Origin of the sequence: Paenibacillus sp. FSL R5-0636 (assembly GCF_037974255.1) — a bacterium.
Classification (GTDB): Bacteria; Bacillota; Bacilli; order Paenibacillales; family Paenibacillaceae; genus Paenibacillus_AQ; species Paenibacillus_AQ odorifer.
This window is the reverse complement of record NZ_CP150232.1, coordinates 5075085-5305770: the sequence shown is the minus strand read 5'-3', so window position 1 is coordinate 5305770 and position 230686 is coordinate 5075085. Positions and strand designations below refer to the sequence as shown.

Below are 230686 nucleotides of genomic sequence, written 5' to 3'. Positions count from 1 at the left end.
TGAAAGCAAAAATTGCTGAGATCACAATCAAGATTGCTAAGGAACTGAAAACGATTGGTCTGGTCAACATCCAGTTCGTCATCTATCAGAATGAAGTGTACGTAATTGAAGTAAATCCGCGTTCATCGCGTACGGTTCCATTCTTGAGTAAAGTAACTGGAATTCCAATGGCGCATCTGGCAACCAAAATCATTCTCGGCGGCAAGCTGAAAGATGATGGTTATACAGAAGGTCTATGGCCGGAAAGTGATTATGTATCGGTTAAAGTGCCGGTGTTCTCTTTTGCCAAGCTGCGTAGAGTAGAACCAACACTCGGACCTGAAATGAAATCGACGGGTGAGGTTATGGGCCGCGATAAATTATATGCAAAAGCTTTGTATAAAGGTCTAATCGGAGCAGGAATGAAAATTCCAGCAACTGGCGCTATCATCGTTACAGTGGCAGATAAAGATAAAGCAGAAGCTGTAGAGCTTATGAAAGGCTTCCACTCGTTGGGTTACAAGATCATTGCTACCGGAGGCACCGCTCAAGCGCTTGAAGAAGCTGGTCTCAACGTAATGAACGTGAACAAGCTGGATGAAGGTGCGCCGAACATTCTCGACTTGATTCGTGGTGGGCAAGCCAACTTCGTCTTTAATACACTGACTAAAGGGAAAACACCAGAGCGTGATGGATTCCGTATCCGTCGTGAAGCGGTTGAGAATGGCGTCGTATGTATGACATCACTCGATACAGTAACGGCACTGCTCAGAATGCTGCAGACGATCAACTTCTCGTCACAGTCCATGCCTGCTTTTGTTGGACAATTAAACTAATCTCATAAAGATGTATAGGGCGGTTTGCGTTTACGCAGACCGTTCCGCTATGCCTAGGGGCTAATAAATGAAGAGTGTGGATTTAAGTCTGCACTGGATGGGAGAACGGTTATGGGACAGGGAGATGCAAAGTGGAATGAAATGGCGAATCGCTTGATGATCGCCTTAGATTACCCTGATGTTGCTGGGGCAAGAACCTTGATTGACAAGCTGGAAGGGATTCCTTGTTATATGAAAGTGGGAATGCAGCTCTTCTATGCAGCCGGACCGGAATTCATTAATGAACTGAAATCTCGGGGGTATTCTGTATTTGCAGATGTCAAAATGCATGATATTCCTAACACGGTAAAAGGCGGGGCAGAAAGCCTTACGAACCTCGGTGTGGATATGTTTAACGTACATGCCGCAGGAGGCTCAGCGATGATGGCTGCAGCCCGGGAAGGCGCTGCTTCAGTAGTTAATGCGAATGCTGCGCTTAAAATGCCTTTGATTATCGCAGTTACACAGCTAACCAGCACGAGCCAAGAAGTGATGAATAACGAAATTGGAATCGCAGGAGACGTAGCAGATACTGTAGTCAGATACGCTAAGCTGGCAGCCGCTGCAGGTCTGGATGGAGTAGTGGCTTCACCGCAAGAGTCTTCAGCGATCGCAGAGGCTTGTGGGCCCGCATTTTGTACAGTTACACCTGGTATCCGGCCAGCAGGTGCATCCCTAGGTGACCAGTCCCGGGTGATGACGCCGGGCAAAGCCATTCAGCAAGGCAGCCACTTCCTGGTGGTGGGACGTCCTGTTACAACTGCAGCTGATCCACGTCAAGCAGCACTAAATATTATTGAGGAGATGACCCTAGCATGAGTACATTAAATAGAAGTGAACAAGTAGCAAGTTATCTGCTTACGATAGGAGCGGTGGCACTGCGACCGCAGGAGCCTTTTACCTGGACCTCTGGTATTAAATCCCCGATCTATTGCGATAACCGTCTGACTATGGCTTACCCAGAGGTACGTAACTATATTGCTGATGCCTTCGCTGAGCTTATTAAAAGCCAGTATCCAGATGCAGAGGTGATCGCAGGTACAGCAACCGCAGGCATTCCTCACGCAGCTTGGGTAGCTGATAAACTCAATCTGCCAATGGCTTATATCCGCGATAAAGCTAAAGGTCACGGCAAGCAGAATCAGATCGAAGGCCTAATTAAGCCGGGGCAAAAGGTAGTCGTTATCGAGGACTTGATCTCCACTGGTGGAAGCTCCATCAAAGCAGCTCAAGCTGTGCAAGAAGCAGGCGCAGAAGCGTTGGCTGTATTGGCAATCTTCAGCTACGAGCTGGATCGTGCGGTCGATGCTTTTGCTGCCGCTGAAATGCCATTACAAAGCTTGTCCAACTACAGCACATTGATTGATGTGGCTCTTACACAAGGCGAGATCGCAGCTACAGATGTGGAACTGCTGAAATCTTGGAGAAAAGATCCTTCCGCATTTGGCGTTTAAACTAAATACCTGAGTATAGATTGGACGGGCCTCTCACATTTTGGTGGGAGGCTTTTCTTTTTAACTGCACCGAGTGCAATTAAAAGGAAAAGGTGCTCTGACACTCTGGAATACTATACTCTGCCCCGGTGATTCCATCGCGCTGTCGTCACACACGCAGAATAGTTGCAGTTCGTGCACTTAAACTAACCTTCCTTAGAGGATATGGCGATATAGTTGCACTTTGTGCAATTATATCCACCAGAAATCCGCCGAAAGCTCCTAATAACGTTTTTTAACTGCACATAGTGCAATTAAAAGGAGAAGCGCAACACACACAGCTGTAATAGTCGCACAAAGTGCAATTATCCTGCCGTAGAAAGGCATATCAGGATCCTCAGAAAACTCCCGGAATGTTTTTTATAGAAATAATATGAAGAAATCGTAGCATAACTTTAAACAGCCTGTAACTTCCCCTCCTGAATAAAGCTATATACTGTTACTAGAATTATGGGTAATTATTCATAAGGTGGATGGATTGAGTATTTTATGGGAGGGTTCAAGAATGAATCATATAAATAATAGAAGGCTATGGCGGCGCTGGTTAAGCTTTGGAGTATGTGCTGCACTGCTATTGCCTTTAATTTCTGAAAGCAGGCATACAGCCTGGGCAGAGGCTTCTAAGCCATCTACAGAACAGCGCGTGTTACGTATTGGCAGCCTCTGGTCTGGAGAAGACGATTCTTCTTTTCGTCAGCAGTTTACAGATATGTATGAATTGCAGCATCCTGAAATCAAACTTGAGATTATTCCAGCCATCAATATGAATGAGCTTCGTTTTGACAGCACCTATCCAGAGGTTAACCCAGATAATCTGGAGAATATCCGAACAATTATGGGCGGTGCACAGCCAGTTGATGTAATCGTCGGTGATAGTACATTGGTGAAGAGTTTGGTGAAGCATAATCTGGTGCAATCGCTGGAGCCGCTTATCGCACGAGATCAATATGATTTAAGCAATATGGCACCTACAATGTTAAATGGAGTACGTGAGCTGGGTGGAGGAAGTCTTTACGCGTTAGCACCGACCTTTATGTCGAGTGCGTTATATTTTAACAAAGGTATTTTTGATGCTGCTGGTGTAGGTTATCCGACGGACGGAATGACTTGGGATGAAGTGTTCGCGCTGGCCGAAAAGGTGACCAAGAAATCGACAAATAAAGATAAGCGTATATATGGATTTTCGATGAACCGTTATATGAGCGATCCTTTCTGGGATATGCAGACCTATGTCTCACCGCTTGAGCTTGCTATGTATGACAACAAGGGACATAAGATGGAGGTAAACCAAACACAGTGGAGTCAAGCTTGGACGACTTACAGCCAATTGGTGAAAAAGCAAATTACACCTGGGTTAAACGGTATGGATTTTATAGAAACAGAACGGAGCACCTATAGTCCTGTCCAAGGGGATCTATTCCTTACCGGAAAAGCTGCAATGGTAATTGGAGAATACGATTATCTTAATGAGCTTGCAGGTGTGAGCCGCAATGCAGCAAAAATTAAAAATTACAATCCCGTCGATTGGGGTTTCGTTACCGTACCTACTTTTAAGGAGAAACCAGGAGTGGCTGTAGGTACTTGGGTAGGTAATATGATGGCTATCAACACTATGGCTGCTAATAAGGAAGATGCTTGGGATTTGATCAAGTTCGTCAACAGTAATGAGGTAGCCAAAATTAAAGCTCATACCCGCGGGGAACTAACTTCCCGTAAGGATTACATTACCACGAAGGTACCTTCAGTAAATCTGGAATCCTTCTATACGCTCAAACCATTACCAGCCAATGATCCTTTGATGAACGTCCTACAAACACAGAAGCCTGGAATTAGCCGTATTAACGATGTTGGGCGCCAACTATTCACAGAAGTTTATCAGGGCAAAAGAACGGTGGAGAGTGCCCTCAAAGCTTGGGAGAAGCAAGGGAATACCATGCTGGGTACGCTCGAAAAAGATCCCACATATTATTTCGACTCTATAGGGGATTAAGTTTTGGAATATGTAGCGGCCACCGGATTTCCGGTGGCTTATTTTGTGGAACTTGGGCATGATAAGTTCAGAGCAGCGTGAGATTAATTTGCAAAAATGAGAAGAGGGCATCATGAATTGGATATACTTCGCGAAACTGTTCAGAACGAGATTTCAAGCAGGTTGTTTAGCAAAAAGGTTGGAGCAAGATGGCTGGATTTATGGCTATCATGACCCAAGTTTTGTGGAAATTTATCGATCCCGCAAAGGAAGATATGGGGTTAGATTTTTGCCTTGAGAACTTTTACAAATTCATCCTTGACGTAGACCCATTTTGTACTGTATATTATTTATTGTCGCTGTTTGAATATTATTTCTGACGCGGGGTGGAGCAGCCCGGTAGCTCGTCGGGCTCATAACCCGAAGGTCGCAGGTTCAAATCCTGCCCCCGCAACCAATTTTATTACAACAGCAATTGTACATTCGGATATTTTTAGATCCGGGCCCTTAGCTCAGTTGGTTAGAGCGGTCGGCTCATAACCGATTGGTCGGGGGTTCGAGTCCCTCAGGGCCCACTTATCAAAAACCCTTACTTTGTAAGGGTTTTTTGCTGTCTATAAGCTTAGCAATATAAGAAAGTAGAATGGATAAAGAACAGAATTTTGAGTTTGCTAACGGATTTGCTAACGGGAATTATTTTTCTGCAGTTTCGAGCTGTTTTTCAGCGTATTTATTCAGTTCTGCTTCAATTTTATCAACGGCCTCTTCTTGCATGATTGGGAGTAGGTGTGAGTATTATTCGTTGAACATCGCTGGAGTCATACCCAGTCGTTCAGCAGCTACCTTTAGCTTTATATAGTTCCGACCAGAGTAGCAACATACTAAGTCAATTTCCTTGTATGAGTCTTCGTATTCTTTTTTTTAGCCCCGATTTGCGTATAGCGTTCCTTAAGACCATCAATAATATTCTGAAAAACCTTGCAAAGTACCACTGGTTATCATTGTAGCCAATCTAGAATATTTCTAGTGTCATTTGTAGAGTACGGCAGTTTACTTCTCTGCCACTGCCGCTCTTGTTAAGGCGCATGCAGGTAGCTGTTCTTTGTTAGTAGGGGGATTTAATAAATTTCAGTAGAAGTTCTAACATTCATTTTAAATAAATGTTATAATTATTAAATCAGTGTGTAGAGATATTGGTCTTTTTTGTTGGGCCAAAAATATATGTCTCATGATACGTCTGCCATCTGAAATATTATTCACGGAGATGACAAACATGCATGGAGACAAAAGACTGCCCAGAAACGGAAAAGAAGGTATACTATTTTTACTCATTATTTCAATCATTTCAGTAAACACTATTGCCCCTATTATTGTGGGGTTGGAACGTGGCTTCAGTAAGGAAGTGTATATAGATACACTAAAGGTTATTCCGTTTATGTGGATGATCGTAGTTTTATCTGTACGATTAGTTGCAGGACCGATTGTCGGGAAAGTGATGCCGAAATTCATGGGACAAACAGATGGATTTAATGCAAGGATTCTGTTGAATACTTTATTGAATGTCACGGTGTTATCTATCTTACTATCAATTATCGGCACATGGGTTGGGACGAAACAAATAAGCCTGGATCCACTTAAAAATTTCCTTCACATCTGGCCAAGAAACTTTGGTATAGCATTTTGGATTGAACTGTTGGTTGCGCAGCCGATAGCAAGATTTGCGATGAAAACATTACACGCAAGACAGGATCGAAAAACGGAAAGTGTAAATGCGTAACTAGCTAGAATTTTGTAGACGAATAAGAAAAAAAGGAGCGTCCATGGTGGGCGTTCCTTTTTTATGTCGTAGTAGTCGGATTATAATGCTCAACAGGAGATGCTCGCGAATGACTGAACGCACAATGTAGAAGCATGCTCTAAATACTGCGTACTTTTGATTTGCCTTTGGGACAAATTGCTTCGTAAAGAATTAATCCAGCAATAACTCTAGCCCCCGGTCACCGCGGTTGAGTTTACAAGTACCCACTAAGGAGAAGTAACCGATGAAAACGAAAATACTCTTTTACTATCTGTGATAATTGCATTTACATGCACCGCAGTCACACTGGAGCCAACCACAAGAATAATGAATAGGGTGTGTCTCAGTGCCTAAAGGAGCATGACATCTCCAGCATTTAGTGTGACGTATTCCATATTTCATAATTTGTTTTTCTTTGATATGCGTTTGGAAGTATTCTTTTTGTGATTTTTTTCGTTTTTCTTCCTCTTCTTTCCTAAGTTGTTCATTTTGTTGAATTATGAATTTTCTTTCAGCTTCATTCTTTTTAATAGCGAGCGCTTCTTGAACGTACCCTTGAATTAAGGAAATATCATTTTTCAAGCAACATACTATCTCTGTTACATTCTGTCGTTCGTCAGAAATCATTCCATATAGGTTAACGCCATTGTTAAAGTCATCTTGCGATAAATTAAGCATATCAAGATTTCCTGACACTAATGAACGACTTATCATAACGTTTCCAATGGATAAAAATCCTGAACTCAATTTCATACTCAATATGCTATCTTTATGCAGATAATTATTACCTTTAATTTCAATGATGGCGAATTGTCTGTTTACTGTTGGAGTATAAGTTAATTTATTATCGATTTTTATAGTATTTGATTCCGAAAGTTTCTGATATTCTCTATTTTCTATTATTGTAAGAAGACCCTGTAATACTCCTTTGAAAAATCCCATATTATGTACTCTCCTTTTATTTAAATCAGGTTTATTTTACCATGTGAAATAGTTTAATAGTGAGGAAATTTGAATTGTATTTGACTGAGGATTAGTAACATAAGGACTCTGGAGTATGAAAGATTTGTTATGGACAGAAAAAAAGAAAGAGTTATCCGGTATCCGATAAAATAGCTGTTGGGGCACTCTTTCTTGCTGCAAACTTACTTATACTAAACACCAAACTTCGTTTGATTAGGGAGCATTTTTGGTATGAGGCTCCTATCGGACCCAGCTGACCCTTAAAGAGGTTTTTCTCCACATTTGCAATTCTAACGGACTCCATAGTCGCTATTGGCATAAAAAGTACCGCATTTGAGTCTCTTTCTAGGCATTAGCGTCCATTGAGTCCGAAACCATGCTCCAAAGGCTGAAAATCAGCAAATAGCGGCATCTAGGTCCGATAGCTCGAGGTGAAGGAGGTTAGTTCGTTAGCTCGTTAGTGCCATGCTCCTCGCAGATGTAGTTGCAGAAATTACAATGAGAAGTAGCCTATAAAGGAACAGTCAGTAGTTTCACCTCTGCAACCAGCATATCTAGTATGCGAGCTCATAAACCATACAGTAAAGCACAAAACGGCACTGCTCCAAACCATGAAATGGTTTGGAAGCAGCGCCGTTTTTGTTAGCAGTCAGCTAAATTCCTCCAATGGAGAGCAAGGCGACCGAAACGATGTACCCAATTGCTTCCGACCGCTGGCCCAATCGCAATCTCAATCTCAATCGCGATCTCAACCGCAGTCCCAACCGCAGTTGCAGCCCCGATCGCAATCGCGATCCCAACCACAGCCCTAGTCGCAGTCCCGATCGCAATCCCAATCCCAATCCCAATCACACTCCTAGTCGCATTTCGCAGTCCCGATCACAGTCCCAATCCCAACCGCAGTCCCAACCGCAGGCCCTGGGTATCCACCAACATCCCTAAAGTTTCATGCTGTCCCACAGCTGCTGGAATGCCCCGGATTCGACCTCGAAGAATACCGGTGCCTGACCGTAGCGTACAAGTCCTTGACCGAACAGCGTCAGCTCTACTCGGGCGTTGTCTTCCAGCTGCAGATAGATGATCTTGCGGTCTTCGCTGTCGTAGATGCCTTGCTCGATCAGCGGCTCTGCTGCCAGCGGTTTAGTCGCTTGGAGTGCTGTCAGGAAGCCATCAAGCGCCTCGCCATTGGCGATTGGCGCCTGCTGCTGGAGGCCGTTGTTCCAGCTGTTGAAGCTTTCCCACTGAGCTGAAGTAACTCGGCCTTCAAGATTCAGCTTGCCGAATAGGTCGGCGCCGCTGTTTATGGTGATGCCGTTCGTGTGCTCATACAGTTCAGCGAATACCTCGCCGTTGATTTCCGAATAGGACATAATCAGGAAGCTGGAGTCATAGCCCTTCACGGAATAGAGATCCGTTTCGCCGATGTTCGAGGCTAACTCAATATATTCGTCGTTACCGCTCCATTCGTTGATGCCGCCTGTAGTGCGTCCTAACTTGTCACCGCGCAGAGCGGCAGCATCGGCAGCGTCGATGCGAGTCGCTGACTGTGTGTAAATATTATTTTTATACACGACCAAGGCGATCATATCTGCCTTCACGCCAGATTCCTTATCTGGCAGTTTCAGCTTGGGAATGACAATGCTGCCCGATGTAGCTGTGCCCGAATTGCCAGCATTGCTTGCACCCGGAGTTACCTGGGCAACCTGCCCCGGGGAGCCCTGACTGTTCAACTGCTGCCATATACTAGGCCCAGCCAGACCGATTCCTGCGGCGAGCACGACACTTGCCGCGATATAAACCGTCTTGCGCGGACGTTTCCGCTCCTGCCGCTGCTCCATTTTGTCGAACAATTCTTTTTTCATTTCTTCACCTGGTTTCATCGAATCCACCGCTTTCTTATATGTTGTTCGAAACTGATCTTCCTTCACTGTGGTTCCACTCCTTCCAGCTCCAGTTTTAACAGTTGCCGTCCCCGCTGAAGTCTCATCTTCACAGCAGACTGGCTAATCTGCAGAATCTTGCTGATCTCCTGGATGGGATAGTCCTCGTAATAATAAAGATGGATTACGGTTTTATACTTCATGGGCATCGCCATAACTAACTGCAGCAGAGCCCAATCCTCGGGGCTGTCTGCCGCAATTGGCTCAGCGCTCTCCAGCTTAACCTCGCGCTTGCGCCAGCCTCTGCCCAGTAGTGTTTTACAATGGTTGGTGATTACCCGGATCAGCCATGCCTTCTGATGTTCGGCATCTTTGAACTTTGGCGCTTTTTCTATTAGCTTGATGAAGGTATCCTGAGTGGCTTCTTCGGCATCTTGCCGGCTGCCTAGATGGACCAAAGCGATCCGGAACAGCATATCTGCGTAGATTTCGTAACTCTTCATCACATGATTTCCCGGCCGGGTCATGGATCGCTGCATGATACTGTGCCCCCCTTTACCTATAACACCATTTAGGACGGCATTAGGTCACATTTTGTTCCTGAGAAAATTTCTTTGTGTTTGAGAGTAGAGAATGCCTATTCATAAATTATCGCCAGAGGGTTATGGACTCAGAAGTCGTTATTTGCATATAAATAGACTTTTGAGCAAGTTCGCGGACCCCAGTGACGCTATTCCTTAAAAAGTGGGCCTTGTAAGGTGTTTCTCATGCCAATAAAGGCGATGGGGTCCGTTACACTTCGAAATGGAGGGTTATGCAACGCATAAGATCAACTGTGTCCGATAGCTGCTAAGCACCACGCCAATATTGTCTACGCAAACGATGGTTACTTATTTAGAACAGGGGAGATCAAAAAAACGCATTTGCCCAAGCACCAATTGCTGACTGCTGGACAAACGCGTCTTTTTAATAGAGTGACTCCTTCACGGGAGATCCTCTTCGATATGTTTATATGTATAGCTAGGATCATTACCTTTAACAGGAGCCCTGCTGTATTGATAGATCCTTCCATTTTCTTTTCGATAAAAGTATCTTGCGTAGGGTTCGTCTGCGAAAATCACCGTGGTACTTACGAGGGGAGCTTTGGCAATCTGGGTGTATACTTTATAAAAATCTTCCTTCTTATAATTTCTCGTCTCTATTAGATAATGAATGACTTCTCTGTTCATATGATTTCGGAAGGAGTGGAGGGCTAAGGATGTTATTCCACAGATTAAAAGGATTAGAACGATGAAGATTAGTTTTGTATTTTTCTTCATTAATTCCCTCCATATAGATAATTTGTATATAGTATAAGATAATATACAGAGACTATTATGTCATTCATAGATATCTTGTAAATGTACAAATAAGAAAGGAGGTAAGAATATGACGCAGGAAGAAGAGAAAATACTGGAGCTGGAGCAGCGAATTAAGGTGCTGGAAAACCAAGCAAGGCCGAGGCTGCCGGGGATGAAAATTTTATGGTTTTTAATTTGGGGTTGTGTAATACAAAAAGGCAGCAAATACCGATAGTAATCCAGGCGTAGGCGAATGAAGAATTGCCGGGACATACTATATTTGCTGCCTTTTAACTTATGAAGAATAATGATTCTCTTTTAGTCTTCTTTGGGTTCTTGCAATAAAATGGAGAAGGTCCCCGTTTCGTGATCCACCTCAATCGTCTCAATGCCCACAAAATCCGGGATTTCGGGGTGTACTGCATCTACATTATAATCCGGATGAGTCAGTAATAATTCAATTACTTTAATGGCTTCCATGTCGTTCCCCCTCACGAGAAATTCCACCATAAATGAATATGCAGAGAACTATTGCAACTAAGCTTATTATCTCCGTGATCCGTTGCGAATATGTGTCAGTCGTTCTTCGTTTCTTCCCATCACGGCCAATAATTGCCCTTGGAACACACGTCTTTGGATCTGATCAATCCGCTGTAAGGCCAGCTCGGCAGGTACTTGGAATTCTGCTGCAAGATAGGAGATGGCATCTTCCCGTTGCTCAGGCAATGTCATGCGGGAGATCATGGAGTAAGGCGTCGCCGCATACAAGATAAAACGCTCTGATTCGTCCTCCTGTGCCCGCGTGAAATGCTCTGGCATCAAGGTCTGATTATCGCTGCCATGGCGAAGTAGATGACACAGTTCATGAAGAAACTCTAGCCGTTGAAGATTGGCTGGAAGGCGGTTGTCGATAAACAGGCTGTACATTCCTGCAGACGCTTCAATGCTCTTGCTTCTCACATCCAAATAATGAACCCAGATATTAAGCCGCTCTGCAATATACGATATTGAAATTTGCGAAGGCTGATGAAGATTTAATCGCTTGTATAGATCCTCCGTCCATTTCTCAAGCACAGTCATTTGATAATATGATTTCATGTTCTCCAACTTATTCACCTCGTTTAAAATCACTAATAAATCACTAATGGGATCGTATGTTCGCATAAATGCGCAAAAGAAAAGCCCGAAGGGCTATGTAGAGTAAAAAAAGTCTAAGGATACATAGGAACGTTAGTTCTCATGTACCCTTAGCATAAAGCAATTACACACTAATATCAAGTGTTTTTCCCAAATTCGGAGCAACGCTTTTGCCCAGCATTTCCACCATAGTTTGGCTCTGGGTTTCAGCCTGATTCTTGGCAATATTCATGACCTGTATCCCAACATTTTGAGCTAAGGATGCTTGGCTCATTGCCATTGATAATGCAGCTATATCCATATTGCACCTCCTTTGTGTATATCCTGTTTATCGACTGTCCGCCTTCAATTCATTAGGTGATTGGCATTTGTTTGCCAATTCGCCCAAACGGCTTATCTCCTTTTTACATATCTTGTGCTGTAGTCATTAATCATTAGGAGGAATTGAAAATGGGTATGGAACATGGTTGTGGTTGTAACGTAGGTCCGGTAGTAAGTCCAGCATCAGTAGGTCCGGTGTGTAGTCCTTGGACTTCTACAGGAGCAATCCTGGTACTTTTCATCTTGCTGGTTATCATCACTAAAGCTTGCTTATTCTAAGTTAGCTGATGTGAAGTGTAGCCCCGTCTGGCGAATGCCAGGTGGGGCTATTCTGTTGCCTGGGGATGGTCAGACAGATCGTTATTTAAACATAAATTCCACCCGGGTTCCGTCTGCATAATCCTCCAGCTGATTGCCAACCCAGCTTCCTGCCCCGCGGTTATCGCTTGGCGTTATGTATTCAATGTCGGCACCAACGCCGCCTTCCTCACACATAGCCATTGGCCATTCATCCCGGTCATATCCCTTTTTAGTAGGGATCCCTTTTAAGGACTCTTTGCGGTTCTCTTCAGCCTGCTCTCGGTTAATCGTACATGTGGCGGATTCACCTTTCGCAATGGCATCCTGAATATGCTTGGCGGTCTCAGGATAGCGGTCTGATGGGAAGGTTAGCTGAACAACACTCGAATTGGATGGAGACGAGGGGTCTGTAGGCTCTCCGTTTTGTTCAAACCAGTAACTAGCCAAAGCAAGTAATGCAACAATGATGAGACTGGAGATCCATTTTTTCACTTTCAATTCTGCTCCTCCTTTTTTGGCACTTAAAATAGTATATCTTATATCATAATTCAGTGCGATTTAATATAATTAGGTAAAATAAAGGAGGACGTAACTGGATATGGAGTACATAATTACCATTGAGGATCAGACGCTTATTACGGCTGCCGAAGATATAATTACCAGACGTTATGAATGGGGGCGTCATCATGTGGGTGCAGCGCTTCGTACTAAAACAGGAGAGATTTTTACAGCGGTACATGTGGAAGCCAGCATGGGGAGGATTACAGTCTGTGCAGAAGCGATGGTGATTGGCAAAGCGATATCCGAAGGTTATAAGGAATTTGATACGATTGTTGCGGTAAGGCATTCTGATCCAGACAGCGAGGAAAAAGAGATTAAAGTAGTCTCTCCCTGCGGCATGTGCCGAGAGTTAATTGCGGATTACGGAATAGACTGCAAGATAATTGTATCGGAGGATGACCGATTAGCTAAATATGAAATCACTGAGCTATTGCCTTTAAGGTACACGAGATAAGAAAAAAAGTAATGAGGAGCCGCTGAGCTCCTTTTTTTGTTGAGCCGTGAAATTATTCAGCAGTTCCTTATATCGTCCCAACTTATTTTACAACTTCATGTCCATTCGCTGAGTTCATGTCACTATTGTCCCCATACTATAACTTAAAAAGATTTAAAAGGATGGTGAGAATAGATGGAGCAGCGGATTATTCGTCAGATGGTTGATTCAGCATCAAGGTTCGTGGGCGATGTGCAGTGGCAGATGGCTTTTCGCAGATTACAAATGGCTCCGGCGGATTCGGGACTGTCGTCCTCGGCTCAGCTATTGCTGAATACCCTCTATTACTTGCAGGGAAAGGGTGTGATAAGCGGCCAACATGATTATTTGGAAAGTGCAGACGAGCTTATGGAGAAGCTTAAAAATACCAGTGGGCAATATGCTGCGCTTCATGGCTACGAGCTGGGCGCAATCAATAATCAGTCCCAGGCTCTAATTGACAATCAGCGGAATTGGGTCGTCAACAGTGCGATACGCTGGTCTAGAGCCGGCGGGATCGTAACGATGTGTTATCACGCTGCATTACCGGGGACAGCGCCAACTTGGGGGAATGTAAATACGAGCCTAAGCAATGCTGATTTTGATAAATATATAACCTCAGGTACCACCCAGTATAATGCGCTGTTAGCTGATCTGGATAAGATAGCCCAGTCGCTGAAAAAGCTTAATGACGCAGGGATTCCTGTACTTTGGCGGCCGTATCATGAAATGAATGGTGGATGGTTTTGGTGGGGGCAAAAGAGCAATTACGCTGCATTGTGGAACCTTATGTTCGATCGTTTTACCAATTATCATAAGCTGCATAATTTATTGTGGGTTTGGAGTCCAAATGCAAAAAATCAGTGGTGTGATGAGCCGGCAGAATACTATCCGGGCAGTGATAAGGTAGATGTGCTGGCGCTCGACATTTATGACGCGGATTTCAAGATTAGCCATTATGATAATTTATGGGATCTGGGTCGTGGCAAGCTGATTGCGATTGGTGAGAATGGAGAGCTTCCGTCTGCTGAACTGTTGTCCAAAACGCAGCCCAAATGGTCTTATCAGCTGACCTGGGGGAAACTCCTCTATGAGAAGAATACCGATGCTGTGATAAAAGCTTTTATGAACGACAAAATGGTATTCACACGAGAGGAGTATGCTGCTGAGGCCGCCGCTTTCGCTGCTATCGGGGATAGTGTGCTGGAGAGTGGACTCTGTGGGCAATACTACAATAACATGACGCTTAGCGGCACACCTGCACTTTTGCGTACGGATGCCAATATTAACTTTTCATGGAGACAAGGTTCGCCTGATCCTGCCATTCGTGTAGATGCGTTTTCTGTGCGGTGGAGTGGGAAGCTGACGGCTGCTTTTAGCGAGATTTATACGATTTATTCCTACTCTGATGATGGGATACGGGTATGGATTGATGGCGGGCTAGTCATTGATAGTTGGGTAAATCAGAGCGGCCAGGAACGAAAAGGAAGCATAAGTCTGATTGCAGGTAAGCCGTATGAAATAAAGGTGGAGTATTATGAGAATGCGGGCGACGCCCGGGTTGTTTTGCAGTGGGAGAGTCCTAGCCAGATCAAGGGGGTTATCCCAGCGGGGGCATTTTATCTTCCTTAAAAAAGAGTACTTCAAGTGTACAAGCGCAAGCAAAAAGCCCCGGTTTTCCGGGGCCTTTTTACGTATGAGCGTCTTAAATTTGTTCGCGGTAGCTAATGTTGTTGGCGATCTTCTCGTCACGAACGGCTTTGCGCAGAACATCTTTGACGGTTTGGGCATCATGGATTTTTCGAAAAAGAAGCTGAGGCGCTGAGGCATCATCAGAAAATACAGTTAATGACCCGATGCCAAGCATCCGGTCCATTATTGACTGTTTCACGGATAAATCGCGTACGCGCAGCAATTCGATTTCTTCAACATTTTTACCGATAAGTCCGGTCTTTAACATAATGCGCTGACTTGTAATGGTATATGAAGTTGTGTTAAGAGCTATAATTCCTTTAAGTCGATCTGAGATGCCGGCAGGTTTGCCTTTCCAGAGCACAACTTCTTGATTGACATGATTATCTTCTGCTGGTCGATGGGCGGTCACTGGAGCGGTACCGTTAAGGCTGGTTCCACATTCTCCACAAAATTTAGCGCCCTGCTTGTATTCCGCTCCACAGGTGGTGCAATAAGGCATAAATACTCTCCTTTCCTGATCACAATTAAAATAATTATAACATAACAGTCATTTTACATATATTTCATTTGCGCTTTACACAAACCGACATTATCCTGTTAAGTGGAGGGATAAATAATGAAAAAAGCTTTACTAATAGGAATGCTGATGATGACTGTCATCCTTAGCGCCTGCAGCAATAATTCAACTTCATCGGCACCTGCCACGAAGGAAGAAGTGCAGGAGACCGTGCAAAACTTCTACAATGAAATGTCTAAACTTGAAGAGTCGGGAAAATCTTCTTTAGCGGAGTTCAATGAAGCCATTACGGGTTATTCAGCAGGAGAACTCACGGACAAGCAGTTGGAGAAGAAAATTAAGCAATTCCAGAGTACCGCAACTGATTTATCGAATCAAGCCGAGAAAGTAAAAATTTCCTCCAGCTTGCCTGAAGACATTCGTAAGTTGCTTGAAGAGTCTAAAATTTCCTTTGAAAGTGCTTATTCTTTAAAAAAAGAGGCTTCTCAGGGCGCAGATTCCGCAAATGTTACGGCTGAGCAATTTAATGAATTGAATCAAAAGGCTGATATAGCGATGTTGTTCGGTATCTCCAAGCTTAATGAGGCAAGAGAAGCAACTGGACTTATAGATTCCGAAGGTGAAGCTACCTCGGTATCTGGAGATGTTGTTCAAGAATAAATCAAATCAGGCGCTGTGCAGTTTATCTGTCAGCGTCTTTTTGCTGCGAATTTTAGCTTGAATAGATATACATTATTATACATCTTCTAGATAAAATAGAGATTCCGAAAAAGGTATCTTTTTCCTGATTATTGATTAATATGCGAAGATGCGGATATAATACAAACATACGTTCGTGTTCAGAGGAATAGATATATAATTAAGGAGGGGTTACCATGGGCAAAAAGCTGGAGAAAAACGGGCTGTGGGAAAGCAGCCGCATGATGCTGCCGGAGCATAAGATAAGAATTATAAGAGATGAACGGGAAACGCTGCGCCGCATCAAGCCTATTCTGGATGAGCAGAAGCTGGAGGAGATCGAATGTACACTGGCGTTGTCGTTGCGGAGTCATGTACGAGTGACAGTTGTTCTTTTTGACCCTTTTGAAAATACGATGTTAAGTGGTTTTGTGACTTCCATTCACACCCACTCGCGTGAGTTTAAGCTGCAGTGGGCGGAGGAATGGAAGTGGATCGATGTGGATGATATTGTCGAGGTCTACATCGTTTAATGCTGAGAACCGCTGCCTTCGCTTTTCTCATAAGCGATTAAGGTAACTGTAGGGTTACCGGTCAGATGTGCAATGGAAGCTTCAGCATTCCGAATAATTTCCAGTGCTTCTTCCTGTTCACTAAGGGCTGCCACTTTATAGCTATCGCTATGGATATCCATATGTCTCCCACCTTTCGTTAAATATTTTGTCCTTTTTTGTGGAAATCATCCTAAGGGGGACAGGGGTACAGGCAAATAGGGCAAAGGGATCATTGAATATACCAAAGGGGTGATTCTATGCTGACTTTGGAGCAATTGAGGGAAAAATCCGCGGCGCGTCTGGTCGGGCTTCATCCTGTCTTGGCGGCAGGTGCGAATGTTTTGATTCAGCAAAGCCATGCGAGAGGAGTCCCTATCGTTATTACTCAGGGTCTACGGACCATTGCTGAGCAAAATGCTTTGTATGCGCAGGGTAGAAGCAAACCGGGGCCGATAGTTACCAACGCTAAAGGCGGTACCAGCTATCATAATTATGGTCTTGCGTTTGATTTTGCGCTTTTGCTGCCGAATGGCACTAGCCTTTCTTGGGATATCAATCGTGATGGTGATAAAGATAAGACTGCGGATTGGCAAGAGGTTGTACAGGAGGCTAAACGGCTTGGTTTAGAATGGGGCGGAGACTGGACTTCTTTTAAAGACTATTCACATCTGCAGATGACTTTCGGTTTAAGTATAGATCAACTTCGGGCAGGTAAACGTCCAACGACGGACCAAGCCAAAGAGGCTTTAAAAAAGATTACCGGAGGGGATGATCAGGTGAACAAAGACGTTACAGTGACCATTAACCTAAACGGCCGTAAGCTTACCGATGGCGTTCTCGATACCGGAATGACCTATGTGCCCATACGTGCGCTGGCTGAGGCACTTGGAGCAAAGGTTACTTATGATGCTGTGACCAAGACAGTTAATGTAGTAAAAGAGTAAAACCATCATGCATAGATAGTGCCGTCCAAGGGGAAATTATCAGTGATAACTAACCTTAAAGGGAGGCATAACACTGTGAACAAGCTGATAACAAGCCTTGCATGCGGTACTGTATTATCAATGAGTCTAATGGGAGCTAGCTATGCATCAAATGCCGTGGGATCAGCAGCGTTGGGCGGTATCCCAGCCGCGAATACCGGGATGGATGGTACTGCGGAACACACTCGGATGATGAACACGGAAGGCAGTCTAATGAACGGCACTACCGGAACGCTGAATCAGCATGAGAGCATTATGAAAGATAAGATCCGCATCGATGATAATTACAGACCTAACAACTACAACACCAATAACTACAATGACACCCGGAACAACTACAGAACCAACAGCACTGTCAACCCGGCAACCAACACCACACAGACCGGCAAATACCGTGCAACTAGTACAACAACGAATGCTGCAACTAACAAAGGATCTAACTGGGGCTGGCTCGGTCTGCTTGGACTTTTGGGTCTTGCCGGAATGAGAAGCAGAAGTGACGAGCGCAGATAATCCACGTCAATAATAACCCGTGTCGGTTCTGGCTGAACGGGTTATTTTTATTGTGAATAATTTTTTTTCGAAAAAGGATTGCGCGTTATCGATATTCATGATATTATATTTCTTGTCGCGTTATATGTGAACAACGTATGAAGCTTCAACACATAATATGCCGGGGTGGCGGAACAGGCAGACGCACAGGACTTAAAAGAAAACGTGTGTTCTCGTTTGTTAATCCGCATAGCATTACGGTGTCGGTGCGTATCCCTTACGCATCCCAAACGGTATTTATTACGCTAGTCCTACGAATCGCAAAATACGGAAACCTGTACGCCTGCATTCGCTTTATTCGTCATCAACCAACGAATAGAACGATTGGAGGCGTTTATTTATGTCCACAGAACGGAAACGGCGCGTTAATTTAGCCGCAGCCGGACGCAACTCATCCGCAACAGAACTCCCGCCAGAATCTACGGATTTCGAAGCCGCTAGAGCCGCCTTCTTACGCTACTGCCGCATACGCAATCTCTCCGATAAGACCCTCGATTATTACCGCGATACACTGAAAGAGCTTGAACGCCAATTGACCACGTTAGAAATTGAGCGTCCGATGGACATAACGCGCGAACACTTGATGGACGCTTTAGAGACGAAGCGCAGCGAAAAGATTAAACGCGGGCGCGCGGCTACTCCCGCGGATGCGACGATGAATAAATTAATACGGGGCTGGCGCGCCTTCTTTAACTGGATACACACCGAAGGTTTTATTGATACGAACCCATTTAAGGGGATCGGTACTATTAAGTCGGAGCGCCGCATTATCGAGACGTTTTCTAATACGCAGATTAAAACGCTACTGGACGCGCCGAACCGATCGACGTTTACAGGATATCGTGATTATGTACTAATGATGACGCTACTCGATACGGGCGTTCGCGTAAGTGAGCTCGCAGGCTTACGCTTGCAGGACGTAGATTGGCGCGACCGCACGTTGAAAGTTTACGGTAAAGGGCGTAAGGAAAGACTCGTGCCATTTTCGCGCACACTTGAGAAACATCTACGCGAGTATACAGAGATGCGCGGCGTTATAGATACGGATCACATCTTCGTCAATATTGACAATGAGCCGTTCCAGGTGCGCGGCATTCAGCAAGCAATTCAACTTTACGGACAAGCTGCGCGGATTAAAGGCGTCCGTGTCTCTCCGCATACGTTCCGGCATACCTTTGCGAAGATGTATATAATGAACGGTGGTGATTCGTTTAGTCTGCAGAAGATACTCGGACACACCTCGTTGGAAATTGTTAGAATGTACGTGAATTTATTTGGAACGGATGTAGCGAAGCAGCACGCAAAGTTTTCACCGCTGGAACGTTTATAAAAATTGGACAAGCATAACGTCGATCTCTTCGGAGGTCGGCGTTTTTTTATTTTCCGTAGATGGTGCGGGAGCCTTAAGTCATTGCGGATATCTACGTATAAGGCACGCGGGAATTATTTTACGCAAAAGTGTGCGGCATTAAATCGGACGTCGGCTTTATTAGTGTAAGCGGAGGGAGGCGCACAAATGGCGCAGGGTAAACGGATATTTTTTGTACTATTTCACACAAACGTTAACCCAAGCGCGCTACACATCCGTATCCATCACGCTCAAATAGCGCTGCAAATCGCCACCTTACGTATCACCGTTAAATCACCGTGAAATTAGCGGTTGAGATATGCGGGAGTGATAAGTCTACCCTCGCGCTATAAAAACGCCTAAATCAACGGTGATTTAACGGGGGAATGACGGAGGGCGAGCGAAGGGTGCGGGCAGGATCGCGGCGGCGGGGCGCATCGGTCATGTTTTATCTCTTATATTTTAAAATCCGCGCAGTTAGATATGTGTAATACAAGTTAATCCGCGCGTATTCCCTTTATATGTTCCGTATAAGGGTCGATTTGTACCCGTTACGGAGTTTATTAAGAACGGTAGTGATTAATAAACTAGATCTTAAGGTCTTAAATCTTTAGATCTTAAGTACTTTAAAGATTTATAAAATAACACAACGCCGGCCCATTGTCAACACCTATTTTATCCGCCGACTTATTTCCCGGCCTTATCGCGCATTGAATTTGCACTATTTCACACACGGAGGTATCAACGCTCATGAACGCTAGATTTCCCGATAACCCGTTACTCGGTCCGCTATCACGCGCCGACTTCATTACCGATAATTTGCCGCTAGTCGATACGGTCGTCAATCGCCATTTTCGCTCGCAGTGCGCCACTACACGAACGCCACTAGCGGACGCAATCAGCGAAGGTTCAATCGGTCTCATTAACGCTTACGACCGCTATAACGATTCGGCTGTACCGTTCGGCGCGTTCGCCTTTCCGCACATTTACGGTGAGATCGCAAACGCGCTATCCCGGCGGCCGACTACCGGCATTAAGATACCGGAGTGGTTATATCCGCTTATTAAACAGATAAACGCCGCAGGTTTAACGGACGAGCAGCCGGAGGTTGTAGCGCAGGAACTCAGTATTACCGCAGATAAAGCGCGCCAGGCTCTCCGTTGTATACGGATTAAGTCTACGGATGCGCTGCCGGAAAAGGATACACGGGGCCATTCGGACGACTATACGTACCTTGACGCGGATACTTTCCTCGCGCGATTAAAGCCGCAGCCTAAGCAGATCATCCGCATGTTGATGGCGGACTATTCGCAGTCAGAAGTCGGTCGTGCGCTAGGCATGTCGCGCCAATCCGTTCGCGCTACGGTATTACGTGTCCGCGAGAATTACGAACGTTACGAAAAGATCAGCGCTTAATAAATGGAGGAGGTTACGCTATGAAATTCCGCAAGAAGCCCGTGCTTGTCGACGCAGTCCAGTACACGCCGGGACTCGAAGACGGCTACGCATGTTACGTAATTGACGGGGGTTCCCGCGACAGCCGATTCGTCGGCTATCACGATAAATCAACGCACATACCGTTATCATTCCGCAAAGTTCCCGCGATTAAGACGCTCGAAGGATTCCACGAAATCAGCGAGGACGACTGGATTATTACCGGGATCTTGGGCGAGCGCTACCCGTGTAAGGCGGAGATATTTGCGCAGACGTACGAAGCGGCTGACGGACCGCCACACGAAGAGGAAGCGCATGAAAGGATACGCGAGGCTTACGAGAGTATCGTAGATTTGGCGGCTGACCCGTTTGATACTTACGGCGGCTTTGTGCGCGGAGTTCATCACGTACTCGAAGCGCTCGAAATAAAAATCGAAGGAGTGAACGCGTAATGACAACGATTAAACCGGTAACAATTCCGCGCGAGGCTGCGGACAGAATCGAAGGTTTGCGGAGCTCAGCGCTGAGTAATGAGCGTATCGTAGACGTGTATGTTAGCGAAGGTCGCGGAACTCCGCCATCTACGAGGGGAATACGCTCAATCTCGTTTGACACGCTACTATCCGCACTCGTCAACGGATACGAACGCGAGCTGACGGAGGAAGAAGCGCGAGAACTGGCGTATGAGGAACTTCGTGAAATATACGCGACCCCTCCGCAGTCAATGTTTGCCCGCGGATTCGACGAAGGATTAATCTTTACGCTTAATACGCTCGGAATCGTAATCCCCGGAATTAACGACGAAAAAGGAGGCGCAGCCTAATGTTAAACGCACAGCTCACGCCAGATTACGCAATCCAATCGGACGCCAACGCTCAGAACTTCGTCATCAAACGTCGGAGAACCGTAGACCCTACGCAGGCTCCCGGATACAAAGCGGTCGAAGGTAACGAAGTCCCGTCTAAACGCGAGGTATGGGACGACGTGGCGTATTATCCGGTAAATACGGAAGGTCTGCGTGCGGCACTCGATTATGTACGTTTCAAGGCGGCGGTCAGCGCTGACACGGCGTCACTTAGCGAATTTATGGCGGCGCTACATACGGAGACATTCGCGATTGAGGCCGCGCTAGATTCGAAGCTTCCGTATTGGCCGGACGTTACCGTTGAAAGAGCGCATAAGGACGCGCTAGACACGTCGAAGAAGCGCGTAATTAGCGACGTTGAGGCGGGCGGAGTGTTAGCGGAAGGGTAACGGGTAAGGACGCTAAATTGACGGAGAGGAGACGGGTAAAATGACGGAGGAACAACGCTTGATTACACGTAAGGGAGCGCTAAAGGAAGAACTACGCGAAGTGGAGGCGGCGCTAACACATATTGAGCGAATGAAGAAACCGTTCGAGGCGGTCGTGCATCACTGGTGTTGCAACCGGTCGAGCACGTTCTGGAAAACGGAGGAACAGGCGCGGAAGAAGATGGACGAGTACTTCCGCAAGGCGTACTATCTGAACGGACGTGTTGATCGCGTACAGCTCGTTAAGTACGAAGAGGACGGTAGTACAACGATTATCGACGATAAGAAAAAATAACGGAGGTGCTGCGTAATGAAACGCGAAGAAATCACCGCAAAGTGGGCGGAGTTAGGCGCAAGGGAACGGGACGCGTGGATTGCGGAGGCGGTGTTCGGATGGGAACGTACCAACGGAATTATTGACGCGATACTTCCGCAGTATACAACGGACATTTCCGCAGCGTGGGCGCTCGTCGATAAAAGCGCGGAGTTCGGCGGCATGTCCGTATCCTTTACGTGTTCGCGAAATGGTGCGCGGCGCTATACGGTTGAGACATATGCGAACGGAGTAGCCTTCGTAGTGGCCGCCGGATCTACCGCGCCGGAAGCGATTGGGCTCGCGTCAATTATCGCGGCACTGACGGAGGTGTCCGCTGATGTGGCCGTTTAAGCACAAGCCCGCGCACGAACACGAGTGGCGGCTGGACGATATGTTTATGAAACCGGGAAGAATTGACCCGCGTCTTCACGCCTTCTTCGTGATACAATGCACAACTTGCGATAAACAGCGCACGCTCACCGAGGATGACTTCACGAATTTCCGCCAGTATTTCAACGTTAAGTTACCGGAGGTGTCCGCCGATGAGTCTGCGTAAATTTCCCGTAACTGCGCCGGACGGGACGGAGTATCGCGTTAAGATCGAAGACATATACGGAGACGGCGATATCCGCGCGCTTCTACACGTTAAGCGTAAACATTTCGGATTCCGTAAGATTACTGGTTACTGGTTTGAGCGGGGTAAGCTGGCGGACATAACGGAGGACGGAGTTATTGACTACGTGGCGCTCGCCCAACGATTCATAGGCGAGTACTACGCGGGGCTTGCGTACGGTGCAGAACGTGCCCATTTGCGCGCTGATAAAGAGCTGCGTAAACAGGCAGCAGTCGAACGGTTTAACGCGTGGGACGGGAAGCTATGATTATAGAGATCACGCTATTTCTATTTTACCTAGTAGCTTCGTTGGTTTGTTATTTTGTTGGTGGAATTGTAATGATGGACGCGCTATCTAAACGGAAATTTACTATTGCGATTGTCGGTTTGGGCGTTATGTTGACGCCTACGCTAATACTCGCGTCGATCGGAGGATAATGCTATGAGGAAAGCCGAGTTACTCGCGGAACAATCCCGCCTACTAACGATAGCTAACGAACTATCACGTAAACATTGGGGCGTGGATTATACGGGAACGCTGACGTTGGTAACGTACAACTGGCGCAGTCAATGGGCGGCGTTCCACTACCGCAAGTCGGATAAGACCATGCAGGAAATACGTATGTCTACGGTAGTTAACGCAGAGCGACCGTTTGAGGACGTGCTAGGATCGCTATTACACGAGTTAGTACATTGGCGTTTGTATACGCTAGGGCTTCCGTGTTCCGATACAGACGACGAGTTTATCGCGGAGTGTCTACGTGTAGGGGCGCCAATATCCGGCTCAACGAGCGCCAGGAAAGCGTACGAGCGGTATTTACAAGCGGAGAAGGAGGCAGCGTAAGTGAAGACGGTTAACGATATTATCGAACATTATACGAAGGGAGGACGGAAGTAATGACACAATTAACTAACGAAGAAATCCGCGAGATTAATCTGTGGTTGTACGATAATCCGCGCTATCAAGCGTTAAGCTGGCGTGATGCGGTCGCGGTATTTCAAGAAAAGCGTAAAAATGAAAACGTGCGTGCGGCGTAGAAAACGAGAGGAAACGGGAGAACGCTATATTTGTGCAATCTACGCTAATTGCAACTATAGCAACTACAGCGAAATCTACGATGTATAAATTCCGTAATTTACCAATTTGTGCGAATACAGCGTAATGTAGCGAAACCTACTCCGTGAACTCTACGTGTGTATAAAGTGGCTAATCGCCGGATTTGGCGTTTTACGCAACGCAATCTATCAATCTATAATCGGAGGTGTCACCGGATGACAACGGAAACTAAACGTGATTTACACGCTGACCTAGCGATCTGCAACGCGGCGACTAGCGGACCGTGGCAGACCGCAGATACTACGGACGGCTACTACGTACTAGACGCGGATGATTACGTACTCGCTGCGACTCTTGAACATGCGGCGGATGCGACGTTTATTAACGAAGCGCGCACCGGTTGGCCGATCGCAATTGAACGGGCGATTAGCGCAGAGGCGGAGCTTGAGCGTTTGCGTACGTGCATTGCTGTCGCCATGACGTATCCTCCTGCGTTCATTAACGCTAAACTGCGGAGTTTATTGGAGGTGCCGACGAATGAGTAGCGCGTGTCAATGCCACGTAGAGGACGCGTTCTGCTTCTATTGCGAAGTGTACTCGCCGGTTGTTGCGGAGAATGAGCGGTTAAAGGCGGAAGTCGGACGGCTAACTGCGTCGCACCGCTTAGCCACTCCGGAAGACTTGGCGGAGTTCGATGCGCAGTTCCCACCGCTTAGCCGCGAGGGTATGGAGCGGTTGCGCAAACGGATTGCGGAGCACGTGCCAGCTAAGCGCAGACTGCCGGACGGAACGTTAGAGAAGACGCGTGAGGAACTGGTGGCGGAGAATCAACGTTATCGAGCAGCGCTTAAGCGAATATCTGGCGCGTCAGTGTCGATGCACACGTCAATGGCGGACCTAGCTGGATTCATGAAACGTACAGCGACGGAGGTGTTGCGTAATGGCTCCACGCAAGAAAACGCCAGCTAAACCGCGTATCACCGCAGAGCAACGTAAAGACTGGCGTAATCTCCCCCTCGCGGATTGGAATACGCTGACCGTCCAGGTAATGATTACGGAGCTCAATCGTGAGCGCTACGGAGTCGAAACGTACATTCCGGCTGCAGGTGGTTATCGCTTCGAACAAGGCGTAATCAAACGTGCGCTCACGCTGTACGGTGCGGGGGCTTTACGCGAAACGATCGAACGTGCTTTCGCGGAACATCGCGTAACACCGCTGTATCCGCAGTTAACGGCGGGCTTTTTGATAACGTGGTTACTGCCCCGCCTTATGCCGCAAGTCCTTGCGAACGGGCAACGTAAGGAACGGGTGGAGACGGCGGTAGTAAATGGCGGGATGACTGCGGAGGAGATTGCGGATTTTTTGTAAGACGTAGTTCATTATTTACGATTCGCGTCGTATAGTTATACGTACGTTACGTAAAGGAGGAACGTTATGTCACACAATGCTCATTCAAAAAACTGTATACTCGCGGGATCGTGTTCGCTAGCCGACACCGCCAAGTGTAACTCGCGCTGTCCGTCGTTCATCGCTTGCCACGGCGCAAATGGACTCGGAGGACGCGTAGGTGCGGCGAATATGCCTGCGGACTACAAAGGTATTACGCTCGCCAATTCGCCAGCACGCGAAGCCCTAGCGCGGGACAAAACGCGGGAGTACCGAGCATACAGCGTAGTCGAGCCTTATGCGCGAACTTTCATGCGGCAATTCGGTGATACGTCAGATGAGCGCATTAAATCGCTTTACTTGTATAGCGAGTCGCCTGGCACCGGAAAGACTACGACAGCCGCAGCGTTACTACACGAATGGATAATACGCCACTATATCGGGAGCATCCAACGGAACGGGCAACCGCTGGAACGTCCGGCTTACTTTTGTGACGTAAACGCCTGGCAGACGTTATTCCTCGGATTCAACCGAGCGCATGTACCGCCTGCGACCGCCGAACCGTTAGCTGCCGAATACTATGCGATCGAACAGCGTACGAAGGCGGCTCCGTTCGCGGTCCTCGACGATATCGGCGTCCGCTCAGCATCCGAAGCCTTCCGCGCGGACTTGCATAGCGTTATTAATCATCGCGTGGCTAACGGATTGCCGACGGTGTACACGAGTAACGTGATGCTCGCGGATCTGGCGCAAGTGTTCGACGCGAGGTTAGCCGATAGGATACGCGAACAGTGCGTAGAGATACGATTTGTCGGCGAGAGTAAGCGAGGTCTGCGCAAAACGGCGTAAATAGGCGTTAAGATGCGATTTCGGGAGAACGTATGGTATAGCGTAATAATTGCGGCTATATTCGACAAATTGCGCTATGATAACGCACTGAGAATACATTAACGTACTTAATTATTTCCTAATGCCGTCCAATAATTTATAAATAATCCCAACTATGTCGAATGAATATCGTCTTATATGGGAGTTGGGTGTTAGGTTAAGCGAGAGTAAAATAGGAGGTGTACCTATGGCGGCGCACGGTCAGCAATTACTATCTAAGATCGTAGACACCGGCGATGTCCTGGCGTTAACGCGGCTCGGCATTAAGCGAACAGACTACGCCACGGAAGGCGAACAGCGCGCGCATGACTTCGTTGTTAAGTACGCGGCAGATAACGGCGGAGTAGCGCCATCGCTATCGACTTTCGTAGCGGAATTTCCGGACGAAGTGTGCGCATATATACCGGGCGTAACGGATAGTTTCGACTATTTAGCGCGGGAGTTAAAGGATGCGGCGGGCAAACGTGCGACAGCGAAGCTTCTAAGTGATCCGAATATGCAGCGCGATTTCGACACAAAGACAACGGAAGAGTTTGTCGCATCATTGACGAAACAGCTCGAACGGATTAAACTGGAAACACGAACAAACATTCGTATATTAACAGACGTTTCCAGTGAGACGGATAAGTTCCTAGCGGAGTATCGAGCACGGAAAGCCGGTACGTCATTTCGTATCTGGCGTAGTAAATTCGCATCTATTAACGATCAAATTGGCGGTTATTTCTCCGGCAACACTTACGCGTGGTATGCGCGATCCGGTCGCGGTAAATCCGTTCTTGTAATGGAGGATGGCGCGATCGAAGCTGCGTTTCAGGGCGCAACTGTTCTCGTATGGGCGTTAGAGATGTCGGAGTTCGAGTGGATGGCGCGGGCTTACTCGTCAATCAGCGCACGTAACGGACTATTTAATGCGAACATCGACGGAGTGGATTACGCGGCAGGCTTCGAAAATAAGGCGCTATTAATGGGGCGCTTAACGGACGAGTTCGAAACGCAGTTTGAAACGTTCCTCCGTACGCTGAACGAATTGATTCCGGGTCGCATTATACTCCGCGCTGCAGATAGCGAAGGCTTTACGGAGCGAGGAATCACGCAATTAGAGGCGGACATTCGCGAAACAGAGGCGGATGTAGTCGTAGTCGATCCGATATATCTCATGGATTACGAAGCGAACACGTCGCGGGTGGCCGGTGGTGATGTGGCGGCGACCTCCGTTAAGCTTAAGCGCCTGGCGGGGCAGACGAAGACCGTAATTCATCTCGTAACACAAGCGGAGGAAGATGCGTCAGAAAAGGGCGAGGATGGAGTACGCGAGCTGCGGCCGCCAAAACGTGCGGAGCTTAAGAAGTCGAAAGCGATACTTGAGGATGCCGCGAACATTTTCGGTATAGATACGCTGGCACACGAAGGGCGCGGAGTAATCGAACTCGGTAAAGGGCGTAATGGCGGCGAGGATACGCGCGTTGAGATCGTATATCTTCCGAACTGGGGCATCGTGCAGGAGACGGATTTAGCGGATGAAGCTGCGAAGTTTGTAGCGTAGGTTGGTGTGTTAATTTCTTGTTTCCTGATTAGAAATAAAATGTTGACTTTACGGACAAGGTTGGTTATCCTAACAACATAACCAATTAGGAGGTAAATTATGGACTTTGAATTCAACATACCACTTCTAGGAAATTATATTAATGAGTTAAGAGTTAAGCGCAACCTAACACTAAGGGATGTTTCAGAAAAGTCGGGAATAAGTCCTTCTCAATTAAGTAAGATTGAAAGAAACGAGGCCGTTCCTAAGATTGCCACTCTCGACCAAATTGCATCAGCACTCGAAGTAAACCCTGATGATCTATACTATCGCGCAGGAATTATCCCTAGTTCGGATCCACTAAATAAAAGGGTTATCACAGGGATGGTAAATGGTGAAATCCCATACGAAAGAGGGATAGCTATGACACGGTTATATACTGCTTTGAGGAATGACCTCGAAGCTCTTATGAGTGAAAGCTCTTTTAAAAGATGCAAAGAAACGACAACATTTGCACGTGATTATAACAATTTCATAACCGACGAAGAGTTTTGGTTGGTAACAAGAGTACGAAACTCCATAGAACAGCTTGAAAAGGATTTCGCAGAACTTGATAATATGCGTAAATAATCTGACCATACTCTAAGTACTGCGAGGTGATAAATCCATGAGCGCTTTTACCGCAATTAATGCGGATTTGTTTTTATCCGCAATCGAACGTTACCCCTGGCGCAGCTCATCATATGCTCGCGGACGCCTAATCGCGTCATCTCCGTTCGGCTCGCGCGCGGATAACACTCCTTCATTTTCGCTTGTGGTCGATACTGATTCGGAGTCTTTCGGCGCATGGAACGATATGGGGGCGGAAGATCCGGAGTGGGCGCGTGGAAGCCCGTTGAAGCTATACAGCTTCCTGCGCAACATTACGCTCCGGGAAGCGTTTGAAGAGTTAACGGTTGGTGCTGACGTGGACGAGCGCCCAACGCTACGTATCCGATTGAACGCGCCCGAACCGCAAGCTGCCATACGTAAGCCGATCGATATGTCCCCGTACATACAACGAGAGATTCGGTACTTAACTAATCGAGGAATAGCGCCAGTAATACAGCGGCTTTATAGATGCGGTTACGACGTTACGAATAATGCGGTAGTTATGCCGTGGACAAGCCCGGTCGGAACGTTTCTTAACGCGAAGTGGCGGTCAACTTACGGTAAACAATTCTGGTATGCGCGCGGAGGGGCTCCGGTCAAATCGATGATATACGGAATTGACATCGCATATCGGCGGAATATCAAACGCGCGGTCATCGGTGAGGCCGAGATCGACGCAATGACGGCGAGTACGGCGGGTACGTTCGGATTAGCGGTCGGCGGATCGGAGTTTACCGAGGAAAAGGCGAATCTACTGCGCCGCAGCCCGATCGAGGAACTATTGATTGCGGGAGACAACGATGCCGCCGGAGAAAAGCTGCGGTGGGAGATCGAAAAAAAGATGCGCGGGTACGTGCGATTATACAACGTAGAGATTCCGAACAGCGCGAAGGATTTTAATGCGGCGGGGATTGCGGCAACTAGAGAAGCATGCGAGGCAGCAAAACGGATAGATGCGATTCGCGTGCGTTTGTGTACGTGAAATGTCGTAAAATTTGACGACTTTTTGTCGGTACGAACGAAATTAATCGTCCGTTGCCTTAACGGGAGCTTCTTCCCATTCGTACAAGTCGTACGGGGAGTCAAGACCGAGAACTTCCGCAATCGTCCGCGCTTTGTCGAGGCCCATAACGCCCACACGTTTCCGGTCGTTTATCCAATGACCGATTTGCGAACGGGAGTATCCGGTCCTGCGGCTAAGCTCAACCTGCGATAGTTTACGTTCTTTGAGTAGCGCCCGAAGTCGGCATTCACCGACAACGTACATTTATGAGCGCCTCCGATACTTTGCGAAATGATAACTTAATTATTCTAACATATTTTTCTTGTAAAAGTGTGCGGGGCATTTGAGCATGTCGACTTTATCTATGTAAGGCAGACAAGCATTAAAATTATAAAATATCATGTAGGGAGTTGTTGAGTATTGAACTTTGAAAAACTGAATAGGTTAGCCGCCGTCCATTTGGTAGATAGAACGGATGCCACTTTTTCCGAGATGTATGAAGAGGCAATCACGTTATTCCGCCGAATGAATCGTAACCGAATCGTCTTTTCCCGTATGGGTGATAACAACGATGCGGACGAATTACTAGATTCCGTAATCCTTAAGGTGATCGCCAAATCACCGGATAATTTCGGAGCATTATTACTAACAGCGCTTAACGCCGCACAGCTTGATTTTTTCAAGGCTGAGCAGCGCCGACGTAAACGTTTTGAACTCAGCGTAGATACTGAGGCGCCAAACTCAGATGTACGCGACGAAGATACGGACGTTGAGCTAGCGGTAATTCAGCGAGTTGTACGTAAAAAAAGAACCGACCAGTTGGAGCTGATCGATTCTCTCACTCGGTCCGCCAAGACCGATACCACGACGACCACAATCGTCGAAGCATATTTGTTCGCGCCGCTAGACGCAAAGCCCACGGAGATCGCAAGATCACTTGGGATACACCATGAGACAGTTAAACGTAAGCTTCGCAGACTTGCTCGCCGTTACGACGCCAATCGCTTCGGTGATGTCCGCGAATACTTAGCCGTTTAAATGATTTTCGGAACGGGCTATCGGGCATGATGTCCGTTCCAGTATTAATTATATCACAAAAATTTAAAGATATTCCGGTGGTATTAGTTACCTTATGTATAGGATTTCCTAAATATATCCATTCAATACTTCACGTTTTCAATATTACGCAAAAAATTTGCGGTTGTCAACGCTTATTTAACTGCGCCTACTATTTATTAACCGGAGGTTAACGCCATGAATCGTATAAAAAACGTTACTCATATAAATACACGCAATCCCCACGTTTCAAACAGATTGGTCGATCGCATCTATAACGGAGGCTTCGAAAACTACGAAGACACGGCGGATTATATTGATATCCGCAACGCTATGAAGGGGCGTGTCATCGCATGACTTGGCTCGCATCAACCCACGCAGCTAAACGTGCCGTTGAACGATTCGGAATTACGCATGACAACGTAAATACGTGGTTTAACGAAAAATTAACGTCAGCTCGCTACGTTTGTAACACGGTAGATGACGACGGAAGTGAGGCGCGCCTATTTGTTAACGGTAAGATTATGTTTTTCGCAGCACTATATGAGGACATAGTTAAATCCGTTCGTTACGCATCCCGCACGCAAATGGCTGCCGACTGTATCGCCGAGCTCGCGGAAAAGGAACTCCGTAAGCGCCAGGTCAAAGCGCTCGAAGCCGAACGCAGCTACGCGGATAAAAAGGCACAACTAGAAACGCGGCGCATCGATATTAATATCGCTATATTGCGGACGAAATCTGCGCCGCGCATCGCTAATCTAACCGCGAGCTTGGCGGAAGTTGAAGCGGAATTGTGCGAAGTACTGGCGGCGGTAAAACGTGCTAAACGGGAGTTAACGAGTTTCGCGGAGGGCTATGTATCAATAACGGCGTAATCTTGCGCCGGCCGCACGGTGTTAACGCGGAAGTGACCGTTAATGCCGCGCTGCGGACGCACGATTGTCCGAGGTCTGGCGGAACCTACGCAGTAACGATGCGTTTAACCGTACATTATATGAAGAGGAACGTGATCGAATGTCGATGTTTACGAAGGTAGGCGCAGAGGCAGCGGCGGCAGGTAACAACGAAGGAGGAGCGAAGGAGAGTCCGATTACTTCGTTTAAATCCGGAACAGCGCTAAAGGTTGGCGTTAAGTCGATTAACGATGTAGCGGAGTATTACGGTTACAGCATCTTCAAGAAAGTGAACACGTTCGTTCCTAAGAATCCCGCAACACGTAATGCTCGCGGTTATATTGACGCTAATCCGACCGTATGGGATCAAGCGGCTGCGCTCCTTTATAAAGAGGCGGACACAGCGAAGAATGCCGGCGCCAGTGAGGACGCGGTTAAGAAGATTACGGATGAGGCGTATTTGTATCGCGGTAAGAAACGTTTCCTTCGCGCATTCTTCGACTTAGCGACCGGTAAGGACGTAGTAGTCGATTTGAGTCCGAAGCAAGAGGAAACGCTCAAGGCCGTAATCAAGAAGTACGAGAAGAAGCTCGGAACAATCGCGTTCGAACTCGCGAAGACCGGATCGAGCACAAACGCCGTCGTCGCGCTGTCTCCGATCATTGACATGGACGAAGACCTCACGCCAGAAGAACGCGCTAACTTCGCTAAGCTCGGGGCGGCTCCGTTTGAACTCGCGGATTTCGAAACGTGCTTATACGTAGCCGATGACGCTGAGCAAACGAAGAATCTCGTAGTTGCGGGATTTGATATCGGACGACTCGGATTGTCTATCGGAGCGAGCGCGGGAACTAGTACGCAGACTCCGCCGCCAGCCGACGACGGGGCTCCTATCGATATCTCCGAAGAGGATCTACCGTTTTGATCGCGTGTCCCGAACATCCGCAATTAGCATCAGGTAACAACGGTAATAAACCGCCGGTCTGCGTGTTGGTTGCGCTGGCTGGCGGAGAATTTAACGAGAGAGGACGTGGTTCAGACGGCACATATTTCGGAAGTCGTAGGTAAGTATTCGGAGCTCGCCGCAAGATTAGCGTTATTGGCGAACGGATGGACTGTGCACCAATCGGAGACAGACGAAGCGTACGATGTCCTGGCGCAAGATCCCGTAAGCGGAGACTATGCGCGGATTCAAGTGAAGACGATTAGGCAGCGTATGGATCGCGGCGGCGACCTCGTAGTCTACGCGAAGAAAGGCAACGGGACTATCTACGACCTAGCCGACGCTGATTACATTATTGGCGTATGGGTGATCGAGGGCGAAGTGCCTCGCGTGTATATGTTCGAGAACCGCTGCCTTACGGAGTACTGGTGCGGAGAAGCACGTGCAGCTGAGCGTTGGGTTGAGCTGCCTCTAGCGCTTAACCGCGATATCTATACGGTTTCGGCCGCTGTGATCACGGAGGAATTACCACTACCGACCGCTGTCTAAACGTAAGATTAACGCATTATCGGGGCGGAGGAGCTAACGGTAAGCGCCGAAGGCTCAGTCCCAACGAAGGAGACCCGTATAAATGACGAAATTAAACGTAGTAATTCCGGCTGTAAACGTAATGGTAGAGATCGACGGCAGTAACGTAGAATTCCGCAAAGTTGACCGCAAGGCGCAGGCGGGCGATATCGTTAAGGTTACGGAAAGCGGCGAAGATATCGAAGCAGGCGCGTTCTATAACGTGCTCGGCGACTACTCCTTCGCGGATGGTGCGGATGACTCACGGCAGCTTTCGTGCTGGAAACACGAAGTCTACGCGCCAGTAGTCTCCGCAGGCACCGCCGATGCTCCCGCTGATCTTACGTTCGAATCCGCACAGTATCGCAAGGTCGACCGCTCGGCCCGCGAAGGTGACGTTATCGTATTTGCGGAGGCTCCGCGTAGCTACCTTACCTCAGGTAAAGCGTACCTTGTCAACGAGATTGACTTCGCTGGTGGCGCGCAGATTACGGATGATGACGGAGATGATTACGATATGGGCGCGAGTGGTATCGTGTTCGACGTGTACGAAAAGGTCAGCGTAGAGACTCCGGCGGCTTCATATCGCGAAGTCAAACGTAAGGCCGCCGTAGGTGAGCGTATTAAGATCGTTAATCCGGTAGCTGCGATTGACTACGTTATGGGCGATGAGTTTACGGTAATTGAAATAGACGAAGAGGGCAACGTTTATTTCAGGGATACCGTTAATGAACGCAATAGCGCCTATCTCCGCGAATACGTCGTACTCGAACCGGTCAACACGCAAGTTAAAGCGAAGCCTAAACGTTTCAGCGCGGGTGACTACGTTAAGGTTACGGGCAATTCCGTATGTCACGATTATACGGAGGGCAGCGTAGTTATGATCACAGAAACTAAAGATAACGCGAGGTACGGCGGCCAACAATTCCGCGCTGAGACTGTGGACGGAAAGCGCGGAAACTGGCTCGTAACGTACAACGTAGAGCCCGCAACCGAAACGGAGTTCCTTGCGCAACGTAAGCCGGCGGAACCTGTGCGCTTGAAAATCGGAGACTACGCGAAGGTGCTTGCGTTTGATATGAGCTATGCTAGCGCGGCAATCGTCGGCCTTATCGTAGAGCTTACGGAAACGGACCACTCGAACCGTCCATATCGCGGGAAGAAACTCGACGGTACTCGCGCCGGATGGTTTACGCCGGATCAGCTCACGCCAGCAACCGCCGAAGAAGTAAGCGCGGCCCGGGCGGAAGCTCAGCGTAAAATCGCGGTCGGTCCGTTCGCTGACGGAGGATTTGCGCAGATCGTCGACGTAAGTAAATCGCAGGCACTCGGCGGATTCTCTACCGGGGATTACGTAAACGTAGTATCAGACGGATTCAACGGCCGTTATAAGCTTGTCGTGACGAAAACTAGCGGTAACCGGGGATACTGCAACGCGGACGCCCTGCGCCAGATTACGGAGGCTGAGTATAACGCGGCGGTTGCGCCGAAAGACCCGCGCGATGCTTTCGCAAAGGGCGATAAGGTGCGGTTGATTAGCGGCGCAAACAATTCCGGACTTTACGGGTTTACTGACGGCGGAATTTACACCGTCGCTAATCCTAAATCTACGCAATGGGAATCGAAGAGAATCGGAATTGAAGACGCTGCTAGCTACGGATTTGCGCTGCCGGACCAACTCGTTAAGCTGTCCGCAGAGGAGATCGCCGCTATCGAGAAGGAAACGCAGGAAATCGCTAAATGGGCGAAGCTCGGGCGTAAGGTCGGCGAGTTTAAGCACGGTGATGTCGTTACCTCCGCGAAATACTGCGGAAACACGAAAATAGTTACCGCGCAGATTGAGGACGTAGGCACGGATCTGCTCGGACTACGCGCGGCGGACGGAGAGTACCACGCCGTCGATAAAGAGGGCGTTAAACTAATTGTACCGGTAGAACAGCGCTTCGATACGGAACAGGCCGCCTAAATTAACGGAGGTGATGCGGATATATGGACGTTAAATTAACGCTTAATCTACGTAGTCCGACCGCAGCCGAAGCGCCGGAAGACGTAGCTGACCGCATAGCCAGCGCCACCAAACGGAAGAAAGCGGCGGAGGAGACGATAGCGGACGCATGGGTTCGCATACTCGCGCTAAAGAATACGGATGCCGATCGCGAAAAGTTAATCGCGGTAAAAGACGCAATGGATACGGGTGTGACGGGCAGACACCCGTCCAGCGTCGGCAAACGGTTCAGCAAGGCGGAGGCTATGCGGATTTACGATGACTTGCGCGAGTCGATCCGCGAGGAAAGATTACGTAATATGGTCGCGCATACTCCGAAAAACTACTTCTTGATTAATAACGCGAAGCTACTGGCGCGACTCAACGATAGGCTGCGCAATGAAACGGAAGTGGCGGTCGATACGGAAACTACGGGAGTTGACGTTTATACAGACGTGATTGTCGGCCTATCATTAACGTTGCCTTCCGTTAGCATTCCACCGTTAGCCGAAAAGGGAATGCACGTTTATATTCCGGTCAGCCACGATGAAGGCGAACAATTATCGCGAGATTACGTACTGCAGGAATTGCGTTGGTTCCTTTATAGCACAGATATCGGCAAGATACTCCATAACGCTATATTCGATATCGCGATGTTCCGGCGGCATGGTTCGGATCTGCGCGGAGTTACGTGGGATACGATGGTAGCGATGCACCTACTCAACGAGAACGAACCGTCGTTCCGCTTAAAAGACCTCGCGCCTAAATATCTCGGAGTGGAGTCGGATACGTTCTCGGAACTATTCGGCAAGACTCCGTTCAATGAAATTCCGCTAGATATTGCGCTGGCATACGCGGCTAAGGATACCGATCTTACTTGGCGCTTGTATCAATTCCAGCGCGGTCACTTCGCTACATTGCCGACGGTACTCGAATATTACCGTACGGTTGAGGTTCCGTTGCTCTACGTAATCGTAGACTTGGAGGCTAACGGATATATCCTCGATTTAGACTTCGCAAAGGAATACGGTGAGCAATTGAGCGCTCGCGCCAAAGAGCTGCGTACGAAGCTTATCGAAGTCCTGGCGAAACATCACGAAGGGGACGGTGATCTTAACCTTAATTCTACGCCGCAGATGAAGGCGGTTCTCTCGAAAGAAATCGGCCGCGATATTCCGAATATGGACGCTAAGAAGACGCTCAAGCCTATGGGCCGTGAGTTCGAAGTTATCGCGGACTTACTCGAATACCGCAAGATAACGAAGCTCAGCGGAACGTACATCGACGCGCTGCCGACGAAACAGAATCCGACGACTAAGCGCTGGCACTCGCGGTTTAATCCGATGGGAACCGTTACCGGGCGCTTTAGCTCCGGCAAGGACGAAGATGCCGCGGATTCCAATCAATTTAACGTTCAGAATCAGCCGGAGGAAGCGCGCAAGATGTTCCTAGCGCCAGAAGGTAAGGTCCTGGTGTCGGCGGACTTTAAGGCGCAAGAGATCCGCTGCACCGCTTATTTATCGGGCGAACCCGTCCTAATCGAAGCGTTCGAAAAGGGCATCGATCCGTACGCTAACATGGCGAGCATGTACTACAAGCGCCCGTACCACGAAGTTAATAAGCTGCCGAACGGGGAAGATACGCCGGAACGCAAAGCGATGAAGGTCGTATGGCTGGCGACATTGTACGGGATGAGCGACTTTTCACTCGCGGAGATGCTCAAGCTAAAGAAACCGGAAGCGACCGCGTTCAAAGAAGAGCTGTTCGGTGGGATGCCGAAATTATCCGCCTGGCTCAAGGCTAACGAGGAGCACGTCGCCAAGTACGGTTTCGTATGGGCGGATAAGCAGCAACGTAAACGGCGCTTGCCCGACGGAACACTTAAGCGTAAGGAGATTCCGTATGGTAAGTGGAATGATCCGAAGTACGAAGAGTGGCGCAAGCACAACGGAAAGATTAACCGGGCTATGCGCCAGGGTACGAATGCTCGCGTTCAGGGGAGTTCCGCCGTTCAAACGAAAGTAACGATGATTAAAGCGCACGAAGCGTGTGAGGAACGCGAAGGCTGGGCGCTGTGGGGAACGATTCATGACGAATTGGTGTTCGAGATTCCGGAGGAATTTACGCGGGAGGACATCGCCGTTATTGAGCGCATTATGACGCAGTCGTATTCGTGGGGCAACGTAGCCAACGGAACGGATATCGCGATTATGCTGCGCTGGGGTAAAGGCGTAACGCCAGACGAATGGTTCAAAAATAAGGAGGCTGCGTAATTATGGCGATATCACAAGCGAAGAAACTCGAACTTATCACGAAGCACGCGAAGAAGTTTACGGTTAAGCCGGGTGGAGGCACTCCCGTACTAGAGGGCGTACGTTACCTCGATGATGGATCCGTAGTCGCAACGGATCGCCACACGTTGCTCCGGATCGGCGGCGCGCATAACTTTGCGGAGGCATTTACGTCTCACGCTAAGACCGGCGCGCCCGTTGACGGTCAGTATCCGGACACATCGCGCTTAATTCCGCAGGACTTTACGTCACAGATTACGCTTATCGAAACGGTTACGCGGGCGGATTTAAAGGACGCGATTGCCTGCGTAAAGGTTGCGCTCGAAGCCGCGAAGCTATCCGCCGGAGACAAACGTAACCTCGCGCTACTTCGTTACGCAGGCGATGCCGCCACGCTATCCGTTACGAACGATTCTCCCGCGTTATCGTTTAGCGCCGGGATTAACGCGGACTTAAGCGGGCCGGACATGGCGGTAGCGTTTAATGCGGAGTACATGCTTAACGCGTTGAACGTATTCAAAGACGCGGGATCTCAGCGGGTAACTATCGGATTGACCGGCAATTTAAGTCCGATCGTTCTGCGCGATGAGGATAACGGAATAGACGTCGTAGTGCTTCCGTATCGGATGGCGTCCTAATGGAGCGCGCTACCACAACGTTCACATGTCCGCAGTGCCGCCGTCAGGTTCGCGTACTAGCGGATGAATACGGAGATCACTGCTGCCCTTGCGGGTGGGAAAGAGCGCAAATTAACGAAGGAGATGACGCGGAATGACTAGCGCCAACAAAGCGAAGGTAATTGCGGAAGTAGATAGCGCCATTGAAAGGCTCGCCCGCGTGCTCACGCGTATTGATAGCGGCGACTACGGATTCTCGGAGGCGGGCGATTGGTTGCATAACTGCGGTGACGACATTGTAGGCGCGTTGGAATCTGCGCTTGAATACGTAAAGGAGGCTGCGTAAGAATGGCGGACAAGGCGCAAGTCGAAGCGAAGATAGCGCATGCAATCGAGGAGGCTGAGTCTCATCCGGACAACGGCGCAGAAGAGGCGCTTAGATATGCGGTAGAATCGATTAAGCAGCACTTTGATATTCCGTGTATGTACGAATATTGCGGAGGCTTCGATAGTCCCGGCTACGACATCGACTGTTACGCGATCGCCTACGTAACCAAAGCGGGCGAACTCGGGATCTACACGTATACGCACGAAACATACTAAGGAGGCGGTCATAATTACACAATCAATCGCTAATCAAATCGCACAGCACTTCACGGATTATCTCAACGCCTGGCATTCCGCACCAGAAGTGTACGACGACGCACTCGACGCGCAGATTCACGCAATGTACGCCGCTGTCCTCACGGATAAATCGCGCAAAGTATGGCCGCCGCGTAACATTCCGTATTTCTCTCCGTCAGCTGCAGGCGCATGTCCGCGCTCACTCTACGAAAAGGCGCTCGGCGCGAAGAAGGACGTATCCGTACAATCTCCGCATAAAGGGCGCTGGACTAGGCTCGGCACGCAGGTCGGCGATATGATTCAGCGCGATATATTATTCGCAGAGAAACATTACGATCAGCCGCGATTTGTATTCGAACGTAATGCGCTGGGTGAGCCGCGCTTCGAACAGTTTGCGCCCGGCCTTACGAATATTACACATAACGGCGCTGTTTTCTCGCTGTTCGGATTCTGCGACGGAATGATGCTTTACCGGACGGATGACGGCGAGGTGCTGCGCGTCGGCCTCGAAGTTAAATCGAAGCAGACAACGTCAGCCAAAACGTCCGAATACTCGACACGTAATGGTCCGGAGGCGAAGCACGTTAAGCAAACGGTCTGCTATTCGCGAATGTACGGAGTCGATTATTACGTAATCCTCTACGTTAATTGCGCGAAAAAGGCGTGGGAAATGAGCGCAGAGGACATCGCGAAGACTCCGGACATCAAGGCGTACGGCCTGTATATTACGGACGAGATGCGCGCAGAGGTATTCGATGGCTTCGCGGACATTGTTCACGCGGTCAATGCGAAGATACCGCCGCCCCTTGATATCGAAAACTTTACGTTCAACAATTTCAAGCGTGCATGTGCGTTGTCATTAACGGAGGATGAGATCGCGGTCATTGAGCGGAAAGTAAGCGCGATATCACGATCGAGTCTGCCGGATTGGAAGAAGCGAGGACCTATCGAAGCGCTCACGGAGATTCAGCGGATACGGTACGAGGAAGAAGCGAAGGAGGCCGCCTAATTTGCAGACACCGCAATCATACGTAATCGAATCGATAAGCAATCTCGACGGAACAACACACGAACGCGAAGCCCGACGCAAAGGTCAGCGCGTAGAAATCTTACGCTGCGAGGTCGGCGCGCCTATGCTCGTATGTTACCGCGATGACGGAAACAAGATCCTGCGGACGTCATTCGTACGTTCGATCGCGGATAGCGACGGAGTAGTTTCCGTTGTTACGAGTAATACCGTTTACACATTCGGAAAGGAGGCGGCGTAATGACTAAACGTATTATTAACGGAACCCTCTACGTATTACTTATTGGCGCACTTATGGTCGGCGGCCTGGTGTGGTTCTCGCTATTAACGTGCGGACTATTGTACGTCAGCGTTATATCTGCGCTTCTCATCGTTTGGTCGTTCATACTCGGATTTATATCGGAAGGAGGCGGAAGCGATCACGAAACAGACGAAGAAACCCGCGCTTCCTAACTTCCGTGTTCTCGGACTCGACTTATCGCTAAGTCCCGGAATCGCTGTGGTAGAAGTCCGTAATAGAACCCCGTACCTTATCGCATGTGACTCCGTAGCGACTTCGACGGCCGATACGGACGCCGTACGCAACTACACGGTCGAAACGTTTGTCGGTCACTTCGTTCGGGAGCATCGTCCGTTCGATATCGTAGTTCGCGAAGACTTTACGTCCGGACGGAATAAACGCGCGACTCAAACGATATTCAGCGCATGGGCAGCGGCAGACAGAGCGCTCGCGGCTTACGGTTACCACGCGGAGGACTTAAAGCCCGCGCTTGCCCCAACGTCGGTTAAGAAATACGTAACCGGCAACGGGAAGGCGGAGAAACCGGAAGTCGCGGAAGCGGTGCGGAAGTACCTGCGGTTGCCTGCGGATACTAAGTGGCGGACGGGATACGATGACGCGGACGCATGCGCAGTGTGTCTGTCGTATTTACTGCGCGAGAACCTAATCGATGAAATCGGAGGGATTGCGGCATGAGGGAATACATTGGATATACACACATTTCGCAGGGAGTTGAGCGCTTTGGTCCGGCGGTTAGCGAAGCGCTGAGCGGTTACGCAAATAGCGGGTACGACATTGACGTACATTACTCGCAATCGACGGAACCTCGCGGACGTATTATGTTCTCAGCGTTAATAACCGCCTGGACGCAGACATGACGCGTATTCCAGACCGCCTCACTACGCAACTCGAACGCGCCCAGCTCGCCGAGATCGCGGGACTTGAACGTGCGGTCGAAGTGCATCGCGGACTGGCGGCGAAGTATGAACGGAAACTGGCGGAGGCTCAGCGCCGCCTTAAACGGAGTGTTAGCGATTAATTTCGCCGACTCTCCGTTTTTTTCATTAAAAGTGTGCGAAGTGTGGAGCGGCGGCACCATACGTTATGTAAGGCGCGGACGACGAAAAAAGTTTCCGTAAAAGTGTGCGGGACTTCCGAGCACGTCGGCTTTATCTATGTAAGGCGCAGATGCCGCGCAATATAAACGAGGAGGCGGTTCAGTAATGACAACGCAACAATATCGCGAAGTTAAACGTAAGGCAGCGGTGGGGGAACGAATTAAGGTAGTAAACGCGTGGGCTACTGGCGGTCTCTATGAGAACGGCGATGTGTTTACTGTAACGGAAACACACGCTGAACATGAAGGCGCAGTAATCGGAGTAGCGGAACGCCTAAGCGCGGTGGGCATCGTAGTAGGCGAATACGTAGTCCTCGAACCCGTCACGGAGTCTATCGCACCCTCACCGCTATCATCCGATCCCCTCTACGCAGCCTTCCGCCAGTTCGTCGCGGACAATGCGGATGAATTGCGCAAGCTACTTCCGGAGATTGATCCGCCGGGCATCAGCGTAGGAGGAATCGTAGGCGCACCGTTTACAGTCGCAGATTCCGGCGCAGTTATCGCACGCACTCCGAAGTTGACACGCGCACAGGTTATCGCGAAGGCGACCGCTGACGTTGCGGAGTTGCTACGGATTGGTCGCGATATCTACTCGGACATTCCGAAAGAATCTCCGTTCCACAACCGTTGCTACGCCGCTAACTTTCACGTTAACCGGGATAAACGTACGGTGACAGCGTTGGTGAATCACGGAGTGTCACTAGAACGAGTACCTGACGCGAAGTTCACCGCAAAGTGTTCGCCAGCCGACGTATTCCACGCGGAAATCGGCAAAGCGATCGCGCTGCGTAAGGCGCTTGGGTTAGCGGTGCCTACCGAATATACGGACGCGCCGCAACCGGGTGGTAAAAACGCGAATATGATCGTTAGATACAAAGGGAAAACGCGGAAACTCGTTCCGTCAAACTTAGCGGTAATTCACGGTGAAACAGCGCATATTGGTTCGATTATTGGTAAGCGCGGAATTATACTCGACGACACCGACGTTGACTATAATGCTGACGCAGGAAGCGCTGTCCCCGCGAAAGGAGTTGCTGCCTAATGGACGTACTGAATACGTATGGTGGCGAGACGAGCACGCTTGCTATTATAGCTGCGATAATCATCGGAGTTCTGGCGCTATTCTTCTTAATCGCAGCGTTTATCTTAGCGGAGCCCGGCGTGCTTGTTATCGCGGGAGTCCTCGGTGTGCTTGCGATGATAGGCTGGGCTAACGCATCTGAACCGTTCCGCCACGAAGTCACACTCCGTCCGGGCGGCGTTATCGACGCGGTTAAATACGATATCATCGAACAGCGCGGCGCGATTTACGTAATTGAGGAACGGGAGGCGATCGCGGAATGATGAACGCTAAATTAACGGCAATGATCGTAGCACTTGGCGCCTACGCAATAACGCTGTCCGACGCTGGATTCGAGATTCCGGAGGAAATGGACGCGGAGATTGACGAGTTGATTGCGGCGGGAGACGAATTTGCAACGGGTATATCAGACGCTGAATCGGACGCTGTTCTCTTCGCGCAGTTAACGGGGATGCTCGACGCGATTAAGGCGGAACTGTCCCCGCCGGAACCTAAGATCGCGAAGGAGCTATACGTACTGGCTCACGTTGATTCTAACGGAAATGTTACGGGATATCCGAAGGGCGGCGGTTCCAGCGCGAAGCCGTCGATTAAGGCGCACGATTCGTTATCCTCCGCTAAGAGAAGTCGCGGTCATTGTGGCGGAACAATCATGCGGATAACGGCGATGGAACCTGCGGAATGAGAGCGCAACGTATCATCGACCGCCCGCAAGCCGAGATCATGGCGGACAGAAAGCGTAAGCGTACGGAGTTACTCGATAAATTACGGAGAGGTGAACGTGTGAACAACGATATCAACGTTAAGATTAAGCGCCTGCATCCGGACGCCAAAATCCCCGCATATGCAACGGAACTAGCGGCGGGTTTCGATTTAGTCGCGGTAGAAGACGCGGTAATTTCGCCAGGCGATACGGTTAAGGTTCCGTTAGGACTCGCGTTCGAGATTCCGCCGGGCTACGTAATGCTCGTATGTATGCGGTCGGGCATCGCGCTTAATACGAAGCTCCGGCAGCCGAACGGAATTGGCGTTATTGATGCGGATTATCGCGGAGAGGTTGCGATGATGTTCGATAACATCGCGGTCGGTCACGATGTGCCAGTTACGAACGACTTAGTATTCTACGTGAATGGTACCGGACGGTTAGCGCGTGAGGACGAGATTAACGCGTCATACATTATCCGCAAAGGAGATCGCGTTTGCCAAGCGTTCATCATCCCGTATCCGCGCGTTAACTTCGAAGTTGTCACGGAATTAGCGGAGAGCGAGCGTGGGGCTGGCGGATTCGGCTCGAGTGGAGTGTCGGCGGTAATTGACGGATGGCGCAAAGTAATCGAAGGGGAGTGAGCGCAGGATGAAACGGATTAACTACGCATTCATCGCGGTGTGGTCCGCTATTCTCATCGGATGCGCGGCGTTCTGGTACGGGGTATTCACGATATTAACGTAGAGGAGGCGCTATAAATGACTGCAACAATAATCCCGTTCCCATGCGTACAGAACGAAATTGCCGCCGCATTCGACGCATTAGCAGCGCAGGCACGCGCCGGCCTAATAACCGGAGCCATGTTCGCAGTTAGCGGACCGAACGCCGATCCACACGCAATTATGACGGGATGGCACGGCGTTGATATGGCGGAGCGCGCCGTAATGCTGACGCATATGCAATTCGATTTAATAGCGGGATTTATCGACGAGAATTACGGGGATGAGCAATAAATAGCGCATGTCTTACGGAGTTAACGGGCAAAGCTCCGTCAGCACATGCGCAAGAACCCGCCGCGCCAACGGTGGGAATAACGAATAAGAATACTATCCGAAAAGGGGACGGTTACTAATGACGAAGGTTATCGACGGTAGAAAAGCGGAGATCACGAACTCACTGCAGGTATATACGAATTGGGTAACACTCGCAGCTGAGCACGGATACCCGAAAGCAGCATACGTTTACGGAAGTGACAAGCGCAGCCACTTAAACGATGGAGATACGGTGACGCTGCTTACATCAACTTTCGTGCATGACGGCGCTATGATTTGGGTCGTGCAAGCGCGTAACGGTGAACAATTTCTCTATTCGGAAAAGGGACTGCGCATTCTCCCGGACGAAGCCATCGTAGGCATTACGCTCCTCCCCGACGAATCGCTCGGCGGTATCTCACGTGAATATCGCGAGGTTAAGCGGACGGCTAACGTAGGTGAACTCGTTAAGATTACGGATAATAATTGCGGGCACCATTTCCCTAGCGGCGAGATTGTCCGCATCCGTAGCGTAAATACTGCGGAGTATCTTGATAAGCGCGACTGGTGGGCGGTAAAAGAGGTGGACTACGTAGTCCTCGAACCTACGGATATCCTGCGCATCGACGATAAGGACGGAGTTAATCGCGCGTACCGAATGGTCGACCGTAAGGCTGCGGTGGGCGAGCGCGTGATTGTTACAGAAGACCGCGCATACTTCCGCGCAGGTCAAACGTTCGTAGTTGAGCGTACGGATTACGGGATTCCTGCGGTCGGGCTGGACGGACGCGGCAACGTTCTTGAAGCGTATTATCGCGTACTCGAACCGCTAACCTCCGCGGAACTAGCGCCGACTCCGACGCCCCTATCCGCGCTGCCCATCGCTGATCAATACGCGGAGAACATCACGGTGCTCACACGTAAGATTGCGCAATTAGAGGGCGACCTACGTGTGGCACGCGAGGATATCGTTCTCATCGAAGAGGGCGTTAGCGGCGAGATCAAAGCGCTTGAGAAGCGCACCTTAACGCTTGAAAAGCGCATCCTCGCGCTCGAAACGGACAGCTCGCCTTCTTACGTTAAAGTTGCGGAGGGTCCCGTTGATACTACGTTACCGTCATATGTTAAGAAGTCCGCTCAAAAAATCCGCGACGGAATCGTTGAGCGTGCGAAGGCTGACGTTGAAAGAATTATAGACGAATGCTGGGCGGCGGTTCGCGTTGGGTAACTGCATCGGAGGTTTTAGGATATCCGACGAGGACTTAGAGGGGCTGTTTATCGAGCATTTCCTTGTTTACGGTAAGGCGCCGTCCTCCTCGGATATTAGGAGGCTCAGACTGCCGTCCATTAAAACTATCAAAGCGAGGACAGGAAAGTCCTATAACGAGTATCTACTTTATCTAGGTATCCCTACCAACAAGAGGAGTACCCCTACTAAATCGGATGAGGAGATGCTAGCCGACATTGTTGCCCTCGCGGAGGAACTGGGTAGGACGCCGTTCGCCTCCGATCTCACAGGTAGAGCCGGCGTGTGTGGCAAAGGTACTTATAACAAGCGTTTCGGGACGTGGACAAACGCCCTTAAAGCCGTCGGACTAAAGCCTACTTGGTGTCCAGTTAGCGATGAAGAGCTGCTCTCTGAGTTGCGTAGGTTCAGGATAGAAACAGGCAGGAGCCCTTCTACTCGGGACCAACTCGCTTACGGGTGGGCAACGTTTCAAGTGCGCTTTGGGGGCTGGAATAACGCCTTAACTAAAGCAGGGCTTCCCCTAAACGAGAATATTTACGGAAATAAAACATATGGGAAAGACGGGTTGTTATACGACAGCATATCCGAATCTATAGTCGCGGATTGGCTGTACGATAACGGGGTCCATTACCAGGCTCACGTTCCGTACTTTGGGAAGTTAATCGCTGACTTTAAGGTCGGTCCCTACTACATTGAGTTCTTTGGTCTTCCGAAGCTACCTGAGTACGCGGACAGGATGAAGTTAAAAAGAAGTCTGTGCTTACGTCGCGGATACTTGCTGATTGAGCTTTTCAGTGAGGACTTAACTAACCTGGATGTAAAGCTCGGATTTCTAAAATCGAAAGGGGTTGATTATTCTGACGTTGCCTAACATCGCACTTACTGGCAAGCTTCGCGCAGGAAAGTCATTAGTCGGCGATTACCTCGCGTCCAAATACGGATATACGCAGTTCGCGTTCGGCGACGAATTGAAACGCGATTTTCACCGCCGCTATCCGGAGATCCCACGCGATCCTAAACCGCGCGCCGGCTACCAGTTTCACGGACAGTTTATGCGCGAACACGTTGACGCGGACGTCTGGATACGCAAGTGTCTTGCGGAGGTTCAGCGCGCTTACTACGCAAACCTCGATTTCCGCGCGGTAATCTCCGACGTTCGCCAGTTAAACGAGGCTGACGCGCTAGCCGCCCGTTCATACGTCCTTATCCGCGTAACTGCACCGGACGGCCTACGCATCGAGCGCGCCGTCAACTCGGGCGACACGTTCAATTACGCTGACCTCGCGCACGGAACGGAAACGGCACTCGACGGCTATGCTGCGGATTTTACAGTAGTGAATGACGGGACGCTCGACGCTCTCTACGCGCAGATTGACGAGATTATCGCGGGGCTGACACTAAAGGAGGCGGCGTGATGTCGACGGATGAAGTGGGCGGAGCTTACCGCGCAGGTTACGAAGCCGGTTATATGTACGGACGCATTGACGCGATTAGTGCGGTCCCTTATGACGATCGGACTCCGCTGGCGAAACGTGAGGAGGCGCAGGATGACGATAAGCAATCACGTTAAGAATCCGCAAGACGGGCGCTACTCATCGCGCTACCTATCTCGTAAGCGCGTTGTTAATTGGGACGAAGCCGCTTATACGGTACCAACGAGCGCACGGGACGCGTCGCTTCATCCCGGAAAATTGAGCGAAGAGGAGACGATATCCATACGCAACTATAACGTAACACCGCAATTACCTGCGAATGGCTTAACGGTAGCTGAGTTATTCTGCGGCGGCGGACTAATGGCGGTCGGATTACAAGCGGCAGGCTACGATATCACCTTCGCGAACGACTTCGATAAGCGTGCGGCAGAAGCGTACGCCTACAACATCGGCGATCACGTAATCTGCGGAGATATTACGTCTGACTTAATACAGGCGCAAATACCCGACGCAGACATTATCGCAGGCGGACCGCCGTGCCAAGACTACAGCGTTGCCGGTTCGGGTGCAGGCGAAGAGGGAGAGCGCGGTAAACTCGTATGGACGTACCTGCGTATCATCGCGGACAAGCAGCCGAAAGCCTTCGTATTCGAAAACGTAAAGGGTCTCCTTACGAAGAAGCACCGCCCGACATTCGACGCTTTATTAGCGCAGTTTGACGAGATCGGCTACGCGGTTACCTGGCGCGTAATCAACGCGTGGAATTATGGCGTAGCTCAGAAAAGAGAGCGCGTGTTCATCGTAGGTGTGCGGAAGGACTTGGCGTTTACGTTTGAATTTCCGTCGCCATACGTATGGGATTATCGGACGCAGGTATTGCGCGATGTAATCGGTGATTTGCCGGAGCCCGCCGAGCAGGATTGCGGACGTTTTTGGACTCCGGGGCGTGAGTATTCGTACGATCAAGCTAACCGCGTTCAAACGATGGATGCTCCGTGTAATACGATACCAGCGCACCACAACAGCGGTCAGCCGATTCATCCGCTACATGGGCCCCGCCGTTTCACCGTCCGCGAGTGCCTCCGCATCCAATCAGCCCCCGATTCGTACGTACTGCCAGACACAATCTCGCTGTCCGCGCAATATCGTATTGTCGGTAACGGAGTCGCATCGCGCGTCTCCTACCTAATCGGAGTCGCGCTGGCGGAGCAACTTAACGTTGTCTTAGCGCAAGACTTACGGGAGGCTGCGTAATATGTGGACGCCGATAGACGAACGCTTTCAGCCTCCGACTGAACCGCGCGTATCCGCTAACTGTACGTACTGCGGCGGTGAGATTTACGTAGGCGATGAGCTTATACGGTATATGAACGGAGACGCCACGCACGAAGGCGATTGTGAGAACGGATATGTGGCGGAGGAACTCGGAATAATGCGGACGATTGCGGAGTAGTATTCGCAAGTTTCAACGTTAGAATATTTCACAATAGCGGAGGTTACTACGTGCGGCATCGTTCATATAGCGTAGGGCTTCCGTATAAAAGGGGCGGTAAAAATAGCAGTTAAAGAGGATTGGGTAGAGATTACCATAACTTCCCGAACGGTAGGATACTATGAGTCACTCGGATATCGAATACCGAGAAGAGAAACGCGAAGTGGTTACACCTTTAAGATGGGGCAAAAGTTAAACGTTAAGACGGAACACTTGAATAGAGGGAGTCACACTGAGGTGGTCAAAGTATGTGACTTTTGCGGAAAAGAGACGCCGAGAATAAAGTTCAAAGACATCATCAAGGCCCGGATAGATGGCGCGGATATATGTAAAGCATGTAGCACCTCACACAAGATGAAAAAAGTAGCAATTGCACGTGCCGCAGCGGGCAACAACCTAGTGGAGTTATTTCCTGCTATGGCGGCGGATTGGGATCATGGTAATAATAGCGGAGTTCTACCGAGTGAGGTGACTCCCGGCAGCCACTTTAGGGCCTCTTGGATAGGGGCAGTATGTGGGCACCGATGGGAAACGACTGTATATTCGCGCACAGCAGGAACGGGTTGTCCTATTTGTAGGGTTTCCAAGGGAGAGCAGGCCATTCAGCGCCAATTGGAGAAGTTTGGCTTAGTCTATGAAGCTCAAAAGTCTTTTGATGGGCTTGTTGGAGTTAAGGGAAACTCTTTGTTATTTGACTTTGCTGTACTGCACGAAGGTGAAATTGCCTGTCTCATTGAGTACGACGGAGAGCAGCATTTTCGTCCGGTAAACTTTAGCGGGGAAAACATGGTACTAGCACACGAGCGGTTTGGTTGGCTAAAAGAGCACGACCGTAAGAAAGATGAATGGTGTGCACAGGCTGGAATTCCCTTAATTCGCATCTGTTACTGGGATTTTGACTGGATACCTGTGGTTTTATACGGAGTGGCTATTAATCTGATTAATAAAGGGGCGGCTTAAATGGGAGCGATTAAGGTTGATACTGAGAAAGACAGCAGGGCTTACGCGGTTAAGTACACCTTGAGCGATAGTGTTGGCGTAAAGAAGTTACTTAGAGATCGACATTATATCGGTGAGGCGCGCTTTCAAGGTAACACTTCCGCATCGGACGTCCTTGTTGACCTAAATTCCGCGATCAGCTCGGCCGGCTTAACGGAGCGCCAGGCGGAATCCGTCGCGTGGGTTTATGGCGTTGACCTTACGCAAGCAGACGCGGCTAAAGCGATGGGGATTTCGCAGCCGACCGTTAAGCAATCCGTAGACGAGGCGGCGGAGAAGATCGCGGCGGTTTATCGGAAATGGGAATACGGGGAGATTACGGTTGGCTACGTACTAGACGAAGACGAAACGGAGGCGGCGTAATTTGACGAGTAAACCAGATGTAACGTATCGCGAGGCACTTTCGGAAGCAGTGCTGGAGATGGAGACGCAAATGAAGGCGCTATTCAAGGCGGACTACTCCGCACATATTCCATATAAAACGTACAATTTACGCGACCGCACGCAGCGCCAGGCGGCTGTGGCCGAAGTCGCAGACACGTACACCATCGCGCATAACGAGTTTAATGCAGAGATACAGCGGCGCTATTTCGAACGGGGCGGTTCTGGTGAAGGCCCCGCGTTAGTTCCCGCTGACGCTACGCTACTCGTCCGTTTGGCTAACATCGTACTTTATGACGAGCTAACGGATGATCATCCAGATAAAGTGACGCGCACCGAGTACCCATTCTTCTCCGAATCGCAACTTGAGCGCCGCCATGATAAGGAGGTTTCATTGTGGGTAGCGGAGGCTATTGGCACTGACGGACGCGACTACCGACCGAAAAAGAAACGTATGCGGTCAAAATGGGAGCATGAGTATGTTGACCGAAACGCAAAAATACGCAATAAAGCGAGAGCTACGCAGTATGTGCGGGATATAACAACGGTCACGACTGCTAAGTACAATCTCGCGGACACAAATGGGGAGCTTACAGAGTCGTTCGTAGATTGCATCGGTATTGGAGCGCGGTGGCTGGAGGATATGAGTGTGGTTAATGAGCTCGTAATAGAACCCGCGGAGGAATCTGCGGAGATTTACGTAAGGGAGGTGGCTTAATGGGCAAAGCATCACGCGCTAGATGGGACGGCAATGTACGCTCAATGGCGATAGTTGCTAAGCCCCGCGCCGACATTACGGAGGAGGACGTTCAGTTTCTCCGCGATAACTACACGTCAACCGGCGGGTTATTACCTAACGCATACGCTGGCGGGGCGTTCTATACTCCGCCTCACGTAGCGCGGTTTATAACGGAAGCATTGCGGGGCTTGTGCGGAGGTTCATTTATGCCTGGCTCCCGTTTCCTTGAACCGAGCGCGGGCAGCGGCGTGTTTATCGAACATTTACCGCAAGACGCGGAAATTACTGCGCTAGAACTCGATGAGACGTCAGCTAAAGTAACGTCGCTTATCTATCCGCAGGCTAACGTTATCCGGGGAGACGCGTTCCTACACAGTCGCCGCGAGTACTACGATTATGTTATCGGGAATCCTCCGTATGGCGTTAGTATCGACGTAGCTGCAGTGGATTTACCTGACGCGTTTGAGACGTTGAAAGTGGCGAAAGGACGCGCGAAGGGTAAGTCGGAATCGGCGTTTATTGAGCTCGCGATTAAAGCGGTCAAGCCCGGCGGTTACATTGCGTTTGTGCTGCCGCTGGGACTCGCGTTTGCTAACTATGCGGAGACGATCCGCAAGTTACTGTATCAAACGTGCTGGCATATAGCTACGATCGTACTCCCTGGCGAAACATTTGCGCTAACAGGTACGACAATTGAGACGCAGATACTCATCGTACGTAAAGCGCCGCCAGGAACGCCGCTGATTCCTTCCGCAGAAACACGCTGGGGATCGAACTTTAGGCGTGGCGGTTACGATGACATAACGGAGTTTGGCGCTAAGTTCATCGCGGGCCAGCAGCCGGCCTACTTCGCGAAGATAACGGACATTGGCTACGATAAAGACGGTCGCTCAACGGATAGATGGGGCGGCGGATTAACGCAGCTAGACGAGTTGCTATCGGACTTTACTGACGATTACTTGATGCGCTCGAACCTATACCCGCACATTCCATCGTGGCATAGCGTTAAAGACGTCAGCGCGTTTATGTTCACGCACGCTAACGATACTTGCGACGGTTATCGAGACGCTAAGGGCACGTATGCCGACGGACCATACCGCTGGAACGAGTTGACACTCGGCGCCGGCAAGGAAATAGCATGGGAGGGTGAGGAGGTTAGTTCGTTCGACTTCGGCTGGCAGGACCGGATTGTTGACGCTTATTATGCGTATGTAACCGCCGATCCTGCGCCTCTTCCGTTAGCAGCTTAATCGCACCTAGCTCGCATATTTAAACGTACAGGCTGCGCGCATATAATACTCGCCGCGCACCTTAACGGAGAGGTCCGTAATTTCCTCGATAACTCCGCTGCCCGTTAATTCGTTATCTACGAATATGACGATCGGTGCGCGTTCGAGTTGCGCGGTATAAAAGTGAACGTTCGAGGTTAGCGTCTTCATAAAGCGATTCATGTGCGTAGTCCTTTCGTGAGTTAATACGGATAATATTCGACAAAATAGCGCCGTTTCCTTCCGGGGAGGTGGCGTTTTTATGCGCGGGAAAGTTACAAAAGTAACGTGCAGATACCTATAATACGTGCGGTTAGCTGTACATATGTTACAACCGGAGGTTTAAGGGGCGTTTGGAATGCGAATGTTGCGGGTATACTCCGCACGTCCTTACGCTTTACATACGAATAGGAGGCGTTGTACATGGCCGGAAACATTGGCGAAATGAACGTTAATATCGCGGAAACGATCCGCGGACTTAAGGCAATCCAGCGCGAGGCGAAGAAAGCTACGCAGGCGTTGCGGGATTTAGAGAGCACGGAAACTGGCGGAGTATTTAAAACTAACGATCGACTTACGTGGGAAGGCGCCAAACATCGCGTAATCATTGCGGATGCAGAAACGGCGATACTAGCGCCCGTCATCGGATATACTGACGAGCTAGGCTACGTTAAGTCTACGAAATATGCCGATATGTTCGCGGTCAGTAATCAGCCGGAGTTATACGGTTCGATTGCGGATGAGGTGGTGCGGATATGAGCGATTTGACATACGGAGAGGGCTGCGTCCATATCTGGTTGGAGGCGGGTAAATCACTCTACCACAAAGGTAAACATTACGGGATTGACCTAATGCCTGAAATAATCGCAATTGAAAATGGTGCGCTGGAGTATATATGTGGGTCCAACTTCAAACAACGAGATATAATCCTCGCGTTCTATGAAGATTTGATCCCATTCGAGACTGCGTTTGAATTATTAAAAGTTTGGGACGAAGACATAGAGGAAGAGTACCGGAAGGAGTTGGGGAATTGGCCGAATATAAGCGCTTAGTTGATCCGGAAACAGGCGAGTCACACGATAGGGCTCTCATATTAGAAGACGGTGATCGCGTGACTAGCGCTGCCCAACGCCAAGAATACCGGCGCATTCAATTGCAAAAAGTCGGTCGCGGTCCCGAATTTACGATAACGCAAATGAGCAACATTGACGAGGTAATCGAGAAGGTATCCGATAAACACTGCGGATACCTTCTTTATTTACAGTGCTTCGTCAACTATAGCGCAATCCTTGAGAATCCGAATAAGACCGCTATGAGTCGTGAGGACATTATGCGGACGCTGCGAATCGGACGGACAACCGCCCATCACTTTCTTAAGGAGATGACGGAGGCCGGCGTAATTACCGAAGAGGCGGACACTTACCGGCTAAATCCGCGCTATCACTTCCAGGGGAAATCGGATAACACGGCGGTCATCAAGACGTTCGTTGCGAAGGTAAAGGCGCTGTATTCGGAGGTTAATGCGAAGGATCTCGGGTTCGTGTATAAGCTGCTGCGCCACGTTCATCTCGAAACGAATACAATATGCGCGAATCCTTACGAACGGGACGTAGAGAATACGTTACCGCTTACGAAAGAGGATATCGCTAGGCTGACGGGCGTGACCGAAAAGTCCGTTTATACAAAGCTGCGTAATCTGCGCTTTGGCGATCAATACGTATTCGCGGAAGTGATATACGGGAACGCGCGCTACTACAAGATCAATCCGTTCATTTTCTACCGCAAGAACGGACAGCCGGACGCGACTCTGCGCGAGATGTTTTCCATCCGGAATAACTTCGCGAAGAGGTCAGCGTAAATCTATCGGTAAAAACGCGAACAAATACGACCATCTATCGGTAAAAACGCGAACACGTAAAAAGTGGCTTGCGCCTTAGAGCCGCGTGGGTTTGCGCCGTTTGAGGGGTCAAATTACTTCTTAGTCTTTAGACAACCGGACTGACGTCCGACACTGCGGCGAAAACCTTGCCTTGTGTAACTAGTATCTAACCTCGCCGATCTTTAATAAAAGCTTGAGCGCAGTTAAATAACATGTTCCGAAGACGCGACAGCGGCAAGGTGTGAAGCCCGCTTTTGGCTGAACAGGCACTATGCTGAAACCTTTGTCTGATAGATACATGAAGCTTAATCGAAGAAGTATCTCATGTAGACAACACAAAGAATAGCGCGGATGTTAAAGCGCTAGTAATCGCAAAGCGAACGCTAAGTGAGCGGAGGGATAGCGTAATGTTAATCGTATTCATATGCGCATGGATAGCGCTAGGTATCGGAGGAATTACGCATCATATCTGCGTGTATAAGCGTGATATACAGCCGTTTACTATAACGTTCATTATCGTATGTCCTCCGTTATATTGGGCGCTGATATATGCGTTTAGGAACGGATTTGGCGGATGGGTATGAAACGGAGGGATAACGCTATGTGGTACGTTAAACAGTTATTACCGCTAAAGTACGATACGACATACGTGGAGGACGGATTAGTGTACGTATGTAAATGGCGTATGTGGTTCGGAGTCAGCTTCGCTATCAAGCGTGGTTGTATCGGACAGGTTATGGACGGATGGGCTAACGCTTATTTATAACGTAACAGACAGCGTTGTTCTTACGCTCTGCCCGAGCGTAGGAGCAGCGTTTATAGTACTTAAATATAAGCGTTAGGGTAGCGTAGAAGAACGCTAATTAAACGGAAGGGAGACGGTAATATTGGCGAAGACATTAACGCCTGAACAGTATATCGCGATCGAGTGGTTATCTATACCGGGTAAAGGCGGTAAGACGTACGAAGAGATAGCGGACATATGTGGCGTACACTTTAATACGCTGGGTAATTGGCGTAAGGATAAGGCGTTCGATGCGGAGCTTAAGCGTGCGATTGTACGGAACAATAGCGCTAAGCTACCGGAAGTAGTCGAGTCTATGGCGGATTGGGCTATACGGGAGGGTAACGCAGCAGCAGCGAAGTTAGTCCTGCAGATTAACGGAATGCTTACGGATAAACTCGAAGTGGAGACGAAGCTTGATAGCGGAACAGACGTAGCCGCGTTGACAGCACGGATCAAGGCGTTGCAGGTGCGTAAGGGCGATGAGGATGGCGCGGACTCACAAGGATAGCGTGTGGTGTGCGCATATAATGAAGGAACGCGATGGATGACGGTGTGATTGCGTGTGAACTGCGACTATTTAGTCTGCACGGGTCGCCTGACGCGCACCCTCCGGAAACTTTCGGACTTCACCGTAGTACAGCGAATTTAACGTTGCATAAGCGTTGTATAATCGGAGGGATTAGCGCTGAACTAACGCTGCATAAACTGGAAACGGAATACTACGTTAAATGGCGTTAAGCCTCGTGGTTACAGCGTTCTTACTGCGCGGGTACTGGTAAATGTATATACGTTGCATACGGGGCGTTTATGCACTGTGTACGAACCGCGTAGTGGTGCGGGTTGGCGGCGTTGACATCTGCATCATATACGTATTTTGTGCACATGTCTTGCATAAACGTTGCATAATTAAATCTATTTTATTTACTTCAACGCTTTAGTGCTGTAAAGCCCCAACGCCCCAAAGCAATAAAGTGAATTCTGGTGCTACAGATTTCCGCGTATCAAAAATAACGTTTGACTTTCGGAGGTGGATGCGTTGGAGGAACTACGTCAGATCGCGCTCGACTTATTGGAATCGTATCACAGCGCAGAGGAGTCCGCCATTCACGAATATATAACGCACGACGTCCGCGGAAAACTGGCGGATCTCGAGCGTGAGGTTTCGGAACTGCGCGATCATATCGTCAACATCACGTAATTTCACCGTTAAATCACCGTCGAATTAGCGCGCCTACCTCTTTCCGAGTATAAGCGGAAGGGTCACGTAGTTCAAGCGCTAATTCAACGGTAAAATCACGGAAGAACTCAAGGCGCGGCTTTTCGTGCCTACGCGGAAGGGAGGCGATATCTATCGCATGGATTGACGGCAAGTGGAACGGACGAGACGCACGCAACACGGTAATCAGCGGTATTAACGGACTCATTGATTCGTTGGCTGGCGTAGATATCGCGTCTCTTTCGGAAGAAGATCAGCGTTTAATCGACGAACAGGTTGCGGAGCTTGAGCGGTTAGAGCGTATTAACCGTTGCGAACGTAATCTACTCGAATTTTCATTAGAGTATTTCTCGGAAGCGCGCAATCCCGGCAATGACGGTAACTGGGACGGATTCGATATCGCAGATATATCGGAAGCGCCTGAATTTCACCGGGAAATCGCCGAGATAATCGACGACATATCTAACGTTAACCTTAACGATAAGGTAGCGGTCGCAGCGCCCCGTTCACACGCGAAATCAACGTATTTATCGAAGGCGGAACCCTTACGCGAGATCGTTTACCGCAAACGTAAATACGAAATCATCATATCGGAGACGCCGGCAGTATCCAGCGCTAACCTCGATTGGATCGCGGCACAGTTAAAGAGTAATGCGAAGCTGCGGGCGGACTTTGGACCGTTATTATCACCGAAGCAGCAAGAAAATCCGAAGGATAACAGCTCGGAGTTTATCGCATGGGAACCGCGCGAAGACGGAACAAAGAAACTACTCACGAAAGTCGAAGCGGCATCAACGGGACAGGCGCTACGTGGACGAAACTGGAACGGTGTTCGTCCGGATTTAATTATCTGCGATGATCTCGAAGACATTAAATCTAACGCTGCAACTCCGGAACTCCGGCGCAAACTCAAGGACTGGTTCGCGCAGACGGTCGTACCACTCGGTGATCCGCGCGGAAAGAAGACGGCGTTCATATACATGGGAACAACGGTTCATCACGAAGCATTGCTCGTTGACGTGCTATATAATCGTTCGGACTTTAAGAGCCGCGTATATCGAGCAATTAAGACGTGGCCTGAGCGTATGGACTTATGGGAAGCGTGCCGACTCGTATATAAAGATCCGGACCTACCGAAGGAACAGCGCGTCAAGGAGGCACAAGCATTATACGAATTGAATCGCGCCGAAATGGATCGCGGAGCCGTCGTATTATGGCCGGAAGCGCAGCCGATATGGACTCTCATGACGTGGAAATGGAATAACGGTAGTAAGGCGTTTAATACGGAGTATATGAATAACCCGGTTGACGAAGAGTCGATGATATTTAATCCGGAAGCATTTGCTTATTGGGATGGCGGCGCACTTAAAGACGTCCTCACGCAATATCCGCGCCCGCCAGACTTGTTCGATATTTATATGGGCGTTGACTTCGCGATGGGCAAAACACGCGGAGACTATAGCGCTATTGTCGTAATAGCACGCGATAAACAGACGGGAACAAAATACGTTATTGACGCGTTCGGTGAACGGATAAAGCCGGACGCTTTTTTGCGTGTAATCGTCGAGAAAGCATTGCGATACCAACCGAACGCGATCGCAGCAGAAGCGCAGGCAGCGCAGGAGTTTTTTGTTATGCAGCTAAAAACAGCGCTAAAAGCCGAAGGATATCCAGCGCAAACACGCGTCAAGGAAATACACCAACGTTCGCGGAAGGGTTTGCGTATTGAGGCGCTTATGCCGGCGGTTGAGAGCGGCGAAATTCAATTTTCACGAAGGCACGCGTTATTACTCGAACAATTCGAAATGTATCCGTCCGGTACTCACGATGACTTACCGGATGCGCTCGAAATGGCCGTAAGTATTGCGAAGACGGGACGAAAGAAAGCACGCAATAAACCAAAATGGATGTAACCGTAAAGGAGGCGATAATTTGACGGAGTTTTATACGTATAGCGAAACGAAGCTTTTTTATACTGGCGCTCAATATCCGCCCGCAGCCGATATCGAACGTTTGGCAAAATACGAACGCGGACGCGCAATCTTCCAAGGTCGACACGCTGAGATATATGAACGCGCCTCATCCATACTCGCAGATACGCCCCAAGCACCGCAACTTAAGACCCTTTTTATTGCGGTTAACATTATGGACGTATTACTAACGAAGCCGGCGGATTTAATGGTCGGCGACCCACCTACCTACGATAGTGGCAAAGGACCGGATTCTCGCGAGCAGACGCGCCTTGATTCCGTTGTTCAAGAGAATGACCTCACGCAGATGATGCACGAAATAGTAATCGGAGGCGGATATCGAGGCGACTCGTTTATCAAAACGCGCATTGATTCACGTGATGACTTTACAGAAACGCTACAGCTCGGATTGAAGCCTCCGGAAGCCGTAAAGGAGCCGATAATTGAGCCAGTCGATCCGTCGATTGTGTTTCCGGAATTATCGCGCGGTTCGAAGAAACGATTCAAAGCGGTTAATATCGCTTGGGTCGAATGGGAAGTCGAACGGTCTAGCGGATTTATGGCGCTATTGGCGGGAATGCCAACGTCAGAAGAACCGTATCTCAATGTTGAACGTCATATTCCTGGATACATCATATATGAGCGGTATAAGCTGACGTCGAGCGGAGTCAATACGTACTACGACGTACCCGTTCCAATTTATATGATCGGTGAGCAAGTCGGAAAAACGCGTATTGAACCGACCGGTCAGACTTATATGCTTGTCGAGCATATTCCGAACAAGACAACGGATGATGATTGGCGTGGGATCAGCTCAGTCGAAAAGTTAGAAAGTGTATTGAGTGCGATTAATGATCGTCTGGTGCAGATCGATTATATACTTTGGAAACATAGCGATCCTACCGCGTATGGTCCTGAGATTGACGACAGTGAAGACGGGAATGTACGCTTCGGCAGCCGGTATATACCTCTTGATCAGACCGATGCAACTCCCGGCTATATGACGTGGAACTCGCAGCTTGAGGGCGCATTTAAGGAGCTTGATGTATTGCTTGGCCTCGTATTCCAAATGAGTGAAACGCCGCAGTGGTTATTTGGTACTACGCTGGCGGCGGACAAGGGTGGAACGGGAACATCACATACGGACGCCGGCGCAATCAAAGCGCGATTCATGCCGATTTTATCGAAGGTCAAACGTATTCGTTCGCATATTGATCGCGCTTTTAGGAATGCGCTATGGAAGGCGTTGGCCCTTGAAAACTACGCGTATAAGGGTGTTCAAGGTTACGCAGAAATCGAAGAAATTTATCCGACGATTAACTGGCGCGATGGAATCCCACGTGACGAAAAAGAAGCAGCAGAAGTAGCGCAGATTCGTACGGGAGGCAAGGCGACATGGTCGGTACTTGACGCGATTAAAGATCAAGACGGTGTAGACGACGCATCAGCGGAAGAAACCATTCGCAGAATTGACGCGGACGAAGAACGGACGCTCGGAACGGTCGAGTCAACGGTGTTTAACAAATGACGCCTCTAACCCCGGAGCCAACGTACGATTATAGCGTCAACCTTCTCGTCCGCGCATATAAAAACGCACTATTGGCGATATCCGCCGAACTTTCACGCTTAGATTTATCCGCAATGTCCCGCGCTAATTCGAAAGCCGCCCTCGCCGAGGTTGCGGCTATTTTGCGTGGGCTGAATACGGAATCGGCGGCGTGGGTTGACCGCTATATACCTCTAGCTGCTACGGATGGCGTTGCGCTCGCTATCGTCCAACTCAGCGCTGCGGAAACGTTAGAAGAGGCGCAGAAGATCGTTAAGTTTAACCGGATCAATCGCGAGTTTGTTGCGTCAGCCGTTGCGGATACTCAGGCGGATTTACTTGCGGTAACAAATAACGTAAGCCGCCGCGTTAAGCAAGTCGTCCGCCAGGTAACCGCCGATTCGATGCGCGCAAATCTGACGCGCGGCATTAACGGTAATCGCACGCTTAACGCCGATATTTTGCAGCGCATGAAAAGCACGCTAGGCAGCGCGGTTGATACCGGAATTATCGACGCGGCAGGACGGCGCTGGCGACCGGAAACCTACGTCGAGATGCTAACGCGTACGAAGATGGGCTCGACACAGCGCGAGTCTACGATAAATGAGGCGGTTGGTCGCGGTGCTTATTACGGAGTGATATCGAAGCATAACGCGATAGATAAATGCCGCCAATACGAAGGAATGATCGTTAAACTTACGCCGGATGCGCCAGGTAATTACCGTTATATAGGCGACTTACCACGTAACGAGATTTTTCATCCGTGTTGTAAACACGTAGTAACAGCGATACGTGATCCGAAACTATTGGAGCAATAAGGCTCCGCGTCCCAAACGTATAAGACGCGATAAACTGGACGGCCAGACATACTAGTGCCGACGGGCCTTGTACGGGAGGTATTACGATGGAAAACGAAATTAAATGCTCACGGTATCCGTTGAATCTGCAGTTATTTGCGGAAGGCGACGCTGATCCCGATCCGAACCCAGCGCCAGACCCAACGCCCGATAAGACGTTCACACAGGCGGAGCTAGACCGCATTGTTGCCGACCGTCTCGCACGTGACCGTAAGGGACGCGAAGATTACGACGATATCAAAACGAAACTGACCACGCTTGAAAAAGCGGAAGAAGACCGCGCTAAAGCAGAAATGACTGCAACCGAGCGGTTAGAAGCTGAGAAAGCCGACGCGCTTAAACGAGCACAGGAGGCAGAGGAACGAAATACGTCCGTTTTGACAGCTGCAAATAAACGCTTGATCAACGCTGAATTTAAGACCGCAGCACGCGACGCGAATATTCCGGCGGACCGATTGGCTGCCGCGTTGAAACTAGCGGATACCGACGCTGTTACCGTCGATGATGATGGAAATGTTAACGGATTGGCTGACGTAATTACAACGCTCATTGCAGAACATCCGTATCTGGCGGAAGCAGCGCAGCCGAAAACCGTAGGAAGTCCGTCGGGTGGCGGAGATCCCGCGATTAAGACGAAGGATCAGCGATTGGCAGAAGCGAAGGCGATGGCGGAGAAGAATCCGACACCGCAGGCGATCGCAGCCTACACGAAGATAAAACGTGAGTTATCGAGTTAAGCAGAGGCGACCCATTGGGCCGTCTTTTTATTTTGCACATCCACTTTATCGCTTGAACGCATTAAACAAAACTTATAAACGGGGGAATTTAAACCATGACTAAAATTTTTAACGCTGACATTATCGGTAAGCCGGAATCGGTAACAGAACAGATTTTGATGCTCAATCCATACCAAACGCCAATGCTCGCAATGTTGGGATTTGCGTCCCCAGTAAGCCAGGTAGAGCACATCTGGTTTGAAGATTCGATGTTTGCGACCGAATCGACCGTAACCGCCGACGCGCTGATTGGAGCTACCGCCGTCGTTGTTGCATCCGTTGAGCCATTTCGCGTTGGCGACGTCGTTAAGATCGGCGAAGAACTGCTAAAAGTGTCCTCAATTAATACTGGTACTAAAACGTTGACCGTAGCGCGGGGATACGCAGGTACTACCGCCGCAGCCGTAACGACCGGCGCAGTTGTTGAGTTCCAGTTTACGGAAGGCGTAGAAGGTGCTGACGCGATCGCAGCTCGGTACAAAAAGCGCGAGCGTAAATCTAACATCTCGCAAATCTTCACTGACACCGTTGAGATTACGGGTACAGCGGCTGCTGTTGCAAACTATGGCATCTCTGACCTGTATACGTACGAACAGTCAAAGAAGCAGCTCGAACTTGCGCTTCAATTGGAAAAGGCGCTGATTAACGGTATCAAATACGAAAACGGATCAACGCGCCAGATGGCTGGTGCTCGCAGTTTGATCACGACTAATGTCAAGGATGCAGCAAACGCGGCCCTGACGTTGAACATGATTAACGACTCGCTGCAAGCTATCTATGAAAAAGGCGGATTCGCGTCTGGAGGCAACTACGAGATTATCGTACCGGCTAAACAAAAGCGCGTAGTTTCCGGATTCGGCGCAGACCTGGTTCGCGTTGATCAAGCGGATAATCGTCGTGGTACCGTTGTATCCCGTCTGACTACTGACTTCGGCGAGTTCCCAGTTTCTATTAACGATAACCTAACCGCAAACGAGGCACTGATCCTAGATAAGAACCGCGCACAAATTAAACCGCTGAATGGTCGCGAGTTTCAACACGAATACCTCGGCAAGAAAGGCGATTACTATCAAGGTATGCTCGTAGGAGAATACACCTTCGAATTGCATCAAGAAGCCGCACACGCTCGCATTAAAGGCTTGGCGTAAGCCTAGTCGTAAATACAACGGAGCCTGCTCGCGCGGGCTCTTATTTATAACGGAGGTTAACGATGGCAAAGTATACGTCAAAGTACGCGGAGCTCTCGTTTTATGTTGACGGAACTGAGCGGAAGTTCAGCGCAGGTCAATACGAAGCGACGACGCAAGAAGAGATCGCGGTACTCGACCGTTTGGTTGACGCGGTTAAGACGGATGAAGAAGTACCGGAGGAACCCGTTAAGCCAGCGCCTAAGCCGCGAAAGGCTGCGAATACCTCCGCAAAATAACGGGAGGTGGGCGTATGGTTTCGGTAGAAGACGCAACAACGTATATCAACGTGAACTGTATTAGTATTGACGATTGGACGGACGCAGACGACGCCAAAAAACTACGGATAGTTAACGTGGCAGGACGGACGCTGACGAACAAATACGCTCAATATACGATACCAGACGCGGCTGTATACGAATATGCGAATGAACTCGCGATCGCGTTTAACGATACGAACGCGCTGCAGCAACAAGGCGTAGCGAGCTTCGGATTAACGGGCGTCGCGAATTTTACGTTTAAGGATTGGGCGAAAACGGGCCTCGACGCATGGATACCGGACATCGCGCTCGAACTTATTAGCGCAGAGAATGGCGGCGTTAAACTCGGACGTAAGACCGCGAAGTGGGTGACGATGTAATGGCGCTCATACCGCTGAGGCAAACGGTCACAATTACGCCGTTTACCGGATATGGTCCGGATTATAACGAGCCGGAATACGGTACTCCTTACACGCAGAAATGTCGCTTTAGCGAGGCGGCAAAACTTGTACGCAATCAACACGGCGCGGAAGTCGTGAGCGTCGGCACGTTTTACTTCGATAAGCTCGCGGACATATCGCTCGACGACCGCCTTACGTACACCAACGAACTATTAGCGGAGACAACGTACACGCCAATCGCAATCAGCGTAAAACGGGCGCTCAACGGGAAGCCGCTAATAACGGAGGTGGACGTATAATGGCGCTTTTAACAGTCGCAGATATTAACGCAACCATCCGCTTAATCGTTCCGGGGGTTACCGTAGTCGGCAACGATTTTACAACGGCTAATCCGGACGATTGCGCTTATACGCGGATAACGGGCGGACCACCACCGAGCGAATGGTCATCCGTTGCTTATCCGTCATTTCAAGTCGTGATTCGCGCGAAGTCATCCGCAACGGCTGAAACGAAGGCTAACGCTATATTCGAAGCTCTGCACGGTAAGGCGGAATTTATGATCGGGACTACACGCGTCGTTAAGTGCTTGGCGGATCAGTCAGCGCCTTGGTATCTCGGACCTGACGCGAATAGCCGAGCGCTATATTCTGTGAATTTTACGCTAACAACATCGTTATAAACGTGGGGCTGTCCGTTATCGGGCGGCTCTTTTTGTTGTGCTACACAGTACACAAATATAAATATAAGGGGACATGTGAGAATGTCACAAAACTTTAGCAAGATTGAGGTAGGCCCGGCGATAGTCGAATACGGCACAGGACTAACGGCGGTCAAATTCGAAACGACCATCGGCGGCGTCGTCTTCACAACGGAGACTACTTATCGCGAACAGAAGACGGACCAAACCGGTGAGACCATCGTCGGTAAGCGCGTAACCGGACGTAATGTAAGCGTGACGGTACCGTTCGGCGAGTATGATCTGCCAACTATTCCGAAGATTATGGCGGGCGCGGAAGTTGTAACAGGCGCAGGTGGTTCGAAGGTTGTTGTTAAGACTGGCGTAGGCCTTAACTTGATTGACACCGCAAAGCAAGCCGTCATTAAGCCATTGGCGAAACTGACTGATCCGGACTTTTGGATTACGATTCCGCTGGCGTACAGCGAGACGGATTTATCTTATTCGTTCAACAACGAAAATGAGCGCATCACAAACGTAACACTCCGGTCAACTCCGGATGAAGACGGAGTTATTGCGATTCTCGGTGACGAAACAATCACTGCAACACCGTAAATATCACGTTGAAAGGGGCGCTTAATTGCGCCTCTATTTCTTTATAAGGAGCGAATATAATGCAGATTTTTAAGCGTTCAGATAAAGCGGAAGTACCCGCGCCAGAAGTTCCGGTAATTGACCCCAACGTAATCCAGCTCGGAGACAGAACGGTAAAGGTGCGGAAGGTTCCGGTCGGTCAATGGCGCGAATTATTTGCCGCTGTTAATATGCTGCCGGAATTGATTATGGGCGTTATGTCAGCGCCAGCCGAAAACCGCGCAGCATACTTATTCGCGTTTATCGAGCACGCGCTAAATGACGTCGTTCAAGTGGTCAGCGTATTGACCGGATTTGAACCGGAGTGGATCGAGGCAAACGTCGCGCCTGACGAATTGATGGCGTATTTTACAGCCGTTGCACGCGTTAACAATTTCGGCGGTCTCTTAAAAAACGTGCAAGGCGCTCTGCAACTAGCGAACCTGCAAACGGGAACAGCGGAAGCGAGCGCCGAGTAACGATAGATGAGTTTTTCATAGACGCAGCCGTTCGCCTCGGTAAAACGCAAGTTGAGTTCGAGCGCGGTTATTACGTTATGGACTTACTTGACGTATTGGATGCGGTTAAGCGGCACAAGGCTGGCGAAATGTTGGACGCGCTAAACGTTAACGTAAATGCTCACTCGACTGACGTAGAAGGCTTCCGCAAGTTTACGACGGGATTACAGCGTGAAGCCGGATTCGCGACGCAGAGCAAGCCGAAGTTTGACGAAGCCGGATTTAAACTATTACGCGATCAGATGAGCGCGGGGAGGGTGTGACGGACGGATGGATTTTCGGATGGAAACGGCGGCGCTACGTCAGTTTTTAGAGCGTCAGAAAACGCGAGTACTCGACGGGGCGACCGTCGGATTACATGACGCTACCGACCACCTACTCGCGGCATCACGTAATGAGGCTCCGTTAGATACTGGCACATTGCGGATGACAGCCGGCAAGGAAGTCGTAAATAGGGACGGTCGGATATACGGTGAGGTATTTTACTCCGCAACGGAAACGGGTTCCTCTGGTGCGCGCTTTAATTATGCGCTACGTGTACACGAGATGGGCGAGTATAAGAATCCGACAACGCCCGGCACTCGTCCAAAGTTCTTATCGCGACCACTCCGAACGAATGAACGGATATATAAACAGTTTATCGCGGATGCAGTAAGGAGGGCGCTAAGATGAGTACGGGCGGTACAAACGTAGGTGAAATTCAGGCGCGGATTACGCTTGATATAGCGGAGTTTCGGCGTAACTTAGACGAAGCGAGGCGGCGGATACAGGAACTCGAAGATCAAAGCAGACGCGGTGCGGACGGCATGCGCGATATGTCTTCCGCGTTAGCCGGGATAGGTGCAGGCGCGGCCCTTACGAAGCTCGTTTCCGAGATGAAGCAAGCGGTTGACGCAGCTACGAAGCTGTACAACGCTTTTCAAGGTTTAAACGCTGTGGCAAAGGGCTTCGGAGTTCAGACGAAAGATGCGCAACAGGCCGCGCAGGATTTAGCCAAGCGTGGGTTCTTATCTCTGACCGAATCGGTATTAGCGTATAAAACCGCCATGTCAACCGGTTTAGGGTTGGAGCAGTCTACAAAGCTCATTAACTCCCTCGCGGATTCAGCAGCCTACAATAGACAATCCTTCTACACAATGGGCGGCGCTATCCAAGCGTCACTTGATGGTATCAAGAACGGTAACTCGGTACTGTCTGATGCGGTCGGCGTTACGAAGAATCTATCCGTTATGCAAAAGGAATACGCACGAACGATCGGAACGACGGCGGGCAGATTGACCGATGCGCAGAAGATCCAGGCCGCATATAACGGATTTATCAACGAGGGCGCGATATTCACCGGAAATGCGGACCAAGCGATGCAGGATTTTACCGGCACACAGGCGCGGTTTACTGCTGCCACGGATGAAGCGACGGTAGCTTTCGGACAAGCGTTCACACCACTGTTTAAAACCGTGCTCGAAACGTTGACTCCGACAATCATTGCGCTCGCTGAGTTTACCACCGAGAACAAAGCGCTTGTTTCTGCTGCTGCTGCGAGTTCGGTCGGTGTATTAGGACTCGTTGCAATACTCGCGACTGTACCGCCACTTCTCAAGCTCATTGCGGCCGGTTTGAAGGAGATGCAGCTTGCGGCGGGACCTATCGGCTGGATTACGTTAGCCGTCGGCGCGTTAGCGGGAGGTTTCGCCTACCTAAAGACTGCGCAATCAGAAGCCGCTAATGCTACGAAGGAACTCGCGAAGGCTCAGTCAGATCTTAACGCGGTATTAAATAAGCGGGATATTGATCGCACGGCTGCGGATGTCGAAGAGTTGAAGGCGAAAACGGAGGAGCTAACGCCTGTCCTCGCGGAACGCGCGCGGCTACAAGAGCGGTTAAACGAGCTTCAGGCGGCTCAAAAGGCAGGCACAGCACTTCCGGAAATGTATACGGAACTTCCCGATATTATCGATGCAATCAGTATACTCGACGATAAGCTCGAAGACCTCGGTTACACTGGCGTAGAGAATGCGACGCAGAAGCTCGGAGAAATGAACGCGGTCATAGATAAAGGTGTTATCGCGATATCCGCTCAGGATAAAGCGGAGTATGCAGCCCTTGCTACGAAAAAGCAGACGCTAAAGGAAATGTCCGCAATGGCTGCGGAATTTAAAACGCTTAACGCAGCGCAGGATCTGGACGCATCGCAGAAAAGCCGCCTCGTTGATATTACGCAGAAGTTAGTCGAGCAGTATCCGGAATTGAACGCTCAACAAGGCGAGGACGGAAGAATTCGCGCTAGTAACATCGATGTAATTATCGACCAAATTGCGACGGACAAGCGTTTTACAGACACGGCCGCCGATAACAGCGTGGCGCGTATACGTAATTCTGCTAAAGAAAGTGAAGCGGTAGCGAAATCAATACAGACGCAAATTGATAACTACACGCGGCTAATAAAGGCGATGGCAGCCGTATCCGGTACAAAGGCAGGAACTTTTGAGGAAGATATGGCGGCAAAGGCGGAGGCTGACAAACGCAAAAAGTCGGGCAACGTTATGGACATCGTGACTAATGGCGCGCTGGAGATGATGGTGGGGTCCGGAGCATCTAAAGAACTTGAAAAGCAACAAGACGACGCGCTTAAAGAGCAACAGAAGTATTCCGACGCAGCTCGTGATCTCGAAAAGCTGGCAGCCGAGGTTGAAACGGGAACCCAAACGTTCACGAAGGATATCATCACGCCAGATGCTCCGAAAGCTCCGAAAGCCGCGAAGGAGAAGAAGGAAAAGACGGGTAAAACTCCGGCGGAACTCGCTGCTGAAATGCGTAAGGCAGCATACGAAGCAGAACTAAAGACCGTCCAGTTCCAAGCGGATTTCTACGATATGACGGCGGATCAACAGATAGCGAAATATGATGCGCTTAAGAAGAAACACGCTACGTTCTTAAAGGAGTCCGTAGACGATGCGCGGACGTTAGCTCTCCAACTTAAGCGGCTCGGAGAAGACACCGTACAGTCGCGATTTGAATTCTCGACGACCGCGATCGAACAGGAAACACGCCGTATGGAAGACGCGGGCAAGACGGAACGCGAGATCGCTAACCAAAAGCTGTACCTGTGGCAAAACGTTCGTGGACGCTACGAAAAGGACTCCGAGTACTATAAGCAGGCGGACGAGAAAGCGCGCCAAGCCCGTAAGGACCTCGCGTCAGCTACGGTAAAAGAGACAAAGGACACGTATGATAAACGCGTGGATTTAATCGCGAAAGAAGTACGTAGGCTCGAAGACTCTGGCGCGGCAGAGGCGGATGTCACAGCATACAAAATCGAGGAGTGGACAAAGCTACGCGAACAGTATTCGAAGGACTCGGAGTATTACGCGCAGGCTGACGAACAACTCTACAACCTTCGTAAATCTCTTACGAAGCTGACGCAGGATCTCGCGACCGATCTCGTTAAGACGCAGAAAGCCGCAATTAAGGACGCAAAAGACGCGGAACTCAAGGCGATCGAAGAACGTAAGGACGCCGCGTTAGCCGATTATGACGCGCGGATTGACGCTATCCAGCGCTTACGTGACGCCAACAAAGAGCTTAATGTTGACGCCGACTACGCGACGCAATTAGCGGAGAAGCAAACGCGCTTAGCGGAATTATCGAGCGCGGTCGGTCCGGAAGGAATAGCGGAGCGTGACGCACTTCTTAAAGAGATCGCGCGCATGCAACTCGAACACGACCGCGAATTAACCGACCGTACGCTCGCGGATCAGCAAGACGCGCTTAAGGACGAAAAGGATGCGAAGACGAAAGCGTACGAAGCGGAGAAGACCGCAGCCGAAGCGCAGTACGACGCATTAACGGCGGCATTTGATGCGTACTCAGGCGATATCAAGTCGATAGAGGACGGAATCGCAGCGTATCGTGTTAGCGCAAGTGGCAGCGCGAATAATACGATCCTTACGGAGCTCGACGGATTCCTGACAGAGTATCGCGCAAAGATGGCGTCGATTACACAGATTAATGCGGAGTCGAAAAAGGCAGCAGATTTGGCGCGCTACAACTCGAATAAGGACGCATATGACGTGGCGAAGAAGTCCGGTAATACAACGGAGATGTCGCGTTTGCAAACGGAGAATCAAGCGATTCGCGATCTGTACGGAATAGGCGTAGATACCGGTAAACTGCAGGCGTTTAAGGTCGGGGGCATCGTCCAAGGCGCGGTAGGTGAGGCGGTTCCTGCGATAGTACACGGAGGCGAAATGGTGTTGACCGCCGCAATGCAAGCTACGTTATGGGACGCTGTATCAAATCCGCGGATGGTTGCGCAATCTCCGGCAGCCCCGACTTATATTACGAATAACATTGATATGGGAGCGGAGAATGTGACGCTGACAGGTAAGGCAGATATCGGTATGTATTATGATGAAAAAGCGCGCGCAGTCAGCCGATTAGCATCGATGGGGGTGAAGGAGTAATGACTACGTCTTTTTCGTACGACGTAGCGGTAAATGGCGTTTGGTTATCGGAGTACGGAGCCGCGCTATATGAACGTAACTTACCTGTCTTGCCAGAAACCGAAGACAATACGGTCAAGCTCGCGAATACAGACGGCGTCGTTGATTTCGGCGCTTCCTATGGACCGCGTACGATCGGACTAACGTTCGAGATTACGTCATCGGCTGCGGAGTTTCATCGGACATTAGCGTATCTAGCGCGGACGTTTAACGCTAAACGCGGAGAGATTACGCTAGAGTTTGCGGACATGCCCGGCAAGTACTACGTAGCTACTTACGCAGGTACGCTCGCGCTCGGTGCAACAGGATCGCGTTTGATTGACGTTAATCTGCGCATGAATGATCCGTGGCCGACCGGAAGCGAAGTGCTTACGGAGTATACGATAGATGCGTCATGGCAAGCGGTGGCGATCGAGTCGGAAGCGGATGTGAGGGCGCGACCAGTTATTACGATGGCGAATACGGGAGTTACGACAGTTAACGGATTTACGCTAACGAACGAGTATACGCTCGAAGATTAAACGAAGGAAACGCGGAGGGTTCGGCAATTATGCCGGGCCTTTTTTGCGTTGATCAAACCGCGCGATCTTAGCGCAATAATAGGAGGAAACGAATAATGGCGATGCAAATTTCGAACTATCTGAGCGCGGCGCTACTTAACGCAGCTTTACGCAATACGGCGTTTACCGGACCGGCTACCGTTTACATTGCGCTATATAAATCGGACCCAACGGCGGCGGATACCGGAACGGAGGTAAGCGGAGGCTCATATGCACGGCAGGCGGTTACATTCGGAGCGCCGACGCTCGTTAGCGGACAGCAAACCGTAGCAAATACCGCAGAAGTCGTGTTCCCCGTTGCTACTGCGGATTGGGGACTCGTAACGCATATCGGATTACGTACGGCGGCGACTGGCGGAAGTCTTTTGTGGACGAAACCGCTCGATAATCCGCGTACATTACTCGTAGGCGACCGTCCGAGATTCGCGGTATCGAGTACATCCGTTAAATTCACGCAGTAATTACGAGAGGGGAACGAATAGATGGCGCAAATGGAAATGTTTCCTGCCACAGCAAATTCGCCAGCGACGGAACTATCGGCAGCAATTACGGATATTCAGACGACAATTACGTTGCTCGATGCGTCGAAATTACCGGACGCTCCGAATATTGCGACGATTGGCGTAGATGAGAGCGCGGAAACGGTAAGGTACGAAGGTAAAAGCGGAAATGAACTAACGGGAGTAACGCGCGGATTTAGCGGGACGGCGGCAAAGGCGTGGGGAGTCGGCGTAGGAGTGGCGCGGTACTTTACGGCGTACGATGCGGATGCGCTGCGGGAGAATGTGGCGGATCATAGCGCGGAATTGGTGAGCGTTAGTGCGCAGTTGGCGGATATTGCGCTTAACATACGTTCTTTTGGTGCTGCTCTGGATGGAGTCACTGACGATGCTCCGGCGATTATGGCAGCACACGATGCACTTCCCGCAGCAGGAGGAGCAATCATTGTTCCCGGTGTAGCTTTGATTAGATCACCACTGGTATTTACTAAACAAACATCTTTAGAAGGTTCGGGATATGCGACTAATGCGGTAAATCCAAGCTCTTATCCATCTTCTTCAATTCTTAAAGATGGTGATTTTAATGCAATTACACTAAAAGCTAATGGTTCATCCATAAAAAAAATTGGTGTTGTCGGTTTGCCTGGCAATGGCGGGGACGGTATTTGTGTTGAAGCAGCGCGCTGTTGCATAGACGTATCTATCAACTCGATGGGGAGAGATAATTTAAGAATTGGAGGAGGTATTGGGGTTAACGCAAATCTCTGGCGCGTACCAAATATCATAACTCTTGACGCTGGCAGATACGGTATGTATGTTCACAGCGACGATCCAATGGCAGATACAAACGCAGGAATATTATTCAGCATAGACGCAAGAGGAAACCAGTTAGGAGGATTAGTGCTCGGTAATGCTTACGCTAACACTTTCTTAGGGGTTGCATGTCAAAACAACCACGGACCCGGTGTACATCTACTATCAGGAGCTGTCAGCAATGTGTTTGTGGCTCAATATACAGAAGCAAACATAGGCGGAGAATTTGTTATGGATGCAGGTTCTAAACAAAACCTCATTCTTGGCGCTCGTGGCGGTGTAGTCAATGACGGTGTTGTAAACAACGGCACATCAAATCTTACTTTGGGTTCAACAAGCGCCCTTTCTGAACTTCCCTACTTTTTTAAAGATCCATTCGCTTTATCACGAACTTATAGATTAAATCAATCTATAAGCGGATATTGGGACGAATATGTAGACGGTTCTGACCGTTCTCTTAATTACAAGTTGATGGGTACTTCTGCATCATCAAGCATAAAGGATAGTCATAACGGAGCAGGGATCATCACCCGAGAAGTCATGCGTTTAAAAATTAACAACGGAACAGCAATTGCTGGTCATATGCGCGGACTTAAAACCATAGACTTTCCTTCCATTCCAGCCCATTCCACAGCTGAGCAGACAATTACTGTCATGGGCGCTAAGTTAGGTGATAAGGTGGACGCTTCGCCCATTGGGAAACCAGAGGACGGACTTATATTTGGTGGCGCATATGTGAGCGATGTTGATACTGTCAGTATTCGTATTGGGAATATAACTGCTGCCGCTATTGATCCAGCATCAAGAGTTTGGCAATGTGTTGTTACGCAACATATTTAATTAAGAAATGGGGTATAAAGATGGCGTTAAAAATGACTTTAAATTTTGACACTGGCGTTGTAGTGGAGAATGCTTATTTGAATATCGGAGATATCACAGGAAACAAAGACGCCCTCTATTTTCAACTTGACGTATATATGAGTAAGAGTGCGAGCGAGGAAGGTAAAAAGGTTATAAGACAAACGCTACATTCATTTACACCATCAGCAGAAGATGACTCTTTACGGTGGGACAAGCAAGCGTATGAATATCTGAGAACTTTGGAAGAATTTAAAGATGCGGAAGACTGTTAAGGAGATGTTTTATCATGAGAAAACTACAAGTTAATTGCCCATTCTGTAAACAATATATTAATGAATACGACGGGGACGAATTAAAGACAGGCGTTAGACTAAATTGCACAAAATGTGGCTCTTCCACTCATATTGAAGATAGTTTTTCACAAAATAAGGATAAAAATATGAGTGAAAATATTAGTGAACAAGCTTTCTTGGAAGAGTTGCGAAGTCTCATGACCAAATTTAAATTGGCAGTAATAACTATGAATACAGAGCAGGGGGGCATCTATTGCGATCCAGAGGATAATTATTTCTCTGCTAGCGATGCCTATATTATTATGCGGTAAGGCGGTGCAGAGTAATTATTACTTACTGAAACTTACTGTAAATGGTGATTGTTGGAGAAAAAGATGGAGATAATAAACAAAACGTCCTATAATTAAAAATGATGTAAGAAAAAATGTAATTTAAATAATTATAGTGACGGTGATGAAGTGAGTATTCAAGGGAAAAAGATAACTGTAGTTATGTTCGGTTTTTTGATCGCGTGTATCTCAGGCTTGTTTATTGCGAGATATAATATGGGAGGGGTGTTCCTGGAGCACTCCCAAAATATTAAAACACTATCTATTTTTTTAGTGATGTGTACTTTAATTGTTTTCTTTATAAGCCTAACGGCTGGAAGGTACAAAGATATTTCTAAAATAATCTATATGGGGTTCGCCGTGAGATTGATAACTCTTATGGCAATTGGTTTTTTTGGGATACTTCCCTATACGTACGACTCAGGTTGGGATGGGTTAGCTCAGCATCTATTAGTTAATTGGCATAGCGGTTCTTGGGATGGAGCTTTTATAGAGTCTCCGAATGTTCGGTATTATACATTCTTGGCGACAGCAGTATATTATATATTTGGGTATAATCCTATATTCATGATGCTACTGAACGTACTATGGGGTACTTTAACAATAGTGGTCATATACTCTATAGCAAATCTGCTTTTTGATAAGAAGTCTGCAATTATATCGGCATCGTTCATAGCATTTTGGCCCACACACATCATGTTTTCTGCAATGAATATGAGAGATTCTCTTGCGGTTCTATTGATGGTTTTATTTATTCTTAATTTCTTGAAGTGGATAAAAACGCCCAAGGCGTCTCTACTTTTGAATGTCCTTCTCTTAATCATTGGCAATACTTTGATCAGATCCCAAAATGCAGTTATTATTAGTGTCGTTGCAGCTCCAATCATTTTTTATTTTCTCTTCAAAAGATCTGATCCGTATCTAAAACCTATTTATATAATGGTTGGAATCGTTGGGGTATTGGGGGCGGTAGCGGCCATGTATGCTTTGGGATACTCAAGTTATTTAGACATAGACTATATAACTAGAGAAATGAATTATAGGGCTGATGGTGGGGCTGCGTATTTAACATCTCTTAACTATACTTCATGGCTGGATGTGCTACTATATTTACCATTGAGATTTATTTATTTTCTGTTTTCTCCTTTTCTATGGGATGTTAGTAATACACCACAAGCCTTATCTGCCATAGAAGGGCTTCTCCTCATGGCAATGTCCGTGGTGGTTCTGCGGAAAAGAAAAATGATAGGTAAAATTACTAAAAACAAACACCTATTATGGGCATTTGTGATTTTTTGCATAATTGGACTTGGGGCTAATTCGATAATAGATAGTAACTCAGGCACAGCTGTAAGACATAAGTTGCAGTATTTATCTGTCATATTTGTTCTTTACGGTGCTACGAAATATAAGCACAGCGAAGAACAATAGGACCAAACTGCGCACTAACGCGCAATCACTCACGCAAGCCCTTCGCTTGATACGCGCGGGCTTTTTTACGTTCGCTAACGCATTCCACACGAAAGGAGACGCACGCCTATGTCGTTTCACAGCGCATTCAATCGCGCGCCCTTCAATCGACCCTACGTTATCCAAGCGTTCTTTAACGTAACGATCGCGTCTGACTCGTCCGTATCCGCGCGCCTAAACGCTGACTTCGCGGTCGGCCTCGTTTACGAATCGGCGACGCAACTTAACGGAGCCCCAACGCGCGACATCCCGTCCTCCGCGGTATTCGAGTCAGCTACGGAATTGCTCACGACAATGATCCGCGAACGCCTACACACGGCCGGCATCCGGTCATCTACGCAGTTTAGCGCTAAAGTCCGTTATATGCACGTTGATAAGCTCGCGTTTACTGGCGGATTCAATCCCGGTGATAAACTCGTCATCGACGTTAAGAAGCAGACGATTACGCTGAACGGAGTCAACGCAATTCACTTACTCGACGGAGACTTCTTCGAACTCGGACTCGGACTGAACGAAGTCACCTACGCGGATAACGAAGCAGCTCGTGAGATCCTAACGCGCATTACGCATCGTGACCGTTATCTATATTAAAGGAGGCGCGCATTTGATTAACGCACTACAATCTTACGACCGTTTCCGCAAGCGCATCGGCATCCTACGCGATGCATACGATATCACACGAACGCGGAGGATTAACGCAGATTATACGCTGACTTTCGCCGTCCCGATGACGTCCGATGATTTCCGCGATAAGTTGCCGCTGAAAGGTCACGTAATGGACGAGCGCGGTCAATACTACGTAATTAACAAGCGCGAACGATCGCGTGAAGACCGCAAGCTTACCGCACAAGTGACATGTAGCCATGTCCTTTTTAAACTCGCGGACTATAAATTTCCGTACGCCTCATATATCCGCGAAGCTTACGGAATCCATATCACGCAATTAACAGCGCTCATCTCGGCGGCAACCGGTGGGCGCTTTTCTATTTCCGTCGATGATACGTTCGACCTCGCGGACGTTAAAGCGTTCGGCGGCGGTAACTGTCTCGAAGCACTCAACGCTGTCATTAACTTATATGGCGCGGAGGTTGAGCCGGATAATTTTACGATACATTTGCGCAAGAAGATCGGTAATCCCGCATCGGACTACCGGATCCAAGTAACTCGCAATTTGATCGCGGCATCCTTTACCGATAGCGCAGCGTCATTATGTACGCGATTATATGCGGAAATGAAAGACTCGCGGACATGGATCGGTCAGCCTGCGTCGATTTTAACCGCGGAGGAACAGGCGCGGCTTAGCGTGATACCTGGCGCAATCACTGACGGAATCCTCCGCGTTAACTACCTCGTATCTCCGTATGCTGACGCGTGGGCTTCGGATAGTGTGCCGTTTTACGACGACTTGTTAACGGAGCAAGACGTAACCGATCCGTTAAAGCTCGTAGCTGCCGCGAGATTGCGCTTGGCTGAACGCGAAGTCCCGGCGCTAGAAGTGTCCGTTAGCGCTGCGGATTTATTTAAGATCGATAAGCAAGAAGCGCGCCCGGGCCTCGGTGATACGGTAACGCTCGTAGATCCTGCGCTCGGCTTAACGGGCATCACAGCGCGGATTACGGAAATGACGGAGTATCCGTATGCGCCCGATAAACATACGCAACTTACGGTCGCGAACGTAATGAAACGCGACTATACGCAAATACTCGCGGACTTGGAGGCGGGACGGCGTGCGATAGAGAACGTGTTTAGCGGTGGGCGGATTCGTGCGGAAGTATTCGAAGAGTTCGCGCGGCTGGCGGTCAATGAGATCAACGCGAGTAAGACGGAGATTAAATACGATGAGCGCGGAATCGTCCTGCAGTCGAAAACGGACCCATCCGATCAAGTTATACTGACGTCAAACGGACTTATCTTAACGACGGATGCCGGAGCTACAGCACGGATAGCGATGACGGCGACCGGAATAGCAGCGGAAGTAATCGCGGGACAACTCGGTAGTTTCGTATCGATGGTTATCGGCAGCGGTAATAACGTAGTCAAGATTAATACGAACGGAATTAGCGCAGGGCATGACGATTTCAACTCCGCGCCTTTCCGTTTGGATATGGCGGGCAACGTCGTACTCAATAAGCTGACCGCAAACTCTGCGAATATCTTATCGTCCAACTTTACGAATGGCGCGATCGTTGGTTCGTCGATTAACGTGGGTAACGGAATGTTTACGGTAACGAGTGGCGGGATCATGAGCGCGGTTGACGGTAACTTTAGCGGGCATATAAGCGCCTCGTCAATAACTGGTACGGACATAACGGGCGGTACGATAACGGGCGCTAAGATACAGACGTCTGCCTCCGTTTATCCGCGTGTAGTGATCGATCCGACAAGTGTTGCGTTCAGTGTATATGCAAGCGCCGATAGCGGAATTCAGATTCCGGCATTTGACGGAGGATTAAGTAAGATCATATTTAATGCAGGAGGAGGTCGTCAGTCTACGTTATATAACTCACCGTCATCCGGGCTAACTATAAGCGGAGATCCCGACGTGACGCTGAGCGGAACAAATATCAGATTATCTACATCGTCGTCCGGACAGGTGATCATCGCAGGTTGGGGGCGGTTGTACAACGGAGCTACTACACTTGCGGAGGAATTAGCAGCAATATGGACTGAGCTAAATAAAAAGTCTAATATCGGACACGGGCATACGGTTACCTTGCAAAACCATAATCATGGAAGTGCGACTCTTACTCCATCTGGTGGCGGAACCTTCCCAGTCTCCTAACGTAATGGTACTATTAGGTAAATACTATTACGGAGGTCATCATATGAAAAAGTTTATTTCCGGTATAATCGTCGGAGCGCTTTTATTTTCAGGTGCTTCGGTTTTCGCGGGTTCCGCTAGTTTAATAGGACAGAAAGTACAAGGTATCTTTGTAATAGAAAAAGGTGGATCGAAATTAGCGGAGGCTGTAGTTATTAACGGCACGGCGTACGCGCCTATACGTGCAGTTTCAGAAGCTACCGGAACTAAGCTATCCGTGGAGGGGAAGAAAATAATAATGGACGAAACGACTACTGCGTCATCTGGCAATAGCATTACGGAGCGTGATCGTATAGTATCAGAAATCGCGCGCTATGATAAACAGATCGCTGGATATAAAGCGGATATCCTACCGACGTATAAATTGCAGGCGGAAGAACTCGCTAATAACGGTGATCTCGGAAAAAGAGCCGCTGAGACATATTCAGACTTTAAGGCGCAGGTCGATGTTTGGGAAAAGGAACGGGCAGCGCTACAGGCGCAACTCGCCGAAATCGACGGTAATAAATAAACGCAAAATAACGAAGAGTCTCGCATCCATTGCGGGGCTCTTTTTACGTAGAGGAGACGTTATATGAAAGTACGCGCATTACTCGAATGTACGATAGATACCGCTAACCCAGCGCCAGAACTCGCCGCAACGATTAGCGCAGTCCTAGCCGCACTACCTAACGCTGAATCCCGCCTATCCGTACTCCAAACGCTCGACGACGAGATCGGCCGCGCACTTGCGGAGTATCTCGCGCCAGAAACGGAGGCGGCTTCGTAATGGACGGATCACTTTGGGCGGAGGTCGCCAAGAACGGAATATTTGCGGTAGCAGCCGCAGTCATCGCGTGGACCCTATGGAAAGAGATGCGCCGAATGTCTGACGAGGCTCGCGCACGTGAAGAACGCATAAGTACGGAAGCTAAAACGGAACGCGAACGGATGCACACGGAGTCCCTCGCGCGTGAAGACCGCTTGATGCGGTTAGCGGAAGGATTAACGGCGCGATTCGAAGCGCTCGCAGGTCAATACGAAGGGCTGGCGCAAGACGTTCACGAAATTAAATCGAGTATTAATGGAAAGGATGTTGCGTAAATATGGCGTTAACAATTAAACAAGTACGCGCGAAGTCCGCCGCTAAGTTGGTCGGGCTTATTCCGTGTGTCAAAGCGGCAGCCGAAGCGCTTATCGATCGGTCATATGCGCTAGGTATTCCGATTGTTGTTACGCAAGGACTACGAACATTTGCGGAGCAGAACGCACTATACGAACAGGGCCGCACGAAGCCGGGAAGTATCGTAACGAATGCGCGCGGAGGGTATTCGAATCATAACTTCGGCGTAGCGATTGATTTCGCGTTACTTACGAACGATGGGAAATCCGTATCTTGGGATACGAAGCTAGACGTAAATCGAAACGGTAAAGCAGATTGGAACGAAGTAGTTACGCTGGCAAAGGCGCTCGGCTTTACGTGGGGCGGCGATTGGAAAACGTTCCTTGACCTGCCGCATTTCGAAATGACATTCGGATTAACCACGGCGCAATATCGCGCTGGAAAATGTCCGACACAGGCGCAGATAAACGCGATACTGAAATTAATCGAAGGAGATGACGCAATGATTGCGGAACAGATTAGCGCGTTACAGAAAACGGTAGAGGAACAGGCTGCGGTTGTTCAGGCGCAAGCTAAACGGATTGAATCTCTCGAAGGCAAGGCAAAGTTGGGTGCAATTCCGGTATGGGCAACACAGGCGTGTGTTAACGCTAAGCTGGCGGGCTTTATCGATACGACGGCGGACGGTAGCTACGATTTCTATCGGTTCGTGACGCTGTTAGATCGCGCAGGGTTATTCGTAAAGGAGGCGAAATAATACGATGAGCAAAAACGATATCTTACGCAAATTATCATCGCGGAAGTTTTGGGCGTTATTGGCTGCGTTGGCAACGTCGGTACTTACGGCTTCGGGCGCGGGAGATAATACGGTGCTTCACGTAACTGGCGTCATTGGAGCGGTTGGTGCGTGCGTTGCGTATATGCTGGCGGAAGGTATTTCTGACGCAGCGAACAAAGATAAGACGGAATAGGATACGCATATTTACAAAATGCGGAAACTCTCCGATAATAAGATATAACGGAAATTAACGGAGGCTGAACGTATATGTTCTTAGGCGTAATCGTACTCGGAGTTGTAGTCGGGATAATCATCGCGATAGTTATCGCAATTAAACAGACCGCAACTGCGGAGAAAGTCGATTGCCCTACGTGCGGACGTACGACTCTGTTACCGGGCGGAAGCGCGAAATGTCCGAAGTGTAAGACGCTGATTGTACGTACGTCGAGCGGCGAACTAATAACAAAATAATAACATAATAACAGAGGCGCAGTCTTAGCGGAGTATATCCGTTAGGGCTGCGCCTTTTTTTTGTGTATTAATCGTTTGCTTTGAATTGGTACCCTTCTAACTTGCTAGTCGCGGGCTTTGAGTCTCCATATTTACGACTGACCTCTGCCGTATAATTCGCATAAGCATTGGTCTTGTTAGTGGCCGATTCATTAGTTTGAGTATCTGTTCTGCTAAGTAATTCGCGCAGGAAAGAGTTATTCTCCTCAAGGTAGTCAAGCGCTGTGCTAAATGCGATAAAGAGCGCCCCTGTTATGATGCCACTAACCCACCAATAAACCGCTACGATCCATCTAAACCCCTCATCATCCATGTTTAACGCCTCAAGTATCGGATCTTTTCTAATACCATATACGATTCCCAAAATAATGGAGCAAACAATTGCCGCGTAACCTATAAACCTTAGAAATTTTGACATCTCAACCAACCTCCGCGCCTCCGTTTTCCTCATATTATCATGCCTGGTAAATTACAACAATAACATAATACATATGTAGGAATAACGTACAAGCCCGCCGTCATACGCTAGGGGTAAAGCGGTCGCCTACGCGATCCGCGCTTTGGGAGCGACGGTGGAGACCTGCGCTCCTTTTCGTTGTCTACCCGTAAAAATGTCGTAAAATTTGACGACATATAGACCGAGCTACTGCGCATAACATCAAACATACGTAAAACGTAGGAGGCGGTAATGTGGCAGCGTTAGTAAACAAAGCGTTATTGAAACGTATGGCTGGTGAAGTATCCGTCGGTATACTCGCTGAGATGATCGCAGACTTTGCGCAAGGCATTACGGAAGCAGACGATGTTGACGATGCAGTACTCGAAGTAATTGGCGCGATTGAAACGTTGACGGCGGAGATTAAGAGCCGCAGCGGAGCGCCGAAAGTTGATCGTTCGAAGCGTAAGAAGACAGCCGCACTAGTAGCGGAATCAAAACCCGAAGACAGTCCGCCGAATCAAACGAATACTCAACCGGTAACTATGCGTCCGATAGGAAACGGTAGTCATCGTGAGTAAGTACGTACGCAAGGGCGTTAATTTCAACGTCGACAACAAACACCAACGCAAGATACTCGAATGGGCTACGGATAGGGGCAGCGATAACTTTAGCGGATTTGTAAAAGCGATATTATACGCCGCGATGACCGCTGAATTAAAACAGAAGCGTGATCGCTCCGATAGTGCCGCCGACGATTAATCCGATAACAAACGCCATTAGTAACAACTCCTTTGCGTTAAATTTACGCCTAGTATATCCAATCCGAAAGGAATGATACGTATGACTAAAACCGTTGCGCTCGAATGGGGCGCATTCCAATCCGGTATTATCACGCCAAAGATAACCGCACCTCACGTACCGACTCCGTTAACTAAAACGGCCGCCACCGTTCACCTCGCGTTGATTCCTAAAACCGTATTCGCATCGTCAGTAGCGGCCGGGTCAGCAACGTGGGTAACGGTGTTCTCAACGGTACTCGGGATCGCCGATTGGCTCTGCGTCGGCATCATCGTATATGCTGGCATTACATGGATGTTCGGCAACCGTACGAAGGCGATCGAGTTTCTAATGGGCGGCAGCATCGGTTACATTATCGTGCGCCATGCGGTCGATATCCGTAATTGGCTGCGGATGTTATAGGAGGTGGGCGCAATAATAATACGTATAAATGGCGCAGCACTTCCGGACATTGGCGGTGGCGTAATCGATAATATAACGGAGACAATAACCGGACTTATATCGCGCGTTCTCGGTGAGACAGCGACCGGAATCATCGCGGCATTAAACGCTTACTCTCCGGAAATTATAACGTTCGGTATTATCGTATGTGCGCTCGGAATGATGGTCTCGCCGATCGTCGGCAATAACGGTAAATGGATGGGGCGCATGTTTCTAACGTTTTGGGTCGGTGTGATATGGAGGGTGTTAACATGAGCGTGACTAAGCGGGGAGTTCCGCAGCAAAAGAAAGAAGCTCAGGCTAAACGAAAAGCCGCCGTACGCGCAATGGAAGCGGAGAAGAAACGTAAGGCTGCGAAGAAGACCGCCGCTATTAAGTCCGTTAAGAAGACGCTCAAGAAAGCGAACAATGTGCGTAAGAAGGCGGACGCACTCGGCGTAAATATGATTAAGCGTTTTAAGTGGTGAGCGCCATGTACACCGTTTATAAAATCATCCCGCATGTGTCTGCGCTAAACTCCGCATCCCGTAACTTCCAACGCTCACTCTACGAACTATTCTCCGCACGCACTAAACCACGTCGCGAAGGTTATCGCATTGTTACGAAGCCGACTCCGGACTTTTGGTGGATTACGCAAATGGCTGCGGACTCTATTACGTTTTATTGCGCTATGCCGGCCGAGTTCGCCGAATCCTTCCGCGTTAAATTCCGCAATCACGAACAATGGCGGAAGGCAACGCTAGAAATCGCGGACGACTTTACGTTTCCGAACGATGACGATACGGATTTATATGCGCTCAAATACCGCCGCCACGATATGTTTTCGTTAGACTTCCGCTATAACGAGCAGACGACACCGATCCGCGAATTACTCGGGGTAACGAACGAATTAAGCGCAGATGAAGCGGTTAGCGTGTTTATCCGGACGGAAACTGTATCGCGCTCTAAATGGAAGAAACTCGCGGACTATGCGTGGGAAACGTGGGAAGGCGGAGGGCTCGCGTACCGACCCGGATTTGATCCAATGCGGCTAATGCGTACACTAGCGATGGGCGCCGCGCATATCTTCTACGAAGTCAAAACGCTGATAGAGGACGTAATGGCTGGCGTGGAGAAATCGCTATATCATGGCGCAGGCCCAGCGATTAAGTCCGAACGTAAGTCGCTACCTAATCCAGATCGCGCGGAGCTGCTCGTTAATGGCGATCTATCTACACAGACGAAGAATAAGCGTAATCTACCCGTATTTAAAACGTCTATTCGCTGCGCCGTAACGTCCGCCGATCCGATTAAGCGCGAGATGTTGGCGCGGTCAGTAGCGAGCGCATACGGAGGTTTAGCGGGCGACAATCGGCTGGAATGCGTAAAGGTTAACGTAAGGGCTCGCGCAGAAATTAGCGAATGGAAAGTGCGCGAAATCGCTCCGAATATAATGAGCGTAGATGAGCTCGGCAAATTAACGCAGCTACCGACCGCGGATTTACAAGCGGAGTTTTCCGAAGTCCTAACGTCAAATCGGCGCGTAGAGATCGAGCTGCCGCGTGCGTTCCTGGATGAGCGCGGAATACTTGCGGGAACGGCTACGGATCGCGGTGTAGAGCATCGCGTTCATATTCCGACGAACAGCCCGGATAAACTGTATATGCCACGCGCTGTTAACGGGTCGCCGCGTATGGGCAAGGATCAACACGTAGTCAATCTCGTTGTAGAGGCGAAGCGCAAGCACGGAATCGGCGCAGTAATACCGGATTTCATCGACGAACATAATAAGGATAGCGCAGGTAATCAACGCGGCATGGCAGACGCGGTCCGTGACCACTTAGCGCCGGAAGACGTTATTGATATTAATTTAGCGGATACAGCCTACGCGCCATATCTCGGACTGCAGACCGTTCTCCATAACGTTAGCGATAAGCGGATAGCCGCCGATGCGATTGCGGAGTATCTTACGGATTTCTTGCTATCGGACGGTGACGAGGATAAGTTCCAGACGTCGGAATTTACGCGTGATGCGGCGAAAGTGTGTAACGGGGATCTAACGGATATGAAAGCGATGTTTACTTCGGCGGCATTCCGGAAACAGAAGATCGCGGAGTTAGACGATGTATTCGATATGGATACGTGGCGCGATTTCGATAAGATGAGCGAGGGCAAGCAGGGGCAAATATACGGACCGGTGCTGCGGCGGATTACGCAGATAACGAGTAGCGAATTTTTGAAGCCGATGTTTTGCCAAACGTATAATCCCGCAATGGATTTATACCGCTGGGTTGCGGAGGGGAAAGTCGTTATTATCCGATGTGTAATGCCGGAGGGCGTACCGATGCCTGAGCGCGTTAAGGAGATGCTCGGATATTGGATCGTAATGCTAACGCTACTTATTAAACTTGCGCAGGCGGGAAAGGGCGCAGGAACTCTACTCGTACTTAACGAACCGCATCAATTTATGTCGCGCGGACTCGTTCACTTTACTAAGCGGATGCTACGCGAGGGTCCGAAATATAAACTAGCGCCGATTATCGCGTTCCATGATTTCAGCGCGTTCCACTCATATCCTGGCTTCGTTGATACGTTGCTTGCCGCGTCCGTTAATTGGCATTTATTCCGCAACACGCACGTTGAAACGTATAAGCGCTTGATGCCGTATCTCTCGAAAACGTTCGATGATCCGCAGCAGGCTTTCGAAGCTACGCGCCAATATCAGTTTATCGCGTGTTGGCTGCGGGAAGGGGAATACGAAGCGCCATTCGTAGCGGATGCGTTAGTACCCGTCGGCAAGCGCTATGCGTCCGTAGATAACGCAGCTCTCACGGCGGCACACTCGCGGAAGTACGGACGACCGATTGCGGAAGTGTTGGCGGAGATTAAGGCGCGGGAACGGAGTTATCGAAAAGCGTAAGATACGCACGCATAACGTCCATGCCGCCGTTTATATCGACCGTAACTTCTCCGCTGTGACCGCGGCAGAGATAGTGCGCTACAAAATTTGCGCCAACACGTTCGGTTGAGACTACGCGCAAGCCCCGCCGATAGATATCGCGTTTAGCTGCGTCCAGATCCGCAGTCGCGCGAGCAATGGCGGTGTCGATAACGTCGGTATACGGGGATGGCGTTTTTAGGAGACCGGGCTCCATAAATACGAGGCGATCACGTTTAAGCGCGGCTATAACTAACGGAAGAGTGACGGCCGGTGCGATGAGAGCGAGGTCATCCGAAGATGGCGGCGCGGGTAGATTTTTCATAGCGTAGGACCTCCGTTTTAATTGCGAATGTATGTTCGTATTATATCGTAGTTCTAGCGGGCTTTCAAGATTAATAATATTTACCGTTGACAGTACGGACATGCGCATGGTATGATCTAATTCGTTGGTTAACGAATAAAGCGCGCCTTCAAACGCAGGGCATTCCGCTTGTCGGAACGTATCCCATGCGTGGTTACGAATAAAGCGCGTAGGAAATTCGGATAAACATCGTTAATATGCCGGGGTGGCGGAACAGGCAGACGCACAGGACTTAAAATCCTGCGGTACGTGAGTACCGTACGGGTTCGACCCCCGTCCTCGGCATCACAGTGAAAACCTTGAGAAATCAAGGTTTTTTTGTTTTTTATTGGTTTCGGAAAAAATTCCTTAACAAAGGATGATAATATTGGACAAATTAAGTCAATCGATAGCAAATTATACAAGGATAAGGTGTGATGCGGATGACTGATTTTACAATGATTAAAAAGCTGTTTCATATTACGAAACGAAACGGGTTTAGTCATGATGAGATACAAACCATTAAAAATAATTTCGGTGAATTGCCCCAGGTGTTTATAGATTATTATTTGGAACTCGGTAAAGACGAGCGGCTGAATCATACGCAAGATAGTTTGATCAAACCCGAGCAATTCCAATACTTCAAGCATAGCGAATATTTAATTTTTTATTGCGAGAATCAGCGTGCCTGTGTCTGGGGAATCCATAGGAACGATTTATCCAGGTCCAATCCCCCTGTCTATATGAGTTGCGATGAAAAGGTATGGAAAATGGAATTTGAAGCATTGACCGATTTTTTTCATGCGATGGCCTATTTGCAAACCGTATTCGCTCTTGAATACGGCTGTGAATCGTTTTATTCCATTGAACAAACCGACTTGGATTTTATTCGTGAAAATTTTAAAAACAAAGATATTTCCTTTCGGCATTGGATTGGCATCGAATTTTATGGGAATTACGATGACAGCATAATAACGGTGATGAATAATGACGATAGTTTTAATTTGATTTTTGCTTCAAGCGACAAAGAACATTTTGATGAAATGGATCGGATTCTCTCAAAACTAGGAGTAGTAATTTGAAATTTTCTGTTTCAAGAAGTCAACAAAATAGGGACTTCAGAATGTAATCAATAAGTTAAATAGCTTGGAATAGCCTTACAGAAGAAGTGTGAAAAATAGAGTTAAATCCAGTGGGGCAAGCATCTGTTGTACTGTTTGGAATTGAGGATGAACGAAAAGCTAATTAGATTCGGGCAGGATGGCTCAATAAATTCGCGAATACTCTACATATGGAATTATTTACGAAGTTCGTAAATATGACATTATCTGAAAGAGCGGCCCCAAAAAACTTTTAAAGTAATTCATTCGCAACATTTTGTTGCCTTATGCAAAAGATTATTTAGTGGAATTTCTTTTATACAACTCGTGTTTGTGAAAAAATACGAACGAGAAATTTAAATGAATAGGGGTTAATAAATGATAAAGATTCGAAATATGACAGAAAATGAATTTGAAAAATTTAAAGAGTGGTCTGTTAATGACTATGCAAAAGATTTAATCAAATCTAAAATGAGTAGCGATAAAGATGCTTATAAGTGTGCTGAAAAAGAATTCAATGAACTACTTCCGATGGGTTTATCAACAAAAAATAATTATTTATATGTAATGATAAATCATAGTTTAGAAAAAATTGGTTTTATTTGGTATGAAAAAGAGAATACATCAGGATTCATTTGTGATTTTTTGGTTAAGCAAAATTACAGAAATAAGGGATATGGATTTGAAACTATGAAATTGATAGAGCAGGATGCCAAAGATAAAGGAATTAGAAAACTCAGACTTAGTGTATTTAATTTCAATGAACCAGCCTACAATCTATATAAAAAACTAAAATATAAAGAAGTTGAGAACAATGATGGAAATGCGATAATGGAAAAAATACTTGATAACTAATATATGGGGAATTTCAAATGCTCCTTGTGTACTGAATCAGTAAATGATCATTAAGCTAATGGGAAACGTTAATTTAATAAAAACATGTAAGCAGCCGCTCAAACAACCGGCTGCTTTTTCATTTAAGCTAACGGGCAGTTATGCGTAACTTTTAGGGAATGTAAACATCTAAATAACGTAAGGAACGAGGAGGCAGACAATTCATGGGAGGAACGAATGTATGGGATGCGGAGTGGGAGGTTAACGAAGAGCAGGCGCGGACGCTGATCGGCAGACAATTCCCTCAGCTGTCATCGAAGCAAGTGAAGCGACTGGGCTGGGGCTGGGACAATACGGTTTTTCTCATCGGTGACGAGTACGTGTTCCGGTTTCCAAGAAGAACGATTGCAGTTGGCTCGATTCGTATGGAAGGGAAGCTGCTGCCAAAGCTGGAGGCATATATAACCATCCCCTATCCGAAACCGTTGTTTTATGGCGAAGCAAGTGACGAATACCCGGCACCATTTCTTGGCTATGCCTACGTGCTAGGAGATTTCCCAATCGGTTTGACGGAAGAACGCCGGGCTTTATCGGCAGAGACGCTGGCGAAATTTTTGCGGAGATTGCATGAGTTTCCGGTGCAGGCGGCGCTGAAGTGCGGAGTTCAGCAAGATCATCGAAACTTGACGGACATAGCATCGCGCAAAGTGAAATTGGAGGGCTTTCTATCGAAGGTGGTTGAACACTTGTCGCCGGAGGAGTCCGGTGTGATCGAAGCGTATATTAGCAGGCTGCAAAAGGACCGTGTCGAGGCGGTGAATGCACTGCTACATGGCGATCTTCATTTCAAAAATATGCTTGTGAATGAGAACGGGATCGTTTCCGGCATCATTGATTGGGGCGATCTGAGCGTAGGCCATCCGGCTTGCGATTTGAGCGTTGCTTATAGCTTTTTACCACCTTACGCTCGCGGCGTGTTTTTCGAAACGTACGGAGGAGCGGACGAGGAAACGAAGCTGCTGGCGCGGCTAATCGCGGTATACATCCCCATACTGATCTTAATGCAAGCGGTCGATGACGGGAACGAAGCAATTGCGGCAGAGGCGAAATCCAACATCATGCGGGCACTGTCGGATTAGGCTCATTATTTCGTTGCGGCTATGGGGCTATGGCTATCGGCACCATTTTGTCGTTTAAAGGCCGCGATAAGGTACGATCCGCCTTCTCTGATACCGCTTTATGTTGAGGAACACGAAATCCAACAGAGTAAGTCGTTGCGCTAACGGGAAACGTTAGCTCAATATAGACATAAGACACCCAACCGATACGATTGTAAAAATATGCCTCATCAGTGATTATACTGGTGGGGTTTTGCGTTTCTCTGTAACCAAAGATATTTTAGCATGTTTCAAGTAATTGATAGATTACATTTAGGTTTTTATTAGATATGCAAATTAATGAGAGCAAAGAAGTGAGGCATGCAATTACACAAATTAGATATTAACCAGACACTAACCCAAGAAGCAACAAAAATCCTTGCACAGATTTTAATTTCTGTTGCAAGGGATCAAAACTCTGGTTATAGTATAAGTGGTATTTTTATCTTTATAATACAAGGTTTTGTTAAATAATCGCAGGGGACGGGCTGGGGACGAACTGGGGACAGACTCTAGGTCAACCAGTAGAAACCAGTCCAAATGAGAACAATATAAGAACGGGTTGAGTCCTTGATATGACTAGGTTATTGAGTTTAGTTCCATATCATATCAATAAAAACTCATGTCTTAAAATCCTGCGGTACGTGAGTACCGTACGGGTTCGACCCCCGTCCTCGGCATCACAGTGAAAACCTTGAGAAATCAAGGTTTTTTTGTTTTTCTTGAGTAATGCTTCCGTCAAAAACTAAAGGTTCTGTGTGTCTTGGAATCACATCCGAGCTCACAGAATCAGGGTGATAACACTCCTTTTCAGTGCTTGTCTAATCACAAGCTCTGGAGAGGAGTTTTTTAATATGGAAGATTTCATGAACCGCCGTATATCAAACGGTAAGCACAGTGGTATGAGAGATCCGAGCCTTTTGATTACTGTCGAATAACATCTTAATTTGTTGTATTATTGATTAAGCTAGTTTTCAAGAACCAAGGAGGGTTAAAGTTTGCTTACACTGAGAAGAGCCGAGCCGCGTCAAAGTAAAAAGCTCAGTCTCACATCGCTGCTTACGGGCTTGGTTACGCTGGTGGTTCTACTAACTTCAAGCATTCTTCTGATTGGCTCTTACGAGTCCAAAAAACAATCATTGATGGAGACTACGCTCCATCTGAATTACTACAACGCTGACCGAATGACCAAAACAATGGATTCCTTATTTCAGTCCATGCGCAGCAGTTTGGAATACAGTGCTGAGACACTCTCCGATGACGAAACCTTAACGCCCAAGCAAGTGAATGATAATTTGGAACTGATGCGCAATAGTAGCAATTACTTCAATTCTATCGCCGTGCTCAATGCCGACGGTCTGATCCGCAATGTAGTACCGACTAGTTTGGGGTCAGCAGGAAATCATATAACTTCTAAGGTCGGTTTGGAAGCTTTGGCGCTAAAAAAACCTTACATATCCTCCCCCTACATGACCCAAACCACCAATAGACTAATCGTTTTTATGAGTCAGCCGATTTTTAGCAAGAATGGTATATATCGCGGTATTTTGAGCGGCACATTTTATCTGCAGGAGAACAATATTTTGTCTATGATTTTTGGCGATAATAACGTGGACGATTCTGGCTCCTATTATTATATTGTGGATTCAAGCGGGCATCTGTTGTACCACCCGGATAAGCAGCTCATTGGGGAGGATGTTAGCAATAACAAGGTTGTGCAGAAACTCATGAATGGGGAGAGTGGGGAACAGCAAGTGCGTAACACCCGTGACGTTGAAATGCTTGCCGGATACTCCAGCGTTCCAGCCAACGGATGGGGAATTGTGGTCGTTTCGCCGATTAGTGTCATCCATCATCAACTGATGGGGCACCTTCGGACCATTCTCTGGTATTCGTTGTTTCCGTTCATTATACTCCTGATGGGCGTCATTCTCGTAGCACGCAAGCTGGCCCGGCCTTTTGTGTACCTGGCAAATCTGGTGAGCAGGATGGGTAAGGAGAAGATTGAATTGCCAGAAGCGAAGCCGCAATGGAGCCGAGAGGCAGATCTGCTGACCAAGGCTGTGTTGCTTGCCGTGACGGATATTCAGAAGCAGACGGATCAACTGACCCAAGAGGCTACGACGGATGCTCTGACCGGTTTAATGAACCGAAGATCCTTAGAGTATACGATGAGTCAGTGGATTGACTCAGGACAACCGTTTTCGCTCATTGTGCTGGATGTAGACAAATTCAAACTCGTGAACGACACCTACGGCCATCTCATCGGCGACGAAGTGCTGAAACATGTAGCCAATGTTATAGTTACCTCGTTTCGTCCAGACGATGTTTGCCACCGCTACGGCGGTGAAGAGTTCATCATCTTGCTAGCCCACACTAGACCCGAGGAAGCCTTCACCATAGCTGAAAGAGTCCGGCGGGCAATGGAACAAAGCAGGGGGCCAATCCCGACACAGGTTACGATCTCTCTAGGAATCGCCCATTATCCTATTCATGCATTGGAGCGGGAGGGGCTGCTGGAGAAGGCGGATCAAGCGTTATACCTGGCCAAGAGCAGGGGAAGAAACCGGACGATGGTCGCTGATGTTTGAAACAATGGCTCGAAATATGCGGTACTTGCCACGTCCCCGGCATCATAGTGAAAACCTTAGGAATACAGAATTTGCGTAGAAGTATATAAGTCTCCTTTGCTGTATCTGATTAAACAGTAAAGGAGACTTTTTAATGGTTATACGTTTAACAAAAGTTAAAGGCAGCACTATCAACAATGGAAGAGCATTAAACAGTTTATCAATTAGAAGAAAGCGAATAACCTCAATGAACATACAATCTTTGATTACACCAAGCACGTCAATGCTTTGTGAACATTTCCCTGATTCAACAGAATCATATGAGCAGTTAGAAGAATCCGCCTTAGTAGGTGGGTTTTGAGGAGTTATCCGTCAACCACACTCATCTGCGCATATTCAATTGTGCTGAAAGTACTCGCCTGAGCCCCATATGCGGTGCTGGAATTCGGTTTAGTAAGATATTGTTTTCCACCTTGCGGTAAATTATTTGCACAACCCACATCCGCACCAGTGTTGATATTCGTGAAACCGGCAGTGACGCTCCGAAATTTGAGGGTTCAAATAAGTAGACAAACCCAACATATATTTCGCGGCTAGGGATGAAAATCATAAGTTTGGGGTTTAGTTAACTGTTCTTTGCGCACATTTTCTTTCAATTAAGGTACATCGCATCGGCCACTAGACGCTCCAGTACTGCCTTCGAGGCAGTGGCTTCCTTTGCGCCCGATGCTCTAACGACCAACTGTACCGGCTTGCCAGAGCGGAGATGTTTGTCTGCCTGGCAAAGCTTCGTGTCATCATTATGTTCTTCGATATGCGCGGTGAAGCGCAGTTCCTTGACCTTCTCTTTACTGTTTCACCTGGACATTCGTCCGGTATCCGCCTTGAACGCCGCCGCTTTTCCTTGTCTTTCGCCATCAGGCTGCACGGCGGCAGGCTACTCATCGGCGAGGTGCACACCAAATATGCTCCTTGCGAACGGGCCATTGCCAGCGCCTCCTCTCTGGAGGCGACCCCGAGCTTCTCGCCACTAAGTCCAGTCAACACCACCTCCAATGCTCTTATCTGTTCATTGATTTATATTGTCACAAAACTGAAGCCTCTCTTGAAAAAAATGATAAAGCTATCATATATGGAACATGATTTTGGTTCAATTATCTACTTGTAAGTAATGCACATTGATGTTGGTCCCATAGTCTTTGGCAATTATAAAATCATGTATTTCCTTTAATGGATCTAACTGGATATAAACGTTCACAAAGTATTCCTTGGAAGGGATAAACTGTTTGTGTAAGTATTCACAATTATTCCACCTTGCAGTATTATAATATAAGTTGATCGCAATAACCAAAATTTAACTATACAGGGGGAAACAAGCTTGAAAAAAATTAGTTATTTATTTGTAGTCTTTGCAATGCTGTTTCAATTGATTCCACCGCTATCAGCTTCGGCAGCGGTAACTACATACAAAGGGGGAGTATTGGATGGTCTTCCTATGAATGTGGGAGTCAGTGTAGGTAGTGCTTTCTATACTGTCTCAGAATTAACAGATAACAATGCCGCTACAGTTAAAAACATGGGTACAAGTATTGCTTGGTATACTTTCTCTGCACCACAAGATATTGAAGCAGTTATTATAAATAACGTGTCGAGCAGCTATAGTTCAAAGATAGAATTCTACGATAACAATAATACTAAAATCGGTGAGTACATTCCTGTTACGAATGATGGAGTAGAAACACTTTCGAATCCCATAACAGGTGTGTATACGGTTGTGCTTAAATCAACGTCTGCTACCAACTTATATGTACGTGAATTCAACGTATACACAACTCCAACAGCTGTACCTAATGTCCCGACAATTAGTTTTTCTGCAGGATGGGACAAAGTAACTGAAATTAATTGGACTTCGACCGGAGCGAAAGCGTACAACGTCAAACGCTCTACATCAGCTACTGGACCATTCGCTACTATTGCTACCGATGTAAAGGGAACAAGCTACAGCGATACTACAGTTGCAAATGGTACAACATATTATTATGTCGTCGCCTCTAGTAATGAAGCAGGTGAAAGTGTTAACTCCACTGTATCGGCTGCCGTACAACCCAATGCAACGAAATATACCGGAGGATTATTAGATAAATTGCCAATCAATGTAGGCGCATCGGTAGGCACGACAGCTTATACAGTGCGAGAATTAACAGATAACAATGCCGCTACAGTTAAAAACATGGGTACAAACATTGCTTGGTATACGTTCTCTACACCACAAGATATTGAAGCAGTTATTATAAATAACGCGTCGAGCAGCTATAGTTCAAAGATAGAATTCTACGATAACAATAATACTAAAATCGGTGAGTACACTCCTGTTACGAATGATGGAGTAGAAACACTCTCGAGTCCTGTAACAGGTGTATATGCGGTTGTGCTTAAATCAACGTCTGCTGCCAACTTATATGTACGTGAATTCAACCTATTCTCAAATCCAACGGCTGCACCTTATGCACCGACAATTAGTTTTTCTGCAGGATGGGATAAATTAACTGAAATTGTTTGGACTTCGACTGGAGCAAAATGGTATAACGTCAAACGGTCTACATCAGCTACTGGACCATTCGCAACAATCGCTACCGATGTAAAGGGAACAAGCTACAGCGATTCCACGGTTACAAATGGAACAACATATTACTATGTCGTCACTAGTAACAATGAAGCAGGTGAAAGCGGAAATTCAAATGTGATGAGTGCGCAACCCAATGCAACGAAATATACCGGAGGATTATTAGATAGATTGCCAATCAATGTAGGCGCATCGGTAGGTACGACAGCTAATACAGTGCGAGAATTAACAGATAACAATGCAGCTACATTAAAAAATATGGGTACCAACATTGCTTGGTATACGTTCTCTGCACCACTGGATATTGAAGCGGTTATTATAAATAACGCGTCGAGTAGTTATAAATCACTCGTACAATTCTACGACAAAAATAATATCAAAATCGGTGAATACACTCCTGCTGCGAATGATGTAATTGAAACACTTCCGAGTCGTTTAACAGGTGTGTATACCGTTGTAATCAAATCAACGACTACAGCCAACTTGTATGTACGTGAATTCAACGTTTTCGGAGAGGCAAGCCCAATTCCGCATCTTACTGCGACTGCTGGGAATGCTAAAGTTACTTTGAATTGGGATGCTGCCGTGGCTAATGCTACAGGTTACATTGTAAAACGAAGTGACACAGCGGGTGGTCCTTACATTGATATCCAAACCGTTACAGGCACTACTTACACCTACTTGGATAGTAATGTTATAAATGGTGAAACCTACTATTATACTGTTATAGGGAAAATAGGTACAGGCGAAAGCGGCCTCTCCAATGAGGTTTCTGCTACACCTAATTTTGAAATGAAAGTACCGACGAATCTCACTGCGGTAGGTGGAAACAAACAGGTAACGTTAAAGTGGGAAGCTGTAAATGGTGCTACTGGATACATTGTGAAACGTGGAACAGCAGCAGGAGGGCCGTATTCTTTGAAATTAGTTACTGTTCCTTCAACCACACTAACCTATTTGGATACCAATGTAGTGAACGAAACAACCTATTATTATGTAGTGACTGCTTTGTACGGACAAACGGAGAGTGCCAATTCAAATGAAGCTTCCGCTAAGCCTAACGTGGGTGATGTGGGTGAAGACAATGGTGACAGAGCTCTCCTGTTCATTATGCTTAATACCGGAGAGCAGAAAGAATATGATGTGTCCATCGCAGTAGTTAATGCTTTCGTGGAATGGTATGAGAATCGTGGTAAAGGCGTGGGTCCTGTAACCTTTGCAATCGACAAACAGTCCAATAACAAAGGTCCTTTTAAAAGTCGTAAAGACTATATTATTTACGATAAAATCATTACTTTTGAAGTAAATGAATATACATCAGTGCCAACACCACCATCCTCAAAAGAATAACAATCATAAGTAGTAATAAGTAGTAATAAGTGAAAGTGGGTGTCCCAAAAGCCATGCAAATGGTGGCTGGGACACCCTTTGTTTCATAGTAGGGTTGAAGTTGTTGATTTGACAGACGCTCCGCGAACGGACTGTTGCTCCAATCGCTGATATGAACGAGACTATCAAACGCAATTGTAGCTTCTTCGTTTTCCCCTCCGTCTGCAGTGAGTACACTACGAACTGTGCACGTGCATCTTCACCTCTAAGGTTAGGCACATAGCGATTGCATGGATTCTCTATTGCGGTTTTTCTCCTTGTCTTCTAACTCAGCTTCTCAATCCTTCTTATCTATTGGGTTTGGTGATCTCTAACCCTACAAACATTTACCCTCCGGCATTTAGCTTATGGCTTATCCTTGTCTTCTGGTTTCTTTGATTTCTCAAATATACCTGAATAAATTAATAGTTGACAGCATTTTTGAAAGCGGTTATATTTATCTCGTAAACAATACGTTATATAACGTTATATCAAAGGAGAGAATCAAATGAATACAAATCTGGTTGTTCAAAGTATCCGTGAAAAAGTGGCAGAGGGGATTTCAGAGGTATATTTTGTAGCTTGTGGGGGTTCACTGGTTGATATGTATCCCGCGAAATATTTTTTGGATAGTGAAGCGAAGAAACTGGTAGCAGGGCTCTATACGGCGAATGAGTTTGTTCATGCATTGCCTAAACGTCTGGGCACACAATCGGTAGTAATCGTTTGTTCCCATGGCGGAAATACACCGGAATCGGTAGCTGCGGCGCAAGTAGCCAAACAGCATGGAGCGCACACCATTGGCCTAACCCATAACAAGGAAGCTGCGCTGCTGAATTACTCTGATTATTCTTTCTTGTATGAATGGGGAGATGATAGCAATGTGAAAAATAACCCGATGGCTATCATTCTGGATCTCGCTACTCAATTGTTAGATGCGGCTGAAGGGTATGCGCATGTTGAAGCTTTTCAAAAAGGATTGGAAGCCATCGATGGCATTATTAACCAGGGTAAAAAGCAGGTCGCTCCACGTGCCCGTGTGTTTGCCAACAAATACCGTAATGAGGAGCTTTATTATATCTTGACGAGTGGAGCTTCGTACGGACATGCTTATGGATTTGCAATCTGTTCTTTGATGGAAATGCAATGGCTGCATGCTGCGGCGATTCACTCCGGTGAATTCTTCCATGGTCCTTTTGAAGTGACGGATAAAGAAACCCCATTCATCCTAATGATTAATGAAGGGCGCACCCGTGAGCTGGATGAACGGGCACGGACTTTCCTGAATCAGTATGCAGAGAAAGTCGAAGTGATTGATGCTAAAGAGCTGGGAATTGGTACAATTGCTGATGAAGTTGTGGAATTCTTTAATCCGGTATTATTCTACAGTATCATTTGTGTCTATCGCGAGGCTCTTGCCGAGGTGAGAAATCATCCGCTAGAAACCCGCCGTTATATGGGGAAAGTAGCCTACTAATCGGGAGGATAAAACCATGAAAGTTCTAGGTATTGGCGATAATGTGGTAGACAAGTATGTTCATCAGCGTACGATGTATCCCGGCGGCAATGCGCTCAACTTTAGTGTTTTCGCCAAAGGTGAAGGAGCTGACGCGGCTTTCCTCGGTGTTTTCGGCGATGATGACGAGGCACGTCTTGTGGAAAATACGCTGCAGCAGCTGGAAATCGATATCTCACATTGCAGACATCATAGCGGAGAGAACGGATGTGCACGGGTAACCTTAGAGAATGGGGAACGGGTATTTCTGGGCAGCAACGAAGGCGGGGTTACGAGACTGAATCCAATAGCGTTGAGTGAAGCCGACAGAGAATATATCCGCGGGTTTGATATCATCCATACAGGGCTTTATAGTCATACCGGACATCTGCTGGCGGAGCTGAATGAACTGGGAATTCCCCTCTCTTTTGATTTCTCCGATGACTTCGAGGATGCGCAGGTAGAACGGTATATTGGCAATGCGGATTTTGCTTTCTTTTCCTGCAGCCATATGACGGATGAAGAGACGCAGAATTTTATTGAGACTAAACGCAGAAGAGAAGGCCAAGTATTGGTGGCAACACGCGGGGGAGACAGATCCATTGCCTATGATGGAGCAAGCTTTTATTATCAGACCCCTGAGCTTATTGAGGCTGTTGATACGATGGGAGCAGGCGACTCTTATATTACTGCCTTTTTAATGAGTATGATTAAGGATGGTGATATTCAAGCTGCTATGCGGGAAGGCTCCAGATTAGCTGCCAAGAGCTGTATGGTGGAAGGTTCCTTTGGATTCGGGGCTTCTTATTAACAACGGATGCGTACTTATCTTTGCTTGTGAAAAAGAGGATCGTTTGTTACTCTAACAATAGAGTAATATAACGTTATATAACAAGTGAGGGTAAATCATGTTAAATTCAGAGCAGGCAGAGCCATTATATATTCAATTGAAAAAAGCGGTCCAATCCGCCATTGCGAACGGTACCTTTAATTCAGGAGATAAAATTCCTACTGAAATTGAGCTTAGTGAAACATATAATGTCAGCCGAATTACTGTTAGGAAAGCTATAGAGGAATTGGTGAATGAGGGATATCTGACGAAACGCCAGGGCAAGGGCACTTTTGTCAACGCACAAAAGATCGGCCGCAAGATTGAGCATGTCATCAGTTTTACGGCGGCCTGCAAAGCCAATGGTGTTTCATCACACAGCGTCGTTACGGAGAGAACTAAACTTAAAGCCGATCAGGAAACCGCGGAGCGGCTGCAAATACAGCAGGGTGAACCGGTGTTATATATTCAACGTAAAAGATATGCTGGCGAAAGACCCCTAATGCTGGAAAATAACTATTATCCGTATGACCGTTTTTCTTTCTTAATGGATGAAAAGCTTGAAGGATCGGTATATGAGCTGCTGCGGAAACGTTATCATATTGATCCCAATCAGCCAGGCGAAACAATATTACAAATCACCTTGGCTGATGAACAGCAAGCAAAATTACTGGAGATTCCCATTGGCGATCCTTTGTTCTATATGAACACTATTATTTATGATCAGGACAGTCAGCCGGTTCATGTAGGCAAGCAGTACATTATCGGTGACCGTTATCAATTTACTTTATAATTCATTCTGCTTCTTGCGGTAAGCGGGAAGCAGAAGCTTCGATATAACGTTATAAGTCGTATTATTAATCGGCAGAAAGGCGTTGAAATCATGGAAGCAGTTAAACATGGTTTTGCAGATCGGGTACTGTTGTCTAATGCAGTATTTACAGGAATAGAAGATGGCGCTTCACCGGCATTTATTGCCCTGCAAGGGGAGCGAATCGTCGCGGTTGGAATCCCGGCAGAAGCAGAGGAATGGATAGGACCGGCAACATTTGTTCATCATCTGAAGGATGCGTTCATTATGCCTGGTATACATGATAACCATGTTTTTTTTACCGGTTACATGTCCATGCACCGTGGAGTGGATCTGACGAATGTCGCTACAATTCAAGAGGCTTTAGAGTTGCTTAAACAAGAAGCAGAAAAAATACCCTCAAAGCAAAATGTATACGCTTACGGGTGGAGTGAAGAGTGTTGGGGCGAGCTTCCGGGGCAAAGCTTATTAGACGAAGCTTTTACTGAATGGGCTGTAATCGCCATTAATCTGACGAAAAGCTATTGTTGGATGAACAAGTTTGCTCAGGATAAGTATCAGTTTCTCCCTGACCAATGCAGCGCGGAATCACGCGCCCTCCTCCTTCATGACATGATGCAGGATCAGGAATTAGTCAGACAAGAGTTTTTGGACTTTGCCCGAATGCTTGCTAAACGGGGTGTCACTTCGATAAAAGATATAGGCTTTGACAGGCATAGCGGTTTGTTGCCGGTCCTTGAAGAGCTGGAAGCAACGGGAGAGCTGCCGTTGCGGGTCCATTTTGCGCTTGAACCTGTATTGCAGCCGCTTGATATTTCCACGGGTTTGCAGTACAAAGAGCGTTATCAAGGAGAATTTCTTCGGTTTCAGGGATATAAGCTGATGTTGGATGGTGTGGTAGCTGATCATACGGGAGATATGCTGGAGCCTTATGCGGATATGCCAGGTGTTACAAACCTGCAGTCAGTTGACTACGAAGGGTTAGAAGAGGCATTTCGGGCAGCAGACAGCCATGGAATTAAATGCTGTCTAACGGCTGAGGGGGATGCAGCAATTCGTAAGGCAGTAGACATGATCGAAGATTGCAATCGTAACCGGGGAGCACAGCGGATTAGGCATTCAATCAGCGATTTGGAATATCCACATCCCGAAGACATTCAGAGGATGGGGGAGAACGGGATTTTTGCCGAGGTATATGCTCAGATCTTGCTCTTAAATCCTTCTTATGAGGATGCTTATATGGCTGCTGTGGCCGGAAAAGAGAATGAAAGCCGGTTTTATAATTACAAGTCCATGCTTGAGGCCAATGTACCGATTACGATAGGTACAGATTTGCCGCTTTTCCTCACCAGTGTTCCTGATTCGCTGTATGCGGCTTCTTTTCGGTTGTTCCCTGATGGATCCCCTCCGGGAGGCTGGAATTCCGAGCAGGGGATGCCGGCATCAGAAGTCCTAAAGGCCTGGACGATTAACGGGGCCAGACATTGCGGTATGGAAAGTACAGGAACCTTGGAAGTTGGAAAAGCTGCTGATATCGCTGTATTTGACCGTAATCTTCTGGATACAGCTGCAACCGAGATTAGAGATGCACGTGTGATTTTGACAATTACCGCCGGTCAAATCACCTATGATGCTGCCAGGAACGAGGGGTAGAAATGGAAACGGTTAAACGTAAAATAAAATGGTCCCTTCCTCATAGTTATACATTGATTTTTCTGATTATCGTGGCTATTGCCGGATTAACCTGGATTGTCCCGAGCGGCCAATTTGACCGTCAGGAAGTGCTGGTGGATGGTTCCTCCAGAACAGCCATTATCCCGGGAACCTATCATACCGTTCCCAAAATTAGTGAGCAAGGGGATTTGAGACAAGGATTTGCCCAAATTGCCAGTGCGCCGTTAGAAGGAATCATCAATGCTGCTGATGTCGTCGCCTTCGTCCTGATTGTAGGGGGAGCTTTTGGAATTATTCTGCAGACTGGGGCGATTGACCGGGCACTGATGGCTCTAGCCGGAAGACTCAAAAGTAAAGGGATATTACTGATTCCGATAGCCATGGTGATTTTCAGTCTGGGGGGTTCAACCTTTGGAATGAGTGAAGAAATCATTCCGCTTTATGCCATTTTTATACCGTTAATGTTTGCCTTGGGCTTTGACTCCATGACGGCGATTCTCATTCTATTTCTCGGAACACAGATCGGCTATGTCGGATCAACCGTTAATCCTTTCTCTGTATTGATTGCGCAAGGCGTAGCAGGGGTGCAGGGAAATCCACAGCTATGGCTCAGATTTATTGAATGGGTTGTTTTTACTGCGATATCGATTGGTTTTACGATGTGGTATGCGCAGCGGGTGAAGAAGAATCCGGAGAAATCAGCGGTATTCCAAAATGATATTCTAAACCGCCAACACTTCATCAAGGAGAACGATGGGATAGATGTAAGTTTCTCGAACCGGGATAAATTAATTATTGGAGGCTTCATCTTTACCTTGGGGCTAATTGTCTGGGGAATACTGAGCAAAGGCTGGTATATGACCGAGATCGGAGCGCTTTTCTTTGCACTTGGGATTTTTTCGGGGATTGTCACCCGGATGAGTCAGAAGGAAATTGCCGAGAATTTTGTTAAAGGTTGCGGAGAATTTATCTACGCTGCCGTGATTATCGGTTTGGCCCGGGGGATCCTCGTCGTTGCAGAGAACGGGATGATTATCGATACCATTTTGAATGGGCTGGCTACTATGCTTGAGGGCTTGCCGAATTACTTGTTCACCACCATCATGCTGGTCGTGCATAATATTATTACGTTCTTGGTTCCTTCTTCATCAGGAGAGGCGGCCTTGACGATGCCTGTGCTTGCACCATTAGGCGATCTTGTGGGTGTTAACCGCGAAGCAGTAGTAACCGCATACCAATTTGGAAATGGATTAACGAATCTCATTTCGCCAACAGGCGGTGTGCTGCTGGCAGGTTTGGCCATCGCCCGGATCAATTTTGGACAATGGTTAAAGGTAATTCTCAAGCTGTTTCCGATTCTTTGGCTGGTGGCGGCAATCTTTGCCGCAGTTTCCTCAGCTGTAGGCATGTAGTGGATAAAAAATATTGCAAAGCCATGCGGGATTCCCCGCAGAAGATAATCAAAATCCCAAGGTCATACTGACCTTGGGATTTTTGACTCTATATATTAATCCTATTCCCCTCACATCCCATCTGTAGAAAATGAATCGTCCTCCTAACTAATTTATTTTTGTTTATTTTAACAATTAATCGGCACTCTCCTCTTTGTTGTATATTTCCTCCTGATTTGTGGCCACAAATAATGTATGCTAAGAATTTAATCCGTTATTTACCTATCCGTCAGTTTCTGCCGTTCCAAACAGCAGAATACAAACTGTTCAGAAGATAACGCTTCCACGTATGATGTATTCATAACCAGCTGAGTGCTTCATCCGATACTAGTATCACAAATGAGGGAATTTAAGGTGAGAGAATATACGATTGTTAATATTTTATATACCCGCAAGAGTCCTGTGCGCATGAGTGAGCTGATTGCCGAAGTGGGGTTGTCCGAACGGACTCTCCGTGACGTAATCCGTGCACTCGACAAAACAGGAGAGGCGAATGGTTTTGGTATCCGCATGATCCGCGGCCAGGGTTATCTGCTGGAGATTGGTGATGAAGCCAAATTCAGTAGCTACCAGGAAAAAGGAATGCTGCAGCTGGATCAGGTGGATCTCGATAATAAGCAGTCACGCCAGCAGTATTTGCTATTTTATCTCTTACAGAATGATGGCTATCAGTCTATGGATAACATGGCGGAAGAAATCGGCGTCAGCCGTTCTACCATTATTTCTGATCTGAAGGAAGTAGAGCAGCGACTGGCCGCTTTCCGGCTTAGCTTGAAACGTCGGGCTCATTATGGCATGAAAATCGAGGGGGAAGAGCAAGACTTCCGCAAAGCCTTTTCTTACTTTATCTTGCAATCGGGTCATACGCTGCAGCATACGGAGGATTTTCATGCCTTCAGTCAGGACTTTGATGCTGAGCAGCTTAAGGGATTTCTACTGCAAATCCTCAAGGAAAAAGAACTGAAGATCTCAGATGTGTTTCTAGATAATATCTTGACCCATCTGTTCATTCTTCTATACCGGGTTTCCAAGCACAATTTCATTGTGGCTGGTCAAGCCTTGCAGGGAACACCTGAGCCGCTGTATCAGGATATTGCTAGGAGCATCGCAGATTTTATCTCCTCTCACTACCGGATTAAGCTTCCGGCGGATGAGATTGATTATTTGGCGCTGCACATTTCTGGTAAGACCATTATGGAGCGGATGTCGGAAGAGACCAAATCGCATCTGCGGGAGGGAATCACGGCTATTCTGGAGCGCTTGGACCGCGAGTTCCTCACTGGATTCACTCAAGATCACGAGCTGCGCGAAGCGCTTCTATTGCATATGTTCCCGCTGCTGAACCGGTTGTATTACAATCTTCAGCTCGGCAACCCATTGGTGGAGGATGTTTACAGCCAGTATGCCAATGTGTTCGTCATTTCCTTCCGTTTCGCTGAGATTGTAGAGGAGCAGTACGGGTTTCGGATGTCGCGCGATGAGGCAGGGTATGTCGCGTTGCATTTTGCCACCCATCTGGAACGGATGCAGCAGCGCAATCTGGAGAAGTTCAAGCGGATTGCCGTGATCTGCTCGACGGGAGGGGGCAGTGCCCAGTTAATCCGGCTGAAGCTGGAAGCGGTATTCCCCAAAGCGTCGGTGATCACAGCCTCCATTACGGAGGTGGAGGAGATCAGCAGCAAGCCTGTGGATCTGATTCTCTCTACTGTACCGCTGGCAACAGAGATTAAGGAAAAACCGGTGATCCATATCAAACAGCTGCTGGATGATCAAGAGATTCAGCGGATCAAAGAAATATTGTCTTTGCAGATTAATCGTACAGAACCGTCCTACAAGCTGATGGATTTCAAGGATTTGTTCCGCAGGGAGCTGTTCCATCTGTCTGGTTCGGACGAAGATTACATGGAGCTGTTAAAGCAGCGCTGCCGGGAGATCGTGGGCAATCATTATGCAGCTGACGATTTCCCTGAACAAGTGCTGCTCAGAGAGCAGAAATTCACCACCATTTACAAAAATGGGGTGGCCGGCCCGCATCCGATGCGGATGAGCGCGATCCGCGACTGTATAAGTGTTACCGTGTTGAAGAAACCGCTGATCTATGAGGGTAAGCCGGTCCAGTTGATTTTTCTGATCAATCTGGGTCCGGGGCAGTTGTTCCTGCACAAAGAGATCAGCAAGCTGCTACTGGTTCTAATGGAGAAGGAAGACAGCCGTAACCGGCTGCTAAACACGAATAGTTATGAGCAATTTATGAATGAGATAGAGAACCTACTATAAATAAAATGACGATACGGAGTGGAGAACCCATGGATTATGAACAAACGATTATGCAGATTATTGCCAGCAGCGGAGAGGCTAGAAGCCTTAGCCTAAAAGCGGTAAGAACCGCGCGCGCCGGAAACCTGGAAGAAGCAGGCGAGATGATTAAGAACGCCAAGACCAGCCTGACCAAAGCACACAAAGTGCAAACGGGGCTGATCCAGGCTGAAGGCCGGGGCGAAAAGACAGAAATTACGCTGCTGATGATTCACGCGCAGGATCATTTGATGAATGCCCTGACGGTTAGAGAACTGGCTGTAGAACTGATCGAAGAAATTAAAGAACGCAAAGCGCTCGAACTAGAATTGAAAGGATCGGTGAACTAAGATGAAAAAAATATTGCTCGCCTGTGCAGGCGGATTCTCGACAAGTATGCTGGTGGAACGGATGAAAGAATCGGCACGGACACAAGGGGTTGAAGTGGTTATTGATGCGGTGGCAGAGAGTGATATTGCCGATCAAAAGCCTTTTGACATCATTATGCTTGGACCACAAATGGGACACGCCGAAGGCGATCTGGCCGCAGAATATCCGAACATTCCAGTAACTACGATCGATATGATGGACTATGGCATGATGGATGGGGACAAGGTGCTGGCTACAGCACTTGAACTGATGGAGAAGGGGGCTTAAGTCATGGCAGGCGGCGCAGAATGGAGAGCCAAGATCCAGAAAGTCAGCACGAAAATCCAAAAAAACACCTATATCAGCGCTATTTCCAACGGTCTGATGGCCTTGATGCCAATTTTGATTCTGGGCGCTATTTTTTCCCTGATTAATGCACTCAAGCTTGATCCTTATCAGAATTTCCTGGAAAGCACTGGACTCAAAACTTATACTTCGATTCCGGCAACCGTAACCACTGATTTGATCGCACTCTACGCGGTGTTCTCCATCGCTTACAATTTCGCTACCCAACATAAGCAGCAAGGCTTCTCGGCAGGGATTTTGGCGCTGATGAGTTTCTTGCTAGTTACACCAAAAGGACTGCTGGATGACGGTGTGACCAAAGCATTTGGTTACTCCTGGTTGGGCGCCAAGGGCTTGTTCGTGGCAATCATCCTGGCACTGCTGGTAGGTAAGATCTATACCTTTGTATTGGAAAAGAAATTCTATATCAAAATGCCGAAGGGTGTTCCGCCCACGGTTGAGAAATCTTTTGCCGCGCTTACGCCTGGTTTTATCGTAGCGGTTCTGATGTTAGTGCTGACGGCGATTTTCGCCGCAACGAAATATGGCAATATGCACGAGTTTGTCTTCTCGATCATCCAGCTGCCACTGACTAGTCTGGGGGGTACCTGGTGGGCGATGCTGATCTGCATCTTCGTAATTCACCTGCTGTGGTTCTTTGGAGTTCACGGCACCTTGGTAGTCTATTCCGTTGTCGGCCCGATTTGGGTGGCTTTGGGACTTGAAAATCTGGACGCTTACCAAAGAGGTGTGGAAGGTACGCATATCATTGGTTCACCGTTCTTCCCGGTTTATGTACTGATCGGTGGTGCGGGGGCAACGTTAGGTCTCATTATTGCGATGTTGTTCGCCAAATCTACACGTTATAAGACACTTGGTAAACTGGCAATTATCCCAAGTCTGATCGGTGTCAATGAGCCGGTGATTTTCGGGATGCCATTGGTGCTGAATGTTCGGTTTATGATTCCGTTTATCCTGACTCCGCTGGTGAGTAGTGGTCTGGCGATTCTTCTGACGACGCTGGGTATCCTTCCTGTGCTGCACGGGATTCAGGTGCCGCTGGGCATTCCGGTGCTGGTTAATGGCTGGATGAACGGGGGCTGGCGCGTAAGTGCGTTCCAGCTGGTTATGATTGGTGCAAGCTTCATGATCTACTATCCATTCTTTAAAAAAGCCGATGCCGAAGCGCTGGAGCAAGAGCAGCAGGCTGAAGCTAAAGCGGCAGCAACCGCTGCCGCCAATTAATAAAAGGAGACTCAACCGATGACTTATCCATTTCCGGAAAACTTCCTGTGGGGCGGTGCGGTAGCCGCCAATCAGGTCGAAGGCGCGTATAATGAGGGCGGGAAGGGTTTGTCTACTGCTGATGTAGTCAAATATTGTCCTCCAAAGGAACGGCAGAGCCTGGAACAGCTATTGTCCATGTCCGGCCCACAGCTAGAAGAGGCCATACAGGATGATAATCAGGGAAATTACCCCAAACGCAGAGGGATTGATTTCTACCACCGCTACAAAGAAGATATCGCCTTGTTCGCTGAGATGGGTTTTAAGGTATTCCGTATGTCCATCTCCTGGCCACGTATTTATCCGAATGGCGATGAGCAGGTACCTAACGAGGCAGGATTGCGTTTCTACGACGATGTTTTTGATGAGTTGCGCAAATACAATATCGAGCCGCTGGTCACCATTTCCCATTATGAAATGCCGGTGCACCTAGTCACCAAATACAACGGCTGGGAATCCAGAGAACTGGTTGAACTGTTCGTCCGTTATGCGGAGACTGTGTTTACCCGTTACCGGGATAAGGTGAAGTATTGGCTGACTTTCAACGAAATCAACTGTACGCTCAAAGCGCCGTTTCTGGGCGCAGGGATTATTCTGGATGGCAAGTCAAATGAGAAGCAGGTTGCTTTTCAGGCTTTGCATCACCAGTTCGTAGCCAGTGCGCTTGCGATTAAGCGGGGCCGGGAGATCAATCCGCAGTTCCAGATCGGCTGCATGCTGGCCCGTAAGCTGCTCTACCCATATTCCTGTCATCCCGGTGATGTACTGAAAGCGCAAGCGGAGAACCAAATGGCAATGTTCTGCTCCGATGTTCAGGTTAGAGGTTATTATCCTTCTTATATCCGCCGGCATTTGGAGCAGCATGGAGTGACAATAACCATGTTGCCGGGGGACGAAGCTTTGCTGCGGGACAATCTTGTAGATTTTCTTTCCTTTAGTTACTACATGTCCTCAGTAGTCAGTGTGGATGAGAGCATCACGGCCACCACGGAAGGTAACCTGTCCTCAGGGCTGAAGAATCCCTTCCTGAAAACTTCCGACTGGGGCTGGCAGATCGATCCAAAGGGGCTGCGGTTTGTGCTCAAGGAGATGCATGACCGCTACCAGCTTCCTTTGTTTGTAGTAGAGAATGGTCTGGGTGCTGCAGATGTACTCGAACTGGATGGCACCATCCGTGATCCATACCGGATAGAGTATCTGGCACAGCATATTGAGCAGATGGCGGAAGCCATTGCCGATGGCGTGAAGCTAATGGGCTACACCAGCTGGGGCTGTATTGATCTGATCTCGGCTTCCACCTCGGAGATGCGCAAGCGGTACGGCTTCATTTATGTTGATCAGGATGATGCAGGCAATGGAACGCTGCTGCGTCTGCGTAAGGACAGCTTTTACTGGTACAAAAAGGTCATAACCTCTAACGGTGCAGATTTAAGCTATTAGTGTGGTGTTATAGTCCTTGTTCATTTTTTATGAAAACCTTGAGAAATCAAGGTTTTTTTGTTTTTTTAATAAGGAATAGGAAGCTTGTGAGTTTCTTCTTATAACGAAGTTTTATCCGGGAAGGCACTTAACTTATGGGCAAGCCGCTTTTTGGCCGACTATTTTTTTAGGTATTCCGAGAAGTTCTCCTGAAAGTCCAGTGAATGAATATCTTCCCGAAGATGGTGGTGGATTAGCGGACCGATATTGGTGGTTTCCTTTTGCACCATAAGCTCAAGAATGGATTGGTGTTCGCTCCAGATTTCTTCCAGCTTGTCGGTCTTGAGCATGTGCAGTCTGCGGTACCTGAGATAATGTACATTCGACTGCTGGATCAGAGTCCACAGATACTCACGTCCAGCAAGCCTGTACAAGGCCCGGTGAAACTCGTCGTCTAAATTAAGGAAAGAATCTACAGCATTCTCCTGCCCGATGACCTCTTTTTGTTTCTTAAGAATCTCCTTCAGTTCGTGCACCCCGGGTAGTAAAAGCTGTGCAGAAAGATCCTTGAGGATCTCCTTTTCCAGTGCGCAACGCAAGTATGTGATTTGTTCAACAGATTCTAGATCAATAAAGGACACAATATTACCTTTTTTCGGGTAGATATCGGTATAAGATTCCAGTGCAAGCTGCTTGAGAACATCACGCAACGGCGTACGTGAAATCTGAAACCGCTCAGACAAGGCTGTTTCACTTAGAATGGTACCTGGCTTTAACGCCAGCGTGAGGATTTCGTGCTTCAGTGTGTTTAGAATTTCAGCTTTGATTGACATTTCTGTTCCTGCTTTCAATTGTTGATGACAGATACAGTACTAGTATACATGATAAGTTCGTTCATTAAAATTATCGAGATGAAAATAGGGTGGAAATTCCTTGTTTTTATGATAAAATTCCTGATGAATTTGTGATTGACAAAGAATTGTTCTTATTCTATGATCAAGTAAATCTTGTATACAAGATAGATGAAAACGAATTCACAGGAGGGTTTATCAATGAACATGACGTGGAGATGGTACGGCGAGGGCAATGACAATATCACGCTGGATCATATTCGGCAGATTCCGGGTGTAATGGGGATTGTCTGGTCTTTGCACGAGAAAGTAGCTGGAGAAGTGTGGGAAATGGAACGGATCCAAGAAGTGGCGGATCAAATCACCAGTAAGGGTTTCAGCACGGCTGTAGTAGAAAGCGTCAACGTTCATGATGATATCAAAATCGGCTTGCCGACCCGTGATAAATATATCGATAATTATATCGACACCATTCGTAAACTCGCCAAGGTTGGCGTTAAGGTGATTTGCTATAATTTTATGCCTGTTTTCGATTGGACCCGCACAGAGCTGTATAAAGAGTTGCCTGATGGCTCGAATGCTCTCTTTTATGAAAAGGCTGCCATTACCGATAATCCGCGTGAGATGGTGGACCGGATTCTGAAGGGAGCTGGACAGTTCACGATGCCGGGCTGGGAGCCGGAGCGGCTGGCGAAGCTAGATGAGCTGTTTGCGGCTTATGCGGATGTGACGGAAGATAAACTGTTCGACAACCTCCAGTATTTCCTGGAACGCATTATTCCAGTATGCGAGGAAGTGGACATCAAGATGGCTATTCATCCGGATGATCCGGCTTGGCCGATCTTTGGACTGCCGCGTATTATCCGCAATCGGGATATGATCCGCCGCTTTCTGGATTTGGTGGACAGCCCGTACAACGGTTTGACGTTCTGCACAGGGTCACTCGGCACGAATCCGGATAACGATCTGCCAGCGATGATCCGCGAGTTCCATGACCGTATTCATTTTGCACATATCCGCAATGTGAAGGTATTTGAGAACGGTGATTTCATTGAGGTGTCGCACCGTGGGCGTGACGGAAGCGTTGATGTGGCCGAGGTGGTCAAAGCCTATCATGAGAACGGATACATTGGTTATGTACGTCCGGATCACGGGCGTCATCTTTGGGGGGAAGAGAAGAACTGCCGCCCGGGTTATGGTTTGTATGATAGAGCTATGGGCATCATGTATTTGCTTGGTGTCTGGGATAGCTTGGACAACGTCAAGGAGGCAAAATAAATGCTGCATCTGACCAGAAGCAGTATCCAAGGGGAAAAAGCAGCTTGGAAAGCTGCTGGAGTGGAGCTTCCACAGTTCGACTATGAGCAGGTAGCAAACAATACACAGCTTAAACCGGAATGGATTCATTTCGGTGCAGGTAATATTTTCAGGGGATTCGTGGCAAATGCTCATCAGAAGCTGCTGGATAGCAGGAAGTCGGATACAGGTATTATTGCGGTGGAAACCTTTGATTTCGAAATGATTGATAAAGTTTACAAGCCCTACGACAATCTGACCCTTTTAGTGCTGATGAATGCTCGTGGTGATTTTCAGAAAAGAGTAGTCAGCAGTATTGTGGAGGGAATCGCAGCGGACAAAAACCGTGAAGCGGAGTACCGCCGATTGATCGAGGTGTTCGAGAATCCGAGCCTGCAAATGGCCAGCTTCACCATCACGGAGAAGGGATACTCGTTGACGGATCCACACGATAAATATCTTGGCATTGTGAAAAAGGATATCGAGAGCGGACCGGAGCATCCTGTTCATGTCATGAGCATTGTAGCTTCGCTTGCTTATCGAAGATATCTGAAAGGCCAATATCCGATGACCTTTGTCAGCATGGACAACTGCTCACACAATGGCGACAAGTTGAAGAACGGTGTTGTGTCCATCGCTAAGGAATGGGCCCAAAGAGGACTTGTTGTGGAAGACTTTGTGCGCTATCTGGAAGATGAACGATTAATAACCTTTCCATTGTCCATGATCGATAAAATCACACCACGTCCTTCGGAGAGTGTACAGGCCGCGCTTCTGGAACAGGGAATTGGTGATATGGATGTAATCATTACCTCCAAAAACACATATACCGCTCCTTTCGTAAATGCCGAGATTAGCGAATACCTTGTAGTGGAGGACAACTTTACGAACGGACGTCCACCACTAGAGGAAGCCGGAATTATTTTTACGGACCGGGAGACAGTCAACAAGGTGGAGACGATGAAAGTAACGACCTGCCTTAATCCGCTGCATACGGCGCTTGCTGTTTCCGGTTGTCTGCTTGGCTACACCTTGATCGCGGATGAGATGAAGGACGATACTTTGCGGAGGTTTGTGGAGATAATCGGTTACAAAGAAGGTCTGCCCGTCGTAGTGGACCCGGGGATTCTCAGTCCAAAGCAGTTCCTGGACGAAGTCCTTACGGAGCGTTTTGCCAATCCATTTATCCCCGATACTCCACAGCGGATTGCTACAGACACTTCGCAGAAGGTGGGTATACGGTTCGGTGAAACTATTAAATCCTATATTCGACGGGAGGAGCTCGATCCAGCGCAGCTAACAGCGATTCCACTGGCTATCGCGGTGTGGTGTCGTTACTTACTAGGAGTGAATGATGCTGGAGAGGTCTTCACATTGAGTTCAGATCCGTTACTAGAAACACTGCAGGGTTACCTGCAAGGAGTTTCGCTTGGAGACCAAACCGCAAGTGTGCGCCCCATTCTTGAAGATGAGCGACTTTTTGGGGTTCCGTTGTACGCAATTGGTCTAGGCGATAAGATTGAGGTTATGTTCCAGGAAATGATGGCAGGCCCAGGAGCGGTACGGAGAACATTAGAGAACTATTTGAAGTGAAAGCTAGGCAGTTAAGTAGATTTGTTTTAATATAGGAGAAAATAAAGCAAAAAAAAGTCCCGAGGTAATCAATCGGGGCTTTTTTTGTATGATTTTAAAAAATCCAAACAAAGTGTGAAAAGAATCTTATGTAAAATGAGAAGAACGAAAGTTAAACTAAAAACATGGCGAATAACCGGTGTTCGTCAACTGAGCGACGAATTTTGAGGGGGTTCAACACTATGTTGTGAGGCGGGCAGAAAGGCCGGCAAAGTAGAAGCGGCGAAATGAACGGTATAAATCCCGCAGAATGCAGCTGATTGGGTGAATACGGAGAAATCTACGGGATAAATGCTTTAGAATGCAGCGGATGGAGCAGATGTGGAGAAATGAACAGGATAAATCCCGCAGAATGCAGCTGATCGAGCGTGATGTGGCGAAATGAACGGGATAAATCCCGCAGAATGCAGCTGATCGAGCGAATGTGGCGAAAAGAACGGTATAAATCCCGCAGAATGCAACGGATCGAGCATACGGAGAAATCTACGGTATAAATCCCGTAGAATGCAGCTGATCGAGCATATACGGAGAAATCTACGGTATAAATCCCGCAGAATGTACCGGATCGAGCATATACGGAGAACTCTACGGTATAAATCCCGCAGAATGTACCGGATCGAGCATATACGGAGAATTCTACGGGATAAATTCCGCAGAATGTACCGGATCGGGCGAATACGGGGAAATGAACGGGATAAATCCCGCAGAATATATCGGATCGAGCGAATACGGTGAAATCTACGGTATAAATCCCGCAGAATGTACCGGATCGAGCGAATACGGGGAAATGAACGGGATAAATCCCGCAGAATGCGGCTGATCGAGCGAATGTGGCGAAATGAGCGGTATAAATCCCGCAGAAAGCAGCGGATCGAGCGGATGCGGAGAAATGAGCGGCATAAATCCCGCAGAATGCAGTCGATCGGGCGAATACGGTGAAATGAGCGGTAAAAATCCCGCAGAATGCAGCGGATCGAGCGAATGTGGCGAAATAAACGGCATAAATCCCGCAGAAAGCAAAGGATCGAGCGGACCGGTCCGGATCAATACACCTTAAAGGAGTGATTCCGCCCATTAACCGGAGAACCACTCCTTTTTTATAGCCAACTTTATAATCCAATCAACGACGACCTCCGTGATCGTTAACTGTGTAAATTGCTGAACTCGATTCGCGAGCTGAAGGACCTAGTAAACTCTTTTTCGATTATTGTTTTCATGATATTGTGATGTACTTTGAGTTGTGATTGATCGGCGTGGTCTCTAAGGAGTTCAAAGAGCGCTGCTGATTTTTTGAAGCCTGTATCATCGTCTAGCTTGATGCTTAATAATAAGATTTCTAGAATAGTGTTGATTGTATCGTACATATTCTCTTGTTTATAGTAATACATCGCCAGCAGATAAATGTAATCCTCATGGTATCTGATATTCACAATAGTCTCATGTTCTCCTATGTCATCAACATTGATTTTGAATTCCTTCAGAATCCAATCAACGGAATAATCATGTATTATCGAAGATTCTAAGATTGTAATGAGTCCCGGCAATAACTCTTCATCATCACTTTTTCTAATAAACTCAACGTATTTATGTAGGACTCCCATTTTGCCTTCCAACAGATCGATAACGTATGAATTGGCTTTTGCTATATTGCGGTAATATTCGACTTCATTAATACCCTCTTCATCTAAACCTACTATCCAGCCCAGGTCAGCATACTTCTGAATACATATTTTTGCCTCGTCAAACTTACCGGATTTTTGTAGTGCTATACCTTTTGCGCATGAGCTATATCCAAAATAATAGGGGATACTCCGTTTCAGTTTAGGACCTCTTATGAGGTTACTATTGTTTTCATATATGACGGAAATTTGTTCATGTAGCTTGTCTGCAATTTCAATCATGGCATCCCAATTTTCAAATGAAAATGATGCCTTAAGCATCTGAATCAAGGAATCCACATTCAACCCTTCCAAATCCAACTTCAATCCTATCTCCCTTTCTAGAGCATATCATGCATCGATTAAGATAATTGTATTTCATTTCTAAATTATTCATTTATTTTACATTAAATCATGTGATTTCCATCACGTTACATAAGGTTAAAAGGGTCTTTATTAATAATTTTCAAAATAGATCCAGCCCATATTATCTTCCTTAAGTTTCTATTGTTGGAGGAATAATGTTTGTTCTGTTGTTCATTTGTCCCCTTGTTTTTGGGTTATTTGTACGTAAAATGCGGAAATGTACCTATCGTGGAACTCGTTCTTCCTTTATGATCATCCCGTAAAGAAAGCGCTATCAAATAAATTTTAACCACATTTTATGAGGGGGTAAGGATGATTTGAAGCGAATGGGAAAAAAGCTGGGAATGAGCCTGTTGGTATTTATAATTGCAGCAGCGCAGTTCGGTTTCACAGGAACGAAGGGCAATGTGGCACTAGCAGCTGAGAAGAGTATGGCGCAAAAGCCCTATATGGGCTGGAGCAGTTACAGCATGCAGGTGTACGACGGTGCAGGCAACTGGACCTCGGCCGAAAGCATCAAAAAACAATCGGATGTTATGCATGAGAATTTGCAAGCCCATGGGTATGAATACATCAATATTGATGCGGGCTGGAATGGCAGCATGGATGAATACGGCAGACCGATTCCAAGTGAGACCTTATATCCTAACGGATTTCAAGAGGTCATCGACTATGTTCATAATAATGGACAGAGAATTGGAATCTATATGATTCCGGGGGTATCCATCGATGCCTATAATCAGAATCTAGAGATTTACGGAACGGGTGGCCAATGCCGTATACAGGACATTACAGCCAAACCGCTTACCATTATGGATTATTGGAATTCCTACACTTATAAAATTGATTTCACGAATCCATGTGCCCAGAAGTATGTGGATTCTATTACGGATATGATTGGCGAGTGGGGCATTGATTTCGTCAAATTTGACAGCGTGACTCCTGGCTCGGGGATTGACAACTTGAGCCGTGATGCGCGCGGCGATGTAGAGGCATGGTCTAAGGCTTTTGACAGAAATAACATCTGGTTTGAGCTGTCCTGGGCGCTCGATCACAATTACGTGGATTTCTGGAAAAAGTATGCCAACGGTTGGCGAATTGACTGGGATGTTGAAGCTTACGATGGCAGTGGGCTGACAGCCTGGCCGAGTATTTCCCGCTTGTTCCCCAAAGCAGCACTTTGGTGGAGGGATGCAGGTCCTGGGGGTTGGAATGATTTTGATTCTCTGAACGTTGGTAACGGATCTATGGATGGTCTGACCAAAGACGAGCGGAAATCCGCGATGACATTCTGGTCAATCTCTTCCGTGCCATTGTATACAGGTAATGACATGACTAGGCTGGACAGCTATGGTCTAGAACTGCTTACCAATGATGAGGTAATTGCCGTAAATCAGGCAGGACGTCCAGGCCATCCGGTATCTATGGATACCCAGCAGCAGGTTTGGTATGCCAATAATGGAGATGGCACTTACAGCGTAGCTCTGTTCAATTTGGGCAGTCGGAGTGCGGAGGTGAAAGTCAAATGGAGTGATCTCGGCCTTGAGGGCCCGGCTTCCGTTCGCGATTTATGGAGTCACACTGAGCTGGGAGACTTTGAGAAGGAATTTAGCGGAGGGATACTTGAACCTCATGCGTCACGGATGCTTAAAGTTACAGCATTAGGTGGTACCTCTACAGTCAATGATGATGATACAGGTATGCGCTACAGCGGGGATTGGAAGCGTAATGGCGGCAAAGAGCTGCTAGAAGGAAAGCAAGATTTGAGCATTACGATCAAGGATTCCTCGTCTGCGCCGTCGATGGCTTCACAATCGGATGTTACGAACTATGGGACTGACCCGTCTGAGAATTCGTCTGCTGCGAACAAGGCAACGGTCACTAATGTAGTATACATTAATGATAATGACAGCGGCATTAAATATAATGGCGCATGGCAGGTAAGCTCATCTAGAGGATTGGGTGATTATAAAGACGATGTGCATTATGCCGAGAAGAACGGTGATTCCTTTGAGTACACCTTTACGGGCACTGGCATTGACCTGCTGACCGAAAAGCATGAATCTCAGGGAGATATGATTATTACGCTGGACCATGAGGCTGCACAGACCGTTAGTGCTTATAAAACGGGATCAAGAGAGGTACAGCAAAATCTGTACAGTGTCTCGGGACTGGCTAACGGCTCTCACACGCTTAAAGTGGCCAAAAGCTCAGGTGATTTTATGCTGCTTGACGCATTTAAGGTGACTACAGAAACTCCAGCAGGAGGACAGAATAGTACCATTACTCCGACATCTGCTAGATTTGAACAAGTAACAGAACAACAAGAGGATGTTACTGTCACCCTGAATTTGAATGGTAATATACTGAGCAGTATTGAAAATAATGGCGAGGCACTTTCGGAAGTCGATTTTACGGTGACGAATGACAAGTTGACCATCCATAAGCAATACCTTGCGCAGCAGCCGGCAGGCACAACCGACTTGATTTTCATTTTTAACGCTGGTGATCCACAGACCCTGTCGATACAAATTAGCGATTCTACAGGCATTCGTTATGTGATGATTAATAACGATGATTCGACAGTTAAGTACAATGGCACTTGGAACCGCAGCAGTGGCAGAGGATTGGGCGACTATAAAGACGATGTGCAATATACGGAGCAGAATGGTGATTCTTTTGAATATACCTTCAGAGGAACGGGGATTCAGCTGTTCACAGAGGTAGATGAGTCACAGGGTGATATGGATATTTATGTTGACGATCGATTTAAGGAAACAGTCAGTGCCTATCATCATGGACAAATGTCACTTCAGAACCTTTACAGCATTTCTGGCTTACCGGATGGTATGCACACGCTCAAGGTTGTGAAGAAATCAGGCAGATTTATGCTTCTTGATATGCTCAAGGTAGAAATTCCGAATATGATTAATCCGATCGCTGCCAGCTTTGATAAAGCTGCTTCCGCTCAGGAAGATATTGAGGTGACATTACTGCAGCAAGCGGAAAGCTTTGCCGGCATTACTAACGGATCATATGATCTGGTTCTGGGGACTGATTATTCAGTAGCAGGTAACCGTGTTACACTGAATAAATCTTATCTTGCTGCACAGCCAGTGGGCACGCTGAACCTTAAGTTTACTGTAGGGGGAGATTATCTTAATGATGTTCACTCTACATCAGTGGACGGTGATTCCTTTGAATATACCTTCAAGGGTACCGGAATCAGCCTGATTACACCTATTGGTCCAGAGCAAGGTGATATGGATATTTATGTGGATGGACAACGGGTCCAAACCGTGAATGCGTATAGTCAGAGCCGCCTGAGCCGTCAGGAAATTTATAGTATTTCGGGATTGGAAGGCGGGATACACACGCTTAAAGCTGTGAAGAAATCTGGTGATTTCATGCTGACGGATCAATTGAAATTCACAGTTTCAACGATTCCTGTTGTATCTCCGACACCAACGCCAAGTCCGACACCAACATCAACTTCTACACCGACACCAACACCAACACCAACATCAACGGATTCGGGTGGCTCGTACATTCCAGCTAAGCCTTCTTCCACACCTGCCTTGACTCCGACGCCAACTCCGGCAACTGGAAACGAGGATGGATCTGCAGGGAATGGCGAGTCTGATACGATCCGTCATACCGCATATATCAAAGGTTATCCGGGTGGGTTCTTCCAGCCGGAGCACGAAATTACGCGTGCTGAGATGGCAACGATTCTTGCCAATGTTTCTGAGAAGGGGGCTACTGGAGCAGGTGTCGTGTTCAGTGATGTGCCTTCTGGTTACTGGGGTGCTGATGCCATAACTAAAGTAGCGAAGATGGGACTAATAAAGGGTTACAGCGATGGCACCTTTAAACCTAATCAAACGTTGACGCGTGCAGAAATGGCCACTCTGGTGACCCTGCTTAGAACGGATTCGACGCAGAAGGGTTCCGGTTTCTTTGACATCAATGGACATTGGGCACAGGCGGCGATTTTGCAAGCCCAAGGTACTGGCATTTTCACTGGTTATAATGACGGGACTTTCCGTCCTAATGCCAAGCTTACTCGTGCCGAAGCTGTTGTGGCTATGAATAGAGCTTTAGGCAGAGGTCCCCTAATCAATGTAACGAATCCACAGTGGGCAGATGTTCCGGCAACACATTGGGCCTTCGGCGACATTGAAGAAGCTTCGACGGATCATGTCTTTACATCTGGATTAGAGGCCAGAGATCAGAAGAAGAACTGATTGTCTAGCCAAAGCAATGATGAAGGGGGCCGTTACTGGCCCCTTTTTTCTAAATGACAGGAGGGCCATGTAAGGGTCACACATCGAAACAGCTGACACACTATAGATAAAATATCGGAATTGCCGATAAAAGGCAGTGATAACGGCGTAGATCGCTGTTTTTTTTCCATTTCTGAAGAGGTGCAGGAGGGTGAAGTGAGTTCGAACCCTTGACTATGAAGCAAAATGTTTTAATCTATGGTAATGATAGCGCTATCGAAATGTCATATTGAGGGAGGCTAACTACGCTGAAATATTCCAATATCTTTCGTAAATTTCTAATCTCTTATGTGGTCATTTTGGTCATACCCAGCATTGGCGGGTACATGTCCTATCTAACCTCAATCTCCGTGACACAGTCCATCTCGATTGAGAATGGAGTCACTCAGCTTCAGAAAAGTCAGGAGATATTGGAGCGCCGTATGGCGGAGGTTGAAGGCTTTACCAGGCAATTGGCGGTCAACCAGGAGCTAAATGTTCTTATGAATGAAAGTGAAAATGAGACGAATGTGTATGGGATTTGGAAAACGATGCGGAATGTTTTGACTTTCGGCCAGACTAATGATTTTTTGCAAAACTATTATATTTACCTCGCTAACTATAATCTTATCCTAACCCCAGGTTCGACCTATCGTCCGGAGCATTACTACTCTAATTTCAACTATAAGGGTCTTTCGTTACAGGATTGGAGAAAAGAAGTGCTTGAGACAACCCACCGCAGCGAGATCAAGCCACTTAGTGATTTTGTCAGCAGGGGGATGCAAACCTCGGTCATTACCTATATGCAGTCACTCCCCTTGGATAGCTTTAATGATTCCTCGCCGGCTGTCGCAGTCGTGATTATTGATGAAAAAAATATTTCCAGCTTGCTCTCAGGCCTGACCGAGCGATACGGGGGCTGGGTGCATATTAGTGACGCTAAAGGGAATACGATTGTTCTGCAAGGAAGCGATGAGCAGAAAATGGCCAAAATGCTCGACGATCCAGCTTTTGATAAGAATAAGGTCAGTCAGTTCTACAAGGATGATCTGGTGGTTACTACCCGTTCCGATTCCAATGGCTGGGTGTATCAGACCGGGATTCCTCAAGATATTTTGATGGAGAATGCTAACAAGATCAAAAGAATCTCCATACAAATTACGGGAGGCACTCTAATTATCGGTTTGATTGCCGGACTGGTATTAGCTTACCGTAACAGCGCGCCAATCAATCGTATGCTCAGTGTCATGAAGGAGCAATTCGGTAAAGAAGAAGCCTCGGAGAGGAATGAATTTGACTTTTTGAGCGGAAATATTGCCGATATGATTACCAAAAATAAGCTGCTCGAGTCCGAGCTTAACCGCCAGCTTCCTCTGGTCCGAGATGCCTTCCTGAAACGGCTGATTGCCGGTGAATTCAAGACGCGGGATGAAATTATCTCTGCAGCCAAGCAGGCGGATATCAGCATGAATCAGGATACTGGCTACGTAGGAATTGTTCAAATTAACGGTTATGCGGGTATGGACAGTGTTGAAATTCTGAACGAGCTGAGCGCTTCCCGGCTGCTGCTGAAACAGACCTTGGCTGATCTTGGCGTGGATGTCTTGATGACGGATATGGGCTCTGATAAAGTTGTAACGCTGTTCTTTTCTAGGGAAAAAGGAGCTGACAAGGAACAGGAAGCAGCGAATATCACCCAGACGATGGAGGAGCTCGCTCAAAATGTCTTTAATGAGTACCGCATTACCATTCTGGCGGGCTTCGGGGATCTATTCACAGAGGTAACGGAGGTTAGCCTTTCGTATGATCAAGCGAAGCAGGCGCTGGAATATGCAGTTTACATGAATAAGAAAGGAATTATCTGGAGTAGCGAAGCTCAGATCGAGAATACAACTTATTATTATCCGCTGGATTCGGAGCAACGGTTAATCAGCACGATTCGAGCCGGAGAGCTAGAAGAAGCCGAACGGATTGTGCGTGCGATTATCGCCCAGAATATGGAGCAGCGAGAATTATCCATCGAAATGAAGCACCAGCTTGTCGGGGAAATGAAGGGGACTTTTCTCAAGCTATTGGATCAAAAGGCATTTACCGAATATTCAGAGATCGAGAGTGTCAAACGGCGGGTCATAGACATTGGCTCATCAGAGTCGCTTGAGACGATCCAGAACGAATTTTTTGACATTATGGAAGAGCTGTGCGGACTCATTGCGAATAAAAAGAAAGATATTCATATTCAGATCATCAAGCAGATTAAGGACTACACAGCAAAAAACTATTCGGATACGGAACTGACCCTCTACCGGGTGGCGGAACAGGTGGAGCGGCCGGAAAAATACATTTCCCAGCTGTTTAAAGAGGTAACGGGTGTCAACTTCTCCGACCATTTGATAAAAGTCAGAATGGATCAAGCCATTATCCTGCTCAAAGAGAATGGATTAACGGTGGATGAGATTGCCGTGCGGGTGGGCTACAACAGTTCACATTCCTTCAGACGCGCATTTAAAAGGTTGATGGGTGTCTCCCCGAGTACCTATAGACAATCTGTGGATGAATAAAAAAATATGCCATAACATACGGCTGCACTGTCCACTTTGGACGATGCAGTCTTTTTTCTGATTTCAACCCTGCAATTTGGAAAAATGGCCGTTCTACTGCTATTTTGTGCTCCTCAGATAAGGCGATTTGTACGCTGAAGTCCCCAAGTGTACCTTTCTTTTGGAGATAAAAGTCATCTATGATCAATCCGTAGAAAGCGCTATCAAAAATCACAGACATCTGCTTAGGGGGAATTGTTCTGGAGAAAGAAATAGTATTACATCGCAAGTCGTTGCCGAAAAGCAAAGGCCCCGCATTCTTACAAAATGCTCGCAAAAGCATAAAAAAGCACTGGCAGTTACATCTGCTTGTGATTCCGCCTTTGCTGTTTTTTATCATCTTCAAGTATTATCCGATGCTGAACACTGTCCTAGCCTTTAAGGACTATAACGTCATAAAAGGGATATGGGGAAGTCCATGGGTCGGATTTAAAAACTTCCAGCTCTTCTTTGAGAATCCGCAGTTTTGGACGCTGCTCAAGAATACTATTATGCTTAGTGGCTATCAGTTGCTGGCGGGTTTTCCAATCCCGATTATTCTTGCGCTCATGATTAATGAGGTACGGGGAGGAAGGTTTAAGAAATTCGTTCAGCTTGTATCGTTTGCTCCTTATTTCATCTCGACGGTTGTCATGGTGTCAATCGTTATGCTATTTCTGGCCCCACGGCTCGGTTTTGCCAACATTGCACTCAACTTCTTCGGACTGGATTCTATTAACTTCCTAGGTGAACCCGGCATGTTCCGTTCGATTTATGTGTGGACTGATATTTGGCAGACAGCGGGCTACAGTGCAGTCGTATATTTGGCAGCGCTTGCAGGGATAGATCCAACACTTTATGAAGCTGCCAAAGTTGATGGAGCCTCGCGGTTTCAAAAAATCCGTCACGTCGATTTGCCAGGGATTGTGCCAACCATTGTTATCATTTTGATTCTGAATGTGGGGAATGTAATGGCGATCGGCTTTGAAAAAGTCTACCTGCTACAGAACCCGCTTAACCTCGTTAATTCTGAGATCATTGCCACTTATGTCTACCGGGTCGGTCTGTTGAATGCCAATTACAGCTTTGCAACTGCGGTGGGCCTGTTCAACTCCATCATCAACCTGGTTCTCTTATTTACAGTAAACGGTCTGGCGAAAAGAATCACGAAGAACAGCATCTGGTAGGAAAGGAGCTCATCTATGGCAGCAGCAGTTCAAAAAAAGATTAAAGAATCCGTCGGCGACAAAGCGTTCCTGATCACAATCTATATTGTGCTCACTCTTGTGGTAATCGCTGTACTTTATCCGCTTATTTTTATCATCAGCAGCTCAATCAGTAGTCCGGCAGCCGTGACCTCTGGTCGTGTCTGGCTCTGGCCTGTGGATATATCTTTCAAAGGTTTTAAAGTATTGCTGAATACGCCTGAGATTATCACTGGTTATGGAAACTCAATTTTCTACACCGCAGCGGGAACGCTGATTAGTATAACTTTAACGGTTATGATTGCTTATCCACTGTCTCGAAAAGGTTTTTTCGGACGAAATACACTGATGATGATCATTACCTTCACCATGATCTTCAGTGGGGGGCTAATTCCCACCTATTTGGTTGTGAAGGAGATGCATCTGATCGACACTCGCTGGGCGCTGTTGATTCCGAACGCCATTTGGGTCTGGCAGGTCATTATTGCCCGCTCCTTCTTTCAATCCTCGATTCCGGAGGAGCTTTTGGAAGCTAGTGAAATCGACGGCTGTAGTGATATGAGATTCATCTGGAGCGTGGTACTCCCGTTATCCAAACCGATTCTCGCAGTGTTGGTGCTTATGTACGCGGTAGGTCAATGGAATGCCTATTTCGATGCGTTGATTTATCTGAAATCAGCAGATTTGTTCCCCTTACAGCTTGTCCTGCGAAGCATCATCATTCAGAACAACAGCGCTGGTGGGGCTATGGACGTGGGGAAACTGGTCGAGAAACAACAGCTTTCCGAGCTGCTGAAGTATTCCTTAATTGTGATTGCCACCTTGCCGGTACTTGTTATCTATCCTTTCGTACAGCGTTATTTTGTACAGGGGATGCTTGTTGGTTCCGTCAAGGGTTGATCTTAGGAATCTCTTTTTTTGGAAAGGAGGTATGCCCGGAGTACACACTTAAGGTATCATCGTATCACCTGCTAAATTACAAAAGGGAGTGATAATATTTGAAGAAGCAAAGCTTGATAACTTTACTAATTCTGGTCATGGCATTTACGGTTGTAATTAGCGGATGTGCAAATAAAAATACAGGTAACGCATCCAGCACGCAGCAGGGCTCTGGTTCGGGTTCGTCTGGCAAGCCGGTTGAGATCAGCGTGTTCTCAGTTCAGGAATCCGGCATCGACCTTTCGACCAATAAATTCACAAAACATGTAGAAGAGAAATTTAATTTCAAATTCAACTGGCAGATCAATCCATCGGATGGTGCTCAGGAAAAACGCCAGATCTCACTGGCGAGTGGCGACTATCCAGATGCCTACCTGCTTACTCACTATATTGATCAATTCTCACAGGCCGATCTACTGAAATACGGCAAGCAAGGTGTACTCATTCCGCTAAATGATCTGATTGATAAATATGCTCCTAATATTAAAGCAGCCATGGAAAAGAACTCTGACCTAAGAACGTTTAATACTGCACCTGATGGCAACATTTACGGACTTGTAGCTTATACAGAATGCTTCCACTGTTCCTATCCTAGCAAAATGTGGCTGAATACTGAGTGGATGAAAAAGCTTAACTTGGAGATGCCGAAGACCACTGAGGAATTTAAAAATGTACTGAAAGCCTTTAAAACGCAAGACCCGAACGGCAACGGCAAAGCGGATGAAGTGCCGCTAAGCGGTTCCATCGAGGAGTTCGGCGTACGGATCGTTCCTTTCTTGATGAACGCATTTGTTTATGATGATGATCGTAATTACCTGAACATGAAGGATGGAAAGGTGCAATCTGCTGCCATTACTCCGGAGTGGAAAGAAGGATTGACCTATATTAAATCCCTGTTTGACGAAGGGTTAATTGATCCGGGTGCCTTTACACAAAACGCGGAAGCTTTTAAGAAAATCGGTGAAAATGCTGATGTAGAAATTCTAGGCGCAGGTGCAGGTATGCACCCAGCGATCTTCGTAAACATCGACCCGGGGAATACCCGCTCAGCACATTACAACCCGCTTCCTCCGATTTCGGGACCTTCAGGAATTTCTTATGCGACTCATGATGGAGGCGGCGTAGTCCCGGGTGCAAAATTCGTGATCACAAACAAAGCAAGTGAAGAAGCGCAAATTACACTGATCAAGATGGTGGATTATATGTTCACACCAGAAGGCCAAACGAATGGCGCAGCTGGCCTGAAGGGAACCGATTGGACCGATCCGGTTGAAGGCGATGTGGCGTTGGGTAAAGATGTTAAACCGATGATCAAATTAATTCCAGGTGAAGAAGGCGCAGCACCACGTAATGCGGGCTGGAGTGGTATGGCTCACTTCTATGAGCCTAAAGAATACCGTGATACTTACGTTCAAGGTACCGACATCTTTGCTTCTGATGGTTACGAACGTAGATTGTATGATGCGACTCTGCTATACGAAGGTCATGAGCCTAAAGAGTTGTTCCCTATCTGGTCGATCTGGATTGATCCAAGTGAGATTGATGAAGCCAGCTTGCTGCAGACAAATTTGAAAAATTACATCGAACAAAATGAGCTGCAATTCATCACAGGCAACAAGGATCTGAACAAGGACTGGGACGCTTATGTAAAGGGATTGCAGAACTTGAAGCTTGACCGTTATCTCGAAATTTTACAAAAGGCTTATGATACTTCAAAAAAATAAATATTGAAATCAGAATCAGGTGCTGTATGATAGACCCCGCACCTGATTTCTTGATTTCAAGGAGAAATATGGTTTTTTATGGATGGAGGTTGAGTTATGACAGACGAGAAACATTGCAATCATTCATTTGTAGTTCCGCGCCGTGGACTACCTCAAATTAAAGGCAGGCTTACGGAAAAAGGGACTGTGACCGTTGCCTTTTTAGGCGGCTCAATTACGGAGGGGGCAGGTGCTTCCGAAGCAGACACATATAGCTGGAGAGCGCTCACCGGTAAGTATCTTCAGGAACGGTTTGCGGATCAGGAGTTCCGCTTCATCAACGCAGGAGTGGGAGGAACGAACTCAACTTTAGGTGCTCATCGATTACAGGAGCATGTCCTGCAGCAGGGCACAATTGATTTGTTATTCGTTGAATTTAGCGTCAATGACGGCAGTGACCGGGAAGAATCCATTAGAGGGATGGAGGGCATTGTCCGCCAATGCAGACGGTTGTCACCGGGCACTGATATTTGCTTTTTGTATACGGCAGCAGAGAAGAATCTCTCCGGGAGCAATCCCTTTAATATCGCTGTCCATGAAGAAGTAGCTGAGCATTATAAGCTTCCCTCTGTTAATTTTGCAGCTAGAGTCTATGCGCAGCTAGAGGCGGGACAAATGGAGTGGACTAAGCTGGCACCGGATGGATATCATCCCAATGATGACGGTCATGCGCTGTATGCTTCTTTTTTGCGAGAGTATCTGGAGACAGCGCTTGTTCCTGGCAAGACGAATTTGAGCAGCGAAAGCTCTTTAGATATTCCACCCTTGGCGGTGCAAAATTATGAATATGGCAGTTTGCTTGATTTCCGCGCGGCTGATCATGTGAACGGTTACGAACTTCGCGAACTGTCTGCAGGAGATCCGCTGATGAACTGGCGTTTTGGAACAGAGCATCTGTATACCCATAGCAAGGAGGCTATGTTTTCTTTTACCGTAACCGGGCAAAGCGCAGGCTTGATGCTGCTCTACGGACCGGACAGCGGGATTTTTGAATATTCGCTTAATGGCAGTTCTTATAAAGCTGTGAACTTATTCGATGAATGGTGTCCGCTTGCCTTTCGGCCTATTATCGCCATGTTTCCGATCCAGGAACAACGTCAAGAACTGCGGGTTACAGTACGCATTACGGGGCTGAAGGACGAACAGAGTAAAGGTACCAGCCTGCGTATTCTGAAACTGCTGCACAATTGATTATTTAAAGCGGAGATATTATACTGCCAAATATTAAGCGTTTACAAAAAAGAAAGGCGGTGCCGATGATCACTTCTGCCGAGAATAATGCCTTAACTACTCCTACTGTAATCCGCCTGACGGATTATGGAGTACTGCCGGATTCTGGTTTAGACGCGCAGCCAGCCATGGTTCGGGCTATTCAGGCTGTCGCTGAAATTCCCGGCCCGGGACTACTGGATTGCCGAAGGGCTGCTATCATTTCTATCCGGACGAGGCCATCCGGAAACCTTATTTTATCTCGAATACTGCCAGCGAGGAAGAGAACCGGGATGTCACTAATCCAAGTTTGAGAGTATTGATGCGTTGGCCCTTAGTACCAAGAGCACCTGCGGACTGGTCTTTAAGTGCAATGGAATTCCGGCAGGCAGTGGTGAGGCGAGTCTTTCGAATCTTGATGATGCGATTGAATTAAATGCTGCAGTGAGGTTGAAATTGCTGATAATTTATTAAATGACAGATGGTGAGGAGAGCGCGTATGAAACTTCAATATGACAAGCCAGCATATGTATGGACGGAAGGTCTTCCAATTGGGAATGGACGTCTGGGCGGTATGATCTTCGGTGGTGTGGAACAGGAGAAAATTAGTCTGAACGAGGATACGCTTTGGTCAGGATACCCAAAAGAGGGTAACAATCCCGGTGCTAAAAACGTTCTGCCAAAGGTGCGACAGCTGATTCAAGAAGGCCGCTATGTTGAGGCGGACACGCTGACTAGAGAAATGATGGGGCCGTATACTCAATCTTATTTACCTTTTGGTGATCTATTGCTTCGTTTTGAGCATGGCAACGTCTATCATTCTTATCAGCGTACACTGGATGTGGAAAATGCGCTGCATCGCATTGAATATCAGATTGGCAATGTTACTTATACCCGTGAGATGTTCGCTTCTCATCCTGATCAGTTGCTTGTACTTCGTTTGACCGCAAGTGTGCCAGGCGCATTGAATGTGCATGCTACGCTGGAAAGTCCGCTCCGGCACAACCTTTATTCGCAAGGCGACAGCTTTGTACTATCGGGAACGGCACCGGAGCATGTAGATCCAAGCTATTTCGGGAGCGACAATCCCATCCGATACGGTGAATCAGGCAGCAGCAAGGGAATGGCTTTCGAAGGACAACTCTCCGTGACGGCGGATGACGGCCAAGTAACGGTTGATGGCAGTGGGATTCATTTGCTGGGTGCGACAGCGGCAACCTTTTATTTCAGTGCGGCTACAAGTTTTAAAGGGTATGACCTAATCCCGGGAATTGAAGGAAAAGATGCCTCCACCATTGCAGCTTCTTTCTTGGCAAGTGCTCAAGGCAAGTCTTACACCAGCCTGCTTCAAGCCCATATCACTGATTACCGGGCACTTTTCGATCGGGTGAAGCTTCGGCTGGGCAAGCCGCTGGCGCCGGAAGGAATGTCAACCGAGCAGCGGATTACGACTTACTCCGCGCAAGATCCGGGTCTAGTTGAGCTGCTGTTCCATTTCGGACGTTATTTGCTGATCGCAAGCTCGCGCCCCGGAACGCAGGCTGCCAATCTTCAGGGAATATGGAATGCCTCTACTCGTCCGCCTTGGAGCAGTAATTATACACTGAATATCAATACAGAAATGAACTATTGGCCCGCTGAGATTTGCAATCTGGCAGAATGTCATGAGCCACTTTTGGATTTCGTCGGCAATCTGGCGAAGAGAGGGGCGGATACCGCTCGGACCAACTATGGCACCCGGGGCTGGGTAGCTCATCATAACTCGGATCTTTGGGCACACACTGCACCGGTAGGTGATTATGGCGATGGAGATCCAAGCTGGGCTTATTGGCCAATGGGGGGTATCTGGCTGACTCAGCATCTTTGGGAACATTATGCTTTTGGCGGAGACACTGAATACTTGCGGGCTTCGGCTTATCCTGTCATGAAAGAGGCGGCTCTGTTCGCATTGGATTGGCTAATTGACGATGGCAAAGGCAATCTTGTGACCTCCCCGTCCACTTCACCAGAGCATAAATTCCGGACAGCGGAAGGTGTGGCTGCGGTCAGCCCGGGTGCCACAATGGATATATCGCTGATCTGGGAGTTGTTCACGAACTGTATCGAGGCATCTGTGATTCTTGGAACGGATGAAGCTTTGCGTGAAGAGCTGAAAAGTACCCGTGAGCGTCTATTGCCACTGCAGGTTGGCAAGTACGGGCAACTGCAGGAATGGTCCTCTGATTTTGAGGATGAGGACATGTATCACAGACATACCTCGCATCTGGTTGGTATTTATCCGGGCCGCCAGTTGTCAGAAGAAGAGACCCCTGAGCTATTTGCTGCGGCAAGAACCTCGCTGGAGCGGCGCGGGGATGAAAGCACAGGCTGGAGTCTGGGCTGGAGAGTCGCTTTATGGAGCCGCTTCCGGGATGGAAACCGTTCCCTGCGTCTGCTCTCCAACATGCTGCGGCTGGTGAAGGACGGGGAGTCGGAGCAGTATAATCACGGCGGAGTTTATGCCAATCTGCTCGGCGCGCATCCGCCGTTCCAGATTGATGGCAACTTCGCAGCCTCCGCCGGGATTGCCGAAATGCTGCTGCAATCTCACCGCGGCTATCTCGAACTACTGCCTGCATTGCCAAATGAATGGCAGGAGGGAAGCGTTGCAGGTTTACGTGCCCGCGGTGGCTTTGAAGTCAGCATTCAGTGGGACAACGGCAAGCTAGTGGAAGCGCAGATCACTTCGCTGCTGGGCACAGAATGTGTGATCCGCATGGATACTCTACTTAAGGTAACCTGTGGCAGCCACGATTTACAGTGTGAACATTCTGCCGAAGGAAGGGTAAGCTTCGCTACAACCGCGGGACAATCCTACAAGCTTATCATTGATGACCAGCAATAATCCGTTTAATAAGCGTATGAACAGCAGTAGGACCTGAACGTTTGGTCCTGCTGCTGTTTTTTGTATTGCTGCATGAATCTTCAGGACCAGCAGTGTTTAGGTAAGATGTGTTAGATCGCGGTATGGATCGGAAGATCGTTGTATAGAAAACGCTTTATCCGCTCTTTATAATGAGGTCATACTTGGGGGATACAGCTACTGAGACTACCGCCTTCAAGGTCCAAAATGCAGCAACAAGGAGGCAAATTATGCTAACTGACAGTAATACAACCGTAAACGTGAATACAGACACAACGTCTCTTATCCGTGTAACCAATGGCCTGGTGAATCTGGAGATTGATCTCGGAACAGGTGAGTCATCCGTTGTCGGCGGGACTTCTGCACATGTAAAGGGGATTCGCAGCGCCTTTCGCTGGCAGGGCCGGGAATATAATACTGAGCACTATCAGAGCCACGTGCTGAAGTTGCAGGAAGAGGTTGTTCGTGAAGGTTTTGGCAAAGGTGTTCATCTAGTGATTGTGCATGAAACATCCCTGCTGCCACAGCTGGAGCAGCATTTTTATATTTATGAGTCATCCTCATATGTGCTGATGCAAAGTGCGATCGCAAGCGATGAGGATATCAAAGCGAACCGCATGGCGGTCATTCAGAGCAAATCGGTATCACTCGGCGGCGAGTCAGGTCAACCGGATGAACCAAGCATCCTGCGTGTGCCTTACGACAACGATAAATGGGTCAGATATACAGTGGTGAAGCCACCTATGGATACAGAGAGCTACGAGGTAACAGCAGTGTTCGCGCCGGATAGCCGGCGAGGGATTATCATGGGTTCCATAACTCATAAGGTGTGGAAAACGGGTATCCGTATCAAAAGCGAGCGAAGCGGCCAGATCGAGGAGCTGGATCTTTACGGTGGGGCTGTGAGTGAATTAACCCGCGACTTTCAGCCGCACGGTTATGTAAAAGGCAAAAGAGTGGAGTCACCGCTCGTATTCGTAGGTTTTTATGACGATTACAGAGAAGGTCTTGAAGCTTACGGCCGGGCCAATACATGGATTGAAGCTCCGCTGGCTTGGGAGGGTGGCGTTCCTGTTGGCTGGAATAGCTGGTCTGCAGCAATGGCTGAACTCGATTATGATTTGTATACGTCGACCAGTGAGTTTTTGAAAAAAGAAGTGCAGCCGTTAGGATTCCAGAATGAGGATACGCTGTACATCAACTTTGACGCTTTTTGGGATAATTTCACAGCAGAAGAGATGAAAAATGCACTTGAGCTAGTGCGGAAGAATGGTCATAGACCGGGAACCTACTGGACCCCTTTCGCTTTCTGGGGAAGTCCTTCTCAGTTCGGAGATGTCGTGGAGGGTACGAACGGTAAATACACCTATGGCGATATCCTGCTTCGGGACAGCGAAGGAGAGATTCTGCCGGATGTTGATGGAGGGCTAGCCATTGACCCCACACATCCGGGGAACCTGCAAAGAATGGATTGGTATACAAATAAATTCATCTCGGAAGGATTCGAGTATATCAAGCTGGATTTCTTAGCACATGGCGCACTGGAAGGGCAGCATCACAATCCGGAGATTACGACGGGCATTGCGGCGTATCACTACGGTATGTCCTACTTGCAGAACAAGCTGTCTCTAGAGGTAATTGGTCGACCGTTCTTTATTAATCTGTCCATCGCACCGTTGTTCCCTTATGCATTTGCACATAGCCGGCGTGTCTCTTGTGATGTTTTTGGCACGCTGCAGGATACAGAATACATGCTCAACTCTTTAACCCATGGCTGGTGGATGAGCGATTCATTGTACCGTTACAATGATCCTGACCATTCCGTACTGTACAAGAGCCATAACCAGGAAGCCACGGGCTGGCATGAAGGTCGCAGCCGGCTAACCGCTTCGGTGATCGCGGGAACGGTGCTGCTGCTAGGGGATGACTTCCGAAAAGAGGAAGCCGCCGCCCGGGCCAAAGCTTGGCTGAGCAATAAGGACATTATGGATGTTGCTCGTCTTGGCAAAACCTTCAGACCGATAGAAGGGGACCTCGGCAAGCAATCCTGTGATACTTTTGTGCTCGAATCTGCAGAAGAAAATGCTTTTTATATAGCCGTCTTCAATTACGATGCCGTGAAATCCGCTCCTAGATCTATCTCATTAGAACGTGCAGGGCTGAATGCTCAAGGTGCTTACCAGCTGCTGGACCTATGGGAAGGTGTAGAAGGGGAAACCTCAGGAGAGCTGGAAGTTACGCTTGAACCCGCAGAATCTAAAATCTTCAAATTGACAGCAAAATAAAAAAGAATACGCGCCCTCTGCTTCTTGCGGATAGCGCGTATTTTTTTTATAACCTATATTTGTATTCGGCTTAGCGGATTAAGGCGGTATTGTGTGGGATTTATGCCGTAACAGGCACTGAAATGTCTGGAAAAGGGATGGATCGAAGGATAGCCTAATTTCTCAGCAATGGCAGTAACACTTAGCTCGCTCTCCAGAAGCAGACCTGCCGCCCGTCGCATAACGAGATTATGATGATAAGCGCGCGGCGTCATCCCGGTTTCTCGCAGAAACAGCTCATGAAAATAGGTTCGCTTGAGTCCGCAGAGATGTGCCCAGTCTTCGATAGATTTACCACGTTCGGGATGAGTGTTCAAATACTCCAACAGGCGGACAATCCGATAATCGCTTGGCTGATGCTGATGGAGGGCATTATACCAGCTTAATATCCAACCGTATAACAAGCTATGGACCGCTTCATTCCGGTAGAATATCGCTTCATTGTATATTTTGGCAATCATCACAAGACTATCGTATAGCTGTGGATATTTAGCTAGCGGGAAGACGCAAGGCAATTCGTTCAGCTCGGCGCAGGGGACTTCGGTGGCCTTTTTCTCAAGCCTTAAGGGTTCAGGCGCATGGATAAAAGAAAGATTAGTAGACATAGGCGACTGCTTGTCCCACAAATCAAAATAGACATTGTAGGACGAGAGTGGATGAGAAGGGGAAATATGAAAGGCATGTGGCTGGCCGGGACGGAGAAACACCAGTGTTCTACGCTCAATCGGATAACGAATTCCGTCGATTTCCATCTCACCGGGGCCATCGGTAAACAGATGAAAAGCGTAGGCATTGCCGACGCGCAGATGCTCATTGCTGCTGCCGTCGTACAGATAAGGCATGATTGCTCCAACATACGGTGTGATTTCAGATAGTTTGTTCATACTATACCCCTTTTCTAGCAGCATTTCTTAATTCTGGCCTGTAGTTAAATGTTTGGGATAACGGATAAATTGTCAAATGAATGAACGAGTCAACAAAGACTATTAATACCGACAATGTTACGATAAATGCGATAAATAGACAATGCTAATAAAGAAATAAGCGAATTAATTAACAACACTTTGAGGTCTATTACAGACAGGAGACGATCTAATGAGCGATTTTAAATTGTGGTATTCAACCCCTGCAACAAGCTGGTTGCAAGGTTTGCCATTGGGCAACGGAAGAATAGGTGCTGTTATAATGGCGGCGCCGCATCGTGAGGTTTGGAGCATGAGCGAGGTGACCTATTGGTCTGGGCAAAAGGATCCCGACCCTGCTCCTGCCGGAGGTAGAACTGCGCTTGAAGAGGCGCGAAGTCACTTTTTTGCCGGCGATTATGACAGCGGTGATCGTTTAGCCAAACAGTATTTACAGCCTAAAAAACAAAATTTCGGTACGAACCTGGGATTATGCGAGGTTGTTATTGATTTTGCCCAGGATGCGGATGTTAAATCAGGCGGTGTGTTTCGGCGGGAGCTGGAATTGACAAGTGCAGTGGCTGGGGCGGTCTATGAGAGCGGCGAAACAACCATCCATCGAGAGGTCTTCGCTTCACATGCCGATGATCTGTTAGTTTCAAGAATTTGGAGCGATAAGCCTGGAGGTGTATCCTTTACGCTTGCCATCGAAGGTGGGACAGAATCGTTTACGACTGAGGTTGTGGATGGCGACACCATTGAATTCAAGGGGCAAGCTACAGAAAAGGTGCATAGTAATGGTAAATGCGGGGTATGGGCAAAAGGGCAGCTCAAAGTAAGTCTATCCGGCGGTACGATCTACAGGGGGGATGGCCGATTAAGAGTTTCCGGAGCTAATGAGGCCCGGATTTATTTTGGGGTCAGTACCGATTATCGCCGGAGCAACCAGGATTGGGAGACGGAGAGCTACAGCAACCTACGGCAGGCTTTAACCAAAGGTTATGCACAGTTAAAAGAAGATCATATTCAAGATTACCGTCAGGAATATGAAAAGGTGGATATTCAATTGGGAAGCTCCGGGAAAGAAAGTCTGCCTACCGATCAGCGGATTAGGTTGCTGGCACAGGATCAGGTGGAGGACCCTCATTTGTTCGCATTGTTCCTCCAGTATGGCCGCTACCTGACCATTGCCGGATCACGGGAAGATTCACCTCTTCCACTGCACTTGCAGGGAATCTGGAATGACGGTGAGGCTTGTCGTATGGGCTGGAGCTGCGACTATCATCTCGATATTAATACACAGATGAATTATTATCCGACAGAAGTCGTGAACCTTGGGGACAGCCACCTTCCATTGATGCGATATATTGAAGATTTATCTCAGGCGGGAAGATCAACTGCACGCGATTTATATGGCAGCAAAGGATGGGTGGCGCATGTATTCTCTAACGTCTGGGGTTTTACAGCTCCGGGCTGGGAAACCTCATGGGGGCTCAATGTCACAGGCGGATTATGGATTGCAACCCATCTGATGGAGCATTATGAATATAGTCAGGATCGTGTATTTCTAGAGCGCCAGGCATATCCTGTTCTAAAAGAAGCCGCAGAATTCTTCCTCGACTATATGACGATTCATCCGAAATATGGCTGGCTGGTGACGGGTCCTTCGAACTCGCCAGAGAACAGCTTCTATCCCGCAGATAGCAGCGAGGGTGCACAGCAGCTGTCTATGGGCTCTACCATGGATCAAGTGCTCGTACAGGATCTTTTCGAGTTCTGCCTGAAGTCTGCGGTGTTGCTCGATACAGATGTGGAGCTTCAGCTGAAGCTAAAGGAAGCTATTGCTAAGTTACCCCCGCTACAGATTGGCAAAAGAGGTCAGCTGCAGGAGTGGCTTGAAGATTATGAAGAAGCGCAACCTGAGCATCGACACTTGGCTCATTTGTTCGCTTTGTATCCAAGCAACCAGATTACACCGGACAGAACACCGGAGTTAAGTGCGGCAGCAAGGGTAACGCTGGAGAACCGGATGGCTCAGGAAGAACTGGAGGATGTAGAGTTCACCGCCGCCTTATTCGGCCTTAGTTTTGCCAGACTATATGACGGGGAGAAGGCGTATAAGCATATCTCTCATTTGATTAGCGGACTGTGCTTTGATAATCTGTTCAGTTTCTCCAAATCAGGGATTGGTGGGGCAGAGTGCAATATCTTTGTCGTGGATGGCAACTTTGGCGGGACGGCTACCATTGCAGAGATGCTGCTGCAAAGCCACGCGGATGAAATTCATCTGTTGCCAGCGCTCCCGCAAGCCTGGAATACAGGATCGGTGTCTGGATTACGAGCCAAAGGAAAGGTAGAGGTAGACATAGTTTGGGAGAAGGGGCAGTTGACGGAAGCTACGCTTCGCACCTACTCACCGGGAACGGTGACCCTTCGATGGGGAGATCAGAGAAATACCTTCCAAGCAGAAACAGGAGGAAGCTACTATTTCAACAGCCAATTGGAGCTGTTATAATAATTCGGCGGGGGCGATGAGCCTCCGTTTTCATTATGCGTCCGAATAATGATGAGTAGGTATCGAAGAGCTATCTGGTCTGCTTAGGACCCGATAGCCTTTTTACAAGCACGTTGGGATTAGATCTTACAAAGTAACGATTCATGCCTGAAAATGACTTACATTAATTTGGTCGATGATCGCCTAAGGGGAAAAGAATATAATAGGAGCAAATACAGACAACAAGAAGGAGGAAACCTCAGGTGTATAGTATTTTTCTGGTAGATGATGAAGAAATGGGTCTTGAGATGATGAGAGATTATATCCGCTGGGAAGAGATGGGCATCTATGTCGTTGGAACAGCGAGCAATGGTAGAGAAGCTTTGGAGAAAATAGAGGCTTTTCAACCGGATATTATTCTTACAGATGTTCAGATGCCGATAATGAATGGAATTGAGTTGGCTAAAAAAATACATGAATGTTATGACCAGATGCAAATTATGTTCCTCACCGGACATGATGAATTCCACTATGTTAAATCAGCCCTTAATGTAGGAGCTGTCGGATATTTACTGAAGCCGCTAGATTTGACTGAAATTGAAAGCGTTATCGAAAAGGTTAAAGCACGCTGCGAAGAGGTTCAGATGAAACAACGTTCTATGGAGGCTGCTAAAACAAAAATTCTTAAGGAGCTTTCTTTTGAAAAAAATGCGGAGCAAGCCGCAGAGCTGGCAAATAACTTCAATAGGCTGACCCGTCTCCCAGAGAGTAATCGTTATACCATGGCACTGTTTAGCATCGATCCCAAGGAGGCGGAGGGTGAGCAGCAGAGTCTGGAAGAGTGTATGAGTAGGCTGATCTCTTATCTGGATCACTTTTTTAAGGCGAAAAATATAGAGGTTGTTTTTGTTCCTTACAAGGATGGCGAGACAGGTGTGTTTATGGAAGCGACTCAACAGCCTGGCTATTATACTTGGGAGGATTTAGCAGTGGCTATTCGTAGTGCACTGGATTTTACGGTGACGGCAGCAGTCGGGGCGCAGGCAGCAGAATTAGCGCTGGTCCATAATCTGTATAAGCAGACGCGTGTGATTTTAAATGAACGTTTTTATAAAGGCACGGGCTTAATTATTCATGCCGCGGCTATTTCGAATCAGTTCGACAGTGAACATATGCCACCTTTTGAGAGAAAAGAGTGGTTTGAAGCTATCAATCAGCTGGACTTCGAGCAGGCCGCACAAAAGCTGCATCAATATTTCGTGGGATTGGCCACGCTGAGAATCAAGAAAAAAATCATCTGTAATTGGGCGATTGATCTTGTTGATGAACTGCTAGAGCAGCTGCATCAGTCGGTTCCCGAGGGCTTTAAGCGGGCGGAGCTCTATCATTCCATCTATAATGCGCTGACTTTACATGAGATCGAGGATTTAATCCTGGGCACTGCGGGTGATGCCGTGAGCATGCTAGGTGAGCGACTTATGGATAAAAATACAAAGCTGGTCCACAAGGTTCGCACCGTGATTGAACAAAATTACGATCAGCCGATTACGATTAATAGTCTGTCTGATCAGGTTTATCTGTCACCGAACTACTTAAGATCTATTTTTAAGGATAAAACAGGCATCACGATCCACGATTATTTAACCCGTATTCGGCTTGATAAGGCTAAGGAGCTGCTCGCAGACGGGTCACTGAAGATTCAAGATATTGCCCAGAGAGTGGGGTACGAAAGCACGTCTTATTTTATTTCTCTATTTCTGAAGAACCTTGGGGTCACACCTAACGAGTATAGGAAAAATATTTAACCTTCCGCACTTCTGCTTACTGAATAGAAAGAAAAGTCGCTTTCCTCTATGAATTGTAAACTTGCGATATGGAAAGATGCCCCTTTGCTTTTTACAATAAGCATGTATTACAACTCAGCACATGTGAGGGGCTTGATTCATTATTGCGATTAAAGGAAGCTTTTTTACAAATCTAATTGCGATAGCGCTTTCAAGAAATCCAGACGGCAATAGTTGGATACAGCATTCTTGAGAGAGTAATCGGTACGGGCCGTACATTCCTTACATGACGTTACTTACAACAAGGAGAGGAGTTCTGAAGACGTTATTTGGAAAAAGGAACAACTGATGAATTGCAACCGGAAGGCTTTTCTTATATCAGAAAGTTAAATGGAGGGATTAAATGTTTGGACGTGTAATGAAAAGAGGGTTCTTGTTCTTTCTTATGATCAGCTTAGTGTTAGGCAGCGGTGGTCAGTTTGCCGGCAAGGTTTACGCCGAGGATACAAATAGCTATGAAGCTGAAGCGGATGGGAATATTCTGACGGGTAATGCGTCAATTTCTGACCACCCAGCGGCTTCCGGAGGGAAAAAAATTGGCGGCATGTATCAAGGCAGCTCCTTGTTGTTCAATAATGTGACCGTAAACGAGCCGGGGAATTATAAAATTACAGTGTATTATATTTCTGGCGATTCGCGCCCGTTTAATATCAGTGCCAATGGCGGTGACAAGCAATTTGAAGAACCGTCCAAGACTGTGGACTGGGATACGGTAGGCACTTATGATGTGACGCTTCCGCTGAACGCGGGTGCTAATAACATCTTGATCGATGACAACAACTGGTATTCTCCAGACATCGATAAGATCGTAATCCGTGGACTAGACGACAGCGATCCAGGTGAAGGACCCGGAGGTGACTGGAAGGAGAAGCTGCATGGTGTGATCATGGAAGCCGAGGCTACTGAGAATATGCTTACAGGCAACGCCAAAGTGGCGGACAGCAGTGTGGGCTCTGGCGGTAAAATCGTAACGGATCTGAACAAAAACAGTTCCTTACAGTTTACAAATGTTGCAGTACCAGCAGCGGGAACGTATTTAATCCGCATCTCCTATATTTCCGGCGATCAACGTCCTGTCTATATGCAGGTTAACGATGGAATGGATGAAATGATCGACCTGCCAAAGACGGCAAGCTGGAGCACCGTGGGAACCTATGATGTGGAGGCCTCTTTGGTAGAGGGTTTGAATACTATCACCTTCTCAGATCATGATTGGTATTCTCCAGATTTCGACCGGATAGAAATTATTCCTTATACCCTCAGCTATGAAGCAGAATCTCCGCTCAATGTTTTGACAGGTGAGGCCCAAGTTTCCGAAAGCCCGAATGCTTCGGGTGGCCAGAAGGTAGGGTACTTGAATAGCGGCAGTTCCATAACCTTCAACAAGATTACAGCCCCTATGACTGGTGATTACCGAATCACAGTCGCCTACATTTCAGGTGACCCACGCAGCTTCTACGTTAGTGCGAATGGTGGTGCAGAACAGTATTATGAGCTGCCCAAGACACCGGACTGGGATACGGTTGGAATGTATGAACTTACACTGCCACTGAACGAAGGCGAGAATACAATCAAATTTACAGATGGCAACTGGTATGCGCCAGATCTGGACCGAATTATAGTTGAGCCAGCCATGGGTGTGGATCCTAATCCCCCAGTGGAGGAAGACGGTGATTTAGGAACACCGGGCGCTTCGAAGAACTACGGAGCTATCACAGTTACCGAATATACTTACGGACTGCTTGTATCAAATGGCCAATATGAAGTGTCCTATAATACCAAGTCTGGATATGCAAGCTATAACTGGGCTGACGGACAGAAGCTGCATGGGATCTATAGCAGTATCAAAATCGGCGATACGCTCGTTGAGACTACAAGCTATGAGAGTCATACAATTGTTGGTGCTCCGGTAGACATTCAGGATGGTTTCGGCAAAGGCGTGGAGCTAACTTTTGTCCACACTTCCACAGGAAAACCGACGTTAAAGCAGGTCTACAAGTTTTATGACGACCAAAAGTATTTTCTGACCCGTCTGGATGCGGCCAGCGATACAGCAGTCAAGACCAACTATATGTCACCTATTACCGTAAAACGTACAGGTGGTGTGGATATCGGAGCTAGTGCGGATAATCGTGTGCTTACAGTTCCTTTTGACAACGATGCTTGGATTCGTTATAAATCTCAATCTATGAACCGTGCAGATACCAGCTATGAGGTGACTACTGTGTTTAACAACTCGACACGCAGCGGCCTTGTGCTTGGCTCTGTAACTCATGATACCTGGAAGACAGGCATCGACTGGAAAGGTTCCGCCAATCGGCTAAATGAGCTGGTCGTATATGGCGGTGCAGCTAGTGATGTCACCCGCGATACCCAGCCTCATGGCAGCTTAAGTGGAACAGACTTGTCCTCACCTATGATCATGGTAGGGGCATTCAGTGATTACCGTACAGGGCTTGAGGAGTATGGTAAAGCTAATGCGATCATTACACCTGCACTTGAGCTAAACCCCGAGCTGCCACAAGGCGTACCGGTTGGTTTTAATAGCTGGGGAGCTTACGAGGGTACGCTTTCCTATCAGGATGTAGTGGATGTCTCCAATTACTATAAAGAGAATCTGCAAAATTTCAATAATAACGGCAATGTATTTATTAACATGGATTCTTATTGGGATAATCTGAATGATAAGCAGCTGGCTGACGCCGTATCGGTAATTAAAGGCAATGGCCAGCATGCGGGTATTTATTGGGCACCGTTTGTATACTGGGGCAACAATATGAACCAGATTGTAGAGGGAACTGACAATAAATATACTTACGGCGATATTGTCCTTAAGGATGCCGCGGGTCAACCGCTGCCAACTCTGGACGGGGCTTTTCCTTTGGATGTAACACATCCTGGTGCCCAATTGCGCATGAACTATTTTTTGGACAAATTTAAAGGTCTGGGCTTCACCTTCATCAAATTAGATTTTTTAACGCATGGTTCGCTTGAGGGGCAACATTTCGATCCAACTATAACGACAGGAATCCAAGCTTATAATGAAGGAATGCGTTATGTGAAAGAACGTCTGGATGGAAAAATGTTCATTAGCGCATCAATTGCGCCTATTTTCCCGAGCCAATATGCGCATAGCCGACGAATTTCCTGCGACACATACGGCAAGATCAATGAAACCGAATATATGCTGAACTCATTAACCTATGGCTTTTGGCAAAATGGCACGATCTACACCTACACCGATCCTGATCATTTGGCATTGGCCCGTGCTACCAGCTTGACTGAAGCGCGTAGCCGTATGAACTCTGGCGTTATCGCTGGAACAGTACTGCTTGGCTCTGACAATGTTAACGACTCAAAAGCACAGGAGTACATGACCGCTTTGTTCAACAACAAGGATGTTCTCGATTTAGCTTTAAAAGGAAAAGTGTTCAAACCACTTGAAGGAAATACAAACGCTAATGCCGCTGATACTTTTGTTATGAAGGATGGCAATGATTATTATCTGGCCGTATTCAATTACAGTGCATCTGCTTCGGCAGATAAGCAAGTTGATCTTGGCCGCGCTGGACTGGATGCTGCAGAGACTTATACTACGCTAGATCTCTGGACAGGAGAAGTTTCCTCTGTCACAGGAACTATGAAATTGTCCTTGCAGCCGACAGAGTCGATATTGGTAAAATTGACGGCTGCACCTAAGAAAGTAACCGGTATAACACTGGATAAGACAGAGCTTTCGTTGACCGCAGGTGAAACCGGCAAGTTGACGGCTACGGTATCGCCGGAAGATGCGACGGATAAAGCAGTCCTCTGGACTTCGAGCGATACCTCTGTAGCTACCGTAGTCTACGGAACAGTAACCGCTGTAGAAGCTGGAAAGGCCACCATTACTGTGGAAACGGTAGACGGTGGGTTCAAAGCATCGGCAGAAATCACGGTCAAAGAGGACTCTACAGGAGAGCCTAGCAATCCAGGAGAACCGAGCAGTCCGGGAGAACCGAGCAATCCGGGAGAACCGAGCAATCCAGGAGAGCCTAGTAATCCTGGGAATCCAGGAAATCCGGGAGAACCGAGTAATCCTGGGAATCCAGGAAACAATGGCGGTATCTCTGACAGTACTTCGGGCTTGGAGAATGCTATTGGAACCTTGATTCTAACGCCAGATATGCTGAAAGTGGACAGTGCTTCTGGTCAGGTAGTGGTTGAGATTAAAGGGGACATCCAACAAGTTCAGTTATCCTCTGCTATAGTCCGACAGTTGGCGAACCACACCCTAGTTTTGAATGCGGGTAAGCTCTCCTTGCAGGTACCAGCGGAGCTAATTCACCAGCTACAAAACAAGCTGCCAGAGGGACAGCGGGAAGATAGCACGATTGCCCTGAAGATGGTGAACCTCAGCAGCAAGGCCGATGAGTTAGTTGCTACAGTGGCTAGTTCTACTAATGCGGCTGTTGTACTAAAGGGAGACATCTATGAATTTAGTCTTTCTATTACCACCAAGTCAGGCATTACAGACACACTCGCTACATTTGATAAGCCGATAACACTCATCATGCCAGTGGCAGAAGGCTTCAATGCTAAACGAGGCGGTGTTTATTATATCGCGGACAATGGCAGGCTGGAATATATTCAAGCTGATTATGCTAACGGTGTATTAAAAGCTGAGGTCAGCCACTTCAGCAAATATGCTGTGCTGGAGTTGAACCGCATCTTTGTCGATGTGCCGGCCAATCACTGGGCTAACCCAGTAATCCAAGAGCTGTCGTCCAAGCTATATGTGCAGGGCACAAGCAAAGAAAAGTTTGAACCAAGCCGGGCAGTTACACGTGCCGAGTTCACTTCGATGCTTGTTCATGCCCTTGGACTGACCGCGACAGGAAAAGAAAGCTTTGCTGATGTTGCTCCATCTGCCTGGTATGCGGAGCCTATCTCAATCGCTTACAAGGCGGGAATCGTGAGTGGTAGAAGTGCGTCCAAGTTTGAGCCGGGAGCACAAATCACCCGTGAAGAAATCACGGTGATGCTAATGAAGGCTTACGAGCTGAACAACGGCGTAACAGCCAATGGTGCAACAACCAACGGCGCAACAACCAATGGTGAAACAACCAATGGTGAAACAACCAACGGTGCAACAACTAACGGCGCAACAACAAACGGCGCAACTGCCGCAGCGTTCACCGACATGAATCAGGTGTCTGCTTGGGCCACTGCTTCTGTTAATGAAGCGGCCAATCTAGGACTGATTCAAGGTCAAAGTCATGAACGGTTTGCACCAAAAGGAATCACTTCGCGCGCAGAAGCAGCTCAAGTGATCTATAATTTGATTTTGAAGTAAGCTGAAATCACTACAAAAAAGCGACTCTCCATTAACCGGAGAGTCGCTTTTTTTGATAGATCACTTGATGAAATTAGCTACTTTATCGAACTTTACTAATAGGTACTACATTATTATTAGGTACATTACTGTTCGGCAGTTATTAGTACCGCACTTTACTATCTATCGGACCTTACTCCAGCGAAGTAGAATCCCGTGCAAAAGTCGAGCACACCCCAGCAAAGTAGAATCCCGTGCAAAAGTCGAACACACTCCGGTCTCAGCAAATTAGAATCTCGCGCAAAAGTAGAACACACCCCGACAAAATAGATCATAGTTAGAACACATCGGACCGTATTGCAGCTATTTCGGATATATGAGTCATTTTACTAAGACTTCGGACTGTATAGCTCTTATTGCTATAAAATTGTCCAGAATTAGTATGTAAATGAGTCAATAGCTGCATCTGAGTTCGATAGCCGAGCAAAATGCCCTGAATCATCGAAATAAGGTCTCCTCGGTCCGATGCGTAGGAGGAAGGAGTATAAGTTGGAACACACTAAGACACTCTGGCAAAGTAGAATCCCGCACAAAAGTCTAGCACACCCCAGCAAAGTAGAATCTCTCGCGCAAAGTAGAACACATCGGACCGTATTGCAGCTATTTCGGATATTTGAGTCTTTTTACAAAGATTTCGGACTGTATAGCTCTTATTGCTATAAAATGGTCCAGAATTAGTGTGCAAAAGAGTCAATAGCTGCATCTGAGTCCGATAGTCGAGCTAAATGCCCCGACTCATCGAAATAAGGTCTCCTCGGTCCGATGCGTAAGAGGAAGGAGTATAAGTTGGAACACACTAAGACACTCTGGCAAAGTAGAATCCCGCACAAAAGTCTAGCACACCCCAGCAAAGTAGAATCCCGCGCGAAGTAGAACACATCGGACTGTATTGCAGCTATTTTGGATATTTGAGTCATTTTACAAAGATTTCGGACTGTATAGCTCTTATTGCTATAAAAATGTCCAGAATTACTGTGCAAATGAGTCAATAGCTGCATCTGAGTCCGATAGCCGAGCAAAATGCCCCGACTCATCGAAATAAGGTCTCCTCGGTCCGATGCGTAAGAGGAAGGAGTATAAGTAGAACACACCCCAGCAAAGTAGAATTCCGCGCAAAAGTCGAACATTCCCCAGCAAAGTAGAATTCCGCGCAAAAGTCGAACACACCCCAGCAAAGTAGAATCCCGCGCGAAGTAGAACACATCGGACCGTATTGCAGCTATTTCGGGTATTTGAGGCATTTTACAAAGATTTCGGACTGTATAGCTCTTATTGCTATAAAATTGTCCAGAATTAGTGTACAAACGAGTAAATAGCTGCATCTGAGTCCGATAGTCGAGCAAAATGCCCCGAATCATCGAAATAAGGTCTCCTCGGTCCGATACGAATGAGGAGGGAGCAAATAGTGCCGAACGATCCCAACGATCCCATCGATCCCATCGATCCCATCAAATCCAAGGAGAAGCAAGCCAAAGGATTCTCGCAATGGAGAATCCCCTCGTCACCGCTCCTACACCTCTTTTTGCGGTAAACGAATCTGCACGGTGGTGCCTATTCCTAGTCTGCTAAACACTTTAACGCCGTAGTGCTCACCATATTTTAGTTTGATGCGGCGATCAACGTTAGTGATTCCGTACCCTCGTCCAGGCTTATCCTCAAGCAAAGAGCTGAGGGTCTCGCGGCTCATCCCCATGCCATCATCGATTACCGACAAGATAATATCGTTTGCTTCCATGACACCTTTGATATGAATGTTCAGCGGACTTTCTTGGCTCCACACGGCATGCAGCACTGCATTCTCCACAAAAGGCTGTAAGGCAAGCTTGACAGTAGAGTAGGGCAGGATCGCTTCATCTACTGTGTAGGTAATGTTCAGTTGGCCTTTAAAGCGGATTAGCTGAATGGCGTTGTAGCTCTGGGTCAGCTTTAATTCCTCGTGGATGGTCAATATACTTTTCCCTTTATTCAAGGAGATTCGATAAAACTTGGCTAGATGAAGCACCAAATCTTGTATACGCGTATCTTGATGTTTTAGGGCAAGCGACGAGATGGAGCCCAGCGTGTTGTACAGAAAATGAGGGTTGATTTGCGCTTGCAGCAGGTCAAGCTCGGCCTCCTTACTCTGCAGCTCCTTCTGATACACCTCGGTAATGAGACTTTTGAGCCGGGTGGTCATTTGCTTGAAGGCAAAATGCAGCTGGCCAATCTCATCATTCCCCAAATGTTCTTCTGTACTATGATTGAAATCGCCCCGTTCCAGGCGGCGGATCATCCGGATTAAAGTACGGATACGCTTGCTGAACAGCGACGCCGTAATGTAAATCAGCAGGAGGGCCACACCAATAAAGCCCAGTGAGATTTTGATAATCAGATCTGAGAGTGATTTAGCGTCCTGAATGATGCTGTCATAGGGGAAGATAGATACAGTTTTCCATCCATTTTTGAGCGTGTTGTAGACCGCGAATGCCTTTACCCCTTTGTAAGTTGTATCAAATCTGCCCGATGGTGACTCATCGAATTTCTGATCAAGCAATTCCGGCAGGCTCGTATTTAATAAGTGCTTGTCTGCTGCTGAGAGAATAAGCCCTTTGTCATTAATAATAAAAATATCTTTCCCGCCCGCTTCTTCCTCCATTAAAGAATAGATGACCGATTCGGAGATTCTGAAGACCAGAATACCGTAGGGATATTGATTGCGGTTATTGTTCAAAAATCTTGCTAAGGTAAACATGGCCGGACTATCTTCGGTCTGCGGTGAGGATAGATGAATGATATTCCCATGTGACTGCTGAAGCTGCTTGAACAGCTCGGTCTCTTTAACCTCAGCTGTCACCGGCTTGATATAGTAATCATCTTTGGGCAGTGATTCATTGTCCGAATAAATGAAAACGCTATCAAAATCAGGATAGGCAGTCATTATCGTGTCCATGCGGTTGCCTATGTATTGATAGACATCCAGATAAGAAGGATCATCCTGGTATTCACTCGTGAGGTAGCTGGCAAGTCTGTTATCCAGGTAGATGGAAGCTGAAATATGTTCATAGCTGTCCAGCTTGTTTTCCAAATTTTTATTAATCTGAGCTGTTGAATTCATCATATTGCTGTAAATCTGATCCGTTAATTTTGATTTTGTTAATTCGTAGGAAAGGTAGGCGAAAAGCATCATCGGAACAATGGTCACTAGCACAAATACGCTGAACAGCTTGGAGCGAAAGCTCAAATCGATAAAAGGCATATAAATATATTTCCTATATATATGGCGCATAGAAGAAGTCCCTTCTTTACTGTAAATTCGCTGTTTGCCATGTTCATCATAGCAGACTGAATATCGAAATCCAATGCTCGAATCTGCCGAAACTCCTTTAAAAAGCGCTATCATTCGGAGGATTGAAGTATAGAAAGCCACCTGTTGCGGACTTAAGATGAATAGGAGAGAAGTTGAATCGAGATGTGGCTCGACATGCTGCACTAAATAAAAAGGGAGGGTATTTGATGCATAAAGCAAGCGCTATCAAAACAGTCAGAGGCAATAATCTGTGGTACAGATTAAAAGAGCAGAAATGGTTATTTTTGCTGATGCTGCCTGCCTTAATTGCGACATTGCTATTTTCTTATGGTCCTATGTTTGGGATGTATATGGCGTTTACGAATTATCAGCCGGGCGGAGGAACATTTTTTCAACAATTTTTCCATGCAGAGTTTGTAGGCTTTAAGTGGTTTGAGTATTTCTTTACTACCGGAGACTTCTACCGTGTAATGCGCAATACGCTCGCTACAAGCTTGCTGACCTTGTTATTCGGATTTCCAGCACCGATCATCCTCGCACTTGTACTGAATGAAGCTAGACAGGGATTTTTCAAAAGATTTGTACAGACGGTTTCTTATCTGCCGCATTTTATCTCATGGGTTATCGCTGCAAACATCGTGATTACACTGCTGGCTTCCGATGGGATGTTTAACAATTTACTGGTGACGTTGGGCATTGTTCAGGAACCGGTTGCTTTTCTACAAAATGGACCACTATTCTGGTGGATTATCGCTTTGTCCAATATGTGGAAGGAAATGGGCTTCAGCGCCATTATGTATCTTGCTGCAATTTCCGCTATTAATCCAGAGCTCTACGAAGCAGCTAGAGTGGATGGAGCCAGTCGCTTCCGGCAAATGTGGCATATTACGTTGCCAGCCTTGCGTCCAACCATTGTTATTTTAGGGATTCTTGCCGTCGGAGGCATTTTGAATGCGGGCTTTGAACAACAATACCTGCTGCAAAATAATACCGTGCTTGAGTATTCAGAGGTTATCGATATTTATGCATATAAATACGGGCTACAAAACAGCATGTTCTCCTACGGGGCGGCCGTTGGGGTATTTAAATCCGTGATTGCCTTCATACTTGTTGTAATTGTGAATCGAATTTCTAGAAAAGTGAACGACCAAGCGTTGTTCTAAACCCGAAAAAGAGAGGAGCGCTTGTGATGATTTCGAATAGATACGGGGATCATATTTTTAAATTTATAGTTTATTTCATTCTTATACTTGTGTTGCTAGTTACCTTTCTCCCTTTTTGGAATATTCTCGTTCTTTCATTAAATGCTGCTGAGGATACCGTACGTGGTGGCGTCTATTTATGGCCCAGAGTCCTCACCTTTGATAGCTACAGTCAAATCTTAAAAGATAGCGAGATTTTGAATGGCTTATGGGTTACTGTCAAACGTACCGTAATTGGCGCGCCGCTATCTGTCCTTGTCATTACGATGCTTGCTTATCCGCTAAGCCGCCGGAATTTGATGGGACGTAAAGGATGGAATCTATATTTTGTCTTCACAATGTATTTTGGAGGCGGACTGATTCCTTATTACATGGTGCTTAAAGCGCTGAATATGATTGACACGTTTTCCGTATTTATTTTGCCAGGGCTGATGAATGTCTTCTATATGATTATTGTCCGTACTTTTATGGAGGGACTGCCTGGTGAGATCGAGGAGTCGGCGAAGGTAGACGGGGCGAATGACCTGATGATTTTCTTCCGGATTGTTCTACCGTTGACCACACCCGTGCTTGCGACTGTAGGACTTTTTCAGGCAATCTCACATTGGAATTCGTGGTTTGACTCCTATGCGTTTACCTATAGTTCTGACTTAAAGACCTTGCAAGCCGTACTCGTGAAAATATTAAGCCAATTCCAGACCGGAGGTATGGTATCGCAATCGCAAATGCTAGCTAACTCGGCTAAGCGGAATGCGGTTTCAAGTGATACTATCCGGATGGCAGCGACGATGGTGGCAACATTGCCTATCGTACTGGTATACCCATTCCTGCAAAAGTACTTTGTTAAGGGTATGACTTTGGGAGCGGTTAAGAGTTAATATGATTAAATAAATAGCGGCCCTGAAGGGGGGTGAACGGGCAGACTTGCTTGGTTGCTTGATAGACTTATGAAGTAACTTACTTAATGGGAGGAATTAGGGTGTCTATGATAAAGAAAAACAAATGGTTGAACGTGAGTATTACTGCCGCATTAGCCGTTGGTGTATTAGCGGGTTGTGCTTCAAATGATGGAAAAAACAATACAAACCAAACGGCCGGAGACGATAAAAAACAAGAGCCGATTACATTGACCTGGTTTGATTCAAATACCAAGGGAGAACCTTTCACTGATGCTATTGCGCAGGAAATCACCAAAAAAACGGGCATTTCGATCTCAATTCAGCAGCCAACGGGTAATCCTACGGAAAAGCTGAGCTTGATGCTAGCCAGCGGTGACTATCCAGATGTAGTTGTAATGAGCCGGGGCGATGCTTCTCTCGATAAATACATTACAAGTGGCGCATTTATAGCGCTCGATGAGTTAATTGAGAAAAGTGGACCAGACATTAAAGAAATGTACGGCGACACATTGATCAAAACACGTTATAAGGATGGGAAAAACTATTACCTAGCTAACTGGTATGGCCTGGATAGTGATCCTGTTTTCGGTATGCTGATGAGAAAAAATCTGGTTGCGGACCTAGCTCCAGATAAGGCAGATGGCTCCACCCCACTCACAACGGATGAGTATGAAGCACTTTTAAAGAATTTTAAAGAGAAAAACAAGACAATTGATGGAAAAGAAACTGTTCCAATGACGATGAACGGTGAGAATATGGGCGCCAACCTCGGTACATTTAAAGGGATGTGGGGTCTGAGAACCTACTATGATAATAATGGAACATTACAATATGATGTTAAGGATCCAAAGTATCGCGAGATGCTGCTTTATGTGAACAGTCTGTATAGAGAAGGTCTAATCGAAAAAGAGTTTGCCATCAGCAAAACGCAAACCTGGATTCAAAAGCTGGCTACCGGCGCAGTGTTCTCCACACCAGGCGCATACTGGGACCCAGGTAATGCAAATGGTACTCTGAAGAAGGATGGCGGAGATGATAATCAGTTCTTCCCGTACAAGGTTGTAGCACCAGGCACAGAGACCTCCCAAACAACATTCGGACCAAGAAGCTCACTTGGATGGGATGCTATTGCCATTACGAAAAATAACAAACACCCTGAAGAAACTATCAAGCTGTTCAACTACCTAGCGAGTGACGAAGGACAACATTTGCTGCTATGGGGTAAGGAAGGCGAGCAGTACACCATGGTGGATGGAAAGAGACAACCAGACCCTGCATTCCTGCAAAGCTTCAAGGATAACTGGGACGATGCTGTGAAGAAGAGCGGTGTTCGTAAATGGTTGTGGTTTGTTAAAAATGGTCTGGATGCCAATGAACAGCCATACGATATGGCCGTTAAATACCAACGTAGTGAAATTGACGAAATGGCCATTAAGAGCCTTGGAGATTCCGTATGGGATACAGCAGAATTTGATAACTTAGGCCCTGACGGCGGAACGCCTGAAGCGCTGACAGCGCAAAAAGTAAAAGATATTATGGACCAAAGCATTACGAGAGTAATCATCGCTCCTTCTGAAGCCGAAGCCAATTCTACATTCGACAAGATGCTTGCGGATATGAAAAAAGCTGGGGATGAAAAAGTAGAAGAAATCTTCAATCAGAAGTATAGCGAACGTATGGAATTGTGGAACTCAAAATAATATATTTATCTATGTAAAAGCTTCCTCTCTGCATTTCAGCAGAGGGAAGCTTTTTGTTGTATAAAAAAGCTAAACCAGCCGATTAACATGTGCATTCCTGCGGAAATCAAGCGGGGCTTGATGATAGAATTTTTTGAATTGATGATAGAAATGACTGACATTCTCGAAGCCGGATTCCAAAGCGATATCGACCACACGCAGCTCGGTAGTGAGCAGTAGGTTGCGGGCTACATTGAGCTTTAGCTGGTTGATATATTCCGTAGGCGTCTGGTTCAAGTATTGCCGGAAGGCGCGGTTCACATGGCCGGCGCTTCTCCCTGACAGCTCGTACAAGGCATGAAGTCCACGGTGCAAATTATCCTTTAAATGCATTTTGGTTATGGCATGCTCTAGCCAGAGCGGGAATTCTGGTTGAGCGACTGTCTCTGCGGAGAAAAAATGCTGGGTGAGTGTATCGACGAGCAGGCCTTTTAGAAAAATCCGGGACTTAACCTTGTCTAGGGTTGATAGGATGCGAATGCGTTCCATAGAACGGACGAAACTAGCCATTTCCAGCTGAGATAACATGGCGATTCGGGGGAGAGGCGTGTTCAGCAATCCGTGCAAAAACTCCTCTTCATTCAGATAAGTTAAAGCATCTTCAATGAGGCTTTTGCGGCAGGGAATGTTCAGGAAACGGCAATCGCTATCACCATCTGCTTCATATCTGTGGGTATCACTGGGCCGAATAAAGACAAGGCAGCCAGTCTGAAGCAGCTGCGCTGTCCCGTTAACAATATGCTGACATCTGCCTTCTGTGAGAATGAAAAATTCATAGAAATCATGCGTATGTTCTGGAGATACCTGACTTAAGGACTCCACCCAGAAAGGGTCTGCTAGTAGTTCAGGATTCATATGGCTTGCCTCGGTGTATTTGAGCATGTTCGTCCTCCAGTGTATTAATGATGTTAAAATAGCACATGATTCTCGAGAACACAACACAAGAAATATAAAGATATTATTGATAGACTTGATCTATAAGAAGGCAAAATAGCACATTTTGGAGGCGGGAGAAAATGCATCTTGTAGATCTAAATGGAAAATGGAAAATGAGACGTCTGCATGAGCCGAGCTGGCTGGAGGCTAGTGTGCCAGGTTCTGTCTATCACGATTTATTGAATGCCGGAGAAATGCCGGATCCGTTCTATCGTGAGCAGGAATATGAGGTTCTGGAATTATCCAATTACGATTACGAATATCAGCGTTGCTTTCAAGTGGAAGCTGAAGTGTTACAGCATGACCGCGTATTTCTGCTGTGTGAGGGGCTGGATACGTTATGCGAGCTTTTTGTGAATGGAACTAACATTCTGAACAGTGATAATATGCACCGGACGTATGAAGTGGACATTAAGTCAGTGTTGAAGCAAGGCGATAACACCATTCACGCGATTTTTCGTTCCCCAGTGGAATTTGCTCTGCGGAAGCAAGCGGAGCTGCCGCTTAGCAGTTGTGCTGATGCAGTGGAGGGAATATCCCATCTGCGCAAAGCACATTCCATGTTCGGCTGGGACTGGGGTCCGAAGCTGCCCGATCTTGGAATCTGGAGAAGTCTCTCCATTCAGGGGTATGACAGTGCCCGTGTTGACGATGTTTATATTACACAATTTCACGAGCCGGATAAGGTTACTCTGGATGTTCGGGTAAGAACAGAGAGTTGGCAGGAGGTTGAACGGGAAATCGTAGTCAGCGTTCACACTCCAGCAGGTGTGGCCGTTGAACGTCGTGTGTCCGAAACTGCCGGAGAAGATCATCATATTACACTGGAAATTATGGAGCCAGAGCTGTGGTGGCCGAATAATCTGGGTGCACAACCCCTGTATAACGTCGAGGTCGTACTGTTGCAGAAGGGACAGGAGCTGGATCGTCGAGAACTGCGGATTGGATTAAGAACGATTTCTGTGAAGCAGGAAGAGGACCAGTGGGGACAATCATTCGCTTTTGAAATCAACGGCGTACTTATCTTTTCTACAGGTGCCGATTATATTCTGGAAGATAATCTTCTACCTCGCGTGACTAAGGAGCGCACGGATCGCCTGCTCCAAAGCTGCGTGGCTGCTAACTTTAATACCATTCGTGTATGGGGTGGCGGTTATTATCCTGACGATTATTTTTATGATCTATGCGATGAATATGGGCTTATCGTCTGGCAGGATCATCTGTATGCCTGCGGGATCTATGCACTGACAGAATCTTTTGAGGACAATATCACACATGAGACGATGGACAACATGAAGCGCTTACGCCATCACGCATCGTTAGGCTTGTGGTGCGGTAACAACGAACAGGAGATGGCTTGGGTCGATTGGGATTGGGAGAATCATTATTCGCTCCAGCTAAAGGCCGACTATATCAAGCAGTATGAAGTGCTTCTGCCGGCTATCGCTAAGGAAGTTGATCCCAATACCTTCTACTGGCGTGCCTCTCCTTCCTCTAAAGGAAGCTTTGATAAACCGAATGACGAGAACTATGGAGACATGCATTACTGGGGCGTTTGGCATGGCAAGGAGCCTTTTACCGATTATCGGAAGCTCTATCCGCGTTATATGTCTGAGTTTGGCCTGCAATCCTTCCCAAGCTTGAAGACGATTGAATCCTTTACGCTGCCGGAGGATCGCAATATTTTCTCCTATGTCATGGAGTCCCACCAGAAGAACAATACCGGAAATGAGAAAATTCTCTATTATATCGGCGAGACCTACAAATATCCGAAGGATTTTGAATCTATTCTCTATGCGTCCCAGCTTATCCAAGCCGAAGGCATGCGCTGTGGCGTAGAGCATTGGCGTAGACATAGAGGGCGCTGCATGGGCGCATTGTATTGGCAGTTGAACGATTGTTGGCCGGTTGCTTCCTGGTCTAGCATCGATTATTATGGCCGGTGGAAAGCAATGCATTATACAGCTAGACGTTTTTTTGCTCCAGTTCTTGCTTCTGCACATGACGAAGGAACCGTAGTTTCCCTGCATGTCTCTAATGAGAGCAGAGAGAAGGTGAGCGGTGAATTAAGATGGAGACTGCTTACTCCGACATCAGAGGTTCTAATGGAAGGTGCGAAGTCGGTGAAGATTGAGGCTTTAAGCAGTGCCGAGTTCGATCGGCTTGATTTTGGTCATGTCTTGGATACAAAAGAGAAGAAACGTGAAGCCTATCTGGAATATGTATTTGAGGTAGAGGGGGAAACGATAAGCGGGGGAACCGTCTTGTTCGTTAAGCCGAAACACTTCAGCTTTGTTGATCCTGAGCTTGAAGCCGTACTCACTGAGGAAGCAGAACAATTCGTTATTACTGTGAAGTCAAAAGCATATGCCCGTTTCGTCGGACTTGATTTCAAGGAAAGAGATGCGATCTTCAGTGATAACTATTTCGACCTATCAGCTGGCGTTTCAAGAACCGTTACGGTTGCTAAAAAAGATCTCGATAAACCAGCTACGGCTGAGGAACTGCGTGCCCAGCTTACTGTACGTTCCGTCTTTGATATTTAAGAAAAAGGTTATTTTCCTACTATATCCTAGGCTACCAATCTCCAAATGACAGTTTGATGATATATATTCTAGTGGTTTAGACTCTGCGTATAGATAGATCAATATTTTACTATAATAGGTATAGATATTAAGATTGTATACCCTTCCATTTCACTCTAAAATAGACTTCGAAGAAGCATTAATTACAAACTATAAACGTTCTATTGAGCTACCTTAAGGAGAGTGCAAACATATTATGGGTATTTATTATGATGACAACCGCAAGGTGTTTCATTTACAGTCTGAGAAATCCAGCTATATTATTGAAATGATCAAAGGTGTTATTCCAGCGCATGTCTACTGGGGCCCAAAATTGGCAGGGAGAGAATTTCAACATCCGTTGAATTTGGTGGAACGTTGCTCTTTTAGTCCAACTTATTTGCAGGAGGATAAAAATATCTCCCTCGACACCTTGCCAAGTGAATTCCCTTCTTATGGAAACGGTGATTTCCGCGAGCCGGCACTTGAGGTTCACCTAGTAGATGGCACGACCGTAACGGATTTCCGTTATAAGAGCCACACCATTAATAAAGGAAAACCTGCACTCAAGGGTCTGCCTGCTACTTATGTTGAAAGTGAAGAAGAAGCAGAGACCCTGGAAATTATACTGCAAGATGATAAAACAGGATTGATCGCTGCCTTGAGCTATACCGTATTTAACAATCAGGATGTTATAACACGTTCCGTGCGGATTGAGAATCTGGGTAAGGACAATCTGGTTCTGAAAAGAGTATTAAGCGCGAATGTTGACTTCCATGATTCTGACTATGACATGCTGCAATTATCCGGTACTTGGACTAGAGAACGCCATATTCACAAAAGACCACTCGTTCCTGGCATCCAGCGGATTGACAGCAAACGCGGCTCCAGCAGCCATCAGCAGAATCCTTTTATGGCCTTGCTTGCAAAAGATGCAACAGAGGATCATGGCGAAGTTTACGGGTTCAGCCTTGTGTATAGCGGAAGTTTCCTTGCCCAAGCAGAAGTGGATCAATACGGAATTTCCAGAGTAGGGATCGGTATTCAACCTTTCAACTTTCAGTGGTTGCTTGAACCGGGCGAATCCTTTCAGGCTCCAGAAGCCGTATTGGTAAGATCCAGTGAAGGGCTTGGTGGATTATCGAGAACCTATCACCGTCTGTATCGGACCCGATTATGCAGAGGTGAATTCCGCGATAGCAAGCGTCCTATTCTGATCAACAACTGGGAAGCGACTTATTTTAATTTTAATGCGGATAAAATCAAAGAAATTGCTAAAGCAGGCAAAGAGCTAGGCCTGGAGCTGTTCGTGCTGGATGACGGCTGGTTCGGCAAACGTGATAACGACGACAGCTCCCTGGGAGATTGGGTAGAGGATCGTCGCAAGCTGCCTGAAGGTCTTGGAAAGCTAGGCGAAGATATCACGGCAATGGGCATGGAATTCGGATTATGGTTCGAGCCAGAAATGGTATCGCCTGAAAGTGATCTTTACCGTGAACATCCAGACTGGTGTCTCCATGTACCTGGGCATAAAAGTTCATTAGCCCGCCAGCAGCTAGTGCTGGATTTATCCCGCAAGGATGTATGTGATTATATCGTCGAGTCAGTTAGCTCGGTATTATCATCCGCTCCGATTACTTATGTGAAATGGGATATGAACCGGAATATGACGGAGATTGGATCAGCGCTTCTTCCAGCCGAACGTCAACGCGAAACGGCACACCGTTATATCCTTGGACTTTATGATGTGCTGGAACGTATCGTTTCCCGTTTCCCTCATATTTTGTTCGAAAGCTGCTCTGGTGGTGGCGGACGATTTGATCCGGGGATGCTGTATTATATGCCACAGACCTGGACTAGCGATGATACGGATGCAGTGGAAAGATTAAAGATCCAATACGGAACAAGTATTGTGTATCCAGCGAGTTCAATGGGTGCCCATGTGTCGGCTGTTCCTAACCATCAGGTGCATCGTATTACTCCTTTGGAGACACGTGGTCATGTCGCGATGTCGGGTAATTTCGGCTACGAGCTGGATTTGACCAAGCTTACTGAAGCTGAACGCGAGGATATCCGCAAGCAGGTTTCGGAGTACAAGGAACTGAGAATGCTGATTCAGTACGGTGATTTCTATCGACTGCTTAGTCCTTTTGAAGGAAACGAGACGGCATGGATGTTTGTTTCCGCTGATAAAAAAGAAGCCTTCGCCACCTACTTCCAAGTTCTGGCCGGGCCTAATCCACCGTTGCGCAGATTACGTCTGAAAGGACTCGACCCTGCAAAATCGTATAAGCTTGAGCTTAACGGCGGAGTATACAGAGGGGATGAGCTGATGCACTTCGGACTCACGATTCCACAGCTCGAGGGCGATTTCAGAAGCCTACTTTTCGTGCTTAGAGAAGTTTAATCAAAAAAGGAGGGTGCCCAAAAGCCATTGGCTGCTGGGCACCTTCCTTTTTTTTCTCCTTTTTTGAGTTCTTTTGTGACTAGCTGCGCGCCCGAAGCTGTTATTGGATGGGGCGCTTTGCGAGATGCTTACTTGGCCGGGGACTACCAGACGCGAATTAGTGCGACTTGCAAGTAGCTTGGCGCCACTGGAGCTGATTGTTTATACTGAAGCCGGCGGGCTCAAATTGGTGCACCATGTAAGTTGCTTACCCAGCCAACACAGTGCTATCGGACTCAACTGCCGCTAACTGCAGTCTTTTCACACATTTGGAGTTTTATCGGACCGCATAGTCGCTATTGGCTCGAAAAGTACCTAACATGCACAACTTTCGAAGGAATAGCTGCACTGGAGTCCGAAACTGTGCTTAAAAGGCGAAAAATTGGCAAATAGCGTCATCTGAGTCCGAAAGCGACGAGGGATGGGTGTGACTCGGTGCTGCCGTACGCGAATTAGGGTGTTTAACAAGATGCTTACCTAGCCGGGGACTGCTGGACGCGAATTGGTACGCCTTGCAAGTTACTTACTCAGCCAACACAGTGCTATCGGACTCAAATGCCGCTAACCGCAGCCTTTCCACACATTTGGAGTTTTATCGGACCGCATAGTCGCTATTGGCTCGAAAAGTACCAAATAAGCACCTCTTTCGAAGGAATAGCTGCACTGGAGTCCGAAACTGTGCTTAAAAGGCGAAAAATTAGCAAATAGCGTCATCTGAGTCCGAAAGCGGTGGGGGATGGTTTTGAGTTGGCGCCACCAAATCTGAATGGTTACTACTTGCATCCACCGGCCCCGAATTAGCACGCCACGCATGCCACTCAGCTCTATCAAAGCCGAATGGTTATGCCGAGCAACATCAATTTTCAAAAAACACATGTTTGGACAGGAACTCCAGATCCTGCTCGCGGTAAGTAGAGGGGCTAACTCCAAAGTAGGAACGAAAGACTTTGCCAAAATAGCTGGCATTGTCAAACCCGGTGTCCACAGCGATCTGGTAGATCGTCTGATCTGTTGTTTTCAGCATAGATGCTGCCAGCTCGATCCGTCTCCTTCTTAAATACTCAAAAGGTGAGAGATTGATGTTTTTTTGAAATAGTCTGCAAAGATGATGTTTGGAAATTCCAACATGTGCGGCGACATCGTCTAAGCTAAGGTTATTATTGTGCAGATCATTTTTCATAAATTGTATAGCAGCATGAAGTTTGTCATTTTTTATATAGGTGGTTAACAAACTCGGTTTCTTGAGGTATTTCTCCATGGACAATATCCACTGAAAGGCTTTCCCCGTTAGAAAATGCAAATCTCTTTCTTCATCAACCTGGATGTCCTTGAACATACTCCACAACAAATCCATCGGAACCGATTCCTGAGGGAGTTCTATAATGGGACCGCCATGTCCGATCAGCTGGTTCCAGAGTGAAATAGCTAGAGGTCCTCGTACATTCAGCCAAATGAATTCCCAGGGCTCTGTACCTTCCTCCGGATAATAATATCTGTGTATACTGGGGACAGTCACTAGGAAAGCTTTGCCCTTTGTTAATGGGTGAACAACCCCGTCTATTTCAATTCTACCCTCTCCAGATAAGGTGTACTGAAAAATAACACAACTTCTCTCCGTCCGGTTCTGGCCGTTGAATGAATATGCCGGAGTCTCGGCTTGTTCCCAGCCAATAGAATCAAACAAAAGCATAGAAGCTTGTTCTTCCGAGCGAATGGTGTAGGAGGAGCGCAACATTAGCAGATTTCCTTTCCATGGTTCGTTATTCATACAAAGTGTAAACTTTTTTGTTGATCTGTTCAATTTTTGTTTCATTTAATCTGCTGTCTTCGATATTGATAAGGCGTAATGCCATACTGATCTTTGAACAGCTTAATGAAATATTGTGGCTTTTTGTAGCCGACTAGATGTGAAATATCGAGCACATGTAAGTTGGAATCGATCAATAACTTGGAGGCCTTTTCTAAGCGTTTAGAAGAAATGTAGCTCGATAAATTTTCGCCCGTCTCCTGCTTATAAAATTTGGACAGGTAAACAGGATGGAGGTGAACAATTTTCCCTAAATCCTCCAGGCTCAAGCATTCACTAATATGATTGGAGATATAGGCTTGAATGGTATGAACAATATTTTGATTGGAAAATTTAGCGCTTCTATCTAATTGGGTGAGGCTTTGCAAGATGGATTGAAGAGCCGTATTTGGCTCTGATAATTGATTGAAAATCCAGTCTGCGGCCTCAGCTGATTGGATTTTATCGGTTGTGGAATATAGCAAATTAATGAATTCGAGCAGATAGAGGAGCTTTTGTTTTTTTGCAGTGAGCTTGGCAAAGTTTTTTAAAATGTTTTTTCTGGTTTGTTCCCATTCTCCAAGCTCTAATTTAGGGAGAGCACTAGAGGTACTCAGCATAGTAAAGTCATTGGTCCCAACATTTTCATTAAAAAAGAAATGATAAAAAATATGCCGAACAGCATGCTTCTGAGAAAATTCAAACGGCTCGGAAAAAGAAATGGAATCGATACTGTTTGCCACAGTTTCGGTATTGGATTCTGGAATAATTCCAGTAATGGCTGATGGAGTGATCCAAATAAAGTCTCGTTCACCATTATGATCTTTTAACATCATTTCATCTTTCCCACTAGCCCCTGAGACATGAAAAAAGCAAAAATGCTCATTCCGGAAGGTAGAATCGAATGTACTGTAATCATTACGTATTGGGGAAAATTCGCTAATAACAGAAAGCAGGTAACCTAGCCCATCTATCTTTTTCTCTGCCACTGGGGTTTTTGAGGGTTTCTCAGCGATACTCTTAATAACTTGACTCATGGCTTTTTCCATATCCTCTTTATCTACCGGCTTGAGTAAATAATCCAAAGCGCCCAGACGGATGGCTTGCTGTGCATAATCAAATTGAGAATAACCGGAAAGAAAAATCACCTTGGTTTTGAGCTTTTTTTCATGAACATGATGCAGTAAATCAATGCCGGATACCTCGGGCATACGAATATCTGTAATAAGAATATCTATATGATTCTGATTCAATAGCTCCTTGGCTTCAATCGAATTTGTTGTCGTCTCAATATGCTCAATCCCAAATTTGTTCCAATCCAGCAGGTGTTTTAAATATTCAACGATGTAATGCCCGTCATCAACTATCAATAATCGCATATTGACCTCCTTCATCCAGCGAGAAATCTATGAATGCCAGCACGGATAAACCGCCCCAGTCATTAATGAAGAAACGCAGTCCGCTTAATTCACCATACGCATTTTTGAGGCGATGATGAATGTTCCAAAGACCAATTCCTCTTGATCCTTCAGGAGGGGATTCATTCTCAAGCCTGGCCATTAGCTGGTGTATTTCCTCAGCAGTAAGCCCCTTACCATCATCGGCTACAATAATTAACGCTCCAGTATCAAGTGCTTTTACATCTATAGTAACGCGATAAGCCCCTTGCTGTTCTTCAATCCCATGCTGAATCGCGTTCTCGACCATAGGCTGGATAATCAGTGGCATAATCAGATGCTCTCCCAGTTCAGGGGGCAGGTTGATTTCATAATTTATTTTTTTGGAAAGTGACATGATGGATAAAAAATGATCGGCAAGCTGCAATTCAGAAGCCAACGTAACATTATCTGAATTCATTTTTGTTAAATAACGATAGTACTCTGCTAAATGTTTGCTCATCTGCATTACGGCTTCCGGTGAAGTTTTTGCCACAGCCATAATGAAAAACAGATTATTGTAAAGAAAATGTGGATTGATCTGAGCCTGCAGCTGTTTCACTTCCGCGTTTCTGCGCAGCTCGGTTTCTATTTTTAATGAAGCGAATAAAGCCTGTATTTTGGCGACCATGTGGTTAAAGCTTTTAAATAGACTATAAAATTGATTGTCCGGGTTCTCACTAATTCTGGTGCTGTAATTCCCTTGTTCCACTTGGTAGAATTTCTTGTCGAGCAGATATACATTGCGATAATAGTTTCGATAGAACATAAAAATCACGATAAGGCCAATGATCAAGATCATTAAGATGCTGACAAAAAACACCTGTTTATTCCGGTTAAGCGGATTCAAAAAATCACTCATTCGCGTATAGGTAACTAGATACGTATCAATCGGCTCAATATACTTCGATAAAACATAATAATCGTCATCGTTGATATGATAGTCAAACTTTAGAATTTCATGTGCATTGGGTGTTATCGTCTCCTTGGCTTTTTCCTCGATTCGAATATCCACCGCTTTATTGCTAATCATCAAACTCTTGTTCACAAGCAAAAAGGCATTGGAGCTCTCACCGCCACTCACTGCTTTTTCTAAAAGACTTGTTAAATACTCCTTTTTCAGCTTAACGCCCACAATGTATTGAATATTTGCAGGGTTCTTAGGCTCATGAATATAAGGGTAGATTGAAAAATAATACAAATTATTATTAACAATCTGCCAGCCTCGCTGCGTGACCTTCTGAAAGGGCTGTTTGGCAAGCGAATCATGACCCGTAAAAATAAAAGTGCCGTCCGATTTCCAGTAGATACCGATAGATTCAATCGCCTGACTGGAGAGAAGTGGTGCTGATATGCGGTCATAGATATCGTTTTTTTTCATCTGGGCATCGTAATTGTTCATCTCTTGTATTTTGCTTTGATAGAAACGTACGGAGGTGTCGGCTGTATATTGGATGCCATACAAACTTGCCTCAGAGATGATGCCATCCAGTATGCTTTCCGTATAAGCTAGCTGATTTTTGGAGGAGTTAACCAAGCTCTCTTGAATGGTTTTGGAACCTAGGGAGTTCATTATGAAAAACAAACTTAAGGTAAGTAAAAGGAAAAAAACGAAAAAATATATGAATCGTTTCATATTTACTTTTTTAATCATAAGCATTACTCCTGTCGCTAGGACTCGTGTGAATTCATCATAAGCCATATATTCCAAAAGAAAAAGGGAAGAGCTCTCGCAAAATGAAAGCGTTTATAAAGATGTTTAGCGAGTGGTTATGATATTTAATTTGAGACATTTTCGAATGAAAGCGCTTTTGTTAACATTAAACCAGAAAGAAATTAGCAGCCAAGAATGTAAAAGGGGGTAAGCACAATAGCACAGATAATGAATACCCAGCTCAAATGGAGTGAGAAAGCCAACGTTAAAAAAAACAGGAAAAATCCTTGGAAAAAGGAAATTAAAAAAAATTGGCCATTGTATGTTTTATGTATCCCAGCTTTGGTATTCGTTCTAATTTTTGCCTACGGTCCTATGGTCGGATTAGTGATGGCCTTTCAGGATTACAAGCCCTGGCTTGGAATTACAGGTTCAACTTGGATTGGTTGGGATAACTTCGCAAGAATCTTTCAATATAAAGAGGCGACACAATCTATTATCAACACCCTCATTATTGCTGTAATCAAAATTATAGTCGGAATTATCGTTCCTATCTTTATGGCGATTCTGCTAAGCGAGATTAGAAACATGGGGATTAAAAAGAGTATTCAAACCTTGGTCTATTTACCGCATTTCCTCTCTTGGGTAACCGTTGCCGGAATCATGATTGATATCCTGGGTCTTGACGGGGGCATAAATCATTTTCTTACGAATTTCCTCGGACTAAAACCCATTTTCTTTTTGGGTGATCCTACGCTGTTCAGACCGACGATCATCATCAGTGATTTATGGAAAAACTTCGGATTTGGCATGATTGTTTACTTAGCGGTGATCACAGGGATCGACCCTTCTTATTATGAGGCCGCCGAGATAGACGGCGCGTCACGCCGCCAACAAATACGCCATGTTACCTTACCGAGTATGATGCCGATGATCATCGTAATTGCGACGTTAAGCCTTGGAAATATTTTGGATGCAGGATTTGACCAAATCTTTAACTTATACAATCCACTCGTATATAGTACGGGAGATATCATCGATACTTATGTTTACCGGTCATCCTTATTGAATGGCCAATACGGTTTTGGTACCGCTGTTGGGTTGTTTAAATCTGGCATCAGCTTCATTTTAATCGTAATTTCCTATCGAATTGCTTACAAGGTAGCTAACTACAAAATATTTTAAGTCGAAGTTGTTAAGCCTTCAAAACAGTTAGGAGGAATGGGAGTGTATTATAAATCCAAGGGATATAGGATATTTTCGATTTTCAATCATATCCTCCTGATTCTAGTAGCCTTATCGTGTTTATTGCCTATGCTTCATTTGCTAGCACAATCATTTAGTAGTAAGTCAGCGGTAAATGGGAATTTAGTATCCTTTTGGCCGGTCGATTTTAATATCGAAGCCTATGTGAAAACTTTTAAAAACACGAATTTTACAGGCTCCATGAGAATCTCAGTGGTTCGGACGGTGCTGGGGACGTTAATTAGCATGTTTATTATTACAACGGCAGGGTATGCCTTGTCCAAAGATTTCCGTGGGCGTAATGCTTTAATGTGGATTTTTATTTTCACGATGTTGTTTTCCGGTGGATTGATTCCTTCTTATATATTGGTTACGAAACTTGGGCTCAAGGATACGATCTGGTCGCTCGTTCTTCCCGGTGCCTTCGGAGCTTACAATTTGATTCTGATTATGAATTTCTTTAAAACAATCCCTAAGGCGCTTGAAGAGGCGGCATTTATCGATGGGGCTTCGTTCTTCGTCATTTTCCGGAAAATCTATCTTCCGCTTTCCCTTCCCGGTCTGGCAACCGTCGGATTGTTTATCATGGTAGGGAGCTGGAACGCATGGTTTGATGGGATTTTGTATATGTCGAATACAACGGACTATCCGTTAGCTTCATTCTTACAGACTGTAGTTGTGCAAGGTTCAGCGCAGAGTATGGCACTTAGTCAATCAGAAGCAGCCGCGTTGTCAGAACAGAGTATCAAAGCTGCGCAAATTTTTATTAGCACACTGCCCATTATCCTTGTGTACCCGTTTCTACAGAAGTATTTTGTCAAAGGCATCGTTCTGGGTGCTGTAAAAGAATAACGTGACCAACATATAAAAACTTTAATTCAAAGGAGCTTATTGATGAAAAAAACAGGGGCCTTAATAACGACTACTGTATTGATGGCAGGATTGCTAGCGGGCTGCGGCTCAAACGGTAAAGAATCTAATGCGGCAGAAGCGGTTCTCAAAGACGGCAAATACGATCCTCCTATTACTATCAACATCGCCAAGCAACAAGATGAGAATGCCGGTAAATATATCAACGGGGAGAGCTTAAATGATAATGTGTTGACCCGCTGGGGTGTCGAGAATCTAGGGATTAACATCCAAACTACTCTTTTGGGCGGTGATGCCTCCCAATATAATACGAAACTTCGTTTAGCGCTCACTGGTTCCGAGAAGCTCCCGGATGTTTTGCCAGTGTATGACACCTCACTAGAAAATGATTTGATTCAATCAGGACTTGTAAAAGATATTGCGGAAGACATAAACAAATACATGCCTGAGCGTCTGAAAGAAATATATAAACAATATCCAACAACGTTCAACCCGGTTATCCAGAATGGCAAGGTTTATGGGATGGCGATTTCGCCCAATCTCACTGAAGGTGAAGTTATGCTTATCCGTCAAGATTGGTTAGATAAATTAAATTTAAAAGCGCCAACAAATATAGATGAATTTGAACAGGTTATCGCTGCCTTTACGAATGATGATCCGGACGGTAACGGAAAAAATGATACTTATGGATTTGATTTCTCGGGAAAAGATTCTTACAACACGGGTTGGGTGAGTGACTCTGTAATGATTTTTAGTGCTTATACAGGCAAGAGTCTCCCCGGCCAATGGTATAACGACAAAGGTAAACTCACTTACGGTTCCGTCGCTGATGGGACAAAAGATGCGTTAGCTAAACTTCGCGATTGGTACTCCAAAGGGTATTTAAATAAGGAATTGGCTACACAGGGTGCATGGGATGCACTTGCGGATTTCACTGAAGGTAAAGCAGGGATTATTATTGGCCGTCCTTGGCTGTACGGCAGTGTTAAAGATGTGGAAACTAACGTAAAAGGGGCTAAAATCAAAGCTTACCCAACAATCAACGGTGTAAGTGGGGATCGAACCTACCAATCCGGTCAACAGAACGATGGTGTCTTTATGTTTAATAAAGACTTTAACAATATGGAAGCTTTCTTCTTGTATTATGACAAGCTTTACGATGCGGCATTTGGTACCGGAGATTTCAAATATGGTTATGCTCAGGGATATGATTATGACATCGTAGGCGATGAAGTGGTATTCGATTCAAAAAAATTCAACACTCCTTTGGATGCCGCTCAAGGTGTAGGGAAAATGGCTTTTACCAAAAATACACCAAGTGTTGATGGCCCAGGTAAATCTTTTTATGATCTTTCCAAAGGTGCAAAAGCAGAGAATGGGGTCTTGATCAGATCGGCATCAAATGATGAAACAGCCAAAGAGGGATATGTGATTTCCTATGAGAATAGAGAGTCGCTGCTTCCAAATGCATTTAACGGTCCGCCTACCAAGACCATGCAGACAACCTGGGAGCAACTGAATACGATGGAAAAGGAAACCTTCACCAAAATTATTTACAGTAAAGAGCCGCTAACTGCGTACGATGACTTCGTGAAGCAATGGCATGACAAAGGCGGTACGAAAATTTCCGAAGAAATCAACGAATGGTATAACAATGCTAGCAAGGTGGATGTGATGTCTCAGATGGGATTGAAATAAGTTCGCAAGAACAGCAGGTTCAGTTAAGGTCATCCTTGGCCGAACCTGCTTTTTTGTATAAAAATCTGATCCTCTGGAGGATAATCATGGACGAAAACGCGAATATAGTCACCCTATTAAATAGCGCTCCGCTTCTGGATATGAGCGGGAACCCTGTACATGCACATGGTGGACATATGCTCTATAAGGATGGATATTATTACTGGTTTGGTGAGAACCGGATGGATCGGCGGAGAGTGAACTGCTACCGATCTGTGGATCTAGTGAATTGGGAATGGCGCAATGATGTGCTCACACTCGATTCACCGGTACAGCCGATTTATCATCGCACCACATTAGAGCTTGAACCCTTGGACAGGGAGGGGCGCCCAACGGGTGCGGTAATTGAGCGCCCAAAAGTACTCTACAACAAACTTACAGGGAGATTTGTTATGTGGATGCATTGGGAAAATGGACGCGACTACTCTGATGCGCGCTGCGCGATTGCTGATTGCGGGACGGTAGATGGGGATTATGTTTACCGGGGCAGCTTTAATCCGATAGGTAACATGTCTCGTGACTGCACCTTGTTCCAGGATGACGATGGGACGGCTTATTTTATCTCCGCGGCAAGGGAAAATGCTGATCTTATTATGTATCGTCTGTCACCTGATTACCTCAGCATAGAAGAACAGGTCAAGACCTTGTGGCCCGGACAAGCGCGTGAAGCACCTGCATTAATGAAACGTCAGGGTGTATATTTCCTCATCTCGTCCGCCTGTACGGGCTGGTTGCCTAACCAAGGAACCTATGCCTGGTCCAAGGAATTATTTGGTCGTTGGTCACCCTTGCTGCCTTTGGGCGACATCACTACATACGACAGCCAGCCTGCTTTTATAGTTCCTATTGTAGGAACAGACAATGACCAGTGCTCTTACCTGTATGTTGGGGATCGCTGGGACCCTGCGGATTATTATGCCTCTTCCTATGTATTTCTGCCGCTCAGCTTTCCTTCTGACCGGGAAATGAAGCTTGACTGGGCAGAGCGAACCGTGATTGACCTTAGGAAGGGAATCGTAGCTGTGGAATGCGGCTCTGGTAGTGGTCTGTTCAGATTGAAAAGCTTAGGAATGGGGCTTTATCTGGCGGCGGGAAATCAATCTATTGAACATGAGGAGACCCTGAACGTCGAAGTCCGTACGCTTTCGTATGAAGATCAGCAGCAGAGATGGACGGTTGAATACGGGGAGAAGGGCAGGGCAAGAATTCGAAACAATGTAAAGGTCTTATCTATTGGCCCGTTGAATTCCTTGCTGCTGGAGCCTATTCGGGACAACGAAGATCAGTTTATATGGTTGCTTACAGAGACAGAAGCAGGTTCACTGACTATTGGGAGCAATGACGGAAGAGTTCTTACCGTAGCAGGAGAACAGCGTGGGGGCTGGGGTTGTGTGTTTCTTGAATCCACACGCTGCCATGATCCCCGTCTAGGTGCAGACCCGCAGCTTTTTCAACTGATTTCAGTAAGGTAAACAGTTTAGAGAAAAGAGGTATACCGATGAGTTTATCTGTCTCCTTCCCTATGGAATGGTTTAAAAGTGACCCCCATACACAACTTACTGCGACTTCCTCTGAGGCGTTTCAGTTCATCACTACACCAGAAGGTGGTGGATTTGAGCTTCAGCCAGGGCAGCTGGAATCCGCCGCTTGGTGCGATTATGGTTTCGTTAATGCTGAGGTTTACCATGAAAGCCATGACGTTCTGGTGCTGTTATTCAGTTTTTATGATCGGGATCATCGCGTCATTACTTATCATGTAGGAATTTTACCTGGTGTGCGCACCGAAATTTGTTTACCCTTGATTCATTTAAATGGTGAGAAGCTGTTCCTTCCCCGTTATCCGGGTGTGATGCAGACAGTACTGAGGGGAGATGCAGGCATCGATCGCAAGCATATCACCCGATTCTCTATCGCTACTCTCCCTTCAACAACAAGTAGAGCTGTGCAAATTAGTGACTTGGCTCTAAGTCTAACTGAGCCCGTCTTTGAGTATGAACAGCAACCATATATAGATGATCTGGGCCAATTAAAGGGAAGGGATTGGCCAGGGAAAACGGTTGATGCAGAAGCGTTGACGGATCGGCTGCGCACAGAGCGGCAACTTGCGGCACAAGCTGATCACAATGGAGGTGACCTCAGCAGGTACGGAGGTTGGAAGGCGCTGAGATTCGCGGCAACTGGATATTTCCGCACGGAGTTTGACGGCAGCCGCTGGTGGTTCGTTGACCCAGAGGGTTATGCCCTGTTCAGTACGGGGATGGACTGTGTGGGTCCGGCTTGTTCTATGCATGTAACTGGCATGGAGCACTTGATACCCTCATTGCCGGAGCGGGAAGGAATCTATCAAGAAGCTTGGTCACAGGATGGCGAGGAATTCAGCTTCGAGATTGCTAATCTGATCACTGCTTTTGGGGCGGAGTGGCGCTCTAACTGGGTGGCTATGACGAATTTCCGCTTACAACAATGGGGATTCAACACCATCGGCAACTGGTCCAATGATCGATTTATCAGTGGATCACAGCTTCCGTATGTTTATCCTCTAGTGGACTTTCCTATGACGGAGCAAACTATTTTCCGGGATTTCCCGGATGTGTTTAGCCCGGAGTATGAGCGGAATGCCGGGAGCTTTGCGGAGCAGCTTCTTCCATTAAGGGAAGACCAGAGAATGGTCGGTTATTTCATGCGCAATGAGCCGCATTGGGCATTCGTGGATGGGTTGAATTTGACCGGGCAGATGCTGAAATCTCCGGTCCGTTATGCCAGTAAGAAGGAATTCATTCGCTGGCTTGCAGGAAAGTACAAAACAGTGGAGCAATTAAACATGGCGTGGGATAGCGTTTTTGAAGAGTTCGAGGATTTATACGATGTATCGAATGTGAATGTAACCGGGGATAATCTCACTTCTGCCCGAGAAGTGGATTATAACCTGTTCAACCGGATCATGATCCGGCGGTATGTAGAAGTGCCAGCCTGTCTTTGCAAGCAGACGGATCCGAATCATCTGAATTTGGGAATGCGTTATGCCTGGGTTGGCAGTGATGAAGTGCTGGAGGGCTGCGAATGGTTTGATGTATTCTCTATGAATTGCTATCAGTTCAGTCCTGACAAGGAACAGATCGCCCAGATCAGCGGACGACTGAACAAACCAGTCATGATTGGGGAATATCATTTTGGTGCGGCTGAAGGCGGCATGTTGGCTTATGGGATCCGTGCGGTGGCAACTCAGAAGGAGCGCGGTGAAGCTTACCGTTATTATGTAGAGCAGGGGGCAGCCATCCCGCAGCTGATCGGAGTTCATTATTTTCAATGGAATGATCAGCCTGTGCTTGGACGTTATGACGGAGAAAACTATCAAATCGGCGTAGTGGATGTCTGCAACCGTCCATATGAACCTTTCGTGCAAGCAGCGAAAAAGGCCCATGACCAGATGTATCAGGTGCGGACGGGGAGGACAGCACCCTATAATATTGTGCCAATAGAGATTCCGAAAACGGGATTCTGATTGCAAATCTTTACAACAAAAAGGCCCCTAGCCAATGGGGCCTTTTTTGTCCTCTCCTCTGCAATGTAGCCCCTTTATAAGCCAAGGCCGGAGGAGGGGAGTGAATCATCACGGGAATAGCGCTTGCGGTATTCCCCCGGAGTTATTCCGGCACAACGTTTGAACATACGGATGAAGGAATTTACGTTCTGATAACCAACCTGAAGCGCGATATCCTGAATCCGCAGTTCCAGATTCATTAGCAGCTCTTTGGCCCGCTCAATCCGCAGATTGTTCAGATATTCACTGAAGTTGATGTTTGTTTTCTCTTTAAAAATGCTGGACAGGTAACCTGGAGTTAAATTCAACTTGTCTGCTACTAGGTTGAGGTTGATGTCCTCGCCGTAATGTTTGTCTAAGTAATCCAGCACAAAGCTGATAATGGGGTCGCGCGACTCCGAGCGGTTACTGATGACCACGAGCACAGGACGAACCAGATCACGCAGCCATTCCTTGTATTGATCCATTGAGTGGAAAGCGTTAAATGGCTCTAGTCGGGGTGGTAAGAGACGCTCCGCTTCCGCTTGGGGCAGATTCAGCTTCGTCACCGTTTTGCTCGTCTGTTCCGCTGCTCCCAAGGCAAATGCCCGAAAATCCGCCGCCGCTGCGTCCTTGTGCTGCAGCTGCTCCAGCTGACGATCCAGCCAAGCGAATACAGCCTCCTCATTGCCAGACTGCAGCAGATTGTGCAGCTCCTCTCCATGGGTCACCTTTAAATGAAAGGATTTGGCGGACGAGGCTCTAGGTTCTACGATAATTTGTGTTTCCCCGTTCAATCTACGCTCATTTAACAACATCGATAGATTATTGTAGGCATCGGTAAATGAGGTTTCGCCTGAATATACCGGACTTACAGCAATAGTCAGGTATAAGGATGTCTCCGAATCCAGCAGTTCTTTCAGTGTATCAAGAGCCTGCAGAAAACTGCTCTGCGGTCCGGGGTTGAACAGGAGCAGCAAGAGCTGATCCTGCTCCGGCTGGAGTGCGACGCTGTCGCTTTCACCTCCGGTGATCAAGGTTTGGATTAGTTTCCATAACATCAGTGTGTGTTTCTCAAATTCGTCCGGCAAGGTTTTGAAGCTGACCTTGAACAGAATGGAGGCATAGGGTAGTTCGGATTGCCGGACATCTTCAAGCTCCGCAAGACTTTTACTCAGCGGGATATTTTTCACTTTATGAGTGTAGGCATATTGGCGTACCAGTGAGTTCTTATGATCAAGATCGGTCTGGATGAATCGGTTATTCTCCAAAATGGAGCTCAGGCGGTCGCCGATAATGGCGAATTCCTTCACACTGCTCAATTTTTCTGGCCGGCTGCCCGCTTTACGGTCCAAGGCACCAATCAGGCGCTGGAGCGGCTGGTTAAGCCGATGGCTGAAGATCAGGGATGAGAGAACACTGATCAGTACTGCCGCAGAGAGTAATACAGCCAGCAATAGCTGCATACCACGCATTTCTGCGGCAATAGCCGCTACCTCGGTCACTCGGATATAGGTGAATCCGGTTTGTTTACCTTTTTCATAGAAGTAATATTGATCTCCGACCCGCTCATGGGCATTGCTACTTTCCGGAAGCTGGCTTGTTTGCAGTTTAACATCTGATGTAGAGAACAATAAATTTTCTTGTGCATCCAGAATATAGAATGGGGTATTGCCGGCATCACCGTAGGTATCCTGCATCAGCTGCGGATTCAGCATGACAATCCCATACACTTCCTCATAAGGAATCGCTTTGACCAGCACTGGCATTAACCTTCCGAGCGTACGGGTGGAATGTATAGTTTTCTCGGTAAAGGTTACGGCGGGCATGACTTTTAAAAATTGATTGTCCATCGTTTGCCGGCTCCAGTACTCCGGAGGGTATTCTGCACTGAAGTAGTATTTACCGAACATATCTGCGGCGCTGCTTAGGCCCTCCCTCTCCAGTACATAATTTTCCTTTTTAAAATAAAGAATGAAATTTTCGATATGCAGAAAAGGATTAGCATACAAAGTTGAGAGATCCGATGTCACTTCTGCCGGGATATCATATCGACGGTTCTCTTTGAGGTGGCTTAAAATGCCCAGATTGGCAGTCCATGAATCGGATTGGGTGAGGGCAAGAATCATGTTCTGGGTCAACCGGAAATGATTTTCGTAGCCTTCGACCGTTTGTGCGAGTCCAAGCTCATTTTGACGGATCATCTCCTTATAGATTTTTCCGCTTAAATACAGATGGGAGAACAGATTAAATGATGCCAAAATCAAGATGACACTGAGGAAGCTTAGCATCAGCTTAACGAACAGGGCATTCAGCGCAAATTTGCCTGTAACGGATCCCTTCATATGTATCCCCCTTTGGATGCACCCGTAAATGAATTGGATTAATTCTATCATAGCGGCAAAAAGCTAACACCAACAATATGCAATTTTGCTGATTTGTACGCTATTCTATGGAAATCCGCAGTTAAGGCGAAATGTTATATAACATGTAGATAGCGCTTTCCAAAGAAATGCAGCTATAATTCGGAGACAAATCCCAGAAAAAAGGGGGAAGTAATCTGACATCTATATGATTTATGATCATTTTAACAAGAGGAGACATGCATATGGCTCAAGCTAGCGTAGTGCAGGACAAAATGCGAAAGAAAGTGCACCGGCGACCCCAACGCCACAAAACGGGAATCCTTAGAACTTGGAATAAAAACAAGGCGCTCTGGCTGCTGTTCCTGCCGTGCCTGTTGTATTATTTGATCTTCCGCTATGCGCCGATGTTTGGATTAGTTATCACTTTCAAGGATTACAATCTCTTTAAAGGAATTTGGGCCAGCGATTGGGTGGGACTCAAATATTACAGGATGTTTATTGAGAATCCCGATTTTTGGCCGCTGATGAAAAATACTTTTCTGCTTGGTTTATATAAGCTGTTTTTCGGCTTCCCGGCACCAATTCTACTGGCGATTCTGCTTAATGAGGTGCGCAAGGCTGCTTTCAAACGTGTTGTGCAGACCGTCAGCTATCTTCCGCATTTTATCTCAAATGTCATTGTAGCCAGTATGGTGATTATGTTTTTATCCCCAACCGGAGGGCTGATTAATAATCTGCTTGGTGCCATAGGGATTGGACCGATCAATTTCATGAATGAACCTGGATTGTTCCGCGGTATTTATGTCCTGTCGGAAATCTGGCAGCATATCGGTTGGGAGACTATTATCTACTTGGCCGCGTTGACCGCTATCGACCCGCAGCTGTATGAAGCCGCTGATATGGACGGAGCCAGCCGCATGCGTAAAATATGGCATGTCACCTTGCCCGGCATTTCACCCGCCATCGTGATCACCTTGATTCTTAATATCGGTAAAGTGCTCGAGATTGGCTTCGAGAAGGTGTTCCTGATGCAGAACCCGGCGATCTACGACACAGCGGATATTATCAGTACTTATGTCTATAGGGTGGGTATGGTGCAGGGGAACTTCAGCTATGGCGCTTCTATTGATCTCTTCATGGGCGTGATTAGCTTGATCTTCATCTATACAGCAAATTACATCAGCCGTCGTGTAAGCGAGACAAGTTTATGGTAGAAAAGAGGTGTGGTGATGAGATCACCCCGTTTATCCTGGTTTAATGTCGTGAGCACTTTTATCCTTCTCGTGGTTGTGGTGGTCACGCTTTATCCGTTCCTGCATATGCTCGCTGTCTCTCTCAGTAGTGATGTGCATGTCATGAAGAATACAGTTTCTTTCTGGCCTAAGGGTTTTAACCTGAATATGTATAAGCTTGTACTCGGAGATTCGCAAATCTGGGTGGCTTACAAAAATACACTCATTTACACCGTGCTTGGCACCCTTATCTCGCTGGTGGTCACCTCCACGGGTGCCTATGCACTCTCACGCAGTGATATGGCGCTGCGCAAGAGCTTCACCCTGTTGATTGTGGTGACGATGTTTTTCAGCGGAGGGATGATTCCTACGTTCCTCGTGGTTCGCTCCCTGGATCTGGTCGATACCGTATGGGGCATGGTGCTGCCGGGTGCAGTTAGCACTTGGAATCTGATTCTGATGCGGACCTTTTTCTCCGGCATTCCTAAAGAGCTGGAGGAGTCAGGCCGCATCGACGGACTGAATGATATCGGCATATTTATCCGTATTATTGTTCCGCTTTCCAAGGCTTCCTTCGCCACCATAGCACTCTTTTACGCGGTTGGCATGTGGAATAACTTTATTTACCCGCTGCTCTACCTGCGCTCACCGGATTTGTTCCCGCTGCAAGTGCTGCTGCGCAATCTGGTGCTGGCTGGCAGTGCTAGCTCGGGAGATGTTACTAGCATTGGAGGTGACAACATGGTTATAGAAGAATCGCTGAAGTACGCGACGATTATGGTCTCGACGCTTCCGATTCTGATTGTGTATCCATTTGTACAGAAGTATTTCGTTAAGGGGGCCATGATTGGCGCAGTTAAAGGCTGAGGCGGGTGGTACCGTCACAAATTCAGAATAAGGGAGAGATCGTAATGAACAAATGGAAATCTGTACTGCTGCCACTGGTGATTGCAGCAACCGTAGTAACTGGCTGCAGCGGAGGGGGCAATGACACCTCGCCGCAGAGTAATACTCAGGGCAGCAGTACCGCTTCACCTACTGATTCGTCCAAAACGGAAAAAACCTTCACTGCGCTCTTAGACAACAATGCTACGTTCCCTTATTCGAAAAGCTGGCCCATTTGGAGCTGGCTGAAGGAGAAAACCGGTGTCACACTCGAGGTGCAGACCCCTTCAGGGAAGCTTGAAGAGAGCTTGAACCTGGCGATTGCCTCGAAGGCAATGCCGGATCTGATGTATATGCCTAACCGCAAAGAATCGAATAAATTCGGGCAACAGGGTGCGTTGGTGGATTTGATGGAGTATATGGACAAAATGCCGAATCTGACCGCCTGGGTAAAGCAGTATCCAGAGGAAGCGAAGGCTGCACTGTCTGCTGATGGCAAAATGTATATGTTCCCGAATCAGGGCTTTGGCGAGACGAATCGCATGATCTGGTTATACCGTAAAGACATTTTTGACAAAGAAGGAATCCAGGCACCAGCCACATATGAGGAGCTGCATACAGCTCTAAAAACCTTGAAGGCGAAATATCCGGACAGCTATCCGCTCTCGATCCGTTACGGTCAAATTCCTGATGAAATGAATGCCAATATGACTGTGAATTACGGGACAGGTGAAGGGGCTTATTATGATTTTGATAAAAAAGAGTGGCTTTTTGGGCCTACGGAAGATAGTTACAAGGAAATGGTTGGCATGTGGAAAATATTTTATGACGAAGGGCTGATTCCGCCTGACTTTCTATCTCTGCAAACTAAGCAATGGCAGGACATGGTGTCCACGGGCAAATCGTTTGTGACCATTGATTACATCAGCCGGATCGATTTTTTCAACAATTCGATGCAGCAGGAAAATCCGGAGTTCAACATGCAGTTCATGGCTCCTCCAGCGGGCATTGCCGGCGGCAAGCAACTGAACCCGTATTTTCATTATATGGAAGGTGGCCTAACCGTGGCATCAACCTCAAAGAACATCGATGATGTGATGAGCTATATGGACTTTTTCTATTCCGAAGAGGGACGTACGCTCAGCAGCTGGGGCGTGGAGGGCGAGACGTATGTGAAGGAAGGCGACACGATTAAGTTCAAACCAGAGTACAACGATGTGATCGAAATGCGGAAGCAGACAGGACTTCAGACTAGCGGAACGTACACCTGGATCGACTTTGGTGCACATCTGTCGTTGTTCTCAGACAATTTGAAGTATGCCTTTGAAGAAGCGACGAAATATGATCCGTCCATGATGCAGCCACGGCCTGCATTTACGGAGAAAGAGAATGAAATTATTGCGATAACCGGCCAGGCGATCCAAAAACACCGCGATGAAAGCTTTGCCAAGTTTGTTACCGGCTCCCGAAAGCTGGCCGACTGGGACAAATATGTGGAGGAGATGAACAATCTCGGCGTGGATAAGCTGCTGGCTACTTATAAGGAAGCTTACGACCGTGTTCAGAACATTCAGTTAAACGGGAATTAATCTGTCTGGTGCCAAGGACAATAGTTGCCCGGAAAGGATGAGCGGGATGAATGACATCATTAAGCCTTTAGAGACACACAGAGTAGAGCAGATGTCCGTTCAGGTTTATGAAGATCGTAACCTGATGGGCGCTGCGGCGGCATCTCAGGTTGCGCAGAAAATTAGAGCTTTGCTTCAAGATTCTGCGCGTCAGGTCCGAATTGTGTTTGCTGCCGCACCTTCGCAAAATGAACTGTACGAGGGGCTGGTGCGGGAGCAGGGGATGGATTGGTCCCGGGTCAATGCTTTTCATATGGATGAATACATTGGCCTTGCGGCTTCGGCTCCCCAGCGTTTCGGCCGTTTTTTGACAGATCGGCTATACAGTCGGGTTAACCCTGGCCGGGTAGAACTGCTGGATGGTCTCGCCGCTGATGTGGTGCAGGAATGCCAGAGATATTCGGCTTTGTTGAGCGAGGAGCCTATTGATATCGTTTGCCTCGGGATCGGGGAAAACGGGCATATCGCGTTTAATGATCCGCCAGTCGCTAATTTTACCGACCCGCAGCTGGTCAAAGCGGTCGAACTGGAGGAAGCCTGCCGCCGCCAGCAGGTGAATGACGGTTGTTTTACCTCGCTGGACGAGGTGCCAACCCATGCGCTGACGCTTACGGTACCAGCCTTGCTGGCTGGCCGTCACCTGTACGGAATTGTACCGGGAGTGTCCAAACGCAAGGCTTTACACGCGGCACTTCATGATTCGATCAGCACGGCATGTCCAGCTACTATTCTGCGCACCCATCCGGAGATCACGATGTTCACGGATCGGGCTGCCTTCGGCCTATGAACGCGCCAATTAAGGGAAAGCACTATAAAACTGGGCGGCCGGTTGAGGTAAGTGTCGAGCAGGGGCGAATCACTTCGGTCACCGAACTTGCGGAGAGTCCAGCCAGGGCTGATTGGCCCTGGCTGGCACCCGGGTTGGTGGATCTGCAAGTGAACGGGGGCTGGGGGCTGGATCTCAATACGCTGCCTTTACAGCCTTCCACGGTATTGGAACTATCCGGACTTTTGCTAGGAAACGGGGTAACCAGCTATTGTCCAACTCTGATTACTAATGGCAAAGAAGCGCTGGCTCAAGCGGTCTCCGCCATTGCGGAAGCCGCTTCGCTGTATCCGGAAGATGCTGGGGGGATTGTAGGAATTCATCTGGAAGGTCCTTTTCTGTCACCAGAAGAGGGGCCACGCGGCGCCCATCCAAGGGAACATATTGGCCCGCCGGATTGGGATAGGTTATGCCGCTGGCAAGAAGCGGCTGAAGGGCTTATCCGTATCCTCACCGTTTCCCCGGAATGGCCAAACGCCGCTGCATTTATCGCCCGGTGCAGTGAATCAGGCATCCTTGTTTCCATAGGGCATACAGCAGCTTCCTCCGAGCAGATTAGGGAGGCGGTTGCCGCAGGAGCGGTGATGTCTACGCATCTCGGCAATGGCACACATCTGACGCTGCCCCGTCATCCCAACTATTTGTGGGAGCAGCTGGCGGCGGATGAACTATACGGCTGTATGATTGCAGATGGCCAACATTTGCCGCCTGCTCTGTTGAAAGTAATTCTGCGGATGAAGCGCAGCCGCACCATCTTGGTCAGCGATGCTGTATCACTGAGCGGAATGCTGCCGGGAACTTACCACCTGCACATCGGTGGAGAGGTTGTATTAACAGCAGAAGGACGGCTGCATCTGGCCGGTAATCCGCAGCTGCTGGCAGGCTCCGCCATGATGCTTCCAGATCAGGTAGCCTATCTTGCGGAGGCTGGATTAGCCCGGCTGGATGAAGCCTGGGATTGTGCTTCTGTTCATCCGGCTACTTTGCTGGGGCTGGAGCAGGCGGCAGGGCTTAGGGCTGGAGCGCCTGCCGATCTCGTGAGCTTCTGCTATGAAGACAGGACACTTACCGTGCTGGAATGCTGGAAAAAGGGTCATAGCAGGGCTTGCAGTAATGAATTACAGCAAAGATTAGGAGGAGAACGATGCAGAGCTTGATACCGCAACCGAAGCAGATCCAAGTGAAAGAGGGAGAAGCTTTTCAGTTCAGCGAGGATGTAAGCCTGAGCCTCTACATGGAGCAGCATGATCCGAGACTGGTGGTTCATTGCCGCCGCTCGTTTCCGGAGCTGGAATGTACACATGTTATCTCGGGAAAAGGATATTCACTTATTCTTCAGAGTCTCTCGCAGCCAGAAACGAAAGGAGCACAGCCAGATGAAGTGGATCTAAAATTGCTTAACGGCCGGGCGGAAGGGTACAGGCTGGAGGTGTCGGAGCGCCGGGTGGTAATCCGTGCACTGGATGCGCCGGGTCTGTTTTACGGGCTGCAAACGGTACTACAACTGCGTAAGTCAGTAGGGGAAGTTCCTGCCGTGTCTATCACGGACTGGCCTGACACTACCTTGCGGGCGATGAACTTTGATCTTCGCCAGACATTTTCCAAGCCAGAGCTACTGCTATCGTATTTGGCGGATTTTGCCAGGTATAAAACGAATGCGGTTCTGATTGAATACGAAGATAAATTCCCGTTCCAGAAGTACCCGGAATTCGTGCATCCTCAGCAATCGTTAAGCCTCACACAGCTAGAGGAGCTGAAACGCACAGCCCATGAATATTTTATTGAGATCATTCCGCTGCAGCAGAGTTTCGGGCATCTGGAGTATGTACTCCGCCACGACGCTTGGCGGCACTTGCGCGAAACGGAGTTATCCCTCGGGGAGATCTGTCCATCGCATCCGGAATCCTTCGAGCTGATTACCGATCTGTTACAGGAGATGATGGATGCTCATCCGGATTCCCGTTATATTCACCTCGGCTGCGACGAGGTGTACAGCTTATGTGAATGCGAACGCTGTAAAACGTTGTTCGGAGGGGTACGGGAGCGGGCGTTTATCGCTTTTTTGAACACTTTGATTGAATTTACAGCCAGCCGTGGTAAAAAAGTGATTTTCTGGCATGACATGCTGGACAAATGCCCGCCGGAGGAACTGGCAAAGCTGGATAAGCGGAGTGCGGCGATGATCTGGATATACAACGGACGTAATATTGAAGCTGAGGTTTCTTCTCTTGCGGATAAATTCAGGTCACTAGGTATCGAGGTTATGGGAGCGCCGGCGGTTCGCAGCTTTGACTGGGCTGAACATCAGAATTATCCGGTACTATTGAACCGGACGGATAATCTGCTCCAATGGGCGGAGACAGCGGATAAGCTGGACCTCGGTTGCATCGTCGCCACGAACTGGACGGGGCCGTTCAGCCTTGGCGTTCCTTATGGTATCTTCGAGACGACGTGGTATCCGATGCTGCTGCACGCCGATTTGGCCTGGAACCGCAAAGCGGACGCCTCAACATTTATCGATCGATTCATGGAGCGGTTTCATGGCATTGATCCTAGAACAGGTCATGCTCAGCTCGGGAATTATCAGCTGGAAGATTATTATGATGTTATCTGGAAGCTGCTGGACAAGGTGAAGGATCACAAGGATGAAGCAGAGCTGATTGCCATTATGCATGATTTTGAAGCGGCGACGGACCGTTCGCGGGCGATCCACAAATATGTCTACCGCTGGGAGCTCTATCCGGGAGACGATGCGGAATGGCATTCGCTGCTGAACAATTACATGAGAAATCGCCGTGGACGTGAGAACGTTTTGCCTCGCATGAAAGCGGTTTTGGAGCGTTACCAGCCATCCGATATGGCGGAGCATTTTGTGAAATCCCGGTTCTATCTTCACGATTATCTGGAGCAGACATTATACCGTGAGCTGGGGTTTGGCCAGGCTGAATAAAGGTTTTGAAAAGATCGTACGGCTACCGTGTAAGCGGGTAGCTGTGCGGTCTTTTGTTATTCCTATCTGGATAAAAATGTATATTGAAACATAGTCAGGAACAAAATCCCATTTTGCTGCGTCTAACCTTATAAAGTCCTAGCAAACTACATTGGAGGAGAATGAATATGAGAGCAACACCCATAAACAGGATGATAAGGAAGGTTACACTTACCGCATTATGTATTTTGCTTGTATTGCTGAGTGGCAGGGTAATGGCGGAGCCGTCTCCGGCACAAAAGACAACCGCGGTATTCACAGCGGAGATGCAGAGTACCTTGGAAGAGGCGCAGAATGTGCTGCTGACGATACAGCCATTCCCGGACGAAGCAGCCGTAGGTTTCTTCAAGAATGGGCGCAGTCTGCCCAAGGGATATCTGGAGCAGACTGCCGATAAGATTCTGGAACAGCGGGGCAAGTTCACCAAGGTGGCAGAGCTAACTCGAACAGCGTTGGCTTACAGTGCTGCGGGGGGCAACATCAACAACATCGCGGGTATTGATCTTTATCCATTCCTGATGAATCATGACGGAATTGATTCGGAAGGGGCAGCAGCGGTAGCAGCCGCCTATATTACCTCGAAGAACTCCATTTCAAATTCATTGGAGCGGACAAACCGTTACCCCGATTTGCTGTTTTATCAGCTGCTTGATATGCAGCTAGCGGATGGCAGCTGGCCGCTGGCCGGGCAGAAGCAAGGAGATCTGGTAGCTACTGCCTGGGTACTGACGGCACTTGCTTCGGAAGTGAGTTCAGAACAAACTGCGCAGCCGATTGAGAAGGCTTTGCAGTGGCTTAAGAGCATGCAGCAGCTAGACGGAGGATTCGATGGTAAAACTACGACGACAGCGCAGGTGATTGTTGCTTTATCCTCGCAGGGAGTTGATGCAGCAGATTTCACCAAGGAAGGCGGAGCCTCGTTGCTGGACCATTTGCTGGCGCAGAAGCTTCCGGGTGGCGGCTTTGCGCAGACAGCAGGCGGCGGAAACGATAGTCCCGCTACTGTGCAAGCCTACCTTGCCCTGACTTCCTATAAGCTGCTTTCCAAGCAGGCTGGCATGCTGTATAGCGGACTACATCATGCTGGACTTGACCGGGCAACGATTCAGGTCGAAGGACCCGGTGGCACCCTTGCCGGGGGGCATATTGTTGGCGGAGATGCTGTGAAGGCAGCGGCAGCTTTTTTACAGGCGAAGGGTCTGGCGTATAAGCTGAATGCGGATGCAGCTAAACCGGCCTTCACAGCTATAGAAGGGATTCAGAACGGGCGATACAATGGACGCGGAGAATGGAAGATTGCTGTATTCAGCGGGGGTAGTGCATGGATGTATCCTGAGAATAGCCCGTACAGACTGACAATAGGCAATGGGGATCAGCTGCTTGTTTACTACGCGGATGATACAGAACTGCTTGACCGGATGGAAGTGAAATGGAAAGATAAAAACGGCCAGGAAATGGGTGGATACGCAAGCGCCAATATGCCGTTTTCCCTCCATATCACCAAGTCAAACGGTCAGCTGGGCGGTCTTCCGGCTTTCGGTGCTACTGTGACACTTCAAGGAAAAAGCGTAGTGGCAGACAGCACGGGAAAGGTGTCTTTTGCCGGCATGAAGCCCGGTGTCTATCCTGTGCAAGTCACCAAATACCGTAAAGATGCTGCTCCAGCACTTTCCAAACGGACGTTTGCGCTGCATGTCTCTTCCCCGGAATTGGCCAGCTTTACGGATGCCAATAAAGTCGCAGCTTGGGCACGTTTGGATATCGCAACAGCGCTCAGCAGCGGATATATTCAGGGCGTGAGTGCCAGCGGAAATGTGCTGGCTCCTAAGCAGAAGCTGACCCGGGCTGAATTTCTGACCCTGCTGTTGCGGCTATTGCATGAGTTCCCCGATGCCAAGGCCACTTCTAGCTTTAAGGATGTTCCGGCGGACAAATGGTACAGCGGTACCATCGCCAAGGCTGAGGAGCTGGGCATTATCAGCTCTTCAGCCGGCAAGTTCGAACCGGACCGCGGTATTACGCGGGAAGAAGCGGCGGATATGGTAACCAAAGCTGCCCGGTTGTCTACGTACGGCAGCCCGGACCGTGTGAAGTTTGCCGATACTTCCAGTTTGTCAGAGGCGAGCTGCCAGGCGATTCAGGCCGTGAATGAACATGAAGTAATGACCGGCAGCGGGGGCCGTTTCGATCCTAAGCAGATTCTGGTGCGTGAGCAGGCAGCGGCAATTTTAGTCAGACTGCAGAAATTAATCCCGGAAGCCTTCTATTAATGGAATAAACGTCCAGGGATATGATAAGCTTCAGATAGAGTTATCACATCCAGTGCAGAGGAGGCAAATCTATGAGCCGCTTGATCACAGGCAACATATATTATGGATTTCAGGTCGTTAATGAGGAATTTATCCGGGAGATCGATTCCGCCGTATTCACGATGGAACATCTGAAGAGCGGCGCCAGGCTGCTTTTCGTGCAGAATCAGGATGACAACAAGGTATTCAGCGTGAGCTTCAGGACCCCGCCTGAAGATAGTACAGGGGTCTTTCATATTTTGGAGCATTCTGTATTATGTGGTTCGGAGAAATATCCGGTGAAGGAACCTTTTGTAGAATTGCTAAAGGGTTCGATGCAGACATTCCTGAACGCATTTACGTTCGGGGATAAGACGATGTATCCGGTGGCGAGCCGGAATGAGCAGGATTTCTCCAATCTGATGGAGGTCTACCTGGATAGTGTCTTTCAGCCGAATATTTATAAGCAAAAGGAGATTTTTGAGCAAGAGGGCTGGCATTACGAGCTTCAGCAAACAGAAGACGAGTTGATCTATAAAGGCGTGGTTTACAACGAGATGAAGGGTTCCTATTCCTCGCCGTTTACAGTGCTGATGGACAGGATCAAAAAGTCGTTATATCCAGACACGATTTACCGCCATTCTTCAGGTGGAGATCCGCAGGAGATTCCTGCGCTTACGTATGAGCAATTCCTTAAGGCGCACAGCAACTATTATCATCCGTCCAACAGTTATTTTTATCTGTACGGAGACGTCTCTATTGAAGAGAAGCTGCAATTTATAGACCAGGAATACCTTAGCCGTTATGAAAAAAACAGCTTTGATACCTTCATTCCCCTACAACAGCCTACCGGAATGACGGAGCTGGTAGCGGATTATCCGATTCTGGAAGCAGAAACGGCCGACGACAAAACTTATTTGAGTCTGAACTATGTAATTGGAACCTCTACGGATCGGGAACTGAATCTGGCTTTTGATATTTTGAAAAGCATGCTAATGGACAGCAACGCAGCTCCGCTTAAGCAAGTCCTGCTGGAAAGCGGTCTGGGTAAAGATGCCTTTGCTTTTTATTCCGACAGTATGGTTCAGCCGCTGCTTGGTATTACCCTGACACATTCGAACGCCTCCGCCAAAGATGCCTTCGTGGAGCTGGTGAAGACCACATTAAGCAGCTTGGTTAAGAACGGGCTGGATGAGAAGCTGGTGCTGGCGGCGGTCAACAGCAAGGAATTTGAACTGCGGGAAGCGGACTTTAGCCGATATCCAAAGGGACTTACTTACAATATCGAAGTGATGAAGTCCTGGCTCTATGACGGTCAGCCGTCTACTCATATGCTTTATGAAGAGGTATTCACTACCATTCGGGAAAAAATAACGGATCGTTATTTTGAGAAGCTGATTGAGGTCTACTTACTGAATAGTGATCATTGCAGTCTGGTGGTGCTGAACCCGTCCAAGACGATTGCAGCCGACAAGGAAGCGAGCACCCAGCGTCAATTAAGTGAATACAAATCATCACAGCAACCAGACCAGCTGGAGCAGCTTGTGCAGAGTACACAACATCTTCTGGCGCGGCAAGGCCGTGCAGATGCTGCCGAGGATTTGCAGAAGCTGCCAAGTTTATCTCTACAGCACATTAACCGCAGTGCTGAACCTCAGGTGCCATCCCATGAATATAACCTTGAGGGTCTAAAGCTGATCCATCATGACGTATCTACTCAAAAGATTGCGTATTGCAAGTTTTATTGGGATACGAGTGTTGTGGCTCCTGAGCAAATTCCTTATCTTGTGCTGCTGGCAGAGGTATTGGGCCAAATGGAGACAGCTTCTTACAGCATTGAAGAGCTCACTAGTGAAATTGGGATGAAAACCGGAGGCATTCATTTCAAAAATGAGATCTTTGGCGCTGCAAAAGATACTGGAGCCAGTTATCAGCCTAAATTCACTGCGCAGGTTAAGGTGATGGCGGGGCATATTGGCGAATCGCTGGATCTGCTGCGCGAGCTGCTCTATACCAGCGCGCTCGATAACCTGACGAAGCTACAGGAAATCGTGCGCCGGGAAGCTTCGCAGATGGAATCGGTTCTGAACCAAAAAGGCAATGAAATCGCGGCCAGCCGCCTGATGTCTTATTTTTCGGACATGGGAGCGTATCAGGAACAACAGGGTGGTGTGGCCTATTACCGCTTTATCCGTGAGCTTGCCGAGAAGATCGATCAGCAGGGAGCTGAGGTGGCAGACACGCTGAAGGATATCTGTGCGGTTTTATTCAATAAACAGAATTTAATCATCAGCGTGACGGGTACCCCTGATTTGTATGAAGAATTTGCCGCTAATGTAGCGAAGCTGGATATTCAGGATCGGCCAGTGGTGAATAAACCTAAGATTACGGCGCAGGGGCATGCGGATAATGAAGGTTTTATGTCTTCCAGCCAGGTGCAATATGTGGTTAAAGGCTACGACTTCAACAAGCTGGGATTTACGTATTCCGGCAAAATGCAGGTGCTCAAAAAAATCATGAGCCTCACCTATCTGTGGAATGCCGTGCGCGTGAAGGGCGGAGCTTATGGCGGAAGCCTGATGCTGCGCAGAGATGGGATATTGATGTTCACTTCCTACCGTGATCCCAATTTGCAGGAGACGCTGGAGGTTTATGATCAGGCGTACCGATTCACCGAAGGATATGAAGCGGATGCCGACGAGATGACCAAAGCAGTTATCGGCACCCTGTCCATGCTGGACCAGCCGCTGAGCCCAAGCGCTCAGGGACGGCGGGCGGACCGGCATTATTTTGAGCAGGTAACCGGGGCCGAGCTGCAGCAGGAACGGGATGAAATCTTGTCGACCACACCGGAAGACATCAGACAGTATGCCGATTTGCTTAAGGCTGTGACGGAACAAAATTATTTCACAGTTGTCGGCAATGCCTCCAAGTTGGAATCGAAAAAAGTCTTATTCGGAAACCTAGAAGAACTAGTGATGTAATTTTCTCTAAAAACTCCTCTTCAGTACCTGTCTGCCGACAAGTGCTGGAGAGGAGTTTTTTTGTATTTAGTTAGAACCTTGACAGTTAGAGTTCTAACTATTATGATAATGATGTTACTTAGAGTTCTAACTAATCCGCAAGAGGAGGAAATAACAATGAACAAACCCGTTGTAGACACACCATTTTCTAATTTAATACGAGAGATTGGGATAAAAATAAAAGGTAAAGCTGACACCAGGTTAAATGAGTTAGGTCTGAACTCACAACAAGGCCGCATGATCGGCTATATTTTTGAGAATCAAGCAGAAGGGGTTATTCAGAAGGATTTAGCGGAGGTCTTTAACAGGAAGGGGGCGAGCATCACCAGTATGCTTCAGGGGTTGGAGAAGAAAGGGTATATCCAGCGTGTCACTCCTGAAAATGATGAACGTCAAAAGAGTATTTTTGTATTGGAAAAAGGTGCTCTTTTAGTGGAAGAGTTCAATGAGATTTTCTCTGAGGTAGAAGCAAGCATTACTAAGGCGCTTAGTCCGGAAGAAACTGCAACCCTAAAGTCTTTACTTCAAAAAGTTAGTTCGAGTTTATAAACGTTCGGAGGTTCACTTATGACAAATGAGTTCTCAAATCAATATTATTTAGAGTCGGCGCCCATGAAAAAAGCGATCGCTCATTTATCGATTCCCATGATGATTGGGATGTCTGTGGGTACTATTTATAATGTAATCAATGCTTACTTCATCGGCTTATTGCACAATACAAGTATGCTGACCGCAATCACGCTGGGCCTGCCTATTTTTACCGTTTTAATGGCTTTTGGAAATGTATTGGGGGTAGGCGGAGGAACGTTTGTAACCCGCTTGGCGGGGCAAAAAGAGACGGAAAAAGGGAAAAAGGTTGCCGGATATACTTTTTACGGGAGTATTGTAGTGGGGCTTCTTATCGCGCTCATCGCTTGGTTAGCTATTAATCCGATCACGCGAATGCTTGGTGCAGATGCTGCTACCTTAGACTTTACGAAGTCTTACGCGCTCACTCTTTTTGCAGGCGGATTTGCTGTTGTGCTTAATTTTGCATTGGAACAACTGGTCCGTTCGGAAGGGGCCTCGAAGGAATCAATGTATGGTATTTTTATCAGTACGGCTTTAAGTTTGATTTTTGATCCTTTATTTATTCTCGTGCTGAATTGGCATGTTGCCGGAGCTGCTTTGGCTATGGTTTTAGCAAATTTGGGCTCTGCCATTTATTATATTTACTTTTTGGAAACGAAAAGTGAGCATTTAAGAGGATTTTTGAAGCATTTCAAGATATCTGTACGAGATCAGCTTGAGGTTTATAAAATAGGTACAGCGGAGCTATTGCAAGCCAGTTTTTTAATTGTCAGCACGCTTTTGTTAAATAACTATTCCATTCAATATGGGGAGAGTGTGGTCGCCGGATTTGGTGTGGCTTTAAGAATTGTGCAGATTCCAGAATTTTTATCGATGGGTTTATTTTTGGGATTGATTCCGCTATTTGCTTTTAACTTTGCTAGTAAAAATACGGAGAGACTTAAATCCAGCATCAAATACGCTTTTGCATATATAGGCAGCATTGCAGTTATTTTTGTGAGTCTAGTATATGTGTTTAGAGGAACGATTCTTCATTGGTTTTCAGGCGATCCTTCTGTGCTAAGCATGGGAACTTATATTTTGGCAGCTATGCTGATCTCCGCTTTATTTAATGGATTTACCGGATTATTTATGAGCATTTTTCAAGCAACAGGGCAAGGCACACCCACTACTATTATGGCGATAAGCCAAGGTGTATTATTTATACCGATGATTATCGTATTGCATTCTATTTTTGGCCTGCACGGTGTGATTTGGTCGATGACTGTGACTGAGGTAATAACGAGTGTGATGGGTGTGGTTTTGTTTATGATTTTTCGGAAAAAACTGAATAGTGCGGGCGGGGATGGAAAAGGCGCTGTAGAGGTTACGTCGGGATAACGCGATTGCTTTATGTAAAACTCAATATGGATTTTGTTTGCTGCGGGAGCTTAGCTCGCGCTTTTTTTGCGTTGTGCAAAAGGAATATAAAACTGCTGGATCGGTAAAATTCGTTCCAAAATGAACAATTCTAGTTCTTATGATGACTGCTTACTTTTTCTACAATTATGGATAAGTAAAGGAGGAGAACTATGATACGCAAAAAAAGGTTTCATCTTAACATGGACACGCGCGAAGCGATGGCGGGATATTTATTCGTTGCTCCGCTTATGCTTGGGCTGATCATCTTGACGTTGATCCCGGTGCTGGGCTCACTGCTGTTAAGCTTCACGGACTGGAACTTTGTGGCTGGGTTAGGGGGGATTAAGTTCGCGGGCGTGGATAATTTCATCAGGCTGTTTCATGATGATGCTTTTATGAAAAGCTTGCTGAACAATTTGCTCTTTATTATCACAGTACCGGTTACGATCATCGTTGCCCTGCTGCTGGCTATCCTGATTGATAAACAGGTTTTTCTGAAGGATTTGTTTAAAGTAATTTATTTCCTTCCGTACATTTCCAGTGTAGTAGCCATCGCTATGGTTTGGCAGGTTATGTTTCACCCTTCGCTGGGACCCGTCAATCAATTCCTGATGTCACTGGGGTGGAACAACCCACCCAAATGGTTAGCTGATATCCATTATGCTCTGCCGTCGCTGATGTTGATTCAAGTCTGGATTCAGCTCGGTTACAACATTATTATTTTTATTGCAGGTTTACAGAGTATTCCAAAGGATCTTTATGAAGCAGCTGATATTGATGGTGCCAACGTCTGGCGCAAATTCCGCAACATCACGGTTCCCTGCATTTCGCCAACTACCTTTTTCCTGCTGGTAACAGGGGTTATCGGCTCATTTAAAATCTTTGATCTGATACAAGTATTGACCCAGGGTGGACCGGCTAACTCCACGACCGTTATCGTCTACGAGTTATATGATACAGCCTTCAATCAGCTGAAGACAGGTTACGCCTCTAGCATGGCACTCGTTCTGTTCCTTATTTGCCTGATCATTACAGCCTTGCAGATGTTGGCGCAAAAAAAATGGGTCAACTATTAAAGGCAGAAAGGAGAAATTACAGTGAAAAAAGAGCTTCTATCCAGAACCTTCTGGACCATCGCCATGGGACTGCTAGGGATTGCATTTCTTTTACCGTTCCTATGGATGTTATCCACTTCCTTTAAGCTGGAGAAAGATGTGTTTAACTTTCCGATTCAATGGTTGCCACAGCAGTGGAACCTCATAGAAAATTATAAACAGGTATGGTCGGGTGATTTCGCTCGCTATTATGGAAATTCCATTTATATTACGCTGGCTACGACTATAATTAATGTGCTGATATGCGCACTTGCTGCTTATGGGTTCTCCAAGCTGCGTTTTCCGGGCAGGGATGCGATGTTTATAGTTGTATTGGCACTTTATATGGTTCCTCCGCAGGCTTCGTTGGTTCCACAGTTTCTACTGTTTAACTGGCTGAATTTAATTGACACACATTTGGGATTGATCCTGATTAACAGCTTTAGTATTATTGGAGCGTTTATGCTCAAGCAATTTTTTATGGGGGTAAACAACGAGTATCTTGAATCGGCGCGGATGGATGGAGCAGGGCATTTTCGCTCTTTTCTACAGATTGCCTTTCCGCTGATCCGTCCCGCTGTAGCTACTTATGCTATTTTGCGCTTTATTTGGACCTGGAACGACTATCAATATCCACTCATTTTTTTGAAGTCCAAGGAGCTGTTCACGATTCAGCTGGGGATCCGGTTGTTCGGGGACCAATACGGGGATGTCTATTCACTCATGATGGCTGGTGCGGTATCTGCAATTCTGCCGTTGCTGATCATTTTTGCTCTCGGGCAGAAGCAGGTTATTGAGGGAATTGCCCTCGGAGGTGTGAAAGGATAATAAAAGTCAAAATAGTTTCTCTTCGGTAGAATATGAGAACTTTCCTCGTCAATCCTGCATGTTAGGATGTTCTTGTAAGCAGTTACATAGTAGCTGGTTATTAAGCGAGTAATGCCCAACACATTTATAGGAGGGTCTATATGAAAAAGAAATTATTATCTGCATTCATCATCACATCGATGGCGTTATCATTGGCCGCTTGCGGCGGAAATGCGAAAACCAATAATGCAGAAGCGACTAATGCACCCGATGCTGGTGGAAATTCAAAGCCTGCAGCAGAGAAGGTTACCCTGAAGCTGAGCACCTGGCAGACAGAAGCCAAAGCGAAATGGAGCACGATTATCGCGGAGTTTGAGAAGACGCATCCCGATATTCATGTGGAAGTAGATTTGCTGAATGAAAAAGGTGATTCGGTAGCCTCTATGCAGAAGCTGGATTTGATGGCGGCTGCGAGCGATCCGCTGGATATTGTCGAACTGCCTTATACCAACTATTCACAGCGTGCAGATATCGGTTTGTTGGAACCGATGGATGACTATATTCAGAAGGAAGGTTATAAGCTCGCAGATGAATATCTGGTGGACACTACGGTCAATGGCAAAATCTATGCATTACCGTCTTCCATGCAGCGCTGGTTCGTGCTCCTTAACAAAGAAATGTTAGATGAGGCGGGCCTTCCGGTTCCGACCGACTGGACATGGGCGGATTTCGAAGAGTATGCCAAGAAATTGACCAAGGGTGAGGGCGCAACGAAACGTTTTGGCGCATATCTGCATAATTGGCCGGATTATTTCCAGCTCCAGCTGATGAGCAAGTCTACGGATAATACTTTTCTAAAAGCTGATGGAACCTCCAATGCACTTGACCCGCAATTTAAGGCTAATCTGCAGATGATGAAGAAAATGATGTACGAAGATAAGAGTGCCACTCCTTATGAGGATATTATTTCGCAAAAACTAGCCTACCGGAATCAGTATTTTAACGGTTTAGCAGCGATGCTTCCGATGGGCGACTGGATGGTTGCGGAATCGGGTGGAACGGATGCCATTCCGGCAACCTTTGTTACCGCGTTTGCGCCGATTCCCCGACTTGACAGTGAGAGCAAACACTACTCGCCCGTACAGCCGACCTACATGGGAATAGCCGCTAAATCCAAGCATAAGGAAGCTGCCTATACCTTTGTGCGCTGGTATACCTCAGAAGGACTGGAAATCGGTGGACGCGTTTTCTCTGGCTGGGCCAAATCGGATACGAACAAATTAGTGGATACAATTGTGAGTGGTTCTAAGGATGCCTCTAAGATTGACGTCGATTCTCTGAAATATACGATGGAGAACTCGACACCTGGTGCAACGCAGGTTCCGGCTAAATATGCGGATGAAGCTAAGAACAACGTTATTCCAGAAGCGGAGATGTATCTCCTAGGCCAACAGGATCTGGATGTCACAGTTGCCAATATCGATAAAAAAATAACGGAAGTTGTTCAGAACAATAGCGGAAAGTAAGCGGAGGCTGATTGTACGCTTTTCAAAGGGGGCTTATAATGTGGGGGCAGGAAAGCATTTCTGCCTCCTGCTCCAAATTCAAACAGATGTGGGGCCTGTAATCCGTGTTTAGAAAGCATCTATCCCTCCGTAAGAAACTTGTCTGGTCATCGCTGATCTGCGTCCTGATCCCGCTGATCTGCATTTACATGGTTACTGATTATTTGACCCGGGATCTCATTCTGGAGAAAGCGGTTGGTAGCGCAAGAGAATCTTTAAATGCAGCCAGCGCCAATATGAATGCCATATTTGAACAGACACTGGAACAGTCCAACTTTGTGCTCCAGAACAGCGAGATCAGGCAGATGATGTCTGCCGATTCAGAGTCGCTCCGTGCACCAAAGCAGATCATTCAGTATAACCGTATGTCGCGGATGCTGGATGATATGTTTGTTTTAACAGAATATTTGAAGGTGACGTTAATCGGAAAAAATGGTCTTATTTATACCAGCTATCCTTACAGTGACTTTAATCCGAGTAATTTCTACAACAAGAATTGGACATCGTTGCTGAAACAAATTCAACCCATCTCGACTTATTGGAGAGCGGAGCACGATACGTACTACAATTATTCTGATAAAGGCTCAGCTGATTGGGTAACCATTGCAAGGCCGATTCAATCGACCTCTAGCAGTACCATCGGATATTTAATTATTAATATCAATGAGCGCAAGCTCCGTCCTTATCTAAATAACGATAATGATAAAGAGATGATGCTTTTGGATGACAAGGGAACTGTAGTTTCCCATGCTGATAAGGCCCGAATCGGAGAGACGATGACGTGGTTGAAAAAGGATGGCGAGCTTGACACTGTGGAAATCGACGGAGAGAAGTTTTTATATGTTGATCAGGAGCTGAGCAGCAACAAATGGCGGATGGTCAGCATTATCCCGCTGAAGGCAGCCTTGTCAAAAAATAAGCAGATTTTATTTATCAGCCTGGCGGTGCAGATTCTTTTCTTTACTTTGTTTTCCGTTCTCTTAACCGTTCTAATCTCAAAGCTGACTCAGCCTATCGTAAAATTAAGCGCTTTTGTAAAGCGAATAGGTCGTGGTCAGTTAGATGAACGTTCGTTCATTCGAGGGAATAATGAGGCAGCACAGCTCGCCCGCACCATTGACCAGATGCTAGATCGGATCGAGTCTATGATTGAACAAATCACTTATGAACAGACGGGAAAAAGAAAAGCCGAACTAGAGATGCTACAAGCGCAGATCAATCCACATTTTATGTTTAATCTGCTGAATTCGATTCGCTTAAATATTCTGATGCAAGGCGATCGGGAGAATGCTGAGTTGATTGGTTCGCTGTCGTCTTTGCTCCGTATGACCTTTAACAGGGACAATGAGTTTATCCCGCTTCGTGAGGAGACAGATACGATATCGCATTATGTCACTTTAATGAATTTCCGCCATGCCAATCAGGTCAGGCTGGAAATGAATTTAGCGGACGGGAGCGCTGAAGCACTGGTGCCTCGATTTATGATTCAACCCATGATCGAGAATGCCATCATCCATGGCTTCGAGCAGTTTGGTGGCGAGATTTTTATTGAAGCTCGTATTGTTGCAACTACGGGAAGCTTGGTTATCACCATTAAGGATAATGGGATCGGGATGTCACCGGAAACTTTAACAAGACTTCGTGAAACCGCATACAGCAGCGAACAAATTACAGAGGAGGACAGAAAAGGGTTCTCCGGCATAGGTTTACGCAATGTGGCCCAACGCCTCAGTATGATTTATGGCGCTTCTTTTAAGCTGAATATTCAAAGTGAACCTGATGTGGGCACGGAGATTTGTCTGGAGTTTCCTCTGGATTACGGAAAGGTGGGTGTGGAGAATGCTGACGGCAATATTGGTGGATGATGACTATCCGGTTATCCGTTATTTGTCGCAGGCCGTACCTTGGAGTGAGCTCGGTATTGAACTCATCGGTTGTTATTATAGCGGTCTCGAGGCTTGGGAAAAAGCACAGCAGAGTCCACCAGATCTCATTATTACCGATATTGGCATGCCCAAGATGAACGGGCTGGAGATGCTGGAGCTATTCAGAGCTGTGCAGCCCGGAATCCGTGCGATTATTCTCTCCTGCCACAACGAATTCAAATACGCCCAGCAAGCGCTGAAATTAAACGTAGGAGAATATATTTTAAAGGAATCACTGGATATTGAGCAGTTACAGCAAGCGATTAGAACCCTTGTGGCGGAAGTGGGACTGAATAGGCAGCAGCATACGGAGATGCTGGTTTATAAGCAAAAGCAGTCTCAAAATCGCGCCGCGCTGAAGGAAAAGTTTCTAAAAGATACCTTGTATCAATCCTGGGACAAGGGGGCTTGGATCGAGCAGGCCCGATCAAACGGAATTATGATCCATGCCAAAAACTATATCCCGCTGGTTATTGTAATTGACCGTCCAGAGGAAGCTTCAAGGGTGCGACGGATGAGTGAATATACGATTTCTTTTGCGGTTGAGAATATTATGCAGGAAGTGCTTGAGGCTGATCACAGTCTGTTTATTTCGAGATACAGCCATAAGGAGATAGTCATTCTCTTTTGTAGCGACCAGCCTTCCAAAGATCACCAGGCAATCTATCACTCCATTCAAAATGCAGCCTCTGCGGTTCAGAAATATCTTAAACTTTCTGTCTCTTGCTTATTTGGCGCTGAGGCGCGCAGTCCTGAGGAAATTCGCGGAACATTGCAGCGGATGCTGAAGGAGAAAATACAGCGCTTTTATCTCCCTGCGGCGGGAATTCACCGTTTTGAAGAAGTCTGCTTTTCCGGAGAAGATATTTATGCTGAATATGGAACCTTGTACGCTGTTATCAATGATGATATTGCCTTGAACAGGAACACGGAGCTTCGCGTTCATGTAAAGGAATGGAGGGAATGGGTGGCCTCGCAAAAATTCCATCCGAATGAAGTCAAGGAATGTGTGCTTCGCTTGCTGATGGACTTGCAGATGAAGACGAAACAGCTTCTGCAATCTCCATTGCCTATAACCGAAGAAAAGCTATTTAGCGTGGTTGGTGACATTGAAACTCTGGAGCATTTGGAACAATGGCTGGTGCAGTACTTGGAGGAATTAGCGCGGAAAATAAGTATGTTCTCCATCAAGTCTAAACGGAGTGAAGTCATCAAAGCCCAGCAGTTCGTGATTAGTCATGTGACGGAGAAAATAACGCTGGAGGACATGGCAGGCCGCCTTAACTTAAATGCCAGTTATTTCAGCCGCTTATTCAAACGGGAAACAAACCAGAACTTCATTGAATATGTAAATATGCTAAAGCTTCAGAAGGCAAAGGAGCTGCTTAACCAATCTGAAAAGACAGTGGAAGAGATCTCCGAGTATTTGGGATATGCCAACAAAAGTTATTTCATCAAGCTGTTTAAACGGGAAATGGGCATGAGGCCTAGTGAATATGCGGCTTGGCATTGAGTGTGGACAGGAGGAAACATTGCTGTGGAAATAAAGGGCACTAAAAATGAATTACAGATGTTCCTAAATGAACTATATACTCCACTGGAGAGCAGATTTACTTCTGGTTGTGCAGGAATTAATATGGGCGCTACAGGATCGATTTACAATGAAGCTACAGCGCTTATGGAAGCTTTCGCACGTCCTTTATGGGGCCTTGTTCCTCATGCCAGCGGTGGAGGGGAAAGTGCACTCTGGCCGATGTTTCTGGAAGGGATCATCAACGGAACAGACCCGGAGCATGAAGAATATTGGGGGCAATTTACTACCAAAGATCAGCGTATGGTAGAGCAGGCCGTGTTGGGATTGGGGCTTGCTCTTGCACCACATAAAATGTGGGAGCCGCTGAGCGACACGCAGAAAATGAATGTATATAACTGGCTGAATCAGATTAATCATGTGGATCGTTCCAATCCGAATAACTGGCTGATGTTCACGGTTCTTGTGAATGTGGGCTTCAAGAAAGTCGGATTGCCTTATGATCAGAGCATAATGGATGATTATCTAGCGAAGATCGATAATTACTATCTTGGTGACGGTTGGTATTCCGATGGATTGACCGATCAGAGGGATTATTATATTGCTTTTGCTATGCATTATTATACGCTGATATACGCTAAGTTGATGGCGGATGATGATCCTCAGAGAGCTGCTGTTTATCGGGAAAGATCCGCACGATTTGCCGAGGATTTCATTTATTGGTTCGCTGAGGACGGAAGTGCACTTCCTTTTGGTCGTAGCCTGACCTATCGTTTTGCACAGGTTTCTTTCTGGAGTGCGCTGGTGTATGCAGAAGTGGTTCCTTTTTCATATGGCGTTCTTAAAGGAATCATTATGCGCCATTTTCGATGGTGGTTTGAACAACCTATTATGGGATTAGACGGACTGCTTAGCATCGGATATGCTTATCCGAATCTAGTTATGACAGAGAGCTACAACGCCCCCGGATCTCCGTATTGGGCTTTTAAAGCTATGCTTATTCTTGCCTTGCCAGATGATCATCCTTTTTGGCAGGCGGAGGAAGAGCCGCTGCCTATTTTGAAAGAGGTACGGGCTCTCCAAGAGGCGCGTATGCTAGTGAGTCGCCCGGAAGGAAATCGGCATGTTATTGCCTATACCTCTGGCCAGATGGCTAACTTTGATATGGCCCATAGCGCAGCCAAATATTCTAAATTTGCATATTCCACTCTGTTTGGCTTTAGTGTCCCGAAAGCGGGTTACGGGTTGGTTCAAGGCGCTTACGATTCTACACTCGCACTATGCGAATGTGATGAACACTATCGGGTACGCAGATTCTGCGAGACCTGGGAAATCGGAGACAGCTATGTATATTCCCGCTGGCATCCCTGGAGTGATGTACATGTGGAGACATGGATTATTCCGGCAGGTCTATGGCATGTTCGTGTTCACAGCATTCATACTGCCCGGCGGCTGGATGTAGCGGAGGGTGGATTTGCCATTGGCCAGTCAGCTGGCTTCTCGCACAGTGAACGGGAAACCATTAAGGTATCAAACACTGCTGTTTCGGTGCAGCTGCCCTGGGGAATCAGTGCCATACATAGGCTAAGCGGCTTTGATCGGGGAGAGTGCGTACATCCCGAGCCGAATACCAATCTGCTGAAGCCGCGGACACTTCTTCCGAGCTTGTGCTCCAGACTGGAACCGGGAGATCAAGTATTGTTATCTGCTGTCTTCGGAGCGACGAATACTCCGGAGAACCAGGCAAGTCTTGCTTCACCACCGCTTATTCAATGGCACTCGGACGGAAGGGTTGCTGTATACGAACCTGGTAACGATACACTTTTGCATACTGTTGATTTAAGGGAAGGGAGAAACAAAGATGTGGAATAAGGCTATTGAGGATGCGATTCACAAAGTTGGGAGCAATATGGCTAACCATCCGGGCAAACTGCCTCATATCGCTGAGGGGCAACAGTACGAATGGGGAGACAACGACGACTGGATAGAGGGTTTCTATGTTGGGATGATGTGGCTTGCTTATGAATATAGTAAGGATTCATGCTATAAGGAGGCGGCAGCCTCTTGGTTAGGGGACTTCAAGCATCGTCTGGATCAGCACATCGCCCTGGACCATCATGATATTGGTTTCTTGTATACACTGACTGCAGTAGCGGAGTGGAAAATAACGGGCAGCGAAGCTGCGCGAGCTGTCGGCCTGCAAGCTGCGGACACGCTGTGCAAGCGCTGGCGTGAACCAGCAGGGATTCTTCAAGCCTGGGGACTGGAGAGTGACCCGGAGAATGCGGGACGTATCATTATTGACTGCTTGATGAATTTACCTCTATTGTTCTGGGCAGCGGAGGAAACAGGAGATAAGCGCTATTATGAAATAGCGCTCGAACATGCGTTTAAGAGCCGGAAATTTCTTGTGCGTGGGGATGCCTCCTCTTACCATACTTTTTATTTTGATCCGGCTACCGGAAATGCAATTCGTGGGGGAACACATCAAGGTTATGAGGACGGATCGACCTGGACACGGGGTCAAGCTTGGGGAATATACGGTTTTGCTCTGGCGTATCGCTATACGCAGAATGAGGATTTTCTTAAGACCTCTAAGAGCCTAGCGGATTATTTTATCAGTCATCTACCGGAGGACGGTGTGGCTTATTGGGATTTCGATGTGCCAGTGGGAGCGGACACCCCTCGCGACAGCTCGGCTTCGGCGATTGCTGCAGCCGGTCTTTTGGAACTGCTCGATCACCTAGGTGTAGATGATCCGGACCGGGCCATTTATGAAGTTGCTTTACACCGTAGCATGAAATCCCTAGTGGAACATTATGCGACATCTGGAAATCCGGAAGCAGAGGGACTTCTAAAGCATGGTTCTTATCATGTGAGAGGTGGACGTGTGCCTGATGGTCATATGATTTGGGGAGATTATTATTATTTGGAAGCGTTGATCCGCTTGCAGACTGGCATCCGAGGCTATTGGTAGTGAGATGTTAGAATGTGGAAAGGTTTAGCCTATAGAAAAAGGAAACTGCTAAGACTAATCTCTTAGCGGTTTTCTTTTTTTTTGTGGCTACTATACAAGAATTTTAAAACGTAGTTATTTACTTGGAATAGTATGAATAAAATCATATCACCACACGTAAGGTTTAATGTAAGATTTTGATAATTATTAGAAATTAAGAAAAGGGGATCGGGTTACTCAGATATGAATTTAGACTGGGAGTTTATCTACGAGAGTTTGCCGCTTTATGGTGAGGCGATGTGGCTGACAGTGAAGCTAGCGTTGTTAGCTATTGTATTTTCACTCCTTATTGGATTACTGTTCAGTATCGTCTTGTACTATAAGGTCAAAATCGTCAGTGATGTTATTAAGATCTACATTGAGCTTTCACGGAACACCCCTTTACTTGTGCAGCTCTTTTTTCTTTACTATGGCTTACCTAAGATCGGAATTCACTTTAGTGAGATGACCTGTGCGATTGTAGGCATGACATTTTTGGGCGGGAGCTATATGACAGAGTCTTTTCGTGGTGGGTTCGAGGCAGTTAGCCAATCGCAGATTGAATCAGGTCAGAGCATTGGACTGTCTAAGCTGCAGCTGGTCAGATATGTTATTTTTCCCCAAGCCTTTGCGATAAGTATTCCTTCTTTAGGGGCAAATGCGATCTTTCTTCTGAAGGAGACCTCTATTGTAGGTGCCATTGCTTTAATGGATTTGATGAATGTGGCAAAAGACTTGATCGGCATGCATTATAAAACAGCGGAGTCTCTGCTCCTTCTGGTACTCGCCTATTTGGTGTTAGTCCTGCCCTTATCGCTTTTATTGACTTGGGTGGAAAGGAAGGTGAGATATGCAGAATTCGGGGATTGAGGTGCTTTTTGAAGGTTCTAATTTCGAACGATTATTAGGGGGCTTACTTGTAACGATTGAAATTTCATTCCTCTCTATTGGAATCGGTACGTTATTAGGTATCCTTATGGGATTGCTCCGGACGCTGGGATCGAGGCCTTTAAGGTTTATATTACGTCTTTATTTGGAGACCTTTAGAATTATTCCGATTCTAGTGTGGCTGTATGTAGTACATTTCAGTTTCTCTCCATTACTTCATATCGATATCAGCGGGGAGGCTACCTCTATATTGGTGTTCAGCTTATGGGGAGCTGCGGAGATTGGGGATCTTGTTCGTGGAGCTTTGCAATCTATGCCAAAACATCAGGTGGAATCTGCCAGGGCGCTAGGTCTGAGCAGCAGTCAACTTTATCGGCATATTTTGATTCCGCAGGCTGTACGCAGAATGCTGCCGGGAATGATTAATCTTGCCACACGAATGATCAAGACAACATCACTGGTGGTGCTGATTGGAGTGATTGAGGTGGTAAAGATCGGGCAGCAGATTATTGAACTCGGCGTGATAAAAGCGCCCACCGCTTCCTTCTGGGTATACGGCTTTATCTTTATATTATATTTTTCTGTATGTTTTCCGTTATCCAGACTTTCGAAAAAAGTTGAAAGCAGATGGCAAAATTAGGGCTTAGGAAGGAACGGTTGTAATGGCAGATTCCGGAGAACTCCTGCTGGAGGTTACACAATTACACAAATATTTTGGAGAGCGAAAGGTTCTGGACGGCATTGAATTGCAGGTGGCAAAAGGAGAAGTAATCGTTATTCTCGGTCCCTCTGGCTGTGGAAAAAGTACGTTCCTGCGTTGTCTTAACGGTTTGGAGCCGGTTCAGGAAGGGGCGATACAATATCGTGGGCAGAACCTTGCGGGGGCTGCTGTAGATTGGCGTGAAGTTAGGCAGCATATCGGAATGGTCTTTCAAAATTATGAGTTATTCCCGCATATGACGGTTATGGATAACATTCTTTTAGGTCCTCTGAAAGTACAAAAGAGAGAGCTCAAAGAAGCAACGCAGCAAGCGGAACAGCTCTTAGAGCGGGTTGGGCTGCTTGAGCGTAAACTTGACTATCCACGGCAGCTTTCCGGTGGACAAAAGCAGAGAATAGCTATAGTAAGAGCTTTATGTATGAATCCGGAGATTATGTTATTTGATGAAGTGACGGCATCCTTGGATCCGGAAATGGTTCGGGAAGTGCTTGATGTGATCTTAGGGCTTGCTCAGCAAGGAATGACGATGATCATCGTGACTCATGAAATGGGGTTTGCCAGATCGGTTGGGGATCGGATCGTGTTTGTGGATCAAGGCAAGATATGTGAGATCGCTGCCCCGCAACAATTTTTTACCCACCCTGCGACAGAACGTGCCCAGCATTTTCTGGATATATTTCAGTACGAAAAATTATAGAAATAGGAGAGGAAGAGAAATGAAGAAAAGTTTGAAATGGCTAACGATGCTGGTAGGTGTAAGTATATTATTGATGGGATTGGCTGCTTGCGGCAATAGTTCGGATAACAACGGAAACTCAGCATCTTCTAAATTCACTTCTATTGAACAGCTAAAGAAGAAAGGGAAGATTAAGATCGGCGTATTTGCAGACAAACCACCTTTTGGTTATGTGGACGCTGAGGGTAAAAACCAAGGGTTTGATGTGTATATTGCCAAACGGTTTGCCAAGGATCTGCTGGGGGATGAATCGAAGGTTGAATTTGTGTTAGTTGATGCTGCCAGCCGCGTGGCTTATCTTGAATCGGGTAAGGTTGATATCATTATGGCTAACTTTACGGTCACCGAGGAAAGAAAAGAAAAAGTGGACTTTGCAAATCCGTATATGAAATTGTCCTTTGGGATCGTATCCCCAGACAGTGCTCCAATCACTTCCATTGATCAATTAAAAGGGAACAAGCAAAAGCTCATTGTAGCTAAAGGTACGACAGCGGAAACCTATTTTACCAAAGAATATCCGGATATTGAATTGCTCAAATTCGATCAGTACACAGAGATTTTTGCAGCGCTTAAAGATGGTCGGGGGGCGGCAATTGCTAACGATAATACAGAACTCATTGCCTGGGCTAAATCGAATCCTGGATTTACGGTCAGCATTCCTGCTTTCGGGGGTCAGGATACAATTGCTCCAGCAGTGGCAAAGGGGAATAAGGAATTATTGGACTGGATTAATACAGAACTTGATACCCTTGGTAAAGAACAATTTATCCATCAAGCCTATAAAGAAACCTTAAATGAAATTTACGGTGAAGGATATACCGATGAGCTTGTTGTTGAAGGCGGGAAAATCCAGTAACAGATTAGGAATAACATTGCGGGGGCATCTGAGAAGATGCCTTTTCTGCTGATAGACTATTGCAATTTCTATAATGCCGAGTATAATACTGGGTATACACAGAATAAGGAGTCGGTGAAAATGTCTGTCGATGATTATCTGGATCTTCTAAACTACGCCAAAGCAATTAACGATGGACAGTGGCAAGCTGACATCATAGACCGTTTGAATAAGCTGAGTAAGGCTTCTCATGCTGAGACAACAGAACAAAGTGTGAACGAGCTGTGGATTCAATTCGACGATATAAATGCAATATTAATGGATTTATTTAATAAGCTGAGAGAAAGTGTGGATCCAGTAGAGCAGTATCGGTGGAAAGAGAAAATCTGGGAGTTAAAGCAGGAACGGATTAATCTATCGAAGAAGATTCAGAGTAGATATATCAGGATATAATTTAAGCCCACATTGTGATAAAAAAGAAAATAAAAAAAGGCATGCAGTTAGTCTGCTCTGCCAAACTTACGATGGTCTATAGGCTACTTAGACATTTGCATTCCTTCGCGCATCATTGTCATACACATAGTCATCATTTCATCGCAGTCCTGCATTTTTTTCATCATCATATCCATGTTCATATCCATCATGCCCATTTCAGACATTTTTTCCATGCCCATCTTCATACAGTTCATCTTAGACATCATATCATCCATACACATGTTCATCATCATTTCCATACACATCTTGTCCATTTTTAATTCCTCCCTTCTTTTAAATTACCTTTCTTCCATAAAATACTATACAATTTCGGAACAATCAACGCTAGATTTGATATTTTACTAACTTATTTTTCTTATTTGTCGTAATTATGTATATCCTTACCATGTGGATGTTATTAATCAGAATACTTAATTGCGGATCGGTGACTATTGGCTAGATTGCCTCAGGTCAGCGTTTTTTTGCGTTCTACAGAGTGAGGAATTAACGAGCCGGATCATCACTCTGGGATAAACGAGAAGACACTGCCATAGGTCCCTGTAAATATGGGCTGACCGAATTTTTGTGTCCATTCCTTGAGTAGCTTATATGAGACCTTTTTGCTCGTAATTACATAATCGGGATGATCGTAATTAACGATCTCGGGAAGGTATTCAGAGAATCCGTGCATCGAGCGTTCAAAAGCAGTCCAACCCAATACGCCAAGAGAATCTTTTGTCACGAAGGGATCTTGTCTGCCATCACATAACACATCTCCCCCTCGAAACATGACATAGCCGGATGAACCGTAGTGGGCGAGAACTTTGGGACGTGTACCTTCAGGTGTATGCTGCAGAATATAGTCCATTTCATCTACAGGATATTTTTTAGCGTCAATAACTGGTGGTACAAGGAACAGATAAGCAATGTTTAGCAGCAGACCAACTGCCAGTAACCCTCGTAATGTACTTTGTCGGACTAGAATACCTGTTTTGGTGAACTCAGGAAGCACATCAAAAAATACAGCCGCAAAATAGGGAATGAACAGCCACATAAACAGGTTTTGCTTGAAGTTTGATACACCGAGGTATAGAATCCCAAGCATAAGAAAAAAACGGAACGGTTTACGCTGGAGTGCAAAAGGAAGTGTGCAGGCAAAGAACATAAGCAACAGTAGAATGGGCAAATTATCCAAGCTATTGAACCGAATCGGCTGCCATTCATTAATCAGCAGGTTAAAGTTCTTTTTCGTTACTGTCAAAATAAACAAGAGGCTTTTTACGCCGCCTGGATTTAGAATGCCAACTAACCAGATGAGACCGAAGACTATAATTTTACGCTCATTCAGCGTTTTTTGGATCAATGATTCAAGCAAGGCCATCCCTGTAAATACAGCAATTACAAGCCATACTCCTGCATGGAAATTGGCAATGGCAATAGAAAGGGCAATCATCGCAGCGGCATAATTCTTTTGAGAACTCATTTGATATTCACGTAAATATACGAAAAACCAGACAATCATAAACGAAGAGATCATCTGTGGACGGCCTTTGAAATAATTATAATAAATCCAGCAAGAAATTAGCAGCACAAAAGGGAGCAGGAGAACATGGTCTTCCTGAAGTCCCAGTTCTTTGCGTGAAACCTTACCCAGCCGAAGCAATCCGAGCACTAAAAAGAACAAGCATACAGCGGTCAAAATATACACACCCGGCCATCCAAAAGCTGCATAAAGCGGGGCAACGAGCAGCTGGAATCCGAATTCATGAGGGACGTAGGGCAGCTTATCTCCGTAAAAAGTATGTATGGCATGATGTAGAACTTGTCCGTGCTCGATCATATATTGTCCTAGCTCTATATGCCAGAAGGTATCGGGATCATTGTAAGAAAATTTAGGGAACATCAGCAAGATAGCGGCTATAACGAATATGCCGTACAAAAGTTTGTGTATATTGAATTTCACCATTATTTTGTTTCCTTTCTTATATAATAGAAAATTTATGAAGCGGAGTGAACACTCATGCATCAACTATTTACGTGGATATCTGAATCCGCGCTTCACCTTGTCAATTCTATGGGCATTTGGGGTATATGGTTAGGGATGATTCTAGAGAGTGCCTGTATCCCCATTCCCAGTGAAGTGATTATGCTCAGCGGTGGCTGGCTGATTGCGCAAGGCTCGCTTACTTTTATGGAAGTTGCTGTTGCTGGGATATTCGGAAACCTACTGGGTTCCATCATTGCCTATTATATTGGTAAGGCTGGTGGACGCCGGTTATTAGAGAAATACGGAAAATATATTCTCCTGAATGAGCATCATCTGGAGCAATCGGAGCGTTGGTTCGAGCGTTATGGCGAGAGTACCGTATTTTTTACTCGTATGTTGCCCTTTATTCGTACTTTTATCTCACTGCCCGCAGGGATTGCTGGAATGAAAGCTTGGAGATTCATAACATTTACAGCACTCGGCTGTATCCCGTGGAACTTAGCTTTGATCTATCTGGGATACCGCTTAGGTGACAACTGGGGTATCGTGGAGCAATTTATTCGCCCAATCAGTTATACCATTTGCGGAATCGTGGTGCTTCTTGTGTTGAGATGGTTAGTACGGAGATTTCGTAACCAGACTTAATGCCAACTCTTCGGGTGTTTTCTGCTCGGTGAGCCTCGCAGCTTATTATGGATAAATTAAGGTTAGGAACGTCGATGCTAGAATTAACTGTTATATGTTGAATGTATTCTATATTCAAGATTAATCTACTTATGTCTGGGAGGTTTGAAATGAAGGTCAAACGAATCGTCGCCAATATAAACACGAAGGATATCACGGCAGCTAAATGCTTCTATGAGGATGTGCTCGGTCTTGATTTAATGATGGATCATGGTTGGATTAGAACTTATGGTTTAGACGAGGAGATGAGCATTCAGATTAGTTTTGCCTCACAGGGTGGCTCAGAAACGCCTACGCCTGATCTATCAATTGAAGTCGATGATGTCGATGCTACATTTGAAAGCATGAAGAAAGCTGGATTTCCGATAGAATATGGGCCTGTTGATGAGCCTTGGGGCGTTCGGCGATTCTATGTCCGCGACCCGTTTGGCAAACTTATTAATATCCTTGCACATAGACATTAGAAGAGTGGTCACGGCGTGCAGAAATCTTGATTGTTAAACTGTCGAATAGCGATAGCTAAATGATGACATAGGGGCAGCCGGTCAGGGGATCGGCTGCCTTTGTTCAACTAACGGGCAGTAGAGCGTAATGTCGCTGATACAAAAAACTAACATTACATAAAGTGTTGCTACGAATTGTATGTCTTGGGTAGAGATAGGGCAACCTAATTAATGGAAAATAAGATAACGGAGGAAAAGAGCGCGTGGATTTTTTTAAGAGCCAAGAGTCATTGTCGGCAATAGGGTGGATTTTACGCTCGATTGTCGGATTTGTATTCCTTATAATTGCTGCCAAAATGATGGGTCAGCGTTCAATATCGCAGCTTAGGTTTCTTGATTTCATCATCGCGTTGACGCTGGGAAATATTATTGCGCATCCACTGTCGGACGAGCAACTTGGCCTGAAGGGTTCCATGATTACGACTCTTTCGCTCGTGATCCTATACATAGTCGCGATCTGGCTCAGTTTAAAGATCCCACTGTTAAAACAATTTTTCGATCCTCCAGCGATTACTCTTATTCAGGAAGGGAAGCTTAATTACCGGAACCTATCGAAGGCAAAGTTACCTATTGATTTTTTGTATGCAGAGCTGAGAAAGTCGAGTGTAGAGGATATCTCGAAGGTTGCCTTTGCTTCATGGGAGCCAGGCGGTACTCTTTCTGTCTTCGTAAATACGGCTTATCAGCCTGTAACTCCGGCTGATCTGAAGTTGGCCACACAACCATTTAACCTGACCAAACCGATTATTGTGGATGGCCACATTGAACATGCACTGTTACGCGAAATCGGCAAAAACCGCGAATGGCTGGAAACGGTAATACAGCCCCACTTATTGAACAATGTCATCTTGGCAACCGTAGATAGTAAGCTTACAGTGCAGGTACATGTGGTTGAGGGTCCATAAAGGTATGTTTCCTCCGAAAGTGTAATCGCGTAGCCATGAAATTTGAATATATAATACGGTTCACCGTAATGCTTCCAAATACAAAGTACAGTTTGACCACAAAATGTATATCAGTATATAAAGCAAAAAACACTCCTGACAATGGAGTGTTTTTTGTTATTCAAATTTATTTGAGGTCCATGTAGCAATTCCATTCATTGGACATGCAACAACCAGCCAATTATCAAATTCTACTCCCACCTGCCAACATTCATACTTCTCATGAAAACCATTAACAAATAATATGCTTCCTGATTCCAAGTTTATAATTAAATGTGGAGTAACGTCTCCCAATTTTATATCTGTAATTTTTTCACGTCTCAGCTTTATTATTTGACTTTCATTACTAGGGTATTGAGAGGGAACTGAATCAAATATAGTCCACTTTGATTCAACGTTCAGGTACAGTTGACCAGCTAAATCATCGAACTCGTTCAGCGAAGTCCCTATTTTCTTTATTCATTCCGTTCCCAGCTCTTTTCATCAACGTATAAGCAAAATTTTCACACCATATCTTGGATTTGTCGGTGTTGGCTTTTCGCTTCAAATTTCACTCCTAAAAAACTCAATTACGACACAAAGGCAGCCAGTCAATGAAGCGGCTGCCTTTGTTTAGCTAACGGAAGGTTAGTTCAAATATGCAGGTGACCTGCGTTTTTATATTAGCGTTTTGGCATTTTGCTCTCATCCATATACAGCAGATTCCAGCGGTGACCGTCCAGGTCGGCAAATCCTGCGCCGTACATCCAGCCGTCAGTTTCACTTGGCTTGCCAAAGATGTTTCCTCCGGCAGACTCTGCTTTTTGGATAAAGGCATCTACTTCTTCTCTGCTTTCAGCACCAATGGAGAATATTACTTCAGCGCTATGGGAAGTATCTGCGGTCTTTGAACCTGTGAATTTCTCAAACGCCGCATCCGGAAACAGCAGAATTGTTGTTTGGCCTATAACAAGCTTGGCTCTCTCGTTACCAACACTCACCGCTTGGAATCCAATCTCATTGAAAAAGGCAGTTGACCTCTCAACATCTTTGACTGGCAGGTTAATCCAAATCTCCTGTGACATGGCTGTAGCCTCCTAATATATTTTCAACTATTCCTACTATACTCTACTTCTGGCAGCAGAAGCGATCTCTTTCGCAACTCACCTTTAATTGAAATACTCGATAGTTTTCTCAATAAATGCCTTGGCCGATTTTGTCAGAAAACGGTCGGAACGATGAATGATCTCAAAGTGACGATATGGCGGATCGTCTGTAATTCGGATGCAGTGTAGTGTTGGTTCATTCATCGCTTGGATCAGAGGATAAGGCAGCAATGTTCCTCCGACGTTGGCTTTAACCAAGCTAATAATGGAAGTTGCCGAACTGGTCTCCATGATCGTATTTAAGCTGAAGCCATATTTACGGCAATAGCCATCAACCAATTCTCTGCCTGTAAATCCTTCGGGGAACATTACAGTTTGGATATTACGCAGTTCCTGGATTCCAATTGTGCTTCGTTCAGCCCAATCATGTTTCTCGGAAACGACAAGTACATATTCTTCACTGCACAAAGGAATGCGTACAAGCCGGTCATCAGGAGCGGAAATGATCTCGATCCCGATGTCTACTTCATTATCCAGTACTTGATTCAAGACGTAGATCGAAGAGATAACCTTCAGCTGCACCTTAGGGAATCGCGTATGAAAATTCACGAATAATGGGGTAAGCCGATAGTCCAGATCGGAAGGGAGAACACCAATTACCAACCGCCCTCGTTGATCATTGCGTAATTCAGCTAACGCATCCTGGGTATTCTGTAAATGCCGAATCATCTGTACACAGTGCTCCAGAAAGAGATTTCCGGCCTGAGTCATCACAATCTTTTTGCCGACTCGGTCAAATAAGGGAACTCCGAGTTCATCCTCGAGCGCGCGTATTTGTTGACTCAACGTAGGCTGAGATATGCCAAGCTTCTCAGCTGCTCGTGTAAAATGAAGCTCCTCACACACAGCAATGAAGTTTTCCATCTGACGAATCTCCATATGAATGACCTCTAATCATTGGTTTTTGTAATCATTTTAATAGAAACTATAGTATTGTTCAATCATTCTAATGATTCTATACTTAATCGTGCACCATCCAAAGATCTGTTATTAACAAATAGGATCATGGGTGAATGCATCGATACTACTACCATGAGGTGATTCATAATGAAACTTTTTTATATCGTCTTGGCGCTTATTCTGGCTTCACTGAATTTACGGCCACCCATTACATCCATTTCTCCTCTAATGAGCACCATTCAGAATGATCTGGGTATAAGCGGGATTACCGCCAGTCTGTTAACCACACTTCCGGTATTATGTATGGGTATATTTGCTCCGTTCTCCGTACGATTAAGCAGAAGGTGGGGAAATGAGGGTGCAATTGTTCTGGCTTTAATCCTCATTGGGTTAGGTACGGGATTACGATGGTTTGTTGGTACAACTCCTTTGATGATGTTCACTTCTTTTCTGTCCGGTGTAGGGATTGCATTGGCAGGGCCGCTGTTGTCCAGCTTCATCAAGCAGTACTTCCCTGACCGAGTGGCATCCATGGTGGGTATTTACTCTACAGCGATGGTGATGGGGGCCAGCATTAGTGTGGGACTATCGGTTCCGCTACAGCATACGCTGGGTGGTTCGTGGAGAGGCTCGTTGGCTGTATGGGCATTACTCGCAGCCATTGCATTGCCGATATGGTTGAGATTAGCCTGGTCTGCGCACGCAGATCGACAATCCGGTAAAATCTCCAGTGTACTTAATGCACCACTTCCGGTGAACAACAAACGTGCCTGGGTGCTGACATTATTCTTCGGGCTGATGGCAGCGATCTTCTATTCATTGACCGCTTGGCTTGCACCAGCAATCCAAAGCCAGGGGTATAGTCAAGAGACGGCCGGCAAAATCCAAACTTTATTTACATTGATATCGCTGCCCTCTACGTTGTTCATTCCCATGCTTGTACATCGTTACCAAAGACGTGTATTCTGGCTTGTCGGGTGTGCATTATTGGAGTTGATGGGTGTCCTGATGCTGAACCTAACCGTTAGCCCCTGGCTCGCGGCGATTCCGCTCGGTATTGGAGCGGGTGGGCTGTTCCCGATTGCACTGATGTTGCCCATTGATGAAACAAGCAGTGCTCAAGAAGCCAGTAGCTGGTCCGCAATGACCCAATCTGGTGGCTACATTCTCGGAGCGCTTGGGCCGCTAGCCATTGGCTGGCTGCACGATGCAACAGGCAGCTTCGTTCAAGCATTTTATGGATTGGCTGTAATCATCGTGCTTCAGATTATCGTTCAAATGGCTATAGGAAATAAAAAAAAGTTCTCCAGCGAGTTATGATAAACCGCAACCTGGTGTATAAAGAAATCTATCAATATGATGAAATCTCCTATTTCTGTTCCGTCTCTTTTTCTAGAGCGTGAGCAATGCTAAGCTCCACAAAGTTCAGCGCTTCGTCGGAAACGGGATATAGTCCTGACTCTGATGTAGGGAGCTTCCTCACTTCCCAAAACTTCTCCATCAATTCCTCGTCTCCATTAAAGGTTTCGTGTGATAGCTTTATTAACTCACAGGCAATGGAATAACCTTCATCAGATTCAGGTGGAACAGATTGTTGTATGCACCACTCAATCCGGCGCAGCAAAGAGGCATATTGCTGAGTGGTCTGGTCATTACTGCTGAGATTGGGTAGTGCATTTTGTAGAAAGGTACTTTCGTCATCGTTGAAGTAATCGATCCATTGTTTAGAAATGGGTTGTACGTTCTGGACCAGATGAGAAACCCGATCCCAGGAGAGTGTACCTTCTAGATCAATCATGTTGATCAAAGAAGTAGTATTTGCAATACTGCCCTGAAGAGAAGCAAGCTGCTCCTGAAGATGATTATGATGTGCGATTAGAATATGACGAAAGGATAGCTTGTCCATTACATTTTGAATGTCTTCAAGCGGTAGTGATAGTGATTTAAGCAACGTTATCTTTTCGAGAGTGAATAAATCTTCTTCTGAATAATAACGGCGGCCGTTATCTTCCTTATAACTCGGTGTAAGTAGACCGATCTGATCGTAATAACGTAGGGTTCGAACCGAAATGTTCCGCTGTTTGGATATTTGTCCTGTTGTCCATCTATTCATGGTTCTTTTTCCTCCCAAAAATAATGCTTGCAGGTGACGTAACGTCACCTATTATCATTAAATTATATCACAGAGGATTGAGGGATTAAGGATGACCAGCACGGAAATGTGGAAGAAGATGGATCAGTGGACATGGCGTGAGTTTACTGCTTTACTTGCGCTTGAATTTGTATTCGTTATATTCGTTATCAAATATGCGGTACAGTCAATGTATGAGCAATGGTTGGGGAATACTCTTTATTCAGGGACTCTTACAGGGCTTACCATAGCAATTGTACTTTTGTTAGGGTTATATTTTATTGCTTTACGACCGAAGAAAATGCCTTGGACTGAGGTAGGAGTAAAGAGATTTTCTGCGAAAGATTGGTGGAGGATTGCGCTGTGGACACTTATTCTTATCGTATTCAGTGTGGTGACTCTCTATCTTACTAGTTTTCTTGGGAATACGGTGGACAATAGCAAAACAGAGAGTCTGAAGCAAAATGTCACTCTATTTACTATAATTATTGGTATTGTGTCGGCAGGGATCGTGTCACCATTTTATGAGGAGATATTTTACCGTGGATTTGTATATCGTTGGTTACGGACTCGTGTTAGTATGAGCTGGGCGATTGTGATTAGTTCGCTAATCTTTACGCTTGCACATTTTCCCACTATGAATGCCATGCCCGTGAATTTTATTAGTGGAGTTGTCCTTGCATGGACCTATGAACGTACGGGATCGGTCGTGCCTGGTATGATCGTTCACGGTGTGTTTAATACGATTGCCGTGTTGTTAACAGCGATGAGTTAGAGTGATGATTATATTATGTATAAACGATGAGCGCTGATGAGCCTCAGGGTTTCTGCATTAATTGGACGAGAGAGCAACATATTTAAGACTTCGGTACTGACCAAAGGCCTGGGTGTAATTCAACTAGTTGGTAGGATAATGGAAATGATTTGTAGAAAAAAACCTATAAATGAAAGTGACAAAAGTGGACAATTCTACCGGCAGTTGAATAAAGCGCCTGTGAAAATTCAACCACCGCTTGATAGGATTGCGTTTGAGGAAATGCTATGCTGTTTTCGACAGTGCGCACTGTACATTTTGTTTTATTGGAGGTATACAATGCTCGACTTGCGTAAAATTGGAGCTTATATTTCAAAGCTTCGCAAAGACCAGGATTTGACCCAATTAGAACTTGCCGACCAACTGAATGTAAGTCATCAAGCGGTATCGAAATGGGAACGGGGCGACTCGCTACCGGATATCGGAACGCTTCCGCAGTTTGCGAGGTTATTCGGCAAAACGGTAGACGACATTTTAAATGCAGGAGACAACGCAGAAAATCGGGAGCACCCGCACCTAGGAACGATCGTTGAGGAGATCGCAGAGAACAGGCCGGACCAAGTTGCAGAGATGGTCAATACCGGTGAGGTGGAGGTGGAAGAGCTTGTAGAAGTAGCGCCGTTTGTAAAAGCGAGTGCTCTGCATAAGGTTACAGAACGATTAGACAGCAGCGTCCTTAAGTTAGACGTGATCATGCGGCTGGCTCCGTTCCTTGGAACAGATACATTGGATGAACTGGTTCGTCAGGCAGAAGAGGGCGAAATTGTGTGGAATACCATTACTGGACTCGCTCCGTTCGTCAGCAGCGACACATTAAGCCGACTGGTAGATAAATCAATTGACGGTTCCTTAGAAGTGCACAATCTTGTTGGAATTGCCCCATTTCTTGAAAAAGAACATGTAGATCGGTTGGTACAACAAGCAGAAGAGGGTAGCTTGAGCTGGAATTCCGTTCAAGGGTTGGCACCCTTTATTAGCAGAGAAACGTTAAGCCGCTTGGTAGACCGGGTTGCAGATGGCACTATTGATGCGAACCAGATCATTAGCCTCGTACCTTTTCTGGACAGGGAAAATCTCGAGAAGTTAATTAGTGGAGTCGAAGCTGAACATCTTAGCCCAGATCTGCTGGCAAGCCTTGCTCCTTTCGTCGATCAAGGGACATTGAGCAGAATGGTGACAAACTTATTAAATAAAGTAAAGTAGACACGTATATCGGAGATTGGTGATGCATAGGCAATGGCGTTAAGCTAACATCATACGCTAGTTCAATAAACACGATAAAGGCAGCCCGTCAGTAAATGTGATCGGCTGCCTTTATTCAACTAACGGGCAAGTTACCTTAATAAACTAGGTGGTGGATAAAATATAAATATAAGAGTTCTCTCCCGAACTATTAGAAAAAGTCATGGTACGATGTCCTTATTCGGTTGTTTCAGGGGGAGTGAGGAGAACATGTTAAATACTCATGATGTTGCAATAGAAGCATTAACTTGTTATTCAATTACTTATCAATCAATAGATCATATTGGTCAAAATGCAAACACTATCTATAAAGTGACAGATGAAGAAAGTAACTGCTATAGTTTGCGGATACATCTATCAAAAAATGATTCGATGGAAAGGATTTGGTCTGAGGAAAAAGTCATTCATTCAGAAATGATTTGGCTGGAATCATTAATAAATGATACTGATTTGGTGTTACCGTCACCTATAAAAAATAACATTGGTGAATATGTTACTAAGATAGCTGACATGAACTGTACATTGGTAAAATGGGTAGAGGGTGAGCAAAAACAATTTGTTCCAACAGTCAATGATGCCGAGTACGTAGGCAAATTGATCGGAAAGCTTCATAAACAATCATCTATTTGGAAGGTTCCGCAATCATTTACTAGACCATCCTTTGATAATACAAGAATTTCACAATCATTAGAAAAGCTCAAACAGCTTGCTGACGGTGGTGAGCTCAATAAAAATGATGTGGCAATTCTGCAATTGGCAGGAGAGCGTGCAATTTTAATGATGAACGATATAGAAAGAACACCTAGCAACTGGGGGGTAATTCACGCAGACTTGATTCCAAGTAATTATGTGTTTCATAAACAAGAAGCTAGAGCCATTGATTTTGGAGCTTGCGGGTTCGGATATTATTTATTCGATTTAGGTTGGACACTTTCTTATATCCATCCAGTTTTCAGAAGCCAGTTGCTAGAATCATACGCAAAACAATTCGACCTGCCTCATAACTATGTTCAACAGTTAGAAGGATTCTTTGTGGCGGCCCAACTCGAAACAATGAATTTTTGGCTTGGGTTGCCTGATTCTAATGAGTGGTTGCCCAGTCATATTAGTAAATTAGCAAGTCGGGAATTTAAGTTATATGTAAATAAAGAAGAATTTCTCTTCAGTGGGACTCCTTACTGGGAGTAGTTTGTTTAATTAACGGGAAACGATGGCTCAAGAATCACGATCAGGCAGCTGCGTGGTCGGCTGCCTTTTGCTCGATCTTGATCGTATCGGACCGTATTGCAGCTATTCCAGCATATGAGTTCATATTGCGAAGGTTTCGGACTGTATAGCTCTTATTGCCCTTGATTTGCGCAGAAAAGAAGTACATTTGAGCGAATAGCTGCAACTGAGTCCGATAGTGTGGCAAAACGAGCTGAATTATGGAAATAAGAGCAACTGAGTCCGAACAGTTGGTGAAAAGAACGCCGCCTGCCAAATTTGCTCCTAAACGTGCTACCCAGTGCTTAAACTAGCCGTCTATAGCTCAAGCTATCTACACCGTGCGCGGAATTAGCTACCTATAGCCCAACCTAGCTACTCCGTGCGATAATTTAAGGATGGGCAAAGGTGAAAACGTTTATTGGCTTATTACGCACCAATTAAACATTGGAAAGAAGCATAATATAAACAAGAAGGCAGCCGATCAACACGATCAGCTGCTTTTGTTCATCTAAGAGTAATTTCTTAAATAAATAAAAGCATCCTTGACTTTCCCCTGCACGGGAAGCTGTATACTCACATTATGTTATAGATTGGAGATGATATTTTGTTCAAAATCAGTGCATTTTCTAGGCTAAGCAAGGTATCCTTAAAAACACTGCGTTATTACGACCAGATTGGCATACTTAGGCCGAAAAAAGTGGATCAGGATACGTGCTACCGTTACTATTCCGCAGATCAGCTTCTTGAGCTCAACCGAATTTTAATCTATAAGGAATTGGGTTTTACATTGCCCCAAATTAAACAGCTGCTTCAGGAAAATATTTCATTAGAAAATATTCAAGGCATGTTTAAGCTGAAAAGAAGCGAAATCCAGCATATCATCGATACGGAACAAGCTAAACTCGTCAGGATTGAGGAGCGTATGCAGCTTATAGAAAAAGAGGGGCAATTCGAAACGGGTCAAGAAATCAGAGTCAAAGCAGAGGGTGCTCAATTGTTTCTTTATCAGAAAGCATGCGGGAAAGAAGAGGACATTCCGGATTTGCTTCGTCAATTTGATCAGTTTATAACGACGGAAAATCGTCAATTAATTCAAGGTCCTCAGGTTGTTTTGTGGAAAGAAGTCGAAGGAAAAGAGGATGAGTTTGAGTTTGAAGTCGGGTATTTTTTAACCTGTGAGCTGCGATCATTCCCAGAACCGTTTCAGCTACGGACTCTTCCTCCTGAACCGATGATGGCCACAATGGCTTTTCATTCAAATACTAATTTTGATTGTGCGGCCTGTGTTCATTTAGCTAAATGGATTGAGAAAAACAACTATCAGATCAAGGAGAACGAACCGGGCAGGGAGTTATATTTACCGTTATCTCCAGAACGAGATGCACAATTCATAGAAATACAAATTCCCATTATAAATAGATAACTGAAGAAGGTGGAGTGGGGGAAATTGAAAAATAAACGGATCATTTATGTTCTGGCACTGGCTGTTTTTCTGATTGGAACCATTGAATATATTATTACGGGAGTTATTGAGATGATCGCTGTGGACTTGGGAGTATCTACTTCAGAAGTTGGATTATTGGTGACTGTGTTTGCCCTCTCCGCAGCCATTGTCGCTCCGGTTTTGATTGCATTAACGATCAATGCAGATCGCAAAAAACTACTAATGACCACCCTAGGTGTGTTTATTGCCAGCAACGGACTTATGTTTGTAGATCTTGCTTATGAGACAGTACTATGGATACGTATTATCCAAGGGACTAGCGGAGGAATCGCTACCGTTGTAGCCATGGCAATAGCGACCCGACTCGTTGAAAAAGAAAAAAGGGGCAATGCCATCGGTATCATTTTGATGGGGCTTAGCAGTTCGCTAGTGCTTGGTGTTCCTGTGGGCACATTTTTTAGTGAGATGTTTGGATGGAGAGTGCTATTTGTTTTAATAGGATTATTAAGTATTCTTCCATTACTTATCATCTATAAAAAGGTTCCGGCAATCAAAGAAGAGGAAAAGGTTACTCTCAGAATGCAGCTCTCTATTTTAAAAAATCCAACCATTCTGATGGCCTTGGTTATTACGTTATTTTATGTCGGCGGCTATTCTACACTGTTTACTTATATTACGCCTTTCTTGCAAGCAACCTCCTCTCTTTCCATGACCGAAATCAGCGGTGTTCTGTTCTTGGCGGGCATTTGCAGCTTTGTCGGATCCAGATTAGGCGGACAATTGGCAGATGCAAAAGGATCGAAATTTACCATTTGTCTCGGGCTCCTGTTACAAGGGGCGACTTTGCTTTTATTCGCTCTAGCCGGAGTGAATCTCTTGGTATTAATCTTGGTTTTAATGATTTTTATGTTAGCAACGTGGAGTATTTCCCCGGCCCAGCAACTATATCTGGTTACTCTGGCGCCTAGAAATCCGGACATTGCTCTTAGTGTAAATACTTCGTTCATCCAATTTGGCTTTGCACTGGGATCTGGATTAGGCGGGTTAGTTATCAGTCGTACATCTGTCCTATATTTGAATTGGCTGGGTTTTGCCGCTGTATGCATAGCTTTACTTCTTGCCATCTTACTATTTAAAAAAATGAGCAGTAGGACTAAAACTACTATGGCTATTAAATAAGAAATGGATCGAACTGCTGATGATTTCGAGAGCCGGGTGGATAGAATTAATTGCCTATCATGGTTTTCAAGGGCTATATGAAATTAATGAAAAAAGTGGTTGGTTTGACTGCGATAACCTCGAAGAATTTATTTTTGAAGTCGAATCACATGTCGATTCATTACCTTAACTTTACGCTAACGTGAAACGATAACTCAATAACGACACACAGGCAGTCGGTCAATGGATCGGCTGCCTATGTTCAACTAACGGGCAGGATACTTCCAATATGTGGTATTCTAAGGTATGGGATTTGAACAGGGGGGAGCCATGTTGACGGAAATAAAATATCCAGTTAAGAATCCATCAAGAATTGGAACTATTATAGGCATGATTGCTATTATATCGAGTCAATCTATTCTTGTATTGAGATTATGGAATCAGAGGGGGGTATTCTACGCTTCGTTAACTGTGGTTCTTTTGTGTTTAGTTTTATTGTTACTCGCATTGTACAGAACATTTTTTAAGAAACCAACGGAGTTATGCCTATCCAATGAGCAAATTTTATTAAATGGAAATATTATTAATTCAAAGGATATTAAAGTGATAATGACCAGGGGGTACTTTAAACCTGTTATTGGGATATTACCTTACAGGAGGAAGATCGTCCCATTGGATATGGCATTTAGGTATTTAAAGGATGAAGATAGAGGTATCTCGGATTTAAAGAGTTGGGCAAAAATGAACAATGTTAAGATGGTCAATAAATCGTTTCAAACGTGGATATAAGTGTATTCAAAAGCACTATTCGGCAGTTAAATGCGGTATTATATGGTACGATTATCCATAAGAGATGAGGTGCCTTTATCAAGAAGAAATATGCTTTTCTAATCGTTTCCATATTATTATTTGTGATGGCTTATACAAAACCAAGTAGTCAATATTATGATAATTACCTCCATAAGGTTCATGGTCTTAAATGTGACAGTTCCGAAAGCTCAAATTGCTTTCATACTATTAATGACTTGAAATCATCAAGTCTCACACATCAGATTATTTTTATGACAGCAGAAACAAAAATTTTTGGAGAGGCAGATAATAAAATACGAGTAGTAGGTATTTTCAATCATTTTTTTGTAATAGAAAATCGTCTTCATCCTAAATCAGATAATAACAATAATATCGAAGTTCCGTTAAGCTAACGGGCAGATTAACGTAGGAAAATAGATATGGACGTGACTGAAACGGAGCTTTTAAATATAGCTATATATATTGAACTTGAAAATATTTTATAAGGGAAGAGAGACGCAAATATAAAATATTGGGAATACGGATGTTAGTGGTTATGGATCTATCAATAATTAAGTAAAACATGAAAGCGAAGAAGGAGCCATTGTCGAAAAACAACGGCTCCTTCTTTATGACTTGCTATTTTGATGAACTTGTTGGAATATCAGCATCAGTCGGGTTTTCATTTGTTTCATTTATGAGTAACGAATTGGGATAAAATTTCGAAAATGTTGATTCATCTACTTTTAAAAAAAACTTGCCTTCAAAAATTAGTTGATTCGTATTAGGTCCGATTTGATCTAAATTTCTTGCTATCTCCGATTCCTTAAAGATACTTTGTTTATCTGCTCGCAAGAACATGCCATGAGGTGTATATAGTTGACTATAATACCCTTTTGCGATTTTTGATTCTACGGATTCTTTTACAGATTCTACGGATTCCACGTTATTTGTTGAAAAATTAGTGTTAACAGGATGTTCATCTGTCTTATTTACGGTTACCATTTCTGGATAGGTGTCTGCTTTTGAATTGGATATTAACACCACTCCTGAAATAATAGTCACTGCAAAGGCTATTAAGCCTATTTTTTTAAACATACTATCCCCAACCTTTCTTTACCAGTAAATATGTCCTACTTTAAAACATTATATTCACAAAAATGTTGAACGAATCGATAAGGTTCGTAAAGGAAAAGATCCCACTATAAAATGTTCTATTTTCCTAATTTTATAATAATACCTTTTAAAGTACATGTGAACATCATTTTACGATAATGTTAATTTCCTTATGCATTAAATCTCCAATTCTTCTCTATGTATTTCCGGTGGCATTTGGAAAGACATGCGTTAACCGAAATTGTAGACATTTTGGACAAATTATTTCCTGCCCTCAGCGGGTATTTTGGAACGCTTAACGCAAGCTGGGACTTCAGGGCCTTGAATTTGGTGTGTATCCTGGAGGAATCCGAAAACTTCCTGACGAACAAGAAGAACGGCTGAAGGAGACCATTGCCAAGCAAAGAACGGTGGATGCTAGATTCGAAGCGAAATGCACTTGGACGTTCGTGCATGGGTCCTTCGCGAGTTCGGCGAGAAATATACCCTAAAAGGAATCCCTAGAATGCTGAACGGCTTGGTTTTAGCTATACAAAAGCCACCTATACGCTGGTATGAGACAACAAGAGGAACAAAAACAATTCCGCGATGTCACTTTACCTGAGCTAAAGGAGAAACTGAACCAGCGAGAAATTGACCGTCTTTTATTTGAAAAAGAACCCTTTTTTTGAGCATTCAACTATCGGGAAACGATAGTTGAATAATACATTACATTGATAAGCAGGTGCTTCGGTATTCTGCTCTTTTTATTAAGCTAACAGGCAGGATAGTTCAATCGTTTCTCGAATTCTTTTTGAGATGGAGTAATTTACGAACTCCGTGAATATAACGTTATGCCTTCACTTATCTTTTTACATCACTTTAAGCCACTCGGTATCGTGTAATAAACGTTATACGACATACAAGCTAAAATATTTCGAAAATATATTGACAAGAAATTGAAATTTACATCTAAGCAAAGAAAAGGAGATTAATGTATGAGTATAAAATTTAGAAAAGTAAGTGATTTTAACCGTGGGTTAATCTTTGAATTGTTGACAGATGCTTATTTATTTGATTGCAGATATGAACAAAATTGTAGTTCAGATTGGCAGGAATTTGATAATTTCTTCTTTGATAATTTACAGATTGCAGATGAAAGTGGGTTTATTACTACATTAAACGATGAAGCAATTGGTTTTGTTTCATGGGACCCAAGAAATGTACCTGATTATGTGGAAATCGGACATAATTGTATTGCTACAAAACAAAAAAGCAATGGTTATGGTAAAATGCAACTCCAAGAAGCTGTTAATAGAATCATAAAAAATGATGTTAGGAAAATTGTTGTAACTACTAATATCGACTTTATACCTGCTCAAAAAATGTATGAGAGTGTTGGATTCAAAATACATCAAAAAAGAAAAGTTGAGGGTTTTGTTAGAAAACATATAGATTATGTATATTCTTTAGAAGGTAGGAACACACATAACACCATAATAACGCATCGGGACATTCGGTAAAATTCATTAAGCTAACGGGACACGATAGTTGAATAATACAAATTGATGAGCAGGAGCTAAGGTATCCTGCTTTTTTCATTGAACTAACGGGTAGTTTAGTTCTGATATGTGCTAATATAGTTTATGTAAGACCAATAAATTAACACGGGTCATCCCAGGTGATTTGTATGAGTTTAACCCACGAATTTTTTCTTCTTAACGTTGATTTTGATTTGAATAACAGATATGAATGGTACAGAAATAATCGGTATACATGGGCTGAGAAGTCTGTAGTATTAGATGAGACTATTCAATACATGACGGATTTTTTGAACTGGTTACCTTCATATAACCCTGAAACAAAAGTAAGTCACAAAGGGTTAAATTACTATGGCGTAACCGTTATTAATAAGCTTGGAGCAGAGAAGCTAATAAAGATATTAGATAAATGGCTTGAACTAATCGGAGAAGCCCCAGACACTTTTAGTTTAAGGGGAGATACTATTGGAAAGAAGAAGAGAATGAAGAGGGCTACTGGGAACAGACGAGAAATTGGTTGAAACGAGAAACAATGCAAAGTGAATTAGAAGTATTAATTGACTTGGCTGCCAAAGCTTCAGCCAATAACCAATTGATTATTCACTTCGGAATCTAAGTACAGCCGATGAAAGTAAAAAACTATGAGCTTATAGGCTGGTTAGAAACCAGCAGTGATTGATGTGATAATCGAAATTGATGGTTACTTTGAGAATGTACTGCTTAAAGGCAAAACATGTTCAATTATAGAATTAAGAAATATGTACATTATTGCCAAAAGTCATTGCACAAACATAAATGATATTTCAGCCATCTTTTGCAGACTATTTGAATTTGAATTAATTCATGAAGCATACAAAGAAGGGATTGGGATTGATTTCGTAATTGATACAGATACAGACCATGTTTATACACCAAGGTATTAAACTAACGGGAAACGTTAATTTAATAAAAACATGTAAGCAGCCGCTCAAACAACCGGCTGCTTTTTCATTAAAGCTAACGGGCAGGATAGTTGAATGATTTCGCGAATAACTTAAGTCATGACGAATTTACGAAGTTCGCAAAAAGGCGTTAGCCGAAAGAAGTTCTTAGTTTAGGAGGAGTCTATATGATATTAGAAAAAGTTATAAATAGAATTGAAATACAAAGTGAATATAAGGATTTTGTTGATAAGTATATAGATAATATACTTACCGAATTCAAAGGTAAGATTCATAGCATTTATATGTGTGGCTCGATTCCAAAAGGAACTGCTAAACCTTTTAAGTCAGATGCAGACTTTACTATTGTATGTGTAAATCCCAAAGATATTGATTACGAAAGATTGTCAAATATTAAAGACAGGCTTTTGGAAGAATATCCAATAGTAACTAAGATTGATACGATAATTTGCTCGATTGACGATGTATTAAGTAAACCAAATGAGTGGGGTTTTTGGGTAAAGATAATTTGTGTTTGCATATATGGTCATGACGTTGGTGAAAAAGTACCACCGATAATTATTTCTCCAGAGTTCATTTTAGACTTAAATACAGAGACCAAGGAGGAAATAGATCGTATACATAGTTTACTTTCTAATGCTAGTGATAACACAATGAAAACTAGATATATTAAAGGTTACTCTAAGAGATTAATTCGTGCATTATACTCTTTGGTTTTAGAAGATACAGGTGTATGGCAAGATGACATTATTAAGATGAAGAATGCCCTATTAAACTATTGTGAGATTGACTCCGCTTTAGTTGATTATCTGTATGCTTGTTACTTGGATAGTAATGTACTTGTTGAAGAGTTTCTGGGAATTGCAGATGAAGTATGTAGCTATTTTGAGAACGTCTTAAATGCAATGGCTGCTTCCAGAACTTCCTTCGGCTAACACCATATTGACGCTCCGGGTCACTCTGAGAAGCGAGTGACCACATCCAGCCCCCTAAGCCCGTCGGGACGTCACTGCGTTAGGTGTTTGGCAAGCCTCACAACTATAAGCAGCGACTCTAATTAAAACATATGACTATTGAGCTAACGGGAACTTTAGTTGAATAATACACGTTAATGAGCAGGCGCTACGGTAGCCTGCTGTTTTCATTGAAGTAACGGGCAGATTTGCACAATAGTCACCGCAGTTTAATGCAACTTCAAAATAAAAAGGAGAGAAAAGACCCATGAATACTACACTTGGCAGATTAACAGGTCGAATCGCAATAGTAACAGGTGCAAGTCGCAGCACAGGAATCGGTGCTGCAGTATGCAAAGAGTTGGCCTATCTAGGCGCTGATGTATTTTTTACACACTGGGTTAGTTACGATCAACAGATGCCCTGGGGTAGCAATAACGAGGAGCAAAAGCAACTTTGTGAGGAAATACGTTCCATGGGCGTTCGTTGCGAACACCTAATGATGGATCTTTCTGTACCTGAAAGCTTTGTGGATTTATTAAATAACGTTGAGCAGAAGCTGGGAGAACCTTCCATTCTTGTTAACAATGCTTGTTATTCGGTTAACGATGACTTAACCACGATTACCCCAGAGTCTTTGGATGCACACTACGCAATTAATGTTAGGGCGGTAACTATGCTTAGTGTGGAATTCGCTAGACGGTTTACGCAATCGGCAGGTGGTCGAGTTATTAATATGACATCGGGCCAATCACTAGGTCCCATGGCTGGGGAAATCTCTTATGCCACAACGAAAGGGGCAATAGATGCTTTCACACGAACTTTTGCAGCAGAGGTGGGACCGAAAGGCATCACCGTAAATGCGATAAATCCTGGACCCACAGACACCGGCTGGATGACTCCTGACCTACGACAGCAGTTATCTAAGCAATTTGTAACAGGTAGAGTAGGATTGCCTAAGGATGCAGCTCGTCTGGTTGCATTCTTAGCCAGCGATGATGGGGAGTGGATTACCGGCCAAGTTTTACATTCCACGGGTGGATTCAACTAACGGAGAACGATAGTTGAATAATACATTACTTTGATAAGCAGGTGCTTCGGTATCCTGCTCTTTTTATTAAGCTAACAGGCAGGATTGTTTAGAAAGTCCCTGATTGTATTTACCTATGCTTACTGTTAATCTAAACAATAGAGATGCAAACAAAGGAGCATAAACTTATCATGTGGAATACTCTGTAAAGATTAACAATTTGAAAGGATGCCTGAAATAGTGACTACACTATTTATTAGGTATGCTTTTCTTTAATCTTATAGGGTATGCAGGAAAAGGTGTATCATATACCCATCCTGCGGATACCTGATGGTATCCGCTTTTATTCGTGGGAAACAGCATAACAGCATCTCTATTGATTCCTACCTGTTTATCCTTCTACTAGCGAGTGGAGGAACTTTGTTATGCGATCGAAGTTAGTCTTGATTGAGGGAATTCCAGGATCTGGTAAAACAACAACTGCTCAGCAAGTTCATGAAATTCTTACGGAAGTGAACATTACATCCCAGCTTTTTTTAGAAGGAAATCTGGAACATCCTGCTGATTATGATGGAGTCGCTTTCTTTAAGAAAACCGAATGCGATGAATTATTGAATACCCATAAAAAGTTTAAAGATTTGTTGAGTAATCTAATGATTAAACAAGGTAACGATTACTTCCTGGAATATCGGAAAATAAAAAATGAAGTCTGGTCAAGTTTTCCAGATGAATTGCATCACGCAGTTTTTAAACATGATATTTATGAATTGCCGCTAGATCAAAATAGGAAACTGATAACAGAAAGATGGAAGAAGTTTGCGGATCGTGTTTTGTATGGCGCAGACACCTTTGTTTTTGATTGTTGTTTTATACAAAACCCTGTAACTATAGGCATGATTAAACATGGTGCGAAGAAGGAAGACGTTATAAGTTATGTTATTGAACTGGCAACAATTGTAGAGCGATTGAATCCATTGTTGATATATGTACAGCAGAATGATCTTGATCATTCTTTCAGAAAGGCTGTAAAGGAAAGACCTCAGGAATGGTCAGAGGGATTTATTGAATATTACACGAACCAAGGGTATGGAAAAGAACAAAATTATAAAGGGTTAGATGGAACACTGCAGGTTCTTAAAGCAAGAAGGGAACTGGAAGAAGAAATTTTTAACAGATTAAACATTACCAAGATAAAAGTTGATAACTCTTCTTATAATAAAAATGATTATAAGCAAGTTTTAGAGGGCATTTTATCAGAATATTATAAAACAACAAACTAATGAGAGAATGGATTCTAATGATTGCAGGCTGAAAAAGAGGCAATCTATAAAGCTTACGGGAAACGATAGCTGAGGAGCATTGCCATGACAATGCTCCTCTTTTATTTGTTAAAGTTACGGGCAGGATTGCTTCATCAATTGTCGAATCCTTTGCTTGAATATTTCTATAAAGGGGGGGATGGAAATTAAAATACGAGAAGTTGTAGCAAATGATTATACTGAAGTTGTTTTTTTATGGAATGATGTACTTGGCGTTCGCAATGTTAATATTGAAAACTTTCGAGTTACTATGGAAAACATGAATAAGGCTGGAAATTACAAAACATTCGTTGCATTATTTGAAAATGATGTGGTTGGTTTTGTCACTATAGTTCAGGCGTTATCCGTAGGGTCTTCGAATGGTTATCTACATATTCAAGGGCTTGCTGTTAAAAAGGAATTACAGCATAATGGGATAGGTACAGAACTACTAAGATACACTGAAAATTACGCTAAAGAAATGGAAATATCAAGTATTATTTTATGTAGCGGATTTAAGCGAACCGACGCCCATGCTTTCTATGTGCATAATGGCTATGACAAAGATTCATACTGCTTTGATAAGATTATTAAACTTGACTAATTTTGAATATGTAATAGCCGAGCAGCCATTTTGTATTAAGTTAACGGATAACGATAACTCAATAACGACACACGGGCAGGTCAGCGTGGGATTTATGTTGTTATTCAGGAGGATTTTTAATTGTGGGTTTTGAACAGGATTTTAAAAAAAGGGTACATGAAGTTATTACACAGAAACAATTATGTTCAGTTATGAATGACACTAAGTGGGGAAACTTACAAAGTGATGTACTAAATAAACTACCTTTTACCCCTCCATATCAAGCTAAGTATGTATTAGACGATATACTTTATCCAGAGAACTTCGAAAACGACGTCTGGTATTTAGGGGATTGGATAGAAGGACTTTCACCTTTTTTTTCTGTAGAATGGATACGGGTTAGACCAAGGTATCAGAAGCACAAGGGGAATCTGCTTCCTCCTGAATTAATTGACATAAGTAAAGAATTTCTTTCGATTTTACATGAATTAAGAATTCCGTATAGAGAAGAAAATAATACATTTTTCATTTATGGATATATATCAAATACAGACTCACTTTTCAAAGGTAATCAATTGAGCTAACGGGACACGTTAGTTCAATAAACCAGCGGCAGTCTAAAACTTTATTTACTCAGACACCAACTTTCATTTAATTTGATCATATTACACGTTCGAAGATGCTTTCGGACACAGTTTGCCTTTAACTAAACACAGAACATTAATCCTATCGTTACTGGAGGTTGATGCACTGTGTTTTTTTCTGCGGATTTCTTCGTTTGCTTCGCTCTATAGAAAATCATGAAGTTAATATTCAGTTGAGGATCTCATCACTATCTGTTTACGATTCAGAGTTAGAGTTAGAGAAGGCCAAGCGAAAAAGGAGCTTTCTCATGAACACAGATCCTAAAGTACTTATTGTAACTTCGGCATTTGGAGACGGGCATATCAAAGTAGCAGAAGCAATTGATCATTCTTTTAGACGTAGAGGGATCAGCCGGATTGTTACCTTGGATCTTTTCGCTGCAGTCTACCCTAGTCTGAATGAGCTGTCCCGCAGATTCTATCTGAACAGCACAGGTTATACTCAAGAATTTTATGGATTAGTGTACAAGTTGACGAGCAAGATTAAACCAGACCAGTTCATGGGTAAATGGATTCATTCTATGGGCAAGCGGAAAGTGCAAAGGATCATCGACGAGATTGGACCGGATATTATCATTCATACCTTTCCCTATTTGGCCGCTGCTGAGCTTGCATCAACAAAGGGAAGACGAATCCCCCTTTTCACTGTCATGACGGATTATGTGGTTCATGGCAGGTGGCTTCATCCACAAACCTCGAAGTATTTTATTGCTACGGAAAGTATGAAAGCAGAACTGATGTCATTAGGTATTGCTGAAGAAAAGCTTGTGGTTAGCGGGATTCCGATTCGTGAAGCTTTTGAACAGACTCAGGAACGTGAAGGCCTTTTACGTAAGCATGGACTAGATGGAAATCGACATTATCTATTACTTGCGGCAGGGGCTTACGGCGTGTTGAGTGATATTAACCATTTAATAATAAGGGCGCTGCAGCAATCAAACTTCGATGTAATGGTATTGTGCGGGAATAATCATAAGCTCCAGATGGCTACGGAAGAGCTTTTTCAAGAGAATCCTCGGGTTCACATACGGGGTTATACAGAAGAAATGCAGGAGCTAATGTGCATATCCTCCTGTCTGTTGACCAAAGCAGGGGGGATTACCTTGACTGAGGCGATGGCTCTAGCACTTCCTGTAATTGTCTATCGTCCGCTCCCCGGTCAGGAGGCAGGCAATGCAGAATGGTTGTCTGAGCACAATTTAATAGAGATTGCCCGAAACGAGGAGCAGTTAGTAGAGCAGCTTCAGAGATTGGAGCATCTGGGGTACAGGGATGGAAAGGTGCAGGATATGAAGAACTTTTCCCGGAAATCAGCCGCGGATGCTATCGTTACTGAGGCTTTAGAGGTTATCAAGCTGCGGCAGCCGTCTGTTTCAGCCGTAAAATCTATGGTTGTTGAAGGGCAGGCGAAGACGATTCATGGATATTATTAGCAAGGTAGAAAGACCACGCGTTGTGGGTCCTCTAATTGGAGGCTGGCTCGGAAGCTCGGAAAATGAATTGCTGCCTTTTCAAGTAAGCGACTGTTTATTTGATTATAATTATTTATTACCAGATAAAGGGTCGATAAGATGTTATTATTTGTATGGGTGAATTTATTGAAAATGGTGCTTTATTGTCATTGGGGAGGACAAAATGTACACGAATCAGAAGATAGAGGATATCTTGCATGAAATGCTAATCAAGTTTGTGGAAAATGAAAAGTTTCCGGGATTAGCGGCCGGAATCGTAAAGGACAACCGAGTTCTGTTTACTGGTGAATATGGGACGGCAAATTTATCGACGGGTGATCCTGTAGTTCGTGGCAATTTGTTTCACCAAGCCTCTGTCTCCAAAACCTTCGTAGCAACCGCCATTATGCAATTAGTTGAGCGTGGTAAGGTAGAATTGGATGTCCCCATCACTAAATACCTGTCATATTTTAAGTTAGAGGATGAGCGGTATCAAAATATAACAATAAGACAGCTTATGAATCATACCTCCGGTATGCCTGATGAGGAAGATTACGCGTGGGATCGCCCTGAATACGACGAACAAAGTCTTGAACGATATGTAAAAGGGATAGGTCACCACAAGCTGTTAAGCCAACCGGGAGAGAAATTTGCCTATAGTAATATAGGATATGAGATCTTGGGAGATATGATAGCAAAAGTCAGCGATATGAGCTTCGAGCAGTATATGGAAAAAAATATTCTTGAACCAACAGGAATGCAGTCCAGTTCTTTTCTTAAACAGGAGGTTGAAGCTTATATTGCTGCACCTCATGTGCTTGGAGCTACCCATGAATGTGGTGGCTGCGTTAGTAGTGTTTTTCCATATAACAGGGCCCATGCACCTAGCTCCACTTTATATACCCATGCCGAAGATATGTGCCAATATCTGCTGATTCATCTAAACGGTGGAACAGCCGGGAACGGCAATGAAATCCTCCAGCCAGGTAGCTATGATGAAATGTGGAAACCTCATGCACAAACGGGCTATGATCCGGAAAATGCACAGATAGGATTGGGCTGGTTTCTAGGAGAATATAAAGGTTCTCGTATTCTCTCACATTCCGGCTGGGATACTGGATTCTTAAGCAATCTGTTCCTGCTTCCCGATGAAAAAATCGCTATTTCTGTTATGAGTAATTGTGACTATGTCAACATGGGCAGTGTATGCTTCCCAATCCTTGATCTGTTGCTTGGCTCCAATATTTAGAACGAGTCTGTAACTGATTTTACAACTTCATAACAAGGGGCTTCGTACTTTATAACATTCGTAACTTAAAGTACATGTAAGTCAAGCCCACTTACACTATGGAGGTTATGAGAAATGAAGAGTAAAGATGTGAAATCAGCCCTTGGGGTGATCGCGATATCCGGTGGTCTGCTGGCCCTGACTGCTTTGGCAGTGCCCAAAATCGTCGCTTACACTACAGTGAACCAGAATGTGTCTCAAGCGAACGTTTCCTACACGCAAGAACTCAACCAGAAGCCTGCTGTTCAACTGGCGAGCAGCCAGATCCCGGTACTTAAGGTTGCAACCAAAACACCAGTCTCGACGATCAAGTCGTATTTTGAGCGCACAGTCACCGCTGAAGAAATTAAGCAGATTAATGAGTATGCAGAGAAGGCCAGGCTCACCGGCAAGGATGAACAGCTTACGCGGCAATTTACGGATCAGGAGAATAAGCGGCGGATGTTATTGGATGATCAATACAAGTACGATGGTTTACGGCCCAAGCAGAAGCTACCTTTGAAATCAGGGAGCTCCGAATTTTATCTGGATCAAAGCAAATTTACCTATGTATTTCCTAAGCGCGAACTGACCGATGAAGAAATGCTGCAATTGATCGACTGGAATTACCGTTTTAATTATGTGGTAAGCCTCAATCTTGTCGTGGCACAGCCAGATAAGAAGGACATCAGTCAGGATGAAGCCCTACGCAGAGCAAAAGAGAGCGTAAGCCGTCTATTCGGTGTGGATCTCTCTAAGTTGCAGGCTCAGACCTCATATCATAAGCCTTTTCCTGATTCGAAAGGGCAATGGTTCGTTAATTTTCTACCTTACCGGGCAGAGACACTGCGGGCTCAGGATAAGTCCTATTTCATGTATAATACGTTCGTGGATGCAAAGAGCGGGACCGTACTGGATACCACGATAGTGGATCTGTCCTATAAGAGAACTCCGATTACAGCAGCTATAAATAAAAAGATTAGCCAGGATTCCAGCTGGCTTCAAGCCGCTAAATCCATTGTGGTGGACAAGCAGGGCGAGACCCGTGCGATAACCAGCTCCTCTATCATTAAAGACAGTGCATATGACAAAAGCGGAGTGGTAGCGGTCTTGGTCAAACTGAAAGACGGTAGCACCTACACGGCAGAGCTGCGCTATCCCGAGAAGACGCTGCGCTGCCTGATCTATACACCGGTTTCTAAGTAATGAAGTGAACCAGCGTTATAACCTACTTTAGTATTTACAACCTACAGCAAGCCCCACTCGGGGCTTGCTGCTATGCATTTTGAGAGCTGGTGGATGACTATTGTGAGAGCAGACATGGGTATAGGAATTTCTTTTTACAAGAAGGGATGGTTAGATGCTAGATATTAAATCCTTACAAGAATGTCCTCTTCGTCAAAATGAGCTTATTAAGTATGTCAAAAAACGGTGGCCAAAAGTACAACAAGTTGTGCTCCCCAATATACAAGAAAGTTTAATCTCAAAAGATGAGGAGTTTCCTTTTACATTTTTGCTGTTGAAACATGATGTAATCATCGGGTTTTATCAATTAATTGAGCAGGAATTTATAACTCGAAAAGATTTATCACCTTGGATTGCGCCATTGTTTATTGACGAAAGTGAGAGAGGCAAAGCACTAGGAGCCGTTTTGTTGGAGCATGCCAGAAAAATAGCTGGACAACTAGGTTATACAAAAGTCTACTTGGCGACGGATCATATTCTTTATTATGAGAAATATGGATTTAAGGAGATAGGTCTGGATAACTTCGAGTGGGGACGGCCCACCAAAATATATGAACATGACACTATTACATAAATGACCCAAATGGAAAGCAGGAGTTATCATGGAACATATCTTCGAATTAGCAAAAATAAAGAGTGAAGAAATAACGATACTCGAACTGCAGGATGCAATGGATAGAGGGGATGTTAGTTCTAGGGAACTTGTTATGTATTACATGTATCGGATAGCAACGTTTGACCAGAGTGGTCCCATGATAAACTCTATTATGGAAATGAATCCAGATGCGATTTTTATTGCCGAGGCATTAGATCAGGAGAGAAAATTAAGCGGAGCACGAAGTCTTTTACATGGTGTGCCTGTATTATTGAAAGGAAATATTGAAACGAATGATAAAATGCATACAACTGCTGGCGCATTAGCTTTGGAAAACCATGTTAGCTCAAACGATGCTTTTCTTGTCCAAAAACTAAGGGATGCTGGGGCAATTATACTTGCAAAAACAAATATGACGGAATGGGCAAATGGGATGTCATCATCCATGTGGGCTGGGTATAGCTCAATAGGAGGACAAACCAAAAATCCATACGGGGATCATTTTCCGGGGGGTTCCAGTACGGGTTCTGCCGCTTCTGTTGCAGCCAATTTTTCAACAGTAGCCGTGGGGACAGAGACGTCTGGCTCTATTTTAAGTCCAGCTGTGCAAAACGCGATTGTTGGTTTAAAGCCAACTGTAGGTCTAATAAGTAGATCAGGCATAATTCCATGGTCATATTCTCAGGATACAGCTGGACCTATGGCAAGGAATGTGACAGATGTTGCGATCTTATTAAATGCACTTACGGGAAAAGATGAAAGTGATCCTGCTACTTGGAAAAATGAATATTCTACTATGGAATACACAGCATTTTTGGATAAAGACGGATTAAATAAAGCGACCATAGGCGTTTTTAGAAATGCTCTACCTAAGAATTATTGTGACATGGGTGAATATGATGAACATTTATTTAATGATGCTGTGGCTAAATTAAAAGATTCTGGAGCCAACATAATAGAAGATATAGATATTCCATCGTTCCATAGAGAGTGGAAATATAACAAAATGAATCTTGAATTTAAGCATTCCGTTGAAAATTACTTATATAACCTTCCGGCTCAACTTCCTGTCCATAACCTAAATGAATTGATTGAATGGAACGAGCGGGATTCGGAAAAGGCTTTGAAATATGGACAAGATATGCTGAACTATCGATCACAGCTAGATAAACCGTTGAATCATTCGGAATATATTGTAGAGTCTATCTCTGACTTATATTATTCGCAAAATATAGGGATCGATCATGCTTTAGAAAAGTATGGATTGGATGCAATCCTGTTTCCTGCTTATGTCGGAGCTGATTTAAGTGCTAGAGCAGGTTATCCAACTATAGCAGTGCCCGCAGGCTTTCAAGAGAATGGAAGAGCCTTTGGGATCACATTTGCAGGAACGGCATTTAGTGAACCGACACTCATTCGGATTGCATTTGCATTCGAACAACAAACGAAACACAGAAAAATGCCGGCTCTAAAGAAATGAAAGATGATTTGAAAATTAGAAAAAGGTGCATTTACAAACGAACGTATGTTTGCTAAAATGTTGATGTGGATAAAAATACCAAAGTGAAGAAAAGAGCGTTTGAGATTAGCAATCCATAAGAAACAACCCAAGTTGAATTCTGCTAAAATGTAGTTAATGTCTAATGTAGATATCCCTCATGAACAAAGGAGAACTGAAAATGAGAAAACTCGTTCTATTTCTTCACGCATCGCTTGACGGTTTTGTAGAAGGGCCGAATGGTGAAATGGACATTGGCTGGGTTTCCTACGATGCTGATTTGGAGAACCATGCGAAAGAAATTCTGAGTACTGCCGACACTGTCATTTGGGGACGTGGGACTTATCAGATGATGCACAGTTACTGGCCATCTGTCCCTTCGAACCCATCAGCTTCGCAGCATGAACGGAATCATGCCGAGTGGATCGAAAAGGCAGCTAAGATCGTTTTTTCCACGACGCTGGAGAAAGTCGAATGGAATAATTCCAGACTCGTGAAAGAAGCTGTCGAGGAAGAGATCAATAACCTCAAACAGCAGCCCGGCAAGGATATGGTCATCCTCGGCAGTCCTAGATTCGCACACCACCTTATGCAGCTTGATTTAATTGATGAGTATAAAATTACGGTTTCTCCCGTCCTGATCGGTAAGGGATTGCCATTATTCCAAGGTCTCAAGGAGAAGAGAAATCTTAAGCTAATCGAAAACAAGACCTTTGATTCTGGAGCCATAGGTCTCGTTTACCAGACGGTAAGATGACCTTGTCACTTAAGGTGATTACGCTCACGGGGAACGTTATTGGAACGACAACAGCGGCAGTCTAAGACTTTATTTATCAAGTCTTGGTCCGCCGCTGCTTGTTTTAATGGATCCAGTCTAATACTTTATTTTTACCAAACACTAATCAGATGTTGGTTCTTTCATAAACCATGAAATATGGGTGCATCGCTTACAAATAAGGATGGCAGCGTTTTTGTTCGCCCAGTCAAAGCCTAAAAATGATGCGCCGCTTGTGTTAAGCAGTTTATAATCCAGATCAAAGGTATCGTTTTGACAGCAAGGACAGGTTATTGGTGCGCCTGCAGCACTGTATCTCATTATAAAAACCTCCTGTAGATTTGTATATTACTTTAACGTATTTAAGGTTATTCAGGTTTCGTGCACTTGAAAGGATTACTCACGAGTTCATTTTGCCAAGGGCAAGAGTGTTAGGTTTATTTCAGTTATAATATTTGATATAAGGTATACAGGATTCGTTTTAATGAAGAAGGTGAGGGACTGATTTTGACCCATAATATTATCGAATACTGTTTACAAAAGAATGGAGCAACAAAGGATTTTCCTTTCGGCTTCGATCCAATGGTGATCAAAATTGCCGGTAAAATGTTCGCGCTTATATTTGAGAATAAGGGGAATTATGCTTACATAAATCTAAAATGTGATCCGGTGATTGCAGGGAACTTTCGAGAGCAGCATGAGAGCGTTCGGCCAGGATACCACATGAACAAAAAACACTGGAATACGATTGTTTTGGATGGCTCCTTACCAGAGTCGGATATCTATTTAATGATTGATCATTCTTACGATATGGTTGTCAAAAATCTCCCTAAGAGCCTCCGACAAACGATATATTGAAGGTGGCATTAAGTTGTCGTTAAAATGGCAATGAACTGGTATAATATGGTTTATATTCATGGGAAGGAGTTGTATTTATGTCTGACTTTTTTAATTCAGGACCTAATCCCAATTTGTCGGACCCTGCAGGCCATAAAGCAAACCATGATGTAAATGCGCAAAAATATCATACTGAAGGCGTTCCAGGATTCTGGAGTGAGGTAACCAATCTGTTGATCGTTGTGGCTATAATTGCTATCATTTTTTTAGTTATAAGGTTTGTTTTATGATTACCCTGGTTTAGAGTGAAGACATTGACTTTTAGGAGGCGGTTCCATTGGTAACTATCATTAGGTGGACAGAATTTAGAAGGATAACGCCTACTCGTCCATAAACTGCGTATTTCCTTCTTAATGAGGGTACTAGATGCAAGAATATAAAATTAGTACAATGAAAGACTATTCAAAGCAATCGATTGATCAAATCCGCATATTAGAACATCTTTGCAAGACGTCCGACAGGTCAAGTTTGAGGGTGGGTATAGAAAGCCTTAAGGAGATAGACGGAGATGAGGCATTCTTGTGCCAGATCGATAACCAATTAGTCGGATTTCTCAGTTGGTATACTTCGGATGGCATCGAAGCTAATATTAACGGAATGGTTCACCCGGACTTTCGTCGCCAAGGTGTATTCCACAGCTTACTGAAAAGTGCCGGATCAGATATGCAAATGCAAGGCATACAAACTTGCCGTTTTAGGATACCTTCTAATTCTGAATCAGGGATGGATTATATACGGTATTTAGGGGCAAGTGCTGCACCGTCTGAATTCCTCATGGTTTTTAATCGGGCACAAATCGCTGGATCAAGCCACTCCGGTTTAGCTGTGCGATTAGAAGAAGATCAGGATTTAGAGTTCATGGTTAAATGTTCATCACAAGCTTTTGGTGATTCAGAGTCCTGGACTAGGAATTATTTAACTCGTACAAGAGAACCGGCACGGATTACTTACATTGCTGTGGACAACATGATTCCGGTTGGGATGATCAGAGTCAATTATTTATATACAAATACAGCGGTTATACATGATTTTTGTGTGCTTCCTTCGTGTCAAGGCAGAGGATACGGACGTGAAATTCTTTCAGAGGTAGTTAAAATCTTGCGAGATCAGAGGGATTTCCAGATTCGTCTTGGCGTGGTCACTCAAAATAGAAAGGCATTATCCCTCTATCAGTCGATTGGGTTTGAGGTGACTGCGGAGTCTAATTACTATGTAATATCCGTCGATATGATTTATTAAGAAAGAGGCGCTACTCATGCGCCTCTTCTTTTTTTATCATGCCCTTCTAATTATCACGCTGAATCTAGCTATAGTTAATACTTATAACCTGTCATAGCTCATTGGTAGATCGGTTTAGTCAGTCGGTTATGCTATATTTATTCTAATAATTTGTTTACGAGGAGATTAATATATGAGCATTCAAACCGTACCCCAAAAACGAACCGTTACTCCATTTCGATATGATATCGTGGGCAGCTTCCTGCGCCCCCAAGCGTTGAAAGAGGCTAGATTAAAATTCAAGAATGGTGAAATTACTGCCGAGCAGTTGAAGGAAGTAGAGAACGACGAAATCGTTAAGCTCGTGCAGAAACAAAAAGAGGTGGGTCTTCAAGCAGTAACCGATGGCGAATTCCGCCGCTCTTGGTGGCACCTCGACTTCTTCTGGGGACTTGACGGTGTAGATCGGACAATTATTGACCAAGGTTACCAATTTAACGGTGCAGAGTCCAGACCAGAAACAGCCCGACTGACCGGGAAAATAAGCTACAGCAGCCATCCTTTTGTTTCGCATTATGAATTTTTAAAAGGTGCTGCTGGTGAGGACGTTGTTACGCGTCAATCGATTCCTGCGGCTGCACAATTCCTGTTCGAGCTAGATCGGGCGGAAAACAAGGAAAGCACAAATGAATTATACCCGAATCGCGAAGAGCTTATCTCGGATATTGCCAAAGCATACAAAGCATCGATTCTGGCCTTCTATGCAGCGGGCTGCCGCAGTATTCAGATCGACGATTGTACGTGGGGAGCGCTTTGCGACGAACAGTTTATAGCATTTATGAATCAGATTGGCGTTAACGTAGCTGAATATGCAAGCGAACTTGCAAAATTGAATGAGGAAGTTGTAACTGGTCTGCCGGAAGATCTTGTTGTAACGACCCATGTATGCCGGGGCAATTATGTTTCGACTTATGCTGGAGTAGGTGGAGGCTACGAGCCTATCGCGCAAACGCTTCTTAATATCAATAACTACTCGGGTTATTATCTGGAGTTTGATACCGAACGTGCAGGTGACTTCAAGCCATTGCGTTTCTTGAAAGACAATCAGCAGGTTGTGTTAGGTCTGTTCTCATCCAAATTTGGTGAGCTTGAAAGCAAGGAAGATATTCTGAAGCGTATTGAGGAAGCGAAGCAATACGTTGATCTAAACCGGATTTGCCTTAGCCCGCAATGTGGCTTTGCTTCCACGGAAGAAGGCAACCACCTGACAGAAGAGCAGCAATGGCGTAAGCTTGCTTATATTAAAGAAATTGCTGAAGAGATCTGGAACTAACTCTAATTAAAAAGTAGACAGAGATAAAGATAAAGATAATACACCTTTAGATTCGGATGTTCATCCGTTCGGTTAAAGGTGTATTTTGTTCTACAGTGAGCATATCGATATACTTGGCTAGTTCTATCTATACCGTGACGGAGGATTAGGGAAAACCTCCCTAATAAAAGCCGATAATTGCTCTAAATGAATGAAATTAGGGAATAACTCCCTAAAAAACAGAGCAATATCAAGAATTACCGCCAAATCAGTTAAATTTCAGGGAAGAATTCCCTGATTATTAGTCTGATGACCAGAATCCTCTGGTAATAAGGGAGGAATTCCCTAATTATCTCCAGGGCGAGCATATGATTGAGCTTTACGGAGTTTTTTTGCCACGCTCAGTATAAAAGAAATCACCCCCGTTTAATAAACGGGGGTGATTTAGCCTAAGAAGTAAGAGTGTCAGCTTTTAATTGTCTTTAGAGTGTCTTTCGCCAACCTGGAATTCATCGGCATGTTCAAACATATATTTCACGGTCAGAGGGTCTTGACCAGTAAGTTGTTTGAAGTCGTTCGTATAAACATCCATTTTTCCTTCACGAATAGCTTGTCCGAAAGTAACCATACCTTCTGAAGAAAAGGGTGCTTCGGAGCCTTCTTTAAATGCACCGTCGGTGGTTCTAGGCACGCCCATTGCTTCGAATACGGCATAATTTTCTTCATCCGTGTTTTCTTTGTAGGTGATATGATTGCCCGTTACTTCATTACCAATCTTAATGAAATCGGTAATTGTCATCAATTCAAGTCCGTTTATATTTAGAATCGCTTCCTGATAATTATTGGAGGCTAGGGCATACGCAACGGCTTTTGCGCAATCCTTCCGCGAGATATAAGCCATTTTACCGTCACCTTGATTGTTTGTTAATACCCCGTCACCCTTCACATACGTGAAGTAATTGGTAATCATGGCTTCCGCGTATTGGGAATTCCGAAGGAAGATATAATCTAGCCCAACGCTTTGAATATAACGTTCGGTATACACATGGTCGATTTTTTCTACGCTTGGATTGCTTTCATCGGCTGCGTTTACTAGAGAAGTATAAATGATCTGTTTGACTCCAGCTTCTTTGGCAGCATCGACCACATGTTTTTGTGCATTTTGGCGTTTTTCTCCAACAAAAGGCATGGAGATTAGAGCGAGTTTATCGGCATGAGCAAAAGCTTCGGCAAGGCCGTCCTTGTTATTAAAGTTGGTCACATGTGTTTCAATCCCTTGTTCCGCATATTCTTTCAAACATGCTGGATCGTAAGCGCAAAAAATGATTTGGTCTTTATCTACCAGCTCCAACAAATATTCCGCAGCTTGCTTCCCTAGATTTCCATCGACACCAGTCAACAATAATTTACCCATGATCGTTGTCACTCCTTGTTGAAATGAATTATACCCTTATAGTATGTGAAAAAAGTAACATAGTCTAACACATAAAACTTATGGTCGATTGCTAAATCCAATTTGGATTTGTTGCAGGAAGGAAGGCAAGGCCGGGTTTGTATTCTTTTTGAGATAACCTGCTTCGATTGCAAAGGTATGGTGTGAATCATCTAAGGGAATTAGCCGGATTTCATCTTGAAGATAAGCGAGCTGATAGTTATCCGGGAAAAAGCCAATTAAATTCTCCGTGATGATATAAAACAATTCTGTCTCCACATCGTCTGCGGTTCGAAGAATGTTCGGCTGATAGCCGTCTTCAATCGCATGCTGGATCATTAGATGATAAGAGTTTCCAATAGCTGTTGGATTCAGCATGACTAGCGGATGTTCATATAACTCCTCTTTGGCGATCGATTCATGATGAAACAGGGGATGGTGATGACTCACAGCCGCACAATAACGTCCCTTATATAAGGGATAGGTTACAATGTCCTCTTTTCCCTGAAACTCGGAATCAAAGGCAATAGCCACGTCGTAAATCCCTTTTAGCAAGTATTCTGCAATATCTTTTAGCAATACTTTATTCAGTTCCAGCTTAATATTCGGATGATGATCCTGAAACGAGGGAATCAATTTCAACAAACTTTGGATATCCGTCATCGCCGCATATTCGATACTCAAGGATTGCGTATTATACTTTTGAAAGTTTTCCATGCTCATCTTCATATGGTTATATTGCTTCCAGAGGATGAGGGCTTCGCCATAGAAAAGCCATCCGGCTTTGGTTGGCTCAATAGGGATCTGCTTTCTGTCAATCAATTGAATGTTGAATTCCTCTTCAAGCGCGGCGATTTGTTGGCTAATGGTGGTCTGCGATACATAGTTCTTTTTAGCTGTTTCCGTAAAATTTCTGCATTCCACGAGATCTATAAAATATTTAATCCTTCTTATGTTCATAGTATCCTCCGCATGCCGCTGTTTGCTTTTATTATAACCCAGAAAGTAAAAAAGAGAGCCTCGTTTAGAGACTCCCTTTGTTGTACTACTCTTATTTTGTGTAGTTATCGAAATAACCTTGGATATAAATCATTGGTG

At 46.2% G+C, this 230686-nt stretch carries 227 protein-coding genes and 3 tRNA genes (2 of these 230 only partly in view); 193 read left to right on the top strand and 37 right to left on the bottom strand.

The genetic code is table 11. The features are described 5' to 3' along the window. From carB to MKX34_RS24275, 7 genes are all read left to right on the top strand, one after another. Positions 1-815, top strand: the end of a protein-coding gene (gene carB, locus MKX34_RS24305) for a carbamoyl-phosphate synthase large subunit (protein WP_036683372.1). It extends 2413 nt beyond the left edge of the window; the window shows 815 of its 3228 coding nt (coding positions 2414-3228); the start codon falls outside the window, past its left edge; its stop codon occupies positions 813-815. Positions 816-926: 111 nt separating this feature from the next. After that, complete coding sequence (pyrF, locus tag MKX34_RS24300; RefSeq protein ID WP_076146022.1) at positions 927-1673, top strand: orotidine-5'-phosphate decarboxylase; 747 nt, start codon at positions 927-929, stop codon at positions 1671-1673. Then, positions 1670-2308: an orotate phosphoribosyltransferase gene (gene pyrE, locus MKX34_RS24295; RefSeq protein WP_036683370.1), complete on the top strand. Its 639-nt coding sequence runs from the start codon at positions 1670-1672 to the stop codon at positions 2306-2308. The genes pyrF and pyrE overlap by 4 nt, the downstream gene beginning before the upstream one ends. Before the next feature lie 544 nt (positions 2309-2852). Beyond that, positions 2853-4337, top strand: coding sequence for an extracellular solute-binding protein (locus MKX34_RS24290; protein WP_076297512.1), 1485 nt, complete (start codon positions 2853-2855; stop codon positions 4335-4337). 359 nt (positions 4338-4696) lie between these two features. After that, positions 4697-4773: transfer RNA gene (locus tag MKX34_RS24285), tRNA-Met, on the top strand. 44 nt (positions 4774-4817) lie between these two features. Beyond that, positions 4818-4891 (top strand) — tRNA-Ile (locus tag MKX34_RS24280). A gap of 698 nt (positions 4892-5589) precedes the next feature. Beyond that, positions 5590-6093 carry a hypothetical protein gene (locus tag MKX34_RS24275; RefSeq protein ID WP_076098561.1) on the top strand — a complete coding sequence of 168 codons (504 nt, stop codon included), beginning with the start codon at positions 5590-5592 and terminating at the stop codon, positions 6091-6093. Between the two features lie 288 nt (positions 6094-6381). Here MKX34_RS24275 and MKX34_RS24270 read toward each other — a convergent pair whose 3' ends face one another. The 5 genes from MKX34_RS24270 to MKX34_RS24250 all read right to left on the bottom strand — a co-directional run bounded on the left by MKX34_RS24270 (position 6382) and on the right by MKX34_RS24250 (position 10276). Further along, positions 6382-7056, bottom strand: a complete 675-nt coding sequence (locus MKX34_RS24270; protein ID WP_076297511.1) for a hypothetical protein — start codon at positions 7054-7056, stop codon at positions 6382-6384. Between the two features lie 663 nt (positions 7057-7719). Then, positions 7720-7929, bottom strand: coding sequence for a hypothetical protein (locus MKX34_RS24265; RefSeq protein WP_076297510.1), 210 nt, complete (start codon positions 7927-7929; stop codon positions 7720-7722). A gap of 86 nt (positions 7930-8015) precedes the next feature. Next, a complete protein-coding gene (locus tag MKX34_RS24260; RefSeq protein WP_081384049.1) occupies positions 8016-9005 on the bottom strand; it encodes a hypothetical protein in 990 nt (329 codons plus the stop codon). Continuing rightward, positions 9002-9496 carry a sigma-70 family RNA polymerase sigma factor gene (locus tag MKX34_RS24255; protein WP_076103793.1) on the bottom strand — a complete coding sequence of 165 codons (495 nt, stop codon included), beginning with the start codon at positions 9494-9496 and terminating at the stop codon, positions 9002-9004. The genes MKX34_RS24260 and MKX34_RS24255 overlap by 4 nt, the downstream gene beginning before the upstream one ends. Before the next feature lie 444 nt (positions 9497-9940). Beyond that, complete coding sequence (locus MKX34_RS24250; protein WP_076213969.1) at positions 9941-10276, bottom strand: hypothetical protein; 336 nt, start codon at positions 10274-10276, stop codon at positions 9941-9943. A 109-nt stretch (positions 10277-10385) separates the two neighbouring features. On the opposite strand from MKX34_RS24250, the gene MKX34_RS24245 reads away from it, so the two are divergent. Then, positions 10386-10532, top strand: a complete 147-nt coding sequence (locus tag MKX34_RS24245) for a hypothetical protein (RefSeq protein WP_170914301.1) — start codon at positions 10386-10388, stop codon at positions 10530-10532. An 83-nt stretch (positions 10533-10615) separates the two neighbouring features. Here the strand turns inward: MKX34_RS24245 and MKX34_RS24240 are convergent, their stop codons facing one another. From MKX34_RS24240 to MKX34_RS24230, 3 genes are all read right to left on the bottom strand, one after another. After that, entirely contained in the window at positions 10616-10777 is a 162-nt protein-coding gene (locus MKX34_RS24240; RefSeq protein WP_155288176.1) for a hypothetical protein, read from the bottom strand. A 66-nt stretch (positions 10778-10843) separates the two neighbouring features. Continuing rightward, entirely contained in the window at positions 10844-11395 is a 552-nt protein-coding gene (locus tag MKX34_RS24235; protein WP_076142253.1) for an ImmA/IrrE family metallo-endopeptidase, read from the bottom strand. Between the two features lie 163 nt (positions 11396-11558). Beyond that, the gene (locus MKX34_RS24230; protein WP_076098563.1) at positions 11559-11735 is read right to left on the bottom strand and encodes a YjfB family protein; all 177 of its coding nucleotides are present in this window, start codon (positions 11733-11735) and stop codon (positions 11559-11561) included. Between the two features lie 149 nt (positions 11736-11884). On the opposite strand from MKX34_RS24230, the gene MKX34_RS24225 reads away from it, so the two are divergent. Continuing rightward, the gene (locus tag MKX34_RS24225; RefSeq protein WP_155288175.1) at positions 11885-12034 is read left to right on the top strand and encodes a hypothetical protein; all 150 of its coding nucleotides are present in this window, start codon (positions 11885-11887) and stop codon (positions 12032-12034) included. Positions 12035-12115: 81 nt separating this feature from the next. Here the strand turns inward: MKX34_RS24225 and MKX34_RS24220 are convergent, their stop codons facing one another. Then, the gene (locus MKX34_RS24220) at positions 12116-12547 is read right to left on the bottom strand and encodes a NucA/NucB deoxyribonuclease domain-containing protein (protein ID WP_036683407.1); all 432 of its coding nucleotides are present in this window, start codon (positions 12545-12547) and stop codon (positions 12116-12118) included. A gap of 106 nt (positions 12548-12653) precedes the next feature. Here MKX34_RS24220 and MKX34_RS24215 point away from each other — a divergent pair, with 106 nt between their 5' ends. Further along, positions 12654-13070, top strand: a complete 417-nt coding sequence (locus tag MKX34_RS24215; protein WP_038572821.1) for a cytidine deaminase — start codon at positions 12654-12656, stop codon at positions 13068-13070. 174 nt (positions 13071-13244) lie between these two features. Further along, positions 13245-14720 carry a glycosyl hydrolase gene (locus tag MKX34_RS24210; protein ID WP_038572819.1) on the top strand — a complete coding sequence of 492 codons (1476 nt, stop codon included), beginning with the start codon at positions 13245-13247 and terminating at the stop codon, positions 14718-14720. 73 nt (positions 14721-14793) lie between these two features. Here the strand turns inward: MKX34_RS24210 and MKX34_RS24205 are convergent, their stop codons facing one another. After that, positions 14794-15282, bottom strand: a complete 489-nt coding sequence (locus tag MKX34_RS24205) for a PH domain-containing protein (protein WP_036683346.1) — start codon at positions 15280-15282, stop codon at positions 14794-14796. Positions 15283-15399: 117 nt separating this feature from the next. Here MKX34_RS24205 and MKX34_RS24200 point away from each other — a divergent pair, with 117 nt between their 5' ends. Continuing rightward, on the top strand, positions 15400-15960 hold the full coding sequence (locus tag MKX34_RS24200; protein WP_076297509.1) for a hypothetical protein: 561 nt from the start codon (positions 15400-15402) through the stop codon (positions 15958-15960). A 215-nt stretch (positions 15961-16175) separates the two neighbouring features. Next, entirely contained in the window at positions 16176-16511 is a 336-nt protein-coding gene (locus tag MKX34_RS24195) for a YolD-like family protein (protein ID WP_076128863.1), read from the top strand. Here MKX34_RS24195 and MKX34_RS24190 read toward each other — a convergent pair. Beyond that, on the bottom strand, positions 16508-16672 hold the full coding sequence (locus MKX34_RS24190) for a hypothetical protein (RefSeq protein WP_172628852.1): 165 nt from the start codon (positions 16670-16672) through the stop codon (positions 16508-16510). The two genes, MKX34_RS24195 and MKX34_RS24190, sit on opposite strands and share 4 nt — an antisense overlap. A 117-nt stretch (positions 16673-16789) precedes the next feature. Between MKX34_RS24190 and MKX34_RS24185 the strand changes: the two genes are divergently transcribed. From MKX34_RS24185 to MKX34_RS24085, 21 genes are all read left to right on the top strand, one after another. Next, on the top strand, positions 16790-17476 hold the full coding sequence (locus tag MKX34_RS24185) for a M15 family metallopeptidase (RefSeq protein ID WP_076297508.1): 687 nt from the start codon (positions 16790-16792) through the stop codon (positions 17474-17476). A gap of 75 nt (positions 17477-17551) precedes the next feature. Next, positions 17552-18028, top strand: a complete 477-nt coding sequence (locus MKX34_RS24180) for a WGxxGxxG-CTERM domain-containing protein (RefSeq protein WP_076297507.1) — start codon at positions 17552-17554, stop codon at positions 18026-18028. A 137-nt stretch (positions 18029-18165) separates the two neighbouring features. Beyond that, positions 18166-18441, top strand: a complete 276-nt coding sequence (locus MKX34_RS24175; protein WP_143763789.1) for a hypothetical protein — start codon at positions 18166-18168, stop codon at positions 18439-18441. After that, entirely contained in the window at positions 18408-19397 is a 990-nt protein-coding gene (locus tag MKX34_RS24170; RefSeq protein ID WP_076297506.1) for a tyrosine-type recombinase/integrase, read from the top strand. Before MKX34_RS24175 ends, MKX34_RS24170 begins: the two co-directional genes overlap by 34 nt. A 768-nt stretch (positions 19398-20165) precedes the next feature. After that, complete coding sequence (locus tag MKX34_RS24165) at positions 20166-20831, top strand: sigma-70 family RNA polymerase sigma factor (RefSeq protein WP_076297505.1); 666 nt, start codon at positions 20166-20168, stop codon at positions 20829-20831. 20 nt (positions 20832-20851) lie between these two features. Further along, complete coding sequence (locus tag MKX34_RS24160) at positions 20852-21301, top strand: hypothetical protein (protein WP_076297504.1); 450 nt, start codon at positions 20852-20854, stop codon at positions 21299-21301. Beyond that, positions 21301-21672: a hypothetical protein gene (locus tag MKX34_RS24155; RefSeq protein WP_076297503.1), complete on the top strand. Its 372-nt coding sequence runs from the start codon at positions 21301-21303 to the stop codon at positions 21670-21672. The genes MKX34_RS24160 and MKX34_RS24155 overlap by 1 nt, the downstream gene beginning before the upstream one ends. 161 nt (positions 21673-21833) lie before the next feature. Then, complete coding sequence (locus tag MKX34_RS24150; RefSeq protein WP_143763788.1) at positions 21834-22103, top strand: hypothetical protein; 270 nt, start codon at positions 21834-21836, stop codon at positions 22101-22103. A 40-nt stretch (positions 22104-22143) separates the two neighbouring features. Next, on the top strand, positions 22144-22437 hold the full coding sequence (locus tag MKX34_RS24145) for a hypothetical protein (RefSeq protein WP_076297501.1): 294 nt from the start codon (positions 22144-22146) through the stop codon (positions 22435-22437). 15 nt (positions 22438-22452) lie between these two features. Next, positions 22453-22809, top strand: a complete 357-nt coding sequence (locus MKX34_RS24140; RefSeq protein WP_076297500.1) for a hypothetical protein — start codon at positions 22453-22455, stop codon at positions 22807-22809. Next, positions 22796-23014 carry a hypothetical protein gene (locus MKX34_RS24135; protein WP_076297499.1) on the top strand — a complete coding sequence of 73 codons (219 nt, stop codon included), beginning with the start codon at positions 22796-22798 and terminating at the stop codon, positions 23012-23014. The genes MKX34_RS24140 and MKX34_RS24135 overlap by 14 nt, the downstream gene beginning before the upstream one ends. Next, on the top strand, positions 23001-23339 hold the full coding sequence (locus MKX34_RS24130; protein WP_076297498.1) for a hypothetical protein: 339 nt from the start codon (positions 23001-23003) through the stop codon (positions 23337-23339). The genes MKX34_RS24135 and MKX34_RS24130 overlap by 14 nt, the downstream gene beginning before the upstream one ends. After that, positions 23336-23509 carry a hypothetical protein gene (locus tag MKX34_RS24125; RefSeq protein ID WP_179089337.1) on the top strand — a complete coding sequence of 58 codons (174 nt, stop codon included), beginning with the start codon at positions 23336-23338 and terminating at the stop codon, positions 23507-23509. The genes MKX34_RS24130 and MKX34_RS24125 overlap by 4 nt, the downstream gene beginning before the upstream one ends. Positions 23510-23513: 4 nt before the next feature. Further along, positions 23514-23915, top strand: a complete 402-nt coding sequence (locus tag MKX34_RS24120; protein ID WP_076297497.1) for a hypothetical protein — start codon at positions 23514-23516, stop codon at positions 23913-23915. A gap of 53 nt (positions 23916-23968) precedes the next feature. Next, on the top strand, positions 23969-24109 hold the full coding sequence (locus MKX34_RS24115) for a hypothetical protein (protein ID WP_179089336.1): 141 nt from the start codon (positions 23969-23971) through the stop codon (positions 24107-24109). Between the two features lie 234 nt (positions 24110-24343). Beyond that, complete coding sequence (locus MKX34_RS24110) at positions 24344-24673, top strand: hypothetical protein (RefSeq protein ID WP_076297496.1); 330 nt, start codon at positions 24344-24346, stop codon at positions 24671-24673. A gap of 46 nt (positions 24674-24719) precedes the next feature. Beyond that, the gene (locus MKX34_RS24105; protein ID WP_143763786.1) at positions 24720-25097 is read left to right on the top strand and encodes a hypothetical protein; all 378 of its coding nucleotides are present in this window, start codon (positions 24720-24722) and stop codon (positions 25095-25097) included. Further along, the gene (locus tag MKX34_RS24100) at positions 25069-25497 is read left to right on the top strand and encodes a hypothetical protein (RefSeq protein WP_076297494.1); all 429 of its coding nucleotides are present in this window, start codon (positions 25069-25071) and stop codon (positions 25495-25497) included. The genes MKX34_RS24105 and MKX34_RS24100 overlap by 29 nt, the downstream gene beginning before the upstream one ends. A 1294-nt stretch (positions 25498-26791) precedes the next feature. Beyond that, a complete protein-coding gene (locus tag MKX34_RS24095) occupies positions 26792-27946 on the top strand; it encodes a DnaB-like helicase C-terminal domain-containing protein (protein WP_256717680.1) in 1155 nt (384 codons plus the stop codon). Between the two features lie 99 nt (positions 27947-28045). Further along, positions 28046-28555, top strand: a complete 510-nt coding sequence (locus MKX34_RS24090) for a helix-turn-helix transcriptional regulator (protein ID WP_076297491.1) — start codon at positions 28046-28048, stop codon at positions 28553-28555. Positions 28556-28922: 367 nt separating this feature from the next. Further along, on the top strand, positions 28923-29558 hold the full coding sequence (locus tag MKX34_RS24085) for a toprim domain-containing protein (RefSeq protein WP_179089335.1): 636 nt from the start codon (positions 28923-28925) through the stop codon (positions 29556-29558). A gap of 42 nt (positions 29559-29600) precedes the next feature. Here the strand turns inward: MKX34_RS24085 and MKX34_RS24080 are convergent, their stop codons facing one another. Beyond that, entirely contained in the window at positions 29601-29843 is a 243-nt protein-coding gene (locus MKX34_RS24080; RefSeq protein ID WP_076297489.1) for a helix-turn-helix transcriptional regulator, read from the bottom strand. A gap of 156 nt (positions 29844-29999) precedes the next feature. Between MKX34_RS24080 and MKX34_RS24075 the strand changes: the two genes are divergently transcribed. From MKX34_RS24075 to MKX34_RS23935, 29 genes are all read left to right on the top strand, one after another. After that, positions 30000-30617 (top strand): hypothetical protein, encoded by a 618-nt coding sequence (locus tag MKX34_RS24075; RefSeq protein ID WP_076297488.1) that lies wholly within the window; start codon positions 30000-30002, stop codon positions 30615-30617. 216 nt (positions 30618-30833) lie between these two features. Further along, the gene (locus MKX34_RS24070; protein ID WP_179089334.1) at positions 30834-30992 is read left to right on the top strand and encodes a hypothetical protein; all 159 of its coding nucleotides are present in this window, start codon (positions 30834-30836) and stop codon (positions 30990-30992) included. Beyond that, positions 30989-31510, top strand: a complete 522-nt coding sequence (locus tag MKX34_RS24065; protein ID WP_076297487.1) for a hypothetical protein — start codon at positions 30989-30991, stop codon at positions 31508-31510. Before MKX34_RS24070 ends, MKX34_RS24065 begins: the two co-directional genes overlap by 4 nt. A 64-nt stretch (positions 31511-31574) precedes the next feature. Beyond that, the gene (locus MKX34_RS24060; protein WP_256717679.1) at positions 31575-32453 is read left to right on the top strand and encodes a pilus assembly protein PilM; all 879 of its coding nucleotides are present in this window, start codon (positions 31575-31577) and stop codon (positions 32451-32453) included. A gap of 69 nt (positions 32454-32522) precedes the next feature. Continuing rightward, positions 32523-33020 (top strand): hypothetical protein, encoded by a 498-nt coding sequence (locus tag MKX34_RS24055; RefSeq protein ID WP_339203630.1) that lies wholly within the window; start codon positions 32523-32525, stop codon positions 33018-33020. An 82-nt stretch (positions 33021-33102) separates the two neighbouring features. Continuing rightward, positions 33103-35004 (top strand): hypothetical protein, encoded by a 1902-nt coding sequence (locus MKX34_RS24050; RefSeq protein ID WP_076297484.1) that lies wholly within the window; start codon positions 33103-33105, stop codon positions 35002-35004. 23 nt (positions 35005-35027) lie between these two features. Further along, the gene (locus MKX34_RS24045; protein ID WP_076297483.1) at positions 35028-37295 is read left to right on the top strand and encodes a DNA polymerase; all 2268 of its coding nucleotides are present in this window, start codon (positions 35028-35030) and stop codon (positions 37293-37295) included. Between the two features lie 2 nt (positions 37296-37297). Further along, positions 37298-37951: a hypothetical protein gene (locus MKX34_RS24040; RefSeq protein WP_076297482.1), complete on the top strand. Its 654-nt coding sequence runs from the start codon at positions 37298-37300 to the stop codon at positions 37949-37951. Positions 37952-38084: 133 nt separating this feature from the next. Continuing rightward, positions 38085-38276 (top strand): hypothetical protein, encoded by a 192-nt coding sequence (locus MKX34_RS24035; RefSeq protein WP_076297481.1) that lies wholly within the window; start codon positions 38085-38087, stop codon positions 38274-38276. Positions 38277-38278: 2 nt separating this feature from the next. After that, complete coding sequence (locus tag MKX34_RS24030; RefSeq protein ID WP_076297480.1) at positions 38279-38533, top strand: hypothetical protein; 255 nt, start codon at positions 38279-38281, stop codon at positions 38531-38533. Between the two features lie 88 nt (positions 38534-38621). Further along, a complete protein-coding gene (locus MKX34_RS24025; protein WP_339203628.1) occupies positions 38622-39563 on the top strand; it encodes a hypothetical protein in 942 nt (313 codons plus the stop codon). 258 nt (positions 39564-39821) lie between these two features. Next, a complete protein-coding gene (locus MKX34_RS24020) occupies positions 39822-40034 on the top strand; it encodes a hypothetical protein (protein ID WP_076297477.1) in 213 nt (70 codons plus the stop codon). Continuing rightward, positions 39940-40557, top strand: coding sequence for a crossover junction endodeoxyribonuclease RuvC (locus MKX34_RS24015; RefSeq protein WP_081384048.1), 618 nt, complete (start codon positions 39940-39942; stop codon positions 40555-40557). The genes MKX34_RS24020 and MKX34_RS24015 overlap by 95 nt, the downstream gene beginning before the upstream one ends. After that, positions 40554-40739, top strand: a complete 186-nt coding sequence (locus MKX34_RS24010) for a hypothetical protein (RefSeq protein ID WP_076297475.1) — start codon at positions 40554-40556, stop codon at positions 40737-40739. The genes MKX34_RS24015 and MKX34_RS24010 overlap by 4 nt, the downstream gene beginning before the upstream one ends. A 387-nt stretch (positions 40740-41126) precedes the next feature. After that, on the top strand, positions 41127-42023 hold the full coding sequence (locus tag MKX34_RS24005) for a hypothetical protein (RefSeq protein ID WP_143763785.1): 897 nt from the start codon (positions 41127-41129) through the stop codon (positions 42021-42023). Next, on the top strand, positions 42023-42325 hold the full coding sequence (locus tag MKX34_RS24000) for a hypothetical protein (RefSeq protein WP_076297473.1): 303 nt from the start codon (positions 42023-42025) through the stop codon (positions 42323-42325). Before MKX34_RS24005 ends, MKX34_RS24000 begins: the two co-directional genes overlap by 1 nt. Next, positions 42322-42747 (top strand): hypothetical protein, encoded by a 426-nt coding sequence (locus tag MKX34_RS23995; protein ID WP_076297472.1) that lies wholly within the window; start codon positions 42322-42324, stop codon positions 42745-42747. Before MKX34_RS24000 ends, MKX34_RS23995 begins: the two co-directional genes overlap by 4 nt. A gap of 110 nt (positions 42748-42857) precedes the next feature. Next, positions 42858-43409: a deoxyuridine 5'-triphosphate nucleotidohydrolase gene (locus MKX34_RS23990; RefSeq protein ID WP_076297552.1), complete on the top strand. Its 552-nt coding sequence runs from the start codon at positions 42858-42860 to the stop codon at positions 43407-43409. 117 nt (positions 43410-43526) lie between these two features. Beyond that, entirely contained in the window at positions 43527-43781 is a 255-nt protein-coding gene (locus MKX34_RS23985) for a hypothetical protein (RefSeq protein ID WP_076297471.1), read from the top strand. Positions 43782-43899: 118 nt separating this feature from the next. Next, on the top strand, positions 43900-45027 hold the full coding sequence (locus MKX34_RS23980) for a hypothetical protein (RefSeq protein ID WP_076297470.1): 1128 nt from the start codon (positions 43900-43902) through the stop codon (positions 45025-45027). After that, on the top strand, positions 45020-45919 hold the full coding sequence (locus MKX34_RS23975) for a hypothetical protein (protein WP_076297469.1): 900 nt from the start codon (positions 45020-45022) through the stop codon (positions 45917-45919). Before MKX34_RS23980 ends, MKX34_RS23975 begins: the two co-directional genes overlap by 8 nt. Next, a complete protein-coding gene (locus MKX34_RS23970; RefSeq protein WP_256717677.1) occupies positions 45912-46463 on the top strand; it encodes an adenylate kinase in 552 nt (183 codons plus the stop codon). Before MKX34_RS23975 ends, MKX34_RS23970 begins: the two co-directional genes overlap by 8 nt. After that, positions 46463-46618, top strand: coding sequence for a hypothetical protein (locus MKX34_RS23965; RefSeq protein ID WP_179089332.1), 156 nt, complete (start codon positions 46463-46465; stop codon positions 46616-46618). The genes MKX34_RS23970 and MKX34_RS23965 overlap by 1 nt, the downstream gene beginning before the upstream one ends. Continuing rightward, a complete protein-coding gene (locus MKX34_RS23960) occupies positions 46596-47735 on the top strand; it encodes a DNA cytosine methyltransferase (RefSeq protein WP_076297468.1) in 1140 nt (379 codons plus the stop codon). Before MKX34_RS23965 ends, MKX34_RS23960 begins: the two co-directional genes overlap by 23 nt. A gap of 1 nt (position 47736) precedes the next feature. Then, positions 47737-47934: a hypothetical protein gene (locus tag MKX34_RS23955; RefSeq protein ID WP_076297467.1), complete on the top strand. Its 198-nt coding sequence runs from the start codon at positions 47737-47739 to the stop codon at positions 47932-47934. A 393-nt stretch (positions 47935-48327) separates the two neighbouring features. After that, complete coding sequence (locus MKX34_RS23950; RefSeq protein ID WP_339203624.1) at positions 48328-48933, top strand: zinc-ribbon domain-containing protein; 606 nt, start codon at positions 48328-48330, stop codon at positions 48931-48933. After that, a complete protein-coding gene (locus MKX34_RS23945; RefSeq protein ID WP_076297465.1) occupies positions 48934-49335 on the top strand; it encodes a sigma factor-like helix-turn-helix DNA-binding protein in 402 nt (133 codons plus the stop codon). 1 nt (position 49336) lies between these two features. Beyond that, entirely contained in the window at positions 49337-50071 is a 735-nt protein-coding gene (locus MKX34_RS23940) for a hypothetical protein (protein ID WP_076104023.1), read from the top strand. After that, positions 50071-51342, top strand: a complete 1272-nt coding sequence (locus tag MKX34_RS23935; protein WP_076297464.1) for an N-6 DNA methylase — start codon at positions 50071-50073, stop codon at positions 51340-51342. The genes MKX34_RS23940 and MKX34_RS23935 overlap by 1 nt, the downstream gene beginning before the upstream one ends. Positions 51343-51348: 6 nt before the next feature. Here MKX34_RS23935 and MKX34_RS23930 read toward each other — a convergent pair whose 3' ends face one another. Then, positions 51349-51543: a hypothetical protein gene (locus tag MKX34_RS23930; RefSeq protein ID WP_256715434.1), complete on the bottom strand. Its 195-nt coding sequence runs from the start codon at positions 51541-51543 to the stop codon at positions 51349-51351. Positions 51544-51783: 240 nt separating this feature from the next. On the opposite strand from MKX34_RS23930, the gene MKX34_RS23925 reads away from it, so the two are divergent. From MKX34_RS23925 to MKX34_RS23900, 6 genes are all read left to right on the top strand, one after another. Further along, the gene (locus MKX34_RS23925) at positions 51784-52119 is read left to right on the top strand and encodes a hypothetical protein (protein WP_076297463.1); all 336 of its coding nucleotides are present in this window, start codon (positions 51784-51786) and stop codon (positions 52117-52119) included. Continuing rightward, positions 52116-52412, top strand: a complete 297-nt coding sequence (locus MKX34_RS23920) for a hypothetical protein (protein ID WP_076297462.1) — start codon at positions 52116-52118, stop codon at positions 52410-52412. Before MKX34_RS23925 ends, MKX34_RS23920 begins: the two co-directional genes overlap by 4 nt. A 59-nt stretch (positions 52413-52471) precedes the next feature. Then, a complete protein-coding gene (locus MKX34_RS23915) occupies positions 52472-53218 on the top strand; it encodes a hypothetical protein (RefSeq protein ID WP_143763784.1) in 747 nt (248 codons plus the stop codon). 622 nt (positions 53219-53840) lie between these two features. After that, positions 53841-54005 (top strand): hypothetical protein, encoded by a 165-nt coding sequence (locus MKX34_RS23910; RefSeq protein ID WP_179089330.1) that lies wholly within the window; start codon positions 53841-53843, stop codon positions 54003-54005. Positions 54006-54126: 121 nt separating this feature from the next. Beyond that, on the top strand, positions 54127-54534 hold the full coding sequence (locus MKX34_RS23905) for a phBC6A51 family helix-turn-helix protein (RefSeq protein WP_076104020.1): 408 nt from the start codon (positions 54127-54129) through the stop codon (positions 54532-54534). Between the two features lie 528 nt (positions 54535-55062). Then, positions 55063-55224, top strand: a complete 162-nt coding sequence (locus MKX34_RS23900) for a hypothetical protein (protein WP_178944316.1) — start codon at positions 55063-55065, stop codon at positions 55222-55224. Positions 55225-55237: 13 nt separating this feature from the next. On the opposite strand, the gene MKX34_RS23895 is transcribed toward MKX34_RS23900, so the two are convergent. Further along, the gene (locus MKX34_RS23895) at positions 55238-55450 is read right to left on the bottom strand and encodes a hypothetical protein (protein WP_339203615.1); all 213 of its coding nucleotides are present in this window, start codon (positions 55448-55450) and stop codon (positions 55238-55240) included. Positions 55451-55457: 7 nt separating this feature from the next. Between MKX34_RS23895 and terL the strand changes: the two genes are divergently transcribed. From terL to MKX34_RS23755, 28 genes are all read left to right on the top strand, one after another. Continuing rightward, entirely contained in the window at positions 55458-57155 is a 1698-nt protein-coding gene (gene terL / locus MKX34_RS23890; protein ID WP_256717676.1) for a phage terminase large subunit, read from the top strand. Between the two features lie 232 nt (positions 57156-57387). Next, on the top strand, positions 57388-58740 hold the full coding sequence (locus MKX34_RS23885) for a portal protein (RefSeq protein WP_081384053.1): 1353 nt from the start codon (positions 57388-57390) through the stop codon (positions 58738-58740). Between the two features lie 113 nt (positions 58741-58853). Continuing rightward, the gene (locus tag MKX34_RS23880; RefSeq protein ID WP_339203610.1) at positions 58854-59576 is read left to right on the top strand and encodes a phage minor capsid protein; all 723 of its coding nucleotides are present in this window, start codon (positions 58854-58856) and stop codon (positions 59574-59576) included. A gap of 86 nt (positions 59577-59662) precedes the next feature. Further along, complete coding sequence (locus tag MKX34_RS23875; RefSeq protein WP_076297459.1) at positions 59663-60352, top strand: hypothetical protein; 690 nt, start codon at positions 59663-59665, stop codon at positions 60350-60352. Between the two features lie 95 nt (positions 60353-60447). Then, on the top strand, positions 60448-61539 hold the full coding sequence (locus tag MKX34_RS23870) for a DUF5309 family protein (protein ID WP_076297458.1): 1092 nt from the start codon (positions 60448-60450) through the stop codon (positions 61537-61539). Between the two features lie 62 nt (positions 61540-61601). Further along, positions 61602-61817 (top strand): hypothetical protein, encoded by a 216-nt coding sequence (locus MKX34_RS23865; protein WP_076297457.1) that lies wholly within the window; start codon positions 61602-61604, stop codon positions 61815-61817. 50 nt (positions 61818-61867) lie between these two features. Then, a complete protein-coding gene (locus tag MKX34_RS23860; protein ID WP_256717674.1) occupies positions 61868-62218 on the top strand; it encodes a hypothetical protein in 351 nt (116 codons plus the stop codon). Further along, positions 62218-62538 carry a hypothetical protein gene (locus MKX34_RS23855; RefSeq protein WP_076297455.1) on the top strand — a complete coding sequence of 107 codons (321 nt, stop codon included), beginning with the start codon at positions 62218-62220 and terminating at the stop codon, positions 62536-62538. The genes MKX34_RS23860 and MKX34_RS23855 overlap by 1 nt, the downstream gene beginning before the upstream one ends. Continuing rightward, positions 62538-62918 carry a minor capsid protein gene (locus MKX34_RS23850; RefSeq protein WP_076297454.1) on the top strand — a complete coding sequence of 127 codons (381 nt, stop codon included), beginning with the start codon at positions 62538-62540 and terminating at the stop codon, positions 62916-62918. Before MKX34_RS23855 ends, MKX34_RS23850 begins: the two co-directional genes overlap by 1 nt. Positions 62919-62999: 81 nt before the next feature. Beyond that, positions 63000-63530 carry a hypothetical protein gene (locus MKX34_RS23845; RefSeq protein ID WP_076141597.1) on the top strand — a complete coding sequence of 177 codons (531 nt, stop codon included), beginning with the start codon at positions 63000-63002 and terminating at the stop codon, positions 63528-63530. Positions 63531-63589: 59 nt separating this feature from the next. Continuing rightward, positions 63590-64027, top strand: a complete 438-nt coding sequence (locus MKX34_RS23840; protein WP_076297453.1) for a hypothetical protein — start codon at positions 63590-63592, stop codon at positions 64025-64027. A 77-nt stretch (positions 64028-64104) separates the two neighbouring features. After that, on the top strand, positions 64105-64329 hold the full coding sequence (locus MKX34_RS23835) for a hypothetical protein (protein WP_076297452.1): 225 nt from the start codon (positions 64105-64107) through the stop codon (positions 64327-64329). Between the two features lie 7 nt (positions 64330-64336). Continuing rightward, positions 64337-64738: a hypothetical protein gene (locus MKX34_RS23830; RefSeq protein ID WP_076297451.1), complete on the top strand. Its 402-nt coding sequence runs from the start codon at positions 64337-64339 to the stop codon at positions 64736-64738. Then, on the top strand, positions 64735-68526 hold the full coding sequence (locus tag MKX34_RS23825; protein WP_076297450.1) for a hypothetical protein: 3792 nt from the start codon (positions 64735-64737) through the stop codon (positions 68524-68526). The genes MKX34_RS23830 and MKX34_RS23825 overlap by 4 nt, the downstream gene beginning before the upstream one ends. Then, the gene (locus tag MKX34_RS23820; RefSeq protein ID WP_076297449.1) at positions 68526-69086 is read left to right on the top strand and encodes a phage tail domain-containing protein; all 561 of its coding nucleotides are present in this window, start codon (positions 68526-68528) and stop codon (positions 69084-69086) included. The genes MKX34_RS23825 and MKX34_RS23820 overlap by 1 nt, the downstream gene beginning before the upstream one ends. A 95-nt stretch (positions 69087-69181) precedes the next feature. Then, entirely contained in the window at positions 69182-69586 is a 405-nt protein-coding gene (locus MKX34_RS23815; RefSeq protein WP_076297448.1) for a hypothetical protein, read from the top strand. A gap of 21 nt (positions 69587-69607) precedes the next feature. Then, the gene (locus tag MKX34_RS23810) at positions 69608-71278 is read left to right on the top strand and encodes a hypothetical protein (protein WP_076297447.1); all 1671 of its coding nucleotides are present in this window, start codon (positions 69608-69610) and stop codon (positions 71276-71278) included. A 20-nt stretch (positions 71279-71298) separates the two neighbouring features. Further along, positions 71299-71571 carry a hypothetical protein gene (locus MKX34_RS23805; RefSeq protein WP_143763782.1) on the top strand — a complete coding sequence of 91 codons (273 nt, stop codon included), beginning with the start codon at positions 71299-71301 and terminating at the stop codon, positions 71569-71571. A gap of 14 nt (positions 71572-71585) precedes the next feature. Then, positions 71586-71903 (top strand): hypothetical protein, encoded by a 318-nt coding sequence (locus tag MKX34_RS23800; protein WP_076297445.1) that lies wholly within the window; start codon positions 71586-71588, stop codon positions 71901-71903. Positions 71904-72050: 147 nt separating this feature from the next. Then, a complete protein-coding gene (locus tag MKX34_RS23795; RefSeq protein ID WP_076297444.1) occupies positions 72051-73352 on the top strand; it encodes a glycosyltransferase family 39 protein in 1302 nt (433 codons plus the stop codon). A 333-nt stretch (positions 73353-73685) separates the two neighbouring features. Beyond that, positions 73686-73982, top strand: a complete 297-nt coding sequence (locus tag MKX34_RS23790; RefSeq protein WP_179089329.1) for a phage tail domain-containing protein — start codon at positions 73686-73688, stop codon at positions 73980-73982. A gap of 13 nt (positions 73983-73995) precedes the next feature. Further along, positions 73996-76173: a phage tail protein gene (locus MKX34_RS23785; protein WP_076297442.1), complete on the top strand. Its 2178-nt coding sequence runs from the start codon at positions 73996-73998 to the stop codon at positions 76171-76173. A 43-nt stretch (positions 76174-76216) separates the two neighbouring features. Further along, entirely contained in the window at positions 76217-76723 is a 507-nt protein-coding gene (locus MKX34_RS23780; RefSeq protein WP_076297441.1) for a hypothetical protein, read from the top strand. 63 nt (positions 76724-76786) lie between these two features. Further along, on the top strand, positions 76787-76981 hold the full coding sequence (locus tag MKX34_RS23775; RefSeq protein ID WP_076297440.1) for a hypothetical protein: 195 nt from the start codon (positions 76787-76789) through the stop codon (positions 76979-76981). After that, positions 76981-77295, top strand: a complete 315-nt coding sequence (locus MKX34_RS23770; RefSeq protein WP_076106883.1) for a hypothetical protein — start codon at positions 76981-76983, stop codon at positions 77293-77295. Before MKX34_RS23775 ends, MKX34_RS23770 begins: the two co-directional genes overlap by 1 nt. Positions 77296-77297: 2 nt before the next feature. After that, positions 77298-78071 (top strand): M15 family metallopeptidase, encoded by a 774-nt coding sequence (locus MKX34_RS23765; RefSeq protein WP_076297439.1) that lies wholly within the window; start codon positions 77298-77300, stop codon positions 78069-78071. A 4-nt stretch (positions 78072-78075) separates the two neighbouring features. Then, on the top strand, positions 78076-78285 hold the full coding sequence (locus tag MKX34_RS23760; RefSeq protein WP_036679181.1) for a hypothetical protein: 210 nt from the start codon (positions 78076-78078) through the stop codon (positions 78283-78285). A gap of 74 nt (positions 78286-78359) precedes the next feature. Beyond that, complete coding sequence (locus tag MKX34_RS23755; protein ID WP_076297438.1) at positions 78360-78563, top strand: hypothetical protein; 204 nt, start codon at positions 78360-78362, stop codon at positions 78561-78563. Between the two features lie 67 nt (positions 78564-78630). Here MKX34_RS23755 and MKX34_RS23750 read toward each other — a convergent pair whose 3' ends face one another. Next, positions 78631-79020, bottom strand: a complete 390-nt coding sequence (locus MKX34_RS23750; protein ID WP_143763781.1) for a hypothetical protein — start codon at positions 79018-79020, stop codon at positions 78631-78633. Positions 79021-79292: 272 nt separating this feature from the next. Between MKX34_RS23750 and MKX34_RS23745 the strand changes: the two genes are divergently transcribed. The 6 genes from MKX34_RS23745 to MKX34_RS23720 all read left to right on the top strand — a co-directional run bounded on the left by MKX34_RS23745 (position 79293) and on the right by MKX34_RS23720 (position 83179). Next, on the top strand, positions 79293-79619 hold the full coding sequence (locus MKX34_RS23745; RefSeq protein ID WP_076297436.1) for a hypothetical protein: 327 nt from the start codon (positions 79293-79295) through the stop codon (positions 79617-79619). Then, entirely contained in the window at positions 79612-79800 is a 189-nt protein-coding gene (locus MKX34_RS23740; protein WP_076297435.1) for a hypothetical protein, read from the top strand. The genes MKX34_RS23745 and MKX34_RS23740 overlap by 8 nt, the downstream gene beginning before the upstream one ends. A 261-nt stretch (positions 79801-80061) precedes the next feature. Continuing rightward, entirely contained in the window at positions 80062-80241 is a 180-nt protein-coding gene (locus tag MKX34_RS23735; RefSeq protein WP_256717672.1) for a glycosyltransferase, read from the top strand. 3 nt (positions 80242-80244) lie between these two features. Next, positions 80245-80535 carry a hypothetical protein gene (locus MKX34_RS23730; protein WP_076297434.1) on the top strand — a complete coding sequence of 97 codons (291 nt, stop codon included), beginning with the start codon at positions 80245-80247 and terminating at the stop codon, positions 80533-80535. After that, entirely contained in the window at positions 80532-80747 is a 216-nt protein-coding gene (locus MKX34_RS23725; RefSeq protein WP_076297433.1) for a hypothetical protein, read from the top strand. The genes MKX34_RS23730 and MKX34_RS23725 overlap by 4 nt, the downstream gene beginning before the upstream one ends. 833 nt (positions 80748-81580) lie before the next feature. Beyond that, positions 81581-83179 carry a hypothetical protein gene (locus MKX34_RS23720; protein WP_179089328.1) on the top strand — a complete coding sequence of 533 codons (1599 nt, stop codon included), beginning with the start codon at positions 81581-81583 and terminating at the stop codon, positions 83177-83179. Here the strand turns inward: MKX34_RS23720 and MKX34_RS23715 are convergent. Then, positions 83145-83522, bottom strand: a complete 378-nt coding sequence (locus tag MKX34_RS23715) for a hypothetical protein (RefSeq protein WP_076106512.1) — start codon at positions 83520-83522, stop codon at positions 83145-83147. The genes MKX34_RS23720 and MKX34_RS23715 overlap by 35 nt on opposite strands. 238 nt (positions 83523-83760) lie before the next feature. Between MKX34_RS23715 and MKX34_RS23710 the strand changes: the two genes are divergently transcribed. The 5 genes from MKX34_RS23710 to MKX34_RS23690 all read left to right on the top strand — a co-directional run bounded on the left by MKX34_RS23710 (position 83761) and on the right by MKX34_RS23690 (position 89222). Beyond that, positions 83761-83846: transfer RNA gene (locus tag MKX34_RS23710), tRNA-Leu, on the top strand. A 137-nt stretch (positions 83847-83983) separates the two neighbouring features. Continuing rightward, positions 83984-84622 (top strand): hypothetical protein, encoded by a 639-nt coding sequence (locus tag MKX34_RS23705; protein WP_076297431.1) that lies wholly within the window; start codon positions 83984-83986, stop codon positions 84620-84622. Positions 84623-85036: 414 nt separating this feature from the next. Next, positions 85037-85495, top strand: coding sequence for a GNAT family N-acetyltransferase (locus tag MKX34_RS23700; RefSeq protein ID WP_339203594.1), 459 nt, complete (start codon positions 85037-85039; stop codon positions 85493-85495). 203 nt (positions 85496-85698) lie between these two features. After that, positions 85699-86613 (top strand): phosphotransferase, encoded by a 915-nt coding sequence (locus tag MKX34_RS23695; protein WP_038572780.1) that lies wholly within the window; start codon positions 85699-85701, stop codon positions 86611-86613. Between the two features lie 1016 nt (positions 86614-87629). Next, the gene (locus tag MKX34_RS23690) at positions 87630-89222 is read left to right on the top strand and encodes a sensor domain-containing diguanylate cyclase (protein ID WP_076297430.1); all 1593 of its coding nucleotides are present in this window, start codon (positions 87630-87632) and stop codon (positions 89220-89222) included. Positions 89223-89879: 657 nt separating this feature from the next. Here MKX34_RS23690 and MKX34_RS23685 read toward each other — a convergent pair. Continuing rightward, on the bottom strand, positions 89880-90248 hold the full coding sequence (locus tag MKX34_RS23685; RefSeq protein ID WP_256717671.1) for a hypothetical protein: 369 nt from the start codon (positions 90246-90248) through the stop codon (positions 89880-89882). 331 nt (positions 90249-90579) lie between these two features. Between MKX34_RS23685 and MKX34_RS23680 the strand changes: the two genes are divergently transcribed. The 11 genes from MKX34_RS23680 (at position 90580) to ascB (ending at position 105185) form a co-directional block, all read left to right on the top strand. Next, entirely contained in the window at positions 90580-93174 is a 2595-nt protein-coding gene (locus MKX34_RS23680) for a fibronectin type III domain-containing protein (protein WP_076297428.1), read from the top strand. Positions 93175-93700: 526 nt separating this feature from the next. After that, entirely contained in the window at positions 93701-94669 is a 969-nt protein-coding gene (locus tag MKX34_RS23675) for an SIS domain-containing protein (RefSeq protein WP_076297427.1), read from the top strand. Between the two features lie 16 nt (positions 94670-94685). After that, positions 94686-95498: a fructoselysine 6-kinase gene (locus MKX34_RS23670; RefSeq protein WP_076297426.1), complete on the top strand. Its 813-nt coding sequence runs from the start codon at positions 94686-94688 to the stop codon at positions 95496-95498. A 97-nt stretch (positions 95499-95595) separates the two neighbouring features. Further along, the gene (locus tag MKX34_RS23665; RefSeq protein ID WP_076297425.1) at positions 95596-96309 is read left to right on the top strand and encodes a GntR family transcriptional regulator; all 714 of its coding nucleotides are present in this window, start codon (positions 95596-95598) and stop codon (positions 96307-96309) included. 90 nt (positions 96310-96399) lie between these two features. After that, positions 96400-97980 (top strand): amidohydrolase family protein, encoded by a 1581-nt coding sequence (locus MKX34_RS23660; RefSeq protein WP_076099846.1) that lies wholly within the window; start codon positions 96400-96402, stop codon positions 97978-97980. 2 nt (positions 97981-97982) lie between these two features. Continuing rightward, positions 97983-99413 (top strand): YfcC family protein, encoded by a 1431-nt coding sequence (locus MKX34_RS23655; protein ID WP_076099844.1) that lies wholly within the window; start codon positions 97983-97985, stop codon positions 99411-99413. Positions 99414-99791: 378 nt separating this feature from the next. Then, positions 99792-101729, top strand: coding sequence for a BglG family transcription antiterminator (locus tag MKX34_RS23650; protein WP_339203583.1), 1938 nt, complete (start codon positions 99792-99794; stop codon positions 101727-101729). A 29-nt stretch (positions 101730-101758) separates the two neighbouring features. Next, on the top strand, positions 101759-102097 hold the full coding sequence (locus MKX34_RS23645) for a PTS lactose/cellobiose transporter subunit IIA (RefSeq protein WP_038572728.1): 339 nt from the start codon (positions 101759-101761) through the stop codon (positions 102095-102097). 1 nt (position 102098) lies between these two features. Next, positions 102099-102404, top strand: a complete 306-nt coding sequence (locus MKX34_RS23640) for a PTS sugar transporter subunit IIB (protein ID WP_036683292.1) — start codon at positions 102099-102101, stop codon at positions 102402-102404. Positions 102405-102407: 3 nt separating this feature from the next. Next, positions 102408-103706, top strand: coding sequence for a PTS transporter subunit EIIC (locus tag MKX34_RS23635; RefSeq protein WP_076148309.1), 1299 nt, complete (start codon positions 102408-102410; stop codon positions 103704-103706). A gap of 18 nt (positions 103707-103724) precedes the next feature. Continuing rightward, positions 103725-105185 (top strand): 6-phospho-beta-glucosidase, encoded by a 1461-nt coding sequence (gene ascB / locus MKX34_RS23630; protein WP_076297424.1) that lies wholly within the window; start codon positions 103725-103727, stop codon positions 105183-105185. A gap of 158 nt (positions 105186-105343) precedes the next feature. Here ascB and MKX34_RS23625 read toward each other — a convergent pair whose 3' ends face one another. Continuing rightward, a complete protein-coding gene (locus MKX34_RS23625; RefSeq protein WP_076297423.1) occupies positions 105344-105997 on the bottom strand; it encodes a GntR family transcriptional regulator in 654 nt (217 codons plus the stop codon). A gap of 219 nt (positions 105998-106216) precedes the next feature. Here MKX34_RS23625 and uxuA point away from each other — a divergent pair, with 219 nt between their 5' ends. Then, positions 106217-107293, top strand: a complete 1077-nt coding sequence (gene uxuA, locus MKX34_RS23620) for a mannonate dehydratase (RefSeq protein WP_076225242.1) — start codon at positions 106217-106219, stop codon at positions 107291-107293. Then, complete coding sequence (locus tag MKX34_RS23615; RefSeq protein ID WP_038572720.1) at positions 107294-108904, top strand: mannitol dehydrogenase family protein; 1611 nt, start codon at positions 107294-107296, stop codon at positions 108902-108904. Between the two features lie 319 nt (positions 108905-109223). On the opposite strand, the gene MKX34_RS23610 is transcribed toward MKX34_RS23615, so the two are convergent. Both MKX34_RS23610 and MKX34_RS23605 read right to left on the bottom strand, forming a co-directional pair. Next, positions 109224-110063 (bottom strand): hypothetical protein, encoded by an 840-nt coding sequence (locus MKX34_RS23610; RefSeq protein WP_339203577.1) that lies wholly within the window; start codon positions 110061-110063, stop codon positions 109224-109226. 22 nt (positions 110064-110085) lie between these two features. Next, the gene (locus tag MKX34_RS23605; RefSeq protein ID WP_141118619.1) at positions 110086-110928 is read right to left on the bottom strand and encodes a DNA-binding protein; all 843 of its coding nucleotides are present in this window, start codon (positions 110926-110928) and stop codon (positions 110086-110088) included. Between the two features lie 365 nt (positions 110929-111293). On the opposite strand from MKX34_RS23605, the gene MKX34_RS23600 reads away from it, so the two are divergent. From MKX34_RS23600 to MKX34_RS23560, 9 genes are all read left to right on the top strand, one after another. Further along, complete coding sequence (locus MKX34_RS23600) at positions 111294-115214, top strand: X2-like carbohydrate binding domain-containing protein (RefSeq protein WP_256717650.1); 3921 nt, start codon at positions 111294-111296, stop codon at positions 115212-115214. 389 nt (positions 115215-115603) lie between these two features. Next, positions 115604-117790 carry a helix-turn-helix domain-containing protein gene (locus tag MKX34_RS23595; protein ID WP_339203574.1) on the top strand — a complete coding sequence of 729 codons (2187 nt, stop codon included), beginning with the start codon at positions 115604-115606 and terminating at the stop codon, positions 117788-117790. A 272-nt stretch (positions 117791-118062) separates the two neighbouring features. Further along, a complete protein-coding gene (locus tag MKX34_RS23590; protein ID WP_235219490.1) occupies positions 118063-118995 on the top strand; it encodes an ABC transporter permease subunit in 933 nt (310 codons plus the stop codon). Positions 118996-119010: 15 nt separating this feature from the next. Beyond that, the gene (locus MKX34_RS23585; RefSeq protein ID WP_036683268.1) at positions 119011-119913 is read left to right on the top strand and encodes a carbohydrate ABC transporter permease; all 903 of its coding nucleotides are present in this window, start codon (positions 119011-119013) and stop codon (positions 119911-119913) included. A gap of 137 nt (positions 119914-120050) precedes the next feature. After that, positions 120051-121676, top strand: a complete 1626-nt coding sequence (locus MKX34_RS23580) for an extracellular solute-binding protein (protein WP_051491287.1) — start codon at positions 120051-120053, stop codon at positions 121674-121676. Positions 121677-121772: 96 nt separating this feature from the next. After that, positions 121773-122906: an SGNH/GDSL hydrolase family protein gene (locus tag MKX34_RS23575; RefSeq protein WP_036683262.1), complete on the top strand. Its 1134-nt coding sequence runs from the start codon at positions 121773-121775 to the stop codon at positions 122904-122906. A gap of 65 nt (positions 122907-122971) precedes the next feature. Beyond that, complete coding sequence (locus MKX34_RS23570) at positions 122972-123238, top strand: hypothetical protein (protein WP_036683261.1); 267 nt, start codon at positions 122972-122974, stop codon at positions 123236-123238. A gap of 185 nt (positions 123239-123423) precedes the next feature. Further along, positions 123424-125808 carry a glycoside hydrolase family 95 protein gene (locus MKX34_RS23565; protein WP_076224925.1) on the top strand — a complete coding sequence of 795 codons (2385 nt, stop codon included), beginning with the start codon at positions 123424-123426 and terminating at the stop codon, positions 125806-125808. A gap of 248 nt (positions 125809-126056) precedes the next feature. Next, on the top strand, positions 126057-128111 hold the full coding sequence (locus tag MKX34_RS23560) for an alpha-galactosidase (protein WP_076224924.1): 2055 nt from the start codon (positions 126057-126059) through the stop codon (positions 128109-128111). A gap of 53 nt (positions 128112-128164) precedes the next feature. Here MKX34_RS23560 and MKX34_RS23555 read toward each other — a convergent pair whose 3' ends face one another. Then, positions 128165-129034, bottom strand: a complete 870-nt coding sequence (locus MKX34_RS23555; RefSeq protein ID WP_038572706.1) for an AraC family transcriptional regulator — start codon at positions 129032-129034, stop codon at positions 128165-128167. Positions 129035-129245: 211 nt separating this feature from the next. Here MKX34_RS23555 and MKX34_RS23550 point away from each other — a divergent pair, with 211 nt between their 5' ends. The 3 genes from MKX34_RS23550 to MKX34_RS23540 all read left to right on the top strand — a co-directional run bounded on the left by MKX34_RS23550 (position 129246) and on the right by MKX34_RS23540 (position 138725). Next, positions 129246-131567 (top strand): glycoside hydrolase N-terminal domain-containing protein, encoded by a 2322-nt coding sequence (locus MKX34_RS23550; RefSeq protein ID WP_076224922.1) that lies wholly within the window; start codon positions 129246-129248, stop codon positions 131565-131567. Between the two features lie 242 nt (positions 131568-131809). Beyond that, positions 131810-133351: a response regulator gene (locus tag MKX34_RS23545; protein WP_076297205.1), complete on the top strand. Its 1542-nt coding sequence runs from the start codon at positions 131810-131812 to the stop codon at positions 133349-133351. A gap of 382 nt (positions 133352-133733) precedes the next feature. Beyond that, the gene (locus MKX34_RS23540; protein ID WP_076297206.1) at positions 133734-138725 is read left to right on the top strand and encodes an S-layer homology domain-containing protein; all 4992 of its coding nucleotides are present in this window, start codon (positions 133734-133736) and stop codon (positions 138723-138725) included. Positions 138726-140274: 1549 nt separating this feature from the next. Here MKX34_RS23540 and MKX34_RS23535 read toward each other — a convergent pair. Continuing rightward, positions 140275-141999 carry a sensor histidine kinase gene (locus MKX34_RS23535; protein WP_170914321.1) on the bottom strand — a complete coding sequence of 575 codons (1725 nt, stop codon included), beginning with the start codon at positions 141997-141999 and terminating at the stop codon, positions 140275-140277. A gap of 257 nt (positions 142000-142256) precedes the next feature. Between MKX34_RS23535 and MKX34_RS23530 the strand changes: the two genes are divergently transcribed. The 3 genes from MKX34_RS23530 to MKX34_RS23520 all read left to right on the top strand — a co-directional run bounded on the left by MKX34_RS23530 (position 142257) and on the right by MKX34_RS23520 (position 145851). Continuing rightward, positions 142257-143213 (top strand): ABC transporter permease subunit, encoded by a 957-nt coding sequence (locus MKX34_RS23530; RefSeq protein ID WP_051491272.1) that lies wholly within the window; start codon positions 142257-142259, stop codon positions 143211-143213. 26 nt (positions 143214-143239) lie between these two features. Next, the gene (locus MKX34_RS23525; protein ID WP_076099826.1) at positions 143240-144130 is read left to right on the top strand and encodes a carbohydrate ABC transporter permease; all 891 of its coding nucleotides are present in this window, start codon (positions 143240-143242) and stop codon (positions 144128-144130) included. A gap of 107 nt (positions 144131-144237) precedes the next feature. Then, positions 144238-145851 carry an extracellular solute-binding protein gene (locus MKX34_RS23520; protein WP_076179830.1) on the top strand — a complete coding sequence of 538 codons (1614 nt, stop codon included), beginning with the start codon at positions 144238-144240 and terminating at the stop codon, positions 145849-145851. A 69-nt stretch (positions 145852-145920) separates the two neighbouring features. Here the strand turns inward: MKX34_RS23520 and MKX34_RS23515 are convergent, their stop codons facing one another. Continuing rightward, on the bottom strand, positions 145921-146772 hold the full coding sequence (locus tag MKX34_RS23515) for a helix-turn-helix domain-containing protein (protein ID WP_076179829.1): 852 nt from the start codon (positions 146770-146772) through the stop codon (positions 145921-145923). 134 nt (positions 146773-146906) lie between these two features. Here MKX34_RS23515 and MKX34_RS23510 point away from each other — a divergent pair, with 134 nt between their 5' ends. After that, on the top strand, positions 146907-149372 hold the full coding sequence (locus MKX34_RS23510) for a glycoside hydrolase family 2 protein (RefSeq protein WP_036683182.1): 2466 nt from the start codon (positions 146907-146909) through the stop codon (positions 149370-149372). Positions 149373-149607: 235 nt separating this feature from the next. Next, positions 149608-151797 carry an alpha-galactosidase gene (locus MKX34_RS23505; protein ID WP_076134623.1) on the top strand — a complete coding sequence of 730 codons (2190 nt, stop codon included), beginning with the start codon at positions 149608-149610 and terminating at the stop codon, positions 151795-151797. 895 nt (positions 151798-152692) lie between these two features. Here the strand turns inward: MKX34_RS23505 and MKX34_RS23500 are convergent. Genes MKX34_RS23500 through MKX34_RS23490 form a run of 3 tightly spaced genes read right to left on the bottom strand, consistent with a single transcriptional unit; the run spans position 152693 to position 156712 of the window. After that, a complete protein-coding gene (locus tag MKX34_RS23500) occupies positions 152693-153604 on the bottom strand; it encodes an AraC family transcriptional regulator (RefSeq protein WP_076224929.1) in 912 nt (303 codons plus the stop codon). Positions 153605-153645: 41 nt separating this feature from the next. Continuing rightward, a complete protein-coding gene (locus tag MKX34_RS23495) occupies positions 153646-155001 on the bottom strand; it encodes a response regulator (protein WP_076147909.1) in 1356 nt (451 codons plus the stop codon). Continuing rightward, entirely contained in the window at positions 154982-156712 is a 1731-nt protein-coding gene (locus MKX34_RS23490) for a histidine kinase (protein WP_076134621.1), read from the bottom strand. The genes MKX34_RS23495 and MKX34_RS23490 overlap by 20 nt, the downstream gene beginning before the upstream one ends. Positions 156713-157012: 300 nt before the next feature. On the opposite strand from MKX34_RS23490, the gene MKX34_RS23485 reads away from it, so the two are divergent. The 5 genes from MKX34_RS23485 to MKX34_RS23465 all read left to right on the top strand — a co-directional run bounded on the left by MKX34_RS23485 (position 157013) and on the right by MKX34_RS23465 (position 164066). After that, positions 157013-157897, top strand: coding sequence for an ABC transporter permease subunit (locus MKX34_RS23485; RefSeq protein WP_036683235.1), 885 nt, complete (start codon positions 157013-157015; stop codon positions 157895-157897). A gap of 36 nt (positions 157898-157933) precedes the next feature. Beyond that, on the top strand, positions 157934-158809 hold the full coding sequence (locus MKX34_RS23480; RefSeq protein WP_076296270.1) for a carbohydrate ABC transporter permease: 876 nt from the start codon (positions 157934-157936) through the stop codon (positions 158807-158809). Between the two features lie 42 nt (positions 158810-158851). Further along, positions 158852-160525 (top strand): hypothetical protein, encoded by a 1674-nt coding sequence (locus MKX34_RS23475; RefSeq protein ID WP_076296271.1) that lies wholly within the window; start codon positions 158852-158854, stop codon positions 160523-160525. 86 nt (positions 160526-160611) lie between these two features. Beyond that, on the top strand, positions 160612-162036 hold the full coding sequence (locus MKX34_RS23470; protein WP_076296272.1) for a family 43 glycosylhydrolase: 1425 nt from the start codon (positions 160612-160614) through the stop codon (positions 162034-162036). A 50-nt stretch (positions 162037-162086) separates the two neighbouring features. Then, positions 162087-164066, top strand: a complete 1980-nt coding sequence (locus MKX34_RS23465) for a beta-galactosidase (RefSeq protein ID WP_339203553.1) — start codon at positions 162087-162089, stop codon at positions 164064-164066. Between the two features lie 74 nt (positions 164067-164140). On the opposite strand, the gene MKX34_RS23460 is transcribed toward MKX34_RS23465, so the two are convergent. Beyond that, entirely contained in the window at positions 164141-166429 is a 2289-nt protein-coding gene (locus MKX34_RS23460; protein WP_076296274.1) for an AraC family transcriptional regulator, read from the bottom strand. A 263-nt stretch (positions 166430-166692) separates the two neighbouring features. On the opposite strand from MKX34_RS23460, the gene MKX34_RS23455 reads away from it, so the two are divergent. The 22 genes from MKX34_RS23455 to MKX34_RS23350 all read left to right on the top strand — a co-directional run bounded on the left by MKX34_RS23455 (position 166693) and on the right by MKX34_RS23350 (position 194842). Beyond that, entirely contained in the window at positions 166693-167664 is a 972-nt protein-coding gene (locus MKX34_RS23455; protein ID WP_081382599.1) for an ABC transporter permease subunit, read from the top strand. A gap of 15 nt (positions 167665-167679) precedes the next feature. Next, positions 167680-168549 carry a carbohydrate ABC transporter permease gene (locus tag MKX34_RS23450; protein WP_076130282.1) on the top strand — a complete coding sequence of 290 codons (870 nt, stop codon included), beginning with the start codon at positions 167680-167682 and terminating at the stop codon, positions 168547-168549. A 44-nt stretch (positions 168550-168593) separates the two neighbouring features. Next, positions 168594-170156: an extracellular solute-binding protein gene (locus MKX34_RS23445; protein ID WP_076296275.1), complete on the top strand. Its 1563-nt coding sequence runs from the start codon at positions 168594-168596 to the stop codon at positions 170154-170156. A 46-nt stretch (positions 170157-170202) separates the two neighbouring features. Continuing rightward, positions 170203-170982: a glucosamine-6-phosphate deaminase gene (locus tag MKX34_RS23440; protein WP_076194779.1), complete on the top strand. Its 780-nt coding sequence runs from the start codon at positions 170203-170205 to the stop codon at positions 170980-170982. After that, entirely contained in the window at positions 170979-172178 is a 1200-nt protein-coding gene (locus MKX34_RS23435; RefSeq protein WP_076296276.1) for an amidohydrolase family protein, read from the top strand. Before MKX34_RS23440 ends, MKX34_RS23435 begins: the two co-directional genes overlap by 4 nt. Next, on the top strand, positions 172166-173971 hold the full coding sequence (locus tag MKX34_RS23430) for a DUF4838 domain-containing protein (RefSeq protein WP_076296277.1): 1806 nt from the start codon (positions 172166-172168) through the stop codon (positions 173969-173971). Before MKX34_RS23435 ends, MKX34_RS23430 begins: the two co-directional genes overlap by 13 nt. Positions 173972-174162: 191 nt before the next feature. Further along, the gene (locus tag MKX34_RS23425) at positions 174163-176280 is read left to right on the top strand and encodes an S-layer homology domain-containing protein (RefSeq protein ID WP_339203546.1); all 2118 of its coding nucleotides are present in this window, start codon (positions 174163-174165) and stop codon (positions 176278-176280) included. A 71-nt stretch (positions 176281-176351) separates the two neighbouring features. Further along, positions 176352-179282, top strand: a complete 2931-nt coding sequence (locus tag MKX34_RS23420; protein WP_076296279.1) for an insulinase family protein — start codon at positions 176352-176354, stop codon at positions 179280-179282. Between the two features lie 156 nt (positions 179283-179438). After that, a complete protein-coding gene (locus MKX34_RS23415) occupies positions 179439-179870 on the top strand; it encodes a MarR family transcriptional regulator (RefSeq protein WP_076296280.1) in 432 nt (143 codons plus the stop codon). 18 nt (positions 179871-179888) lie between these two features. Then, entirely contained in the window at positions 179889-181271 is a 1383-nt protein-coding gene (locus tag MKX34_RS23410; protein WP_076296281.1) for an MATE family efflux transporter, read from the top strand. Positions 181272-181462: 191 nt separating this feature from the next. Continuing rightward, positions 181463-182368, top strand: coding sequence for a sugar ABC transporter permease (locus tag MKX34_RS23405; RefSeq protein ID WP_036683142.1), 906 nt, complete (start codon positions 181463-181465; stop codon positions 182366-182368). A gap of 63 nt (positions 182369-182431) precedes the next feature. Next, positions 182432-183214, top strand: a complete 783-nt coding sequence (locus MKX34_RS23400; RefSeq protein ID WP_052097522.1) for a carbohydrate ABC transporter permease — start codon at positions 182432-182434, stop codon at positions 183212-183214. A gap of 140 nt (positions 183215-183354) precedes the next feature. Beyond that, positions 183355-184719 (top strand): extracellular solute-binding protein, encoded by a 1365-nt coding sequence (locus MKX34_RS23395; protein ID WP_076296282.1) that lies wholly within the window; start codon positions 183355-183357, stop codon positions 184717-184719. Positions 184720-184823: 104 nt separating this feature from the next. Beyond that, on the top strand, positions 184824-186623 hold the full coding sequence (locus MKX34_RS23390) for a sensor histidine kinase (protein ID WP_076296283.1): 1800 nt from the start codon (positions 184824-184826) through the stop codon (positions 186621-186623). Further along, the gene (locus MKX34_RS23385) at positions 186598-188196 is read left to right on the top strand and encodes a helix-turn-helix domain-containing protein (protein ID WP_076100510.1); all 1599 of its coding nucleotides are present in this window, start codon (positions 186598-186600) and stop codon (positions 188194-188196) included. Before MKX34_RS23390 ends, MKX34_RS23385 begins: the two co-directional genes overlap by 26 nt. 24 nt (positions 188197-188220) lie before the next feature. Further along, positions 188221-190086: a DUF2264 domain-containing protein gene (locus MKX34_RS23380; protein WP_256717598.1), complete on the top strand. Its 1866-nt coding sequence runs from the start codon at positions 188221-188223 to the stop codon at positions 190084-190086. Further along, on the top strand, positions 190076-191191 hold the full coding sequence (locus tag MKX34_RS23375) for a glycoside hydrolase family 88 protein (RefSeq protein ID WP_076296284.1): 1116 nt from the start codon (positions 190076-190078) through the stop codon (positions 191189-191191). The genes MKX34_RS23380 and MKX34_RS23375 overlap by 11 nt, the downstream gene beginning before the upstream one ends. 222 nt (positions 191192-191413) lie before the next feature. Further along, positions 191414-192079 carry an amino acid ABC transporter permease gene (locus MKX34_RS23370; RefSeq protein ID WP_076296285.1) on the top strand — a complete coding sequence of 222 codons (666 nt, stop codon included), beginning with the start codon at positions 191414-191416 and terminating at the stop codon, positions 192077-192079. Next, positions 192060-192737, top strand: a complete 678-nt coding sequence (locus MKX34_RS23365; RefSeq protein WP_036683130.1) for an amino acid ABC transporter permease — start codon at positions 192060-192062, stop codon at positions 192735-192737. Before MKX34_RS23370 ends, MKX34_RS23365 begins: the two co-directional genes overlap by 20 nt. 22 nt (positions 192738-192759) lie before the next feature. Beyond that, positions 192760-193515 carry an amino acid ABC transporter ATP-binding protein gene (locus MKX34_RS23360; RefSeq protein ID WP_076296286.1) on the top strand — a complete coding sequence of 252 codons (756 nt, stop codon included), beginning with the start codon at positions 192760-192762 and terminating at the stop codon, positions 193513-193515. Positions 193516-193534: 19 nt separating this feature from the next. After that, positions 193535-194410 (top strand): cysteine ABC transporter substrate-binding protein, encoded by an 876-nt coding sequence (locus MKX34_RS23355; RefSeq protein ID WP_036683125.1) that lies wholly within the window; start codon positions 193535-193537, stop codon positions 194408-194410. A 120-nt stretch (positions 194411-194530) separates the two neighbouring features. Beyond that, positions 194531-194842: a hypothetical protein gene (locus MKX34_RS23350; RefSeq protein ID WP_036683223.1), complete on the top strand. Its 312-nt coding sequence runs from the start codon at positions 194531-194533 to the stop codon at positions 194840-194842. An 83-nt stretch (positions 194843-194925) separates the two neighbouring features. On the opposite strand, the gene MKX34_RS23345 is transcribed toward MKX34_RS23350, so the two are convergent. Beyond that, positions 194926-195138: a hypothetical protein gene (locus MKX34_RS23345; protein WP_038572647.1), complete on the bottom strand. Its 213-nt coding sequence runs from the start codon at positions 195136-195138 to the stop codon at positions 194926-194928. Positions 195139-195383: 245 nt separating this feature from the next. Then, entirely contained in the window at positions 195384-196829 is a 1446-nt protein-coding gene (locus tag MKX34_RS23340; protein ID WP_076296287.1) for a hypothetical protein, read from the bottom strand. Positions 196830-196883: 54 nt separating this feature from the next. Between MKX34_RS23340 and MKX34_RS23335 the strand changes: the two genes are divergently transcribed. The 3 genes from MKX34_RS23335 to MKX34_RS23325 all read left to right on the top strand — a co-directional run bounded on the left by MKX34_RS23335 (position 196884) and on the right by MKX34_RS23325 (position 198942). Then, complete coding sequence (locus MKX34_RS23335; RefSeq protein ID WP_036683119.1) at positions 196884-197495, top strand: DedA family protein; 612 nt, start codon at positions 196884-196886, stop codon at positions 197493-197495. Between the two features lie 149 nt (positions 197496-197644). Then, positions 197645-197998, top strand: a complete 354-nt coding sequence (locus tag MKX34_RS23330) for a VOC family protein (protein ID WP_036683117.1) — start codon at positions 197645-197647, stop codon at positions 197996-197998. A gap of 242 nt (positions 197999-198240) precedes the next feature. Next, positions 198241-198942, top strand: coding sequence for a YetF domain-containing protein (locus MKX34_RS23325; RefSeq protein WP_036683116.1), 702 nt, complete (start codon positions 198241-198243; stop codon positions 198940-198942). 701 nt (positions 198943-199643) lie between these two features. Here the strand turns inward: MKX34_RS23325 and MKX34_RS23320 are convergent. Continuing rightward, positions 199644-200045: a VOC family protein gene (locus MKX34_RS23320; RefSeq protein ID WP_036683113.1), complete on the bottom strand. Its 402-nt coding sequence runs from the start codon at positions 200043-200045 to the stop codon at positions 199644-199646. An 84-nt stretch (positions 200046-200129) separates the two neighbouring features. Then, positions 200130-200990 (bottom strand): LysR family transcriptional regulator, encoded by an 861-nt coding sequence (locus tag MKX34_RS23315; RefSeq protein ID WP_256717599.1) that lies wholly within the window; start codon positions 200988-200990, stop codon positions 200130-200132. A 183-nt stretch (positions 200991-201173) separates the two neighbouring features. Between MKX34_RS23315 and MKX34_RS23310 the strand changes: the two genes are divergently transcribed. Continuing rightward, positions 201174-202346, top strand: a complete 1173-nt coding sequence (locus tag MKX34_RS23310; protein WP_036683107.1) for an MFS transporter — start codon at positions 201174-201176, stop codon at positions 202344-202346. 49 nt (positions 202347-202395) lie between these two features. On the opposite strand, the gene MKX34_RS23305 is transcribed toward MKX34_RS23310, so the two are convergent. After that, positions 202396-203139 (bottom strand): MerR family transcriptional regulator, encoded by a 744-nt coding sequence (locus MKX34_RS23305; protein ID WP_038572641.1) that lies wholly within the window; start codon positions 203137-203139, stop codon positions 202396-202398. 91 nt (positions 203140-203230) lie between these two features. On the opposite strand from MKX34_RS23305, the gene MKX34_RS23300 reads away from it, so the two are divergent. The 7 genes from MKX34_RS23300 (at position 203231) to MKX34_RS23270 (ending at position 210226) form a co-directional block, all read left to right on the top strand. Further along, on the top strand, positions 203231-203932 hold the full coding sequence (locus MKX34_RS23300; RefSeq protein WP_036683103.1) for a type II CAAX endopeptidase family protein: 702 nt from the start codon (positions 203231-203233) through the stop codon (positions 203930-203932). A gap of 318 nt (positions 203933-204250) precedes the next feature. After that, on the top strand, positions 204251-205174 hold the full coding sequence (locus MKX34_RS23295) for a helix-turn-helix transcriptional regulator (RefSeq protein ID WP_076104324.1): 924 nt from the start codon (positions 204251-204253) through the stop codon (positions 205172-205174). A gap of 249 nt (positions 205175-205423) precedes the next feature. Then, positions 205424-206401: a phosphotransferase gene (locus tag MKX34_RS23290; protein ID WP_038572637.1), complete on the top strand. Its 978-nt coding sequence runs from the start codon at positions 205424-205426 to the stop codon at positions 206399-206401. Positions 206402-207026: 625 nt separating this feature from the next. Beyond that, positions 207027-207845, top strand: coding sequence for a helix-turn-helix domain-containing protein (locus MKX34_RS23285; RefSeq protein ID WP_076296290.1), 819 nt, complete (start codon positions 207027-207029; stop codon positions 207843-207845). A 24-nt stretch (positions 207846-207869) separates the two neighbouring features. Continuing rightward, positions 207870-209045, top strand: coding sequence for an MFS transporter (locus MKX34_RS23280; protein WP_076296291.1), 1176 nt, complete (start codon positions 207870-207872; stop codon positions 209043-209045). Positions 209046-209354: 309 nt separating this feature from the next. Next, entirely contained in the window at positions 209355-209813 is a 459-nt protein-coding gene (locus tag MKX34_RS23275) for a hypothetical protein (protein WP_038572627.1), read from the top strand. Positions 209814-210085: 272 nt separating this feature from the next. After that, complete coding sequence (locus MKX34_RS23270; RefSeq protein ID WP_155288165.1) at positions 210086-210226, top strand: hypothetical protein; 141 nt, start codon at positions 210086-210088, stop codon at positions 210224-210226. Between the two features lie 226 nt (positions 210227-210452). Here the strand turns inward: MKX34_RS23270 and MKX34_RS23265 are convergent, their stop codons facing one another. After that, on the bottom strand, positions 210453-210911 hold the full coding sequence (locus MKX34_RS23265; protein WP_076275068.1) for a hypothetical protein: 459 nt from the start codon (positions 210909-210911) through the stop codon (positions 210453-210455). 995 nt (positions 210912-211906) lie between these two features. Here MKX34_RS23265 and MKX34_RS23260 point away from each other — a divergent pair. The 13 genes from MKX34_RS23260 (at position 211907) to MKX34_RS23200 (ending at position 224711) form a co-directional block, all read left to right on the top strand. Next, a complete protein-coding gene (locus MKX34_RS23260) occupies positions 211907-212431 on the top strand; it encodes a GNAT family N-acetyltransferase (RefSeq protein WP_076275070.1) in 525 nt (174 codons plus the stop codon). A 167-nt stretch (positions 212432-212598) separates the two neighbouring features. Further along, the gene (locus MKX34_RS23255) at positions 212599-212970 is read left to right on the top strand and encodes a hypothetical protein (RefSeq protein WP_076296292.1); all 372 of its coding nucleotides are present in this window, start codon (positions 212599-212601) and stop codon (positions 212968-212970) included. A gap of 587 nt (positions 212971-213557) precedes the next feature. Then, positions 213558-214325, top strand: coding sequence for a nucleotidyltransferase domain-containing protein (locus tag MKX34_RS23250; protein ID WP_076104334.1), 768 nt, complete (start codon positions 213558-213560; stop codon positions 214323-214325). Between the two features lie 286 nt (positions 214326-214611). Beyond that, positions 214612-215394 (top strand): SDR family oxidoreductase, encoded by a 783-nt coding sequence (locus MKX34_RS23245; protein ID WP_076296293.1) that lies wholly within the window; start codon positions 214612-214614, stop codon positions 215392-215394. A gap of 404 nt (positions 215395-215798) precedes the next feature. Then, entirely contained in the window at positions 215799-216653 is an 855-nt protein-coding gene (locus MKX34_RS23240) for a hypothetical protein (RefSeq protein ID WP_038572623.1), read from the top strand. Between the two features lie 178 nt (positions 216654-216831). Next, positions 216832-217275 (top strand): GNAT family N-acetyltransferase, encoded by a 444-nt coding sequence (locus MKX34_RS23235; protein WP_038572621.1) that lies wholly within the window; start codon positions 216832-216834, stop codon positions 217273-217275. A gap of 122 nt (positions 217276-217397) precedes the next feature. Beyond that, positions 217398-217838 (top strand): DUF6678 family protein, encoded by a 441-nt coding sequence (locus tag MKX34_RS23230; protein ID WP_051491267.1) that lies wholly within the window; start codon positions 217398-217400, stop codon positions 217836-217838. A gap of 308 nt (positions 217839-218146) precedes the next feature. Beyond that, a complete protein-coding gene (locus tag MKX34_RS23225) occupies positions 218147-219331 on the top strand; it encodes a glycosyltransferase (RefSeq protein WP_036683080.1) in 1185 nt (394 codons plus the stop codon). Positions 219332-219533: 202 nt separating this feature from the next. Then, positions 219534-220598, top strand: a complete 1065-nt coding sequence (locus tag MKX34_RS23220; protein WP_076296294.1) for a serine hydrolase domain-containing protein — start codon at positions 219534-219536, stop codon at positions 220596-220598. A gap of 114 nt (positions 220599-220712) precedes the next feature. Beyond that, positions 220713-221822, top strand: coding sequence for a hypothetical protein (locus MKX34_RS23215; RefSeq protein ID WP_038572617.1), 1110 nt, complete (start codon positions 220713-220715; stop codon positions 221820-221822). Positions 221823-221976: 154 nt separating this feature from the next. Then, positions 221977-222435: a GNAT family N-acetyltransferase gene (locus MKX34_RS23210; RefSeq protein WP_076273041.1), complete on the top strand. Its 459-nt coding sequence runs from the start codon at positions 221977-221979 to the stop codon at positions 222433-222435. A gap of 28 nt (positions 222436-222463) precedes the next feature. Beyond that, positions 222464-223936 (top strand): amidase family protein, encoded by a 1473-nt coding sequence (locus MKX34_RS23205; protein WP_076296295.1) that lies wholly within the window; start codon positions 222464-222466, stop codon positions 223934-223936. 199 nt (positions 223937-224135) lie between these two features. Further along, on the top strand, positions 224136-224711 hold the full coding sequence (locus tag MKX34_RS23200) for a dihydrofolate reductase family protein (RefSeq protein WP_036683068.1): 576 nt from the start codon (positions 224136-224138) through the stop codon (positions 224709-224711). 141 nt (positions 224712-224852) lie between these two features. Here the strand turns inward: MKX34_RS23200 and MKX34_RS23195 are convergent, their stop codons facing one another. Beyond that, on the bottom strand, positions 224853-225050 hold the full coding sequence (locus tag MKX34_RS23195; RefSeq protein ID WP_036683067.1) for a hypothetical protein: 198 nt from the start codon (positions 225048-225050) through the stop codon (positions 224853-224855). Positions 225051-225236: 186 nt separating this feature from the next. Between MKX34_RS23195 and MKX34_RS23190 the strand changes: the two genes are divergently transcribed. The 4 genes from MKX34_RS23190 to MKX34_RS23175 all read left to right on the top strand — a co-directional run bounded on the left by MKX34_RS23190 (position 225237) and on the right by MKX34_RS23175 (position 228177). Further along, complete coding sequence (locus MKX34_RS23190) at positions 225237-225587, top strand: MmcQ/YjbR family DNA-binding protein (RefSeq protein WP_076296296.1); 351 nt, start codon at positions 225237-225239, stop codon at positions 225585-225587. A gap of 77 nt (positions 225588-225664) precedes the next feature. Further along, a complete protein-coding gene (locus tag MKX34_RS23185) occupies positions 225665-225856 on the top strand; it encodes a hypothetical protein (RefSeq protein WP_036683062.1) in 192 nt (63 codons plus the stop codon). Between the two features lie 136 nt (positions 225857-225992). Then, positions 225993-226865 carry a GNAT family N-acetyltransferase gene (locus MKX34_RS23180; RefSeq protein WP_076296297.1) on the top strand — a complete coding sequence of 291 codons (873 nt, stop codon included), beginning with the start codon at positions 225993-225995 and terminating at the stop codon, positions 226863-226865. Positions 226866-227037: 172 nt separating this feature from the next. Further along, complete coding sequence (locus MKX34_RS23175) at positions 227038-228177, top strand: 5-methyltetrahydropteroyltriglutamate--homocysteine S-methyltransferase (protein WP_076296298.1); 1140 nt, start codon at positions 227038-227040, stop codon at positions 228175-228177. Positions 228178-228628: 451 nt separating this feature from the next. Here MKX34_RS23175 and MKX34_RS23170 read toward each other — a convergent pair whose 3' ends face one another. From MKX34_RS23170 to MKX34_RS23160, 3 genes are all read right to left on the bottom strand, one after another. Further along, entirely contained in the window at positions 228629-229570 is a 942-nt protein-coding gene (locus MKX34_RS23170; RefSeq protein WP_076296299.1) for an NAD(P)H-binding protein, read from the bottom strand. A gap of 78 nt (positions 229571-229648) precedes the next feature. Next, positions 229649-230548, bottom strand: coding sequence for a LysR family transcriptional regulator (locus tag MKX34_RS23165; RefSeq protein WP_076296300.1), 900 nt, complete (start codon positions 230546-230548; stop codon positions 229649-229651). Between the two features lie 91 nt (positions 230549-230639). Continuing rightward, positions 230640-230686 carry the final stretch of a coenzyme F420-0:L-glutamate ligase gene (locus MKX34_RS23160; RefSeq protein WP_038572605.1) on the bottom strand. The gene runs 1144 nt beyond the window's last position, so the window shows 47 of its 1191 coding nt (coding positions 1145-1191); the start codon falls outside the window, past its right edge — the gene reads right to left on this strand; it ends in the stop codon at positions 230640-230642.

Excerpts from the sequence above, each read along its gene's own strand:
- pyrF (WP_076146022.1), top strand. The coding sequence starts at position 927 with ATGGGACAGGGAGATGCAAAGTGGAATGAAATGGCGAATCGCTTGATG.
- pyrE (WP_036683370.1), top strand. The coding sequence starts at position 1,670 with ATGAGTACATTAAATAGAAGTGAACAAGTAGCAAGTTATCTGCTTACG.
- MKX34_RS24290 (WP_076297512.1), top strand. The coding sequence starts at position 2,853 with ATGAATCATATAAATAATAGAAGGCTATGGCGGCGCTGGTTAAGCTTT.
- MKX34_RS24275 (WP_076098561.1), top strand. The coding sequence starts at position 5,590 with ATGCATGGAGACAAAAGACTGCCCAGAAACGGAAAAGAAGGTATACTA.
- MKX34_RS24270 (WP_076297511.1), bottom strand. The coding sequence starts at position 7,056 with ATGGGATTTTTCAAAGGAGTATTACAGGGTCTTCTTACAATAATAGAA.
- MKX34_RS24255 (WP_076103793.1), bottom strand. The coding sequence starts at position 9,496 with ATGCAGCGATCCATGACCCGGCCGGGAAATCATGTGATGAAGAGTTAC.
- MKX34_RS24250 (WP_076213969.1), bottom strand. The coding sequence starts at position 10,276 with ATGAAGAAAAATACAAAACTAATCTTCATCGTTCTAATCCTTTTAATC.
- MKX34_RS24245 (WP_170914301.1), top strand. The coding sequence starts at position 10,386 with ATGACGCAGGAAGAAGAGAAAATACTGGAGCTGGAGCAGCGAATTAAG.
- MKX34_RS24240 (WP_155288176.1), bottom strand. The coding sequence starts at position 10,777 with ATGGAAGCCATTAAAGTAATTGAATTATTACTGACTCATCCGGATTAT.
- MKX34_RS24235 (WP_076142253.1), bottom strand. The coding sequence starts at position 11,395 with ATGAAATCATATTATCAAATGACTGTGCTTGAGAAATGGACGGAGGAT.
- MKX34_RS24230 (WP_076098563.1), bottom strand. The coding sequence starts at position 11,735 with ATGGATATAGCTGCATTATCAATGGCAATGAGCCAAGCATCCTTAGCT.
- MKX34_RS24225 (WP_155288175.1), top strand. The coding sequence starts at position 11,885 with ATGGGTATGGAACATGGTTGTGGTTGTAACGTAGGTCCGGTAGTAAGT.
- MKX34_RS24215 (WP_038572821.1), top strand. The coding sequence starts at position 12,654 with ATGGAGTACATAATTACCATTGAGGATCAGACGCTTATTACGGCTGCC.
- MKX34_RS24210 (WP_038572819.1), top strand. The coding sequence starts at position 13,245 with ATGGAGCAGCGGATTATTCGTCAGATGGTTGATTCAGCATCAAGGTTC.
- MKX34_RS24205 (WP_036683346.1), bottom strand. The coding sequence starts at position 15,282 with ATGCCTTATTGCACCACCTGTGGAGCGGAATACAAGCAGGGCGCTAAA.
- MKX34_RS24200 (WP_076297509.1), top strand. The coding sequence starts at position 15,400 with ATGAAAAAAGCTTTACTAATAGGAATGCTGATGATGACTGTCATCCTT.
- MKX34_RS24195 (WP_076128863.1), top strand. The coding sequence starts at position 16,176 with ATGGGCAAAAAGCTGGAGAAAAACGGGCTGTGGGAAAGCAGCCGCATG.
- MKX34_RS24190 (WP_172628852.1), bottom strand. The coding sequence starts at position 16,672 with ATGGATATCCATAGCGATAGCTATAAAGTGGCAGCCCTTAGTGAACAG.
- MKX34_RS24185 (WP_076297508.1), top strand. The coding sequence starts at position 16,790 with ATGCTGACTTTGGAGCAATTGAGGGAAAAATCCGCGGCGCGTCTGGTC.
- MKX34_RS24175 (WP_143763789.1), top strand. The coding sequence starts at position 18,166 with ATGAAGCTTCAACACATAATATGCCGGGGTGGCGGAACAGGCAGACGC.
- MKX34_RS24170 (WP_076297506.1), top strand. The coding sequence starts at position 18,408 with ATGTCCACAGAACGGAAACGGCGCGTTAATTTAGCCGCAGCCGGACGC.
- MKX34_RS24165 (WP_076297505.1), top strand. The coding sequence starts at position 20,166 with ATGAACGCTAGATTTCCCGATAACCCGTTACTCGGTCCGCTATCACGC.
- MKX34_RS24160 (WP_076297504.1), top strand. The coding sequence starts at position 20,852 with ATGAAATTCCGCAAGAAGCCCGTGCTTGTCGACGCAGTCCAGTACACG.
- MKX34_RS24155 (WP_076297503.1), top strand. The coding sequence starts at position 21,301 with ATGACAACGATTAAACCGGTAACAATTCCGCGCGAGGCTGCGGACAGA.
- MKX34_RS24145 (WP_076297501.1), top strand. The coding sequence starts at position 22,144 with ATGACGGAGGAACAACGCTTGATTACACGTAAGGGAGCGCTAAAGGAA.
- MKX34_RS24140 (WP_076297500.1), top strand. The coding sequence starts at position 22,453 with ATGAAACGCGAAGAAATCACCGCAAAGTGGGCGGAGTTAGGCGCAAGG.
- MKX34_RS24135 (WP_076297499.1), top strand. The coding sequence starts at position 22,796 with ATGTGGCCGTTTAAGCACAAGCCCGCGCACGAACACGAGTGGCGGCTG.
- MKX34_RS24130 (WP_076297498.1), top strand. The coding sequence starts at position 23,001 with ATGAGTCTGCGTAAATTTCCCGTAACTGCGCCGGACGGGACGGAGTAT.
- MKX34_RS24125 (WP_179089337.1), top strand. The coding sequence starts at position 23,336 with ATGATTATAGAGATCACGCTATTTCTATTTTACCTAGTAGCTTCGTTG.
- MKX34_RS24120 (WP_076297497.1), top strand. The coding sequence starts at position 23,514 with ATGAGGAAAGCCGAGTTACTCGCGGAACAATCCCGCCTACTAACGATA.
- MKX34_RS24115 (WP_179089336.1), top strand. The coding sequence starts at position 23,969 with ATGACACAATTAACTAACGAAGAAATCCGCGAGATTAATCTGTGGTTG.
- MKX34_RS24110 (WP_076297496.1), top strand. The coding sequence starts at position 24,344 with ATGACAACGGAAACTAAACGTGATTTACACGCTGACCTAGCGATCTGC.
- MKX34_RS24100 (WP_076297494.1), top strand. The coding sequence starts at position 25,069 with ATGGCTCCACGCAAGAAAACGCCAGCTAAACCGCGTATCACCGCAGAG.
- MKX34_RS24090 (WP_076297491.1), top strand. The coding sequence starts at position 28,046 with ATGGACTTTGAATTCAACATACCACTTCTAGGAAATTATATTAATGAG.
- MKX34_RS24080 (WP_076297489.1), bottom strand. The coding sequence starts at position 29,843 with ATGTACGTTGTCGGTGAATGCCGACTTCGGGCGCTACTCAAAGAACGT.
- MKX34_RS24070 (WP_179089334.1), top strand. The coding sequence starts at position 30,834 with ATGAATCGTATAAAAAACGTTACTCATATAAATACACGCAATCCCCAC.
- MKX34_RS24065 (WP_076297487.1), top strand. The coding sequence starts at position 30,989 with ATGACTTGGCTCGCATCAACCCACGCAGCTAAACGTGCCGTTGAACGA.
- MKX34_RS24050 (WP_076297484.1), top strand. The coding sequence starts at position 33,103 with ATGACGAAATTAAACGTAGTAATTCCGGCTGTAAACGTAATGGTAGAG.
- MKX34_RS24045 (WP_076297483.1), top strand. The coding sequence starts at position 35,028 with ATGGACGTTAAATTAACGCTTAATCTACGTAGTCCGACCGCAGCCGAA.
- MKX34_RS24040 (WP_076297482.1), top strand. The coding sequence starts at position 37,298 with ATGGCGATATCACAAGCGAAGAAACTCGAACTTATCACGAAGCACGCG.
- MKX34_RS24035 (WP_076297481.1), top strand. The coding sequence starts at position 38,085 with ATGACTAGCGCCAACAAAGCGAAGGTAATTGCGGAAGTAGATAGCGCC.
- MKX34_RS24030 (WP_076297480.1), top strand. The coding sequence starts at position 38,279 with ATGGCGGACAAGGCGCAAGTCGAAGCGAAGATAGCGCATGCAATCGAG.
- MKX34_RS24020 (WP_076297477.1), top strand. The coding sequence starts at position 39,822 with ATGACTAAACGTATTATTAACGGAACCCTCTACGTATTACTTATTGGC.
- MKX34_RS24010 (WP_076297475.1), top strand. The coding sequence starts at position 40,554 with ATGAGGGAATACATTGGATATACACACATTTCGCAGGGAGTTGAGCGC.
- MKX34_RS24000 (WP_076297473.1), top strand. The coding sequence starts at position 42,023 with ATGGACGTACTGAATACGTATGGTGGCGAGACGAGCACGCTTGCTATT.
- MKX34_RS23995 (WP_076297472.1), top strand. The coding sequence starts at position 42,322 with ATGATGAACGCTAAATTAACGGCAATGATCGTAGCACTTGGCGCCTAC.
- MKX34_RS23985 (WP_076297471.1), top strand. The coding sequence starts at position 43,527 with ATGACTGCAACAATAATCCCGTTCCCATGCGTACAGAACGAAATTGCC.
- MKX34_RS23980 (WP_076297470.1), top strand. The coding sequence starts at position 43,900 with ATGACGAAGGTTATCGACGGTAGAAAAGCGGAGATCACGAACTCACTG.
- MKX34_RS23965 (WP_179089332.1), top strand. The coding sequence starts at position 46,463 with ATGTCGACGGATGAAGTGGGCGGAGCTTACCGCGCAGGTTACGAAGCC.
- MKX34_RS23960 (WP_076297468.1), top strand. The coding sequence starts at position 46,596 with ATGACGATAAGCAATCACGTTAAGAATCCGCAAGACGGGCGCTACTCA.
- MKX34_RS23955 (WP_076297467.1), top strand. The coding sequence starts at position 47,737 with ATGTGGACGCCGATAGACGAACGCTTTCAGCCTCCGACTGAACCGCGC.
- MKX34_RS23950 (WP_339203624.1), top strand. The coding sequence starts at position 48,328 with ATGAAAAAAGTAGCAATTGCACGTGCCGCAGCGGGCAACAACCTAGTG.
- MKX34_RS23945 (WP_076297465.1), top strand. The coding sequence starts at position 48,934 with ATGGGAGCGATTAAGGTTGATACTGAGAAAGACAGCAGGGCTTACGCG.
- MKX34_RS23935 (WP_076297464.1), top strand. The coding sequence starts at position 50,071 with ATGGGCAAAGCATCACGCGCTAGATGGGACGGCAATGTACGCTCAATG.
- MKX34_RS23930 (WP_256715434.1), bottom strand. The coding sequence starts at position 51,543 with ATGAATCGCTTTATGAAGACGCTAACCTCGAACGTTCACTTTTATACC.
- MKX34_RS23925 (WP_076297463.1), top strand. The coding sequence starts at position 51,784 with ATGGCCGGAAACATTGGCGAAATGAACGTTAATATCGCGGAAACGATC.
- MKX34_RS23920 (WP_076297462.1), top strand. The coding sequence starts at position 52,116 with ATGAGCGATTTGACATACGGAGAGGGCTGCGTCCATATCTGGTTGGAG.
- MKX34_RS23910 (WP_179089330.1), top strand. The coding sequence starts at position 53,841 with ATGTGGTACGTTAAACAGTTATTACCGCTAAAGTACGATACGACATAC.
- MKX34_RS23895 (WP_339203615.1), bottom strand. The coding sequence starts at position 55,450 with ATGAGTCCGTTAATACCGCTGATTACCGTGTTGCGTGCGTCTCGTCCG.
- MKX34_RS23885 (WP_081384053.1), top strand. The coding sequence starts at position 57,388 with ATGGACGTATTACTAACGAAGCCGGCGGATTTAATGGTCGGCGACCCA.
- MKX34_RS23880 (WP_339203610.1), top strand. The coding sequence starts at position 58,854 with ATGTCCCGCGCTAATTCGAAAGCCGCCCTCGCCGAGGTTGCGGCTATT.
- MKX34_RS23875 (WP_076297459.1), top strand. The coding sequence starts at position 59,663 with ATGGAAAACGAAATTAAATGCTCACGGTATCCGTTGAATCTGCAGTTA.
- MKX34_RS23870 (WP_076297458.1), top strand. The coding sequence starts at position 60,448 with ATGACTAAAATTTTTAACGCTGACATTATCGGTAAGCCGGAATCGGTA.
- MKX34_RS23865 (WP_076297457.1), top strand. The coding sequence starts at position 61,602 with ATGGCAAAGTATACGTCAAAGTACGCGGAGCTCTCGTTTTATGTTGAC.
- MKX34_RS23855 (WP_076297455.1), top strand. The coding sequence starts at position 62,218 with ATGGCGCTCATACCGCTGAGGCAAACGGTCACAATTACGCCGTTTACC.
- MKX34_RS23850 (WP_076297454.1), top strand. The coding sequence starts at position 62,538 with ATGGCGCTTTTAACAGTCGCAGATATTAACGCAACCATCCGCTTAATC.
- MKX34_RS23845 (WP_076141597.1), top strand. The coding sequence starts at position 63,000 with ATGTCACAAAACTTTAGCAAGATTGAGGTAGGCCCGGCGATAGTCGAA.
- MKX34_RS23840 (WP_076297453.1), top strand. The coding sequence starts at position 63,590 with ATGCAGATTTTTAAGCGTTCAGATAAAGCGGAAGTACCCGCGCCAGAA.
- MKX34_RS23835 (WP_076297452.1), top strand. The coding sequence starts at position 64,105 with ATGGACTTACTTGACGTATTGGATGCGGTTAAGCGGCACAAGGCTGGC.
- MKX34_RS23830 (WP_076297451.1), top strand. The coding sequence starts at position 64,337 with ATGGATTTTCGGATGGAAACGGCGGCGCTACGTCAGTTTTTAGAGCGT.
- MKX34_RS23825 (WP_076297450.1), top strand. The coding sequence starts at position 64,735 with ATGAGTACGGGCGGTACAAACGTAGGTGAAATTCAGGCGCGGATTACG.
- MKX34_RS23820 (WP_076297449.1), top strand. The coding sequence starts at position 68,526 with ATGACTACGTCTTTTTCGTACGACGTAGCGGTAAATGGCGTTTGGTTA.
- MKX34_RS23815 (WP_076297448.1), top strand. The coding sequence starts at position 69,182 with ATGGCGATGCAAATTTCGAACTATCTGAGCGCGGCGCTACTTAACGCA.
- MKX34_RS23810 (WP_076297447.1), top strand. The coding sequence starts at position 69,608 with ATGGCGCAAATGGAAATGTTTCCTGCCACAGCAAATTCGCCAGCGACG.
- MKX34_RS23805 (WP_143763782.1), top strand. The coding sequence starts at position 71,299 with ATGGCGTTAAAAATGACTTTAAATTTTGACACTGGCGTTGTAGTGGAG.
- MKX34_RS23800 (WP_076297445.1), top strand. The coding sequence starts at position 71,586 with ATGAGAAAACTACAAGTTAATTGCCCATTCTGTAAACAATATATTAAT.
- MKX34_RS23790 (WP_179089329.1), top strand. The coding sequence starts at position 73,686 with ATGATCCGCGAACGCCTACACACGGCCGGCATCCGGTCATCTACGCAG.
- MKX34_RS23780 (WP_076297441.1), top strand. The coding sequence starts at position 76,217 with ATGAAAAAGTTTATTTCCGGTATAATCGTCGGAGCGCTTTTATTTTCA.
- MKX34_RS23775 (WP_076297440.1), top strand. The coding sequence starts at position 76,787 with ATGAAAGTACGCGCATTACTCGAATGTACGATAGATACCGCTAACCCA.
- MKX34_RS23770 (WP_076106883.1), top strand. The coding sequence starts at position 76,981 with ATGGACGGATCACTTTGGGCGGAGGTCGCCAAGAACGGAATATTTGCG.
- MKX34_RS23765 (WP_076297439.1), top strand. The coding sequence starts at position 77,298 with ATGGCGTTAACAATTAAACAAGTACGCGCGAAGTCCGCCGCTAAGTTG.
- MKX34_RS23760 (WP_036679181.1), top strand. The coding sequence starts at position 78,076 with ATGAGCAAAAACGATATCTTACGCAAATTATCATCGCGGAAGTTTTGG.
- MKX34_RS23755 (WP_076297438.1), top strand. The coding sequence starts at position 78,360 with ATGTTCTTAGGCGTAATCGTACTCGGAGTTGTAGTCGGGATAATCATC.
- MKX34_RS23750 (WP_143763781.1), bottom strand. The coding sequence starts at position 79,020 with ATGTCAAAATTTCTAAGGTTTATAGGTTACGCGGCAATTGTTTGCTCC.
- MKX34_RS23725 (WP_076297433.1), top strand. The coding sequence starts at position 80,532 with ATGAGCGTGACTAAGCGGGGAGTTCCGCAGCAAAAGAAAGAAGCTCAG.
- MKX34_RS23720 (WP_179089328.1), top strand. The coding sequence starts at position 81,581 with ATGTTGGCGCGGTCAGTAGCGAGCGCATACGGAGGTTTAGCGGGCGAC.
- MKX34_RS23715 (WP_076106512.1), bottom strand. The coding sequence starts at position 83,522 with ATGAAAAATCTACCCGCGCCGCCATCTTCGGATGACCTCGCTCTCATC.
- MKX34_RS23705 (WP_076297431.1), top strand. The coding sequence starts at position 83,984 with ATGACTGATTTTACAATGATTAAAAAGCTGTTTCATATTACGAAACGA.
- MKX34_RS23700 (WP_339203594.1), top strand. The coding sequence starts at position 85,037 with ATGACAGAAAATGAATTTGAAAAATTTAAAGAGTGGTCTGTTAATGAC.
- MKX34_RS23695 (WP_038572780.1), top strand. The coding sequence starts at position 85,699 with ATGGGAGGAACGAATGTATGGGATGCGGAGTGGGAGGTTAACGAAGAG.
- MKX34_RS23675 (WP_076297427.1), top strand. The coding sequence starts at position 93,701 with ATGAATACAAATCTGGTTGTTCAAAGTATCCGTGAAAAAGTGGCAGAG.
- MKX34_RS23670 (WP_076297426.1), top strand. The coding sequence starts at position 94,686 with ATGAAAGTTCTAGGTATTGGCGATAATGTGGTAGACAAGTATGTTCAT.
- MKX34_RS23665 (WP_076297425.1), top strand. The coding sequence starts at position 95,596 with ATGTTAAATTCAGAGCAGGCAGAGCCATTATATATTCAATTGAAAAAA.
- MKX34_RS23660 (WP_076099846.1), top strand. The coding sequence starts at position 96,400 with ATGGAAGCAGTTAAACATGGTTTTGCAGATCGGGTACTGTTGTCTAAT.
- MKX34_RS23655 (WP_076099844.1), top strand. The coding sequence starts at position 97,983 with ATGGAAACGGTTAAACGTAAAATAAAATGGTCCCTTCCTCATAGTTAT.
- MKX34_RS23650 (WP_339203583.1), top strand. The coding sequence starts at position 99,792 with ATGAGGGAATTTAAGGTGAGAGAATATACGATTGTTAATATTTTATAT.
- MKX34_RS23645 (WP_038572728.1), top strand. The coding sequence starts at position 101,759 with ATGGATTATGAACAAACGATTATGCAGATTATTGCCAGCAGCGGAGAG.
- MKX34_RS23640 (WP_036683292.1), top strand. The coding sequence starts at position 102,099 with ATGAAAAAAATATTGCTCGCCTGTGCAGGCGGATTCTCGACAAGTATG.
- MKX34_RS23635 (WP_076148309.1), top strand. The coding sequence starts at position 102,408 with ATGGCAGGCGGCGCAGAATGGAGAGCCAAGATCCAGAAAGTCAGCACG.
- ascB (WP_076297424.1), top strand. The coding sequence starts at position 103,725 with ATGACTTATCCATTTCCGGAAAACTTCCTGTGGGGCGGTGCGGTAGCC.
- MKX34_RS23625 (WP_076297423.1), bottom strand. The coding sequence starts at position 105,997 with ATGTCAATCAAAGCTGAAATTCTAAACACACTGAAGCACGAAATCCTC.
- uxuA (WP_076225242.1), top strand. The coding sequence starts at position 106,217 with ATGAACATGACGTGGAGATGGTACGGCGAGGGCAATGACAATATCACG.
- MKX34_RS23615 (WP_038572720.1), top strand. The coding sequence starts at position 107,294 with ATGCTGCATCTGACCAGAAGCAGTATCCAAGGGGAAAAAGCAGCTTGG.
- MKX34_RS23600 (WP_256717650.1), top strand. The coding sequence starts at position 111,294 with ATGGGAAAAAAGCTGGGAATGAGCCTGTTGGTATTTATAATTGCAGCA.
- MKX34_RS23585 (WP_036683268.1), top strand. The coding sequence starts at position 119,011 with ATGGCAGCAGCAGTTCAAAAAAAGATTAAAGAATCCGTCGGCGACAAA.
- MKX34_RS23580 (WP_051491287.1), top strand. The coding sequence starts at position 120,051 with ATGGCATTTACGGTTGTAATTAGCGGATGTGCAAATAAAAATACAGGT.
- MKX34_RS23575 (WP_036683262.1), top strand. The coding sequence starts at position 121,773 with ATGACAGACGAGAAACATTGCAATCATTCATTTGTAGTTCCGCGCCGT.
- MKX34_RS23570 (WP_036683261.1), top strand. The coding sequence starts at position 122,972 with ATGATCACTTCTGCCGAGAATAATGCCTTAACTACTCCTACTGTAATC.
- MKX34_RS23565 (WP_076224925.1), top strand. The coding sequence starts at position 123,424 with ATGAAACTTCAATATGACAAGCCAGCATATGTATGGACGGAAGGTCTT.
- MKX34_RS23560 (WP_076224924.1), top strand. The coding sequence starts at position 126,057 with ATGCTAACTGACAGTAATACAACCGTAAACGTGAATACAGACACAACG.
- MKX34_RS23555 (WP_038572706.1), bottom strand. The coding sequence starts at position 129,034 with ATGAACAAACTATCTGAAATCACACCGTATGTTGGAGCAATCATGCCT.
- MKX34_RS23550 (WP_076224922.1), top strand. The coding sequence starts at position 129,246 with ATGAGCGATTTTAAATTGTGGTATTCAACCCCTGCAACAAGCTGGTTG.
- MKX34_RS23540 (WP_076297206.1), top strand. The coding sequence starts at position 133,734 with ATGTTTGGACGTGTAATGAAAAGAGGGTTCTTGTTCTTTCTTATGATC.
- MKX34_RS23535 (WP_170914321.1), bottom strand. The coding sequence starts at position 141,999 with ATGCCTTTTATCGATTTGAGCTTTCGCTCCAAGCTGTTCAGCGTATTT.
- MKX34_RS23530 (WP_051491272.1), top strand. The coding sequence starts at position 142,257 with ATGCATAAAGCAAGCGCTATCAAAACAGTCAGAGGCAATAATCTGTGG.
- MKX34_RS23525 (WP_076099826.1), top strand. The coding sequence starts at position 143,240 with ATGATTTCGAATAGATACGGGGATCATATTTTTAAATTTATAGTTTAT.
- MKX34_RS23520 (WP_076179830.1), top strand. The coding sequence starts at position 144,238 with ATGATAAAGAAAAACAAATGGTTGAACGTGAGTATTACTGCCGCATTA.
- MKX34_RS23515 (WP_076179829.1), bottom strand. The coding sequence starts at position 146,772 with ATGCTCAAATACACCGAGGCAAGCCATATGAATCCTGAACTACTAGCA.
- MKX34_RS23510 (WP_036683182.1), top strand. The coding sequence starts at position 146,907 with ATGCATCTTGTAGATCTAAATGGAAAATGGAAAATGAGACGTCTGCAT.
- MKX34_RS23505 (WP_076134623.1), top strand. The coding sequence starts at position 149,608 with ATGGGTATTTATTATGATGACAACCGCAAGGTGTTTCATTTACAGTCT.
- MKX34_RS23500 (WP_076224929.1), bottom strand. The coding sequence starts at position 153,604 with ATGAATAACGAACCATGGAAAGGAAATCTGCTAATGTTGCGCTCCTCC.
- MKX34_RS23495 (WP_076147909.1), bottom strand. The coding sequence starts at position 155,001 with ATGCGATTATTGATAGTTGATGACGGGCATTACATCGTTGAATATTTA.
- MKX34_RS23490 (WP_076134621.1), bottom strand. The coding sequence starts at position 156,712 with ATGATTAAAAAAGTAAATATGAAACGATTCATATATTTTTTCGTTTTT.
- MKX34_RS23480 (WP_076296270.1), top strand. The coding sequence starts at position 157,934 with ATGGGAGTGTATTATAAATCCAAGGGATATAGGATATTTTCGATTTTC.
- MKX34_RS23475 (WP_076296271.1), top strand. The coding sequence starts at position 158,852 with ATGAAAAAAACAGGGGCCTTAATAACGACTACTGTATTGATGGCAGGA.
- MKX34_RS23470 (WP_076296272.1), top strand. The coding sequence starts at position 160,612 with ATGGACGAAAACGCGAATATAGTCACCCTATTAAATAGCGCTCCGCTT.
- MKX34_RS23465 (WP_339203553.1), top strand. The coding sequence starts at position 162,087 with ATGGAATGGTTTAAAAGTGACCCCCATACACAACTTACTGCGACTTCC.
- MKX34_RS23460 (WP_076296274.1), bottom strand. The coding sequence starts at position 166,429 with ATGAAGGGATCCGTTACAGGCAAATTTGCGCTGAATGCCCTGTTCGTT.
- MKX34_RS23455 (WP_081382599.1), top strand. The coding sequence starts at position 166,693 with ATGGCTCAAGCTAGCGTAGTGCAGGACAAAATGCGAAAGAAAGTGCAC.
- MKX34_RS23450 (WP_076130282.1), top strand. The coding sequence starts at position 167,680 with ATGAGATCACCCCGTTTATCCTGGTTTAATGTCGTGAGCACTTTTATC.
- MKX34_RS23445 (WP_076296275.1), top strand. The coding sequence starts at position 168,594 with ATGAACAAATGGAAATCTGTACTGCTGCCACTGGTGATTGCAGCAACC.
- MKX34_RS23440 (WP_076194779.1), top strand. The coding sequence starts at position 170,203 with ATGAATGACATCATTAAGCCTTTAGAGACACACAGAGTAGAGCAGATG.
- MKX34_RS23435 (WP_076296276.1), top strand. The coding sequence starts at position 170,979 with ATGAACGCGCCAATTAAGGGAAAGCACTATAAAACTGGGCGGCCGGTT.
- MKX34_RS23430 (WP_076296277.1), top strand. The coding sequence starts at position 172,166 with ATGCAGAGCTTGATACCGCAACCGAAGCAGATCCAAGTGAAAGAGGGA.
- MKX34_RS23425 (WP_339203546.1), top strand. The coding sequence starts at position 174,163 with ATGATAAGGAAGGTTACACTTACCGCATTATGTATTTTGCTTGTATTG.
- MKX34_RS23420 (WP_076296279.1), top strand. The coding sequence starts at position 176,352 with ATGAGCCGCTTGATCACAGGCAACATATATTATGGATTTCAGGTCGTT.
- MKX34_RS23415 (WP_076296280.1), top strand. The coding sequence starts at position 179,439 with ATGAACAAACCCGTTGTAGACACACCATTTTCTAATTTAATACGAGAG.
- MKX34_RS23410 (WP_076296281.1), top strand. The coding sequence starts at position 179,889 with ATGACAAATGAGTTCTCAAATCAATATTATTTAGAGTCGGCGCCCATG.
- MKX34_RS23405 (WP_036683142.1), top strand. The coding sequence starts at position 181,463 with ATGATACGCAAAAAAAGGTTTCATCTTAACATGGACACGCGCGAAGCG.
- MKX34_RS23400 (WP_052097522.1), top strand. The coding sequence starts at position 182,432 with ATGGGACTGCTAGGGATTGCATTTCTTTTACCGTTCCTATGGATGTTA.
- MKX34_RS23395 (WP_076296282.1), top strand. The coding sequence starts at position 183,355 with ATGAAAAAGAAATTATTATCTGCATTCATCATCACATCGATGGCGTTA.
- MKX34_RS23385 (WP_076100510.1), top strand. The coding sequence starts at position 186,598 with ATGCTGACGGCAATATTGGTGGATGATGACTATCCGGTTATCCGTTAT.
- MKX34_RS23375 (WP_076296284.1), top strand. The coding sequence starts at position 190,076 with ATGTGGAATAAGGCTATTGAGGATGCGATTCACAAAGTTGGGAGCAAT.
- MKX34_RS23370 (WP_076296285.1), top strand. The coding sequence starts at position 191,414 with ATGAATTTAGACTGGGAGTTTATCTACGAGAGTTTGCCGCTTTATGGT.
- MKX34_RS23365 (WP_036683130.1), top strand. The coding sequence starts at position 192,060 with ATGCAGAATTCGGGGATTGAGGTGCTTTTTGAAGGTTCTAATTTCGAA.
- MKX34_RS23360 (WP_076296286.1), top strand. The coding sequence starts at position 192,760 with ATGGCAGATTCCGGAGAACTCCTGCTGGAGGTTACACAATTACACAAA.
- MKX34_RS23355 (WP_036683125.1), top strand. The coding sequence starts at position 193,535 with ATGAAGAAAAGTTTGAAATGGCTAACGATGCTGGTAGGTGTAAGTATA.
- MKX34_RS23350 (WP_036683223.1), top strand. The coding sequence starts at position 194,531 with ATGTCTGTCGATGATTATCTGGATCTTCTAAACTACGCCAAAGCAATT.
- MKX34_RS23345 (WP_038572647.1), bottom strand. The coding sequence starts at position 195,138 with ATGGACAAGATGTGTATGGAAATGATGATGAACATGTGTATGGATGAT.
- MKX34_RS23340 (WP_076296287.1), bottom strand. The coding sequence starts at position 196,829 with ATGGTGAAATTCAATATACACAAACTTTTGTACGGCATATTCGTTATA.
- MKX34_RS23335 (WP_036683119.1), top strand. The coding sequence starts at position 196,884 with ATGCATCAACTATTTACGTGGATATCTGAATCCGCGCTTCACCTTGTC.
- MKX34_RS23330 (WP_036683117.1), top strand. The coding sequence starts at position 197,645 with ATGAAGGTCAAACGAATCGTCGCCAATATAAACACGAAGGATATCACG.
- MKX34_RS23320 (WP_036683113.1), bottom strand. The coding sequence starts at position 200,045 with ATGTCACAGGAGATTTGGATTAACCTGCCAGTCAAAGATGTTGAGAGG.
- MKX34_RS23315 (WP_256717599.1), bottom strand. The coding sequence starts at position 200,990 with ATGGAAAACTTCATTGCTGTGTGTGAGGAGCTTCATTTTACACGAGCA.
- MKX34_RS23310 (WP_036683107.1), top strand. The coding sequence starts at position 201,174 with ATGAAACTTTTTTATATCGTCTTGGCGCTTATTCTGGCTTCACTGAAT.
- MKX34_RS23305 (WP_038572641.1), bottom strand. The coding sequence starts at position 203,139 with ATGAATAGATGGACAACAGGACAAATATCCAAACAGCGGAACATTTCG.
- MKX34_RS23300 (WP_036683103.1), top strand. The coding sequence starts at position 203,231 with ATGACCAGCACGGAAATGTGGAAGAAGATGGATCAGTGGACATGGCGT.
- MKX34_RS23295 (WP_076104324.1), top strand. The coding sequence starts at position 204,251 with ATGCTCGACTTGCGTAAAATTGGAGCTTATATTTCAAAGCTTCGCAAA.
- MKX34_RS23290 (WP_038572637.1), top strand. The coding sequence starts at position 205,424 with ATGTTAAATACTCATGATGTTGCAATAGAAGCATTAACTTGTTATTCA.
- MKX34_RS23275 (WP_038572627.1), top strand. The coding sequence starts at position 209,355 with ATGTTGACGGAAATAAAATATCCAGTTAAGAATCCATCAAGAATTGGA.
- MKX34_RS23270 (WP_155288165.1), top strand. The coding sequence starts at position 210,086 with ATGACAGCAGAAACAAAAATTTTTGGAGAGGCAGATAATAAAATACGA.
- MKX34_RS23265 (WP_076275068.1), bottom strand. The coding sequence starts at position 210,911 with ATGTTTAAAAAAATAGGCTTAATAGCCTTTGCAGTGACTATTATTTCA.
- MKX34_RS23260 (WP_076275070.1), top strand. The coding sequence starts at position 211,907 with ATGAGTATAAAATTTAGAAAAGTAAGTGATTTTAACCGTGGGTTAATC.
- MKX34_RS23255 (WP_076296292.1), top strand. The coding sequence starts at position 212,599 with ATGAGTTTAACCCACGAATTTTTTCTTCTTAACGTTGATTTTGATTTG.
- MKX34_RS23250 (WP_076104334.1), top strand. The coding sequence starts at position 213,558 with ATGATATTAGAAAAAGTTATAAATAGAATTGAAATACAAAGTGAATAT.
- MKX34_RS23245 (WP_076296293.1), top strand. The coding sequence starts at position 214,612 with ATGAATACTACACTTGGCAGATTAACAGGTCGAATCGCAATAGTAACA.
- MKX34_RS23240 (WP_038572623.1), top strand. The coding sequence starts at position 215,799 with ATGCGATCGAAGTTAGTCTTGATTGAGGGAATTCCAGGATCTGGTAAA.
- MKX34_RS23235 (WP_038572621.1), top strand. The coding sequence starts at position 216,832 with ATGGAAATTAAAATACGAGAAGTTGTAGCAAATGATTATACTGAAGTT.
- MKX34_RS23225 (WP_036683080.1), top strand. The coding sequence starts at position 218,147 with ATGAACACAGATCCTAAAGTACTTATTGTAACTTCGGCATTTGGAGAC.
- MKX34_RS23220 (WP_076296294.1), top strand. The coding sequence starts at position 219,534 with ATGTACACGAATCAGAAGATAGAGGATATCTTGCATGAAATGCTAATC.
- MKX34_RS23215 (WP_038572617.1), top strand. The coding sequence starts at position 220,713 with ATGAAGAGTAAAGATGTGAAATCAGCCCTTGGGGTGATCGCGATATCC.
- MKX34_RS23210 (WP_076273041.1), top strand. The coding sequence starts at position 221,977 with ATGCTAGATATTAAATCCTTACAAGAATGTCCTCTTCGTCAAAATGAG.
- MKX34_RS23205 (WP_076296295.1), top strand. The coding sequence starts at position 222,464 with ATGGAACATATCTTCGAATTAGCAAAAATAAAGAGTGAAGAAATAACG.
- MKX34_RS23200 (WP_036683068.1), top strand. The coding sequence starts at position 224,136 with ATGAGAAAACTCGTTCTATTTCTTCACGCATCGCTTGACGGTTTTGTA.
- MKX34_RS23195 (WP_036683067.1), bottom strand. The coding sequence starts at position 225,050 with ATGAGATACAGTGCTGCAGGCGCACCAATAACCTGTCCTTGCTGTCAA.
- MKX34_RS23185 (WP_036683062.1), top strand. The coding sequence starts at position 225,665 with ATGTCTGACTTTTTTAATTCAGGACCTAATCCCAATTTGTCGGACCCT.
- MKX34_RS23180 (WP_076296297.1), top strand. The coding sequence starts at position 225,993 with ATGCAAGAATATAAAATTAGTACAATGAAAGACTATTCAAAGCAATCG.
- MKX34_RS23175 (WP_076296298.1), top strand. The coding sequence starts at position 227,038 with ATGAGCATTCAAACCGTACCCCAAAAACGAACCGTTACTCCATTTCGA.
- MKX34_RS23170 (WP_076296299.1), bottom strand. The coding sequence starts at position 229,570 with ATGGGTAAATTATTGTTGACTGGTGTCGATGGAAATCTAGGGAAGCAA.
- MKX34_RS23165 (WP_076296300.1), bottom strand. The coding sequence starts at position 230,548 with ATGAACATAAGAAGGATTAAATATTTTATAGATCTCGTGGAATGCAGA.